At 63.1% G+C, this 230,686-nt stretch carries 186 protein-coding genes and 9 tRNA genes (1 of these 195 cut by a window edge); 77 read left to right on the forward strand and 118 right to left on the reverse strand.

Features of this window, described 5'->3' with window-relative positions; genetic code table 11:
- The first annotated feature begins 433 nt into the window (after positions 1-433).
- Positions 434-1,936, forward strand: a complete 1,503-nt coding sequence (glpD, locus tag AOG28_RS04230; RefSeq protein WP_054555457.1) for a glycerol-3-phosphate dehydrogenase — start codon at positions 434-436, stop codon at positions 1,934-1,936.
- Positions 1,937-2,040: 104 nt separating this feature from the next.
- Here glpD and AOG28_RS04235 read toward each other — a convergent pair whose 3' ends face one another.
- Positions 2,041-3,432, reverse strand: coding sequence for a class II fumarate hydratase (locus tag AOG28_RS04235; RefSeq protein ID WP_054555458.1), 1,392 nt, complete (start codon positions 3,430-3,432; stop codon positions 2,041-2,043).
- Between the two features lie 71 nt (positions 3,433-3,503).
- Between AOG28_RS04235 and AOG28_RS04240 the strand changes: the two genes are divergently transcribed.
- The 3 genes from AOG28_RS04240 to nadB all read left to right on the forward strand — a co-directional run bounded on the left by AOG28_RS04240 (position 3,504) and on the right by nadB (position 7,905).
- The gene (locus AOG28_RS04240; RefSeq protein WP_200906733.1) at positions 3,504-4,436 is read left to right on the forward strand and encodes a peroxiredoxin-like family protein; all 933 of its coding nucleotides are present in this window, start codon (positions 3,504-3,506) and stop codon (positions 4,434-4,436) included.
- 416 nt (positions 4,437-4,852) lie between these two features.
- Entirely contained in the window at positions 4,853-6,202 is a 1,350-nt protein-coding gene (locus tag AOG28_RS04245; protein WP_082388251.1) for an FUSC family protein, read from the forward strand.
- Entirely contained in the window at positions 6,199-7,905 is a 1,707-nt protein-coding gene (gene nadB, locus AOG28_RS04250; RefSeq protein WP_054555460.1) for an L-aspartate oxidase, read from the forward strand. Before AOG28_RS04245 ends, nadB begins: the two co-directional genes overlap by 4 nt.
- Positions 7,906-7,958: 53 nt before the next feature.
- On the opposite strand, the gene AOG28_RS04255 is transcribed toward nadB, so the two are convergent.
- Both AOG28_RS04255 and AOG28_RS04260 read right to left on the reverse strand, forming a co-directional pair.
- On the reverse strand, positions 7,959-8,837 hold the full coding sequence (locus tag AOG28_RS04255) for a hypothetical protein (protein WP_152965332.1): 879 nt from the start codon (positions 8,835-8,837) through the stop codon (positions 7,959-7,961).
- Entirely contained in the window at positions 8,797-9,072 is a 276-nt protein-coding gene (locus tag AOG28_RS04260) for an FAD assembly factor SdhE (protein ID WP_043335628.1), read from the reverse strand. The genes AOG28_RS04255 and AOG28_RS04260 overlap by 41 nt, the downstream gene beginning before the upstream one ends.
- Positions 9,073-9,341: 269 nt before the next feature.
- Here AOG28_RS04260 and AOG28_RS04265 point away from each other — a divergent pair, with 269 nt between their 5' ends.
- The 3 genes from AOG28_RS04265 to lapB all read left to right on the forward strand — a co-directional run bounded on the left by AOG28_RS04265 (position 9,342) and on the right by lapB (position 11,366).
- Positions 9,342-9,638 (forward strand): integration host factor subunit beta, encoded by a 297-nt coding sequence (locus AOG28_RS04265; RefSeq protein ID WP_043335630.1) that lies wholly within the window; start codon positions 9,342-9,344, stop codon positions 9,636-9,638.
- Positions 9,639-9,881: 243 nt separating this feature from the next.
- Positions 9,882-10,187, forward strand: coding sequence for a lipopolysaccharide assembly protein LapA domain-containing protein (locus tag AOG28_RS04270; RefSeq protein ID WP_054555462.1), 306 nt, complete (start codon positions 9,882-9,884; stop codon positions 10,185-10,187).
- Complete coding sequence (gene lapB / locus AOG28_RS04275) at positions 10,188-11,366, forward strand: lipopolysaccharide assembly protein LapB (protein WP_054555463.1); 1,179 nt, start codon at positions 10,188-10,190, stop codon at positions 11,364-11,366. It begins immediately after the preceding gene.
- A gap of 143 nt (positions 11,367-11,509) precedes the next feature.
- Here the strand turns inward: lapB and AOG28_RS04280 are convergent, their stop codons facing one another.
- Entirely contained in the window at positions 11,510-12,973 is a 1,464-nt protein-coding gene (locus AOG28_RS04280) for a sodium-dependent transporter (RefSeq protein ID WP_054555464.1), read from the reverse strand.
- A gap of 433 nt (positions 12,974-13,406) precedes the next feature.
- Between AOG28_RS04280 and AOG28_RS04285 the strand changes: the two genes are divergently transcribed.
- Together AOG28_RS04285 and AOG28_RS04290 are read left to right on the forward strand one after the other, a co-directional pair.
- Positions 13,407-14,060: a potassium channel family protein gene (locus AOG28_RS04285; RefSeq protein WP_043335637.1), complete on the forward strand. Its 654-nt coding sequence runs from the start codon at positions 13,407-13,409 to the stop codon at positions 14,058-14,060.
- Entirely contained in the window at positions 14,057-15,451 is a 1,395-nt protein-coding gene (locus AOG28_RS04290; RefSeq protein WP_054555465.1) for a TrkH family potassium uptake protein, read from the forward strand. Before AOG28_RS04285 ends, AOG28_RS04290 begins: the two co-directional genes overlap by 4 nt.
- Before the next feature lie 137 nt (positions 15,452-15,588).
- Here AOG28_RS04290 and ihfA read toward each other — a convergent pair whose 3' ends face one another.
- The 15 genes from ihfA to galE all read right to left on the reverse strand — a co-directional run bounded on the left by ihfA (position 15,589) and on the right by galE (position 32,832).
- Complete coding sequence (ihfA, locus tag AOG28_RS04295) at positions 15,589-15,945, reverse strand: integration host factor subunit alpha (protein ID WP_107336300.1); 357 nt, start codon at positions 15,943-15,945, stop codon at positions 15,589-15,591.
- A gap of 26 nt (positions 15,946-15,971) precedes the next feature.
- Positions 15,972-18,356 (reverse strand): phenylalanine--tRNA ligase subunit beta, encoded by a 2,385-nt coding sequence (gene pheT / locus AOG28_RS04300; RefSeq protein WP_054555466.1) that lies wholly within the window; start codon positions 18,354-18,356, stop codon positions 15,972-15,974.
- Between the two features lie 56 nt (positions 18,357-18,412).
- Entirely contained in the window at positions 18,413-19,432 is a 1,020-nt protein-coding gene (gene pheS / locus AOG28_RS04305) for a phenylalanine--tRNA ligase subunit alpha (protein ID WP_043335643.1), read from the reverse strand.
- A gap of 358 nt (positions 19,433-19,790) precedes the next feature.
- Complete coding sequence (gene rplT / locus AOG28_RS04310) at positions 19,791-20,144, reverse strand: 50S ribosomal protein L20 (RefSeq protein ID WP_043335644.1); 354 nt, start codon at positions 20,142-20,144, stop codon at positions 19,791-19,793.
- Between the two features lie 45 nt (positions 20,145-20,189).
- Positions 20,190-20,384, reverse strand: coding sequence for a 50S ribosomal protein L35 (rpmI, locus tag AOG28_RS04315; protein ID WP_043335648.1), 195 nt, complete (start codon positions 20,382-20,384; stop codon positions 20,190-20,192).
- Between the two features lie 100 nt (positions 20,385-20,484).
- Positions 20,485-21,024 carry a translation initiation factor IF-3 gene (gene infC / locus AOG28_RS04320; protein ID WP_082388253.1) on the reverse strand — a complete coding sequence of 180 codons (540 nt, stop codon included), beginning with the start codon at positions 21,022-21,024 and terminating at the stop codon, positions 20,485-20,487.
- Positions 21,025-21,058: 34 nt separating this feature from the next.
- Positions 21,059-22,957 carry a threonine--tRNA ligase gene (gene thrS, locus AOG28_RS04325; protein ID WP_054555467.1) on the reverse strand — a complete coding sequence of 633 codons (1,899 nt, stop codon included), beginning with the start codon at positions 22,955-22,957 and terminating at the stop codon, positions 21,059-21,061.
- Between the two features lie 338 nt (positions 22,958-23,295).
- Positions 23,296-24,171: an OmpA family protein gene (locus AOG28_RS04330; RefSeq protein WP_043335655.1), complete on the reverse strand. Its 876-nt coding sequence runs from the start codon at positions 24,169-24,171 to the stop codon at positions 23,296-23,298.
- A 277-nt stretch (positions 24,172-24,448) separates the two neighbouring features.
- Positions 24,449-25,603 carry an amidohydrolase gene (locus tag AOG28_RS04335; RefSeq protein WP_054555468.1) on the reverse strand — a complete coding sequence of 385 codons (1,155 nt, stop codon included), beginning with the start codon at positions 25,601-25,603 and terminating at the stop codon, positions 24,449-24,451.
- A gap of 20 nt (positions 25,604-25,623) precedes the next feature.
- Entirely contained in the window at positions 25,624-26,136 is a 513-nt protein-coding gene (locus tag AOG28_RS04340) for a DUF2489 domain-containing protein (protein ID WP_082388255.1), read from the reverse strand.
- Between the two features lie 231 nt (positions 26,137-26,367).
- Positions 26,368-27,501: a glycosyltransferase family 4 protein gene (locus tag AOG28_RS04345; protein WP_054555469.1), complete on the reverse strand. Its 1,134-nt coding sequence runs from the start codon at positions 27,499-27,501 to the stop codon at positions 26,368-26,370.
- A complete protein-coding gene (locus AOG28_RS04350) occupies positions 27,498-28,850 on the reverse strand; it encodes a UDP-glucose dehydrogenase family protein (RefSeq protein WP_054555470.1) in 1,353 nt (450 codons plus the stop codon). The genes AOG28_RS04345 and AOG28_RS04350 overlap by 4 nt, the downstream gene beginning before the upstream one ends.
- Position 28,851: 1 nt before the next feature.
- Entirely contained in the window at positions 28,852-30,702 is a 1,851-nt protein-coding gene (locus AOG28_RS04355; protein ID WP_054555471.1) for a phosphoethanolamine transferase, read from the reverse strand.
- 79 nt (positions 30,703-30,781) lie between these two features.
- On the reverse strand, positions 30,782-31,609 hold the full coding sequence (gene cysQ / locus AOG28_RS04360) for a 3'(2'),5'-bisphosphate nucleotidase CysQ (protein WP_054555472.1): 828 nt from the start codon (positions 31,607-31,609) through the stop codon (positions 30,782-30,784).
- Between the two features lie 200 nt (positions 31,610-31,809).
- Entirely contained in the window at positions 31,810-32,832 is a 1,023-nt protein-coding gene (gene galE, locus AOG28_RS04365; protein WP_054555473.1) for a UDP-glucose 4-epimerase GalE, read from the reverse strand.
- 523 nt (positions 32,833-33,355) lie between these two features.
- On the opposite strand from galE, the gene AOG28_RS04370 reads away from it, so the two are divergent.
- Complete coding sequence (locus AOG28_RS04370; RefSeq protein WP_054555474.1) at positions 33,356-34,852, forward strand: SLC13 family permease; 1,497 nt, start codon at positions 33,356-33,358, stop codon at positions 34,850-34,852.
- Between the two features lie 262 nt (positions 34,853-35,114).
- Here AOG28_RS04370 and gltS read toward each other — a convergent pair whose 3' ends face one another.
- On the reverse strand, positions 35,115-36,305 hold the full coding sequence (gene gltS, locus AOG28_RS04375; RefSeq protein WP_043331271.1) for a sodium/glutamate symporter: 1,191 nt from the start codon (positions 36,303-36,305) through the stop codon (positions 35,115-35,117).
- Positions 36,306-36,762: 457 nt separating this feature from the next.
- Positions 36,763-38,487 carry a 2-isopropylmalate synthase gene (locus AOG28_RS04380; protein ID WP_043331272.1) on the reverse strand — a complete coding sequence of 575 codons (1,725 nt, stop codon included), beginning with the start codon at positions 38,485-38,487 and terminating at the stop codon, positions 36,763-36,765.
- 557 nt (positions 38,488-39,044) lie between these two features.
- Here AOG28_RS04380 and AOG28_RS04385 point away from each other — a divergent pair.
- Entirely contained in the window at positions 39,045-39,533 is a 489-nt protein-coding gene (locus AOG28_RS04385) for an Lrp/AsnC family transcriptional regulator (protein WP_043331273.1), read from the forward strand.
- 150 nt (positions 39,534-39,683) lie between these two features.
- On the opposite strand, the gene hppD is transcribed toward AOG28_RS04385, so the two are convergent.
- A complete protein-coding gene (gene hppD, locus AOG28_RS04390) occupies positions 39,684-40,763 on the reverse strand; it encodes a 4-hydroxyphenylpyruvate dioxygenase (RefSeq protein WP_054555475.1) in 1,080 nt (359 codons plus the stop codon).
- Between the two features lie 357 nt (positions 40,764-41,120).
- Complete coding sequence (locus tag AOG28_RS04395) at positions 41,121-41,726, reverse strand: LysE/ArgO family amino acid transporter (protein WP_043331275.1); 606 nt, start codon at positions 41,724-41,726, stop codon at positions 41,121-41,123.
- Between the two features lie 135 nt (positions 41,727-41,861).
- Here AOG28_RS04395 and AOG28_RS04400 point away from each other — a divergent pair, with 135 nt between their 5' ends.
- Positions 41,862-42,800 (forward strand): LysR family transcriptional regulator ArgP, encoded by a 939-nt coding sequence (locus AOG28_RS04400; protein ID WP_054555476.1) that lies wholly within the window; start codon positions 41,862-41,864, stop codon positions 42,798-42,800.
- Between the two features lie 40 nt (positions 42,801-42,840).
- Here the strand turns inward: AOG28_RS04400 and argE are convergent, their stop codons facing one another.
- Complete coding sequence (gene argE / locus AOG28_RS04405) at positions 42,841-44,079, reverse strand: acetylornithine deacetylase (RefSeq protein WP_235506943.1); 1,239 nt, start codon at positions 44,077-44,079, stop codon at positions 42,841-42,843.
- 231 nt (positions 44,080-44,310) lie between these two features.
- On the reverse strand, positions 44,311-45,519 hold the full coding sequence (gene fdhA / locus AOG28_RS04410) for a formaldehyde dehydrogenase, glutathione-independent (RefSeq protein WP_054555477.1): 1,209 nt from the start codon (positions 45,517-45,519) through the stop codon (positions 44,311-44,313).
- 454 nt (positions 45,520-45,973) lie between these two features.
- Between fdhA and AOG28_RS04415 the strand changes: the two genes are divergently transcribed.
- Both AOG28_RS04415 and cfa read left to right on the forward strand, forming a co-directional pair.
- Positions 45,974-46,351, forward strand: coding sequence for a hypothetical protein (locus AOG28_RS04415; protein WP_054555478.1), 378 nt, complete (start codon positions 45,974-45,976; stop codon positions 46,349-46,351).
- A 495-nt stretch (positions 46,352-46,846) separates the two neighbouring features.
- Complete coding sequence (gene cfa, locus AOG28_RS04420) at positions 46,847-48,025, forward strand: cyclopropane fatty acyl phospholipid synthase (RefSeq protein WP_054555479.1); 1,179 nt, start codon at positions 46,847-46,849, stop codon at positions 48,023-48,025.
- Positions 48,026-48,189: 164 nt separating this feature from the next.
- On the opposite strand, the gene AOG28_RS04425 is transcribed toward cfa, so the two are convergent.
- Both AOG28_RS04425 and AOG28_RS04430 read right to left on the reverse strand, forming a co-directional pair.
- Positions 48,190-48,711, reverse strand: coding sequence for a MarR family winged helix-turn-helix transcriptional regulator (locus AOG28_RS04425; RefSeq protein WP_052384225.1), 522 nt, complete (start codon positions 48,709-48,711; stop codon positions 48,190-48,192).
- Positions 48,712-49,046: 335 nt separating this feature from the next.
- Entirely contained in the window at positions 49,047-50,600 is a 1,554-nt protein-coding gene (locus AOG28_RS04430) for a sigma-54-dependent transcriptional regulator (protein ID WP_043331281.1), read from the reverse strand.
- Positions 50,601-51,027: 427 nt separating this feature from the next.
- On the opposite strand from AOG28_RS04430, the gene phhA reads away from it, so the two are divergent.
- From phhA to AOG28_RS04445, 3 genes are all read left to right on the forward strand, one after another.
- Complete coding sequence (gene phhA, locus AOG28_RS04435) at positions 51,028-51,909, forward strand: phenylalanine 4-monooxygenase (protein ID WP_082388257.1); 882 nt, start codon at positions 51,028-51,030, stop codon at positions 51,907-51,909.
- Positions 51,910-51,983: 74 nt separating this feature from the next.
- Positions 51,984-52,322, forward strand: a complete 339-nt coding sequence (locus AOG28_RS04440) for a 4a-hydroxytetrahydrobiopterin dehydratase (RefSeq protein WP_054555480.1) — start codon at positions 51,984-51,986, stop codon at positions 52,320-52,322.
- A 1-nt stretch (position 52,323) separates the two neighbouring features.
- A complete protein-coding gene (locus AOG28_RS04445; protein ID WP_054555481.1) occupies positions 52,324-53,517 on the forward strand; it encodes an amino acid aminotransferase in 1,194 nt (397 codons plus the stop codon).
- A 141-nt stretch (positions 53,518-53,658) separates the two neighbouring features.
- Here the strand turns inward: AOG28_RS04445 and AOG28_RS04450 are convergent, their stop codons facing one another.
- From AOG28_RS04450 to AOG28_RS04465, 4 genes are all read right to left on the reverse strand, one after another.
- Positions 53,659-54,885 carry a LysR family transcriptional regulator gene (locus tag AOG28_RS04450; RefSeq protein WP_054555482.1) on the reverse strand — a complete coding sequence of 409 codons (1,227 nt, stop codon included), beginning with the start codon at positions 54,883-54,885 and terminating at the stop codon, positions 53,659-53,661.
- A gap of 264 nt (positions 54,886-55,149) precedes the next feature.
- Entirely contained in the window at positions 55,150-55,533 is a 384-nt protein-coding gene (locus tag AOG28_RS04455) for a RidA family protein (RefSeq protein ID WP_043331285.1), read from the reverse strand.
- 154 nt (positions 55,534-55,687) lie between these two features.
- Positions 55,688-56,947 (reverse strand): D-amino acid dehydrogenase, encoded by a 1,260-nt coding sequence (locus AOG28_RS04460; RefSeq protein WP_054555483.1) that lies wholly within the window; start codon positions 56,945-56,947, stop codon positions 55,688-55,690.
- A gap of 410 nt (positions 56,948-57,357) precedes the next feature.
- On the reverse strand, positions 57,358-58,767 hold the full coding sequence (locus tag AOG28_RS04465) for an MATE family efflux transporter (RefSeq protein ID WP_442854944.1): 1,410 nt from the start codon (positions 58,765-58,767) through the stop codon (positions 57,358-57,360).
- Between the two features lie 373 nt (positions 58,768-59,140).
- Here AOG28_RS04465 and AOG28_RS04470 point away from each other — a divergent pair, with 373 nt between their 5' ends.
- Positions 59,141-60,103 carry a LysR family transcriptional regulator gene (locus AOG28_RS04470; RefSeq protein ID WP_043331288.1) on the forward strand — a complete coding sequence of 321 codons (963 nt, stop codon included), beginning with the start codon at positions 59,141-59,143 and terminating at the stop codon, positions 60,101-60,103.
- Positions 60,104-60,309: 206 nt separating this feature from the next.
- Here AOG28_RS04470 and AOG28_RS04475 read toward each other — a convergent pair whose 3' ends face one another.
- Positions 60,310-62,037: a putative bifunctional diguanylate cyclase/phosphodiesterase gene (locus tag AOG28_RS04475; RefSeq protein WP_052384227.1), complete on the reverse strand. Its 1,728-nt coding sequence runs from the start codon at positions 62,035-62,037 to the stop codon at positions 60,310-60,312.
- A gap of 731 nt (positions 62,038-62,768) precedes the next feature.
- On the opposite strand from AOG28_RS04475, the gene queC reads away from it, so the two are divergent.
- Genes queC through AOG28_RS04495 form a run of 4 tightly spaced genes read left to right on the forward strand, consistent with a single transcriptional unit; the run spans position 62,769 to position 65,396 of the window.
- A complete protein-coding gene (gene queC, locus AOG28_RS04480) occupies positions 62,769-63,512 on the forward strand; it encodes a 7-cyano-7-deazaguanine synthase QueC (protein ID WP_054555485.1) in 744 nt (247 codons plus the stop codon).
- Positions 63,512-64,204: a 7-carboxy-7-deazaguanine synthase gene (gene queE / locus AOG28_RS04485; RefSeq protein ID WP_054555486.1), complete on the forward strand. Its 693-nt coding sequence runs from the start codon at positions 63,512-63,514 to the stop codon at positions 64,202-64,204. The genes queC and queE overlap by 1 nt, the downstream gene beginning before the upstream one ends.
- Positions 64,205-64,212: 8 nt before the next feature.
- Positions 64,213-65,112, forward strand: a complete 900-nt coding sequence (locus AOG28_RS04490; RefSeq protein ID WP_054555487.1) for a 6-carboxytetrahydropterin synthase — start codon at positions 64,213-64,215, stop codon at positions 65,110-65,112.
- On the forward strand, positions 65,109-65,396 hold the full coding sequence (locus AOG28_RS04495; RefSeq protein WP_054555488.1) for a YkgJ family cysteine cluster protein: 288 nt from the start codon (positions 65,109-65,111) through the stop codon (positions 65,394-65,396). Before AOG28_RS04490 ends, AOG28_RS04495 begins: the two co-directional genes overlap by 4 nt.
- Positions 65,397-65,425: 29 nt before the next feature.
- On the opposite strand, the gene AOG28_RS04500 is transcribed toward AOG28_RS04495, so the two are convergent.
- The 3 genes from AOG28_RS04500 to AOG28_RS04510 all read right to left on the reverse strand — a co-directional run bounded on the left by AOG28_RS04500 (position 65,426) and on the right by AOG28_RS04510 (position 69,455).
- Positions 65,426-66,652: a CobW family GTP-binding protein gene (locus AOG28_RS04500; RefSeq protein ID WP_082388262.1), complete on the reverse strand. Its 1,227-nt coding sequence runs from the start codon at positions 66,650-66,652 to the stop codon at positions 65,426-65,428.
- A 225-nt stretch (positions 66,653-66,877) separates the two neighbouring features.
- A complete protein-coding gene (locus tag AOG28_RS04505) occupies positions 66,878-68,029 on the reverse strand; it encodes an iron-containing alcohol dehydrogenase (RefSeq protein ID WP_054555490.1) in 1,152 nt (383 codons plus the stop codon).
- Positions 68,030-68,456: 427 nt separating this feature from the next.
- A complete protein-coding gene (locus tag AOG28_RS04510) occupies positions 68,457-69,455 on the reverse strand; it encodes an NADP-dependent oxidoreductase (protein ID WP_054555491.1) in 999 nt (332 codons plus the stop codon).
- Between the two features lie 264 nt (positions 69,456-69,719).
- Here AOG28_RS04510 and AOG28_RS04515 point away from each other — a divergent pair, with 264 nt between their 5' ends.
- On the forward strand, positions 69,720-70,676 hold the full coding sequence (locus tag AOG28_RS04515; RefSeq protein ID WP_052384231.1) for a LysR family transcriptional regulator: 957 nt from the start codon (positions 69,720-69,722) through the stop codon (positions 70,674-70,676).
- Positions 70,677-70,889: 213 nt separating this feature from the next.
- Here the strand turns inward: AOG28_RS04515 and AOG28_RS04520 are convergent, their stop codons facing one another.
- From AOG28_RS04520 to AOG28_RS04565, 10 genes are all read right to left on the reverse strand, one after another.
- The gene (locus tag AOG28_RS04520; protein ID WP_054555492.1) at positions 70,890-72,704 is read right to left on the reverse strand and encodes a SurA N-terminal domain-containing protein; all 1,815 of its coding nucleotides are present in this window, start codon (positions 72,702-72,704) and stop codon (positions 70,890-70,892) included.
- Between the two features lie 277 nt (positions 72,705-72,981).
- Positions 72,982-73,254, reverse strand: coding sequence for an HU family DNA-binding protein (locus tag AOG28_RS04525; protein ID WP_043331296.1), 273 nt, complete (start codon positions 73,252-73,254; stop codon positions 72,982-72,984).
- Positions 73,255-73,431: 177 nt separating this feature from the next.
- On the reverse strand, positions 73,432-75,840 hold the full coding sequence (gene lon / locus AOG28_RS04530) for an endopeptidase La (RefSeq protein ID WP_054555493.1): 2,409 nt from the start codon (positions 75,838-75,840) through the stop codon (positions 73,432-73,434).
- 232 nt (positions 75,841-76,072) lie between these two features.
- Positions 76,073-77,362: an ATP-dependent Clp protease ATP-binding subunit ClpX gene (gene clpX, locus AOG28_RS04535; protein ID WP_043331299.1), complete on the reverse strand. Its 1,290-nt coding sequence runs from the start codon at positions 77,360-77,362 to the stop codon at positions 76,073-76,075.
- Positions 77,363-77,446: 84 nt separating this feature from the next.
- On the reverse strand, positions 77,447-78,067 hold the full coding sequence (gene clpP, locus AOG28_RS04540; protein WP_043331300.1) for an ATP-dependent Clp endopeptidase proteolytic subunit ClpP: 621 nt from the start codon (positions 78,065-78,067) through the stop codon (positions 77,447-77,449).
- Between the two features lie 122 nt (positions 78,068-78,189).
- On the reverse strand, positions 78,190-79,542 hold the full coding sequence (gene tig, locus AOG28_RS04545) for a trigger factor (RefSeq protein WP_043331301.1): 1,353 nt from the start codon (positions 79,540-79,542) through the stop codon (positions 78,190-78,192).
- Positions 79,543-79,857: 315 nt separating this feature from the next.
- Positions 79,858-79,932, reverse strand: a tRNA-His gene (locus AOG28_RS04550).
- Positions 79,933-80,000: 68 nt separating this feature from the next.
- A tRNA-His gene (locus tag AOG28_RS04555) sits at positions 80,001-80,075 on the reverse strand.
- Positions 80,076-80,168: 93 nt separating this feature from the next.
- Positions 80,169-80,245 (reverse strand) — tRNA-Arg (locus AOG28_RS04560).
- 86 nt (positions 80,246-80,331) lie between these two features.
- Positions 80,332-80,408 (reverse strand) — tRNA-Pro (locus AOG28_RS04565).
- 604 nt (positions 80,409-81,012) lie between these two features.
- On the opposite strand from AOG28_RS04565, the gene folD reads away from it, so the two are divergent.
- On the forward strand, positions 81,013-81,882 hold the full coding sequence (gene folD / locus AOG28_RS04570) for a bifunctional methylenetetrahydrofolate dehydrogenase/methenyltetrahydrofolate cyclohydrolase FolD (protein WP_054555494.1): 870 nt from the start codon (positions 81,013-81,015) through the stop codon (positions 81,880-81,882).
- Positions 81,883-81,967: 85 nt separating this feature from the next.
- Complete coding sequence (mtnN, locus tag AOG28_RS04575; RefSeq protein ID WP_054555495.1) at positions 81,968-82,678, forward strand: 5'-methylthioadenosine/S-adenosylhomocysteine nucleosidase; 711 nt, start codon at positions 81,968-81,970, stop codon at positions 82,676-82,678.
- Positions 82,679-82,800: 122 nt separating this feature from the next.
- On the opposite strand, the gene cysS is transcribed toward mtnN, so the two are convergent.
- Together cysS and AOG28_RS04585 are read right to left on the reverse strand one after the other, a co-directional pair.
- Positions 82,801-84,183 (reverse strand): cysteine--tRNA ligase, encoded by a 1,383-nt coding sequence (gene cysS, locus AOG28_RS04580; protein WP_054555709.1) that lies wholly within the window; start codon positions 84,181-84,183, stop codon positions 82,801-82,803.
- A 202-nt stretch (positions 84,184-84,385) separates the two neighbouring features.
- Positions 84,386-86,065, reverse strand: coding sequence for a glutamine--tRNA ligase/YqeY domain fusion protein (locus tag AOG28_RS04585; protein WP_054555496.1), 1,680 nt, complete (start codon positions 86,063-86,065; stop codon positions 84,386-84,388).
- A gap of 238 nt (positions 86,066-86,303) precedes the next feature.
- Here AOG28_RS04585 and AOG28_RS04590 point away from each other — a divergent pair, with 238 nt between their 5' ends.
- Together AOG28_RS04590 and AOG28_RS04595 are read left to right on the forward strand one after the other, a co-directional pair.
- Positions 86,304-86,798, forward strand: coding sequence for a peptidylprolyl isomerase (locus AOG28_RS04590; protein ID WP_043331309.1), 495 nt, complete (start codon positions 86,304-86,306; stop codon positions 86,796-86,798).
- Between the two features lie 152 nt (positions 86,799-86,950).
- A complete protein-coding gene (locus AOG28_RS04595) occupies positions 86,951-87,724 on the forward strand; it encodes a UDP-2,3-diacylglucosamine diphosphatase (RefSeq protein WP_054555497.1) in 774 nt (257 codons plus the stop codon).
- 101 nt (positions 87,725-87,825) lie between these two features.
- Here the strand turns inward: AOG28_RS04595 and AOG28_RS04600 are convergent, their stop codons facing one another.
- The 3 genes from AOG28_RS04600 to AOG28_RS04610 all read right to left on the reverse strand — a co-directional run bounded on the left by AOG28_RS04600 (position 87,826) and on the right by AOG28_RS04610 (position 93,142).
- Entirely contained in the window at positions 87,826-91,740 is a 3,915-nt protein-coding gene (locus tag AOG28_RS04600) for an AAA family ATPase (RefSeq protein ID WP_043331312.1), read from the reverse strand.
- Positions 91,741-91,818: 78 nt separating this feature from the next.
- Positions 91,819-92,631 carry a tRNA-(ms[2]io[6]A)-hydroxylase gene (locus tag AOG28_RS04605; RefSeq protein WP_082388264.1) on the reverse strand — a complete coding sequence of 271 codons (813 nt, stop codon included), beginning with the start codon at positions 92,629-92,631 and terminating at the stop codon, positions 91,819-91,821.
- 16 nt (positions 92,632-92,647) lie between these two features.
- The gene (locus AOG28_RS04610; protein WP_082388266.1) at positions 92,648-93,142 is read right to left on the reverse strand and encodes a DUF1289 domain-containing protein; all 495 of its coding nucleotides are present in this window, start codon (positions 93,140-93,142) and stop codon (positions 92,648-92,650) included.
- A 420-nt stretch (positions 93,143-93,562) separates the two neighbouring features.
- On the opposite strand from AOG28_RS04610, the gene acnB reads away from it, so the two are divergent.
- A complete protein-coding gene (gene acnB / locus AOG28_RS04615) occupies positions 93,563-96,166 on the forward strand; it encodes a bifunctional aconitate hydratase 2/2-methylisocitrate dehydratase (protein WP_054555498.1) in 2,604 nt (867 codons plus the stop codon).
- Between the two features lie 143 nt (positions 96,167-96,309).
- On the opposite strand, the gene AOG28_RS04620 is transcribed toward acnB, so the two are convergent.
- Positions 96,310-96,930 carry a porin family protein gene (locus AOG28_RS04620; RefSeq protein WP_082388268.1) on the reverse strand — a complete coding sequence of 207 codons (621 nt, stop codon included), beginning with the start codon at positions 96,928-96,930 and terminating at the stop codon, positions 96,310-96,312.
- 424 nt (positions 96,931-97,354) lie between these two features.
- Here AOG28_RS04620 and rraA point away from each other — a divergent pair, with 424 nt between their 5' ends.
- On the forward strand, positions 97,355-97,855 hold the full coding sequence (rraA, locus tag AOG28_RS04625) for a ribonuclease E activity regulator RraA (protein ID WP_043331314.1): 501 nt from the start codon (positions 97,355-97,357) through the stop codon (positions 97,853-97,855).
- 91 nt (positions 97,856-97,946) lie between these two features.
- On the opposite strand, the gene AOG28_RS04630 is transcribed toward rraA, so the two are convergent.
- Complete coding sequence (locus AOG28_RS04630; RefSeq protein WP_200906734.1) at positions 97,947-99,239, reverse strand: dicarboxylate/amino acid:cation symporter; 1,293 nt, start codon at positions 99,237-99,239, stop codon at positions 97,947-97,949.
- Between the two features lie 383 nt (positions 99,240-99,622).
- Positions 99,623-102,010: a phosphoenolpyruvate synthase gene (gene ppsA / locus AOG28_RS04635; RefSeq protein ID WP_043331316.1), complete on the reverse strand. Its 2,388-nt coding sequence runs from the start codon at positions 102,008-102,010 to the stop codon at positions 99,623-99,625.
- A gap of 394 nt (positions 102,011-102,404) precedes the next feature.
- On the opposite strand from ppsA, the gene ppsR reads away from it, so the two are divergent.
- Together ppsR and ppnP are read left to right on the forward strand one after the other, a co-directional pair.
- On the forward strand, positions 102,405-103,238 hold the full coding sequence (ppsR, locus tag AOG28_RS04640) for a posphoenolpyruvate synthetase regulatory kinase/phosphorylase PpsR (RefSeq protein ID WP_043331317.1): 834 nt from the start codon (positions 102,405-102,407) through the stop codon (positions 103,236-103,238).
- Between the two features lie 121 nt (positions 103,239-103,359).
- A complete protein-coding gene (gene ppnP, locus AOG28_RS04645; protein ID WP_043331318.1) occupies positions 103,360-103,647 on the forward strand; it encodes a pyrimidine/purine nucleoside phosphorylase in 288 nt (95 codons plus the stop codon).
- A gap of 114 nt (positions 103,648-103,761) precedes the next feature.
- Here the strand turns inward: ppnP and AOG28_RS04650 are convergent, their stop codons facing one another.
- The 7 genes from AOG28_RS04650 to AOG28_RS04680 all read right to left on the reverse strand — a co-directional run bounded on the left by AOG28_RS04650 (position 103,762) and on the right by AOG28_RS04680 (position 111,639).
- Complete coding sequence (locus tag AOG28_RS04650; RefSeq protein WP_054555500.1) at positions 103,762-105,141, reverse strand: MATE family efflux transporter; 1,380 nt, start codon at positions 105,139-105,141, stop codon at positions 103,762-103,764.
- 120 nt (positions 105,142-105,261) lie between these two features.
- Positions 105,262-105,675, reverse strand: coding sequence for a rhodanese-like domain-containing protein (locus AOG28_RS04655; RefSeq protein ID WP_054555501.1), 414 nt, complete (start codon positions 105,673-105,675; stop codon positions 105,262-105,264).
- 62 nt (positions 105,676-105,737) lie between these two features.
- Entirely contained in the window at positions 105,738-106,652 is a 915-nt protein-coding gene (mmsB, locus tag AOG28_RS04660; RefSeq protein ID WP_054555502.1) for a 3-hydroxyisobutyrate dehydrogenase, read from the reverse strand.
- A gap of 83 nt (positions 106,653-106,735) precedes the next feature.
- Positions 106,736-107,920 (reverse strand): enoyl-CoA hydratase/isomerase family protein, encoded by a 1,185-nt coding sequence (locus tag AOG28_RS04665; RefSeq protein ID WP_054555503.1) that lies wholly within the window; start codon positions 107,918-107,920, stop codon positions 106,736-106,738.
- Positions 107,917-108,735: an enoyl-CoA hydratase gene (locus tag AOG28_RS04670; protein WP_054555504.1), complete on the reverse strand. Its 819-nt coding sequence runs from the start codon at positions 108,733-108,735 to the stop codon at positions 107,917-107,919. The genes AOG28_RS04665 and AOG28_RS04670 overlap by 4 nt, the downstream gene beginning before the upstream one ends.
- A gap of 53 nt (positions 108,736-108,788) precedes the next feature.
- Positions 108,789-109,955 (reverse strand): acyl-CoA dehydrogenase family protein, encoded by a 1,167-nt coding sequence (locus AOG28_RS04675; protein WP_054555505.1) that lies wholly within the window; start codon positions 109,953-109,955, stop codon positions 108,789-108,791.
- Between the two features lie 85 nt (positions 109,956-110,040).
- Positions 110,041-111,639, reverse strand: a complete 1,599-nt coding sequence (locus AOG28_RS04680) for a CoA-acylating methylmalonate-semialdehyde dehydrogenase (RefSeq protein WP_082388270.1) — start codon at positions 111,637-111,639, stop codon at positions 110,041-110,043.
- 314 nt (positions 111,640-111,953) lie between these two features.
- On the opposite strand from AOG28_RS04680, the gene AOG28_RS04685 reads away from it, so the two are divergent.
- The 3 genes from AOG28_RS04685 (at position 111,954) to AOG28_RS04695 (ending at position 115,529) form a co-directional block, all read left to right on the forward strand.
- The gene (locus AOG28_RS04685; protein ID WP_326998952.1) at positions 111,954-112,475 is read left to right on the forward strand and encodes a MerR family transcriptional regulator; all 522 of its coding nucleotides are present in this window, start codon (positions 111,954-111,956) and stop codon (positions 112,473-112,475) included.
- Positions 112,476-112,839: 364 nt separating this feature from the next.
- Entirely contained in the window at positions 112,840-114,537 is a 1,698-nt protein-coding gene (locus tag AOG28_RS04690; protein WP_054555713.1) for an AMP-binding protein, read from the forward strand.
- Entirely contained in the window at positions 114,534-115,529 is a 996-nt protein-coding gene (locus tag AOG28_RS04695; protein ID WP_054555506.1) for an SAM-dependent methyltransferase, read from the forward strand. The genes AOG28_RS04690 and AOG28_RS04695 overlap by 4 nt, the downstream gene beginning before the upstream one ends.
- 426 nt (positions 115,530-115,955) lie before the next feature.
- On the opposite strand, the gene AOG28_RS04700 is transcribed toward AOG28_RS04695, so the two are convergent.
- The 3 genes from AOG28_RS04700 to AOG28_RS04710 are packed head-to-tail and all read right to left on the reverse strand — an operon-like array spanning position 115,956 to position 118,428.
- Entirely contained in the window at positions 115,956-116,918 is a 963-nt protein-coding gene (locus tag AOG28_RS04700) for a biotin-dependent carboxyltransferase family protein (RefSeq protein ID WP_054555507.1), read from the reverse strand.
- Positions 116,915-117,661 carry a 5-oxoprolinase subunit B family protein gene (locus AOG28_RS04705; protein ID WP_054555508.1) on the reverse strand — a complete coding sequence of 249 codons (747 nt, stop codon included), beginning with the start codon at positions 117,659-117,661 and terminating at the stop codon, positions 116,915-116,917. The genes AOG28_RS04700 and AOG28_RS04705 overlap by 4 nt, the downstream gene beginning before the upstream one ends.
- A complete protein-coding gene (locus AOG28_RS04710) occupies positions 117,661-118,428 on the reverse strand; it encodes a 5-oxoprolinase subunit PxpA (RefSeq protein WP_054555509.1) in 768 nt (255 codons plus the stop codon). The genes AOG28_RS04705 and AOG28_RS04710 overlap by 1 nt, the downstream gene beginning before the upstream one ends.
- Positions 118,429-118,711: 283 nt before the next feature.
- On the opposite strand from AOG28_RS04710, the gene AOG28_RS04715 reads away from it, so the two are divergent.
- From AOG28_RS04715 to AOG28_RS04735, 5 genes are all read left to right on the forward strand, one after another.
- Positions 118,712-119,152 carry a VOC family protein gene (locus tag AOG28_RS04715; protein WP_054555510.1) on the forward strand — a complete coding sequence of 147 codons (441 nt, stop codon included), beginning with the start codon at positions 118,712-118,714 and terminating at the stop codon, positions 119,150-119,152.
- A gap of 132 nt (positions 119,153-119,284) precedes the next feature.
- On the forward strand, positions 119,285-120,196 hold the full coding sequence (locus tag AOG28_RS04720) for a LysR family transcriptional regulator (RefSeq protein ID WP_054555511.1): 912 nt from the start codon (positions 119,285-119,287) through the stop codon (positions 120,194-120,196).
- Between the two features lie 224 nt (positions 120,197-120,420).
- Positions 120,421-121,440, forward strand: a complete 1,020-nt coding sequence (locus AOG28_RS04725; RefSeq protein ID WP_054555512.1) for a TRAP transporter substrate-binding protein — start codon at positions 120,421-120,423, stop codon at positions 121,438-121,440.
- 260 nt (positions 121,441-121,700) lie between these two features.
- Complete coding sequence (locus AOG28_RS04730) at positions 121,701-122,258, forward strand: TRAP transporter small permease (RefSeq protein ID WP_043331335.1); 558 nt, start codon at positions 121,701-121,703, stop codon at positions 122,256-122,258.
- A gap of 1 nt (position 122,259) precedes the next feature.
- Positions 122,260-123,564: a TRAP transporter large permease gene (locus AOG28_RS04735; RefSeq protein WP_043331336.1), complete on the forward strand. Its 1,305-nt coding sequence runs from the start codon at positions 122,260-122,262 to the stop codon at positions 123,562-123,564.
- Between the two features lie 372 nt (positions 123,565-123,936).
- Here the strand turns inward: AOG28_RS04735 and AOG28_RS18505 are convergent, their stop codons facing one another.
- The 3 genes from AOG28_RS18505 to AOG28_RS04745 all read right to left on the reverse strand — a co-directional run bounded on the left by AOG28_RS18505 (position 123,937) and on the right by AOG28_RS04745 (position 126,676).
- On the reverse strand, positions 123,937-124,110 hold the full coding sequence (locus AOG28_RS18505) for a hypothetical protein (protein ID WP_200906735.1): 174 nt from the start codon (positions 124,108-124,110) through the stop codon (positions 123,937-123,939).
- A 251-nt stretch (positions 124,111-124,361) separates the two neighbouring features.
- Entirely contained in the window at positions 124,362-125,927 is a 1,566-nt protein-coding gene (locus tag AOG28_RS04740) for a glycine betaine ABC transporter substrate-binding protein (protein ID WP_200906736.1), read from the reverse strand.
- 8 nt (positions 125,928-125,935) lie between these two features.
- Entirely contained in the window at positions 125,936-126,676 is a 741-nt protein-coding gene (locus AOG28_RS04745; protein WP_054555513.1) for an ATP-binding cassette domain-containing protein, read from the reverse strand.
- 630 nt (positions 126,677-127,306) lie between these two features.
- On the opposite strand from AOG28_RS04745, the gene AOG28_RS04750 reads away from it, so the two are divergent.
- The 6 genes from AOG28_RS04750 to AOG28_RS04775 all read left to right on the forward strand — a co-directional run bounded on the left by AOG28_RS04750 (position 127,307) and on the right by AOG28_RS04775 (position 135,016).
- Positions 127,307-128,476: an isovaleryl-CoA dehydrogenase gene (locus tag AOG28_RS04750; protein ID WP_043331338.1), complete on the forward strand. Its 1,170-nt coding sequence runs from the start codon at positions 127,307-127,309 to the stop codon at positions 128,474-128,476.
- 56 nt (positions 128,477-128,532) lie between these two features.
- Positions 128,533-130,140, forward strand: coding sequence for a carboxyl transferase domain-containing protein (locus AOG28_RS04755; protein WP_054555514.1), 1,608 nt, complete (start codon positions 128,533-128,535; stop codon positions 130,138-130,140).
- Positions 130,141-130,223: 83 nt separating this feature from the next.
- The gene (locus AOG28_RS04760; protein ID WP_054555715.1) at positions 130,224-131,063 is read left to right on the forward strand and encodes an enoyl-CoA hydratase-related protein; all 840 of its coding nucleotides are present in this window, start codon (positions 130,224-130,226) and stop codon (positions 131,061-131,063) included.
- Positions 131,064-131,231: 168 nt separating this feature from the next.
- Entirely contained in the window at positions 131,232-133,514 is a 2,283-nt protein-coding gene (locus AOG28_RS04765; protein WP_054555515.1) for an acetyl/propionyl/methylcrotonyl-CoA carboxylase subunit alpha, read from the forward strand.
- Between the two features lie 5 nt (positions 133,515-133,519).
- The gene (locus tag AOG28_RS04770; RefSeq protein ID WP_054555516.1) at positions 133,520-134,446 is read left to right on the forward strand and encodes a hydroxymethylglutaryl-CoA lyase; all 927 of its coding nucleotides are present in this window, start codon (positions 133,520-133,522) and stop codon (positions 134,444-134,446) included.
- 234 nt (positions 134,447-134,680) lie between these two features.
- A complete protein-coding gene (locus AOG28_RS04775; protein ID WP_043331342.1) occupies positions 134,681-135,016 on the forward strand; it encodes a zinc ribbon domain-containing protein YjdM in 336 nt (111 codons plus the stop codon).
- A 218-nt stretch (positions 135,017-135,234) separates the two neighbouring features.
- On the opposite strand, the gene AOG28_RS04780 is transcribed toward AOG28_RS04775, so the two are convergent.
- The gene (locus tag AOG28_RS04780) at positions 135,235-135,603 is read right to left on the reverse strand and encodes a hypothetical protein (protein ID WP_043331343.1); all 369 of its coding nucleotides are present in this window, start codon (positions 135,601-135,603) and stop codon (positions 135,235-135,237) included.
- 466 nt (positions 135,604-136,069) lie between these two features.
- Between AOG28_RS04780 and AOG28_RS04785 the strand changes: the two genes are divergently transcribed.
- Positions 136,070-136,891 (forward strand): SDR family oxidoreductase, encoded by an 822-nt coding sequence (locus AOG28_RS04785; protein WP_054555716.1) that lies wholly within the window; start codon positions 136,070-136,072, stop codon positions 136,889-136,891.
- A 122-nt stretch (positions 136,892-137,013) separates the two neighbouring features.
- Here the strand turns inward: AOG28_RS04785 and trxC are convergent, their stop codons facing one another.
- The 3 genes from trxC to AOG28_RS04800 form a co-directional block, all read right to left on the reverse strand.
- A complete protein-coding gene (trxC, locus tag AOG28_RS04790) occupies positions 137,014-137,451 on the reverse strand; it encodes a thioredoxin TrxC (protein WP_043331344.1) in 438 nt (145 codons plus the stop codon).
- Between the two features lie 254 nt (positions 137,452-137,705).
- Positions 137,706-138,773, reverse strand: coding sequence for a YeiH family protein (locus tag AOG28_RS04795; RefSeq protein WP_235506944.1), 1,068 nt, complete (start codon positions 138,771-138,773; stop codon positions 137,706-137,708).
- A gap of 79 nt (positions 138,774-138,852) precedes the next feature.
- The gene (locus tag AOG28_RS04800; protein WP_054555517.1) at positions 138,853-140,496 is read right to left on the reverse strand and encodes a GMC family oxidoreductase; all 1,644 of its coding nucleotides are present in this window, start codon (positions 140,494-140,496) and stop codon (positions 138,853-138,855) included.
- 691 nt (positions 140,497-141,187) lie between these two features.
- On the opposite strand from AOG28_RS04800, the gene AOG28_RS04805 reads away from it, so the two are divergent.
- The 4 genes from AOG28_RS04805 (at position 141,188) to AOG28_RS04820 (ending at position 145,213) form a co-directional block, all read left to right on the forward strand.
- The gene (locus AOG28_RS04805) at positions 141,188-142,414 is read left to right on the forward strand and encodes a TRAP transporter substrate-binding protein (RefSeq protein ID WP_172978708.1); all 1,227 of its coding nucleotides are present in this window, start codon (positions 141,188-141,190) and stop codon (positions 142,412-142,414) included.
- Positions 142,414-142,995 (forward strand): TRAP transporter small permease, encoded by a 582-nt coding sequence (locus AOG28_RS04810; RefSeq protein WP_082388272.1) that lies wholly within the window; start codon positions 142,414-142,416, stop codon positions 142,993-142,995. Before AOG28_RS04805 ends, AOG28_RS04810 begins: the two co-directional genes overlap by 1 nt.
- A 10-nt stretch (positions 142,996-143,005) precedes the next feature.
- Complete coding sequence (locus AOG28_RS04815) at positions 143,006-144,283, forward strand: TRAP transporter large permease (protein ID WP_054555518.1); 1,278 nt, start codon at positions 143,006-143,008, stop codon at positions 144,281-144,283.
- Between the two features lie 171 nt (positions 144,284-144,454).
- A complete protein-coding gene (locus tag AOG28_RS04820) occupies positions 144,455-145,213 on the forward strand; it encodes an IclR family transcriptional regulator (protein WP_054555519.1) in 759 nt (252 codons plus the stop codon).
- A gap of 178 nt (positions 145,214-145,391) precedes the next feature.
- On the opposite strand, the gene AOG28_RS04825 is transcribed toward AOG28_RS04820, so the two are convergent.
- The 4 genes from AOG28_RS04825 to AOG28_RS04840 all read right to left on the reverse strand — a co-directional run bounded on the left by AOG28_RS04825 (position 145,392) and on the right by AOG28_RS04840 (position 149,100).
- Positions 145,392-145,868 carry a universal stress protein gene (locus AOG28_RS04825; protein WP_043331347.1) on the reverse strand — a complete coding sequence of 159 codons (477 nt, stop codon included), beginning with the start codon at positions 145,866-145,868 and terminating at the stop codon, positions 145,392-145,394.
- Positions 145,869-145,913: 45 nt separating this feature from the next.
- Positions 145,914-147,257 carry a TRAP transporter large permease gene (locus tag AOG28_RS04830; protein WP_197738683.1) on the reverse strand — a complete coding sequence of 448 codons (1,344 nt, stop codon included), beginning with the start codon at positions 147,255-147,257 and terminating at the stop codon, positions 145,914-145,916.
- A complete protein-coding gene (locus tag AOG28_RS04835) occupies positions 147,254-147,862 on the reverse strand; it encodes a TRAP transporter small permease (protein ID WP_063124264.1) in 609 nt (202 codons plus the stop codon). Before AOG28_RS04835 ends, AOG28_RS04830 begins: the two co-directional genes overlap by 4 nt.
- A gap of 161 nt (positions 147,863-148,023) precedes the next feature.
- Positions 148,024-149,100, reverse strand: a complete 1,077-nt coding sequence (locus AOG28_RS04840) for a TRAP transporter substrate-binding protein (RefSeq protein WP_235506945.1) — start codon at positions 149,098-149,100, stop codon at positions 148,024-148,026.
- Between the two features lie 487 nt (positions 149,101-149,587).
- Between AOG28_RS04840 and pdxR the strand changes: the two genes are divergently transcribed.
- Positions 149,588-151,207 carry a MocR-like pyridoxine biosynthesis transcription factor PdxR gene (gene pdxR, locus AOG28_RS04845; RefSeq protein ID WP_082388274.1) on the forward strand — a complete coding sequence of 540 codons (1,620 nt, stop codon included), beginning with the start codon at positions 149,588-149,590 and terminating at the stop codon, positions 151,205-151,207.
- A 196-nt stretch (positions 151,208-151,403) separates the two neighbouring features.
- On the opposite strand, the gene AOG28_RS04850 is transcribed toward pdxR, so the two are convergent.
- The 3 genes from AOG28_RS04850 to thiO all read right to left on the reverse strand — a co-directional run bounded on the left by AOG28_RS04850 (position 151,404) and on the right by thiO (position 154,738).
- The gene (locus AOG28_RS04850) at positions 151,404-152,867 is read right to left on the reverse strand and encodes an NAD(P)/FAD-dependent oxidoreductase (protein ID WP_200906737.1); all 1,464 of its coding nucleotides are present in this window, start codon (positions 152,865-152,867) and stop codon (positions 151,404-151,406) included.
- Between the two features lie 116 nt (positions 152,868-152,983).
- Positions 152,984-153,370 carry a nuclear transport factor 2 family protein gene (locus AOG28_RS04855; protein WP_054555520.1) on the reverse strand — a complete coding sequence of 129 codons (387 nt, stop codon included), beginning with the start codon at positions 153,368-153,370 and terminating at the stop codon, positions 152,984-152,986.
- Positions 153,371-153,598: 228 nt separating this feature from the next.
- A complete protein-coding gene (thiO, locus tag AOG28_RS04860; RefSeq protein WP_054555521.1) occupies positions 153,599-154,738 on the reverse strand; it encodes a glycine oxidase ThiO in 1,140 nt (379 codons plus the stop codon).
- Positions 154,739-154,909: 171 nt separating this feature from the next.
- On the opposite strand from thiO, the gene AOG28_RS04865 reads away from it, so the two are divergent.
- Positions 154,910-156,007 (forward strand): AAA family ATPase, encoded by a 1,098-nt coding sequence (locus tag AOG28_RS04865; protein WP_235506946.1) that lies wholly within the window; start codon positions 154,910-154,912, stop codon positions 156,005-156,007.
- Positions 156,004-157,752: a cobaltochelatase CobT-related protein gene (locus AOG28_RS04870; protein WP_054555522.1), complete on the forward strand. Its 1,749-nt coding sequence runs from the start codon at positions 156,004-156,006 to the stop codon at positions 157,750-157,752. The genes AOG28_RS04865 and AOG28_RS04870 overlap by 4 nt, the downstream gene beginning before the upstream one ends.
- A gap of 34 nt (positions 157,753-157,786) precedes the next feature.
- Here AOG28_RS04870 and AOG28_RS18105 read toward each other — a convergent pair whose 3' ends face one another.
- From AOG28_RS18105 to xsc, 5 genes are all read right to left on the reverse strand, one after another.
- Positions 157,787-158,371 (reverse strand): hypothetical protein, encoded by a 585-nt coding sequence (locus tag AOG28_RS18105; protein ID WP_152965333.1) that lies wholly within the window; start codon positions 158,369-158,371, stop codon positions 157,787-157,789.
- Positions 158,368-158,799 carry a hypothetical protein gene (locus AOG28_RS18110; protein ID WP_152965334.1) on the reverse strand — a complete coding sequence of 144 codons (432 nt, stop codon included), beginning with the start codon at positions 158,797-158,799 and terminating at the stop codon, positions 158,368-158,370. The genes AOG28_RS18105 and AOG28_RS18110 overlap by 4 nt, the downstream gene beginning before the upstream one ends.
- 53 nt (positions 158,800-158,852) lie before the next feature.
- A complete protein-coding gene (locus AOG28_RS17605) occupies positions 158,853-159,725 on the reverse strand; it encodes a DUF2971 domain-containing protein (RefSeq protein ID WP_082388276.1) in 873 nt (290 codons plus the stop codon).
- A 156-nt stretch (positions 159,726-159,881) separates the two neighbouring features.
- Positions 159,882-160,901 carry a phosphate acetyltransferase gene (gene pta, locus AOG28_RS04875; protein ID WP_054555523.1) on the reverse strand — a complete coding sequence of 340 codons (1,020 nt, stop codon included), beginning with the start codon at positions 160,899-160,901 and terminating at the stop codon, positions 159,882-159,884.
- Between the two features lie 164 nt (positions 160,902-161,065).
- Positions 161,066-162,886, reverse strand: coding sequence for a sulfoacetaldehyde acetyltransferase (gene xsc, locus AOG28_RS04880; protein ID WP_235506947.1), 1,821 nt, complete (start codon positions 162,884-162,886; stop codon positions 161,066-161,068).
- 253 nt (positions 162,887-163,139) lie between these two features.
- Here xsc and AOG28_RS04885 point away from each other — a divergent pair, with 253 nt between their 5' ends.
- Together AOG28_RS04885 and AOG28_RS04890 are read left to right on the forward strand one after the other, a co-directional pair.
- A complete protein-coding gene (locus AOG28_RS04885) occupies positions 163,140-163,991 on the forward strand; it encodes an IclR family transcriptional regulator (RefSeq protein WP_082388278.1) in 852 nt (283 codons plus the stop codon).
- Between the two features lie 121 nt (positions 163,992-164,112).
- The gene (locus AOG28_RS04890) at positions 164,113-164,997 is read left to right on the forward strand and encodes a DMT family transporter (protein ID WP_054555524.1); all 885 of its coding nucleotides are present in this window, start codon (positions 164,113-164,115) and stop codon (positions 164,995-164,997) included.
- Between the two features lie 153 nt (positions 164,998-165,150).
- Here the strand turns inward: AOG28_RS04890 and AOG28_RS04895 are convergent, their stop codons facing one another.
- The 5 genes from AOG28_RS04895 to AOG28_RS04915 form a co-directional block, all read right to left on the reverse strand.
- Positions 165,151-167,043 (reverse strand): dihydroxyacetone kinase subunit DhaK, encoded by a 1,893-nt coding sequence (locus AOG28_RS04895; RefSeq protein WP_054555525.1) that lies wholly within the window; start codon positions 167,041-167,043, stop codon positions 165,151-165,153.
- A 314-nt stretch (positions 167,044-167,357) separates the two neighbouring features.
- Positions 167,358-168,623: a sensor domain-containing diguanylate cyclase gene (locus tag AOG28_RS04900; RefSeq protein ID WP_082388279.1), complete on the reverse strand. Its 1,266-nt coding sequence runs from the start codon at positions 168,621-168,623 to the stop codon at positions 167,358-167,360.
- Positions 168,624-169,093: 470 nt separating this feature from the next.
- On the reverse strand, positions 169,094-169,798 hold the full coding sequence (locus AOG28_RS04905) for a glutathione S-transferase (protein WP_054555526.1): 705 nt from the start codon (positions 169,796-169,798) through the stop codon (positions 169,094-169,096).
- 52 nt (positions 169,799-169,850) lie between these two features.
- A complete protein-coding gene (locus AOG28_RS04910) occupies positions 169,851-170,138 on the reverse strand; it encodes an HlyU family transcriptional regulator (protein ID WP_306424366.1) in 288 nt (95 codons plus the stop codon).
- A gap of 350 nt (positions 170,139-170,488) precedes the next feature.
- Complete coding sequence (locus AOG28_RS04915; protein WP_225348161.1) at positions 170,489-171,754, reverse strand: argininosuccinate synthase; 1,266 nt, start codon at positions 171,752-171,754, stop codon at positions 170,489-170,491.
- Positions 171,755-172,021: 267 nt separating this feature from the next.
- On the opposite strand from AOG28_RS04915, the gene rnt reads away from it, so the two are divergent.
- Positions 172,022-172,717 carry a ribonuclease T gene (rnt, locus tag AOG28_RS04920; RefSeq protein ID WP_054555724.1) on the forward strand — a complete coding sequence of 232 codons (696 nt, stop codon included), beginning with the start codon at positions 172,022-172,024 and terminating at the stop codon, positions 172,715-172,717.
- Positions 172,718-172,858: 141 nt separating this feature from the next.
- Here rnt and grxD read toward each other — a convergent pair whose 3' ends face one another.
- Complete coding sequence (gene grxD / locus AOG28_RS04925) at positions 172,859-173,191, reverse strand: Grx4 family monothiol glutaredoxin (protein WP_043331357.1); 333 nt, start codon at positions 173,189-173,191, stop codon at positions 172,859-172,861.
- A gap of 316 nt (positions 173,192-173,507) precedes the next feature.
- On the opposite strand from grxD, the gene argF reads away from it, so the two are divergent.
- Entirely contained in the window at positions 173,508-174,425 is a 918-nt protein-coding gene (argF, locus tag AOG28_RS04930; RefSeq protein ID WP_043331358.1) for an ornithine carbamoyltransferase, read from the forward strand.
- Between the two features lie 212 nt (positions 174,426-174,637).
- The gene (locus tag AOG28_RS04935) at positions 174,638-175,717 is read left to right on the forward strand and encodes an ABC transporter ATP-binding protein (RefSeq protein WP_054555527.1); all 1,080 of its coding nucleotides are present in this window, start codon (positions 174,638-174,640) and stop codon (positions 175,715-175,717) included.
- 84 nt (positions 175,718-175,801) lie between these two features.
- Here the strand turns inward: AOG28_RS04935 and AOG28_RS04940 are convergent, their stop codons facing one another.
- The 3 genes from AOG28_RS04940 to AOG28_RS04950 form a co-directional block, all read right to left on the reverse strand.
- Positions 175,802-176,674 (reverse strand): AraC family transcriptional regulator, encoded by an 873-nt coding sequence (locus AOG28_RS04940; protein WP_054555528.1) that lies wholly within the window; start codon positions 176,672-176,674, stop codon positions 175,802-175,804.
- A 262-nt stretch (positions 176,675-176,936) separates the two neighbouring features.
- Positions 176,937-177,012, reverse strand: a tRNA-Ala gene (locus AOG28_RS04945).
- Between the two features lie 74 nt (positions 177,013-177,086).
- Positions 177,087-177,162: transfer RNA gene (locus tag AOG28_RS04950), tRNA-Ala, on the reverse strand.
- A 300-nt stretch (positions 177,163-177,462) separates the two neighbouring features.
- Between AOG28_RS04950 and uvrY the strand changes: the two genes are divergently transcribed.
- From uvrY to AOG28_RS04990, 8 genes are all read left to right on the forward strand, one after another.
- The gene (gene uvrY / locus AOG28_RS04955; RefSeq protein ID WP_043331360.1) at positions 177,463-178,125 is read left to right on the forward strand and encodes a UvrY/SirA/GacA family response regulator transcription factor; all 663 of its coding nucleotides are present in this window, start codon (positions 177,463-177,465) and stop codon (positions 178,123-178,125) included.
- A gap of 300 nt (positions 178,126-178,425) precedes the next feature.
- Positions 178,426-180,459 carry an excinuclease ABC subunit UvrC gene (uvrC, locus tag AOG28_RS04960; RefSeq protein WP_268750731.1) on the forward strand — a complete coding sequence of 678 codons (2,034 nt, stop codon included), beginning with the start codon at positions 178,426-178,428 and terminating at the stop codon, positions 180,457-180,459.
- 249 nt (positions 180,460-180,708) lie between these two features.
- Complete coding sequence (gene pgsA / locus AOG28_RS04965; RefSeq protein ID WP_043331361.1) at positions 180,709-181,257, forward strand: CDP-diacylglycerol--glycerol-3-phosphate 3-phosphatidyltransferase; 549 nt, start codon at positions 180,709-180,711, stop codon at positions 181,255-181,257.
- 156 nt (positions 181,258-181,413) lie between these two features.
- A tRNA-Gly gene (locus tag AOG28_RS04970) sits at positions 181,414-181,488 on the forward strand.
- A 112-nt stretch (positions 181,489-181,600) separates the two neighbouring features.
- Positions 181,601-181,674 (forward strand) — tRNA-Cys (locus AOG28_RS04975).
- A gap of 328 nt (positions 181,675-182,002) precedes the next feature.
- Positions 182,003-182,087, forward strand: a tRNA-Leu gene (locus tag AOG28_RS04980).
- Between the two features lie 481 nt (positions 182,088-182,568).
- On the forward strand, positions 182,569-183,396 hold the full coding sequence (locus AOG28_RS04985; RefSeq protein ID WP_054555529.1) for a formate/nitrite transporter family protein: 828 nt from the start codon (positions 182,569-182,571) through the stop codon (positions 183,394-183,396).
- An 83-nt stretch (positions 183,397-183,479) separates the two neighbouring features.
- Positions 183,480-183,932: an STAS/SEC14 domain-containing protein gene (locus AOG28_RS04990; protein WP_160317850.1), complete on the forward strand. Its 453-nt coding sequence runs from the start codon at positions 183,480-183,482 to the stop codon at positions 183,930-183,932.
- 44 nt (positions 183,933-183,976) lie between these two features.
- On the opposite strand, the gene AOG28_RS04995 is transcribed toward AOG28_RS04990, so the two are convergent.
- On the reverse strand, positions 183,977-185,410 hold the full coding sequence (locus AOG28_RS04995) for a hypothetical protein (RefSeq protein WP_054555531.1): 1,434 nt from the start codon (positions 185,408-185,410) through the stop codon (positions 183,977-183,979).
- A 265-nt stretch (positions 185,411-185,675) separates the two neighbouring features.
- On the opposite strand from AOG28_RS04995, the gene AOG28_RS05000 reads away from it, so the two are divergent.
- Entirely contained in the window at positions 185,676-187,406 is a 1,731-nt protein-coding gene (locus AOG28_RS05000) for a proline--tRNA ligase (protein ID WP_054555532.1), read from the forward strand.
- A 175-nt stretch (positions 187,407-187,581) separates the two neighbouring features.
- Positions 187,582-188,424 (forward strand): lytic transglycosylase domain-containing protein, encoded by an 843-nt coding sequence (locus AOG28_RS18855; RefSeq protein ID WP_082388284.1) that lies wholly within the window; start codon positions 187,582-187,584, stop codon positions 188,422-188,424.
- 122 nt (positions 188,425-188,546) lie between these two features.
- Here AOG28_RS18855 and AOG28_RS05010 read toward each other — a convergent pair whose 3' ends face one another.
- The 4 genes from AOG28_RS05010 to yrfG all read right to left on the reverse strand — a co-directional run bounded on the left by AOG28_RS05010 (position 188,547) and on the right by yrfG (position 192,584).
- Positions 188,547-190,106, reverse strand: coding sequence for a phosphoenolpyruvate carboxykinase (locus AOG28_RS05010; protein WP_043331365.1), 1,560 nt, complete (start codon positions 190,104-190,106; stop codon positions 188,547-188,549).
- A gap of 309 nt (positions 190,107-190,415) precedes the next feature.
- Entirely contained in the window at positions 190,416-191,330 is a 915-nt protein-coding gene (hslO, locus tag AOG28_RS05015; RefSeq protein ID WP_054555725.1) for an Hsp33 family molecular chaperone HslO, read from the reverse strand.
- A 154-nt stretch (positions 191,331-191,484) separates the two neighbouring features.
- Complete coding sequence (locus tag AOG28_RS05020; RefSeq protein ID WP_054555533.1) at positions 191,485-191,877, reverse strand: RNA-binding S4 domain-containing protein; 393 nt, start codon at positions 191,875-191,877, stop codon at positions 191,485-191,487.
- Positions 191,874-192,584 carry a GMP/IMP nucleotidase gene (gene yrfG, locus AOG28_RS05025; RefSeq protein ID WP_082388286.1) on the reverse strand — a complete coding sequence of 237 codons (711 nt, stop codon included), beginning with the start codon at positions 192,582-192,584 and terminating at the stop codon, positions 191,874-191,876. Before yrfG ends, AOG28_RS05020 begins: the two co-directional genes overlap by 4 nt.
- Before the next feature lie 201 nt (positions 192,585-192,785).
- On the opposite strand from yrfG, the gene nudE reads away from it, so the two are divergent.
- Positions 192,786-193,382, forward strand: a complete 597-nt coding sequence (gene nudE, locus AOG28_RS05030; RefSeq protein ID WP_054555726.1) for an ADP compounds hydrolase NudE — start codon at positions 192,786-192,788, stop codon at positions 193,380-193,382.
- Between the two features lie 223 nt (positions 193,383-193,605).
- Here the strand turns inward: nudE and AOG28_RS05035 are convergent, their stop codons facing one another.
- Positions 193,606-193,965, reverse strand: coding sequence for a hypothetical protein (locus AOG28_RS05035; RefSeq protein ID WP_054555534.1), 360 nt, complete (start codon positions 193,963-193,965; stop codon positions 193,606-193,608).
- A 647-nt stretch (positions 193,966-194,612) separates the two neighbouring features.
- Here AOG28_RS05035 and AOG28_RS05040 point away from each other — a divergent pair.
- Positions 194,613-196,190 carry a helicase HerA-like domain-containing protein gene (locus tag AOG28_RS05040; protein WP_054555535.1) on the forward strand — a complete coding sequence of 526 codons (1,578 nt, stop codon included), beginning with the start codon at positions 194,613-194,615 and terminating at the stop codon, positions 196,188-196,190.
- 830 nt (positions 196,191-197,020) lie between these two features.
- Positions 197,021-198,634, forward strand: coding sequence for a sensor domain-containing diguanylate cyclase (locus AOG28_RS05045; RefSeq protein WP_082388288.1), 1,614 nt, complete (start codon positions 197,021-197,023; stop codon positions 198,632-198,634).
- A 214-nt stretch (positions 198,635-198,848) separates the two neighbouring features.
- Here the strand turns inward: AOG28_RS05045 and ilvD are convergent, their stop codons facing one another.
- Positions 198,849-200,693, reverse strand: coding sequence for a dihydroxy-acid dehydratase (ilvD, locus tag AOG28_RS05050; RefSeq protein ID WP_054555537.1), 1,845 nt, complete (start codon positions 200,691-200,693; stop codon positions 198,849-198,851).
- A gap of 430 nt (positions 200,694-201,123) precedes the next feature.
- Here ilvD and AOG28_RS05055 point away from each other — a divergent pair, with 430 nt between their 5' ends.
- On the forward strand, positions 201,124-201,465 hold the full coding sequence (locus tag AOG28_RS05055; RefSeq protein WP_043331370.1) for a YegP family protein: 342 nt from the start codon (positions 201,124-201,126) through the stop codon (positions 201,463-201,465).
- Between the two features lie 266 nt (positions 201,466-201,731).
- Here AOG28_RS05055 and lon (AOG28_RS05060) read toward each other — a convergent pair whose 3' ends face one another.
- The 9 genes from lon (AOG28_RS05060) to nrdR all read right to left on the reverse strand — a co-directional run bounded on the left by lon (AOG28_RS05060) (position 201,732) and on the right by nrdR (position 211,714).
- Positions 201,732-204,182: an endopeptidase La gene (gene lon / locus AOG28_RS05060; protein WP_082388290.1), complete on the reverse strand. Its 2,451-nt coding sequence runs from the start codon at positions 204,180-204,182 to the stop codon at positions 201,732-201,734.
- A 238-nt stretch (positions 204,183-204,420) separates the two neighbouring features.
- Entirely contained in the window at positions 204,421-205,701 is a 1,281-nt protein-coding gene (locus AOG28_RS05065) for a DUF945 family protein (protein ID WP_054555538.1), read from the reverse strand.
- Positions 205,702-205,816: 115 nt separating this feature from the next.
- Complete coding sequence (locus AOG28_RS05070; protein WP_043331372.1) at positions 205,817-206,290, reverse strand: phosphatidylglycerophosphatase A family protein; 474 nt, start codon at positions 206,288-206,290, stop codon at positions 205,817-205,819.
- Entirely contained in the window at positions 206,287-207,405 is a 1,119-nt protein-coding gene (gene thiL, locus AOG28_RS05075; protein ID WP_082388292.1) for a thiamine-phosphate kinase, read from the reverse strand. Before thiL ends, AOG28_RS05070 begins: the two co-directional genes overlap by 4 nt.
- Before the next feature lies 1 nt (position 207,406).
- Positions 207,407-207,922 carry a transcription antitermination factor NusB gene (nusB, locus tag AOG28_RS05080; protein ID WP_054555539.1) on the reverse strand — a complete coding sequence of 172 codons (516 nt, stop codon included), beginning with the start codon at positions 207,920-207,922 and terminating at the stop codon, positions 207,407-207,409.
- Entirely contained in the window at positions 207,919-208,401 is a 483-nt protein-coding gene (ribH, locus tag AOG28_RS05085) for a 6,7-dimethyl-8-ribityllumazine synthase (protein ID WP_043331374.1), read from the reverse strand. The genes nusB and ribH overlap by 4 nt, the downstream gene beginning before the upstream one ends.
- 111 nt (positions 208,402-208,512) lie before the next feature.
- On the reverse strand, positions 208,513-209,667 hold the full coding sequence (ribBA, locus tag AOG28_RS05090) for a bifunctional 3,4-dihydroxy-2-butanone-4-phosphate synthase/GTP cyclohydrolase II (protein ID WP_054555540.1): 1,155 nt from the start codon (positions 209,665-209,667) through the stop codon (positions 208,513-208,515).
- Positions 209,668-209,823: 156 nt separating this feature from the next.
- Positions 209,824-210,978, reverse strand: coding sequence for a bifunctional diaminohydroxyphosphoribosylaminopyrimidine deaminase/5-amino-6-(5-phosphoribosylamino)uracil reductase RibD (gene ribD, locus AOG28_RS05095; protein ID WP_054555541.1), 1,155 nt, complete (start codon positions 210,976-210,978; stop codon positions 209,824-209,826).
- A 247-nt stretch (positions 210,979-211,225) separates the two neighbouring features.
- Positions 211,226-211,714, reverse strand: a complete 489-nt coding sequence (gene nrdR, locus AOG28_RS05100) for a transcriptional regulator NrdR (protein ID WP_043331377.1) — start codon at positions 211,712-211,714, stop codon at positions 211,226-211,228.
- A 398-nt stretch (positions 211,715-212,112) separates the two neighbouring features.
- Here nrdR and AOG28_RS05105 point away from each other — a divergent pair, with 398 nt between their 5' ends.
- Complete coding sequence (locus tag AOG28_RS05105) at positions 212,113-212,361, forward strand: GlsB/YeaQ/YmgE family stress response membrane protein (protein ID WP_043331379.1); 249 nt, start codon at positions 212,113-212,115, stop codon at positions 212,359-212,361.
- 362 nt (positions 212,362-212,723) lie between these two features.
- Positions 212,724-214,622: a sugar phosphorylase gene (locus AOG28_RS05110; RefSeq protein ID WP_082388296.1), complete on the forward strand. Its 1,899-nt coding sequence runs from the start codon at positions 212,724-212,726 to the stop codon at positions 214,620-214,622.
- A gap of 88 nt (positions 214,623-214,710) precedes the next feature.
- On the opposite strand, the gene AOG28_RS05115 is transcribed toward AOG28_RS05110, so the two are convergent.
- The 10 genes from AOG28_RS05115 to AOG28_RS05160 all read right to left on the reverse strand — a co-directional run bounded on the left by AOG28_RS05115 (position 214,711) and on the right by AOG28_RS05160 (position 227,132).
- Positions 214,711-215,922, reverse strand: coding sequence for a hypothetical protein (locus AOG28_RS05115; RefSeq protein ID WP_054555542.1), 1,212 nt, complete (start codon positions 215,920-215,922; stop codon positions 214,711-214,713).
- A 41-nt stretch (positions 215,923-215,963) separates the two neighbouring features.
- Positions 215,964-216,860, reverse strand: coding sequence for an HAD-IIB family hydrolase (locus tag AOG28_RS05120; protein WP_054555543.1), 897 nt, complete (start codon positions 216,858-216,860; stop codon positions 215,964-215,966).
- A gap of 304 nt (positions 216,861-217,164) precedes the next feature.
- Positions 217,165-218,466, reverse strand: a complete 1,302-nt coding sequence (locus AOG28_RS05125; RefSeq protein ID WP_043331381.1) for a TRAP transporter large permease — start codon at positions 218,464-218,466, stop codon at positions 217,165-217,167.
- Complete coding sequence (locus AOG28_RS05130; protein WP_054555544.1) at positions 218,466-219,110, reverse strand: TRAP transporter small permease subunit; 645 nt, start codon at positions 219,108-219,110, stop codon at positions 218,466-218,468. The genes AOG28_RS05125 and AOG28_RS05130 overlap by 1 nt, the downstream gene beginning before the upstream one ends.
- 166 nt (positions 219,111-219,276) lie before the next feature.
- Positions 219,277-220,359 (reverse strand): TRAP transporter substrate-binding protein, encoded by a 1,083-nt coding sequence (locus AOG28_RS05135; RefSeq protein WP_082388298.1) that lies wholly within the window; start codon positions 220,357-220,359, stop codon positions 219,277-219,279.
- 92 nt (positions 220,360-220,451) lie between these two features.
- Positions 220,452-221,336, reverse strand: a complete 885-nt coding sequence (locus tag AOG28_RS05140; protein WP_082388394.1) for a FadR/GntR family transcriptional regulator — start codon at positions 221,334-221,336, stop codon at positions 220,452-220,454.
- A 222-nt stretch (positions 221,337-221,558) separates the two neighbouring features.
- Entirely contained in the window at positions 221,559-221,840 is a 282-nt protein-coding gene (locus AOG28_RS05145) for a DUF6506 family protein (RefSeq protein ID WP_054555545.1), read from the reverse strand.
- A 277-nt stretch (positions 221,841-222,117) separates the two neighbouring features.
- A complete protein-coding gene (glyA, locus tag AOG28_RS05150) occupies positions 222,118-223,380 on the reverse strand; it encodes a serine hydroxymethyltransferase (RefSeq protein ID WP_054555546.1) in 1,263 nt (420 codons plus the stop codon).
- A 232-nt stretch (positions 223,381-223,612) separates the two neighbouring features.
- Complete coding sequence (locus AOG28_RS05155) at positions 223,613-226,336, reverse strand: ABC transporter permease (RefSeq protein WP_082388300.1); 2,724 nt, start codon at positions 226,334-226,336, stop codon at positions 223,613-223,615.
- The gene (locus AOG28_RS05160) at positions 226,329-227,132 is read right to left on the reverse strand and encodes an ABC transporter ATP-binding protein (protein ID WP_054555547.1); all 804 of its coding nucleotides are present in this window, start codon (positions 227,130-227,132) and stop codon (positions 226,329-226,331) included. The genes AOG28_RS05155 and AOG28_RS05160 overlap by 8 nt, the downstream gene beginning before the upstream one ends.
- 92 nt (positions 227,133-227,224) lie before the next feature.
- On the opposite strand from AOG28_RS05160, the gene AOG28_RS05165 reads away from it, so the two are divergent.
- Together AOG28_RS05165 and ppk2 are read left to right on the forward strand one after the other, a co-directional pair.
- The gene (locus AOG28_RS05165; RefSeq protein WP_082388302.1) at positions 227,225-227,965 is read left to right on the forward strand and encodes an arylesterase; all 741 of its coding nucleotides are present in this window, start codon (positions 227,225-227,227) and stop codon (positions 227,963-227,965) included.
- Positions 227,966-228,155: 190 nt separating this feature from the next.
- Complete coding sequence (gene ppk2 / locus AOG28_RS05170) at positions 228,156-229,076, forward strand: polyphosphate kinase 2 (RefSeq protein ID WP_054555548.1); 921 nt, start codon at positions 228,156-228,158, stop codon at positions 229,074-229,076.
- Positions 229,077-229,115: 39 nt separating this feature from the next.
- On the opposite strand, the gene AOG28_RS05175 is transcribed toward ppk2, so the two are convergent.
- Complete coding sequence (locus AOG28_RS05175) at positions 229,116-230,036, reverse strand: DMT family transporter (protein WP_054555549.1); 921 nt, start codon at positions 230,034-230,036, stop codon at positions 229,116-229,118.
- 144 nt (positions 230,037-230,180) lie between these two features.
- Here AOG28_RS05175 and AOG28_RS05180 point away from each other — a divergent pair, with 144 nt between their 5' ends.
- Positions 230,181-230,686, forward strand: the beginning of a protein-coding gene (locus AOG28_RS05180) for a zinc transporter ZntB (protein ID WP_054555550.1). Its footprint extends 520 nt past the window's final position; 506 of the gene's 1,026 nt are visible here — the first part of the coding sequence; its start codon is at positions 230,181-230,183; its stop codon lies beyond the right edge, outside the window.

The raw sequence follows: 230,686 nt of genomic DNA on the forward strand, positions 1-230,686 counted from the left end.
CTTTTCCCCCTTTGCCCCCTTTGCACCGATGAACCTCGCATATCACGAAAGCTACCCAGCTGCTGACTGCGCGCTGCCCAGCGGCACCGCTTCGTCTCCGTATATCGTGTCATGATACTTGATCCGTCACTGCGGGCATCGCCTGCGCCGCCCGCGCGGCAACATGACAGCCAGGCGCTTCATGAAAATGTCACGCCATGATCAGAGACTGAGAAAAAACACCGGCAAGACAACAGGTTGAATATCAGGCAATCCTCAGTTGCCAGACACTCGCCCAAATGATCACTTTCGAAAGCCATCAGCGCAGAAGAATCCCCTTGATGTTCGACTTTTGCTAAGCTATGTTCACTTTCGAAAACCTATTATCACGCACCTTGCCGGTGCAGACTCATTCGCCCCACCCGGTAGCGCCGGGCACGAGCAGGAGCAGCCCATGTCCCGCGACAACGATGCACTTCTTGACCTCTTCATCATCGGCGGCGGCATCAATGGCGCCGGTATCGCCAACGATGCCAGCGGCCGCGGCCTGAGCGTGGCCCTGTGCGAGCAGAACGATCTCGCCAGCGCGACCTCCTCCGCCAGCAGCAAGCTGATCCACGGTGGCCTGCGCTATCTGGAACACTACGAATTCCGTCTGGTGCGCGAAGCCCTGCAGGAGCGCGAGGTACTGCTCAAGAAGGCGCCGCATATCATCTGGCCGCTGCGCTTCATCCTGCCGCACCAGCCGCATCTGCGTCCGGCGTGGATGATTCGCGCGGGCCTGTTCCTGTATGACCACATCGGCAAGCGCGAGACCCTGCCAGCCTCCAAGGGCCTCAAGTTCGGCGAGCAGAGCCCGCTGGTCAGCGAGATCAATCAAGGCTTCGAATACTCGGATTGCTGGGTCGATGATGCCCGTCTGGTCATCACCAATGCGCTGCAGGCGCGCGAACAAGGCGCCGAGATCATGACGGGCACCCGCTGTGTCGGCGCCCGTGATGTCGAGGGTCACTGGGAGCTGACGCTTGAAGATGTCAGCAGCGGCGAGACCTTCATCCGCCGCGCACGCACCCTGGTGAATGCGGCAGGCCCGTGGGTGGAATCCTTCATCAAGGGCGCCACCGAACGCACGCCGCGCTACGGCATCCGCATGATCCAGGGCAGCCACCTGATCGTGCCGCGCATCAACACCGACGACCGCGCCTTCATCCTGCAGAACAAGGACAAGCGCATCGTCTTCGTGCTGCCCTATCAGGAAGACTTCAGCCTGATCGGCACCACTGACGTGCGCTACAAGGGCGATCCCTCCGAGGTTGCCTGCTCCAGCGATGAGACCGACTACATGCTCGAGGTGGTCAACCATCACTTCAAGCGCAAGCTGAGTCGCGATGACGTGGTCTCGACCTTCTCCGGCGTGCGCCCGCTGTGTGACGACGAGTCGGCAGACCCGTCCGCGATGACGCGTGATTACACCCTGCACCTGGATGACAGCGGCGCACCGATGCTGTCCATCTTCGGCGGCAAGATCACCACCTACCGCAAGCTGGCCGAATCGGCACTCGAAGACCTCAAGCCACTGCTGCCGAGCATGGGCGAGCCGTGGACCCACGAGAAGGCCCTGCCCGGTGGCGATATCGAGAGCCGCGCAGCCTTCACCCGCCAGCTGCAGCGCGACTACCCGTTCCTCGGCGAAGCACGCGCCAGACGCTTCGCCTCAAGCTACGGCAGCCTGTGCCTGCACTTCCTCGACGGCAAGAAGAGCGAGGCGGACCTGGGCGAGGACTTCGGCGCCGGCCTGAGCGCCGCCGAGATCGACTACCTGGTCGAGCACGAATGGGCGCGTGAGGTGCAGGATGTCGTCTGGCGCCGCACCAAGCTGACGCTGCGCCTGAGCGATGAGCAGAAGACGCGCATCGGCGACTACCTCAAGGAACGCCTGCTGGCAAGCGCCGCATGATGAAAACCGGCTGAGCCGGCAGCGAAAAAAGCCCGCCCCTCCAGCAAGGAGGGGCGGGCTTTTCGTTCAAGGACAGGCGGGATTTTTGGTCATGTATTGACGACTTACTGGATACCGCCCGCCGTCAGCTTGGCCGGGTCGAGCAGACGCTCCAGCTCCTCGCGTGACAGCTCAGTCTCTTCCTCGGCCACATCCAGAATCGGACGCCCGGCCTGATAGGCCACCTTGGCCACTCGCGCCGCCTCGTTGTAACCGATCACCGGATTGAGCGCCGTGACCAGAATCGGGTTCTTGGCCAGCGGTGCCTCGATGTTGTCCTGACGCACGTTGAAGGTGGCAATGGCCTTGTCCGCCAGCAGGCGGCTGACATTGGCACTCAACGTGATCGAGGACAGCAGGTTGTTGGCGATCAGCGGCAACATGACATTGAGCTGGAAATTGCCGCTCTGCCCGGCGATGCCGATGGTGGCGTCATTGCCCATCACCTGCGCCGCCACCTGGGCGGCCGCCTCGGGAATCACCGGATTGACCTTGCCCGGCATGATGGAGCTGCCCGGCTGCAGGGCCTCAAGCTCGATCTCGCCCAGCCCTGCCAGCGGTCCGGAATTCATCCAGCGCAGGTCGTTGCTGATCTTCATCATCGCCACGGCGTAGGTACGCAGATGGCCGGAGAGCTCGACTGCCGTGTCCTGGGAGGACAGCGCCGCGAAGAAGCTCTCGGCGGGACGGAAGGCATGGCCGGTCTGGTGCGAGAGGCGGTCGGCGATGCGCTCGGCGAATTCCGGATGCGCGTTGATGCCACTGCCGACGGCGGTGCCGCCCTGGGCGAGGCGCTCGAGGCGCGGCAGCACCTGCTCGATGCGCTCGATGGCCTGCCCGACCTGCGCCTGCCAGGCACCCAGCTCCTGACTCATGCGAATCGGCATCGCATCCATCAGGTGAGTGCGACCGGTCTTGACGACATCGTCCACCTCAGAGGCCTTGCGGGAGATCACCTCATGCAGATGGCGCAGCGCCGGCAACAGGGTGTCCGAGACAGCGATGACGGCGGATAGATGGATCGCCGTCGGAATGACATCATTGCTCGACTGTCCCATGTTGACGTGGTCGTTGGCGCCGACGGTCACGTCCTTGTCACCCAGATGCTGATTGGCAAGCTGCGTCAGCACCTCGTTGACGTTCATGTTGGTCGAGGTGCCGGAGCCGGTCTGGAAGACATCGACCGGGAATTGATCGGCATGATCGCCGTCAATGATCTGACGCGCCGCCTTGATGATCGCCTCGGCACGCACGTCATCCAGCAGCTCCAGGTCACGGTTGACCTCGGCTGCGGCAAGCTTGATACGCGCCACGGCGCGAATGAAGGCAGCAGGCAACGGTTGGCCACTGACGGGGAAGTTGTCGACCGCTCGCTGAGTCTGGGCGCCAAAGAGTGCGCTGGCCGGCACTTCGAGTTCACCCATGCTGTCGCGTTCACGGCGGGTCTGGCTGCTCATGCTTGTCTCCCTGTGCTGTTGCATATGACGTCGCACCTGGCTGGCGTCACTGATGGGCGGCTGGCAACAACTTGATCAATGACCTGATCGCCAGCTTCGATCCCCTGATGATCACTTGGGGACGCACAGGATACCAATCAAGCCGCTTGATAGTAGTGATTATCAATAACAATTACACATTCATTGCCGGGCTCCGTCATCACCCGCCCTGCAACGGCACGGACGCACGCTTGCGAGATGGCTTGTCACCAATCCTCTGTTACGCAAGACGGGGCCTCGGTTACACTACCGAGCTTGCGAGGGCCTATGGCTGGCCCTTTCCAGCGGCCCACTACCACCTTAGCGAGGACAGCATGAAAAGCCTGAAAGAGCAGACTGAAGCGAAGGTTGAAGCTGGGCGCCAGGCCAAGCCTGATTTCATGAAGAATGTCGATGAGATCATCGAAAACGCCAAGGCTTTGCAACAGGGTGCGAATGCTCTCTCCGTGGGCGAGAAGGCACCCGGGTTCGCGCTGCCCAACGCCGCAGGCCAGGCAGTGTCTCTCGAGGAATTGCTCGAATCAGGCCCGGTCGTGGTCACCTTCTATCGTGGTGACTGGTGCCCCTACTGCAGCTTGCAGCTGAGAGCCCTGAATGAGCGACTCGATGACATTCGCGCTCACGGCGCACAGTTGGTCGCCATCAGCCCACAGGTGCCGGATGACTCGCTCTCCGCCACCGAGATCGACGAGATGAAGTTCCACGTGTTGTCAGACCAGGACGCAGAGGTCGCCTCTCGCTATGGCGTCGCCTGGAAGGTGCCGGACTATCTGATGGAACACATGCGCGTGGACCGTGAACTCGATCTGGATGCCATCAACAACGGTGATGGCAGTGTATTGCCCATCCCGGCGACCTTCGTCATCGCACAAGACAGAACCGTGAGCTGGCGTCATGTTGATGTCGATTACCGGACACGCTCGGAACCCGAAGATATCGTCAACGCCTTGAAAGAGCTCGCCTGACACCCTCACAGGCACTTGAGGCTCCCCAGACGCCTGCCACCGCCGGCGTCTGGGGTAATATCTCCCGCGTGAGAGGCAGCAGTCTTGAACCGCGACAGTCTTGAACCACTACAGTCTTGAATCACTACAGTCTTGAATCACTACAGTCTTGAATCACTACAGTCTTGAATCACTACAGTCTTGAGCCACCATGGTCTTGCGCCACCGAAGCCTTGAAGCACCTCGAGCCTGAATCAGCAGCGCAGTGGAGATACCACGCCTCCACTGCATCTCCATCAATGTCGGCCATCACCTCATCTTCTCCAGCAACGGGACCCTGTCGCTCCAGATGTTCACCTCATTCTCGGTCACGATGACTGAACCCTTTCACCCTCGGGTAGCCTCTTCCTCATGACAAGCACAGTGAGATACGCCCGATGAAATGGTTCTCGCACAACCCTTACTTTACCTATCTGCACCGCCAGCGCCTGCATATCCTGCGCGTGACCGTCGCCCTGACGCTGTGCTTTTCCATCATCGAGCTGTTCAGCCTGCCGCACAGTTCCTGGGCGTTGGTCAGCACCGTGATGGTCATGGGCAACCTGCCCCACGTCGGCGGTGTCATCGACAAGGGCTGGCAACGTCTGGTCGGCACCCTGCTTGGCGGCCTGTGGGGCCTGATATTGATTCTGGTCGCCGAGCCGCTGCCCGGCGTGGTGCCCTTCTGGAGCATCGTCGGCATCGCCCTGGCACTGAATGCCACCTTCAGCAATCGCTATGGCTACAGCTCGCTGCTGTTCTGCGTCACGCTGCTGATGGTGATCGGTGATGGCAATCATGATCTCGGCATCGGGCTGTGGCGCGTCTTCAATGTGGTGCTGGGCACCCTGATCAGCATCGTGGTCAGCATGGTGCTGCTGCCCCAGAAGGCGACGGATGTCTTCCGTTTCCTGCTGGCCGACAACCTCGACAAGCTGGCACGCCTCTACCACGGTCATACCAAGGCCGAGCGTGAGGGCGTCAATGAGGGTCTCGCGCTGGTGCGTGCCACCTCGGCGCAGCTGGTCAAGCAGCGCGGGCTGGTCGATGCCGTCGCTCAGGAAGGCCGCATCAATCGTGCCGACATCGAGGAAATCCTGTCCTTCGAGCGCCGCATGATCTCGACCATCGAACTGCTGCAGGAAACCCACTGGAACACCCGCGAAGGGCATGAATTCATCGAGGGGCTGGATGGCCTGCGCGATGCCCAGCATCGTCTGGCCCGCGCGCTGGGGACCCTGGCCTTTCAGGTGCGCACCGGCCAGAGCATCGAACTGACGGTGACGCCCTTTGACCTGCAACGCTATGCCGATGTTCGCAATGTCGAAAGCCGCAACGGCCGCGCGCTGTTCAGCCCGGCAGGCTACCTGTGGCTCAATCGCGAGCTGGCACGCCTGACCGAAGCCCTGGGCGAGCGCCTGGCCTTGCTGGAGCGCCTGCCGAGCCAGCGCCTGCAACGCCGACTGCCGGGCCATGGCCTGATCAGTGATGCGCGCCGCCTGTTCCTGCCGGAAGACCCGACACCGGGCGATACGGCAGCCCCCACCAGGCGCGAGAACAGCGCTAGCGAGCATCACTCTTCGGTCAGTGAAGCGCCGGCCAGCAAAGCTCCGGCCAATAATGAGACGGCCAGCAAAGCGCGGGCTAATGATGACAGCATCAGTGACAACAGCAGCGATGAGCCAGACCGCCACGACAGGCGCCAGCCGGACTCGGCCGGCAATGAGATTGCCAGGAAAGACACATGAACTCAGTATCCGGAGTGACTCCCGCAAGCCAGCATGACGTGCTGATCGTCGGTGGCGGCGCGGCAGGTTTGACCCTGGCACTCAGCCTCGCCAATCGCCTGCCCCCCGGCCCGCGTACTCGCCGCGTCACGCTGTTGCGTCCGGCGCGTGAGGCACAGGGCGCCAGCCGCTGGGCGCAGGGCGGTATCGCGGCGGTGCTGGCGCCCGAGGACGATGTGGAATCCCATGTCGCTGACACCCTGATTGCCGGCGATGGCCTGTGCAACGAGCGCGCGGTGCGCTTCACCGTCGGCCACTCGCGGGAGGCCATCGAATGGCTGATCGCGCTTGGCGTGCCCTTCACCCCGGCCGACGCCGACGCCAGCTACCCCTTCCACCTCACCCGTGAAGGGGGGCATGGTCGCCGCCGCATCATCCACGCCGCCGACGCCACCGGGCGAGCGCTGCTCGATACGCTCAGCGCCCACGTCGAAGCTCACCCGAACATCGAGATTCTCGAAGACCTGCTGGCCGTCGACATCGCGGTCAATGCGGGTCGCGCCAGCGGTCTGTGGGTGATGGATGGCACGGGCCAGCGCCAATGGCTGGCGGCCAATGACCTGGTACTGGCCACCGGCGGCGCCAGCGGCCTGTTCGCCCACGCCACCAGCCCGAGCGCCAGCGTCGGTGATGGCATGGCGATGGCGACCCGCGCCGGCGCCAGCCTGATGAACCTGGAATTCCAGCAGTTTCATCCCACCTGCCTGTATGACCCCGATGGCACGCCCTTTTTGATCTCCGAGGCGGTACGGGGCGAAGGGGGACTGCTGCTGCGCCCGGATGGGCATCGCTTCATGGCCGATCATGATCCGCGCCTGGAGCTGGCGCCGCGTGATGTCGTGGCACGCGCCATCCTCGCCGAGATGCGCACGCACGGCCTCGAGCATGTCTGTCTGGATATCAGCGCGCTGGGAGCCGAGGCGATCGAGCACCACTTCCCGACCATCGCCGAGCACTGCCTGGCACGCGGAATCGATATTCGTCATGCACCGATTCCCGTCGTCCCTGCCGCCCACTACAGCTGCGGCGGCATCGCCACCGGACTGGATGGCGCCAGCGACCTGCCGGGCCTGTGGGCCATCGGCGAAGTCGCCTGCACGGGCCTGCACGGCGCCAACCGCATGGCCAGCAACTCGCTGCTCGAGTGCCTGGTGCAGGCGCGCGCCTGTGGTGAAGCGCTGGGGCAGCCGCGCCGCGCCGACGAGCCACGCCTGATGAGCACGCTCGACTCGCTGATGCCGCAGCACGCCGCCCTGCTCACACAGCTTGCCGACAATGGTCAGGTCTGGCGCTGCGTGATGCATCTGAGCGCCGACGAGGCGCGCACGCGCCTGCAAAGCTTGCGCCAGCTGATGAGTCTGCAAGCGGGGATCGAGCGCAGCCAGCACGGCCTGAGGGAGGCGCTGAAGCAGATAGCGCAGTGGGTCTCGCTGGAGGCGGGGCAAACGGCGGAGACCGAGCAGCACAGGCAAGCTTCAGCGCCGCGTGCAGGGCTCGATCACCTTGCGCTCTATCAGGCCCTGACGCTGGCACCGCTGCTGCTGCTGTGCGCCCATCAGCGCCATGAGTCACGTGGCCTGCACTTCATCCGCGACTTCCCGATGCCGGCGCCGCGTGCCCGCGATAGCGTCATTCGCCTCTCGGCCTTCGCTGCCGCGACCTGAGCGGCTCTTGAGAAGGCTTATGCGAAGCCCCATGAAAAGGCCCATGAGCAGGCTCAGCGTGGGCGGGAGCCCTGGGCAGCGACGCGCCGCAGGGTCTCCAATGGCGGCGGCTGACGCGGCAAGCCATGCGGCAAGGGCGGCCACAGCAACCACAGCCGCAGCTGGTGAAGGTCTTCGCTGGAGGCGCTATCCGGCCACAGCCACACCCGCTGGGTTTTCAGGTGCTGCTGGTCCGCGCCCTGCGCTCTCAAGCCCTGCAGCCCCATCCCCTGTGGCCCCACCCCCTGTGGTCCGAAGCCCTGCGGCGAGATCTCGAGCCCCAGCAGACGTGGTGAGCACCACAGACAGCGCACGTTGACGGGCTGCCAGCTGCGTGAGGCACCATCGGCCCACCACCAGCAGAGCTGCATCTCCGGGTGACGATGGCGCGCCTCTGACGCAGGCGGGGTATCGCTGGCTTCGGTCTCGACTTCGCTCTCTGCTTCGGTCTTGGCTTCAGCCTCGCTCTCCGGCACTGGCGCCTGGCCACCGCTGGCAAGCGCCGCATCGGCGCAGAGGCTGCCCCCCAGGGCCAGCCAGACTCGCGCCTCGGGGTCCTTGAGGCGCCGCCGAGCCTGGCGCCACCATGACACCAGCTCTACGGCCTGCAGCAGCCAGCCCAGCCCCAACACGCTCAGCAGCGCCATGACGCCATCCGGCAGCTGAGCGAGCCCCTCAAACGCACAATGCCCCGCCTCGAAAGGCAGGGCATTGCGTAGATATTGCCACTGACAGGTCCACCAGGCACTGACAACCAACTGGCCAGTCGCCAGCTCGGCAAGCCAGACCCACAAGGCGAGACTCGCCGCCAACAGCCCGACGCGCAGGCTGGCGTGGGTCGCGAACGCCTGTCTAGAGGCCCTTGAACTGATCGCGCTCGCCATTCTCGGCATTGGCGATCACCATGTTGATCAGGCGCTGGTACTCGGCATTGCCGCACGGGTCGCGCTTCATCAGCCACACGAAGAGGTCCTGGTCCTCTTCGGCCAGCAGCTGCACATAGAGCGCCTTGTCGTCTTCGCTCAAGGCGTCGAAACGCTGCTCCAGAAACGGCAGCAGCAGCAGATCGAGCTCCCACATGCCGCGACGCGAATGCCAATGAAGCCGCTTGCGAATCACATCTTCCATTGCCTGAACCTCAGTCGTCACATCAATGCGCGCAGTATACCCGAGGGGGGCGTCAGCGGCATCCGTTGACCCGTTGCTCGGGCAGGAATTGGCAATCCGTGCCGTGATCGGCAATGATGTCCCTAGTGCGTTGTTTTCTCAGGATTTGCCCATTATGCTGAGGAGATAACAATCACAAGGATGCGTGTGCCTGTCCGGTGACAAGAGGTCGCCCGGCTGCCGCATCACGAACGCCTTTCGCGAGAAAGGTGCAGGCATGGAGAGATCCGATGACCAAGTCCGAGCTGATCGAACAGATAGCCATGCGACAGCCTGAGTTGTCGCTCAAGGATGTAGAGGCCGCGGTTCGCATCATCCTCGATGATGTGACAGACGCCCTGGCCCACGGCGGTCGCGTCGAGATTCGCGGTTTCGGCAGCTTCTCGCTGCACTACCGTGAGCCACGACTGGGGCGCAACCCCAAGACCGGTGAGCCGGTGGACCTGGATGGCAAGTTCGTCCCCCACTTCAAGCCCGGCAAGGAGCTGCGCGAGCAAGTCGATGCCAGTCGCGCCCTGGGGTATTGACGACAGCGCGACTGATGACAGTGCCAAAGACGACGGCGCGACTGACCTGACAGCGCTGCCCGCAGAGGAAGACCCGGCGTGACGGGGCCGACTGGCTCGGCGCCGGCCGACATCTGCTCAAGCCGTCATGCCAGAGACGACAGCCACCCACCTCACGGCGTCGCCGCCAAGACTCGCGCGATGGGCAGTGATACACTCGCTCCCAGATGATTCACGACTGCATTTCATGACAAGGAAACCGTTATGCGTTGGCTAAAAGGTCTCGTTCTGGCCGTGATCCTGCTGATCGTCCTGCTGGTCGGTATTCTCTTTGCCGTTCACAACCAGCAAGCCGTGCCCCTCGACCTCATCTGGGTAGAGCTGCCTGCTGCGTCCCTTTCCATGTGGCTGCTGTTCTCGCTGGCCGTCGGCGTCGTGCTTGGCATGGTCGCGATGACGGGCATGTACCTGCGCCTGCGCACGCTGTTGACCCGTGCCCAGCGTCGCAACCAGCAGCAACGCAAGGAACTGGACCAACTGCGCATCCAGGAGATCAAGGAAGTGGCATAAATGCCTGATCTGATATTGCTGGGATTGCTGATGGCGGCCATCGCCATCGGATTCTGGCTGGGGCGGCGTGATCGTCGCCCCGATGAACAAGCACCGGCTCCTGCCACCCTGTCCCGCGACTACTTCGTCGGCCTCAATCATCTGCTCAACGAGCAGCCTGATCGTGCCATCGAAACCTTCGTTCAGGCCCTGGAAGTCAACAGCGACACCGTCGATACCCACATCGCGCTGGGCAATCTCTATCGCAGTCGCGGCGAAGTCGATCGTGCCGTCAAGATTCACCAGAACCTGCTGGCCCGCCCTGCCCTGGATAGCGAACAGGGCGAGCGTGTCCAGCTGGAACTGGCCCGCGACTTCATGCGCAGCGGTGTCTATGACCGCGCCGAGAAGCTGCTGGAAACCCTCCTCAAGCAAGCGCAGCACGACAGCCATCGGCGTGCCGGCCGCCGCCTGTTGATCGACCTCCTTGAGCGGGAACGCGAATGGGAGGCCGCACTCGAAGTCGCCCACGCCATTCTGCGCCAGGAAGGCGGCATCCGCCGCGCGGCGGCCCACTGGCACTGCGAACTGGCCGCGCTGGATATCGCCGATGGCAGCCAGGCGATGGCCCGCAAGCGCCTCAAGCAGGCGCTCTCCACCGACGAGAAATGCGTACGCGCCAACTGGATGCTGGCCGAGATCGAATTCGATCATGCCAACTACAAGCAGTGCATCCGCCTGCTGCAGCGCATTCCACGTCAGGACACCGGCTTCACCCCCATCATCCTCAAGCCATTGGGCAACGCCTTTCGCATGCTGGATGACGAGAGCGGCCTGGTACGCCTGCTGCATCAGGAAGTCGAGCGCGCGCCCTACACCACGACGGTCATCAGCCTTGCGCAATTGATCGAGCGCCGCGAGGGCGTCGAGGCCGCTGCCAGCTTCGCCAGCGAGCAACTGCATCGTCACCCCAGCCTGCGCGGCGTCGACTACCTGCTCGATCTCTACCTGCTGGATGCCGATGAGCGCGAGACCGAGCGTTTCAATCTGCTCAAGCGTCATACCCAGCAGCTGATCCAGGCGCGTCCTCGCCATCGCTGTCATCGCTGCGGCTTCGAAGCCTCGATGCTGCTCTGGCAATGTCCGAAGTGCCGCCACTGGGGCACGGTCAAGCCGATCACCGGTCTGGAAGGCGAGTAACGGCGCCAGCTGGCACACAGATACCAGCAGACAGACCACAGATACCATAACTAAAAGCCCCCTGCAGCTCGCTGCAGGGGGCTTTTTCATGCCGCATTGATGACTACCAGGCTGACGCTATCGAACTGATGCCAGCGATCATATCAGCCCTGCTCGGCGGCACGCTCGCGCAGGCGTGGCGAGAGCAGCTCACCCACGAGACAGGCCGCCAGGATGACGGCCACGAAATACGGCCAGTCGCCGAATGACAGCTCTGCGACGCCCAGGGCATCGACGAAGATCGCCAGGATGCAGACCGGGCTGACATAGCGAATCATGAACAGCCACAGACGATAGCCGGCATCGCTCAGGTTCAGCTCATCACGCAGCATGCTGCTCTTGAAGACGAACCCGGCCAGCAGCGCCATGGCGATGCCACCGATCGGCATCATCCAGCGCGAGGTCAGGTAATCGAGCCAGTCGAAGAAGTGCTTGCCGGCCAGCGTCCAGTCCGCACCGAGATTGAACGACAGCATCGCGAACATCGACACCAGCCACAGCACGCTGCCGGCCAGCCACGAGGCCTTGGTGCGGCTCATGTTGCGGTTCTCGCTCAGCCAGGCGACGGTCGCCTCGATCATCGAGATGGCGGAGGTCAGGGCGGCGATCGAGAGCATGGCGAAGAACAGCACCCCGAACAGCTGCCCGGAGGGCATCTGATTGAAGGCCACCGGCAGACTCATGAAGATCAGCCCCGGCCCGGAGGACGGGTCCATGCCATTGGCGAAGATGATCGGGAAGATCGCCAGACCCGCCATCAGTGCCACCAGGGTATCGGCGATCGCCACCGTGAAGGTGGTGCGGGCGATGGAGGTGCCCGACGGCAGGTAGGAGCCGTAGGTGAGGATGGCGCCGGAGGCCAGCGACAGGGTAAAGAAGGCATGCCCCAGCGCGGCCAGCACCCCTTCACTGCTCAAGCGCGTGACATCGAAATCGAACAGGAAGTGGAAGCCTGCGGAGAAGTTGCCCGAGGTCAGGGCATAGCCGATCATGATCAGCAGCATGATCACCATGCCCGGCATCATCCAGCGCACGCTCTTCTCGACGCCTTCCTGCACCCCGCGCCCGACGATCAGCATCGTCACCACCGTCACCAGCGTGGCCCAGCCACCCAGCGCCCAGGGGTTGGCGTTGCCGGCCTCGAAGATGGCGCCCAGCTCCGCGACGCTGTGTCCGGACAGCGCGCCACTGGCCATCTTCCACAGGTAACTGAACGACCACCCCGCCACCACGACATAGAACGACAGGATCATGAAGCCGGCCAGCATCGCGATCCAGCCGAAGACCTTCCACAACGGATTGGCCCCCGCTTCACGCGCCAGATTGGCAATCGCCTCGATGGGGCTGCCGCGCCCGCGCCGCCCGAAGGCGATCTCCGCCATCATCACGGGCACGCCCACGGCGAGAATGCAGGCCAGATACACCAGCACGAAGGCGCCCCCGCCATATTCACCGGTGATATAGGGAAACTTCCAGATATTGCCCAGCCCTACCGCGGAACCGGTAGCTGCAAGGATGAAGCCCCAGCGACTGATCCAGAGACTCTTGGGTTGCTGTCTTGCCGTCATGGAATACCTTACGAGTTATTGTTGTGAGCCAGTGGTGATCGACGCAACGCCTGGCCGCCTTGGGTGCTCACACAGACCATTTTACTGATGTGAAGCAGGTTCGTCCGCGATTCCCATCGAAAATCACCACGATTCCCTCAGAATTCCTCTGCAAAAACGCCATCACCACACGACGGTAATCACTCTACATTGGATGCTTCAAATTGGTAACATTTGAAACGACACCTGCCTCCCAGGCCTGACAAGCAACCTCGCCTGAGTCGCACCGCGCCGCAAAAGGACCCGACATCCCCGCATCACTGGAGTAGGCTCATTCAAGAGACGCAGACGAGAACGCTCTGGCTAGAGAGTGCTGGGCCTAAGAGTGCCTGGCCAGAGAGCGTCGGGACAAAGAGCGTATGGCCTCACCCAGCAGCGCAGACAAGGAGTCGTCATGCATCGTCAATTCGCGGTTATCGGACTGGGCTATTTCGGCAGCACCGTCGCGCGGGAACTAAGGCGCCATGACCATGAAGTGCTCGGCGTGGATGCCGATGAGAAGCGCCTCAATGCCGTGGCAGACCTGCTCAATCAGGCCGTGATCGCGGACCCCACCGACGAACATGCCCTGCAGGAGCTGGGGCTTGAGCAGTACGACGCCGTCTTGATCGATCTGGCCGACTCGATGGAACAGAGCCTGATCTGCGCGCTGCTGGCCAAGGAGCTCGGCGCCAGGGAGCTGTGGGTCAAGGCCACCTCGGATGCACACCACAAGCTGCTCAGCCGCCTGGGTGTCGACCACATCGTGCATCCGGAGTACGACCTGGGCGTGCGCGTGGCGGAAAGCCTCGCCTACCATGCCATGGTCGACTTCATCCATCTCGGCGATCACCAGTTCGTGGTCGAGCTGGAGGTCAGTGCACGACTGGGCGATGACTGCCAGCAGCTCGATCAGCTGCCCATCGATGACGACATCAGCGTGATCGCGCTGCGCAAGGGCAAGACCCTCGATCGCCAACCCTCCGGCAGCACGCGACTGGCCGCCGGCGACCACCTGGTTCTGATCGGCGAGCTGAGCGCGCTACGCAAGTTGGGAGCACATCTATGAGGCAGCGCTACCGGCGCTATCTTCGCCCCCTGACCCGCAGCCCACGCGGGCCCATCATCCATCTGTCGCCGCCGGAGATTCTGCTGAGCGGCTTTCTGGGCCTCGGCATGCTGGGCGCCTGCCTGCTGAAACTGCCCGGCATGCACCAGCAAGGGCTGAGCTGGCTGTCGGCGCTGTTCACCGCGACCTCTGCCGTCACGGTCACCGGCCTCTCCGTCACTCCGCTCAGCGACTTCACCCTCGCGGGCCAGACCGTCGTGCTGATACTGATCCAGCTCGGAGGACTCGGCTTCATGACCATCGCCGCCCTGTCGCTGGTGATGCTGGGCCAGCGCCTGCCGATGCATCAGACCAGCCTGCTGCGCGAGGCGCTCAATCGCAGCAGCTCACGCGAGATAGGCCGCCTGCTCAAGATCATCACCGCCTTTGCGCTGACGCTCGAGCTGGCAGGCGCCTCCTTGCTGGCGTTGGACTGGGTGCCCGAGTACGGCTGGCAGGAGGGGCTCTGGCTGAGCCTTTTCCACTCGGTCTCGGCCTTCAACAATGCCGGCTTCACCCTGTGGCCGGACAGCCTGATGCGCGAGGCGGCCAACCCCCTGACCAGCGGCGTGATCGGCATTCTGTTCATGACCGGCGGCATCGGCTTTGCCGTCATCGGCGAGCTGCGCGAGCGGCGTCGCCAACATGGCTGGCGCGTATTGCTGCAGCCGTCACGCTTCTCGGTGCAGACACGCCTGGTGATTGAGGCCACCGTGGCACTCAACCTGCTGAGTCTTGTGGTGATACTGGCGCTTGAATGGCGCAACCCCGGCACGCTGGGCGCCATGGCCAGTCATGGCGAACGCTTGCTCGCCGCTGCCTTCATGGCCATCACACCGCGCACCGCCGGGTTCAGCGTCATCGATTCCGCCGAGATGACACAAGCCTCGACCCTGTGGACCATGGCGCTGATGTTCATCGGCGGCGGCAGCGGCTCGACGGCCAGCGGCATCAAGTTGACCACCTTCGTGGTGCTGCTGCTGACCACGCGTGCCTTTCTGCGCAGCGAGCCCTCCCCCACCCTGCACGGCCGCCGCATCGGTGATGACACCGTCTTCAAGTCGATCGCCGTGGCACTGGCGGCGATGCTGCTGATCTTCAGCATGCTGTTCGGCCTGACCATCACCGACCCGGACCACGCCTTCCTGTCGTTGGCCTTCGAGACCGTCTCGGCCTTCGGCACCGTCGGCCTGAGCCACGGCCTGACGCCCGAGCTCTCGCCCGGCGGACAATTGCTGATCATCGCGACCATGCTGCTGGGCCGCACCGGGCCACTCGCCCTCGGCTATCTGCTGGCGACCCGTAGCCGCCCCGGCATCAGCTATGCGCGCACCGAGCTCTCGATCGGCTGATGGCGCACAGCGATAACACAAGAAACGACGCCTCAGAACGAGGCCTCAGAACGACGAAAGCCCCGACGCAGGGCGTCGGGGCTTTCGTGAGCATGGTCACCCGCTCAGGGAGCGGCGGGTGAGGTCAGGCAATGACCTCAGTGATCATCATCATGATCATCGTGGTCATCATGCTCTTCAAGACGCTGATGTGCGTGCGTCTCGCCATCGTACTCATCCACTCGGGCCTTGAGCTTCTGACCTGGGCGGAATGTCACCACGCGACGCGCGGAGATCGGAATCTCCTCGCCTGTCTTGGGATTGCGCCCCGGACGCTCGCGCTTGTCACGTAGATCGAAGTTGCCGAAACCGGACAGCTTCACCTGTTCATTTTCCCGCAGGCAACCGCGAATCTCGTCGAAGAATACCTCTACCATCGACTTGGCTTCGCGCTTGGACATGCCGAGTTCTGCGTGCAGATGCTCGGCAAGTTCCGCCTTGGTCAACGCTCCCATGTCCGCTCCCTCGTTCAAGTGGCGACTCATGCTCTCAGCGCCGCCCCGAAACGTGTGTGGCCATCGGTGACGATCGCATCGACTAACTGATTGATTTCCTCATCATTCAGCGTGCGCGAAGGATGCTGCCAGGTCAAGCCCAGGGCGAGCGACTTGTGACCATCGGCTACCCCCTGCCCCTGATAGACGTCAAACAGGCGCAGGTCCGTCAGCCATTCACCGGCTTGCGAGCGGATGGCGTCGAGCAGCGACTGCACGTGAACGCCCTCTTCGACCACGAAGGCCAGGTCACGACGCACTTCCGGATACTTGGAGAGCGGCGCGAAGCGCGGCAGACGGCCAGCGCAGGCAGCGGCCAGCGTGATCTCGAACACGAACACCTCGACCTTCAGGCCAAGCTCGGCGCGCGCCGCCGGGTGCAGGGCCCCCATCCAGCCCGCCGGCTCGCCATTGAAGAACAGCTGAGCGCACTGGCCCGGGTGCAGTGCCGGATGCTCGGCGGCTTCGAAGCGCCAGGCATCCAGATTGCCGCCCAGTGCCAGCAGTGCCTCGACATCGCCCTTGAGATCGAAGAAGTCGACCTTGTCACGACCGCCATTCCAGCCTTCCGGCAGACGGGCGCCGGTGATCAGGCCGCCGATCATCGGCGTCTGCTCGAGGGAGTCCAGCTCGCCGCGGAACACAAGCCCGGTCTCGAACAGGCGCACGCGCGACTGCTGACGATTCAGGTTGTGGCTCAGCGCCTTGACCAGCCCCGGCAGCAGCGAGCTGCGCATCACGGCCATGTCGCTGGAAATCGGGTTGGCCAGTGCCGGTGCCACCCCTTGCGGATCCAGCGTCTTCTGCAGCTCAGGGGCGACGAAGCTGTAGCTGATCGCTTCCTGATAGCCCCGCGCCACCAGCTGACGACGCAGGCTGGTCAGCGGCTGGGTGGTCTCATTGGCCACGGCCGGTGCCAGACGCGCGTTCGGACGGCTGACCGGCAGATTGTTGTAGCCGTGGATGCGTGCCAGCTCTTCGATCAGATCAGCCTCGATGCTGACATCGAAACGCCAGCTCGGCACCGTCACCTGCCATTGGCTATCGCCATTCACGGCGACCTGCATGCCCAGACGCTCGAGAATCTCGACGATCTCGTCATCCGGCAGCGCCATGCCCAGCGTGCGCTCGACACTGGCGCCGCTCAGGCTGACGACGGCGGCCTTGGGCAGCGCTGCGTCGCTGGCGACCTCGATGATCGGGCCCGGCTTGCCGCCGGTGATCTCGAGCAGCAGGGCTGTCGCGCGCTCGATGGCATCACGCTGCAGCTGCGCGTCCACACCACGCTCGAAACGATGCGAGCTGTCGGTGTGCAGGCCGTAGCTGCGCGCCTTGCCAGCGACGCTCAACGGCGCGAAGAAGGCCGACTCGAAGAAGATGTCGCGCGTCTCGGCGTTCACGCCACTGCCTTCGCCACCCATCACACCGGCGATGGCCAGCGGGCCCTTCTCGTCGGCGATGACCAGAGTGTCGTCACGCAGCGCGACTTCCTGACCGTCGAGCAGCGTCAGCGGCTCTTCAGCGGCTGCCATGCGCACCTCGATGCCGCCGTTCAAGCGTGCCAGATCGAAGGCGTGCATCGGCTGGCCGAGTTCGAGCAGCACGTAGTTGGTGACGTCGACGACGGGGTCGATGCTGCGGATACCACTGCGACGCAGACGCTCCTCGAGCCACAGCGGCGAGGTCGCGGCGACATTGACGTCACGCACGACACGTCCCAGATAGCGCGGGCACGCCTCTGGCGCGCTGACGGTGACCGGGAAGGTATCGTCGATCTGGGCGGCGACCGGCTCGATGCTCGGTGCCGTGACGGCGAGACGGTTGAGCACGCCGACTTCACGCGCCAGACCCTTGACGCTCAGGCAGTCGCCGCGGTTCGGGGTCAGATCGACCTCGATGGCGTTGTCGTCAAGATTCAGGAAGTCACGTGCATCACGGCCCACCGGCGCATCCGCGGCCAGCACCATGATGCCGTCAGAGGCTTCGGCTTCCAGGCCCAGCTCGGAGGCACCACAGATCATGCCGCGGGATTCGACACCGCGCAGCTTGGCCTTGCGAATCTTGAAGTCGCCCGGCAGCTTGGCGCCGACCTGAGCGAAGAGCACCTTCTGGCCAGCGGCGACATTCGGCGCGCCACAGACGACCTGCACCAGTGCACCACTGCCATCATCCACCTGGCAGACATTGAGGCGATCAGCCTCCGGGTGCGGTTGCTTGTCCTTGACCTCAGCCACGACCACACCGGTGAACTCACCGGCGACCGGTTCGATACCATCGACTTCCAGACCGGCCATGGTGACCTGATCGGCCAGCTGCTGGGTGTTCAGTTCCGGCGACACCCACTCACGCAGCCACTGTTCGGAAAATTTCATCTTGCTGTCCTGTTCCGTAAGTTCACGCCCTCAAGGCGCGATACGTGAATGAGTGCCTAGCTGAACTGGCGAAGGAAACGCAGGTCGTTCTCGAAGAACAACCGCAGGTCGTTGACGCCGTAACGCAGCATCGCCAGACGCTCCACGCCCATGCCGAAGGCGAAGCCGCGGAAGCGCTCGCTATCGATACCGGAGTGACGGAAGACTTCCGGGTGCACCATGCCGCACCCCATCACCTCGAGCCAGCCGGTGTGGGAGCAGACACGACAGCCGTCACCGGCACACATCACGCACTGGATATCGACTTCAGCGGACGGTTCGGTGAACGGGAAGTAGGACGGACGGAAGCGGACTTCCAGGTCATCACGCTCGAAGAAGGCATGCAGGAACTCTTCGACGGTGCCCTTGAGGTCGGCGAAGCTGACATTCTCGTCGACCAGCAGACCCTCGACCTGATGGAACATCGGGGTGTGGGTCAGATCGGAGTCGCAGCGATAGACGCGACCCGGGCAGACGATGCGCAGCGGCGGCTCACTGGCCTTCATGCTGCGTACCTGCACCGGTGAGGTGTGGGTGCGCAGAAGACGCGTGGCATCGAAATAGAAGGTGTCATGCATCGCGCGCGCCGGGTGATGCGACGGGATGTTCAGCGCTTCGAAGTTGTGATGGTCATCTTCGATTTCCGGCCCTTCAGCGACACCGTAACCGATGTGCGAGAAGAAGCTTTCGATACGCTCAAGCGTGCGGGTGACCGGGTGCAGGCCGCCTACCGGCTCACCACGGCCCGGCAGGGTCACATCGACGCGCTCGGCGGCAAGACGCGCATTGAGCGCCGCCGTTTCCAGCGTATTGCGACGTGCATCCAACTCGCCACTCAGCAGCTGCTTGGCTTCGTTGATGGTCTCACCGGCCTTGGGACGCTCTTCGGGGGACAGCTTGCCGAGGCCCTTGAGCAGTGCGGTGATCTCGCCCTTCTTGCCGAGAAAACGTACCCGTACCTCGTCGAGGGTCTGGACGTCTTCGGCCGCCTGGATCGCGGTGCGTGCTTCGTCCACCAGGGTGGAAAGATGTTCCATCCGTTCAGCTCCGATCGCTTGAGTCACTGGCGCGGCAATGTCCGCCACCAATGGAAGTCGCGCCGACCCGAAGGTCGGCAGGGAGAGCGCTCCGCCTGCGGTGAGTCACACAGACGATCGCGCCCTTGCCAGAGACCGGCCCACAACGCGGCCAATCCCGTTCATGTCGCTGCTGACCCACCGCCGATTCTCTGACGGCAGGCCAAACAAAAACAGGGGAAGAGCGGCTGCTCTTCCCCTGTGACGTAACACGTCATCTCGATACCGCCTGAGTTGTCCAATGCAAGCATTCGACAGTCACGGCCCGATTCGCCACCTGAGCGGCTCGCCGGGTCTGGGCGACATCTGATCCGGTCACTTACTGAGCAGCCTTGGCCTTCTCGACGATGGCAGCAAAGGCAGCTTTTTCGTGAACCGCGATATCGGCGAGGACCTTGCGGTCGATCTCGATATTGGCCTTCTTCAGGCCAGCGATGAAGCGGCTGTAGGACATGCCATTGATGCGGGCCGCAGCGTTGATACGCGCGATCCACAGGGCACGGAACTGACGCTTGCGGACACGACGGTCACGGTAAGCGTACTGGCCGGCCTTGATGACAGCCTGCTTGGCTACGCGGAAGACGCGTGAACGCGCTCCGTAGTAACCCTTGGCCTGCTTCATGATCTTCTTGTGACGGCGACGTGCGACGACGCCACGCTTGACGCGGGACATAGCGTACTCCTGATATTAAGAAAGTTGGACCGAGGTAAGGACGGCTTACAGGTTCGGCAGCATGCGCTGGATCAGCGCCTTGTCTGCAGCGTGAACCTGCTTCATGCCACGCAGCTGACGCTTACGCTTGGTCGACTTCTTGGTCAGGATGTGGCTACGGAAGGACTGCTTGTGCTTGAAGCCGTTGGCAGTCTTCTTGAAGCGCTTGGCAGCGCCGCGGTTAGTCTTGATCTTCGGCATGAGTATTAACTCCGCTCGGTTTCTTGAGAAAATCCAGGGCCGACAAAAAGAGCCACGCCCGCAGGCGTGACCCTGATGTGTCCGTTTTACTGCCTATGGATCACTTCTTTTTCGGCGCGAGAATCATGATCATCTGACGGCCTTCCATTTTCGGGAAGGACTCGACGGTCACGAGCTCCGAGAGATCGCCGGCGATCCGTTCCATCAGCTTGCGGCCGATGTCCTGGTGCGCCATTTCGCGACCACGGAAGCGCAAGGTTACTTTACCCTTGTCTCCGCCTTCGATGAAGCGAGTCAGGTTGCGTAGCTTGACCTGATAATCGCCTTCATCGGTACCAGGACGGAATTTGACTTCCTTGACCTGGATCTGTTTCTGCTTCTTCTTCTGCAGATTCTTCTGTTTCTTCTCGTCGAAAAGAAACTTGCCGTAATCCATGATCTTGCAGACGATGGGGTCGGCATTGGAAATCTGGACGAGGTCGAGCCCTGCCTCTTCGGCCTTGACAAGCGCATCTTTGGTTGACACTACGCCAACCTGCTCGCCATCTGCGTCGATGAGGCGGACTTCGTCCGCACGAATACGGTCATTGATGGGAGCCCGCTTTTCCTGGGGGCGTCCGCGCTGATTATTCCGCTTGATCGTTGCGTCTCCGTTTGGCTGAAATTCGTTACTGTCAGACCTGTTCTTCCTTCAGGCGTTCCATGAATTCTGAAACTTTCATGGTGCCGAGGTCTTCACCGGAACGGGTTCTGACAGCTACTGCATCAGCTTCCACTTCCTTGTCGCCAACGACGATGAGGTAAGGAACCTTCTGCAGAGTATGCTCACGGATTTTAAAGCCGATCTTCTCGTTCCTCAAGTCTGCTTTGACACGGATGTCATGTTTCTCGAGGCGGGAGACCAGATCCTTGGCATATTCTGCCTGGGAATCCGTGATATTCATTACGACAACCTGCTCCGGGGCGAGCCAGAATGGCATCGCGCCTGCGTGGTGCTCGATCAGGATGCCGAGGAAGCGCTCGAAGGAGCCGAGAATCGCGCGGTGCAACATGACCGGCATGCGACGCTCTCCACTTTCATCGACAAACTGGGCACTGAGACGCTCAGGCAGATTGAAGTCGAGCTGTAGAGTACCACACTGCCAGACACGATTCAGACAATCTCGCAGAGAGAATTCAATCTTTGGTCCATAGAAGGCACCCTCACCCGGCTGCAGCTCCCACGGCAGGCCAGTCGCATCCAGGGCTGCCTGCAGGCCGGCTTCAGCCTTGTCCCACGCTTCCGGCTCACCGATGAAGGACTCCGGACGGGTGGAGAGCTTCAGTTCGACGTCTTCGAAGCCGAACTGACGGTAGACTTCCAGTGTCAGACGGATGAAGTCCTCGGCCTCGGACTCGACCTGATTCTCGGTACAGAAGATGTGGGCGTCATCCTGGGTGAAGCCACGCACACGCATCAGACCATGCAGAGAGCCGGACGGCTCGTTGCGGTGGCAGGAGCCGAACTCGGCCAGACGCAGCGGCAGGTCACGGTAGCTCTTCAGACCCTGATTGAAGACCTGGACGTGACACGGGCAGTTCATCGGCTTGACCGCGTACTCACGCTTCTCGGACTCGGTGGTGAACATCAGCTCGTTGTAATGCCCCCAGTGCCCGGACTTCTTCCACAGCGAAAGATCGACCACCTGCGGCGTCTTGATCTCCTGGTAGCCATTGGCACGCTGGATACGACGCATGTACTGCTCGAGCACCTGATACATGGTCCAGCCATTCGGGTGCCAGAACACCATGCCCGGCGCTTCTTCCTGCATATGGAAGAGGTCCAGCTTCTTGGCCAGCTTGCGGTGATCGCGCTTCTCGGCTTCCTCGAGACGCTTGAGGTAGGCCTTGAGCTGCTTCTTGTCCGGCCAGGCGGTGCCATAGATGCGGGTCAGCATCGGCTTGGTGGAATCACCACGCCAGTAGGCACCGGCCAGCTTGAGCAGCTGGAAGTGCTTGAGGTGACGGGTATTCGGCACGTGCGGGCCGCGGCACATGTCGGTGTATTCTTCGTGGTGGTAAAGGCGGATGGTATCGCCTTCGCCGATGCCCTCGATGATCTCCTGCTTGTACGGCTCATCGCGCTTCTCGAAAGCGGCCATGGCCTGGTCACGCGAGACATACTCACGCACCACATCGTACTCGCTGTCGATCAGCTGCTTCATGCGCTTCTCGATGGTCTCGAGATCTTCCGGGGTGACCGAGCGGCCAAAGTCGATGTCGTAATAGAAGCCGTCATCGATGACCGGGCCGATGGCCATCTTGGCCTCCGGGTAGAGCTGCTTGACGGCATGACCGATCAGGTGTGCGCAGGAGTGACGAATTACGTCCAGGCCTTCCGCATCACGCGCCGTGAGAATGGCGACGTTGGCGTCTTCGGTGATCATGTCAGCGGCATCGACCTCGACGCCATTGATCTTGCCGGCCACACAGGCCTTGGCAAGACCGGGACCGATGGACTCGGCCAGCTGCATCACGGAAATCGGGGCATCGAAGGTACGCTGGCTGCCGTCTGGCAGAGTAACGATAGGCATGAAGAATTCCTTGCGTTCAGTGGTGGCCCTTACCAAGGGTCACGTGAAGCGAATTTGGCCGAACGCGGGGCGTCGGCTCGAAATGGGGGCAATGACGATCACGCCCCTCACGCTACTGACCCCGGCCTACAATGCCTGGGGCGCCGCCCACTGCCCCATGATGATCGAGCGACCAGGCAGGGTGTGGACACATAACGCGGGAACATGAACGAGGCAAGACCTTAGCAGCCCGTTCAAAAGTCGTAAAGATACGCTTGAGCCACTGAAGACCATGCACGACACGAACGCAGACGGGGCGCCCTGAGGCGCCCCGTCTGATTCAGCTTACCGAGTTCGGCTTACTTGACTTCAGCAAGCTCGACACGACGGTTTTCGGCACGGCCTGCAGCAGTATCGTTGCTGGCGACCGGCTGCTCTTCACCGTAACCCACAGTCTGGATACGGTTGGCGCCAACACCTTCGGAAGCCAGGTAGGCCTTCACGGAGTCAGCACGCTTCTGGGACAGCTGCTTGTTGTAGGAGTCAGAACCCACGGAGTCAGTGTGACCTTCGACGCGAACGCGGACGTTCTCGTTGGAGACCAGCTTGGCCGCCACACCGTTCAGCACTTTCTCGGCGTTGGCAGTCAGCTTGGCGGAGTCGAACTCGAAGTTCACGTCACGCAGGACGAGGTCCGCGACACAGCCCAGAGCATTGACCTTGGCGCCGGCCGGGGTGTTCGGGCACTGGTCCTGGTAGTCCGGCACGCCGTCACCGTCGGAATCGAGCGGGCAGCCTTTCGCGTCAACAGTGACGCCGGCCGGAGTACCCGGGCACTGGTCCTTGTAGTCAGCAACGCCGTCACCGTCGGTGTCCAGCGGGCAGCCTTTCGCATCAACAGCGACGCCTGCCGGAGTCCCCGGGCATTCGTCACGGTCGTTCGGCACGCCGTCGCCATCATCGTCCATGGACTTCGGAGCATCGTCAGCACACAGCAGTGCGCCAGCGGTCGCGCCGCCGACAGCACCCAGAGAAGCGCCGGTGTCTTCGTCGCTGTCGCCAGAGACGCCGTAACCAATCCCGCCACCGATCAGGCCACCGGCCAGACCGCAGACGAACGGCTGGCTGTACCAGGGCTTCTCAGCAGATGAAGACTGGGAAGCAGAGCTTGCGCAGCCAGACAGGCCAACAACCAATGCAGAACCCAGAACCAGGCCAGTCGTAGATCTTTTCATGTAAGACTCCTTCTTAACACAGCGCAATATGTAACGAGGGTGTTACGTATCGACTCAGTATAAGAGCCGAACTCGTTACGATGAAAGGAATTTTATTCAAATCTTCCTTTAAGAAGAAAGCACATGCAGGTGCGTCCTTCCAGCTCTGATCGGGTCTGTTTCCCTTGAAAACGGTACCGATCCTCAGGCATACGGTGAAGGAAAACAGTGTTTTTTGCAACGTCGAAAAACTTTGACACTAACTGTATCAGAATGGCGACGCTGTAAAACCCCTGTTTTACTCTCTTCCAAGGTGCTGGCGAACCAGCCCCTCGAAAATCTCGACGCCGGGCGCCAACAGCGTATCAGGAAAATCGTAATCGGGGTGGTGAAGCCCCGACATTTCCTCACCAGCGCCAAATGTGAACATGGCAGCATGGCAATCACGTGCCAGCACGCCAAAGTCCTCGGACCAGCGATGTGCCTGAGGAAGTTCCACGCAATCAAGCCCTTGCTGTCGTGCCACGCGACGAATCATGTCGTTCGCCTCAGGCGAATTCCAGGTCGCATCGAAGGTGTCACACCAGTCCACGTCGATGCCCAGACGGTCTTCTTCCGCCTCGCTGCGCGCCAGTGATACGGCCGCTTCGGCCAGCGCCTTCATCATGTCATCGCTCTCGGTGCGCAGGGTGACCATCACCTCGGCGTCGCCCGGTGAGGTGCCGAACGCGACCTCGCCCAGGCGCGCATGAATCAGGGTCACCATCGCAAGCCCGGTCTCATCGGCAAATTGCAACGGCAGACGCGACAGGCCTTGCATGATGCGACACATGGCCATCGCCGGGCTGCGACCATTTTCCGGGTGGGCCGCATGTGCGCAGAGACCGGAAAGCCGCACGATCATGCCGCGTGAGGCGCAGGTGAAGGCATGGTCGCGCACGCTGACTTCCCCGAGGGGGCGCCCCGGCAAGTTGTGGCACGAATAGAGATAGTCCGGCTTGAGCGCGGCAAAGGCCTTGCTGCGCACGACGGCGCGCGCGCCTTCGCCGGTTTCCTCGGCGGGCTGGAACAGCAACACCACCTCGCCCCTGGCGACCGGAGACGCCGCCAGGCGCTGCGCCACGCCCAGCATCCAGCTCATGTGGCCGTCATGGCCGCACAGGTGCCCGACATGCGGGTGACAGGAGGACCAGTCGCCGCGCGGCGCCTCATCGATGGGCAGCGCATCCAGCTCACAACGCAGCATGACGCGCGGGCCTGGCTCGGCGCCGCGGAAGATGGCGGCCAGACCATGCCCGCCCAGCCCGCTGACCACCTCGGCGCCGGCCTCCTGCATCCAGCCGGCGATGCAGGCCGCCGTGGCGGCTTCCTGTCCGGAGAGTTCCGGTGAGCGGTGCAGGGCGTGACGCAGCTCGGCCAGCGGCGTGCCCAGCAAGGAAAGTGTCGTGTTCATGCCTGCCTCGTGAAGACTCATCAGACGGCCTGCCCCAGATCTGCTGGCGAAGCGGGACGCTTGCGCCCCAGGTAATGCTGATGCCAGAACTCCATGTTGCTCAGCACGCGACTCGCCGCCAGTTGCAGCGGCTCCGCCAGCGCTTCCTCGACGGCGATGCGCTCCTTGTCTTCGGCCAGACGCTCACGCGGCGACAGCTCCTTGCGCGCCGAATGGGTGTGCAGGTGTGAGACCCGCCCATGCAGGACACCGAAGACCGAGAGCACGTCATCTTCGGCCAGACTGGTATCGAGAATCTCGATCAGTACCTTGCAGCGCAGACCGCCTTCCACCATGTCGACCTGCCCGGCCTGCATGGCGCGTGCGATGGCTTCGAGGCTTTCCAGACAGTTGGCGCGCGCCTGGATGAGCTCTTGCTCGCGACGCGCCTCACGCACCTTGACCTCGCGGCGCAGCTTGAGGGCATAGAACGCCAATCCCGCGATGATGATGATCGCGATGACGGCCAGAATGATGCTGATAGTCAGGGACATGCCTTTCTCCTGCGGTAAACAAGCCATGAGTATAGGGACTGCACACGCGACACCCAAGGTGGAGCACTGCGACCGATGACCACGTAGCCCGCCCTCACCCACGCCTTGCGTCAACAAAAGGCCCCGCATCGGGGATACGGGGCCAGTCGTGTCATTCACTCTTGCACGCTTTGCTCTGTCGTACTCATGCTTCGTCCGGCACGCAAGCGGTCAATCTGTCAGCGCGGACCTTCACCGCCCCGCCATCAAGGCCTCGAAGCTGGCCTTGAGCTTGAGATTCTGCGCCTGATGCGAGTAATTGCATGCCAGGCTGGCCAGCGCAGCGCTCAGCGCCTGCGTATCGCTCTCGAGCAGATGGGTGCTGCGCCCGGCCCACTGCTGTGGCGTGGACTCTGCCGCCATGACCAGCTCAGGGTAGTCATCGAGCAACTCAGCCGAGCCGACCCGCGCATTGAGCAGCACCGGCGCACCACAGGCCATCGCCTCCAGCGCGACACGCCCGAACTCCTCGATATGAGCCGGCATCACGAACAGGTCCAGCGCACCGTAGAGCGTCTCGACTTCCGGGATGGTCGAGCGCCAGATCATGCGCTCGGCGATGCCCGCCTCCCTGGCCTGCTGCTGGTAAGGCGCGGCATCATCCTTGCCTACCACCAGGAAGCGATAGCGGCCCGGTGAGGCCTGCTCCATCAGCGCCGCCATCGCCACGAACCCGGCCACGTTGCGCTTGGTGAAGTTGCCGGATGACACCAGACCGACCAGCAGCTCATCCTCGGCCACGCCCAATGCCTCACGCTGGGCGGTGCGCCCTGCGCGCGCACGCTCGACCGTGAATTGCTCCGGATCATAGCCCGGGTAGCTGATCTCGATCCGCTCAGGCGCGATACCGTAGCGCGCCATCAGGTCCTCGCCCATCATGCGCGAATTGACCGCAACCTGACGGAACTTGCCACCCTTGAGCACGTGATCATGAATCGCCGCCACTTCGTGGTCGCGAGGCAGCTCACGGCCATGGATGCACTGCGAGGCAAGGTGCACGCAATTGTGCAGATAGACGGTATCCGGGCTTTCGCAGTCACCATGACTGATCAGCAGGTCGGGCGCATGACGGCTGGCCCAGGCCTGAACACGGCGATTGAACCAGAAACGTCGATACGCCCCCTTGAAGGGCCACCGCCACAGGCGCACCAGCTCCGCGCTGTGGGAGCGAGCCAGTTCAGGCTTGCCGCGCTCGGCGAGAATCACCACGCGATAGCCCAGCGCGCGCAACGCATCCGCCTGCTCGAAGGCATTGCGGCTGGCACCGGTATTCTTCTCGACCTGACGAATGGCGATCGCGGCCAGCTTGCCTGCACCAGTGCTCACGACGCCTCCTGCACACGGCGCATGGAGTCACCGCGGCCGACCGCGTAGTACATCAGGCCAGCGGCCTTCATGGCGGCGGGCTCGAACAGGTTGCGGCCATCGACCACCACCGGGAAGCCGAGCTGCGCCTTGAGCCACTCGCCATCCAGGGTGCGGAATTCCTTCCACTCGGTGCACACCACCAGCGCATCGGCGCTCTTGACCGCCTGCTGACGGTCCGCGACCAGCACCAGGTCGTCGCGCTCGCCGTAGATGCGGCGGCATTCCTTCATCGCTTCCGGGTCATAGGCCTGCACGGTCGCACCAGCGGCCCACAGCGCTTCCATCAGCGTGCGGCTCGGCGCGTCGCGCATGTCATCGGTGTTGGGCTTGAAGGCCAGACCCCAGACGGCGATGGTCTTGCCCTTGAGATCACCATCGAAGGCCCGCGACAGCTTGTCGAACAGCGTGACCTTCTGGCGCTTGTTGACGGACTCGACCGCAGTCAGCAGCTCGGCGTCATAGCCGACCTGACTGGCAGTACGTGCCAGCGCCTGGACGTCCTTCGGGAAGCAGGAGCCACCATAGCCACAGCCCGGATAGATGAAGTGGTAGCCGATACGCGGGTCACTGCCGATGCCACGGCGCACTTCCTCGATGTCCGCACCGAGGCGCTCGGCCAGATTGGAGATCTCGTTCATGAAGCTGATCTTGGTCGCCAGCATGGCGTTGGCGGCGTACTTGGTCAGCTCGGCGGCGCGCACATCCATGAACATCAGCTTTTCATGGTTGCGGTTGTAGGGCGCGTAGCATTCGCGCATGCGCTCACGCACCTTCTCGGAATCGGTGCCGACCACGATGCGCGCGCCACGCGTGAAGTCCTCCAGCGCCGCGCCTTCCTTGAGGAATTCCGGGTTGGAACAGACATCGAAGTCGACACGTTCGCCGCGCTCGGCGAGCACTTCGGCGACTCGCGCCGTGACGCGGTCTGCCGTGCCCACCGGCACGGTGGACTTGTCGATGATGACCTTGTAGTCATTCATGTGCTCGCCGATGGTGCCGGCCACCGCAAGCACGTACTTGAGGTCGGCGCTGCCGTCTTCGTCCGGCGGTGTGCCCACGGCGATGAACTGCAGCACGCCGTGCTCGACGGCCTGACGGGCGTCAGTGGTGAAGTTGAGACGACCGGCCTCGACATTGCGCAGCACCATGCTCTCCAGCCCCGGCTCGAAGATGGGGATCTCGCCTTGCTTGAGGCCATCGATCTTGGCCGCATCAACGTCCATGCAGATCACGTCATGGCCGACATCGGCCAGACAGGTGCCAGTCACCAGGCCTACGTAGCCTGTTCCGAAGACAGTGATTTTCATGTCAGTCCTTGAGGGTTTCTGAAGGTAATGAAGCAGGTGACAAGGTGAACGCCGATGAATCCTCCGACGGCGTCACGCGGGAATCCGGTTGTGGGACTTGCCCGTCGCGTTTCGCGCCCTGCCCGGACATGAACTCCGGGCGCTCCAGCAGCTCGGTGGTCGCCTCGACCGCTTCCTCGAGCTCTTCGGCACCCGGCGCGAGAGGTCGGGAAAGAAAGTCCGACGGCAGGGCTTCATAGAAGTTCAATCGTCCCAGCTGGTCCAGCACCGGATGACGTTCACGTGGCTGATAGCAGACCGCCCAGGGCGACAGGCACGGCTTGTCACCGGAGAAGCGGATGCCCAGCCAGTCGCTGGCCAGATAGGGCAGGTCAAAACTGGCGAAAGGCTCATCGGCGTGCGAGCGCAGGCGCGTCAGCTCCCGCGCGGGATTGGGCGCCTGCCCCGTTTGCCACAGCCACAGCGGAATGCGGTACGGCGCCTGACTGGGGCGATCACCGCCATGCACATAGGCGTCACTGAGCGGGTCATGCTCGAGGCCGTGGTCCGATAGATAGAGCACGCCAGCGGGTCGCCCTTCCAGGCGCTGGAAGACGCCCTCGATCACCTGATCCGTGAAGCGGATGCTGTCATCGTAGGCATCGGTCAGCGGTGAGCGGCTGTCCGGGGTCAGGAAATAGCGCAGTGAATCCGGGTACTGCAGGCTGGCCGGCGGGTGACTGCCGTAGAGATGCAGCACGATCAGCCGCGGCCCCTCGACCTCGCGCGCCAGCGCCTCATCCAGTGCATCCAGCAAGCCATCGTCATAGTCGGTCATGATGGTGCGAGCGACATCGGCACGCTGGGCGATGGCGGTGATCCAGGTGCGCTCGGAAGTGATATCGAGCCCCTGGCGCGACAGCCACTCGGTATGATAGCCGGCCTGATTGGCCAGCGAGATCAGATTGGCGTCCAGGTAGCGCGGCGAGAAGGTCCGCGGGTCGGTCAGGCTGGCCAGCATCGGTACCGCCAGCACGGTCTGCGGCGCCGGCGCGATGGCCTGATCGAAGACCACCAGCTCGTCGCGACGCGCATCGAGATTCGGCGTCGTGGCGCGGGAATAGCCATACAGCGACAGCTGATCGCGGCGCTGGGATTCGCCGATGATCAGGACGAAGACGGCGTCATCCGACACCTCGGGGCTGCGCGAGACGCCACCGAAATCATAGTCGTCCGCCATCAGCGCCTTGTAGCGCTCCTTCTCCCACCAGGCATGCGAGGTGGTGGCCAGGTTCCAGCCCGGCGAGACCGACAGCGTCGTGATGGCCAACGGCACGCTGGCCCGCCCCCACTGCCAGCTGCCGGCCAGCAGCATCAGCATCCAGAGCACGAAGGCGATTCCGCTGCGCCCGCCCAGCCGGGCGCGAGCCAGCCCCGCCCCGAAGCGATTGCCCAGTGACAGCGCCAGCAGGAAGAACCCCAGCGGAACGATCAGGGCCAGCGGAAACTTGAACAGCATCGCCATCGATTCGCTGCGGCTGGTATCCAGCGAGCTGAGCGCGAAGGCCAGCCCATAGCGGGAATCGTAATAGACGGCGCTGACCACGCTTGCGGAGAGATTGACGCCCAGCGCCGCCATCAGCCCCAGCGCCGGCCAACGCCAGCGCGGACGATGCAGCGCCGCCAGCAGACACGGCCACAGCAACAGATTGCCGAGCAGGATCAGGCCGCCCTCGAGCAGGCCGTGATAGATCAACGGCACCAGACTCGCCAGCAGGGCCAGCATGATGGCGGAGATCACCCCGGCCCGCTTGCTCGCCTGATCGCTGCGCGCAAACAGGCGACGGACGAGGCGCTGCAGCAGGCCCTTCATGAACGTCCCCGCAACGGCATGAACGCTTCAGCCCTTACGCGAGCCAGCAGATGCACGAGCCGTCGAGCCCCGGCCACCCTCAGACGTCCAGCGCCTGGCGCCAGCGACCATCCGCTTGGCCACAGGCGATGAAGAAGGGATTCACCAGCGTATCGCGGGCGTTGTAGTCCAGACGACGCGGCTGTGCGGGCAATGACTCGGCATCGAAGACCTGGCCGCCGGCCGCTTCCAGCACGGCCTGGGCCGCCGCGGTGTCCCACTCGCTGGTCGGCGCGTAGCGCGGATAGAGATCCGCATTGCCTTCCGCGATGCGACAGAACTTGAGCGAGCTGCCACAGCTGACGTTCTCCACCGGTGTCAGTCGCTCGATCAGCGCCGCCGTGCGCGCATCGAGATGCGACTTGCTGGCCACGACTCTCAATACCTCAGGCTCCGGGCTGACCGTGATCGCGACACGCCCGGTGGCGTCTTCCCGGAAGGCCCCCACACCGGAGAGCCCGCTCCAGGTCGTCTCCAGCACCGGCGCATCCACCACACCCAGCACGCTGCGCGACCCCTGTATCAGTGCCACGTTGACGGTGTATTCACCGCTGCCGGTGACGAATTCACGCGTGCCATCCAGCGGGTCGACCAGCCAGAAGGTCTGCCAGTCAAGCCGCGCCGCGATATCGGCCTTGTCGCTCTCCTCCGAGAGCACCGGGATCTGCGGCGTGAGGCGGGCCAGCCCCTCGACCAGCACATGATGCGCCGCCATATCCGCCGCCGTGACGGGGCTGTCATCCGCCTTGGCACGCGTGCCGAGCTCTCCCCCACGGGCAACGGCGAGTATCGCCTGCCCCGCTTCACGGCAAAGCTGTTCAATGGCCGTCAGCAGTTCAAGATCGAGGGTGACATCAGACTGGGTCATGGGGGTCTCGCAGAGAATTCGAAGGAGTCGACACGGGCCCTTCGGCCCGCCGTCATCATACGCAAAAGCGGCCGCGGATGCTGCCCGCGACCGCTTCGAGAGGTCTTCACACAAGCGCCGTCAACTCAATCTCGGTCAACTCAAGCTCGGTCAATTCAAGCTCGGTAAACTCAGGCGCACTGACCATGCAGTGTCAGTTTTCAGGCACTGCGATAGCCGTTGGGGTTGCGTGACTGCCAACGCCAGCTGTCGGCCATCATGCGGTCGAGACCCAGCTCGGCCTTCCACTTCAGCTCGTTGAAGGCCTTGTCCGGCTCCGCCCAGCACTCGGCGATATCACCGGCACGACGCGGTGCGATGCGATACGGCACCGGACGACCGCTGGCTTTCTCGAACGCCTTGACCATGTCCAGCACGCTGTAGCCGGTACCGGTGCCCAGGTTGTAGGTGTGAACGCCATCCCGCGCATCACCGGCCAGGTAGTCCAGCGCCTTGAGGTGGCCATCGGCCAGGTCGACGACGTGGATGTAGTCGCGCACCCCGGTGCCATCCGGCGTCGGGTAGTCATCACCGAACACGGCCAGTTCCTCGAGGCGACCCACGGCGACCTGGCTGATATACGGCACCAGGTTGTTGGGAATGCCGTTGGGGTCTTCGCCGATGGTGCCGGACTCATGGGCACCCACCGGATTGAAGTAGCGCAGCAGCGCGATGCGCCAGCTGTCATCCGCGACGGCCAGGTCGCGCAGCACTTCCTCGACCATCAGCTTGGAGCGGCCATAGGGGTTGGTCGCGGAGGTCGGGAAGTCTTCACGGATCGGCGTGGAGGCCGGATCGCCATACACGGTGGCGGAGGAAGAGAACACGATACGCTTGACGCCGGCACGCGCCATGGCGTCACACAACACCAGGGTGCCGTTGACGTTATTGTCGTAGTAGGCCAGCGGCTTGGCGACGCTCTCGCCGACCGCCTTGAGCCCGGCGAAGTGGACCACGGCCTCGATATCGTGACGCTCGAACAGGCTGTCGAGCAGCGCGCCGTTGCGGATATCCCCTTCGACGAACGGCACTTCGCGTCCGGCAAGCGTCGCCACACGCGCAAGAGAGGCTTCGCTGGCATTGGACAGGTTGTCCAGCACCAGCACCTGATGGCCGGCCTCCATGAGCGCCAATACCGTATGAGAGCCGATGTAGCCTGCACCACCCGTGACCAGAATCATCAATCATCTTCCTTGTGAAAGTAACGCGACAGTGGGCCACGCAGTTGTCCTGCGCTGGCCCTGTTCATGGCTGCTAACCCTACCTTCCAGCCCTTGCGCTCACAAGTCCACAGCCAACGACAGCGTCTGTCGCCAGACAGCAACCTGCCCCGTGCAAGATGGCGTCACACAGGGCCTGGCTCGAGGTGTGAACGCCTCGGATCAAGCGTCGCGCTTGTGCGGCGTCAAGGTTTCACTTACCGGAGTTTCAAAACAGGCAATGAAGGCTATTGAGCCGCGCCGCAATGCTGAGACAATGGCCGCGCCTTGCCGCCTGAGCACCCGGCTGATCGACTCGCGAGCGACTTTCTGACAAGGCAGGCAACATGACACGCCGTGCACGTCACCCCGACCGGGGATACATGCGCGACATGTAATGAATAACACCAACACGACAATTCGCCATCACCTACCATGACCCATACCAACAACACGATGACCACCATGATGAGGAAGCCAGTCGCCGACCGGCTTCTCTGGAGTCGACATGCCTGAGCAATCTCCCGATCACGTCGCTGATCAATCCACTACGCCGCCACAAGCGCCACTCGCGGCGCGCATCGGCCTGATACTCGGACCCCTCCTGTTGCTGCTGACCTGGCTGACACCGGCGCCGGGTGACATGCCGGACAGCGCCTGGCTCTGCGTCGGCCTTGCCCTGCTGATGGCCACCTGGTGGGCCACCGAGGCCCTGCCGATTCCGGTGACCTCGCTGCTGCCCATCGTGCTGGTGCCGGCGCTTGGCATCGACGACATCAAGAGCACCACCGCCGCCTATGCCAACCCGACCATCTACCTGTTCCTCGGTGGCTTCCTGCTCGGGATCGCCATGCAGCGCTGGGACCTGCATCGCCGCGTGGCCCTGCATACGCTGAAGCTTGCCGGCCACTCGCCGCGCCGCCAGATCGCCGGCTTCATGATCGCCACCGGCTTCATCAGCATGTGGGTGTCCAACACCGCCACCAGCATCATGATGCTGCCCATCGGCATGTCAGTGGTCAGCCTGATGTCCAGTGGTCAGGACGAGCGCGACAGCAATGACCCGGAATTGAAGCGCTACGCCGCCGCCCTGCTGCTGGGCATCGCCTACTCCGCCAGCCTCGGTGGTATCGCGACCCTGATCGGCACACCGCCCAATGCCCTGCTGGCAGGCTACCTGTCCAGTGATCAAGGCATCGAGATCGGCTTCGCCCAGTGGATGGTCGTCGGCCTGCCGGTCGCCATCGCCATGTGCGCCATCACCTGGTGGTGGCTGACGCGCACGCCCTTCTCCTTCAAGTCCGAGACGGCAGACAGCGGCGAGATGATCAGCCGTGAGCTCAAGGCACTGGGCGCCATGAGCAGCGCCGAGAAACGTGTCGGCGTCGCCTTCCTGGTGGCTGCCCTGCTGTGGATGTTCCGTCCGCTGATCAACCAGATGGGGCTTGCCTGGCTGTCGGACACCGGCATCGCCATGGCCATCGGCGTGGGCCTGTTCGCCATTCCCTCCGGCACCTCACGCGGCCGCCGCCTGCTGGTGTGGGAAGACGCGCGTGACCTGCCCTGGGGCGTGTTGCTGCTGTTCGGGGGTGGCCTGGCACTGGCGGGCGTGATCAAGAGCTCGGGGCTCGCCGAGTGGATCGCCGGCCAGCTGTCGATGTTCAGCGTGCTGCCGCTCATCGGCCTGGTCGCCATCGTGGTCGTGGTGATCATCTTCCTGACCGAGGTCACCTCCAATACCGCGACGGCAGCTGCCTTCCTGCCGCTGCTGGGGGCACTGGCGCTGTCACTGGACATCGATCCGCTGCTGATCACCGTGCCGGCGGCCATCGCGGCCAGCTGTGCCTTCATGATGCCGGTGGCGACGCCGCCCAACGCCATCGTGTTCGCCACAGGCCACCTCAAGATCCAGACCATGATGCGCGCCGGCTTCTTCCTGAACCTGGCCGGTACCGTGGTCGTCACCCTGCTGGCCTATGGCCTGATCGTGGCACTGTGGGTGTAGAGGCAAGTGCTGACGCGGGGCCTGGAGGAGAGCGAAGGTGATAGCGAAGGTGAGAACGAGGGCGAGAGCACAAGCGCCTGACGAGCTTCTCACCGTCTTTGAAGCCTGAGCTCTTGAAGCCTGAGCCCTTGAAGCCTGAGACATCGCAACCTGCAAGCCTCAGCCCCCCCGAAACGACAACGCCGGACTCCAATGGAGTCCGGCGTTGTCGTTCATGCCAGGCAGATTCTGCGACTTCTCATCATGAGACCTGCTGTCATGTTCAGAAGAAGCCGAGGAAGCCCTTGATGATCAGCGAGTTGGCGATATCGATCAGGAAGCCACCCACCACCGGCACGATGATGAAGGCCAGACGCGACGGCCCGTGGTGCTGCGTGACCGCCTGCATGTTGGCGATCGCCGTCGGCGTGGCGCCCATGCCGAAACCACAGTTACCCGCGACCAGTACCGCAGCGTCATAGTTCTTGCCCATCAGGCGGAAGGTGACCTGGGTGGTGTAGAGGAACACCAGCGCGACCTGTGCCAGCAGGATGGCCAGAATCGGCAGTGCCAGATTGGCCAGATCCCAGAGCTTGAGCGTCATCAGCGCCAGCGCCAGGAAGATGGACAGGCTGATGTTGCCCAGCACATCCACGGCGTGGGTATTGAGGTGCTTGTCGCCGAAGGCGCGCACCACGTTGCCGATGACGATACAGCTGAACAGCACCCACACGAAGGTCGGCAGCGAGAAGGCGGTGCCAGACGTGAGTGACTGCAGCTGCTGGCCACAGACGACCCCGAGCAGCAGCATGAAGAGTGTCTTCAGGGCATTGGACGTATTCAGCGGATGCTGGACTTCCGTCTCGTCATATTCGGAATCGCTGACCTGGGCGTTGATGTCCTGCCCTTCACGCTTCATGCGATTGATCAGGAAACGCGCCGTCGGCCCACCGATCAGGGAACCGAACACCAGCCCGAAGGTGGCACAGGCCATCGCGACTTCCATCGCGCCATTGATGCCATATTCGTCGGCGAAGACGTTGGCCCATGCCGCGCCGGTACCGTGGCCACCGGACATGGTGATGGAACCGCCGAGCAGACCCAGTACCGGATCAAGACCGAACAGGCTGGCAACACCGACACCCAGCAGGTTCTGCAGGATGAGCAGACCGATGACCAACGCGAGGAACAGCACCAGCTTGCTGCCGCCGGCACGAATCATGCGAACGTCTGCCGAGAGACCGACGGAGCCGAAGAACAGCAACATGAAAGGAGTCTGGAGACCGCCGAAGAACTGGAACTCGTAACCCAGGCCACGCAGGCCGGTGACGATGATGGTAGCGATGAGGCCGCCGACCACAGGCTCGGGGATATTGAATTCGCGCAGCACGCGCACGCGCTCGACGATCAGATGGCCAACGACGAGGACAAGCGCCGCCAGCAACAGGGTGGTGATAGCATCAAGTTGAATCATGCGATACCGATGAGTAGTTGTGGGTTGTTCTAGCGGACCTCCTGAACGAGAGGTGCACTGGCGATGCCCGATCAGAGCAGGGATGGGGACGCATCCATTATCTCTTCAATCAGGAGGTTTGCCTTTGCACCGCTTGGAATTGTTGTGTTCTCGAATCCGGTCTGCCACCAGATCGTTATCATTATGCGGGTGCAGCGATGATACGCAGGGTGGGCACCGGTGCAAGCCCGGATGTTGACTGAGCCGTCAACATCAGACAAAAGTCTATGGCGGCCTGGCGAGCATGACACGTATTTTCCACGCAAGCCTGCCCGCGTCAGCCCAGCAACGGCGGGCGTGAGCGCCAGCCGGGCAACTTCTGCCCTGCCGCGAAACGCAAAGACCCCCGCTCTGATAAGCGAGGGTCTCGAGAGAGGCAAAAAAGCCCCTGATCAGTCACGCATGAGGCGTGTTGTCGTCAGACAGCGACCGGGCCGGCTTCCTCGGCACGTTCCGCTTCGCTGCGTGCACTGCTTTCCAGGCCGCGATTGACCGCCGACAGCACGGCCTTGAGCGACGCGCTCACGGTATCGCCATCCTCGGCCATGCCGCAGACACGCTTGCCATCCAGGTTGAGCATCACAAAGGCCACCGCGACGGCATCGCTGCCTTCGCCGAGGGCGTGCTCACCGTAGTCCACCACGCTGACGGTGGAACCGGTGTGACGCTGCCAGGCATCCATGAAGGCGGAGATGGCACCGTTGCCTTCACCGGCCAGCGCGATCTGCTCGCCCTTGTCATCGACCAGCGTCGCGGTGAGCTGCTCAGCCCCTTCGCGATCCAGACGATAGCCCTTGAGACTCAGCGGCGCTTCACGCTTGAAGCTGGCATCGAGAATCGCGCGAATCTGGTCGCTGGACAGCTCACCACTGACCTGCTCGCTGGCCTTCTGCACGTGCGGCGCAAGTTCGAGGCTCATCCAGCGCGGCAGGCTGATGCCGTGATCGCGCTCGAGCAGGAAGGCCATGCCACCCTTGCCGGACTGACTGTTGACGCGGATCACCGCCTGGAAGTCGCGGCCCAGATCCTGCGGGTCGATGGGCAGATAGGCGACCTGCCACGGCTCGTCAGGCTGCTGCTTCTTCAGGCACTTGCGGATGGCGTCCTGGTGGCTGCCGGAGAAGGCGGTGTAGACCAGCTCGCCGACCCACGGGTGACGCGGGTGAACCGGCAGATTGGTGCACTCGGTGTAGACCTGGATGATCTCGTCCGGGTTGGAGAGATCCAGCTCCGGATCGATGCCCTGGCTGTAGAGGTTCATCGCCAGGGTGATCAGGTCCATGTTGCCGGTGCGCTCACCGTTGCCCAGCAGGGTGCCTTCGATGCGGTCAGCGCCGGCCAGCAGGCCAAGTTCGGCGGCAGCAGCAGCGCCACCGCGGTCATTGTGGGTGTGCAGCGAGATGATCGCGCAGTCACGACGGCTCAGGTGCTTGATGAAGTACTCGACCTGATCGGCGAAGTGATTGGCCGGGCCCACTTCCACCGTGGCCGGCAGATTGAGGATGCAGCGTTTTTCCGGCGTCGGCTGCCAGACATCCATCACCGCCTCACACACCTCGACGGCGTAATCCATCTCGGTGGAGGTGAAGCTCTCCGGCGAGTACTGGAACACCCAGTTGGTGTCCGGATAGCGCTCGGCGTAGTCCTTGACCAGCTGTGCGCCCTCGACGGCGATGGCCTTGATGCCGTCACGGTCCATCTCGAACACCCGCTCACGCTGCACGGTGGAGGTGGAGTTGTAGACGTGAACGACGGCATCACGCGCGCCGACCAGTGACTCGAAGGTACGCGCGATCAGATGCTCACGCGCCTGCACCAGCACCTGGATGCTGACGCCTTCCGGGACCTGGTCTTCCTCGATCAACCAGCGCACGAAGTCGAAATCGAGCTGACTGGCGGAGGGGAAACCGACTTCGATCTCCTTGAGACCGATCTTGACCAGCAGCTTCCACATCAGCTTCTTCTGCTCGACCGTCATCGGCTCGAGCAGCGCCTGATTGCCATCACGCAGGTCGACACTCGCCCATAGCGGCGCCTGGGTCACGGTACGCGACGGCCACTGGCGGTCGGTCAGTGCGACAGGGGTCACGGGGCGATATTTGGTGTGGTCGAAGGCAGCACTTGGCGTGGATGCAGCAGTCATGGTCGTGTCCTTGGCGGTCTGGGTGCGAAAAACCGGCAATCGAGGCCCGATACGGGAGATCGATGGCACCTTTCGCACTCAACAGTGTCCCAATCGGGGCGCCTGAGTAAATGTGAGATGACGAAGGCGTGAAGGCCTTGCATCCGAAAGCTTGCCGTCAGCAGGGCAAGCAAGCAAGTCGGGGGCAGCGTAACGTCACTGCCCGCCGCAAGCTCCGGGACCGGATCACGGTCTCCAGCGCGGAGAGAAGGACGGTGGGATCACCACCAGAGCCCCTTCGGCAGCCTCGCTTCGATCAGAAGCCGACTGCGTTCCGCGTTCACCGGTTGCAAGAGGCGTGTCGCCAGCGCCGGTGGCTCATCCTGCTCAGGTCTGTCGTTCGTGTCGTGCGTCGTGTCATGCGACAGCCATGACCCGAGCGGGCATCTTCATCGCTGAGCAGTGATTACAGTATATGCCGCATATCAGGGCGGACGATTGCGAAAACCACATGACATCGCCATCTTAAAAGCAGATTATTTCACCATTCACATCTTCACCGCTAATGGATTGCGAAAATGAGCCAGAATATTCCTCTCCCGACACTGGACCGCTTCGACCGTCGCATTCTTGACGAGCTTCAGCACTCGGGTCGCATCAGCAATCAGGAACTCGCGGAGCGCATTGGCCTGTCCCCGTCGCCTTGCCTGCGCCGTGTCCGTGCGCTGGAAGAAAGCGGCATGATCACCGGCTACCGCGCCCAGATAGATGCCCGCAAGCTGGGACTCAGTCTGATGGCGCTGCTGCATATCTCGATGGACCGCCACACCCCGGAACGCTTCACCAACTTCGAGGACACCATCGCCTCGCTGCCCCAGGTGATGGAATGCCTGCTGATCACCGGCCAGGAAGCCGATTACCAGCTCAAGGTGGTGGTCAAGGACATGGATGACTATCACGACCTGCTGCTCAAGCAGATCACGCGGATCGAGGGGGTGACCGGCGTGCATTCAAGCTTCGTGCTGCGTCAGGTGATCGATCACCAGCGTGTCCCGACGACCTCCTGAGCCTGACTGCCTGAATCAAGACTTCAGCAACACGAAAGCCCCGTCGGCTATCACCGGCGGGGCTTTCGTGTTGCTGAAGATGCCATCGTGATCACGCGGTGATCAGGGCGTGCCGGCTAGCGAAATCACTCGGCGTGCCGATTGGGGAAATCACTCGGCGCCGATGATGCCGCGACGGATCTGGTCTTCCTCGATGGATTCGAACAGCGCCTTGAAGTTGCCCTCGCCGAAACCATCGTTGCCCTTGCGCTGGATGATCTCGAAGAAGATCGGTCCGATCACCGTCTCGGTGAAGATCTGCAAAAGAATGCCCTCCCCCGGCGCGCCATCGACCAGCAGGTTCAATGCCTTGAGGTCCTCGACATTCTCTTCGTGGTTGGGCACCCGCGCATCGACCTTCTCATAATAGGTGGCCGGCGTGGTCAGGAAGGTGACGCCATTGGCCTTGAGCGCCTTGACGGTGGCTTGGATATCATCCGTCGCCATCGCCAGATGCTGGATACCCTCGCCATGGTATTCGCGGATGAATTCCGCGATCTGGGAGTCATCATCCGCTGACTCGTTGATGGGAATGTGCATCTTGCCGCACGGTGCCGTCATCGCGCGCGAGAAGAGCCCGGTCATCTTGCCTTCGATATCGAAATAGCGGATCTCACGGAAATTGGCGATACGCGCATAGAAGTCGGCCCACACATCCATCTGGCCACGCCCGACATTGTGGGTCAGGTGATCCAGCGTATGCAGGCCGACACTGTTGGCATTCTCGATTGCGCCGTCGATGGCGACGAAGTCGGTATCGTAGATCGAGCGCTCGCGGTGATGGTCCACGAAGTACAGCACCGAACCGCCGATGCCTTGCACCGCAGGGATGCCCACCTCGCCCGGCCCGACCGGGTGCTCGACGCTGCGCGCACCGTGCGCCAGGGCGTAGCGATGCGCCTGCTCGGCATCCGCCACGCGCCAGGCCATCGCACAGGCACTCGGGCCGTGGATCGCCGCGAATTCCGCCGCCGGGCTGTTCGGCTCGGCGTTGAGCACCACATTGATGCCGTGCTGCTGGAACAGGAACACCTGCTTGGAGCGATGGCGACGGGTCTCGGTAAATCCGAGCTGGTTGAACAACTTGCGCAGGGCATCGATGCCGGCCGCATCCGGGGCCGTGAATTCGACGAACTCGAAGCCGTCCGTGCCGATGGGATTGTGCTGTTCGATACGCGCCGGTGCGTTCATGGGGGCTCCTGAGTCAGGCTGCCGACAGGGCAGGCAAGGTAGAGAAAAGGCGGGCAACATCCTTCACGACAGGCGAACGCGTGGCGCGCAACACCTGTCGTGTCCCGATTCCGTTATCGGAAATCTATGCCTTGCCTGCCGCCCTGCCCATGCGCCTTACGCCTGCATGGGTGCCGTGTCCGGCCTCTTCTCACGCCAGACATGTAACGAAACCCTGCCATGGCACTGACGGCCATCTCGACACTGCCCCCTCGGGGCGCTCCCACTGCCGCCAGCGCCTGACACTGCGTCATGCTTTCTTTACACCTATCGGCGCGTCACGCCTGCTGTTGCCTCTTGCCCGCCTTGCGTTGGCCGCTAGAGCCAGGCACCGCTGCCCAGCTGCCAGGCCACCCACAGCAGAATCGTGGCGATGAAGGCTTCGATGACCTGCCAGGCACGCGGACTGGTCAGGCGTGGCGCCAGCCAACCGGCACATGCCACCAGGCCGAAGAACCAGCCGAAGGAGGCCAGGCTCGCCCCGACGATGAAGCTTTGCGGGGACGGCTGCTGCGCGCCGATCGCGCCCAGCATCACCAGCGTATCCAGATAGACCTGGGGATTGAGCAGCGTGACGGCCAAGGTCGCCGCCAGCACCTTGCCGAGATTGGCCTTGAGGGCGTTGCTCGCCGTCAGCTGGCCGCCAGTGCGCATGCGCCCCAACGCCTTGAGTGCCTGCCAGAGCAGAAACGCCACCCCGCCCCAACGGGCAATGCTCATCAACAGCGGCGATTGCTGCATGAGTGCCCCCAGCCCGAGCACGCCGGCGATGATCAGCACGCCATCGCACAGTGCGCAGAGCCCCGCCACCCACCATTGATGCTCACGCTTGAGACCCTGTCCCAACACGAAGGCATTCTGCGCCCCGATGGCGATGATCAAGCCTGCGCCTACCCCTGCCCCATTGAAGAATGACCACCACATATCGCCTGTCCTTTCGTCGTGTCGTTGCCGTGACTGACGGTGCATACCACGGCTGTCAGTGCTGAGGCAGGCAGAGTACGCTAGGATGAATCCATCAAGGAAATTGATTCAGGGAATGGATCATAAGGAATACTGATGCTGGACTATAAATTGCTGGAGGCGCTGGCAGCCGTCATCGATCAGGCGGGCTTTGAACGCGGGGCGCGAGCACTGGGGCTGACGCAGTCAGCGGTCTCGCAGCGCATAAAACTGCTGGAGGCACGGCTGGGGCAGCCGGTACTGGTGCGTACACCGCGGCTGGGGCCGACGCCACTCGGGCGGCGCCTGCTCAATCATGTCCAGCAGGTGCGTCTGCTGGAGCATGACCTGCTCGACCAGATTCCCGCCCTCGGCGAGAGCGAGCAGCGGCTGCGCATCGCCATCAATGCCGATTCGCTGGCCACCTGGTGGCCGACCGTCACCGGCAGTTTCTGTCGCGAGCGTGACCTGTTGCTGGACATGCTGGTGGAGGATCAGGAAGTGGCGCTCAGGCGCATGCGCGATGGAGAAGTCGCGGGCTGCATCTGTGCCACGCCACGCCCGGTGCAGGGGGCGCGCTCCCACCCGCTGGGTAGCATGCGTTATCGGGCGATGGCCAGCCCGGACTTCGTGCAGCGCCATATCGCAGAGAAAGGCCATCCCATCCCGCCCCTTCTGCCGGCCGAGACCCTGCGCAACATGCCCGCCATCGTCTATGGCCGTGATGACCGCCTGCAGCACCGGCTGTTGTCGACCATGGGCTTCGATGAGCCCTTCCCCCACCATCTCTGCCCGTCGTCGGAAGGTTTCGTGCGCCTGGCCTTGAGCGGCATGGGCTACGGCATGATTCCCGAGCAGCAGGCGACGCATCTGCTGGCCAGTGGTGAGCTGGTGGATATCGCGCCGAATCATGCCCTGGATGTGCCGCTTTACTGGCATCACTGGCGCCACGGTGGCAGCACGCTGGACAAGCTCACCGACCACCTGCTGCGGGAATGTGCCACGGTATTGCGCCCGATGCCGGAGCAGGAGACGCCCCGCCCCGGCATGCTGTGAGAGCGCGTGTCAGTCGTGCATCAGGCTCAACACAGGAGCCTCAGCCGCCCTGTTGCTCACGCACCAGCTGGGCCAGGAAGCGATCACAGGCCGCCAGCTGGCTGAGTTCGATGTACTCGTTGGCCTGATGCGCGACCCCGATGGAGCCTGGCCCGCAGACCACCGTCGGCCAGCCTTCGCTCTGGAACTGACCCGCCTCCGTGGTATACGCCACGGCCTCACTGGCCCGCTCATCGCCCAGCAGACGCTGGCAGAGGCGAATGGCCGGGTCCCGATCGCCATGCCCGAGTGACGGCACCGTTTCCACCGTGCGTTCGCTACGAATCGCCACTTCGGGCGCCCGCTCACGATAGGGAGCGACCAGACGCTCGGCGTGGGCATCGATCTCCGCCAGCATCGCCTCGACATCCTCGCCCGGCAGATGACGCAGCTCCCAGTCGAAGATGCACTCCCCGGCGGTGATGTTGACCGCCGTGCCGCCCTCGATAAGCCCGACGTGCAGGCTGGCGTGGGGCACATCGAAGCGCTCGTCCAGATGGCCGCAGTCGATGCGCGCCTGCATGCGGTCCTCGATGAAGGTCACCATGCGCGCCGCCAGATGGATGGCACTCACCCCCTGATAGACCAGGCTGGAATGCGACGGCTTGCCGGTCACCGTGGTGCGCAGATCGGTAATGCCCTTGTGGGCATCGACGATCGCCATCATGGTCGGCTCGCCCACCAGCACCGCCGCCGGACGCGGCAGGCGGTCACGCAGGCGCGCGATCATGCGCGGCGCCCCCAGACAGCCGATCTCCTCGTCATAGGAGAAGGCAAGAATCACCGGCTTTTTCAGCGTGCCCGCACGCTGGGCATTCACCAGCGCCGGCACCGCCGCCATGCAGCAGGCGATGAAGCCCTTCATGTCGGCGGAACCGCGCCCGTAAAGGCGACCCTCGTCCTCACGCAGCGTGAAGGGATCACTGTCCCAGGCCTGGCCCTCCACCGGCACCACATCGGTGTGCCCGGAGAGCACCACACCACCCTCGACCTCCGGCCCGATCACCGCCAGCAGATTGGCCTTGTCGCCGCCATCGTTGTGGATGACCTCGGCACTGACGCCGACCACTTCCAGGGCGTCGCGCAGGCAATGGATCAACGCCAGATTCGACTCGCGCGACACGGTATTGAAGCTGACCAGATGCGCCAGCCAGTCGCGGCTGTTGGGCCAGTCGGAGAAATCGGCGTGCTGCGGCATCAGGCTGGCGGTATTGGCGATGGGGGACGCTGAAGCGGACATGGGCATTCCTGTGCAGATACATCAGAGCGGAGAGCACCATACGCAGCGCGCTGGCCTCATATGCCCACCGGTATAGCGCAGCGCCTCTTCGACAACAAGGGCCTGGCTGCAACATCCGACTGGCAGGCACGCTTCAAAAAAGACGACGCCGCCACACCCGATCAGAGGGCGTGGCGGCGTCGTCTGTGGCGACAGAACTCCGCTACGGGCGGGATTCAGGCCGTGATGGCATCAGGCAGCACGGCCGTTGCGCACCATGGCGTGGGGGTCGATGACGAATTTCTTGGCAGCACCGCCATCGAAGTCCGCATAACCCTGCGGCGCTTCTTCCAGACTGATGACCTGCACATTGACCGCATCGGCGATATTGACGCGCCCGAACAGGATCGCCTGCATCAGCGGGCGGTGATACTTCATCACCGGGCACTGACCCGTGTGCAGCGAGTGGGACTTGGCCCAGCCCAGCCCGAAACGCATCGACAGCGCCCCGACCTTGGCGGCCTCATCCTCGGCGCCCGGGTCTTCGGTGACATAAAGCCCGGGAATACCGATCTGGCCGCCGGCACGCGTCAGCGCCATCGCCGAGTTGAGCACCGTGGCCGGCTGCTCGCGGCCGTGATCACAACCACAGCCATGCGCCTCGAAGCCGACGCAATCGACGAAGCAATCCACTTCGCGCTCGCCGAGAATCACCTCGACCTTGTCTTCCATCGAGCCTTCCTGACGCAGATCGATGGTCTCGCAGCCGAAGCTCTCGGCCTGCTGCAAACGCTCGGGGATCATGTCGCCGACGATGACACAGGCCGCACCCAGCAGCTGGGCGGAGACGGCCGCCGCCAGCCCGACCGGCCCGGCACCCGCGATATACACAGTGGAGCCCGGCCCGACACCCGCGGTCACACAGCCGTGGAAGCCGGTGGGGAAGATATCGGACAGCAGCGTCAGGTCACGGATCTTCTCCATCGCCTGGTCGGCATCCGGGAACTTGAGCAGGTTGAAGTCGGCATAGGGCACCATGACGTAATCTGTCTGACCGCCAGTCCAGCCGCCCATGTCGACATAGCCGTAGGCCGCGCCGGGACGCGCCGGATTGACGTTCAGACAGATCCCCGTCTTGCCTTCCTTGCAGTTGCGGCAGCGGCCGCAGGCAATGTTGAAGGGTACCGAGACGATGTCACCGACCTTGATGAATTCCACATCGCGCCCGGCCTCGACGACCAGACCGGTGATCTCGTGACCCAGTACCAGGCCCTGCGGCGCAGTGGTGCGGCCACGCACCATGTGCTGATCACTGCCGCAGATATTGGTCGAGACGACCTTGAGAATGACCCCGTGTTCACACTTGCGATTTCCCAGCGCCAGGGTCGGATAGTCCAGTGATTCGACACTCACCTTCCCCGCTCCCTGGTATACGACTCCGCGATTGGCATTGGCTGACATGACGTGCTCCTGGCTGGCATGGGGTTTGGCAGGTGGCCGGCGACAGGCAGACAAGCTGGCTTGCGCCGCCCGTCACTTTTCCTGCACCGGCCACCAGCCCCCGGTCGGTGGCGTCCAACCGGTAGGGCTTATGCAGACTAGGTCAGTTGTCACAGGTTGGCTGTCCAGATGAGGCATCGACATGCCTAAATGAGACAGTTCACGACCAAAGTGTCACTTCGGTTGCCCGCAAGCCCACGCGCCAGTGCCCCCGTGCCTCTGCTGTTGGCGGCAGGCGACAGCCAGCGTCGATGCATCTCGACACTTGAAGCACGCGCCCATACCCCCCAGTACTGATGTCAGCGTCATCTTAACGACAGATATTGCGACCCGAGCCCGCTTACGGCGGCTCTGGAAGACAGCTCTGAACGAAAGCTCTGAAAGACAGCTTTGAAAGACACTTCAAGGAGAGATCATGACCCTGACATCCAATGCCCTGCGCAATTCCTGCATGACCCTGGCCCTCGTCGGCTCCGCCTTCATCGCCGGTTGCGGCAACACCAGCGTGATCGAGAAGCAGGACACGCGCTACGAAGTCAGCGCCGTCGATGAAGACCGCGATGATGCCATCGCACAGGTCAAGGAACGCGCGCTCGAGGTGTGTGAAGAGCAGGACCGCGACAAGTACGATGTGCTCGACTCGCGCGTCTTCGGGCCGCACGACGCCGCCGCCAAGGCCGCCGATGGCAATGACCAGCTGGAAGGTGGCACCGTCAATGAAGACACCGAAATGGCTGCCGCCACCCATGAAGGCGAAGGCTACAAGGTCGTCTGGACCGTGCGCTGCCGCTGAGGCGTTCCCCGTCAGGTAGCGTGACCTGACAGCGCGATCGAACGCGAAAGCGAAAGCGCAGCATCCGTCAGAAAGCCGCCCCCAGGGGCGGCTTTCTTGCGTTCCGACACCAAGCGATAACCAAGGGAAACCGACACTGCGGCACTTGAGTTCCAAGGCCGCAACCATCGGTTGCCCCAGAAATCAGTCTATTGCACCGCCCCATTAGACGACTCTTGACTATGCTGAGACGAAAGCTGTCCCAGCGCTGCCCCTGATCGCCATGTGAAACTGGTGAAGAGAGAGCCCCCGCCGCCCGGGCGGCGACTCGGACGCTGAACCTGCATGAGCCTGGTTGCATGAGGCACGCCACATGAACCTCGCTGAATGCAGCTCGCGCATTGCCATGCGAGACGTTCGACAACCCTATCGCCCGGGGACTGCCGATCACTGCCATACGCCATGACGAACCCATCAGGACTCTCTGCGCCCGCGCGCCGTCAAGGAGGCTTTTCCATGAGCATCGAACAACGCCTGGCCCCCGTTGCACTCCCCGACACCCGTCATCGACGCACCGTCGAACATCTGCTGGCAGGTTCCGGCGTCAGGCTCAACGGGCCTGATCCCTGGGACATTCGCGTTCGCCATCCGGACCTCTTCCGACGGGTGCTGCAGCAAGGCAGCCTGGGACTGGGCGAGGCGTACATGGAAGGCTGGTGGGACTGCGACCAGATCGACGAGATGATCTGTCGCCTGCTGCGGCATGGCCTGGGAAGTCGTGCCCACACCACCAGCGAGCGCATCGCCTATCGACTGCAGGCCGGAGTGATCAATCTGCAGAGTCGCCGCCGCGCCGGCGTGGTCGGCAAGGTGCATTATGACTTCGGCAATGACCTCTTCACGCGCATGCTGGATGACACCCTGTGCTACAGCTGCGGCTACTGGAAAGACCTGCCGGTGAGCGCGGAGAACCTGGGCAAGGCGCAACAGGCCAAGCTGGATCTGGTGTGTCGCAAGCTGGGGCTGGCGCCCGGCATGCGCCTGCTGGATATCGGCTGTGGCTGGGGGAGCCTTGCCGCCTACGCCGCGCGCCATTACGGCGTGGAGGTCGTCGGCATCACCATCTCCGCCGAACAGGCCGCGCTGGCGCGTGAGCATTGCGCAGGGCTACCGGTGGAAATCCTGCTCAAGGACTATCGCGACCCAGACTTCCGGCGCACGGTGGGCAGCTTTGATGCCATCGCCTCGATTGGCATGTTCGAACACGTCGGCCACAAGAACTACGCCACCTACTTTGCCCATGCCGCCCACCTGCTGCGCCCTGGCGGACGCTTCGTGCTGCATACCATCGGCTCCAACCAGAGTGATATCTCGGCCGACCCCTGGGTCAACCGCTATATCTTCCCCAATGGCGTGCTGCCCAGCGCCAGCCAGCTGGTACGCGCCAGCGAAGCGCATCTGGTGATGGAGGACTGGCACAACTTCGGCGCCGACTATGACCCGACATTGATGGCGTGGCGCGCCAATCTCGACCAGCACTGGCATGAACTGGCCGATACCTACTCACCGCGCGACAAGCGCATGTTCGAGTACTATCTCGGCGCCTGCGCAGGCGCCTTCCGCGCCCGCCAGCTGCAGCTGTGGCAGGTGGTGTTCACCCACGGCACCGCAGGGCGCTACGACGCGCCACGCTGATCCGCCGCTCGCGGGGCGGCGACAATCTCGACCGGCGACGACTGCCTCAAGCGGCGGGGCGAATCAGACGCGTCGCCGCGAAACGATTGAGCAGCGCATGCATCAGGTAGATCAGCAGCATCGCGCTGCAGACCGCGACCAGCGCCGAAAGCGCTGATCGGATGTCACCCCTGACGACTCCGCTGATATTCGGCCTGGGAGCGCGCGATGCTGGCGCTGGCATTGTCTTCAAACTGGAGCAGAGTGCGGGCGAAGGCATTGAGCGCTTCGTCATCGAAGCCGACGTACAGCTCGGCACGCACTCGCTCGATGCGCTCCGTCAACTGGGTCAGGCACTGGCGGCCTTGCTCGGTGAACCACAGGCATCGCGCCCGCTTGTCGGTCTCGTGCGGCACGCGCGCAATCAGCTGCTGAGCCTCGAGCTGGTTGAGGGTGCGCGTCAGCGACGGCATCTCGATGCCCAGCTCGCTGGCCAGCATCTGTTGGGTACAGCCCTCGCCGAGCTTTTCCAGATGGACCATGACCGTCCAGCGCGATTCCGTCATGTCCAGGCTACGCACCGCGCTGGTGATGGCGGTGCGCCAGAGACGATGGACCCGGCCGACCTGGCCCCCCAGCGAGGGCTTGATCTGCTCGTGAAACGGGATTTCCTGTGTCGAATCCGTCCCCGGAGAATGTGCGTTCATGTATCATCTCTCGACATGAAGGCTCCCATGACACTCCCCCTCATCGATACTGAGCGGAAGACCCACGAGAGCCTTGATTGGTGCGGCGTCAGGACGGCTGTTGCCGCCGATATCGGACGCCATCTATATTAGCTTGCTAACAATGTGAGAATCATACCCTTTATTAGCGAGCAAAACAATTCACCAATTCCGATATTCAAACACGCATTTAAGCGCCTCTGCGCTTCTGTCTTCTGACTTGTCTTCTTCCTCTTCTCCTCTTTCCCCTTTTACTGCTCGTCTGCTTTCCTCTCGCCCTGCTACCTCTTCTGTCCCGCCATCACCTACACCGCGGGTCATTCCTGCGCGATGCCGTGACGCTTGAGCTTGTTGGCGATGGTGGTATGCGAGACCCCCAGGCGCTTGGCCAGCAATCGGCTGGACGGATACTCGGGGTAGAGATGCGCCAGGATGCGCCGTTCGACCTCGTCATGGATATCGCCCAGACTGCCGGTCAGGTCGATGTTGTCGAGCCCCTCATCACGCGCCTCACCGGTCAGGCGCAGATGCTGCGCCTCGATCACCTCGCCATCGCACAGCGAGACGGCCTGGAACAGCACGTTCTCCAGCTGACGCACGTTGCCCGGCCAGTGATAGCCCTGCAGGCGCGCCATGGCCTCGGGTGAGATATCCCGCACGCGAGCGCCGATCTGACGCACCGCCCGCTCGAGGAAATGTCGCGCCAGCTCCTCGAGTCCATCCAGACATTCCCTGAGCGGCGGGATCTGCACACACAGTACATTGAGGCGATGGAAGAGATCGTGGCGGAAGCGCCCTTCGCTGCACAGTGCCGGCAGGTCCTGTTGAGTGGCGCAGATCACGCGCACATCGAGGAAGGTCTCCTCATCGCTGCCGACACGCCGGAAACCGCCGTCCTGCAAAAAGCGCAGCAGCTTGACCTGCATGCGCGGACTCATCTCGCCGACCTCATCCAGGAAGATGGTGCCGCCGCTGGTCAGCTCCAGCAGGCCCAGCTTGCCCTCCGGCCGTGCGCCCTCGAAGGCGCCCGGGGCGTAACCGAACAGCTCCGTCTCGGCCATCGATTCCGGCAGCCCCGCGCAATTGAGCGCCATGAAGGGGGCCTGGCCGCGAGGGCTTGCCAGGTGGCAGGCACGCGCCAGCAGCTCCTTGCCGGTGCCGGTCTCGCCCTCGATCAAGAGCGGCGCATCCAGCGGTGCCATGCGGCGAGCCTCCTTGACCACTGCCGACAGCTGACGGCTCGCCTGGAATATCGCTTCGAAGCCACGCACCTCGGTGCGCTGGATCTGATAGATACGCGAGCCCAGGCGGTCTGCACGATGCAGGGTGACCACGGCGCCCGCCAGCGAGGCGACATCCTCGTTCTCGGTATGCAGTGGCGCGATATCGGCGAGGAAGGTCTCCTCCCCCACCCGCAGGCGCAGGCCATTGACGCGGGCATTGTTGCGCCGGATCAGTTCCGGCAGGTCGACATCCTGGACATGACGCGTCAGCGCCAGCCCCGGCACCTCATCGATGCGCACCCCGAGCAACTTGCCCGCCGCGCGATTGGCCGCCACCACGCGGCCATCCATGTCGATGGACATCACCGGGTCTGACAGCGATGACAGCAGTGCATTGAGCTCCAGATGGCGTCGCTCGGTGGGCATCAGACTGACGCGACTGACCTTGAAGACCCCGGGAATCTCCTCGAGGGTCGGCTTCAGGGTCGAGAGCTGCATGCGCAGCATGTTGGGCACATGCAGATAGATGGAGTTGTTGGCCTCTCCGCCGACCTCACCGCGCAGCACGTTGAGGCCATAATCGGCAAAGGGGGCCAGGATGTCGCGCAGAATCCCGATTCGATTCTGGCAGGTCAATTTGAGGCGCATGGCGTTATCGGCATTGTCGTTGGAATTCTTGTTGGCATTGTCATCGAAATCGTGTCGCCGGCCTGGCGGCGCCGCTCGAGTGACGGGCGGCTTGGCGACGGACAGCTTAGCGACGGACGGCTGAGTGACGTTAACGTAAGCGTTATCAAAAACGTCGTAAAGCATTCCTTACAAAAGACGGCGACACAGCAGTGCACGAGCGCCCGAATGGCACAGGATGCGCCCGATTACCGCTCCAGTGTCACAAATATGTGACAAGACACGCGCCAACGCAGCGTTATCTGCGGCGCAGAGCCACGCCTGACCACTGGTCAACGCCACCCGACAAGGCCTAGCGTTGTCATCGACATGCAAGGACTGGCATGTACGCCATAATGACAACACGGCAGCCTGCTCGGCAGCGCCGCCATCTGGTTGGGGAGGTTGCATGAATGCACCGCAGGGTCGTCATTGGCCACAGACATCCCAAAAAGCTCAGCCCGGCTCGCAAACCAAGGCCAAGGGCACCCGCTACGTGGCCCATGAGCCGGATGCCCGGGGCCGGATCCATTACAGCGATCAGGAAAACGCCACCTGGCAGACACTGATGGCGCGCCAGATGGCGCTGGTCGAGGGGCGTGTCTGTCGCGAGTATCGGCAAGGGCTCGAGCGCCTTGCCCTGCCGGAGGACCGCATCCCCCAACTTGGTGAGGTCGATCGTGTCCTCGAGGCCACCACCGGCTGGCGAACCGCACGTGTGCCGGCCTTGATTCCCTTCACGCGCTTCTTCGAGCTGCTCGCCGAGCGGCGCTTCCCGGTCGCCACCTTCATCCGCTCCCCGCAAGAACTCGACTATCTGCAAGAGCCGGACATCTTCCACGAGATCTTCGGCCACTGCCCGATGCTCACCCACCCCGCCTTCGCCGAGTTCACCGCCACCTACGGACGCCTCGGTCTCGCCGCCAGCAAGGAAGAGCGCGTCTATCTGGCCCGCCTCTACTGGATGACGGTGGAATTCGGCATGCTGCGCGAGACTCAACCCGACGGCAGCCGTGCGCTGCGCCTCTACGGCGGCGGCATCATCTCCTCGCCGCGCGAGACCCGCTACGCCCTGGGTGAGCTTGCGGAGAGTCTCGAGCGCCCCGCGCATCTGCCCTTCGATGCCGTCGAGGCACTGCGCACCCCGTATCGCATCGACATCCTGCAGCCGCTCTACTATGTCCTTGAGTCACTGGACGACCTGCATGAACTCGCCAGCCGCGACATCATGGCGCTGGTGCACGAGGCCATGGCCCTCGGCCTCAAGACGCCGCGCTTCGCACCACGTTGATCGCACCAGCACCCTTGCCCCAAGGGGTACGCCTTTTCACCAGCCCCCTCTTTCCTCAAGCCGGAGATAGTGACATGACCGAACTCGCCAGACAGTCCTGTGAAGCCTGCAGCTTCGATGCGCCCAAGGTCAGCGATAGCGACATCGAGACGCTCAAGACCGCCATTCCCGAGTGGCAGTTGCTCAATCGCGATGGCATCATGCAACTGGAACGGTGCTTCACGTTCCGCAATTTCAAGCAGGCACTGGCATTCACCAATCGCGTAGGCGAGATTGCCGAGGAAGTCGGGCACCACCCGGCACTTCTCACCGAGTGGGGCAAGGTCACCGTGACCTGGTGGTCCCACGAGATGAAGGGTCTGCACAAGAACGATTTCATCATGGCCGCCAGAACCGACGAGGTAGCGAAATAAGATGTTCGAGCAGATTGCGCGTGTACCCGGGGATGCCATCCTCGGCCTGATCGAAGCCTTCAACAACGACACCAACCCGCAGAAGGTCGACCTCGGCGTGGGCGTCTATCGCGATGCGAACGGCAATACGCCGGTCATGCGTGCGGTCAAGCAGGCCGAGAACCGCCTGGTCGAGAATGAAGTCACCAAGACCTACATCGGCTCCCACGGCGACCCGCGCTTCGGCAAGGCCGTACTGCCGATGGTGCTGGGCGCCGAGTCGCCGGTGCTGGCCGCCAATCGCGCCAGCGCCACCCAGGCGCCCGGCGGTACCGGTGCCCTGCGTCTGGCCGCGGACTTCATCGCCAGCAACCTCAAGGGACGTGATATCTGGCTGTCCACCCCGACCTGGCCGAACCACCTGGGCATCTTCGACGCCGCTGGCGTCACGCGCCACAACTACCCCTACGTCGACGAGAACAACCGCCTCGACTTCGATGGCATGCTGGCGACGCTCAAGACCATCCCGGAAGGTGACGTGGTGGTGCTGCACGCCTGCTGCCACAACCCGACCGGTTTCGATCTGAGCCGCGAGCAGTGGGACCAGGTGCTGGAAGTCGTCCAGGCGCGCAAGCTGATGCCGCTGATCGACTTCGCCTACCAGGGCTTCGGTGACGGCCTGGAAGAAGACGCCTACGGCGTGCGCCTGCTGGCCGAGAATGTCGATGAAGCCATCATCACCAGCTCCTGCTCCAAGAACTTCGGCATCTACTGCGAGCGCACCGGCTGCCTGATCCTGATCGCCAAGGACGAGGAGAGCATGCTCGACGTGCGCTCCCAGGCCGCGATCACCGCGCGCGAGAACTACTCCAATCCGCCGGCACATGGCGGTGCGGTGGTCATCGATATCCTCGAGGACGACACCCTGCGTGGCGAGTGGCAAAGCGAGCTGACCGAGATGCGTGAGCGCATCAACGGCCTGCGTCGTGACTTCGTCGAGGCACTCAAGCCGTATGGTCTGGATGAGCAGTTCGCCTTCATCGCCGAACAGCGTGGCATGTTCTCCTACACCGGCCTTTCGCCGGAACAGGTCGATCGCCTGCGTGACGAGTTCGGCATCTACATGGTGCGCTCCGGGCGTGCCAACGTGGCCGGCTTCTCCACCGAGAACCTGCCCTACGTGGCCAAGGCCATCGCGACCGTCGTCAAGGGCTGAGCCCGAGCGAGCGCTGTCGTGAAGACAAGAAAACCCCGCCAATCGGCGGGGTTTTTTAATGGTCGGTTGTCTGACTTGCTGTCTGGTCTGCTCTCTACTCTGAGGCAAGGCTTCCGCCAGACGCCTGCGCCGTCATGCCGATCAGCCTTCTTCGTCCGCCAGCGGCAAGCGGGCAAGACTCGCCGCCACCTCCTCTTCGAGCAGACTGATCAGCAGGGCCTGCACCGCGTGCAGCGATTCCCCTTCCTCGGCCGTCGGCAACTGCCACTTGAGCTCCAGATAGCGCTCGCTGCGCATCGAGAGCGGCAGACCGATCAGGTCGCCTCTGGCGTCCTCGAGCACCTGCAGCGCCGACAGCGCATCAATGATGGTGGCGGCACTGCCCGTGCGCGCCAGACGCCCGGCGCTGGCCGACGTGGCGACTTCCAGCAGACTCGCCGGCGTCACACGCTCACGCTTGAGCAGCCCACGAATCAAGCGCCCCTGACTGCTGGTTTCCGGCAGATCCACGAAGGGGCGTTCATTGAGACGTGCAAGGGTCAGCGGCTTGTCCAGCAGCGGCCAGCGTGAGGGCCACAGCAGCATCAAGGGCAGCTTCAGCGCGGGCGGTGCCTCGGCTTGCGCCTCGTCACTGGCCTCTTCACTTTTCCCACTGCGGGAAGCGGTCCCTTCGGCATTGTGCGCATCATCCTCGACGTCAAACGGCAGCTCCGGCGTATCCCCCAACTCGGGCATGGCAGCCTTGGCGGCGGGCTTTGCCTCATCGTCATCGCCTTCGATGAGAGTCGTCTCCTCGCGCGCGCGCTGACGCAGGCTGGCCTTGAGCTCGCGGGCGCGTGCCGCCGCCGTCTTGGCACGCTTGCCGCCCTGTGGCTCCGGCGGTGCTTCCAGGCTCACCGCCATCGCGACCCGCCCCTCGCGGATGGCGAGATCATGCTGTGACACCTCGAGCACTTCCAGACTGGGCAGCCACTCACTCAAGGCTTCACTGGCCGCGATGCGTGTCAGCCAACCGGCACTGAAGGCCTCCAGACCGGGCGTGACCGCCAGCACGAGACGCGGACGCTTGCCGCTGCCCGGCCCGAAGGCCAGTCGTCTGAGCTCGGATTGAGCGCTGAACATCCGGGCGAGTGATGGCGTCAGGCGCTCGGCTTCCGGGGTCGGCACCAGCTTGCCGCCCTCGCGCAGAAACAACGAATAGCCCAGCGTCTGCTCGAGCTGTGCCAAGCCCCGCGAGACCACCGGCACGCTGATCCCCAGTTGCGCGGCACCGCCTTTCATCGAGCCACACTCGATCACCGCCCACAGCATTTCCAGCTGACGCAGCCGTATGCCGGGTTCACGGGTGCCTGTGTCTGACTGCGCCATGGTGTTGCTCCTTGAAGGGTTCGTCCGCGATGCTCCGAGAGTCAGCGCTGGGCGCTGGCTTATTTAGCCTTACGCTAATCATGCTGGCACCAAATGTCACGCTCAAGCTGCCTAGAGGACGTCACGACCCCTGAAACGACACTCCCCCCGCTGATGAATCAGCGAGGGGAGTGAGAGACAAGGCATCGATTCACGCCAGTCGGTCGTTCAGAGCGGCCACTGGTTCAGAGCGGCCGCTCGTGCAGACCGACAATCGACGAGCGATCAGGAGAGTGCCAGTACACCTTCTGCTTCAAACAGCACGCCCTTGGGCAGCTCCTTGACGCCGACGGCCGCACGCGCTGGATACGGCTGGCTGAAGTACTGCTCCATCAGCGTGTTGACCACGGCGAAGTTGCTGAGGTCGGTCAGGAACAGATTGACCTTGACCAGCTGATCCAGGCTGCCACCGGAGGCTTCACACACCGCCTTGAGATTGCGGAACACCTGGTCTGCCTGGGCTTCAAAACCGCCTTCCACCACTTCCATGGTCGCCGGGTCCAGCGGGATCTGGCCGGACAGGAACACCAGATTACCCGTGCGCACCGCCTGGGAATACGGGCCGATGGCAGCCGGTGCGGACTCGGTAGAGATAATCTGCTTGGTCATGCGCAATTCCTTGTTCAATCAGTTGACGGAGAGACACTCGAAAAAAGACGACTACACGGCAGTACGCACTGCCTGGCAGACCCTGGCGCAGCCACTGACACTCTCACTGTTACAGACACAGACACAGACACAGACACAGACACTGCTCTGAGCATCAGGCAGCGTAGCGACCAAGACTGAGACCATTGGGATCGATGGAGGGCTTGCGACCATCCACCAGGTCCGCCAACAGACTCGCACTGCCGCAGCTCATGGTCCAGCCCAGGGTGCCGTGTCCGGTGTTCAACCACAGATTGTCATACTTGGTGCCACCGATGATCGGCGTGGAATCCGGCGTCATCGGACGCAGGCCGGCCCAGAATTCCGCCCGCGCATAGTCACCGGCTTCCGGGAACACATCACGCACCACCATGTTGATGGTCGCACGGCGCTTCTCGATCAAGGAAAGATCGAACGAGGCCAGCTCGGCGGTGCCACCGACGCGGATACGGTCATCGAAGCGCGTCAGCGCGACCTTGAAGGTCTCGTCCATCACGGTGGACTGCGGCGCGGCATCGGCATTGATGATCGGCACGGTCAGGCTGTAGCCCTTGACCGGATAGATCGGCAGGTCCAGATCCAGATCCCGCGCCAGGAACGGCGAGTAGCTGCCCAGACACATCACGTAGCTGTCTGCGGTCATCTCGCCACGGTCGGTGATGACCTTCTCAATGCGGCTGCCGCTGCGCTGGATGCGCTGAATGGTGGTATTGAAGACGAAATTGACGCCCAGGGTGTCGCGGCAGTAATCCGCCAGCCGATTGGTGAACAGATGGCAATCACCGGTCTGGTCATCCGGCAGGTGCAGGCCGGCGATGAACTTGCCCGGTACGCGGGTCAGTGCCGGCTCCACCGTGGCACAGGCGTCGGCGTCCAGCAGCTGGTGGCGCACGCCACAGCCCGCCAGTACCTTCATGTCGCTCTGCACGGCATCGACCTGCGCCTGGGTACGAAACAGCTGCAACAGCCCCTTCTGACGGTCTTCGTAACGCAGCCCGGTCTCTTCGCGCAGGGCATTGATGCAGGCGCGACTGTACTCGGAGACCCGTACCATGCGCTCCTTGTTGACGGCATAGCGGTCGGCGTTGCAGTTGGCGAACATCTTGACCATGAACTTGGCCATCTGCGGGTCCATGCGCGGCTGGATCTTGAGCGGCGCATGCTCCTGGAACATCCACTTGACGGCTTTCTGCGGAATGCCCGGCGCCGCCCACGGCGAGGAGAAGCCGAAGGAGACCTGACCGGCGTTGCCGTAGCTGGTTTCCATCGCCGGGCTGGCCTGACGGTCGACGACCGTGACCTCATGCCCCTGACGCGCCAGATAATAGGCACTGGTGACACCGACGACGCCGCTACCGAGTACAAGAATCTTCATGTTGGCCTACCCCATGACTGCAAGCCGCGCCCCACGGCAAATGACAGGCGTATTCGCGCACTCGGCAGCGAATAAAGACGATGAAGGCCAACACCGGTCGACAAGGCGACTCGCAGTGGCTTGACCTGAATGCATCCAGTATAGAGGCGCAAACCACGGTTAATATTCTGTTATGAGACCCTATATCAGAAAATAAGCAGGTAAATTTCGCATCATGGCAGTGATAAAAAACAAAAAAGCGGCCATTTTTGGAATGGCCGCTTTCGGTGCTTCTCATCGGGACTGCTGACGGGGCTTCTGACAAGGTCTACTGGCAGGGTCTCCTGTAGGACCTTCCGGGCAGAATCTTCTGAATGGCGCCTGACATCTCAAGGGAGCGCACGTGCTGGACGCCATGAGGGCCCGGTCGATCAGGTCGTCGCGACATAGGCATGGCGACGCACTAACTTGCCGCGGTCGCCCAGGGCCTGACGATAGACGCGCCATGCCACCACACCCGCCAGCAGGTTGCCGATCGCCGAGCCGATGGCGACACCGCGCAGCCCATCCAGATGTGCCCCCAGCCATACCGCCGGCATGAAGCAGATGAAGAGACGCACGAAGGACAACGCCGTGGCACGCAGCGGCCACCCCAGCGCGTTGGCAGCCGACACGACCAGCATGCAGATACCGAGGAAGGAGTAGCTGGGCAACATCCACGGCAGCAGAACCGCCAGTGCCGCCGAGACCTCGTCACTGCCCACCAGCACATAGGCCAGCGGTGTCGCCAGCACTGCGGCGATGATGCCCAGCACCAGCTGCCAGATCACCACCACGCGGGCGGCCAGGTTCATCAGGCGGCGAATTTCCTGCCAACGGCCGGCACCATAGCAGCGCCCCAGCCACGGCGGCAGCGACATGGTCAAGGCCAGCACCACGATCAGCGAGAAGGTTTCCAGGCGTGAGGCGATCCCCCAGGCGGCCACCTCCGTCTGGCCCAGTCCCGCGACGATGGCGGTGACCAGCATCGCGGAGAGCGCCGGCATCATCTGGCACAGAATCGCGGGTATCGCGATTCCCGCCAGCTGGCGGCGCGAGGCCTGCCATTCGGCCCACAGGCCGCGATATTCCATCCAGTCGCGGCGTGAGAGCTTGACTGCCGTGATGGCAAGCCCGACCCCGAAGGAGAGTACGGTCGCCCAGGCAGCCCCCGCCAGGCCGAAGCCGGGCAGCGGCCCCGCGCCGAAGATCAGCAGCGGGTCCAGCACCAGGTTGAAGACACTGGTCAGCAGCATCATCTCGCCCGGCAGACGCGTGTCGCCGTGGGCGCGGAACAGGCTGTAGAGCACATAGGCCATGGCCCCCAGCCAGCTGGCGATCAGCGATGGGCCCCAATAGACCTCGATCAGCGTCATTTCAGTGGCATTGGCACCCAGCAACTCGAAGGCTGGCACCCTGATGACCCACAACAGCAGCATCAGCAGTGCCATCAACACACCGGATCCCAGCAGCACCACACCGCCCAGACGCCGGGCACGCGCCTCATCCTCGGCGCCCAGGGTGCGCGAGACGATCGCGGCGATCGCGATGCCCATGCCAACCTGCACCCCGATGATCAGAAAGGTCAGCGGGAAGGTGAAGGATTGCGCGGCCAGCGGCGCGGTGCCCAGATGCGAGACGAAGGCGGCATCGACCAGGTTGAAGCCCAGCAATCCCATGATGCCGAGTGTCATCGGCAAGGTGCTGCGCCACAGGCGTGACATCAGCTCACGCGTCGTCGGCGTTTCCGACGTTGGCGGGGTCGATGTTGCAGAGGCGTCGGTGGACATAGAAGAAGACATGAACTCACTCCCAGCATGTCGAGCATGGCTGGTTGGATGAAGGTAAAGGCGTCGGAACACTTCCGTGACGCTGGAGGGATGATTCTAGGGATTTCGCCGGACCCCAGATAGGCTCAGTGGGACATGTCTTTGATGCATTGTCGGCAACAGGAAGAGCGAGAAACGCGTTGATGCGTGGTATTAGAGGAAACAGTGACCGTGATAAACTCACCTTGTCAGGGATTTCCGTCACCTGGATTCGTGATGATGACCCATGCAATGTCACCGATTATCGACTGCTACCGAAGTTGGACCGTCGCTTTATATGCACTGACTGCCTCACGGATGGCTGGCAGAGTGTTCCCCTCCCCATGGCATCACGAGAGGTCAGACCGTGGATAAAGCATCCCGTTTGTTGCTGTTTCTCGATGTGGTAGAAGCACAGAGTTTTTCCAAGGCGGCTGACCATCGTCAGGTCAACCGCTCGGTGGTCTCCAAGCAGATCAGCCGTCTGGAAGAAGAACTGCAGATTCGCCTGTTCAATCGCTCGACTCGCTCGCTGGCCCTGACGGATGCCGGGCGCGAGATCCATCAGCACGCACTGCGTCTGCGTGAAGTGCTGGAAGATACCGACGATGTGGCCGGCGCCTATCAGGATGGCCCGCGCGGCATCCTGAAGATCACCAGCCCGAGCCACTTCGGGCGCACCTATGTCGCCCAGGCCGTGCGCCTGTACATGGAGCGCTACCCGGACACCCAGGTGGAAGTGCGCCTGGAAGACCACCTGACCGACCTGATCGGCGGCGGTTATGACCTGGCCATTCGCATGTCGGAGCTGGAAGACTCCAACCTGATCGCGCGTCCGCTGGCTGCACACCGTCACCTGATCTGTGCCTCGCCGGCCTTCATCGAGCGTCACGGCATGCCCCAGACCCCTGCCGATCTGTCTGGCCTGCCGGCAGCGGTGTATTCGCGCGATGGCTTCATTCTCGATCGCCTGCGCGTCTGCACCGAGAGCGGTGTCGAAGAAAAGGTGGCGCTGGATTCACGCCTCAAGGTCAATGATGCCGACGTGCTGATCGGCGCCATCAAGTCGGGCGCCTGCTATGGCATGGTGTCCGCGATCAACATCAAGGACGAGATCCTGAACGGCGAGCTGGTGCCGCTGTTGACCAACGTGCCGATGAAGCCACTGCCTTCGATCCACCTGGTCTACCCGCACCGCCAGTACCTGCCGCAGAAGACGCGTCGCTTCAGCGATTGCCTGCAGGAGGTCGTCGGCACGCCGCCCGTCTGGGAGCAGCGCATTCCGGGCTTCGAGAACATGTACGGTTACGGTAGCGGTTGCAGCGAATGAGACGTCGCCACGGCTCTCGAGTCTGAACGCACGCCGTCACCTCCCGCGGCCACTGCCAGGCCCGAATGCTCACAATGAAAACGCCCGCCATGCAGAGTCACTGCGTGGCGGGCGTTTTCATTTCAGGCACCTTTCATTTCAGGCCCCTTCATTTCAAGCGCCTTTCACTTCAGCGCCCTTCAACTAGCTCCCACCAAGAGAAACACTCAGGGGCAGGGATGGATCGACGGCTTGCGCTTGAGCCACTCGACCAGCTCCGGCAGGCGCTTGGGCCGTGCATAGCGGAAGCCCTGCACCAGATGGCACCCCATCTCGACCAGCAGGCGCTCCTGCTCTGCGGTCTCGACACCCTCCGCCAGCACCTCCATGCCCAGGCTGTCGGCCAGCGAGATCGCGTGGGAGACGATGGCGCGGTCGCGGGCATCATGGTCAAGGCTACCGACGAAGCGCTGATCGACCTTGAGGCGGCAAGCACGCAGGTCGCGCACGTAGAGCAGTGACGCGAAGCCGGTGCCGAAATCATCGATCGCCAGGCGCACGCCGCGTTCGATCAGGCCGGTGAGTCGCTCCACGACGCGATCGAGATCCGGCACGCGTGAGGATTCGGTGATCTCGAGCTCCAGGCGTTCCGGCGCGAAGTCATGGCGCGCCAGAGCCTCCGAGACGCGCTCGGGGAAGCCGGGGTCACGAAACTCCTGAGCCGAGACATTGATCGCCACCGACAAAGGCTTGCCGTTGGGCGTCACCAGATCACGCGTCGCCGAGAGGGCCGTGTCCATCACCCGCGCGCCGACGGTGCCGATCAAGCCGTACTGCTCCGCCAGCGGGATAAAGCGCCCCGGCCCGATGGTGCCAAGCTCGGGGTGGTCCCAGCGCACCAGCACCTCGACGCCGACGGCCTCGCCACTGGCGAGGTCGAACTGGGGCTGGAAGGCGAGATCCAGCTCTTCGAGATGCTCGCGCAGGTCACTGGTCAGGCGATAGTCGTTGAGGTGCTGCATGTGCGCGCCGGGCGAGAACACATGCAGGGGGCCGCAGACATCGATGTCATCGTATTCCCCGTGCAACATGGCGAGTTCGGCCAGATGCATCAGGCGATGGGCACGCCGCGCGTGCTGCGGCGCCAGGCTGATGCCGACCCGCGCCGTGACCGGCAGGGCCTTGCCATCCAGTCGCATCAGCATCACCAGCCGTTCGCACAGCTCGTTGGCACGCGCGATCAGGCTGGCCTCATCCCCGACGAAGAACAGCGCGAAGGCATTGCCCAGCGGGCGGCAGACCAGGGCGTCGCGATACTGCAGGGACATGGCTTCTGCCACCCGCTCCAGCAGCGGATCGATACGCTCGGCACCGTGCGCCGAGTTGATGATTTCCAGGTGGGTCAGCGACAGATAGATGATGCCGCCATCGATGCTGCCGTCGACGCTTTCTTCCAGCAGCAGTTCATCGATCTGGGCATTGAAGCGATCGCGCGACAGCAGGTTGATGGGCTGCAGGCGGCGCAGGGCGATCAAGACCTTGTCATCCACCCCGGCCGCCCGGGCCTCCGCCAGCCCCGAGAACGGCGCCTTGAGGCGGACTCGCCGCTCGCTGACCGGCTCGAGACGCGGCCGCTCGGTGCCGAACAGCTCCTGCCAGCCACAGGTGTTGGCCACCAGACACTCGGCATCGAAGATCGCCATGCGCCACGGCAGATTGGCCTTCTGCACCAGCAGCCATTCTCCCAGCTCGCCGGTGATGCCCATCAACCAGAAGCCGGGCTGGCCGCTGATGCCACAAGGCTCCGGCTGCTTGGGCAGCGGGGATGGCAGCTCCGGCACCCTGTCTTCCTGTCGAGCGCGCGGCGACGTCCAGGCGAGTTGGCCGAAGCGGTCATGAATCCACAACGGCTCTTCGATGGACGACAGCAATTTGATCAAGATATCGAGAGGCACGCTCACTCCACCTGCAGTCATAAGGAAAATGGCTTGATGCCCCGCAAGGGCCGCCTGTCGCCAGTGATGCTGGCCGTTGGCTGGCGCAACGCGGGTAACACCGCCGGGACATGACACGTCATTCACGCTTCCGGCTGTTCTCGCGCTTATCTGCTTACACCTGCTTTCATTGTCGCCGCTGGCTGCCGCAAGGCCCGGGCCGCATGGCTAATGCGGCAATATCCGGGCGCCCATGCTACTCCTCCTATGGACATCACCAGGCGCCAGACTGCTGCACTTTGTCTCTTCTGATCGCCCTTTTGAGCCCACACTTGAACGCCAGCGCCTCCCCGACTCGCCTGTCACTTGACGCTGCACCAGGCGCCATTGCGAGAGCCACTCCAAGCGCCATTCGGCAAGCCACTCAACCGGCTCCTCAACCCGTCATCCCGAAGTGCGTGCCATAAGGGAAAGCACTAGGTGGGCAAGCGTGCAGCACGCAGACGACTCTCTCTACGCTTCGCTAATACTCCGAGTCTATGCCAGCCTGTGGTGCGGGTACCAAGGCTATTTTCTCGCCGACTCAACGCTTGGCTGCCATGGCCGCTTCCGAACCTGGCGACAGGCGGCGTATCCGCGCCCCGCACCAGTGCACGAGTGGCATCAAGGCGTGTGGAAGAGTAGGATAGGCGCCCGTTTCGCCCGGACCGGATCCCGGGCGCCGAATCCATCGGTCAAAGAAATTCTCCGTCATGACTCTCAACGTCCAGAATTCCGCTGTACCCGCTTCTGCCTCCTCTGCAGAGCGTCCCCGCGCCGTCGTCATCTACTCCGGTGGCATGGACTCCTACACTGTCCTGCACCAGGCGCTGAAGGAAGGCTTCGAGGTACATGCCCTCTCCTTCCATTATGGCCAACGTCACTCGCGTGAGCTCGACGTCGCACGCCAGGTCTGCGAGTCGCTGGGCGTCGCCCACGAAGTCGTCGACATTCGCGCCATCCATGGCCTGATCGACAACTCCGCGCTGACCAACAGTGACCAGGCGATGCCCAAGGCCGACTACGACGAGGCCTCCATGACCTCGACCGTGGTGCCCAACCGCAACATGATCCTGCTGTCACTGGCCATCGCCAAGGCCGTCAACATCGAGGCCGAGGTCTGCTTCTATGGTGCCCACGGTGGCGATCACGTGCTCTACCCGGATTGCCGTCCGGAGTTCGTCGACAAGATGAACGCCGTCGCCGCGATCGCCAACTTCTCCCCAGTCGAGATTCGCGCGCCCTTCCTGCACGCCAGCAAGGACGAGATTCTGGCCGCCGGCATCGCCATGCAGCTCGATTACGCCCAGACCTGGACCTGCTACGAAGGCCGCGAGCTGGCCTGCGGGGAATGCGGCAGCTGCCGTGAGCGTCTCGAGGCCTTCGCCGCCCATGGGCTGAGCGATCCGCTCGGTTACGAAACGACCGACTCGGCCAAGGGCACAGGCACTCTCTGATGTATACGGTAAAGGAAGCGTTCTACACCCTGCAGGGCGAAGGTGCTCGCGCAGGGCGCGCCAGCGTGTTCTGCCGCTTTGCCGGCTGCAATCTGTGGAGTGGCCGCGAGCAGGACCGCGACACCTCGGTCTGCCGCTTCTGCGACACCGATTTCGTCGGCACCAACGGCCAGAATGGCGGCAAGTTCCGCACCGCAAACGCGCTGGCAGACTTTTTGGCCAGCCTGTGGCCGGAGCACACCGGCATCGCCACGCCCTATATGGTCTTCACCGGCGGTGAGCCGCTGTTGCAGCTCGACAGCGAGCTGGTGGACGCGATGCACGCCCGCGGCTTCGAGATCGCGGTGGAGACCAACGGCACCGTCGAGCCGCCTGTCGGCATCGACTGGCTGTGCGTCAGCCCCAAGGGCGCAAGCGAGCTGGTCCTCACCGGCGGCGATGAGCTCAAGCTCGTCTACCCGCAGCCGGAGGCCCTGCCGGAGCGCTTCGTCAGCCTGGACTTCGCGCACTTCTATCTGCAGCCACTGGATACCGCCGCCCTCGATGCCCTGCCCGCGCCTGCCGCAGCCCGCGAGCATTACCGCGAGGTGCTGGCGTCCGACTCGCCGATGAACCAGTGTGTCAGCTACTGCATGCGCAATCCCCAGTGGCAGCTCTCGCTGCAGACTCACAAGATCAGTGGTATCGATTGATGACCGCAATGACTCCCAAGACCCTGTTCGTCAGGGCCCTCACCGCGGTGGATGCCTCGGTGTGGAGCAATACCCGCGGCCTGTACGGCATCAGCCAGCATCTGGACCTGGAGCTGGACGGCGCCGTCGGCCATGACGGCATGCTGTTCGACTTCGGCGACGTCAAGCCGTGGGCCAAGCGCATGATCGATCAGGACGCCGATCACACCCTGATCGTGCCCAGTCAGGCCGATGGCGTGAGCGTCACGGACTGCCCGGAAGGACTGTGCCTGCGCTTCACACAGCCCTACGCCATGGAAGTGCGCGGCCCGCGTCAGGCCTTCTCCCTGCTGCCGGTGACCGAGGTCACCACCGAGGTGCTGGCCAACCACTTCGAGAAGCTGCTGACTCGCCGCCTGCCGCCGCGCGTCGAGGCGCTGCGCGTGCGTCTGCGAGACGAGACCATCGACGGCGCCGCCTACACCTACAGCCATGGCCTGCGTCATCACAGTGGCAACTGCCAGCGTATCGCGCATGGGCATCGCTCTCCGCTGATCATCGAGCGCAATGGTGTGCGGGACAAGGCGCTGGAAGCCGAGTGGGCAGAGAAGCTCAACGACCGCTACCTGGCCGAGGAAGGCGATCTGATCGACCGCCCGGGACGTGAGCTGGTATTCAGCTATGAAGCGCCGCAGGGCAGGTTCCGCATCCGCCTGCCGCGCAAGCAGGTCTGGCTGCTGCCGACACCGACCACCATCGAGTGGATCGCCGACTGGCTGGCGCGCCAGATCGCCCTCGACAGCGGTGACAGCATCCGCGTCGAAGCCTACGAGGGCATCAACAAGGGCGCCATCGCGCGGCATACCCCGCAGACGGCGCGCGAGCCTCTCGTCCTTCCCGAGCACGAAGACACGTCCGCCACCTCATGACGCAGACCGCCGCCCCTTCTGCAGAAGCTGCCGCTCCCGGCTGTCGTGCCGGTTGCGGCGGCTGCTGCATCGCCCCCTCGATCTCGAGCCCGATTCCCGGCATGCCGAATGGCAAGCCGGCGGGGGTGCGTTGCGTGCAGCTGGATGACGACAATCTGTGCAAGCTGTTCGGCACGCCGCAGCGCCCAGCGGTGTGCGGCGACTTCGATTTCGATCACGAGCTGTGTGGCGATTCCCGCGAAGAGGCCCTGCGCCTGATCGGCGAGTGGGAACGCCTGACGTGAAAGGCGCGCCCTGAAGGACGCGTCTCAGCTCACTCGCCGAAGAAGTTGAAGGGCCTGGCGGCGCCGTCGCTGCGACAGGCCAGCAAGGCCGCATTCAGCTGACGGGAATCCTCAAGCGGCAACACAGCCACCATCCCTTCCTGCCCCTGCTCCTGCCCGTCCAGCGGTGCAATCAGCTCAAGCCGCGAATCCTCGCGCCAACTGGACGGCGCAAGCTCGGCACGCCCATTGGCGCGGTTATAGCTGCGCCAACCATCCTGGGTATGAAAGATGCCCTTGATGCGCCACTCACGCGGCAGGCCATCCAGCCACTGGGTCAGCTGATCGAGATCGAAGACCTCGCTTGCGGCGATTCGCCAGCCCAGACTGGCATGCTCAAGCCCCTCGGCCTGCTCGATCACCGGTGCGCCGGGCAATGGCATCATGTCTGAGGCGGACGGCTCAGCACTGGCCTGCGCCAGACGCGCCCTATCCCGTGCAGCGCGATGGGCGGCCGGCATGCTGATCTCGGGCTGGTCTTCACGCGCTGCGCTTACGTGCCCGCCACCCTGGCGCTGAGGCGCGCGCTCTGCTGACAGCAGCCAATCGATCAGCGCGACCTTCTGATCGGCCATGCGAGCCTGCGGCGGCTGGCTTTCGCCGTCGGCTCTGCCCAGTTCACCGACCCAGCGCTTGCGCGGCCACATCCCCGCCAGAAACTCATGCGCGGCCGCCAGCTGCTGCTCAGTCGCCAGATCACGCTTGCTAAGCACCACGCCGCCCGCCAGCGTCAACTGGTCCTGGAAGGTGCCGTGTTCGCGAGTGCGGGTATCGTCCAGTGCACGCGGGTCCAGCAGGGTAATGACTTCCTCAAGCGCAAGCGCCAAGGCCAGCCCTTCACTGCGCAGTACATCGATCAGCCCCGCCGGATGCCCCAGCCCCGAGGGCTCGATGATCAGACGATCAGGACGCGTCTGGTGGATCAGACTGACCAGCCCCGCCTGCAGCACGAAGGCCAGCTGGCAGCACAGACACCCGCCGGGCAGCCCCTTGACGCTGACATCCTCGCGCCCGGCAAACAGCGCCTGATCGATCCCCACCTGCCCGAACTCATTGACCAGGATCGCCCAGTGTTCATCCGCAGGCTTGGCCGCGACCAATGCCTGGATGAAACTGCTCTTGCCCGTGCCCAAAAAGCCGGTGATCAGATGCACCGGAACCGGAACCGGTTCCGTCGGAGCGTCGCCACTTCTGGCGCCGTGTGAAGCCACAGACATGCTGAAATCTCCGCAAGATGAAGGGCGTGCAAAAGGTTATAGAGTAACAAAAACTGGGCGACGACGGAGTCTCGTCAAGCGAATCCAGCTCTTGGGCGTGACGCGATCTGGCGATCGGCAAGCTGCAACAAGGGGGGAGACAAGGAGGGAGATACGCAAAACCCCTCGCCACCAGGGGTGACGAGGGGTTTGAGGCTGACACTCGAGCCTGACTGACGCGTGCGATCAGGCAGCGCGGGTCAGGATACGACGCGCCACGTCCGGCGTGATATCGCCGTGCTCACCGATGGCGGTGAAGCCGTGACGGGTCAGATTGTCGACCAGCTGATCGATGCTGTCGGCACTGATACCGGCTTCGCTCAACGACACCGGCGCGCCCAGACGAGTGAAGAACTCACGGGTCTTGTCGATGGCGGCGCGCGCGACGCTCTCCTCATCGCCCTCCAGCGCCCAGACGCGGCGACCGTATTGCGCCAGCTTGGCACGCTTGGCCTCGAACAGCTCTTCCCACAGCGCCGGCATCACGATGGTCAGGGTGCGACCATGATCGACACCGTGCAGTGCGGTGATCTCGTGACCGATCATGTGGGTGGCCCAGTCCTGCGGCACGCCACGCCCGATCAGGCCGTTGAGCCCCAGGTTGGCGGCCCACATGATGTTGGCGCGCACGGCCAGATCATCCGGCTGGCTCAGCACCTTGGGGCCTTCCTCGATCAGCGTCATCAGCAGCCCCTCGGAGAAGCGGTCCTGCACCGGCGCATTGACCGGATAGGTCAGGTACTGCTCGCTGACGTGGATGAAGGCATCGACGACGCCATTCACGCTCTGACGCTCCGGCAGGGTCAAGGTGGTGGCCGGGTCCAGCACCGCGAAACGCGGGTAGGCCAGCTCACTGAACATCGGCAGCTTGTCGTGGGTCTCGTAGTTGGTGACCACGGCGTTGCCATTGGACTCGGAGCCCGTGGCCGGCAGTGTCAGCACCACACCCAGCGGCAGCGCCGTCTCGGGGTGCTTGCCCTCGGCGAGAATTTCCCACGGATCACCGGCATGACAGGCGGCGAGCGCGAGGAACTTGCTGCCATCGGCGACGCTGCCACCTCCGACGGCCAGCAGATAATCGATCTTCTCGCGCTTGATGACTTCCAGGGCTTCGAGAAGGGTGTGATAGCTCGGGTTCGGCTCGATGCCGCCGAAGCTCCACCACTGACGGCCTTCCAGTGCGGCTTCGATCTGATCCATCACGCCGTTGCACTTGATCGACCCACCACCGTAGGTGACCAGCACGCGGGCATCCGCCGGAATCTCGTCACGCACCTTGGCGATCTGGCCGGCACCGAAGTGCACGCGGGTCGGGTTCTGATAGGTAAAGTCCTGCATGATGCTCTCCTCGCGGAGTCAGGGGCGACACGGCTACATGAGATGACAGGGCCGTGGTCAGGCGCCACCTGACACAGAGTGATATGTGGGAAAATGACAGATAAACGCGACGATGACGCCACCTGCCCACGAACGATGGCCTGCATTCTAGAGCAGTGACCAAGACCAAAGTAGAGCGCAGGCCGCACGTCTTTGGTTCGTGAGAGTCACCAATCCTGACGACCAGTGATATTTGACGACCAGTAATGCGTGATGACCAGTAATGTGTGATGACCAGTAATGCGTGATGACAAACGCCTGGCCACCCACGCAAAAGGCCCGCCGCAGCGAGCCTTTCGTGACTGCCTGAGCAGCGCGCATTCGCGCGGCGCTCAGGTGTTCGGGTCTTCAGTAATGCTGTGTCAGTTCTCAGCACTCAGTTCTAAGATCAGAGACGCACCAGCATCTTGCCCTTGTTGCCACCCGAGAACAGCTTGAGGAAGGCGTCCGGCGTCTGCTCGAGCCCTTGTTCCACCGTCTCTTCGTAGTCGATATCGCCCTTGGCGACCTGCGGCCCTACCTCTTCGAGGAAGCGGCTGTAGTTCTGCCAGTGATCGAAGACGATGAAGCCTTGCATGCGCGCGCGGCGGATCAGGATCATCGAGATGTTCGAGGGGCCTGGCGCCGCCTCGGTATCGTTGTAGCTGGAGATCATGCCGCAGACGGCGATGCGTGCGCCGACATTCAGGTTGTTCAGCGCCGCCACCAGGCAATCACCGCCGACATTCTCGTAGTAGACATCGAAGCCGTCTGGGCAGGCTTCCTTGAGCGCCTTCGTCAGCTGCTCGGCATCCTTGCCCTTGTAGCTGACCGCCTTGACGCCCCGCACTTCCAGCCAATCGAGCTTTTCCTGGCTGCCGGCGATGCCGACGACGGTGCCGCCCTTGGCCTTGGCCAGCTGCACGGCGAGCGAGCCGACCGCACCGGAGGCCGCACTGACCAGCACATTATCGCCCTCTTTCATCTCGGCGATGATGTTGAGGCCGGTCCAGGCGGTCATGCCCGGCATGCCCAGCACGCCCAGGTAGGCCTGCTCCGGCACCTCGATGCTTGGCAACGGTTCGACCTGGTCACCAGAGAGCTGCGCGATGTCACGCCAGCCCCCCATGTGACGTACCTTGTCGCCGCTCTTGAAGCGAGAGTCACGTGACTCGATCACTTCACCGACGGCTGCGCCCTGCAGCGGCTCATTGAGCTCGAAGGGGTCGATATAGGTCTTCACGCCGCTCATGCGGCCACGCATGTAGGGATCGACGGACAGCCAGCTGTTGCGAATGCGCACCTCGCCTTCGCCGAGCTCGCTCAGCTCTTCCTCACGCAACTGGAACAGGTCGCGTTCCGGGGTGCCTTTCGGATAGTCGGTGATCGTGTAATAGCGTGTCTGCATGCAATGCTCCTTGCGAATGATCTGGTCAAACGACATGTGATCTGAATCGTCATCAGGCCGCTGGGCCGTGGCCTCAACCCTGTGACGACTGGCCGCCGCAAGCGTTGCTCGGCGACGAAGTGCTCCCAGATTACGCGCGCTCCCGATATCACACCAATGATAGAAACTGAATCCCGGTATGCATGAGACTGATATCATGTGCGGTTGAAACTGCACGCTTTCATCCCAGTGACTGGGTCGCTTCACTACCGGGAACCGCTTGCCATGCACCTGGCTGAACTTGCCCGCCATGATCTCAATACGCTGGTCGCGCTGCATGCGCTGCTGGAAACCCGCAGCGTGTCGCGGGCCGCTGAGCGCCTCAACCTGAGCCAGCCTGCGGTGTCCCGCACCCTGGGCCGGCTGCGCGAGGCCTTTGATGACCCCCTGTTCGTGCGCGCGCAACGCGGTCTGCGCCCCACCGCACGCGCAGAGGCCCTCAGGCAGCCCCTCGCCCGCCTGCTGCAGGAGCTGGGCGCCCTACTGGCACCGCCCGAGTTCTCGCCTGAAGATAGCCAGCGTCGCTTTCAGCTGGCCACCACCGATTACGGCATGCACGCCTTCGTGGCGCCCCAGATCGCCCCGCTGCACGAGCAGGCGCCCGGCATCCGTCTGGATATCCAGGCCTATGGCGGCAATGTCGAACAGCAGCTGGAAGAAGGCGGGCCGGAGCTTGCGATGTGCGTGCCCACCGCCAGGGTGCCGGCCGGCGTGCATGGTCGCGAGATCGGGGATGATCAGTTCGTCTGCGTGATGCGCAAGGACCATCCGCTGGCAGCGAAGGAGACCTTGAGCCTGGAGGACTTCCTCGCCGCCAGCCACCAATTGATCAGCATGGGTGGCGATGAGCGAGGCGCGGTGGACCTCAAGCTGGCGGAACTGGGACTGAGTCGTCAGGTCGTCATGCGCCAGCCCCATTTTCTGGCCGCCTTCAGTGTCAGCTGCCACAGCGACCTGCTGCTGTGCGTGCCGGGCTGTCTGGCCATCAGCATGCTCGATCAGCTGCCGCTGGCCCTGCGTCCGCTGCCCATCACCCTCAATCGCTTCTCCTACTGGCTGGTGTGGCACGAACGCCTGCACCATGACGCCGGCCACCGCTGGCTGCGCCAGACGCTCTCCACGGGCATTCAGGCCCGTCACCGCGAACTCTCCCAGCGCCTGCGTCAGCGGCTGGGCTCGTGACTTGATACATGACTCGTGACCTGACGCCACACCCGCACGCAGCCTGGCGGCCTGAGCTTCGATACCTGAGCCTGCGAGGCTTGACCCAAAGGCCTGAACCCAAAGGCCTGAACCCAATGGCTTGAACCAAAAAAAGACCGCCACCCCAAGGGGTGACGGTCTCATTGGCAGGGAAAGCTGCCCACGCCAGTAGCCTGGCTCATTTGCGCTCGATCAGTTGCGCTCGATCTCGGCACGCTCACGCAGAGATTCCTGCAGACCCGTGACAGCAGCCTGAGCACGCAGACGCGTGGCCAGACGCGAGAGGAACTGGTCCATCTCGCCTGGCTCGGCCTCGCCGATCTCGGCAAGAGCGATCAGCGCGATGCCACCACTGAGCGACGCCTTGCCGTAGACCGGCTGGCCATCCTGCGGGTGCGCCAGCGTGAAGGCCTGCTTGACCAGACTCTGCGGCAGCTGGGTGCTGGCCTGACGGCTGACGTCATCAGCCTGCTGCCAGTCGAGCCCCTCGAGTGATCCACCCTGGCGCAGCGTCTCCAGACGCTTCTCGGCCAGTGCTTCGAGTGCCTTGGCAGTCTTGTCGGCCTTGGCTTCGCGCTGAACCTGCTGCTTGACCTCATTCAGCGCCAGCGTGGTGGCCGGACGCTGCTCGAGAACGCGCAGTACCAGACGACGGCTGTCATCCAGTTCGATGACGTCACTGTTGTAGCCCTCTTTCAGCACTTCGTCACCGAAGGCTGCCGCCATCACACCCGGCTCGGACAGCAGTTCGTCATCATTTTCCTGCGCGACCCAGTCGGTCTTCTTCAGGGGCAGGTCCAGATCCTCGGCGACGCTGGCCAGATCATCCGCCGCGAAGCTCTCATCTTTCAGCTGCTGCGCCTTCTCGTTGAAGGTATCGCGGGAAGCGGTCTGACGGGCTTGCGTCAGCAGCTCGTCGCGCATGTCCTCGAAGGGCGCGATGTCCAGACCGGTCACCTTGATCAGGTGCAGGCTGTCGCCGGTATCGACGATATCCGAGACCTGACCTTCATCCAGCGCGAAGGCCGCGTCATCGAAGTCTTCACCGAAGATACCGCGGGTGATCACGCCAAGCTCACCGCCGTCCTCAGCCGTGGAGCTGTCTTCGGAGACCTCGGCCGCCACCTTGGCGAAGTCTTCGCCGTTGGCGAGTGCGTCACGTGCGCCCTCGAGCTTGGCTCGTGCCGCCGCATCATCGTCACCCTTCTCGACCATGATGTGCGCGATTTCCCGCGGCGCATCGGCACGCTTGGCCGCATATTCGGCCTTCAGCGTGTCTTCGCTGATATCGCCACCGCTGGCCAGCTCGTTCTGGTCCAGCAGCACGTAGGCCAGCTTGACCTGTGCCGGGCGGCGGTAGTTGTCCTGGTGGCTGTCATACCAGGCCTTGAGTTCGTCTTCGCTGACCGTCACCGGCGCATCGAGGTCCGCACTGCTCAGCGTGGCATAGCGGAAGGTGCGCGTCTGACGCTGCAGCTGGCTGAGCTTCTCTTCTTCGCCCGGCAGCACGAAGGCACTGGCGGCGAAGCCGTCGGTCAACTGCTGGCGCAGGGTGTCGCTGCTCAGCTGCTGGCGGAAGGAGGTGGGAGAATAGCCGGCGCTGGCCAGACGATTGCGGAACAGGTCGGCATCGAAGCGTCCCTTGTCGTCCTGGAAGTCCGGAATGCTCACGATCAGTTGATCGAGCTGCGCATCGGACATGTGCAGGCCGCCTTCCTCGGCGTATTGATCCAGCAGGCGGGAATCGATCATCTGGTTGATGATCTGATTGCGTGCTTCGCGCTCCTGTTCCGGCGCTACCTGGCCAGAACGAATGGCACGCTGGACTTCGGTTTCCACCGCCTGACGGCTGATGGTATCGCCATTGACCGTGGCCACGTCGTCACTGCTGGCAGTGAAGGCGCCAATGATCGACTCAACACCAAAGAAGGCAAAGGTGACGACAATGAAACCAACGATCGTCTTGGCCACCCAGCCATGCGACCGGTCTCGAATTCGTTGCAGCATGCAGGCCTCGAACTACAGGGATTGGAATGGCCACAAGGGCCGCGACTCAGTGACTGATGATTATACGCATGCCGCAGACAGATGCAGGTGACTTTGCACGACTGACTGACTCGCCAGGGTCATCGAACGCTTGCGCCCTGCCGACATGGCCAGGTTCAGCCACAAAAAAAGCGCATCGCCAGGCGATGCGCTTCGATGTTCTGGTGCCGGTTCGGCAGTCATCAGACCACTCCCGAACCGGTACCGCGCCACCGGGTGCCTGCGAAGCAGGCAGACCTCAGTTGACGGCGTCTTTCAGTGCCTTGCCAGCCTTGAAGCTCGGCACCTTGGCAGCACTGATCTCGATCGGAGCGCCAGTCTGCGGGTTACGGCCAGTACGTGCAGCACGTTCCTTGACAATAAAGGTGCCGAACCCGACCAGTGCCACGGTCTCACCCTTCTTCAGGCTATCAGTGACGGTGTCGACCATCGCATCGAGTGCACGGCTAGCTGCTGCTTTCGGAATATCGGCAGATGCAGCAATGGCTTCGATCAGCTCGGATTTATTCACTCTTCACCCCTTGAATTTGCAAAAATTACCAGAAATCAGCGCGAAAATTACGGGTGCTAAACGCGATCGCGACGAAGCGGAGTTTATAGCAACGCCCTCAAACGACTGTCAAGCAACCTCACGCGCAAAACCGCACCACGCCGCCGTTTCGACAGCGGCATGGCCAAAAAAATCCCGTCAATGTGTACTAATCATTGTCTGACGACCACTGGCATCGTCTGAACGAGAATCGTCCTTCTCAGCAGTAGACTTTTCTGCTAGAGCCACCTCAAGCACTTCGTCGATCCAGCGCACCGGCCGAATATCGAGTGCATCCTTGATGGTGTCCGGAACCTCCTTGAGGTCACGGCGATTTTCCTCGGGAATCAGCACAAGCTTTATACCACCGCGTCGCGCCGCCAGCAATTTCTCCTTGAGGCCACCGATCGGCATGACTTCGCCGCGCAGGTTGACCTCACCGGTCATTGCCACGTCACAGCGCACGGGGCGTCCACAGTAAGCGGATACCATCGCGGTGACCATGGCAGCGCCCGCACTGGGGCCGTCCTTGGGCGTGGCGCCTTCCGGCACGTGAATGTGCAGGTCTTCCTTCTCGAAGCGCTCAGCCTCGATACCGAAGGCCTCGGCACGCGCACGTACCACGGTGTGGGCCGCACTCACCGATTCCTTCATGACGTCGCCCAGTGACCCGGTCTTGCTGACACGGCCCTTGCCCGGCGTGACGACAGACTCGATGGTCAGCAGCTCACCGCCGACGGAGGTCCAGGCCAGGCCAGTGACACGGCCGATCTGGTCCTCGGCATCGGCAAGGCCGAAGCTGTACTTGCGGACACCCGCGTAGCGTTCAACCTGCTCGGCCTCAAGGTGCATGGAAGACATTGCACCCTCCTTTGCCTCGGCGACCACACGCTCACGCACGATCTTGCGGCAGACCTTGGCGAGCTGGCGCTCAAGTTCACGTACACCGGCTTCACGCGAGTAGTAACGGATCAGCTCGAGCACGGAGGCTTCGCTGAAGGTCAGCTCGCCCGGCTTCAGACCATTGGCCTTGAGCTGCTTGGGCGCCAGGTAGCGCATCGCGATGGCCAGCTTCTCGTCTTCGGTGTAACCCGGCAGACGGATGATTTCCATGCGGTCGCGCAGCGGGCCCGGAATGTTCATCGAGTTGGACGTACAGATGAACAGGGTCTCGGACAGATCGTAATCAAGCTCGAGGTAGTGATCGGCGAACTTGTCGTTCTGCTCCGGGTCAAGCACCTCAAGCAGCGCCGAGGCCGGATCACCGCGGTGGTCCATGCCCAGCTTGTCGATCTCGTCGAGCAGCACCAGCGGATTCTTCACGCCCGTCTTGGCCATGCGCTGGATGATCTTGCCCGGCAGTGCCCCGATATAGGTGCGGCGGTGACCGCGGATCTCGGACTCATCGCGCACGCCGCCCAGCGCCATACGGGTGTACTGACGGTTGGTGGCACGTGCGATGGACTTGCCCAGCGAGGTCTTGCCGACACCCGGCGGACCGACCAGACACAGCACCGGCCCCTTGAGCTTCTTGACGCGCTTCTGCACGGCGAGATACTCGAGGATGCGTTCCTTGACCTCATCCAGACCGTAGTGGTCCTCGTCCAGCACCTTGGCGGCGTGGTCGATGTCGTGACGCACACGCGTGCGCTTCTTCCACGGCACGTCGCACAGCCAGTCCAGATAGGTGCGCACCACGGTCGCCTCGGCGGAAGTCGGCCCCATCATCTTGAGCTTGTTGAGCTCCTGAGTGGCCTTCTCCTCTGCCTCCTTCGGCATGCCGGCGTCCTTGATGCGACGCTCGTACTGCTCGACCTCGTTGGGCACGTCATCCAGCTCACCCATTTCCTTCTGGATGGCCTTCATCTGCTCATTGAGGTAGTACTCGCGCTGCGACTTCTCCATCTGCTCCTTGACGCGGGTACGAATGCGCTTCTCGACCTGCAACAGGTCGATCTCCGCTTCGATCAGCGTCATCAGGTGCTCGATGCGGTCACGCACCTTGTCCATCTCGAGCAGCGCCTGCTTGTCATTGATGCCCAGCGACAGATGCGCGCTGATGGTGTCCACCAGACGGCTTGGGTCTTCAATGCCCTGCAGGCTGCCCAGCACTTCGTTGGGCACCTTCTTGGAGAGCTTCACATACTGCTCGAACTGGTTGAGCAGCACGCGCACCAGGGTTTCCTGCTCCCGCTCGGATAGCGGCTGGCTGTCACGCAGGGCGACGTCGGCGATGCTGTGGCCGTCGTCGTGCAGGCGAATCGCCTGGATATCGGCGCGCGAACTGCCCTCGATCAGCACCTTGACGGTGCCATCAGGGAGTTTGAGCAGCTGCATGATGTCGGCAACGGTGCCGATGGCGAACAGGTCTTCCGCCGTCGGGTCGTCCTGGCTGGCTTCACGCTGCGCCGCAAGCAGGATCTTCTTGTCGCCTTCCATGGCCACTTCGAGGGCCTGGATCGACTTTTCCCGGCCGACGAACAGCGGAATCACCATCTGGGGATAGACCACCACATCCCGCAGCGGCAGCAGCGGAAGTGTCAGGGTCTGATCTTCGTTCTGCTCCATGGCAGACGTTCCTCGGTATTCTGTGGGTGGGCCGCCTCACACGGCACTTTGATACTGAGACCATGGGGGCAAGGTCATGATTTTGCAATGATCCCGACACGCCTGGCGGTAACTCAACACTGAATGAAGCCGTGCGTGACCCGCGAATGCATCACAGTAAGGATGGCTTGCGAGCGCAAACGCAACGGGGGGCCTTGCGGCCCCCCGTTGGTGCGACTCAGGCCCGGACGTTTCAGCCGTCCTTGCCGGCCACCTTGCCCTGACTCTCTTCGTTCTTGGAGTAGATCAGCAGCGGCTTGCTGTCGCCGGCAATCACCGACTCATCCACCACCACCTTGCTGACACTTTCCTCGGACGGGATGTCATACATGGTGTCGAGCAGCACGGACTCGAGGATCGAGCGCAGACCACGTGCGCCGGTACGACGCTCGATGGCCTTGCGAGCCACGGCACGCAGCGCATCTTCGCGCAGGTCCAGCTCGACATCTTCCATCTCGAACAGGCGCGAGTACTGCTTGACCAGCGAGTTCTTCGGCTCGGTCAGAATCTGCACCAGGGCATCTTCGTCCAGCTCGGTCAGCGTCGCGATGACCGGCAGGCGGCCAACGAACTCGGGGATGAGACCGAACTTGACCAGATCACCCGGCTCGACGTCTGCCAGCACGCGACCCACGGTCTTCTCGTCCTGCTTGCTCTTGACCTCGGCATTGAAGCCGATGCCGCCCTTCTCGGCGCGTTCACGGATCACCTTGTCCAGGCCAGCGAAAGCACCGCCGACGATGAACAGGATATTGCCGGTATTCACCTGCAGGAATTCCTGCTGAGGGTGCTTGCGACCGCCCTGCGGCGGCACCGAGGCAGTGGTGCCCTCGATCAGCTTGAGCAGTGCCTGCTGCACGCCTTCACCCGAGACATCACGCGTGATGGAGGGGTTGTCGGACTTGCGCGAGATCTTGTCGATCTCATCGATGTAGACAATGCCACGTTCGGCCTTCTCGACATCGTAATCGCATTTCTGCAGCAGCTTCTGGATGATGTTCTCGACGTCCTCACCGACATAGCCCGCTTCGGTCAGGGTGGTCGCATCCGCGATGGTGAACGGGACGTTCAACAGGCGCGCCAGCGTCTCGGCCAGCAGCGTCTTGCCGCTACCGGTCGGGCCGATGAGCAGGATGTTGGACTTGCCCAGTTCCACTTCATCCGCGGCCTTCTGACCGGCACGCAGACGCTTGTAGTGGTTGTACACCGCCACGGACAGCACACGCTTGGCGCGGTCCTGGCCGATCACGTAATCGTCGAGAGTGGAACGAATCTCACGCGGCGCCGGCAGGCGATCATCATCACCTTCGGCGTCGGCTTCGAGGACCTCTTCGCGAATGATGTCATTGCACAGATCGACACATTCGTCGCAGATGTAGACGGAAGGTCCCGCGATCAGCTTGCGCACTTCATTCTGGTTCTTGCCACAGAAGGAGCAGTACAGCAGTTTGCCGTTCTCGTCCTTGCCTTTGCCGTCAGCCATTCGCGTACCTCTCAATGGCGGCGACTCCCCGGGGAGCCGCCGGAAATGCATGTTTGCCGACGTCAGGTCAGCCGTTTACGCGGATCACTCCACGTCGGGACGGCGTTCCAGCACGGCATCGATCAGGCCGTACTCCACTGCCTGATTGGCCGCCATGAAGTTGTCACGGTCGGTATCATTGGCAATGGTGTCGAAGTCCTGGCCAGTGTGGTGCGCGAGAATGCGATTGAGCTTCTCACGGATGGTCAGGATTTCCTTGGTGTGAATCTCGATATCCGTGGCCTGACCCTGATAGCCGCCCAGCGGCTGGTGGATCATGACGCGGGAATTCGGCAGCGCGTAGCGCTTGCCGGCGGCACCGCCTGCCAGCAGCAAGGCACCCATGCTGGCTGCCTGGCCGATGCACACGGTGGACACGTCGGGCTTGATGAACTGCATGGTGTCGTAGATCGCCATCCCTGCAGTCACGGAGCCGCCCGGCGAGTTGATGTACAGATGGATGTCCTTGTCCGGGTTTTCAGACTCGAGGAACAACAGCTGAGCCACGACCAGATTGGCCATGTAATCCTCAACCGGACCCACAAGGAAGATCACCCGTTCCTTCAGCAGGCGGGAATAGATGTCATAGGCCCGTTCGCCGCGAGCATTCTGCTCGACAACCATCGGAACCAGACCGCCAGCATTCTTGATGTCGAAGTCGTTCATGGGGGCTTCCTTCATCCGATGACATTGATATCCATTGAGCATGCCACTTTACCCCGCCCACTGACCAGAGACCCGGCCGTAGCCGGGTCCTGGTCTAGCAAGCACTAGGGGTCAACCAAGCTTCAGGCTTGCTCGCCTTCGGCTTCAGCAGCCTCTTCTTCTGCTTCTTCCTGCTGCTGTGCAGCCTGCAGGGCTTCCTGGTAGGACATGGCAACGTCCTTAACCTGAGCCTGTGCCAGCAGCTTGTCAACGGCCTTCTCTTCAAGCAGCACGGACTTGAGCTGGTTGCGAGCCTGTTCGTTGGAACCATAGTACTCGGTGACCTGAGCCGGGTCCTGGTACTGCTGAGCCATTTCTTCAACGCGAGCATTCAGCTCTTCGTCGCTGACGTCCATCTCGTTGCTGCTGACGACTTCGCTGAGCAGCAGGCCAGTCTTGACGCGCTGGACCGCCTGGTCCTGGAACAGCTCGCCCGGCAGCTGGGAGACGTCGAAGTCTTCGCCCAGACCGAACTGCTGTGCAGCCTGACGCTTCAGACCGTCGATTTCCTGGTCGGCCAGAGCCTGCGGCACGAGGATGTCGTTGGCCTTGGTCAGTTCGGCCAGCACCTGCTGCTTGACGCGATTCTCGATCGCGTTCTTCAGCTCACGCTGCATGTTCTTCTTCACTTCCACCTTGAAGCTTTCGACATCGGCAGCTTCCAGGCCGAACTGGGCGATGAACTCTTCGTTCACTTCCGGCAGTTCCTGAGCCTTGACGGCGTGGACCTTGACCTTGAAGGTCGCTTCCTGACCGGCGAGGTGCTCGGCCTGGTAGTCAGCCGGGAAGGAAACCTTGATTTCCTTGTCGTCGCCGGCAGCAGCGCCGACCAGCTGCTCTTCGAAGCCCGGGATGAAGCTGTTGGAGCCCAGCACCAGCTCGTGACCTTCTGCCTTGCCGCCTTCGAAGGCCTCTTCACCGAGGAAGCCTTCAAAGTCGATCTTGACCTGGTCGCCGTCAGCGGCAGCGCGCTCAACGTCAGTCCAGGAGGCGTTCTGCTTGCGCAGGGTCTCGATCATCTCTTCGACGTCGGCGTCGGTCACTTCAGCCTGCGGACGCTCGATTTCAGCGCCTTCGATCGGCTTCAGTTCGATTTCCGGGTAGATTTCCAGAGTCGCGACGAACTCCAGATCCTTGCCGGCTTCATCGACGGTCGCGTCGATCTTCGGCCAGCCAGCCGGGTTCAGTTCGTTTTCGGTGACGGCGGTCACGTAATGCTGGCGCATGATCTCGCCAACGATTTCGTTGCGCACGTCCTTGCCGTAACGCTGTTGCACCACTGCCATCGGCACGTGGCCCTTGCGGAAGCCGTTCAGACGAACGGTCTTGGCGGTTTCCAGAAGACGGGCGTTGACGGCCTGGTCGACTTCAGAAGCCGGCACCGTGATGGTGACCGTGCGCTCGATCGGAGAAGTCGTTGCGACAGAAGCTTGCATGAAAGTTCCTCTACCCACTGGTGGCGTTCGAATCATAAAGGCGAAGATTGTAGAAACCCCGCCACGCGCTGGCAAGCGCGGATATGACCCTTTCATATGGTGCCTTGGTCCAAGTTATTCAAGGACCCCGGCCATTTTCTGCTCCACCTACCCGCCAGACAGGCACCTGGAGCGCCCGGCAACCCGGAATCGTCATGCATGGAGCAGTGCGAAAAAACCAAAAAAAAGGAGGAGAAAGCCATTGGCCTTCTCCCCCTTTTGCGGCATGCCGCCCGCCCAAGTGGGCCAGGCAGCATCCTGATATTCATCGAGACGTGGGGTGGATGATGGGGTTCGAACCCACGACCACCGGAGTCACAATCCGGGGCTCTACCACTGAGCTACACCCACCACTTCTGGAGGTTGGACAGAAAGCCTGCCGTCTCCATCTCGTTGATACTGCTCAAGCTGACATGCAATGGGGTGGATGATGGGGTTCGAACCCACGACCACCGGAGTCACAATCCGGGGCTCTACCACTGAGCTACACCCACCACTGCATGAACATCTTCACATCGTCTGGTCGCAGTCATCAGGCTCAATGAAGAGCATTCCGACATCCACTTCGATGACAAACGTCATCTCGATGGCACGCCCAGCAGGACTCGAACCTGCAACCTACGGCTTAGAAGGCCGTTGCTCTATCCGGTTGAGCTATAGGCGCAGAAACTAATGCTGCGAGTCAACCTCCGGACAAAGCCCTGAATACTGTTTCAGAAGACCGAAGCCTTGCGATACGTTGTATTCAAGTGGTCGGGATAGAGGGATTCGAACCCCCGACATCCTGCTCCCAAAGCAGGCGCGCTACCAGACTGCGCTATATCCCGAAACCGTCTTCAACCGACCGTCGAACCCCGTCGATGCGAGGCGTATTCTACCGAACTTTCGTCTGCGGTCAAGCCCTTACGTGAATTCTTTCCAAAAGAATCGTTTGCCCCTCGCACTGTCATGCCAATGTCATGTCGCGGACTTTCATCCCTGCAGCCTCCAACATCTCTCCTTGCTGATACAAGGCGCCACGCCTTTCATCGCTTCTGCCACTGACGCAGTGATGACTTGCGACGACTGAGCGCCGCCGGTGGACTGACTATCGTCTTCACGCTTTCTGCCTCTATGCCATCCGCCCTCTCCCATCTACCCCACCCTTCTCCTTACCCCGCTCTCTGCTTCACCCTTTGTCTCTCCCTTTGCTTCTACCTCTGCTGCGCCTCTACAGAGGGAGCGTCAAGGCGACAACCGCATGGCATGACCCCACTCTCGCCTGCCTCCTGGCGCCGTCTTCTGCACTGTCGGGCGCCTGCGAAAGACCTGACAGCCATGACAGCTTTCGACCAAGGTCGTCATTCGGCGTTGACTGGAGGGCAAGGCATGCGAAAATTGGCCATCGTTGTCCCTCCTGCATTTATCGCCCACGAGAAGGAATGATCGCTGATGTCAGCACAACTGATAGATGGCAAGGCCATCGCCGAACGCGTACGCCAACAGGTAGGCCGTCAGGTCGATGCGCGTCGTGATGCCGGTGAACGTATTCCGGGGCTTGCCGTCGTGCTGGTCGGTGAAGACGCGGCGTCCGAGGTCTATGTCCGCAACAAGCACCTCGCCTGCGAGAAGGCTGGCATTCTCTCCACCCAGCACCGCTTGTCCGCTGACACCACTCAGCAGGAACTGGAAGCCCTGGTCGACCAGCTGAATGACGACACCAGCATCGACGGCATCCTGGTGCAGCTGCCGCTGCCGGCGCATCTCGATTCACGCCCGATTCTCGAGCGCATCCGTACCGACAAGGACGTGGACGGCTTCCACCCCTACAACCTCGGTCGTCTGGCGCAGCGCCTGCCGGTAATGCGCCCCTGCACCCCCAAGGGCATCATGACGCTGCTGTCCGAGAGCGGCCTGCAGGTGCGCGGCATGGACGCCACCATCGTGGGCGCCTCCAACATCGTCGGTCGCCCGATGTCACTGGAGCTGATGCTGGCCGGCTGCACCACCACCGTCTGCCACCGCTTCACCAAGGACCTGGAGAGCAAGGTCCGCCAGGCAGACCTCGTCGTGGTCGGCGTCGGCAAGCCGGGCCTGGTCAAGGGTGAGTGGATCAAGGAAGGCGCCATCGTCATCGATGTGGGCATCAACCGCCTCGACAACGGCTCGCTGGTCGGTGACGTGGAGTTCGCCCCGGCAGCGGAGCGCGCAGGCTGGATCACGCCGGTACCGGGCGGCGTCGGCCCGATGACCGTTGCCTCGCTGCTGGAGAACACCCTGTTCGCCGCCGAGCTGCACGATGCCCAGCTGGCCGGCAAGTAAGCACGCACCCTCTCGCTGACACCTCCCCTGGCCGCGGGGCATCGCATGACAGGATGCCCCGCAGGCCCTGCTTCAGGATTTCACCATGCCCCTCAAGACACTTGGCATCATCGGCGCCATGGCCGAGGAAGTCGCCATCCTCGCCGAGCTGCTGGAAGACAGCACCACGACTCAACATGCCGGCTCCACCTTCCACGTCGGCCAGCTGCACGGCCTCAAGATCGTGCTGCTGCAGTCCGGCATCGGCAAGGTCAATGCCGCCGTGGGCGCCTGCCAGCTGATCGAACGCTACCAGCCGGACGCCATCATCAACACCGGTTCCGCTGGGGGCTTCGCGTCTGATCTGGAGATCGGCGACGTGGTCATCTCCAGCGAAGTGCGTCACCACGACGTCGATGCCGTGGTGTTCGGCTACGAATACGGTCAGGTGCCGCAGATGCCGGCCGCCTACCCGTCAGACCCGGCACTGGTGAAGATCGCGCGTGAGTGCGTCGAAGCCCAGGGCGAGATCAAGGCGCGTGAAGGCCTGATCTGCACCGGCGACATCTTCATGGCAGACCCGGAACTGGTCGCGCTGACTCGCTCGCGCTTCCCGGACATGCTGGCCGCCGAGATGGAAGCCGCCGCCATCGCCCAGACCTGCTTCGTCTATGAGATGCCGTTCGTGGTCATCCGTGCGCTGTCTGACATCGCCGGCAAGGACAACAACAGCCAATCCTTCGAGGAATTCCTGCACGTCGCCGCACGTCAGTCCTCGCGCATGGTCGAGGCCATGGTCAAGCGCCTCGCCAGCTGATCAGCCGCTGCCTGAGAGCGACCCCGCCCGCCCGACTGACCAAAAAAACCGCCGCCCCTCTCGGGACGGCGGTTTTTTTCGCGGTGACATTTTCGCGGCGACAATGCGTCATGCCAACGGCATCAGCCTTCCAGCACCCAGGTCGTCCCCTCGCGGGAATCCTTGAGGATGATGCCCTGAGCGGCCAGCTCGTCACGGATACGGTCAGCACCCGCGAAATCCTTGGCCTTCTTGGCGGCAGCACGCGCCTCGATCTGCGCCTGGATCTCGTCTTCCGACAACGCCAATGCGGCAGTATCGCCCTTGAGGAAGACCGCCGGGTCCTGGCCGAACAGCCCCAGCAGACCGCCCAGCGCGGTCAGTTCGAAGGCCAGCGCCGGCACCTGCTGCGGCGCCTCCTTCTTGGCACGGTTCAGCTCGCGAGCCAGCTCGAACAGCACCGACAGCGCACCGGCCGTATTGAAGTCGTCATCCATGGCAGCCACGAAGCGTGCCCGCCAGTCGCCTGACACCTCGCCCTGTTCGGGCGTGACGTTCTCCAGCGCATTGTAGAAGCGCTCCAGCGAACGACGCGCTTCATCCAGCGAGTTGGCCTCGTAACTGATCGCGCTGCGGTAGTGGCTGGCCACCAGCAGGTAACGCACCACTTCCGGGTTGTGCTGCTCCAGCACATCACGAATCGTGAAGAAGTTGCCCAGCGACTTGGACATCTTGTCCTGCCCGACACGAACCGCGCCGGCGTGCATCCACACGTTGGCATACTGCTGGCCAGTGGCGGCTTCGGACTGGGCGATCTCGTTCTCGTGGTGCGGGAAGGTCAGGTCCGGCCCGCCGCCGTGGATATCGAAGGTGTTGCCCAGGCAGCAGGTCGACATCGCGGAGCACTCGATATGCCAGCCCGGACGGCCCGCGCCCCAGGGAGACGGCCAGCTGGCCTCGCCCGGCTTGGCGGCCTTCCACAGCACGAAATCGAGCGGGTCTTCCTTGGCCTCTTCCACTTCCACGCGCGCGCCGGACTGCATGTCATCGAGCTGACGGTTGTTGAGCTTGCCGTAGCCCTCGAAACGACGCACACGGTAGTAGACATCACCGTTGCTGGCCGCGTAGGCAAAGCCCTTGTCGATCAGCGTCTCGGTCATCGCGATGATATCGCCGATGTGCGCGGTCGCCCGTGGCTCGCGATCAGGACGCAGGATCCCCAGGCGCCCCTCGTCTTCATGCATCGCCTGGATCATGCGCTCGGTCAGCGCCTCGAAGGCCTCGCCATTCTCGTCGGCACGCTTGAGGATCTTGTCGTCGATATCAGTGATGTTGCGCACATAGGTGACGTCATAGCCACGCGCACGCAGGTAACGCGTGATGATGTCGAAGGCCACCATCACACGCGCATGACCGATGTGACAGAGGTCATAGACCGTCACGCCACAGACGTACATGCGCACCTTGTTGCCTTCCAATGGCACGAAGGGTGCCTTGGTCCGGCTCAGGGTACTGTAGATGGACAGTGTGCTCGCGGCATCTTCGAGTGAAATCATTCAGTCATCGCCCTTGGCTACTTTGCTGACAGTGCGCTGTCAGCCTTGCGAAATGGAGCGGCCCGCAGACCGGTCATGCAGCTTCGTCATCGAAGGTACAGGATCAGCCTGCGGGCCGTGAAGCGGGTCAAAAGTCATGCCAGCAGACCTCCCGCAGGAGGCCTGGCTGCCATCAACCCTTCTTCTGGGCCTTGGCCCAACCGTCCTTCAGGCTGACGGTACGGTTGAAGACCAGCGCGCCATCGACGCAGTCATGACGGTCGGCGACGAAGTAGCCGATACGCTCGAACTGGTAACGCGTTTCCGGCGCGGCATTGCGCAGGCTCGGCTCACCGAAGCCCTTGACGATGCTCAGCGAGTTCGGATTGAGATGCTCAAGGAAGTCGACATCCTTGTCACGGTCCGGCTCGGCTTCCAGGAACAGGTTCTCGTACTGACGCACCTCGACCGGCACCGCGTGCTCGGCGCTGACCCAGTGGATGACACCCTTGACCTTGCGGCCTTCCGGGTTCTTGCCGAGGGTATCGAGGTCGACACTGCAACGCAGCTCGAGGATCTCGCCGGCCTCATCCTTGATCACTTCATCACAGCGGATGACGTAACCGTTACGCAGACGCACTTCCTTCTCGGGCGCGAGACGGAAGAACTTCTTCGGCGCATCTTCCATGAAGTCATCGGCGTCGATCCACAGCTCACGGGTCAGCGGAATCTGGCGCGTGCCCATGTCGTCACGTGCCGGATGACCGGGCACCTCGAAGACTTCCTCGTGACCTTCCGGCAGGTTGGTCAGCACCACCTTGAGCGGATTGAGCACGCACATGGCCCGCAGCGCGTTGTCTTCCAGGTCGGAACGGATGGCGTGGTGCAGCATGCCGATCTCGACCATGCCGCCATCCGCGCGGCTCACGCCGATCATGTCGCAGAACTTGCGAATGGAAGCGGCCGTGTAGCCACGACGACGCATGCCCGAGATGGTCGGCATGCGCGGGTCATCCCAGCCATCGACGACGCCTTCGTCCACCAGCAGCTTCAGCTTGCGCTTGGAAGTGACGGTGTAATCCAGGTTCAGACGCGCGAACTCGATCTGACGCGGCGTGACCGGTACCGGCAGGTTGGCGAGGAACCACTCATACAGCGGGCGATGGTCCTCGAATTCCAGCGTACAGATGGAATGCGTCACGCCTTCCAGCGCATCGGACTGACCATGCGTGAAATCGTAGGACGGGTAGATCTTCCACTTGTCGCCGGTCTGGTGATGGCTGGCATGACGGATACGATAGAGGATCGGATCACGCAGATTGATGTTGGGCGCCGCCATGTCGATGCGGGCACGCAGCACCTTCTCGCTCTCGCCGAATTCGCCCTTCTTCATGCGCTCGAGCAGATCGAGGTTTTCCTCGGGGCTACGCTCACGGTAAGGGCTCGGGCGACCCGGCTCCTTCAGCGTGCCACGATATTCACGAATCTCGTCCGGCGACAGGTCATCGACATAGGCCTTGCCTTCACGCACCAGGTGCTGGGCCCAGGCATAGAGCTGGTCGAAATAATCGGAAGCGAAGCGCACCTTGCCGGCCCACTCGAAGCCCAACCATTCGACGTCTTCCTTGATGGCGTCGATATAGGCCTGCTCTTCCTTGGCCGGGTTGGTGTCATCGAAGCGCAGGTGACAATCGCCACCGAGCTGCTGTGCCAGACCGAAGTTCAGACAGATCGACTTGGCGTGCCCGATATGCAGGAAGCCATTGGGCTCCGGCGGGAAACGCGTGACAACCTTATCGGCACGGCCGGCCTCGAGTTCTTCGCGGATCTGGTTAAGCACGAAGTTCGGGGCGCTCTGGGTCTCGGTACTCATGAAGTTTCGCTGCACCTCTGTGTGGTTCCTGGGCGTCGTATTGCGGGTCGTCATGTGGTTGAACGAACGTGCGCAAGGACAACAAGACGGATGATCGGGGCTGCATCCACGCGCCTGCCGCCCGCTCAGGCTTTCGTGTCTGGATGCAAAGCCGCTATTATAGCGCGACGCCCGCAGGCGATGCCATGAAGCCGCGCCTGCCTGACACTTGAGCAAGACAGATGACCGGGAAGCCCGAATGATCGTTCTTCACACCAACTACGGCGATATCACCCTCGAACTCAACCACGAGAAGGCCCCGAAGACCGCGGCCAACTTCGAGCAGTACGTGCGTGAAGGCCACTACAGCAATGTCCTTTTCCACCGCGTCATTCCGGGTTTCATGGTTCAGGGCGGTGGCTTTGACACCGACTTCAACCAGAAGCCGACCAATGGCGTGATCGAGAACGAAGCCGACAACGGCCTCAAGAACGACCGCGGCACCGTGGCCATGGCTCGCACCATGGACCCGCACTCCGCCAGCGCCCAGTTCTTCATCAACGTCAATGACAACGACTTCCTGAACTTCACCAGCAAGACCAGCCAGGGCTGGGGTTACTGCGTGTTCGGCAAGGTCGTCGAAGGCATGGACGTGGTCGAGAAGATCGAAGCGGTCAAGACCACCCGTCGCGACGGCCACGCCGACGTGCCGGCAGAAGACGTGATCATCACCAGCGCTGAAATCACCGAATAAGCGATTTCGCCTGATCACGCCGCAAGGCGTGCCTGCCGCCCGGCCTTGCCTCGTGATCGCGAGTGCCAGGCTGGGCGGTTTGCGTTATGAACTCCCACGGCAGTGCGCCCTTGCGATGCCCTGCTGACCGCCCACCTTCGCGGACCCCGACCATGAACACGACTGCCACCACCCTCTTCATCTCCGACCTGCACCTGCAACCCGACACGCCCGAGATCGCCCAGGGCTTCCTCGACTATCTGGCACGCCTGGCTACCTGCCAGCCTGCCGTCGAGCGTCTGTTCCTGCTGGGTGACATCTTCGAGGTCTGGGTCGGCGACGACTATCGCAACGACTTCACCGACAGCATGAGCGCTGCGCTCAAGCGCATCGCCGAGCGCGGCACCGCGATCTTCTTCATGCACGGCAATCGCGACTTCCTGGTCGGCGAGACCTTCGCGGCCGAGGCCGGCGTGACGCTGCTGCCCGATCCGAGCGTGATCGAGCTGGACGGCGAGCGCGTTCTGCTGATGCACGGCGACAGCATGTGTACCCGCGACGAGGCCTACATGAAGTTCCGCGCCATGACCCGCGACCCTCAGTGGCAGGCACAGATTCTGGCCATGCCGCTTGAGCAGCGTCTGGCGCTGGCCCAGTCACTGCGCATGCAGTCCGGCGAGACCAACAGCGAGAAGGACGAGGCGATCATGGACGTCACGCCCGAGGAAGTGGTGCGCGAGATGCGTGAGCATGACGTGCGCACGCTGATCCATGGCCATACGCATCGCCCGGCGGTGCATGAACTCGAGATCGATGGCGAGCCGGCGCGCCGTATCGTGCTCGGCGACTGGCGCCCGACTCAGGCCTTCGACATCATCGCCCGTGGCCAGGGGCCGGAGCTGCGTGAATTTGCGCTGCCGCTGGTCGATGCGATCACTCACGGCTGATCGCTTGCACACACCAAAAAGCCCCGCTGCCGATCACGGCAGCGGGGCTTTTTTCTTACGCTCTCACAGTATCAGGCGCTTCGCTGCGCCAGACGCTTCGCTCAGGCCGGTGACGATGCCTTGCGGCGCGCACGCCCCTCGGCAATCTCCACCAGCTGATGCCAGCCCAGCACCGCGGGGGCATCGGCGCTCGGCAGCTCTTCCAGCAACACCTTCAGACGCTGACACCGCTCGGCATCATGGGCATCGACCAGACGCAGCCAGGTGGCAAGTCCCATGGCTTCATGGTGGGTGTTTTCCTGCTCGATGGAGTAGGACAGCCCCTGCTCGATCAGGGAGCGCACCTTCTCCAGCGGCAGCCCCTGAGCACTGCGCAGGCTCGCGACCAGATAGCTGACTTCTGACAGGTAGAAGGAATTGCGCTCCTGGGCGACCAGCAGCACCTTCTCCATGTATTCCTCGGCGGCAGCGTGCTCGCCCAGTGCCATCACGGCGTCCATGTACCACAGGTTGGGACGCTGATGACGCTCGCGTCCGGTCAGCTCCGCGAACTCGTTCATGCTCGACTGCAGCATGGACAGGCCATCGCGGTCGCCGTTCATCGCTCGCGCCCAGCCCAGCACACCATGCGCGGCCATGTGCCACAGGTGAAGGTCCGCTGAACGCGTCACTTCCAGGGCCCGCTCGGCGCGCTGGGTCGCCAGATGGGTGTGGCCCAGCTGACGATACAGGGAGGTGGAGAACATCAGCGCCATCGCCAGCGAACCGGGCTGACCGATCTGCTCGGCCATGCGAATCGCCGCCTCGGCCTGCTGCTCGGCCTTCACGTAGTCGCAGCGCAGGCACGATGTCCAGCTCTGCAGACAGGAGGCCGCCACCTGCGGGTGATCGCTGAACGGCAGCCATTCGAGCACCATCGGATGGTTGACCGGATCGATCTCATCCAGGTGCTCGCCCGCCACACGTACGCGGCCGGCCCAGAACTCGCAGTGGGCACGCGCATAATCGGCCAGGCGACGATAGCGATCATCGGAAAGCTCTTCCGCCAGCTCGCTGAGGCCCGAGGCCAGCGCGAAGGCATCGGCGTGGGCATGACGCTCGCTGCAACCGACCCACAGGCCCCATTTGACGATGAAGGCCTGCTCGAGGTCCGGCTCGTCGTCCTCGACCAGCGCCGGGCTGCTGAGCAGGTTGCGTGCCTGCACGAAGCTCTCGTGGGCGATGCGTGAGCCATGCCCTTCCAGCGCGAAGCCGGACTGGCCACGTACCGTCAGCAGGCTGACTTCGCGCTCTTCCTGGCCATCGACATGCTTGAGGCAGGCCAGGCCGTTGTCCGCCATCTTGAGCGCGGTGCGGTTGGCGCTGATCTTGAGCGCCTCGCGCGCCGACAGCTCGAAGTAACGCGCGGCACGGCTGAAGTTCTGCGACTTGCGCAGGTGAACGGCGAAGTAGCCGGGGTGACGACTGATCCAGGCGGGATACTTGTCCTCGATCAGCGCGACCACCTGATGGTGAATCCGGCGCCGCACATCCCGCGGACACGACAGGTAGGCCGCTTCCTGGATCAGCTGATGGGTAAACTGGTAGTCGAATTCACTGTCGCTGCTGCAGGCCTCGATGATCTCCAGGCGCTGCATGTTCTCGATGGCGCGCTTGAGGCGGCCCTCCTCGAACTCACAGCTCTGGCGCACGAAGCTCAGCTTGAAGACACGCCCCAACACCGCGGCGGCGTGGGCGACATCGCGCCCTTCTTCCAGCTGATCGATACGACTGGAGAGCAGACCGATCAGGCCCTTGGGCAATTCGTCGAGCTGCACCGGACGCCCTTCGCGGCGGTCCATGTCGAGACGCCGGCAGATTTCCTGCAGGTAGAGCGGCACGCCATCGCAGCGCTCGATGAGCTGACTGCGCATGCGCGGACTCAGATGCAGGCGATAACGACGCGAGAGATGCGACAGCAGGCGCGAGACCTGCATCGGGTCGAGGCGACCCAGCGCGATGTGCTGGTCCCAGTTGAGCTTGACCGCCAGGCTGTCGCGACCGTTGTGGCTCGCGGCCAGCATGAAGCCGATGTTGATCGGCAGACGCGCCTGCAGGCCAGCCAGCACCTTGAGCGACGGCTCGTCGAGCCACTGCAGGTCATCGATCATCATCACCAGCGGACGCAGGCTGGCTGACTTCTCGATCACCAGATGCAGTACGCGCACGACGCGTTCGACCGTCTCGCTGGACTGGATCAGCACTTCATCTTCGGCAGTATCTTCCGCCGTGCCGAGAACCGCGTGGAAGGAGCGACGCACTTCCTCGCTGATGCCCTGCAACGCCTCGGAAGACTCGAACAGCTGCTCGACGCTTTCGCGATCGATATTGCCGTCCAGACGCCAGCGAATCAGCGCCGTGACGACACTGTAGGGCTCCAGCTGCGAGAGACGCGTGGTCGGCATCCAGCACAGCCCGACATCCTGGCTCTGCTCCAGCTGACGGAAATTGACCATCAGGGCCGACTTGCCCATGCCGGAGTTGCCACTGACCAGCACGCTCTGGCGCAGGCCGATGCTGGCGCGGGCCAGCGCATCGCGCAGACGACGCAGCTCGCCCTCGCGACCGATCAAGGTCGGCAGCGAGGATTCGCGGGTGGCGACACTGCTGCCCAGCACCAGCGCACGCAGACGCACGCGACCGTCAGCGGCCAACAGGCGCGAGGTCAAGCGGGGCTGCAGGTCCAGTGCCGGCGGCATGTGCTGACTGGCTTCCTGGGAGATCACCAGCTCGCTGCCTTCGGCGGCGGTCATCAACTCGAGGGAATATTGCGTGACCTGACCCAGCGGGTCGGCCAGCTGACGCTCCGGCAGGTAGATGACCTGACCGGAGTGCAGACCCGCCGACAGCGAGAAGGCCGGCGGCTTGCCTTCACCGTCCCACAGCTTGGCGATCTCATCGGGGATCGCCTTGCTGCAGTGCTCATAAAGTGCGACCAGCTCGGCGAGCTGATGCGCCGGGCCGTGGGTGCCGAAGCATGCCAGGCCCACGCCACCCGTAGCGCCCGGTAGCCAGAAGCCGCCCAGGTGATGACACTGCTGCTCCAGCCAGCGCAACAGTTCGATCTGCAGCGTCAGACAGGCACGCGCCCAGACGCGGTCACGATGACTGTCCTTGACGCTCAGGCGAATGGCCATGACCGACAGCTGACGGTGATCGATTTCCTCTTCGCGCAGCGGCGCGCTGTCCAGCGACAGGGTCCGTGAGATGGCGCCCTGCGGCGTCATGGCACTCATGGTCTCGCTCTTGCCATCGGACCAGTAGCGCGCCAGCTGCAGGAAGCCGGGGTCCGGCTGCTGACCGGAGAGCGCCAGCTGCTGCAGGAAGGCATTGAACTGCTCATGGGCCGCGGCCGACTGGCCGCCTTCGGCCAGCTGACGCACGAGACGCTCATGGAAGGGGCCGTAACCGGAGAAGCGGCTGACCAGCGTGCGCAGCACGTCATCGGGCAGCGGCTCGTCAGTGGCCAGCACCCGCTCGGCGAACTGGATGACGCGCTGACGCCACTCGCCACGCACCTTGATCATCCAGCGTTGGAAGTCAGGGCACTGGGTCAAGGAAAGCTCCTCGACCAGGTCGCCACGATACAGGGTGAGGATCTCCCCCAGGGTGGCGACGGAGGGCGGTGCCAGCAGCAGGCCGTTGAGCTCGTCGAGGTCAAGCTCCCAGTGCTCCGGCAGCGAGAGCGCGATGGTCTGGCGCGACACCGTCAACAGGTTGTCGGCCTCTTCGCCGAGACTCTGACGCAGACAGTGCAAGGCGTGGCGAAGGTTGGTCCGTCCGGAGGACAGCCCCTGATCCGGCCAGAGCAACTCCGCCAACCCGGCACGGGAGACGGCCTGATCATGCAGCAGCAGATGCAGAAGTAGCGCCTTGACCTTGTCGTAGCTGAACTGAGTCAGCGTGTCATCACCCAACGTCAGCTGGAAATGTCCCAGCAGTGCCAGTTGAGCTTGACCAGATGTTTCCTGCGTCATGTGTCATCCATTTCAAAGTCGCGAACGAAACGCCAGCCCTGCCACGGCGCCGGTGATCCCCTGTCCTTGATCCTTGCCTTAGTCTCTCGTGCCTTGATCCATCGCGTCCCGACCCACCCTGGCCGAGGCGCGCGCTGCCCGTCGTGCACTCGGCTGACCACTGTGGAAGCGGAAGACAGCGTCGGGGGTTTCGATCAGCTCTCGTTCCACTTCACGTAGCACCGCGAGACGGGGTTCCAGTGGTTCATTGGTGTATTGCTCCGCCAACATGAGGTAATCCTCATAGTGACGTCCTTCTGACTTAACCAAAGTGCGATAGAACTTTGCAAGCTCTGGTTCCAGATACGGGATGAGGCGCGCGAAGCGCTCACACGACCTTGCCTCTATCAGGGCGCCGATCAGCAGGATGTCCACCAGGCGTTGCGGGTCTTCGTCCCTGACCTGCTGGCGCAGGGCTTCGGCATAGCGCGAGGCCTTGATATGCCGATAGACGATGCCCCGCTTCTCCATCAACCCAACCACCTGCTCGAAGTGCAGCAGCTCTTCGCGCGCCAGCTGTGACATCTTGGTCAACAGCAGTGGCCGGTTCACGTAGCGGTACATCAGGCTCATGGCGGTGGAGGCGGCTTTCTTCTCGCACTGCGCATGGTCGATCAGCAAAAGCTCCGGATTCTCAAGCGCCGCCTCGACCCAGCTCAGGGGCGTCCTGCAGGGCAGGAAGGCCAGCAGCGACGCCGGCAGCAAGACATCGGTATCTTCATCGCTTGGCCCCTGGGACGCTGCGATCACGCGCGCCCCAGCCTCACTCTCGCCATACTGGCCAGCATGAACATCATCATGCTGCTTGCTCTGCTCAGGCGCAATCACATTGCGCTCGGTCACGTCGGTCATTGAATTCATTGTCACGTCAGTCTTTTGTCTCGCTCGCTTGCGTCTGCTGCTGACTGACAGGAGACACCTCAACGACGGAGTTCATATCATTATCGGCACGCTTTGCCGCTTCCACCATGATTTCATCGTTTATATGGGCAAAAAGCTGTTCGGGCTCAAGTTCTCGCGCATGGGCCAGCGGTGCGATGCCATATGCCGACAGGTCCTTGATGCGGGTGCGCCCGACGCGCAGCAGCTCAACGGCGCGAGACAGCGCCGACTGATCGGCACGGAAACGGATGCGATGGCGGGTCAGCTGCTCGGCCAGCATGGCGTCATCGGCGACGCGCAGCCAGCGGGCGGCGACCTGACTGCGCAGCTCGTCCAGTGCCAGCATGCGCTCGGCGCGCTGGTCACTGTCATAGCCGAACCAGGCCAGGATCTCATGATCATGACGCTGGCAGCCGCGACAGACGCTATCGCCGACCGTAGTGGAGCAGACACCTACGCAAGGAGAAAGAATACGGCTCATGTTGCCCTCGGGGGAGGCGGAAAATGTGATTCGGGGTAACCCCCATCATACCGTGCGTACCTGAGGGCCGACAGCATCGCGCCGTCGGTGCCCAAAGAACCTCTTGTCAGCACCGCGCTGGGCGTCATCAGCGCGTCATCAGCGTTGCCGCATAGTGTTTGCTCAGCGTGATTTCCTGACAATCAGATGAAATATCAGAATGTTATGCCGTAATAGGCGACCAAAGTCTCAGCCCCCGCCACTGGGCGCTCCTTAACATTGTCGACAAAGTTGAGTAGACTCGCATTCGCCCCGTAGCGCCTGATTCGCTCGCAATAAGACGCTTGAATTACCCGCAAGAAGCCTCGAGGTGCCCCGCCCTGCGTCTTCAAGACGACTGGCCCGCGCATTTCGACACGATTACAGATGAGGGTCTCCCACGTGCTTGAAGCCTACCGTCAACAGGTTGAAGAACGCGCCCAGCAGGGCATCCCGGCAAAGCCGCTGACTGCCGAGCAGACCGCAGAGCTGGTCGAACTGCTCAAGAATCCGCAGGCCGGTGAAGAAGAGTTCATCCTCGATCTGTTCACCAATCGCATTCCCCCGGGTGTTGATGAAGCCGCTTACGTCAAGGCTGGCTTCCTGACCGCCATCGTACGTGGCGAAGCCGCTTCTCCGCTGATCGACAAGACACATGCCGTCAAGCTGCTCGGCACCATGCAGGGCGGCTACAACATCGCCACGCTGGTCGAGCTGCTGGACGACGAAAGCCTGGCCAAGGAAGCCGGCGAACAGCTCAAGCACACCCTGCTGATGTTCGACGCCTTCCACGATGTCGCTGACCGCGCCAAGGCCGGCAACGCCGTCGCCCAGGCCGTGCTGCAATCCTGGGCCGACGCCGAATGGTTCCTGTCCAAGCCGGCACTGGCCGAGAAGATCTCACTGGCCGTCTTCAAGGTGCCGGGCGAGACCAATACCGATGACCTGTCTCCGGCGCCTGACGCCTGGTCACGTCCGGACATCCCGCTGCACGCCAACGCGATGCTCAAGAACCCGCGTGAAGGCATCAACCCGCAGGAAGATGGCGTCGTCGGCCCGCTGGCCCAGATCGAGGAAGTGAAGGCCAAGGGCTTCTCGGTCGCCTACGTCGGTGACGTGGTCGGTACCGGTTCCTCACGCAAGTCCGCCACCAACTCCGTGCTGTGGTTCTTCGGCGACGACATCCCGTTCGTGCCCAACAAGCGCGCCGGCGGTTTCTGCATCGGCAACAAGATCGCGCCGATCTTCTTCAACACCATGGAAGATGCCGGCGCCCTGCCCATCGAGATGGACGTCGAGAAGATGGCCATGGGCGATGTCATCGACATCTACCCGTACGAAGGCAAGGTCTGCCGTCACGACACCGACGAAGTCATCTCCACCTTCTCCCTCAAGACTCAGGTCCTGCTGGACGAAGTGCGTGCTGGCGGCCGTATCCCGCTGATCATCGGTCGCGGTCTGACCGACAAGGCGCGTACCGAGCTGGGTCTGGAGGCGTCTGACGTCTTCCGCCTGCCGGAGCAGCCGAAGGACACCGGCAAGGGCTTCACCCTCGCACAGAAGATGGTCGGCAAGGCCTGCAACCTGGAAGGCGTGCGTCCGGGCATGTACTGCGAGCCGAAGATGACCACCGTCGGCTCCCAGGACACCACTGGCCCGATGACCCGCGACGAGCTGAAGGATCTGGCATGTCTGGGCTTCCAGGCCGACCTGGTGATGCAGTCCTTCTGCCACACCGCTGCCTACCCGAAGCCGGTCGACGTCGAGACTCACCACACCCTGCCCGACTTCATCATGAACCGCGGCGGCGTCTCCCTGCGTCCGGGCGACGGCATCATCCACTCGTGGCTGAACCGCATGCTGCTGCCGGACACCGTCGGCACCGGTGGTGATTCCCACACCCGCTTCCCGATGGGCATCTCCTTCCCGGCGGGTTCTGGCCTGGTGGCCTTCGCCGCCGCCACTGGCGTGATGCCGCTGGACATGCCGGAATCCATCCTGGTGCGCTTCAAGGGCGAACGTCGTCCGGGCATCACCCTGCGTGACCTGGTCCACGCCATCCCGCTGTACGCCATCAAGCAGGGCCTGCTGACCGTCGACAAGGCCAACAAGAAGAACGCCTTCTCTGGCCGCATTCTGGAAATCGAAGGTCTGGAAGATCTGACGGCCGAACAGGCATTCGAGCTGTCCGACGCCTCTGCCGAGCGTTCCGCCGCCGGTTGTACCATCACGCTGTCCGACGAGAGCGTGACCGAGTACCTGACCTCCAACATCACCCTGCTCAAGTGGATGATCGCCAACGGTTACGGCGATGCCCGTACCATCGAGCGTCGTATCGCGGGCATGGAAGAGTGGCTGGCCAACCCGAGTCAGATGCGTGCCGACAAGGACGCCGAATACGCCGAGATCATCGAGATCGACCTCGCCGAGATCGATCAGCCGGTGCTGTGTGCGCCGAACGACCCCGACGATGCCCGTCTGCTGTCCGACGTCGCCGGTCAGAAGATCGACGAAGTCTTCATCGGCTCGTGCATGACCAACATCGGTCACTTCCGCGCCGCAGGCAAGCTGCTCGAGAAGCAGCCGGCCGGTAGCCTGAAGACCAAGCTGTGGCTGGCACCGCCGACCAAGATGGACCAGCACCAGCTGACCGAGGAAGGCTACTACGGCATCTACGGCCGTGCCGGCGCGCGCATGGAAATGCCGGGCTGCTCACTGTGCATGGGTAACCAGGCACGTGTGGCTGCCAAGTCCACCGTGGTGTCCACCTCCACGCGCAACTTCCCGAACCGTCTGGGCGATGGCGCCAACGTCTTCCTGGCCTCTGCCGAGCTTGCAGCCATCGCGGCCGTGGTCGGTCGTCTGCCGACCGTCGAGGAATATCAGGGCTACATGGGCGAATTCGATGCCATGGCAGGCGAGATCTATCGCTACCTGAACTTCCATGAGATCGAAGAGTTCCAGAACGCCGCTTCCAACGTGATTCCGGTCACCCAGGAAGCCTGATCAGGCGGGGAGTCATGCGCCACTGCATGACTCCCCTCTGACAGCAGCACTGGCGTCATGACAGACAACGAAACGGGCCGCCCCTCAAGGGACGGCCCGTTTTTTCATGCCTGCGACAAGCTCAGTGGTGCAAGCGCCCTGCCTCAGAACTTGTAGCCGACCGAGGCGGTGAAGGCATCCACCTGATAATCGCTGTCGAAGTCATAGCGCTCGTACTCGGCACGGATCAGGAACGGGTCCAGATTGACCTGCGCACCGGCGCCATAGACCGGATCAAAGCCGTCGTTGTCCTTCAGATCGACGCTGGAATTGCCCAGATTGCCATCGACATCGGTTTCCCACTTGGCCATCCCCGCCTTGGCGAACAGCGAGAAGTACTGACCGATGGGCAGGATACCCACCACGTTGACACCGTAGGCCTTGGACTCGAGATCGGTATTGCTGAAGTCATTGCCCTTGAGCTGGACAGTCCCCAGGTCGGTGTAGAAGGCCTCAGTGGCGAAGTACGGGTTGTACTGATAGCCCACGAAGGCCTTGTAGACGTTGTCGTCATCATCCACATCGAAGTCATCGCTGCCGGATTCGATGAAGTCACCGGCTTCATCGGAATCATCGTTCTCAAGGCTGGAGAAGCCGGTACCGGCACCGATGTAGAGCCCGTCGCTGGCATTGCCTGCCGCCTGAGCATGACCACTGAGCGCCAGAGCGAGAGCGGCGAAGGAAACGGTAGCCAACGGGGCGGCCAGAAGACGTGACTTGCTCATGTATTGCTCCTTGATCCAATGGGCGGCACAGGCAGCTGCCGGCCAGGTACTGACGGCAAGACCGCGCCTGTCATGGGTTGCAGGAGCATCGTGGTAGATATAGAACAGTGTTTCAAGAGTGGCGTTTTGACTACTTGTGACGTCGCAAGCCGGCAACATCGCCTGCCGATGCCCTTTTGCACCCCTCTCGGCCAATCACCAGCTGGGCTGACTACCAGCCCAGCTGATCACCTAAACGTCTAGCCACCAGTCCGCTTGCCCACCAGCCAGCCTGTCGAGCCACTGGCGTCGCATTGCCGCCAGGCCTTGGTAGAGATGCAAAGCCCTGGCGTATCGGGCATTCTCGGGGTTGTGGCATTGCAGCAATCAAAGCGCTCCGTCCCTCAAGCGGCCTGCCTCGGCCGCCCAGCACAAGGAATCCGACATGACGCATCCCATCTCCACCCCCGACCTCTGCGATGAGTTCCCCGACGTGCAGGTGCTCGAGCCACTGTTCATCAACTACGGCGGCGTCGAGTCCTTCGGCGGCGAAGTCGTGACCATCAAGTGCTTCGAGGACAACTCGCTGGTCAAGGAAGCCGTCGCGGAGCCCGGCGCAGGCCGCGTCCTGGTCGTCGATGCCGGCGGCTCGATGCGCTGCGCCATGCTGGGCGACATGCTCGCCGAGCAGGCCGCCAAGAGCGGCTGGGCCGGCGTGATCATGTATGGCTGCATCCGCGATGTGGATGAGATCCACGCCACCAATCTCGGCGTGCAGGCACTGGGCTGCTACCCGCGTCCCAGCATCAAGCGCGGCGAAGGCCAGCGCGATATCCCGGTCACCTTCGCCGGCGTCACCATCGTGCCGGGCGACTATCTCTACGCCGACAACAATGGCGTCATCACCGCCAAGGAAGCACTGATCCGTACCCAGCCGACTCCCTGAGTCGCCGTCTCGCGCCGCGGTGCACGCCGCAATGAAAACGCCCCCGCAACCAGGCAGGTTGCGGGGGCGTTTCGCGTTCAAAGTCGCGGACTCAGCGAGTGCTGGCGGGCTCAGCGTTGGATGAGTCGGTCTGTGAACCGGCCTGAGCACTGGCCTGAGAGGCCGCAGCCGCATCGTCGGCACGTGCGAAGCGGTCCACCACGGCGGCGCAGGCAGCGTCACCGGTGATGTTGAGCGCGGTGCGCGTCATGTCGAAGATACGATCCAGCGCGAACAGCAACGGCAGGCCTTCGATGGGGATACCGGCAGCCAGCAGCACGGCGACCACCAGGAACGACGGCCCCGGCACGCCGGCCTGACCGATGGCACCCAGAGTCGCGGTGAACACGATGGCGGCGTAGGCGGAGAAGCCGAGGTCGACATTGAAGACCTGGGCGAAGAACATCGCCACCAGCCCGTAATAGATGGCATTGCCGCTCATGTTGATGGTCGCGCCCAGCGGCAGCACGAAGGCAGAGGTGGCGTTCTTGAGGCCCAGCTCCTTCTCGCAGACTTCCATGTTGACCGGCAGGGTCGCCATGGAGGACGCCGTGGACAGCGCGACGGCCTGCGGCTTCTTCATCACGGACATGAAGCGGCCCAGCGGCACGTCAGAGCCGAACTTGACCACCAGCGGGTAGAACACGAAGCCGTAGATGAGGATGGCGCCCATGTAGACGAGGAACAGCTTCATCACCAGCGTCAGTACATCGAAGCCGAAGGTGCCGACGGCGTCCGCCATCAGGCCGAAGACGCCGATCGGCGCGATCAGCATCACCACGTTGATCATCCACACGAAGGCTTCAATGACGGTGTTCAGGCCTTCGATCAGCGGCTTGCCACGCTCGCCGGTCTTGGACAGGCCAATGCCGAGGAACAGGCAGAACACCAGAATCTGCAGGATATTGGCATCGGTGAGTGCCCCGAAGATATTGGTCGGCACCATGCCCAGAATGGTGTCCATCACGCCCGGTACGCTGCCCTTGTCAGCGTAGGCATTGGAGAACATGCCCTTGGCGCTTTCCAGGTCCACCCCGCTGCCCGGCTGGAAGACATGCCCCATCACCAGCGCCAGCATCACGGCCACGGCAGAGGTCAGCATGAAGAAGGCGAAGGTGGAGATACCGATCTTGCCGGCAGAAGGGCTGTCGCCCAGATTGGCGGCTCCCGACACGATGGAGACCGCGATCAGCGGCACGACCAGCATCTTGATCAGGTGAATGAACAGCTCACCCAGTGGCGCGAACATCGAGGCGTCTTCGCCCATGTACGCCCCGACACCTGCACCCAGGATCATGGCGATGACTACCTGGACGCCGATGTTTTTCCATAAAGACTGTTTCACGTTACGACTACCTTGGATTGTGTCTGAAAGGTCGGTTGTTGCGTGCCACCGCAGTGCTGGCTACCGGTGAGGCCTGCCGTCATTGCCACCATGGATATTGTGGTCAGCGGGGTGGCTGGGATTATAAATGACTGCCTTTTTTACATAAGGTAGAAAGATAATCATTTAGTCGCGCAATCGAGATCATTTTGTTGCCATTTGTTACTAACTGACGTCTTTGTGCTGCTTTCTCCCCCATTGGTCTAATGCCAGAGCTGACCAATCATTCAGGTTTCAGGCACGAAACGAAAAGCGCCCACCGCACGTTGAGTGCGATGGGCGCCCTGGGTGACAACGACCGTCTGCGCCTCAGCGCGTCAGGTCACCATCCTGGGAAGCCTGGGTTACACCAGCTCCTTGTCCGCCAGCATGAACCAGGTTTCCAGCACGGAATCCGGGTTGAGGGAGACGCTGTCGATGCCCTCTTCCATCAGCCACTTGGCCAGCTCCGGATGGTCCGACGGGCCCTGACCACAGATGCCGACGTACTTGCCCTGCGCCTTGCAGGCACGGATCGCCATCGACATCAGCTGCTTGACCGCCGGATTACGCTCATCGAAGAGGTGAGCGACGATGCCGGAGTCGCGATCCAGCCCCAGGGTCAGCTGGGTCAGGTCGTTGGAGCCGATGGAGAAGCCATCGAAGTGCTCGAGGAACTGATCCGCCAGCAGCGCGTTGGTCGGCAGCTCGCACATCATGATGACGCGCAGGCCGTTCTCGCCACGTACCAGACCATTCTCGCCCAGCAGCTTGATGACCTGCTCCGCCTCGCCGGTGGTGCGCACGAAGGGCACCATGATCTCGACGTTGGTCAGCCCCATCTCGTCACGCACGCGCTTGAGGGCACGGCATTCCAGATCGAAGCAGTCGCGGAAGGTATCTGACACGTAGCGCGAGGCACCACGGAAGCCCAGCATCGGGTTCTCTTCGCCCGGCTCGTACATCTTGCCGCCGATCAGGTTCTCGTACTCGTTGGACTTGAAGTCCGACATGCGCACGATGACCTTCTGCGGGTGGAAGGCGGCCGCCAGGGTGGAGATGCCCTCGACCAGCTTGTCGACGTAGAAGTCGACCGGGCTTGCGTAGCCGGCGGTGCGCGCATCGATGGTCTGCTGCAGATCGATGGGCAGGGTGGCGTAGTCGAGCAGCGCCTTGGGGTGCACGCCGATCATGCGGTTGATGATGAACTCGAGGCGCGCCAGGCCCACACCGGCATTCGGCAGACGCGAGAAGCTGAAGGCGCGGTCCGGGTTGCCGACGTTCATCATGATCTTGAACGGAATCTCCGGCATCTCGTTGACGCTGGTGACGGTGCGATCGAAGTTGAGGATACCGTCATAGACATGACCGGTATCGCCTTCGGCGCAGGAGACTGTCACTTCGCGGCCTTCGGCCAGCACCGAGGTCGCGTCGCCACAGCCGACCACGGCCGGAATGCCCAGCTCACGCGCGATGATCGCCGCGTGGCAGGTACGACCGCCACGGTTGGTGACGATGGCGGAGGCGCGCTTCATGACCGGCTCCCAGTCCGGATCGGTCATGTCGGTGACCAGCACGTCGCCGACCTGCACCTTGTCCATCTGCTCCGGGTTGTCGATCACGCGCACCGCACCCTGGCCGATTCGCTGGCCGATGGCACGCCCGGTGACCAGAGTGCGACCCTTCTCGCGCAGCTGGAAGCGCTCGAGGTTGCCGCCCTCTTCCTGGCTGACGACCGTTTCCGGACGCGCCTGGACGATGTAGAGCTTGCCGTCGTCACCATCACGCGCCCACTCGATGTCCATCGGACGCTGGTAATGCTTCTCGATGATCATGGCCTGGCGCGCCAGTGCCTCGACATCGGCATCGCTGATGCAGAAACGGTGGCGGTCCGGCACCGGCACGTCGACGGTCTCGACGGAGCGACCCGCACTGGTGTCGTCGGTGTAGACCATCTTGATCAGCTTGGAGCCCAGGTTGCGGCGCAGTACCGCCGGGCGGCCAGCGGCCAGCGTGGTCTTGTGGACGTAGAACTCGTCAGGATTGACCGCGCCCTGCACCACGGTCTCGCCCAGGCCCCAGGAGCCGGTGACGAAGACGGCGTCGCGGTAGCCGGATTCGGTGTCCAGGGTGAACATCACGCCGGAAGCGGCCGTCTCGGAACGCACCATCTTCTGTACGCCGGCAGACAGCGCGACCAGTGAGTGATCGAAGCCCTTGTGCACGCGGTAGGAGATGGCGCGGTCATTGAACAGTGACGCGAACACCTCGTGAACCGCACGCTTGATGTTGTCGAAGCCTTCGATGTTGAGGAAGGTTTCCTGCTGACCGGCGAAGGAGGCATCCGGCAGATCTTCCGCGGTGGCGGAGGAGCGCACGGCGACCTTCAGGTTCGGGTGCCTGGCCTGAAGCTCGGCATAGGCACGTTCCATCTCGGCCTCGAAGGCCGGCGGCAGCGGCGTGTCGATGATCCACTGACGAATCTCGGCACCGACGCGCGCCAGTTCGACCACGTCGTCCACATCGAGGGCATCGAGGGCGGCATTGATACGCTTGTCGAGGCCTTCGTGGGCCAGGAATTCGCGATAGGCATAGGAGGTAGTCGCAAAGCCGCCGGGCACGGTGACACCGGCATCGGCCAGATTGGAGATCATCTCACCGAGCGAGGCGTTCTTGCCGCCAACGCGATCAACATCGTTCATGCCGAGCTGATCGAAATCGACGACGTATTCGGATGTGGCTTGCTGTGACAAGGGAACCCCCTGGTACCAATGGATGGAAACGAATGACCGATGGAGGACGATGAACCGCCTTCCGTTCAGCAATGACGCCACCCTAACAAGCTCTCTCTAGTATTAGCCATTGGTCTAACCGGCTAGTCAGTGGAGGAGGACTACAACCCTGAGCCTGTTTCAGACGTTCTGTCGCCATCGTCGGCGAACATGTCGACAAGCCAGAAACGGCCGCTACAGGAATGTAGTCATGCGGCGCTTTTGTAGAGAACGGGAACACGGGATTTCTCATATCGCGCCACTGGCCCTGTGCCGGATATTGCAAGCTCGACAGTGAACACCGACACTTGGGGTCTTCACGGGCAACAGCCTGAGCGGGCTGGTGTCTTCGATTCGTTCTTCACGAGTGCCCGTCATGACCCGAACCGCCTTCTTCATTTCCGATGGCACCGGCATCACCGCCGAGACACTGGGACGCAGTCTGCTCGCCCAGTTCGAGAATACCGACATCCGCATGGTGACCAAGCCCTACATCGATTCGGCCGAAAAGGCGACGGCACTGGTCAAGGCCATCGAGAGCGCGCATGCCAATGACGGCGAGCGCCCGATCATCATCGACACCATCGTCGACCAGAACATCCGCGACATCATCTCCGAATCCTCCGGCTTCAAGGTCGACATCTTCTCGACCTTCCTCAAGCCGCTGGAAGAGGAACTGGACACCCACTCGTCCTACAGCGTCGGCAAGACCCACTCCATCGGGCAGGACGACGTCTACATGAATCGCATCGATTCGGTGCATTTCGCCCTCGACAACGATGATGGAGCGCGCACGCATCAATACGACAAGGCCGACGTCATCCTCATCGGCGTCTCACGTTGCGGCAAGACGCCGACCTCGCTGTATCTGGCGCTGCAATTCGGTATCCGCGCCGCCAACTACCCGCTGACCGAGGATGATCTGGACGAGTCCGGCACCCTCAAGATGCCCGCTTCACTGGCGCAATATCGTCACAAGCTGTTCGGGCTGACCATCGACCCGCGCCGTCTGGCCGCCATCCGGACCGAGCGTCGCCCCAACAGCCGCTACTGCTCGATCGACCAGTGTCTGCAGGAAGTCGAGCAGACCGAGGCACTCTTCCGCCGCTCCAAGGTGCCCTACATCGATACCACACGTTTCTCGATCGAAGAGATCTCGACACGCATGATCGCCGAGACCGGCCTGGCACGCCGCTTCTCACCGCGCTGACCCCGACGCCAGATCATCACAAGTCGAACACAACAACACACGTCGACCACGACGACAGACATCGACCACGACGACAGACATCGACCACAACAACACCGCTACTCACCCAGGAAATCCTCCCATGTTCAACACCAACCACTACTTCGACGGCCAGGTGGCCTCCATCGCCTTCCAGAGCGCCGACCTTCCTGCCACGGTCGGCGTGATGGCCATCGGCGAATTCGTGTTCGCCACCAGCCAACGCGAATACATGACCCTGATCAGCGGCGACATGCAGGTACTGCTGCCGGGCGCGGAAGAGTGGTATCAGCTCGCCGCCGGCGAAAGCTTCATCGTCGAAGCCAACCAGAGCTTCGAGGTGCGCACTACGGTCGAATCCGCCTACCTGTGCAAGTACGAAGACGCTTAAGGCACTGGAAAACAGCCGCCCAAGGCACTGAAAGCCAGACATGAAAAAGCCGCCGTCCCCTCTCGGGTCACGGCGGCTTTTTTTCGTCACGACGACTGTCTCTCGCTACCAGGCTCAGGCGCGCTGCCTGAGGACCGAGCGCAGCGCCAGATAACTGATGCCGCCCATCAACAGGTAACTTGTCGCTACCCCGGCAAAGATGCCGATCACGCCATACAGGGCGCCGCCCAGCCAGGCCAGCGGCACCAGCAAGGCGAACAGACGCACCAGCGAGAGCACCATCGCGCGGCGCGGCTTGTGCAGCGCATTGAGGCTGGAATTGGCGAGAATGATCACGCCCTGGGCCCCGAGGGCGGCGGGAATCAGCCATAGATAGGTGCTGACCAGCCCCGCGACCTCCTGGCTCTCGGCGAAACGCGCCGCGATCCACTCACCGCCCAGCCCGAGCCCCAACCAGACCACCAGCTGCCAGGCGAGAATGAAGGCCAGCACGCCGTGGATGGCGCGCCACACACGCTTCTGCTGCCCGGCACCGTCGTTCTGGCTGATGAAGGGCGACAGCGTCATGGACAGCGCCAGCACCAGAATCAGCGCCAGCGACTCGATGCGCGAGCCGATACCGTAAGCCGCCACCGCCGCGTGACCATGCTGACTGACGATACGCGTGACCAGCGCGGTGGCAATCGGCGTCATCACGCTGGTCAGCGCGGCAGGCAGGCCGATCGCCCCTACTTCACGCCATGACGTCACCAGCCGCGTCACGCTCAGGTGACGGAAATCGAGCCGCGCGCGCAGCAGTGGCAATGCCAGCAAGCCCAGCGTCATCGCCAGCCATGACAGCACCGTGGCCAGCGCCGCGCCCGCCACGCCCATGCCCTGCCAGTCACCGATGCCGAAGATCAGCAGCGGGTCGAGCAGCGCATTGAGCACCCCCGCCGCCGCCATCACCAGCGAGGGCACCAGCGTATTGCCCTCGGCGCGCAGCACGCTGCCCAGCACACGCGGCAGCAACACGAAGGGCGCGCCGAAATACCACACCTGCATGTAGTCGCGGATATGCGGCATCAGGGTGTCATCGGCCCCCAGCAGCCCGAACAGCGGCTCGATGCTGGCAAGCCCCAGCACCAGCATCACCAGCCCCAGCAGCAGCCCCAGCAGACTGGAATCCGTGGTGCGCGCCTTGACGGTCTCGAGCTCGCCTCGCCCCAGCCGACGCCCCACCACTGCGGTGGTGCCGATGGACAGACCGATGGCGATGCTGATCACGCCGAAGGTGACCGGGAAGGTCATGGTCACCGCCGCCAGCTCCGGCGTGCCTAGCTGGGCGATGAACCAGGCATCCACCAGGTTGAACAGCATCATGGTGACGATGCCGCCGATCACCGGCCCCGTCATGCGCGCCAGCGTCGAGGCGATCGGGTCACGCACCAGATCGCGCGTGCCACGCCGAGACGAGGCACGTCTGGGGGTGGCAGGGGTATCAGGGTCAGACATACAGGCTCCGGACAGAAAACGACCCCGACCGGCGAGGCGCCAGCGGGGTCGAACAGTGTAAAGCATCAGCGTGTCAGGTGAGGGGCAACGCTGGAACGCGCCGAGCCTCCCCGCGCTGCGTCAGTTGCCCTGCATGAAGGGCGAGACGACCTCTCCCCCCGCCTCACGCCAGGCCGCGAAGCCGCCACCCAGATGGGCCACCGGCCCGAAACCCATGTCCTTGAGCGACTTGGTGGCCAGTGCCGAGCGCAGCCCGCCGGCACAGAACAGCACATAGCGCCCTTCGCGCGCGAAGTCGGCGCGGTGATAGGGCGAGGCAGGGTCGACCCAGAACTCCAGCATGCCGCGCGGCGCGTGGATGGCGCCGGGGATACGCCCTTCGCGCTCCAACTCACGCACATCGCGGATGTCCACCAGCGTCAGCGGCGTGCCGCCGGTGCGGGCCTCTTCCAGCGCCTCGCGCAGCTCGCGGGGCGACAGGGTCTCGATCTCCGTCTCGGCGGCGGCCACCAGCTCACTGACCGGTCGAATCATGGGGTGCTCCTTGCAGATGATGTTGTCCTCGGGTGCATGTCAGCGGCTGACTGCGTGATAGCTCACGCATCCGCCTCGCCACAGCGATAGAAGCGCTGGATGCTCGAGAAATCGAGACGGCCTGCGCCCTGGGCGGCATGCTGGACGAACAGATTACGCGCCTGGGAGCCCATTGGCACCGCCGATTTCGAGCCCAGCGCCATCTCCCAGGCAAGGCCAAGATCCTTGGTCATCAGATCGACCAGGAAGCCGCCCTGATAATCATTGGAGGCCGGCGCGGCTTCCATCACGCCAGGCCAGGGGTTGTAGACGTTGAGCGCCCAGTTGCCGCCGGATGACTGCTTCATCACCTCCGAGAGCACGGCCGGGTCCAGTCCGTTCTTGACCCCCAGCGCCAGCGCCTCGGCGGTGCCGCTCATCAGGATGCCCAGCAGCATGTTGTTGCAGATCTTGGCGACCTGACCGCTGCCGGCCGGGCCTGCGTGGAACAGATTCTTGCCCATCACTTCCAGCAGCGGCTCGGCACGCGCATAGCCGTCGGCCTCGCCGCCGACGATGAAGCTCAGCGTGCCGGCACGTGCACCACCGACCCCGCCGGACACCGGGGCGTCCATGAAGGTGATACCACGCTCGGCGGCGTGGCGCGCGACCAGACGGGCATCATCCGGCGCGATGGTCGAGGCGTCGATCACCAGTACCGAGGCGTCGAGCGCAGCCAGGAGGCCACCCGCACCGTCTTCCTTGTCACCCAGATAGAGCTTTCGCACGTGCTGACCGGCCGGCAGCATGCTGATCAACACCTCGACACCCTCGACGACCTCTCCGGGAGATGCCGCACGGGTGGCGCCCGCCTCGACCAGCTCGTTCATGGCCGACTCGACCAGATCGAAGACCCTTACCGCATGGCCAGCCTTGACCAGATTGAGGGCCATGGGGCCGCCCATGTTGCCGAGCCCGATGAAACCGATGGATGTCATGGCAATGCTTCCTCGTGAACAGGTTCTTGTTGTCATTGGCGTCCGGCGACATGTCCGACCTGCCGCCGTGCTGAACAGCGCGCTTACAGATCCATCAGCGGATGCTCGTCCTCTTCCCACAACGGTGCGAAGAAGCCGTCGATGTATTCCTCGGAGACCTGGGCGATCGAGGCATAGGCCCACTGCGGTTGCTTGTCCTTGTCGATCAGCAGGGCGCGCACCCCTTCGGCAAGCTCGGTGCCCATGCAGCAGCGCACCGACAGGGTCAGCTCGTCGCGGAAGGCCTCCGCCAGCGAGGAGTGGCGATGGCGTGCCAGCATGCGAAATACCAGATGCGGTGAACTGGGGCAGCCGGCCAGCAGGCGCTCGCGGTTGGCGCTCAGCCACGCATTGCAGTCACTGCGCGCCTGGGGGTCATCGATGATTCGCTGGCAGGCCTTCAGCACTTCGCGCCCGGCGACCAGCTGCTGAAGGTGATCGAAGAGCGGCAGCACCTGCCCCGGCGGTGCCAGCTCACGGCACTCGAACTCGCTCAGCACCTGGCTCAGGTGACGCGACGGATGACGGCCGAACTCCCCCTCACACAGCGCCTGCTTGAGCGCCTCGCGCTGCTCATCGGGAATCAGGCGTGTCGCAAGCCCCAGATCCAGCGCATCGCGGGCATTCAGCTGCGCACCGGTCGCGCCGAGATACTCGCCGATGCCACGCGGCAGGCGATTGAGCAGCCAGCTGGCGCCGACATCCGGGTACAGGCCGATGCTGACCTCCGGCATCGCCAGCCGTGAGCTTTCGGTGACCACGCGCTCGCAACCGCCGGCGAACAGCCCCATGCCGCCGCCCATCACGATGCCGCCGCCCCACACCAGCAGCGGCTTGGGGAAGGTATGCAGCCGGTGATCGAGCCGGTATTCCGCGGTGAAGTAGCGCGTGGCGAAGAAATCCTCCAGCGCTTCAAGAGGGTCTGCGCCTTCGCTGGCAGGCGCCGTGGTCATCGCCTGATAGAGCGCCACGATATCGCCACCGGCACACAACGCACGCTCGCCGGCGCCTTCCAGCCACACCATGGCGATGCTGCTGTCCAGCTCCCAGGCATCCAGCTGGGCCTCGATGCGCTCGATCATGGCCAGCGACAGCGCATTCAGCGAGCGCGGCGCATTCAGGCGCATGATACCCAGCTGCTTGCCGTCGCGGGCGCGCCGCGTCTCGAACACCACGGGCGCCTCGACATCGGTCGCGGCCTTGGCGGTGACACCTTCTATCTGGCTCATGAACGCCCTCCTCCCTTCACCTCTTCCTGACGCGAGACCCATTGCGGGGCGCGCTTCTCGAGGAAGGCACTCACGCCCTCCTTCTGGTTGGGGTCATCGAACAGCTCGACGAACAGCTCGCGCTCCATGCGCAGGCCATCGCTCATGCCGCGATGGCGCGACGACATGATCAACGCCTTGCAGCGTGCCACCGCGCTCGGGCTCTGGTTGGCGACGCTCTCGGCGATCGCCAGCGCGCGCTCGAAGCTCTGGCCGGTCTCGACCACCTCTTCCGCCAGCCCGATGCGACCGGCGGTCTCGGCGTCCACCTGTTCACCACACAGGATCATGCGCTTGGCCCAGCCTTCGCCGACCAGCCACGGCAGGTGCTGGGTACCGCCCGCACACGGCAACAGCCCCACCTTGGCCTCCGGCAGCGCCAGCCTGGCCTGACGTTCGACGATGCGCATGTCGCAGGCCAGCGCGCACTCGAGCCCGCCGCCCATCGCGTAGCCGTTGACGGCGGCGATCGTCACGCCCGGGAAGTTGGCCAGCCGCTCGAAGGCCAGCCCGAAGCGACGCGCCATGGTGGCGGCGACGCCCTTGTCACCATCGGCGAAGGTCTTGAGATCGGCGCCGGCGGAGAAGAACTTGTCGCCCTCACCGGTGATCACCACCGCACTCACGCTGCCATCGCCCTCCAGCTCGTCGAGCAGCTGCTCCAGCTCGATCAAGGACGCTTCCGTCCAGGTGTTGGCCGGCGGGTTGTTGATGGTGACCCGGGCGATATGACGATCCTTCTCGAGAACGAGGCATGGCCCTTGACTGGATGACATCATGTAACTCCCTGAAAGATGGTAACCAATGACGAATTGAAGTGGAGGCGGCGTTACGCCAGCGACTCGATCATGCCCGGCGTCAGAAGACGCCGCGCGATGATCAGACGCATGATCTCGTTGGTGCCTTCCAGAATCTGGTGCACACGGGTGTCACGCACCAGTCGCTCCAACGGGTACTCGCGGATATAACCGTAGCCGCCATGCAGCTGGAGTGCCTGATTGCAGACCTCGAAGCCCATGTCGGTGGCGAAGCGCTTGGCCATCGCACAGTGGGCGCTGGCCTCGGCGTCGCCCTCATCGAGCTTGAAGGCCGCCAGCCGCACCAGGGTGCGCGCCGCGGTCAGCTCAGTGGCCATGTCGGCCAGCTTGAACTGCAGGGCCTGGAAATGGGCCAGCTCGCGCCCGAACTGCTTGCGCTCGCCGAGATAATCCCGCGACAGCTCCAGCGCCTTCTGGGCCGCACCCAGTGAGCAGGTGGCGATATTGATGCGGCCGCCATCCAGTGCCTTCATCGCGAAGCGGAAGCCCTCGCCCTCCTCGCCCAGACGATTGGCCGCCGCAACCCGCACGCGATCGAAGCTCACCAGCCGGGTCGGCTGGCTGTTCCAGCCCATCTTGTCTTCCTTCTTGCCGTAGCTGATGCCCTCGGCGTCAGCTGGCACCACGAAGGCAGAGATACCCGCCGCGCCGCTGTCCGGCTCACCTGTGCGCGCCATCACCACCAGCACGTCCGTGGCGCCGGCACCGGAGATGAACATCTTGGAGCCACTCAGGTAGTAGTCATCGCCCTCGCGCTCGGCGCGGGTGCGCAGGCTGGCGGCATCACTGCCGCTGCCCGGCTCGGTCAGGCAGTAGGAGCCGAGCTTGTCGCCCGCCACCATCGCCGGCACCCACTGCTCGCGGCAGCTGTCCGTGGCGAAACTGGCGATCATCCAGCCCACCATGTTGTGGATGGTGATGTAGGCGGTGGTCGAGATGCAGCCGGTCGCCAGCTGCTCGAGAATGATGGAGCTGTCGAGGCGTGGCAGGCCAAGGCCGCCGTGCTCCTCGGGGACGTAAAGCCCCATGAAGCCGGCCTCGCCCGCCTTGCGAAGTGTCTCAATGGGGAAGTGGGCCGTGGCGTCCCACTCGGCGGCATGCGGGGCAAGCTCGGCATCCGCGAAGGCACGCGCCCCCTCCTGGAGGGCACGCTGGTCATCGGTCAGCGAAAAGTTCATGCAGCTGCCTCCTGTTGTCCTTGTTCTGTCGGCCCGGGTCTATCGCCCGGGCCTGTCAAAGCGGCTCAGCGCATCTGAGGAGCCATCAGCGCATTTGAATAGAGAAGTTGGGCTGATTACCCTCGGCCGGCGCATCATCGAACCAGCGCGCTGTCACCGTCTTGGTCTCGGTATAGAAGCGCACCGCCTGCTTGCCATAGGCATGCAGATCGCCGAAGAAGCTGCCGCGCCAGCCGGTGAATGAGAAGAACGGCAGCGGTACCGGAATCGGCACGTTGATGCCGACTTGACCGACCGCGATCTCGTTCTGGAAGCGCCGCGCCGCGCCGCCGGAGCGCGTGAAGATGGAGGTGCCGTTGCCGTAGGGGTTGTTGTTGATCAGCGCGATGGCCTCGGACAGATCCGCCGCCTCCATGCAGCACAGCACCGGCCCGAAGATTTCCTCGCGATAGAGCACCATCTCCGGCGTCACCCTGGAGAACAGGCACGGCCCCAGCCAGTTGCCATCGGGATAGCCCGCCACCGAGACACCACGACCATCCAGCAGCAGCTCGGCGCCTTCCTGCTCGCACTGCTGGATCCAGCCGGTCACGCGCTCCAGCGCCTGCGGCGAGATCAGCGGCCCGTAGCTGGCGCCCTTGTCATCCCAGGCGCCCGGACGCACCTCGGCCAGCGCATCGCGCACCCGCTCGATCAAGGCCTTCGAATCACCGACGAAGACCGCCACCGAGATCGCCATGCAACGCTGACCCGCCGCGCCGACACTGGCACCGACCAGCGCGTTGACCACCTGGTCCGCCGGGGCATCCGGCATGATCACCATGTGATTCTTGGCCCCGGCGAAGCACTGGGCGCGCTTGAGGTTGTCGGTGGCGGTGCGATAGATGTGCTGACCCACCGGTACCGAGCCGACGAAGCTGACGGTGCGCGGCATCTCGTGGGCGAGCAGATGATTGACCTGATCGCGCCCGCCCTGCACCACGGTCAGGATGCCCTCGGGGGCACCCGCTTCCATGAACAGCTCCGCCAGGCGCAGCGTGGTCAGCGGCACCTGCTCGGACGGCTTGAGCACGAAGGCATTGCCACAGGCGATGGACAGCGGGAACATCCACAGCGGTATCATGGCGGGGAAGTTGAACGGCGTGATGCCCAGGCAGACACCCAGCGACTGGGTCACGGAATAGCTGTCGATGCCGGTGGCGACGTTCTCCACCGTCTCGCCCATCAGCAGACTCGGAATATTGGCGGCGTGCTCGACCACCTCGATGCCGCGCCACACATCGCCCTTGGCGTCCTCGAAGGTTTTGCCCAGCTCGTGGGAGATGATCTCGGCCAGCTCGTCATGATGCTGCTTGAGCAGATGCTGATAGCTGAGCATCAGACGGGCACGGGTCGGCACCGGGGTGTTGCGCCAGCGCTGGAAGGCCTGCTCGGCGTGGTCCAGCGCTTCATCCAGCTCATTCAGCGGTGACAGGGGCACGCGGGCGATCTCGCCGTTGGTGGCCGGGTTGGTGACGCTCAGGTGCTGATCGGCGCGACTTTCGACAAACTGACCATTGATCAGCTGAGGCAGCACCAGCGGCGCGCTGTCACCGGCGACCACGGCGCGCAGGCGTGACAGCAGATCCAGTGAACTGGTAGTAGAGGACGCGTCAGTAGAGGGCGTGAGAGACGTCGAAGACATGGCGTGGCATTCCTGTGGCTGTTGTTATTGGGAGGAAGACAGTGTGTCAACAGAGCCGAAGTCGTCAGGCGAGCCGCCTTGCAGAGCCGAAGACGTTCTGCAGAACCAGGCCGTCCTGCAGAAAACGGCAAGCCGAGACTGTGATCTGATTCAACCTAGCATCTGCTTGGTTGGCTGCAAATACTATTACCCTTTACGTTAACGTAAACAATGCTAGTCTGTAGAAAATTCACGGCCAGACGCCGCTGGCACCCACTGCGCCAAGGAGCATTCCCCTCTCCTTGGCGCGCACAGCATCCGGAGCGGCAGCGCCCATGACAGATACGATGATGACCCCAAGTCCTGACCCCAAATCCCGGGCAACGCCTGATGGCACGACGCACGATACCGGTGTGGAGTCCCTGCTGAGCACCACCAGCACCAGCGACGCCATCCGTCCGACCCAGCGCACCTGGAGCATCGGCGAGCTGGCACGGCATTTCGACGTGACCACGCGCACCATCCGCTTCTACGAGCAGGAAGGTCTGCTGCACCCGGAGCGACGCGGTCAGACGCGCGTCTATCGCGACAAGGACCGCGTGCGTCTCAAGCTGACCCTGCGCGGCAAGCGACTGGGCTTCTCGCTGGCCGAGATTCGTGAAGTGGTCGACCTCTACGACGCCGCCGACGGCGGTGGCGAGAAGCAGCTCACCCGCCTGCTTGGCATCCTGAGCGAAAAGCGTGAGGGCCTTGAGCGACAGCTGCGCGATCTCACCGCCATGCAGCGCGAGCTGGATGACGTCGAGACACGTGCCCGCGAAGCCCTCGCCCGCCTGGCCGGCGACAGCGAGTGCTGATTGGAGTCAACAACACTAGAACCCACCCGCGCCAGCAGCAGCTATATAACTGCCGGCTACACAAGTGACAGCGACTAGACTGTCTATAGAGAATCGTCAGTAGAAAACTGACCAGCGCCTCGCGAGTGCGGGCGACAGCAGACTGCCGGAGAGCAGCGCGTCGCCCGCTGATCACGCGACTCATGACAAGACGACAGCACGACCAGACGACAAAAACGAAAAGAACGAAAAGAACGACAACACTGCGTCACCGCCTCCCTGAGGCGGCTCCCCCTGACAAGCCTTGCCTCACCAATAACAACCAAGGACACAGGAAAGCACCATGTCACAGGACGCCATCGCCACACGCCAGCCTGCCAGCGAAATGGCACACGCAAGCCAGTCAGCCAGCTATCTCAGTGCTACCTCCGACACGCCACTGATGGGAGAAACCATCGGGGATTGCCTCGATCGCATCTGCGCGCGCTGGCCCGAGCGCGATGCCCTGATCAGTCGCCATCAGGGACTGCGCTACACCTGGGCCGAACTGCACACAGAGGTCGAGCGCGTGGCGCGCGGCCTGCTGGCGATGGGCATCGAGCGCGGCGACCGCGTCGGCATCTGGGCGCCCAATCGCGCCGAATGGACGCTGATCCAGTACGCCACCGCCAAGATCGGCGTGGTGCTGGTCAATCTCAACCCGAGTTACCGCGGCCATGAACTGGCCTACGCCCTCAAGCAATCCGGCGCGGCGACGCTGATCTTCCAGTCTCGCTTCAAGGCGTCCGACTATGTGGCGATCCTCGAGGAGCTGTTCCCTGAGGCCAGGGAGGCCCGCAGCCGTGATGGCATTCACAATGGCGCGCTGCCGGACCTCAAGCGCCTGATCTGCTTCGAGGCCGAGGACGCCCTGCCCGGCATGCTCAACTGGCAGGATGTGCTCAGCGGTGCCGATAGCGTCTCCGTCGAGACACTCAGCGAGCTGCAGGCCAGTCTGACCTTCGATGACCCGATCAACATCCAGTACACCTCCGGCACCACCGGTGCCCCCAAGGGCGCGACCCTCTCGCATCACAACATCCTCAACAACGGCTTCTTCGTCGCCGAGCGCATGAATCTCAGCGAGCACGACAAACTGGTGATGCCGGTGCCGCTCTATCACTGCTTCGGCATGGTGATGGGCAATCTGGGCTGTCTGACCCACGGCGCCGCCATCGTCTATCCGGAAGCGGGCTTCGATCCGCTGGCCACCCTGCAGGCGGTCAGCGAGGAAGGCGCCACCGCGATGTTCGGCGTGCCGACGATGTTCATCGCCGAACTCGAACACCCGCGCTTTGCCGAATTCGACCTCACCAGCCTGCGCACCGGCACCATGGCCGGTTCCATCTGCCCCATCGAGGTGATGCGCCAGGTCATCGAGCGCATGCACATGCGCGAGGTCACCATCGCCTACGGCATGACCGAGACCAGCCCGGTCAGCCTGCAGACCACGCGTGAGGCGCCGCTGGACAAGCGTGTCTCCACCGTCGGCACCCTGCACCCGCATCTGGAGATCAAGATCATCGACCCTGACAGCGGGCGCGTGGTGCCAGTCGGCGAGAAGGGCGAGCTGTGCACGCGGGGCTACAGCGTGATGCTGGGCTACTGGAACAACCCGGAGGCCACCGCCAAGGCCATCGATGCCGGCCGCTGGATGCATACCGGCGACCTCGCTACGCTGGATGAAGACGGCTACGTGACGATCGTGGGACGTATCAAGGACATGATCATCCGCGGTGGCGAGAACATCTATCCGCGCGAGATCGAGGACTTCCTCTACACCCACCCTGCGGTGTCGGACGTACAGGTGATCGGCGTGCCCGATGAGCGGTATGGCGAGGAAGTGATGGCGTGGGTCAAGCTCAAGGAAGGCGAGCAGCTCGATGAACCGGCGCTCAAGGCGTTCTGTCAGGGACGTATCGCTCACTTCAAGGTGCCGCGCTACATCAAGTTCGTGGAGGAATTCCCGATGACCGTGACCGGCAAGATCCAGAAGTTCAAGATGCGCGAGGCCGCGACGCAAGAACTGGGACTGGCCAGGTGAGCACCTCACGTGAGGAGGAGGATGACGCCCCCGCCACACGCCACCTGAGCAGCGCTCGTCAGCAGGTCGCCCACTATGCGGCGAGCCACCATCATGCGGCCCTCGACGAGGCACTCGAGACGCTGATCGATGCCCACCCGAGCGGCGAACTGCCGATCATGGCACTGGCCGGGCTGGACCAACTGCATCTGGGTGGCGTGACGGGCACTCGCGAGCTGCTGGCCCTCGCCCGGCTGGAACCCCAGTCGCGGGGGCTGGCGATGCTCGAACTCGGCGCCGGCCTTGGCGGGCTGGCACGGCATATTGCCAGCCAGTCGCGTGACACCGGCGCGGGCCACCACATCACCACGCTGGATCTCTCGAGCAGCCTCTGCGAGCTGGCGATCGCCCTCAACCGGGCCACCGGACTGCGCGAGTCGATTCGCGTGCTGGAGGGCGATGCCTGCTACCCCGAGCTGCATCCGGCACTGTCGGGCCGCCGCTTTGATCGCCTCTTCAGCCAGCACCTGCTGGTGCATCTGAGCGACAAGGTCAGCACGCTCAACCAGTGGCATGACTGTCTCGAGCAGGATGGCTATCTCCTGCTGCACGAGCCGGTGCTCAGCGTGCAGGCGCAGGCGTTTGGCGAGCGCCCTGCCCTGCCACTGCCGTGGGCACTGTCACCGCGCGGTGATCAACTGGCCAGTTGCGAGGAGTTGCATGAAGCGATGGCCAGCAGTGGCTTCGAGGTCGATGCCCATGTCGAGCTGACCGATCAGGTGCTGAGCTGGCAGGCGCGGCGCATGCGCGAGAGCACCAGCGAGCAGCCCGGTGCCTACCGCGAGGACGCACCTGCGCCCTCGCCGGCCATGCTGGCCGCCCGCGGCCTGACGCCGGAACTGGTGTTCGGCCCGGCCTTTTCCCAGATGCAACGCAACCTGATGCTGGCCCTGGAAGCCGGCTGGCTGGAGGTTCACCTGTGGCGCCTGCGCAAGCGTCCTGCCCGGCAGTGAAGGGCACGATGAATCAGTAGAACTCACCGCAGGGATGCGGCGAGGAAAAAATTAGGAAACAGCGCTCGCAAATGACTGGCATCCGCCTGCCTCAACCGTTATTCTTGCCAGTACAGTCCCGTTCGGGGGATAAGCCGTTCGTTACCCGTCAGCATGTGAGGGTAATGTGCCCGACATGATGACCGCATTGCTTCGTGTTTCATCGATACCCACGAGTCAGTGCAACGTTTCCCGATGCTCGCGCAACGTTTCTCCGGGAATCTGTTCATCAAGGGCGTGATCTGATCAATCACTCCCAATAGCATCAAAGATTCCCTCACGGGAAAACCGAAAGGGCCTCCACTTGGAGGCCCTTTTTTTGTCTGCGCGCTTTGGTCTAGTCACTCTGGCCTGCAGGCGTCGAGCTGAAAGCTCCGCTGCGGCGCATCACGACTGCCAACCTGCCAGCACCTCGAGGTGATCACGACGCGCCTGACCCGGTGTCACGGCCGCCAGTCGCACCCGGGTGCCCGGCACACATTGCCCGAGCTGTGCACAGGCCAGTGGCGTCAGCGCGCCAAGGCGCGGGTAGCCGCCGATGGTCTGGCGATCATTGAGCAATATGATGGGCTGGCCATCGGCCGGCACCTGCACGGCGCCCAGCGGAATGCCCTCGGACACCATGCCCGCCCCGTCACGCTCCAGACGTGGGCCGGTCAGGCGCACGCCCATGCGATCGGCGCGACCATCCACCGCCCATTCGCTGTTGAAAGCACGATAGAGGCTGTCGCCACTGAACTCGGCGATCTGCGCCCCCACGACCAGCGGCAATTCGAGCGCCTCGCCTTCCCTGGCGGCCAGCGACTGCTGCCATGCCTGTGCCGAGGCCGGCAGCTCGCGCAGCGACAGCTCATTGCTGGCAGCCGTCAGCGCATCACCGCTGGCCAGCGCCCGCCCTTCGCCATCCAGCCCGCCAAGGCCGTCGCGCACCGTACTGGCGGCACTGCCCAGCACCGGGGCGACATCCAGGCCACCGGGGAAGGCCAGATAGGCGCGCAGGCCAGCAACGGGACGCTCGAACTTGAGCTGCTGTCCGCTGGCCACCTCGAAGGCCTGACCCGGCGCGAGCACCTCGCCGTCGAGGGTCGCGGCCAGATCTGCCCCGCACAGCGCCAGGGTGCCGGCCTGTTCGACCTTGAGCAGCAAGCCGCCGCCCATGGTGATCTCGAGCCCCGGCGCATCATGAGCGTTGCCCAGCAGCCAGTTGGCCCAGCCCAGTGACACCCAGTCCGCCGCGCCACCCTGGGTCACGCCCAGATGACGCACGCCCAGACGGCCAGCGTCCTGCACCAGCGCCAGGGCACCACTGCGCTCGACGCGCAGCGTCGTCTTCGTCTTCACGTCGCTCATGCGCGTTCCTCCAGCGGGGTGACATCGCCGCCCAGGCGAACGAATTCCTCTCGGCTCACGGAGACAAAGCGCACGCGATCACCGGGCATGAAACGACTGGACGGTTCACCGGCCTCGTTGCGCCCGAACAGGGTGATGGGCGTACGGCCCAGAATGTTCCAGCCACCGGGTGAGCGGGACGGGTAGATGGCGGCCTGACGGTCGGCGATGCCGACGCTGCCGGGGGCGATCTTCTGGCGCGGCGTCTTGAGGCGCGGTGTGGTCAGCGCCTCTTCCAGCACGCCCATGAAGGCGAAACCGGGCGCGAAGCCGAGGGCGAACACGCAATAGTCATGCGCCCCGTGACGCTCGATCAGTGCCTCGACGCTGATGCCCAGCCGCGCGGCGATCGGCGCCAGCTCCGGCCCGACACTGTCGTCGTACCAGACGGGCACTTCATGCAGCTGGCCCTGCTGGCCACTGCCCGGCGCGAGATCCGCCAGTGCGGCCTGGATGCGGGCACGCGCCTCGCCTTCTTCCAGCGCGGCCACATCGTAGTGCAGCAGCAGCGTGGTGTAGGACGGCACCAGATCGACCAGCGCCGCGCCGAAGGCCTCACGCAGCGCACTGTCAGCGGCCAGCACCCAGGCCATGTTGGATTCCTCGATGCGATCGAACAGCCGGATGATCAGCGAGTCCATGCCGACGGTCTCGAGGCGCAGTTGCGGTGACGTGCCACGGCCGTGGCTGTCAGCCCCCGCCATCAGGCACCCGCCAGCGTATCGAAGGCTTCACGGATGGCGCGCACCGCGGCCACGGACTCGGCGTTGTCACCGTGCACGCACAGCGTATCGGCGGACAGCACCAGGTCACCGCCGCTGCTGTCGGTCAGCGCTTCACCACGCGCCAGCGTCACGGACTGGGCGATGATCACCTCGCTGTCGTGATGCACGGCGCCCGGCTCACGGCGCGACACCAGGTGGCCGCGTGAGTCGTAGGCACGGTCGGCGAAGGCCTCGAACCACAGCGTGATGCCCATTTCGTCGGCCAGCGCCTGCATCGGCGCGGGGTTGGCGGTCGCCATCACCATCAGCGGCAGGCTGGCGTCATAGCGCACCACAGCCTGCATGACGGCACGCAGCAGCGTCGGGTCGGCGGCCATGTCGTTGTAGAGCGCACCATGCGGCTTCACGTACTGGACACGAGTGCCTTCGGCGCGACAGATGCCATCGAGCGCGCCGATCTGATAGAGCAGCATGTCCTCGACTTCGGCAGGCGAACACGCCATCGAGCGACGGCCGAAGCCTTGCAGGTCCGGGTAGGCCGGGTGCGCACCGATGCGCACGTCATGCTTGACCGCCAGACGCACGGTGCGACGCATGATGGTGGGGTCGGAGGCGTGGAAACCACAGGCGATATTGGCGCAGTCGACGAAGGGCATGACCTCTTCATCCAGACCGATCTTCCAGTTGCCGAAGCTTTCGCCCATATCGCAGTTGAGCAGGGGGAGGGAGGGAGCAGAACGGGACATAGCGGAACCTCACAGGTCAGATCTTGTGTGTTGTTATGCCTCCACTTTATGTAAGGGGCCGCCTTGGTATCCAATCGTATTTTATGATTCGTCATATCGGTGAAATCTTTCATCATCTTGCGCCATGAAAGCACCGGCCGTGTATCGCTTGCCCGACAGAGCGCGTCATGCTTCTGTCTTGTGCGAGCCGAGCGGTGACTTCAGGGCCTGTCAGCCCGCCCACCGCTGGTCTGAAGTCATTCTTTGCTCAGCCGAATCCCCCAACAACAACAGGAGTTTCACCATGGCCGTCAGCGACCCGTTCCACCTCGCCATCCAAGTTCGCGATATCGCCGAGGCACGCCGCTTCTATGGCGAGTTTCTGGGCTGCCCCGAGGGCCGCTCGTCCGACAGCTGGGTCGATTTCGACCTCTATGGCCACCAGTTCGTCTGCCACCTGAACCCGGCGCTGGCCGACCCGGCAAGCGCCGTCGCTCAGCACCGCAATCCGGTCGATGGCCATGGCGTGCCGGTGCCGCACTTCGGCGTGGTGCTGGAGATGGACGCCTGGCAGGCACTGGCGGACCGCCTCATCGCCGAGGGCGTCACCTTCGAGATCGAACCCCATATCCGCTTCAAGGGCGAACCCGGCGAACAGGCAACGATGTTCTTCCTCGACCCCACCGGCAATGCACTGGAATTCAAGGCCTTCAAGGACCGCGAGAGCCAGCTGTTTCGCAAATGACGTGAGCGACCCGCGCAAGCGAATGAGCCCGCGCCCGGCCTGACGCGGGCCATGCCCCGAGATGAAAGCTGACGCCCCGCGCCGCATGCGGCAAGATGGGCGGTCTTCACGATTCATCACGGGGCATCTGCCATGTTCGACTTCAAGGAACTCGAGGCCTTCGTCTGGGTGGTCCGGCTTGGCTCGTTCCGCAAGGGCGCGACCAAGCTTCACCTGACCCAGCCCTCCATCTCGGACCGCATCAACCGCCTGGAAGCCACCGTTGGCGAATCCCTGCTGGAACGCGCCACCCGCCCCATCCAGCCCACCCTGCGCGGGCGAGAGTTCTTCGCCCACGCCGAGCGCCTGCTCAGTGGCCGCGACGAAGCCATGCGCCTGTTTCAGGAAGAAGGCGCCTTCTCAGGCACCCTGCGTCTGGGCGTGATCGAGACCATCGCCAACAGCTGGTTCCCTGCCTTCATGCGCCAGCTGGCCGAACGCTATCCCAAGCTGACGCTGGAAATGACCGTCGACATCTCGCCCTCCCTGCATCAGCGTCTGGCCGACAATGATCTCGACATGCTGTTCGCGATGGACAGCGCCGCCATGGGGCCCTACGCCACCCAGACTCCGCTGTGCACCTTCGAGATGGGCATGTTCGCCTCGCCGACCCTCGCCGAGCAGCTGGCCGAGGATGGCGAGCGCTTCGCCTCCACGCCATTCATCTCCTTCAGCAAGCAGGCGCGCCCCTATACCGAGCTGGTCAGCTATCTGTCGGAACAGGGCATCACCCAGCCCAAGGTGCACTGCACCAGCACCCTGATGACCATCCTGCGCATGAGCAGCGAAGGACTCGGCATCGGCGTACTGCCGGTCGCCACGGTGGAGGATGTCATCAGCCACGGCGAACTGGTGCGCCTGCCACTGAAGACCCCATTGCCGCCAATGGTCTATGAAGCCATCTGGCGCAATGCCAACTATCCCGATTTCTGCGCCAGCGTGGCACGCCTCGGCCGCCAGTGTGCCGAGACCTACTCGCAGCAACACGCGCATTCCGATTCCTGATCAGGCCGCCTGCCATGCGCTGAGTCAGGGTTGATCGCGCCCTGCCTCGCATCAGATCAGCGTCAGACCAAGGTCTAACAATATCGTCAAAGGCTTTCATGCGACGACACTGTGAAAGATTTCATCGATACTACGCATCAGAATTAACGATTGGACGGGATGGCCCGTCGCTTGAAGAATGAAATTGTCTGCCGACAACATTCAATAATAATGAGGAACAAGACATGCGTAAGCCCAACGATTCCCTCACTCGCAAGACCCCGACAGTCAAGTCCCTCGCCTGGCTGGCGACAGTGGGTGCCCTGGCCTTCAGTGGCTCGGCACTCGCGGCACAGTGGAACCTCGCCACTCCGTATGGCGATGCCAGCTTCCACACCAAGAACACCAAGCAGTTCGCCGAGGACGTCACCGAGGCCACCGATGGCGAGCTGACCGTGACTGTGCACAGCGGCGGTTCCCTGATCTCCCACGGCGAGATCAAGCCTTCCGTGCGTCGCGGCACCGTCCAGGCCGGTGAGATCTTCCTGTCGATTCTCTCCAACGAATCGCCGGTCTACGAGCTGGACACCCTGCCGGGCGTCGCCTCCAGCTACGAAGAAGCCTTCGCCCTCTGGCAGGCCTCCAAGCCGGACATCACCGAGCTGTTCGCCAAGGAAGGTCTGATGCCGCTGTACGCGGTCGCCTGGCCGGCCCAGGGCATCTACACCGACTTCGACCTGACCGACGTCTCCCAGCTCAAGGGCCTGCGTATCCGCGCACCCAACATCAATACCCAGCGCTTCGTCGAGAACGTCGGCGGCAAGCCCACCGAAACCGAAGAAGCCGACATCCCCACCGCCTTCAGCACCGGCCGTGTCGACGCGATGATCACCTCCAGCTCCACCGGCAAGTCCATGTCGGCCTGGGATTACGTCAAGCACTACAACGACGCCAAGCTGTGGTTGCCGAAGAACATCGTCTTCGTCAACAAGCGCGCCTTCGATCGTCTCGACGAGATCACCCAGCAAGCCGTGCTCGATGCCGCCAAGGCCGCCGAGACCCGCGGCTGGGAAGCCAGCAAGGCCGATGCCGACGAGAGCGCCAAGGTGCTGACCGAGAATGGTTTCACCATCAGCGAGCCTGACGCCAAGCTGGCCGAAGACCTGAAGGCCGCCGGTGACAAGCTGTTCCAGGACTGGAAGTCGCGTGCCGGTGAAGAAGGCCAGCAGCTGCTCGAGCGCTACCGCGCAGACCTGGACGCCTGAGATCCGCTCGCAAGCCCGACTGCCCGGCGCTGAACGCTGGTCACGTCGCTGAGCGCATCGACCGTGCACTGCCTGAGCAACGTCTGAGCATTGCCTGAGCGCTGCAGATGTCCTGACTGACCCCAGCTGCAGCGTTGCTATCCCGCCACGCGATACGCCACTCGAGACTCCGACACCTGCCGCCCGCCGGCAGGTGACCCACGGACAAGCCTGTGCGCAGCATCGCGTGGCCACCCTCACCTTCCCTGTGAGCGCCCGTCATGACCTATTTCTTCGACAGACTCTATCGCCTCGGTGCGTGGGGTGCGGCGGCCTGCATGCTGCTTATCTGCACCCTCGTCAGCCTGCAAGTCTTCCTGCGCCTGATCGACGCCATCATGGTGATGTTCGGTGCAGAGCGTCTCGGCTTCGAGATCTCCGGCGTGTCGGAAATGGCTGCCTTCCTGCTGGTCGGCGCCACCTTCCTGAGCCTCGCCTACACCTTCACGCATCACGCCCATATCCGCGTGACGCTGGTCATCAACCGCCTGCCGGCCGCCGTGCGCGTGTGGATCGAAAGCCTCGCGCTGCTGATCGCACTCGGCCTGAGCGTGTTGATCACCCATGAACTGGTACTGCTGGTCGGCGAGAGCCTCGAGTACCACGACATCTCCTCCGGCCTGCTGGCGCTGCCGCTGTGGATTCCGCAGAGCGTGCTGGTCGCCGGTACCGGCCTGCTGTGCCTGGCGATTCTCGAGACCCTGATCGCCACGCTGCGCACCGCCTTCACCGCGCCCTCAAGCTACGTGGCGCCCGAGCCCGAAGACGGAGCCGAATGACATGCTGACACTCATCCTCGTCACTCTGCTGGCCCTCGCCTTGCTGCTCGGCAGCGGCGTGTGGGTCGCCTTCTCGCTGATCGGCACCGGCTGGATCGTGCTGACCTTCTTCTCCACCTTCGAGACCGGCCCGATCCTGGCCTCCGATTTCTGGGGTGCCAGCTACGGCTGGGACCTGACCGCCCTGCCGATGTTCGTGTGGATGGGCGAGATCCTGTTCCGCTCCGGGCTGGCCGACAACATGTTCCGCGCGCTGGCACCATGGCTCAATCGCCTGCCGGGACGCCTGCTGCACTCCAACATCATCGGCAGCGGTCTGTTCGCCGCCGTGTGCGGCTCCTCCGCCGCCACCTGTGCCACCGTCGGCAAGATGACGCTGCCGGAACTTGAGCGCCGCGGCTACGACAGCAACCTGGCCATCGGTACCCTCGCCAGTGCCTCGACCCTCGGCCTGCTGATTCCGCCGTCGATCATGATGATCGTCTATGGCGTGGTCACCGAGCAGTCCATCTCGCGCCTGTTCATCGCCGGTGTCCTGCCGGGCATGCTGCTGCTGGCCCTGTTCATGGGCTACCTGGCGATCTGGTCGAAGGTCGTCGGTGAGCCGCAGGGCCGCGCCGGTCATGACGAGCCGCACATGGGCTTCATGGCCAAGCTGCGCAACAGCGCCCAGCTGATTCCGCTGCTGGCACTGATCGGCGGCATCCTCGGCAGCATCTACGGTGGCCTGGCGTCACCCACCGAAGCGGCCGCGGTCGGCGTGGTACTGTCGCTGATCATCGCGCGCCTCAACGGCCACATGACCGCCGCCACCTTCAAGGAATCGCTGTTCGCGGCGCTGCGCACCTCGTGCATGATCGCCTTCATCATCGCCGGGGCCTCCTTCCTGTCCTCCGCGATGAGCTTCACCCAGATTCCGATGCAGCTGGCCGAAGGCATCGCCACCCTGGGTCTGTCGCCGACCATGCTGCTGGTGGTGCTGACGCTGTTCCTGCTGATCCTGGGCTGCTTCCTCGACGGCATCTCGCTGATCCTGCTGGTGACCTCCATCATCATGCCGGTCATCGAAGCCGCCGGTTTCGACCTGATCTGGTTCGGTATCTACCTGATCATCGTGGTCGAGATGTCGCAGATCACCCCGCCGGTCGGCTTCAACCTGTTCGTGATCCAGAGCCTGACCGGCAAGGACATCATCACCATCACCAAGGCGACGCTGCCGTTCTTCCTGCTGATGATCTTCTCCATCGTGCTGATGCACGTCTTCCCGGAGATCGTGCTCTATCTTCCGCAGGCCATGAACAACTGATCATCTGACCCCGATGCCATGGATGGCAGCTGGTAGCGCTTCCAGACTCAGGAACCGCAGCTGTCGGCACCTCTATCGGTCGACCCTTGCCTCAAGGGCACCGAGCGTCACGGCAGACATACGGTGACGTGCTTGCAGACCTCCCCTCGGGGAGGTCTTTTTTTATGCCACCTGTCCAGCGCTCGCCGCTCACAGAGCACCACGACTCAAAGCATCGCGACGGAAAGCACCGTCCTTGCACACACAGCCTTGCCCCACACAGCTCAGCTCAGATCGGCACACGGACACGCATACGAACACAAAAAAGCCGCCCCTTCCTTGCCGTGAGGCAGAAAGGGGCGACTTTTTCGTCAACCGACAGGCGAGTCTAGATCAGGACAGGTGATCCACCGGTGCGCTGGCCGGGGTGTCGATCATCGCGTGACCTTTGCCACCACCGCCACCGCCGTGACCACCATGGCCGTGGCCATGACCGAACAGACCACAGCCACTCAGGGCCAGAGTCGCCGCGACCAGTGCAATCGGAAACAGATTTTTGATACGCATGAATCTCTCCTTCAAAGGGGGGGAGAGGCTGCTGCAGAACCGAGCCGTACAAGATTGTCCGGCGCTGTCTGCAAGCGCTGTCTGCAAGCGCTGTCTGCAAGCCCTGTCAGCAAGCCCTTACTTTCCCCTTCACATTACTCTGATCGACGACCAACGTTAAACCTTCGCAGCAGCCTTCCTTTTTTACTGCACGCCTTGTACAAGAGTTGCGACATGATTGTCGTGTAATGTACTACGCCATTTTTTCCGGCTCAGCGCGACTTCAAGCCCCGCATATGCGCCGGTATCACCAGGCGCTCGAACAGCTCGAACAGCAGCTCGGCGCAGATGGCCAGCAATGCCGCGGGAATCGCCCCGTAAAGCACCAGATCATAGTCATTGAGCGAAAGCCCGGTGACGATCGGCTCGCCCAGCCCTCCGGCGCCGATGAAGGCTGCCAGCGTCGCGGTGCCGATATTGATGATGGCGGCGGTCTTGATGCCGGTGAGCAGATTGGGCGTCGCCAGCGGCAGGATGACGTGACGCAACTGCTCGCGACGCGTCAGGCCCATGCCACGTGCCACCTTGACCAGCAGCGGGTCCACCGTCAGCAACGCAGTGATCGCCGCGCGGATGATCGGCAGCAAGGAATAGACGAACAGCGCGATCACCGCCGGTACCACCCCGATGCCGAACAGCGGAATCATCAGCGCCAGCAGCGCGATGGAGGGAATGGTCTGCAGCAGGCCGGTGACATAGAGCACCACCCGCGAGACCTTCGGGTTGCGATAGACAAGCAAGGACAGCGGCAGGCCGACCAGACACGCCAGCAGCAGCGCCGAGAGCGTCAACTGCAGGTGCTCGATCAGATTGGTACCCAGCTTGTCCCACTTGGCGCCGCTGACTTCACGCTGCTCGGTGGTGATGCCCTGCTCCTGAATGAAGCGACTGGCGACCTGGGCGAAGCTCTGCTCATCGGTGGAAACGCGGGCGTTGAGCGCCTGCATGCTGTCTTCATCGAGGCTGCCCGCCAGCTGGTTGAGTGCCGCGACGGCATCTTCCGGCAAGGCAGCGTTCACGAAGGGCACCGCCAGATACTCAGGGAAGTAGCCCTTGTCATCGTCGAGCAGCACGAAGTCGAAGCGCTTGATGTCGCCCTCGGTGGAATAGGCATCGGTGGCGTCGATCTTGCTCTCGCGCAGCGCCTGATAGGCGATGCCGTGCTCGATGCCACGCGGCACCTGGGAAAGCCCGTATTCCGCGGCCAACCCCGGCCAGCCATCCGTACGCTTGATGAACTCATGCGACATCGCGACGGACAGATCCGGGTGATCAGCCATATCGCCGATGGTGCTGATGCCCAGCGACTCGGCCTGATCACGGCGCATGCTGACGGCGTAGGTATTGTTGAAGCCCAGCGGCTCGAGCACGCGCAGGCCCTGCTCGCGGCTCAGCTCATCGAGCGTCTCGAGCGCAGGCACGTCGTCCAGCTTGAGAATGGCGTGGGCCAGGGTGCCGGTGTATTCGGGATAGACATCCAGCTCGCCTTCCGCCAGCCCCTGATAGGTGATGATGGTCTGCCCCAGCCCCAGACGGCGCTCGACCGTGAAGCCGGCGTCCTCCAGCACCTGCGCGAAGATCTCGCCCAGCAGATGCCCTTCGCGATCCGCCTTGGAGCCGACCACGATCGGCTTGTCCTCGGGCCATGCCGCGGCTTGCTCTTCCGCGCTGGCAAGCGGGCTGGTCACCAGCGCCCCAAGACTGGCAAGCGCCAGACCGGCGACCATCAGCGCGCCAGACAGCCCGCGGCGCGAGCGTTGCAGGACGGGAGTCGTCATCAGCGTCTTCATGCGCGAGCCTCCAGCAGTCGGGCCACGCGCTCATCCGCTGGCGCCGTGGTGATGGTGTCGGGGCTGGCGGCCTGCAGCACCACGCCGGGCGCCATCACCACCATGTGATCGGACAGGCTCAGCGCCTCGTTCATGTCGTGGGTGACCATCACCACGCTGCGCGGCTCCTCCTGCTGCATGCGCTGGAACTGGGCATGCACCTCGATGCGCGTGATCGGGTCGACGGCCGAGAAGGCCTCATCGAGCAGCAGCAACGGTGGCTCCAGCATCATGGCGCGACACAGCCCGACGCGCTGGGCCTGACCGCCGGAAATCTCGTGGGGATAGCGGGTCAGCAGCGCCATGTCGAGATCCATCATCTGGAACAGACGCGCGATGCGTGCCTTGACGCGCTCGGCGCTCCAGCCTTCGCGGTCAGCAAGAATGGCGACGTTGTCGCGCACGCTGAGATGGGGAAAGAGGCCGATCTGCTGGACGGCATAGCCGATGCGCCGGCGCATGGCTGGCAGGTTGGCGTAATCGACGGCGGCGCCGAATACCTTCACCTCACCTTCATCCGGGCGGATCAGGCCGTTGATCAGCTGCAGCAGGGTCGATTTGCCACAGCCACTGGCACCGACCAGGGCGGTGATACGGTCACGCGGCAGTTCAAGATCAATGCCTTCAAACAGGCGCTGACCGGCAAAGCCCTTGTGCAGGCCGCTGAAGCGGACTGCCGGGGCGGCGTCATCACTCATCGAGTAGGTCCTTCTAGGCAGGTGAGCATGAGTCTGGAATGGTGGAAAGCGCTGCCGAGTCAGCGCACTTGCACACTGGAGTGTGCCGGTGACACCAGGCAGGGGACGGGAATGCTCCTCACTGACGCCCTCACGACTTCCTCAATCAACAGTGACTACAGCGTCTCAGCTTATCAAGTCACCTCGGCGATGCCGGAGCAATTTCGTTTCCTGAGCTGACTTTCTCCCAATGACGCTCTCTCAACGACCTTTTCTCAATGACTTTCTCTACCTGACCTTCTCGACCTGAGTCTCTCTGACTGAGCCCCTCTGACTGACTTTCTCTCCCTGACGTTATTTAACTGAGCTTCTCGACCTGGCACTCCCCTCTCGAGTCTCCCTGCTGATCGTCTGCCGCAAGCCCTGCGACCTTGGTCAAAGCGCCGCACAATGACCTTTACGTTAACGTCAACTTTGACCTAGAGTAATTTCCATCACACGCCAAGGCGGCCCATGACGGGCGGACTTGATAAGCCCTTCGTGATAGACCGTTCGCGACAGTCCTTTTGCGACAGACGTTCGCCATCAGGTCATCACAGCCCTTGGCGGGCCTTGCTCATCGCGCTTCACCGATCTACAGGATGCCAGATCATGCACAGCCTCTATTCACCGCTGGATTTCGGACTCGACGAGACACACACCCTGCTGCGTGAGCAGGTCAACGCCTTTGCCCGCGACGAGATCGCCCCGCGCGCCGCCGAGATCGATGCCAGCAATGCCTTCCCCGATGACCTGTGGCAGAAGTTCGGCGACATGGGCCTGCTCGGCATCACCGTGCCCGACGAGGACGGCGGCAGCGGCATGGGCTATCTGGCGCACTGCATCGCGATGGAAGAGATCTCGCGCGCCAGCGCCTCGGTGGCGCTCTCCTACGGCGCGCATTCCAACCTGTGCGTGAACCAGATCAAGCTCAACGGCACCGCCGAGCAGAAGGCACGCTACCTGCCGAAACTGATGAGCGGCGAGCATGTCGGCGCGCTGGCGATGTCCGAACCCGGCGCCGGCTCTGACGTGGTCTCGATGCAGCTCAAGGCCGAGCTGCGCGGCGATCACTACGTGCTCAATGGCAACAAGATGTGGATCACCAACGGCCCGGATGCCCACACCCTGGTGGTCTACGCGAAGACCGACCCGGACGCCGGCTCAAAGGGCATCACCGCCTTCATCATCGAGCGTGACTTCCCCGGTTTCTCCACCGCCCAGAAGCTCGACAAGCTCGGCATGCGCGGCTCCAACACCTGCGAACTGGTCTTCCAGGATTGCCAGGTACCGGTCGAGAACGTGCTGGGTGAGGTCAATCGTGGCGTCAAGGTGCTGATGCGTGGGCTCGATTTCGAGCGCACCGTGTTGGCCGCCGGCCCCATCGGCATCATGCAGGCCTGCATGGATATCGTGGTGCCCTACCTGCATGAGCGTCGTCAGTTCGGCCAGGCCATCGGTGAATTCCAGCTGGTGCAGGGCAAGGTCGCCGACATGTACACCACGCTCAATGCCTGTCGCGCCTATCTGTATGCGGTCGCCAATGCCTGTGATCGCGGCCAGACCTCACGCAAGGACGCCGCGGGCGTGATTCTCTACTGCGCCGAGAAGGCCACCCAGATGGCGCTGGATGCCATCCAGCTGCTCGGCGGCAATGGCTACATCAACGAGTACGCCACCGGACGCCTGCTGCGAGACGCCAAGCTTTACGAGATCGGCGCCGGCACCAGCGAGATTCGCCGCATGCTGATCGGGCGTGAACTGTTCAACGAGAGCGCCTGAGACCTCTCGTCATCCCCTACTCTTTTTCGTATCCCTTCGCCGCTGGAGCTTGCTCGATGGCCATACTGACCTCCCTGATCAATCCGCGCAGTGACCAGTTCCGCGCCAATGAAGCGGCGATGCAGGCCGAGGTCGATCGCCTGCACCAGCTGCTGGAGACCGTCGCGGCCGGTGGCGGTGACAAGGCGCGTGAACGTCACGAGTCGCGCGGCAAGCTGTTCGTGCGCGAACGCATCGACCACCTGATCGATGAAGGCTCGCCCTTCCTCGAACTCTCTGCGCTGGCGGCCCACGACGTCTACGACAGCCCCGTCCCCGGCGCGGGCCTGGTCACCGGCATCGGCCGTGTCAGCGGCGTGGAGTGCGTCATCGTCGCCAACGACGCCACCGTCAAGGGCGGCACCTACTTCCCGATGACGGCCAAGAAGCATCTGCGCGCCCAGGAAATCGCCCGCAAGCATCGCCTGCCATGCCTCTATCTGGTCGATTCCGGTGGCGCGCATCTGCCCCATCAGGACGAGGTCTTCCCGGACCGCGACCACTTCGGCCGCATCTTCTACAACCAGGCCACGCTGTCTGCCGAGGGTATCCCGCAGATCGCCGTGGTGATGGGCTCATGTACCGCAGGCGGCGCCTACGTGCCGGCGATGGCGGACGAATCCATCATCGTGCGCGAGCAAGGCACCATCTTCCTGGCGGGGCCGCCGCTGGTGAAGGCCGCCACCGGTGAGGACATCAGCGCCGAGGCGCTGGGCGGCGCCGAGGTGCACTGCAAGATCAGCGGCGTGGCCGACCATCTGGCCGACAACGACGCCCATGCCCTGCAGCTGGCTCGCCGCGCCGTGTCGCGCCTCAACTGGCAGCGCAAGGGCCAGCTCGCGCTGCGTGAATCGCGTCCGCCACGCTTGGACCCGCAGGAGCTCTACGGCATCGTCGGTACCGATCTCAAGAAACCCTACGACGTGCGCGAAGTGATCGGACGACTGGTGGATGACTCGGACTTCGACGAGTTCAAGCGCGAGTACGGCGAGACACTGGTCACCGGCTTCGCGCATCTGCATGGCCATCCGGTCGGCATTCTCGCCAACAATGGCGTGCTGTTCTCGGAAAGCGCCCTCAAGGGCGCGCACTTCATCGAGCTGTGCACCCAGCGCCGGATTCCGCTGATCTTTCTGCAGAACATCACCGGCTTCATGGTCGGCTCGCGCTACGAGCACGAAGGCATCGCCAAGCACGGCGCCAAGCTGGTGGCGGCGGTGGCCTGCGCCAGGGTACCCAAGTTCACGGTGCTGATCGGTGGCAGTTTCGGCGCGGGCAACTACGGCATGTGCGGGCGCGCCTATGACCCCAACCTGCTGTTCATGTGGCCCAACTCACGCATCTCGGTGATGGGCGGCGAGCAGGCCGCCAACGTGCTGGCACAGGTCAAGCGCGACCAGCATGCCCGTGAGGGGCGCGAGTGGCCCGCCGAGGAAGAAGAGGCCTTCAAGGCGCCGGTACGCGAGCAGTACGAGCGTCAGGGCCACCCGACCTACGCCAGTGCGCGCCTGTGGGATGACGGTGTGATCGACCCGCTGCAGACCCGCGACATCCTCGGTCTGTCACTGGCCGCGGCCATGAATGCCGAGATCGAGGACAGTCGCTTCGGTGTGCTTCGCATGTAAACCGTCAAGCGCCACAACGATGCATGTGGCTTGCACTGAATAGCGATAGTCATCTTGAAGCTAACAGAATGGAAGAAAGCACGATGACAGAACCGCGCCAATCGAGTCGCCTCGAGATAGATCAACACGGCGTCGCCCGCCTCACTCTGCTGCGCCCCGAGGTGCACAACGCCTTCGATGATCTGCTGATTGCGGAGCTGAATCAGCATCTGGAAAGCCTGCACATCAGGGCGAGCCGCGACGAGGTGCGTGTGGTAGTGCTGGCCTCCGAGGGCAAGAGCTTCTCGGCCGGTGCCGATCTCAAGTGGATGCAGCGCATGGTCGAGTATTCGCTGGAAGATAACCTCGCCGACTCACGCGAGCTTGCGCGACTGATGCAGCTGCTCGATGAGCTGCCCTGCCCCAGCGTGTGTCGTGTCCAGGGCGCCACCTTCGGCGGTGCCGTCGGCCTGGCGGCCTGCTGCGACATCGTGATTGCCGCCGAGCGGGCGCGCTTCTGTCTCTCCGAAGTACGCATCGGGCTGGCACCGGCTGCCATCAGCCCCTACGTGCAGCGCGCCATCGGCTCACGCCAGATGCGCCGTTATGCCCTCAGCGCCGAGGTGATCGATAGTGCCACCGCGCAGCGCATCGGCCTGGTCCATGAGACCTGCCCCGATGAGCTGCTGGAGGCGCGCATCACGGAGATGGTGCAGACCCTGCTGGCCACCTCGCCTGCCGCCAGTCGCGCCACCAAGGCCCTGCTCAGCGAAGTGGCTCAGGCACCTGCCAGCGCCGCGACCCGTGAACGCTGCTGCGAGGTGATCAGCCAGCTGCGCGTCAGCGAACAGGGCCAGGCCGGTCTGGCCGCCTTCTTCGCCGGCACGCCGGCGCCCTGGGTGCCGACCGAGAACCAAACAACCGAGACGTCGAAATCCTCGTGAACACCAGAGGCCTGAAGCCACTGGCAGCATGTCGACGCTCTCTGCGCTGGTCATCAATCTGGGCCATCCACTTCGGACATGCCTGCCAGATTTTTTCTTACGAGCTTTTCTCTTCCGAACTTTCCTACTCCTGATTTCCCTAGCCACCTTCGCCACAGGACGCTTGCCATGAACGCCAACCGCGAGACAGACCAGACCCTCCCCGCCGGTTGCGGCGAGATCCGCAAGCTGCTGGTCGCCAACCGGGGTGAGATCGCCGTACGCGTGATGCGCACTGCTCGCGCGATGGGCATCCAGACAGTGGCGGTCTACTCCGATGCCGACGCCGATGCCCTGCATGTGCGCGAGGCCGACGAGGCCGTGCGTCTCGGCCCCGCCAGCGCCCGCGAAAGCTATCTGGATATCAAAAAGGTGATCGCTGCCGCACGCAAAAGCGGTGCCGATGCCGTGCATCCCGGCTATGGCTTCCTGTCCGAGAACGCCGCCTTCGTCAGCGCGCTGGCCGAGGCCGGCATCATCTTCGTCGGCCCACCCCAGAGCGCGATCGCCGACATGGGCGACAAGTCGGCCGCCAAGATGCGCATGCAGGCGGCCAATGTGCCGCTGGTGCCCGGCTACCACGGCGAGGACCAGCAGGATGAGCTGCTGCAGGCCGAAGCGGACCGCATGGGCTATCCGGTGCTGATCAAGGCCTGCGCCGGCGGTGGCGGCAAGGGCATGCGCGTGGTCGAGAGCGCGCGGGAATTTTCAGCGGCGCTGGCCAGCTGTCGTCGTGAATCCCGCGCCGCCTTCGGCGATGAGCGCATGCTGATCGAGAAATACCTGACCCAGCCGCGCCACGTCGAAGTCCAGGTGTTCTGCGACAGCTACGGCAGCGGTGTCTATCTGTTCGAGCGCGATTGCAGTGTCCAGCGTCGCCACCAGAAGGTGCTGGAAGAGGCACCCGCGCCGGGGCTGACGCCGTCGCTGCGCCGTGAGATGGGCGAGGCCGCCGTGCGGGCAGCGCGCGAGATCGGCTATGTCGGTGCCGGCACCATCGAGTTTCTGCTCGACGCACCGCAACCGGGCAGCGAAAGCCATGGCGCCTTCTACTTCATGGAGATGAACACCCGCTTGCAGGTCGAGCACCCGGTGACCGAGATGATCACCGGCGAAGACCTCGTCGAATGGCAACTGCGCATCGCGCGGGGCGAACGCCTGCCGCGCCAGCAGGATGAGCTGACGTTGACCGGCCACAGCTTCGAAGCACGTCTCTATGCCGAAGACCCGGACAACGACTTCCTGCCCGCCACCGGTGTGCTGGAACGCTTCCGGCTGGACCTGGCAGGGGGCGGGCTGAGCGCCCGGCAGGTACGCCTGGACAGCGGCGTCGCCGAGGGCGATGAAGTCTCGATGCATTACGACCCGATGCTGGCCAAGCTGATCAGCTACGGGCCGACACGCGAACAGGCGCTCGAGACGCTGCTGCGCGCACTGGCAGCGCTGGAAGTGCGCGGCGTCACCACCAATCGCGCCTTTCTGTCCCGCCTGGCGGGCCATGCTGACTTCCGCGCCGCCGAGCTGGATACCCGTTTCATCGAGCGCCATCACGACAGCCTGTTCCCCAGCGCGACGCTGGACCACGACAGCCTCGCGGCCAGTGCCTTGCTGGCGCTCTCGCGCCTGAATGAGCAAGCCAGCCACGCATCACATTCGAGCCGCACATCATATCCGCGCCAGCCCTGCGCCAGCCCGTGGGAGCGCCGCGATGGCTGGCGCAATGGCCTGCCACACCAGGTACGCCTGGCGCTGTGTCTGCCCGCTGACGCCGATGCCGATGAGCGCAGCGACAAGGTGGCGCATATCATCGCGCGCCGCCCCGTAACGCATGCCTCCCTGGCGAATACGCACACCTCAGATACGTCACCGATGAGCGACTCGCGCGGCGACTGGCAGATTGAAGTGACCACTCACTGCGGAGCTGAAAGACAGACCACAAACCATCTAGGCCGACTCACTCGCCTTGAAGGCAACGCCATCGCCGTGACGCTGGATGGCTATCGTCGCCGCTTCCAGGCCAGTCACGCGCCGGCCCGCGGCGGTGAAGTGCTGGTGCTGTCGTCAGCGCAGCACAGCCAGTCCGGCAGCACTCCACAGGGGGAGTCACGCCTGCTGTGGCGGCGCGCCGATGCCGTGGACCACGCGCGCCACGAGACCCAGGCGACCCTGAATGCGCCGATGAATGGCACCGTAGTCGCGCAGCTGGTCGCGCCGGGCAGCCTTGTCCCGCAGGGCACGCCCCTGATGGTGATGGAGGCGATGAAGATGGAGCACACCCTCAATGCCCCCGCCGATGGCGAGGTCGCCCAGTTCCACTTCTCGGCCGGTGACAGCGTGGTCCAGGGCGATGTGCTGCTCGAGTTCACGGCCGCGCAGGCCGAGGCGGGCAAGGTCGAGACGGACAAGGAGTAGTCAGCATGCACTTTCCCCGCAAAGTACGCATCGTCGAGGTCGGCGCGCGCGACGGACTGCAGAACGAGTCGGTGCCCGTCGCGACTGCCACCAAGCTTGAGTTGATCCGGCGCCTGAGCGACAGCGGACTTGCGCATGTCGAGGCCGCCAGCTTCGTCTCGCCCAGGTGGGTGCCGCAGATGGCCGATCACCGCGAGATCATGCTGGCGCTGCGCGACGGCCACGCCAATTCAACAACTGCCAAGTCAGCGACCACTTACTCCGCCCTCACACCCAACATGAAGGGACTTGAGGCGGCACTGGAGTGTGGTGTGCGCGAGGTGGCCGTGTTCGGCTCGGCCAGCGAGTCCTTCTCGCAGCGCAACATCAACTGCTCGATCGCCGAATCGCTTGCGCGCTTTGCGCCAGTGGTGGAACACTCCCTCAAGGCCGGCGTGCGTGTGCGCGGCTATGTGTCCTGCGTGCTCGGCTGCCCCTATGAAGGCCAGATAGCCCCCGCCGAGGTGGCCGCCGTCGCTCGCGAGCTCAAGGCCATGGGCTGCTACGAAGTCTCGCTTGGCGACACCATCGGCGTCGGCACGCCGCTCAAGGCCAAGCACATGCTGGAGCAGGTCAGTCGCGAGGTGCCGATCACACAGCTCGCCGCCCACTTCCACGATACCTACGGCCAGGCGCTCGCCAACCTCTACGCCGTGCTGGAAGAGGGAATCGCGGTGATCGACAGTTCGGTGGCGGGTCTGGGCGGCTGCCCCTACGCCAAGGGCGCCTCGGGCAATGTCGCCAGTGAAGACGTGCTCTATCTGCTTGAGGGCATGGGCATCGAGACGGGGGTGGATCTGGCAGCACTGGCCCGCACCGGTGACTGGATCAGCCGTGAACTAGGCCGGCCGAATGGCTCACGCGTCGGTCAGGCGCTGATGGCGAGTTGTTGAGGGTAAGTGGCTCAAGGCCAGTAGTTTGAGACGCTGCCATGCGAGGCCGCAGTGGCGCGCGCTGATTGCGACCAAGGGCCGCACTGGATGGTCGCTGTCATGGAATCGGTGTAGGCTTGCCGCCGTTCGCGCACCGCTTGAGCCCGATGCGCGCCTTCCAACACCATGTCTCGGCCTGAATCTTCGCCCGCCTTCTAAGCGGGTGAAGCGCGAGACAGCTTTCAGGACACCGTGATGAGCGCCCTCCCGAACTGCCCGGCCTGCAATTCCGAATTCACCTACGACGACGGCATGCAGTACGTCTGCCCTGAATGTGCCCATGAGTGGTCCAAGGAAGCTGCCGTCGAGGAAGCCGGCCCGGTATTCCGCGATGCCAACGGCAACGAGCTGGTCGATGGCGATACCGTCACCGTCATCAAGGACCTGAAGATCAAGGGCACCTCCTCCGTCGTCAAGGTCGGCACCAAGGTCAAGAACATCCGCCTGGTGGATGGCGATCACGACATCGACTGCAAGATCGATGGCGTCGGCCCGATGAAGCTGAAGTCGATCTTCGTCAAGAAAGCCTGATCGATCCGCTCGCCTGACACGACGATGCCCCGCCTGCGCTCTGTGCGCGACGGGGCATCGTCGTTTGCGGACTGTCGTTTGAGGACTATCGTTTCCAGCCCGCCATTTCCGGCTTGCCGAGGCGCCTTGCTCGGCCCGGGCTGGCCAGCTCTGACCCGCTCCAATTCGCTTCAGTCCTCTCAAGCCCGCTCCAGCCCACCACCCCAGCAAGTGCTCACTCACTCCTCAGGCGATGTCTTGTCGAGCGGCGTGACCTTTGACAGGCGTATGCGGCGCTGACCGCCGACCTCGAATTCAAAGCGGCCACTCACCTGGACCTCGCGCCCGATATAGGCACCGATGCGCTCCGGTGGCAGCAGTTCCAGGCGCTGCTGTCCTTCGCCTTCCAGCCAGTAGCGGTTGGGCACGTCTTCGCTGCGCACCCTACCCTGCACGGCCACCTGCTCGCCCTGCCAGGCCTCGGAGTGTTCCAGCAGCGTCGCCACGCTGGTAGGGCGCGGGCCATTGACGCCATCGCATCCCGTTGTGGCCATCAGCATCACCGCCACGGCCACCATCGCCAGCCAGTGTTGCATCCCCTTGTTCATCTTCATTCCTCGCGCGACTGATACTTCATCGGGGGCTACCCGCTCGCTCATTCACTCGCTTGCGGCTTGAGGGGACTCGGGCAACGGCCCGGCAGTCGAGTTCCTCGCCCCTCGCGTCGAATGGCGATATCTCGTGGTCACCCAGACGCACCTGACGCCTGACGTGGACTCATGCACAGTCTGACAGCTGCCACGCGAGGCGATAACTCCCTGACCAATAGAATCAGCCATCAGGATCAGTCCTCAACGCAGGCCGTGAGGCGCCGCGCCACCCGCCAGCCCCATCACGACTCTGAGGCCTGTCATGCTGAGGCATGGTCGCCGCGCGGTGACTGCGGGCACCGCCCTTGTCTCGCGCGCCCGCCGCACCTATATCATTGCCCGCAGGAGCACACCGCGCCATCGACGAAGCATGTGTGAAGCGCTTCGTCATATCGCCCTGCCGGCACCACATCAGGAGAATGACATGAAGACAGCCAAGGTGGCCTATATCACCGGCGGTGCTCAAGGCATCGGCCGCGGCATCAGCGACTACCTGCTCGCCCACGGCTGGCGCGTGGCCGTGGCGGATATCGATGCCGAGGCAGGCCAGCAATATCGAGAGATGAAGAAGCGACAGGCGAGCGGGCTCGCAGAAGAACCTGCAGCGCCGTCGGGTGAGCAGCCCGCAGAAGACATCGGTGAGCGCCTGCGCGTCTTCACGCTGGATGTGCGTGACGAGAAATCCGTGGCCGCCAGCATCGCGGCTACCTGCGAGGCCTTCGGGCGGCTGGACGCGGTGATCAACAATGCCGCGATCGCCGATCCCTTCCAGGGCAAGCTCGAAGAGTTGTCACTCGAGCGCTGGCATCAGGTACTGGATACCAGCCTGACCAGCAGCTTCCTGACCGCCAAGCATGCGGCGCGTCATCTGCGCGAGACTGGCGGCAGCATCGTCAATCTGGCCTCCAGCCGCGCGCTGCAGTCCGAGCCGCACAGCGAAGCCTACGCCGCCAGCAAGGGCGGTATCGTCGCCCTCACCCACGCCATGGCGATGAGCCTCGGGCCGGAGATTCGCGTCAATGCGGTCAGCCCGGGCTGGATCGACGTCAGCGCCCTGCAGAAAAGCGGCGAGGCCGAGTCGCTGAGTGACGAAGACCATGCCCAGCATCCCGTCGGGCGCGTCGGCCATGTCGATGACATCGCCGCGCTGGTGGCCTTCCTGATCTCGGACAAGGCCGGCTTCATCACCGGCCAGAATCATGTCGTCGATGGCGGCATGACGCGCAAGATGGTTTACGTCGACTGATACGACAACGCCGACTGAGACGACAACGCCTGACGCGATTGTACGTCAGGCGTTGTCAGTTCTTGAGCTGCGTCCGGGTTTCCTGAACGCTCAACTGCGGACTTCTCTCGCGCGGGCCATGGTCACACCGCGTGCGGTGCCAGCCACTGCTTGAGCTGACCGGCCTGCATCACGCCTGATTCGCGCGCCAGCTCCTTGCCCTGCTTCATCACCAGCAGCGTCGGAATGCTGCGGATGCCGAAACGACCGGCCAGCGCCTGCTGGGCTTCGGTGTCGATCTTGGCGAAACGCACACGGGTGCCCATCTGCGCGGCGACTTCATTGAAGATCGGCCCCATCATCTTGCACGGGCCACACCAGCTGGCCCAGAAGTCGATGACCACTGGCATTTCACTACGCACCACCAGAGCCTCGAAGTTGTCGCTGGTCAGTTCCAGCGGCTCCTTGGGCAGCACGGCGGCGCTGCACTTTCCGCAGCTGGGGTTGTCATCCAGACGCGCGGTGGCCACACGATTGAGAGCGAGACATTGCGGACAGGCCAGCACGAGGGATTCAGACATGATCGGACTCCAGAGAAATGGGGATGCGGCGCGCCACGTGACGGTCAACCGTCAGACGCGTACCGATAAGCGCAGATCATACGACTCGTGGGCCAGGAAGCAATTGAGCCACCTTATCGCCCTGATTGGCTGGCTGTATGAGCCCGCCTGATCTGAACGAACTGAACGAACTGAACATCCCCCCCTGCACTCAACCTGAAGGGCCCCGCCAGTCACGGCGGGGCCCTTCGCACTTGAGCACACCCAAGAGTCGCTCAGATGCTGGCCAGCCCGAACTTGATGCACAGCGTCACCAGCACCAGCAGGAAGAGGGTTTCCACCACCATCAGGATCACCGGCTTCCAGCCCACCACCGCCAGCTTCTGGAACGACGTCTTGACGCCCAGCGCGGCAATCGCCGCCACCAGACACCAGCGCGACAGATCAGTGAAGCCTTCCACGGCGACGCTTGGCACCCAGCCGAGGCTGTTGATCAACACCAGTGCCACGAAGGCGATCAGGAAGGTGGGGAACATCGGCACCTTGCCGCCCTCATCGCCATTGGCCTGGCGCGCACTGCGGAACAGCAGCATGAAGACCATCACCGCCGGCACCAGCATCGCCACCCGCAGCAGCTTGACGAAGGTCGAGACGTCCCCGGTGTGCTCGGAAATTATATAGCCCGCGCCCACCACCTGAGCCACGTCGTGGATGGTGCCGCCGAGGAAGATGCCGGCCTCGGCATCATCCAGCCCCAGCAGCCTGACGATCAGCGGATAGGTGATCATCGCCACGGTCGAGAGGGTCGTCACCCCGACCACGGTCATGATGGTGTGGCGCTCGCTGGTGGCGTTGCGCGGCATCACCGCCGACAGCGCCAGTGCCGCCGAGGCACCGCAGATGGCCACCGAGCCGCCGGTCAGCAGTCCCATGTCGCGGTCCAGCCCCATCACGCGGGCCAGCAGCGCGCCGAACAGGATGGTCGCCACCACCCCGAGTACCACCGTGATCACCGGACCGAGGCCGAGACTCGCGACCTGCTCCAGCGTGATGCGCACGCCCAGCAGGGCTACGCCGAGGCGCAATACCGTCTTGGAGGCGAACTCGATGCCCGCCTTGCACGGCCCCTCCTCGGAGAGAAAGTGCAGCGACATGCCGAACAGCAGCGCATAGAGTAGCGTCGGGCCGCCGTAGTGATCGGCGATGAAGGTGGTCGCCAGCGCGATGATGATGCAGATCAACAGGCCCGGCATGATGGTGCGCACGCGCCCTTCCAGGGTCCGCCACAGGCTGGTGGGCGGGATGGGTGTGTCGTGCAGTGATGAACTGTTGTCAGTGGCCACGCGGATTCCTCATCAAGACCAGCAAGCGGTGACGGGCAAGCTGCCCCGCCGCGATGTGTCGTTCAGGCACGAAGGCCTGCTAGCTGGCCTGGGCCATGTTCACCTGGGCGGCCTTGATCATGTCGGCGGCCTTCTCGGCGATCATGATGGTCGGCGCATTGGTATTGCCGGACACGATCACCGGCATGATCGAGGCATCCACCACGCGCAAGCCGTGCAGGCCATGGACACGCAGCTCGTCATCCACCACCGCCAGCGCATCGTGGCCCATCTTGCAGGTGCCCGCCGGGTGATAGATGGTCTGGCTGAACTGACGCGCTGCTTCCAGCAACTCCTCATCGCTCTGGTAGTGCGCGCCCGGCACGTACTCCTCGCTGATCACCGAGGCCAGCGGCGCTGCCTGGGCGATACGCCGCGCCACCTTGATGGCATCGACCACCACGCGGCGGTCTTCCTCGGCGCTGAGATAGTTGGGCTGGATGGAAGGATAGATGCTGGCGTCGGCGCTGGTGATGCGCACCTGGCCGCGACTGTGCGGGCGCAGCTGACACACCGAGGACGTGAACGCCGAGAACGGATGCACGCCATCGGCGGGCTTGTCGGCACTCAACGGCTGCATGTGGAACTGGATATCAGGGCGCGTCAGCCCCTCACGCGACTGGGTAAAGGCGCACACCTGACTGGCCGCCAGCGTCAGCGGGCCGGTACGCGTGAAGAGGTACTGAGTGCCGACCGCCAGCTTCTTGAGCGGATGACGCACCTCGTCATTGAGAGTGCGGCACTGGGTCTTGAACACCAGCCGAACCTGCAGGTGGTCCTGCAGGTTTTCCCCGACCCCCGGCAGCGCGTGCAGGCATTCGACGCCGACACTGGCCAGATGCTCGGGCTCACCGATTCCGGAGCACTGCAGAATCTGCGGGCTGCCGATGGCGCCGCTGGACAGCAGCACCTCGCGCTCGGCGCGTGCCGTGTGGATCGTGCCCTTCACCTCGTACTCGACTCCCACCGCACGCTTGCCTTCCAGCAACACGCGGCGACAGTGCGCATGCTTGACCAGCGTCAGATTGCTGCGCGTGAGGGCCGGGCGCAGGAAAGCCCTGGCCGTGCTGCAGCGCAGGCCCTTGTAAGTGGTCTGCTGGAAATAGCCGACCCCTTCCTGGCGCTCGCCATTGACGTCCTGGTTGAGCGGAATCCCCGCCTCCACCGCCGCCTCGATGAAGCGCTCGGCGATCTCGCGCTTGAGGCGCAGGTCAGAGACATGCAGCGGCCCATCGGTGCCGTGCCATTGGTTGGCGCCGCGTGCCTGACACTCCGACTTACGGAAGTACGGCAGCACTGACGCGTAGTCCCAGCCCTGATTGCCCGCGGCCGCCCAGTCGTCGTAGTCCTCGTGCTGGCCACGGATATACAGCAGCCCATTGAGCGAGCTGGAACCGCCCAGCACCTTGCCCCGCGGCCACTGCAGCCGACGACCATTGATGCCCTTGTCAGGGTCGGTGAGATAGCACCAGTCGGTGGCCGGGTTATGCATCGTCTTGAAATAACCGACCGGCACATGAATCCACGGATTCCAGTCCGAGCCGCCGGCTTCCAGCAGCAAGACCTTGATGGAGGGGTCTTCGGTTAGACGATTGGCTAGCACGCAACCGGCTGACCCCGCTCCGATCACGATGTAGTCATAGGTGGCTGATGCGTCGGCATTGGCGTAACGTGTTGTTTTCATTATTTTATATACCATATCGAGACATATTGTCTCATAATCATGGTATCAAAATTGCGATTCGTCAAATACGAAACGTATTGTCTCAATATCTTTGCCAAAGCTGAAAAAGTGCCCTACATTGAGATTTGAAACGCCGGTAACGGTACTTTTCGTCTCGTTATACGACCAACTATGTAAGACGAACTAGCGAGAACGTCACAGACCGCCATCAATGGCAGCCACCAGAGAGGCCAGAGGCAGGGCTCATGGGCTCTGGAGACATGCTTGAAGAGAGTTTGAGGAGACTCTGAAGAGGGCTTGAGGAGACTCTGAAGAGAATTTGAAGAGACTTTGGAGTGGCTTTGAAGAAATAGCGGATATGTCTGACAAGCGCTCCAGCACTCTCTGAAGAGACATGCTCTAAAAAGACACTCTCTGAAGAGACACGCTCTGAACAAACACGCTCTGAACAGGCACTGCGAAAACGCCTGACAAATAAAAACGGCATATAAGGACAGAAAATAAGGACGGATAAACAAGCACTTGGCTAAAGAAGTGATCAACGAACGGCTTGCCAGACAAACAGCGGAAGCAAGCCCCGCACCGCAAGACCCATAACAACGCCAACACAGGGCGAGTGATACGACATCACTTCCCGGCCGTCAGGCCTGCATCCCACCACAAAAGCAAACACAATACCGGGAGCACTACCATGCCATCGCCACTCAGCAAGCTGTCACGCCGTGACTTCCTCGACATCTCGGGTCGCTTCGGTCTGACCTCTACCCTGCTGGCCGCCACCGGCCTCGGCGCAGGTCTCACCGCGTCCACGCTGGCGCGCGCCGCCGACCAGGAGCAGCAGAAACGCTACAAGACAGCGCCCAAGTTCCAGCTGCGCTTCGGTGCCTCGGGCTTCAATGAGCGCAATCTCGATATCCAGAAATCCGGCCAGCTGTTCTTCGCGCGCGACCTGGAAGAGCGCACCAACGGCGCCATCCGCGTCGAGTTCATGGGCAGCAACGAGGTCTGCAACCAGCTGGACTGCGTCGGCAAGACCCAGCAGGGCATCGTCGATATCTACTCGGCCTCCACCCAGAATTCCTCGGGCAGCGCGCCGTATCTGAACGTGCTCGATTTCGCCTACCTGTTCCCCACCGTCGCCTCGATGTTCCACTTCTTCTATCACAAGAAGAGTGAGCAGCTACTGCGCGAACCGCTGCGCCAGCGCCACAACCTGCAGTTCCTGTTCACCCACTGTGACCTGCGCGGCATCATGCTCGGCCTCAAGTGGCAGGACAAACCGCTGGTCACCAGCATCGATGATCTCAAGGGCACCAAGAACCGAGTCACCGGCACCCAGATGGGTCGCATCGCGATGGAACAGCTGGGCCTGAACCCGGTGCCGGTCGCCTGGGAAGAGACCCTCGATGGCCTGCGTCAGGGCCTGCTGGATGGCGCCGAGACCTGGATGAGCGCCGTGGCCTACGCCGGCATGGCACCAGTGGTGTCCCAGGCGGTCGACCTGCGCTTCTTCGCCGGCACCGAGCACACCGGCATGAGCCTGCCCAAGTTCGACAGCCTCGGTTCCGAGCTGCAGGACCAGGTGATGGAGTCCGCCTACTGCGCGCAAATCTTCACCCAGGGCATGAACGAGGCCGGGCGCTTCGAGATCGTCGGTGCCACCGAGCACCCCGCCGCCGGCACCGTCTTCGCCGAGAACAACGTGCGCGTGGCGCCGCTGTCGGACGCCGAACGCTCACGCGCCGAGCAGATGTGCTCGCCGGAATTCAATCCCGAGCCGTGGGAGCAGTGGCGTGAACGCCTCAACAAGTGGTCCGGCGGTCTCGACATCTATCAGGAAATCCATGATGTCGCGCGCGAGATTCCGCGTGATGTCGCCGCCGTCAACGTCAAGCCGCAGCGCTGGTGGAGGGGGTAATGGGCGATACCACCATCTTCAGCCAACCGACCAAGAAACCTGCCCTCAAGAAGGCCGCGCCCTGGGCGCGTCCCTTCCTGTGGCTGGACGCCCATCTGGAACAGGTCGTCATTCTGATCGCCTATTCCGGCATGGCCGGCATCATCTTCGTCGAAGTCATCCGGCGCTTCTTCTTCGGCCTGCAGGCCCCCTGGAGCACCAGCATTCCCGTGCTGCTGTTCCTGTGGCTGACCTGGTTCGGCGCCTCGCTCAACGTCAAGAAGCGCACCCACCTGAGCCTCAACGAGATACGCATGAAGCTGCCGCGCGGTGGCCAGTTCGCCTGCCTGATCCTCGATGCCGTGCTATGGATCGGCTTCGGGCTGATGGTGATCTACTTCACCACCACCCAGGTGACGCTGGCCTATGACAACTACGCCATCGTGCCGGGCACCGACAACGTCATGCAGTGGTGGTTCTATCTCGCCACACCGCTGGCGTGGGTGATGATCATCTATCGCGTACTGCAGAACCTCTACGCCGACTGGGCGCGCTATCGCCGCGGCGATTCCTTCAACCTGCAACCGTCCATCATGGACTGAGGAGGTCAGCATGACAGACGGTATCTGGATCTCCCTGATCACGGCGGGCGTGACCGCCTTCTTCCTGCTCGGCGTGCCCATCTTCCTCGTCATCGGCCTGTGGGTGGTCGGCACCAGTCTGGTGATCGACTTCACGCTGGCCAATGTCGGCGTCACCCTCTTCCAGGGCCTGAGCTTCTTCGGCCTGCTGGCGTTGCCGCTGTTCATCCTCACGGGGGACCTGATCAACGCGGCGGGCATCGCTAAGCGACTCTCCGACTTCGCCTACTCGACGCTGAGCTGGATGCGCGGCGGGATGGGCATGTCGACCCTCGGCGCCTGCGGGCTGTTCGCGGCGATTTCCGGCTCCAACGCCGGTACCACCGCCACCATCGGCTCGATCATGCAGCCCGAGATGGTCAAGAACGGCTATGACGAACGCTTCGCCGCCGCCACGGCGGCCTCCGGCGGCACCGTGGGCATCATCATTCCGCCCAGCATCATCTTCATCGTCTACGGCTTCATGATGAACCTGTCGATCAGTGACCTGTTCATCGCCGGCATGGTGCCGGGCGCCCTGATGGTGGTCGCGATGATGGGGGCCTGCTATCTGGTGGCGCGCAAGAATGGCTGGGGCCAGCTGCAGCCCTTCAAGGCCGGTGTCAGCGCCAGGCTGGCGCGCAAGGCCTATCTGGGCTTCGCGACCATCGGCGTGGTGGTCTACGGCATCTACTCGGGCAAGTTCTCGCCGACCGAAGCCGCCGCCATCACCGTGGGCTTCACCATGATCGCGGGGCTGTTGATCACTCGCGAGATCAGCCTCAGGAAGCTGCCGACCATCATGCTGCGCTCGGGTCAGATCGCCGGCATGTTGGCACCGCTGATCGCCATCTCGGTAGTCATGCAGCAGCTGCTGTCGGTGCTGGGTGCCGGTCAGGCGCTGAGCGAGATGCTCAGCGGCATCGACAACTACTACCTGACGCTGGGCACCTGCATGCTGATCATCCTGCTGGCGGGCATGATTCTGGAAAGCCTGCCGGTGACGATCATCCTGGCGCCGATTCTCGCGCCCATCGCCCAGCAGGCCGGGGTCGATCCGATCCACTTCTCGGTCATCTTCCTGGTCGGTGCCGCCATCGGCTTCGTCACGCCACCCTTCGGGCTCAACCTGTACGTGGCCAGCAGCATCACCGGCATTTCCTACGTCAGACTGGTCAAGTACGTGATTCCCTACTTCATCGCGCTGATCGCCTGCTGGCTGGCCATCTGCCTGGTGCCTTCCCTTTCCCTGTTCCTGGTAAACCTGTAACACTAGCCTCATCGACAGCCCCGCGAGGGGCTGTCTTCGTCTCATCAGGGCAGCCTTCGCCAAGGGGCCCACTGCCGTGATGAATCGATGCACTGACGCCTTGCCACCCTGCCCATGTCGGCCCCGGTCGCCCCGAGTGACATGCGCCCGACAGCAGGATGAGGACACTAGATGAGCAAAGACACGCCCACCAATTCGACGCTCTTTCGCGCACTCGGCCTGCTGGAAGAAATCGTCACCACCCAGCACGCCGTCAGCGCCGCCGACCTCGAGAAGCGCTTCGACATCCCCAAGCCGACCGTCCATCGCCTGCTCAAGCAGCTGGAAGAACAGCAGCTGATCAGCCGTGATCTGGATGGCCGCCACCTGCTGCCCGGCCCGCGCTTTCGGCGCATGTCGCTGGGCGCACTGGCCAATGAAGGCCTCAAGGTGCCGCGCCGTGTCCTGCTGGAACGGCTGGCGAAGGAAGTCGGCGAGACCTGCAACTTGACGCTGCTCGATGGCCACGAGGTGATGTATTACGACCGCGTGGAAACCAACTGGCCGGTGCGCATCCAGCTGGCGCCCGGCTCACGCCTGCCGCTGCACTGCACCGCGAGCGGCAAGCTGTTTCTGGCGCTGATGCCGCTGCATCGCCGCCGCGCCCTGCTCGCACATCTGGCGCTGGAAGCGCACACGCTCTGCACCCTGACCTCGCGGGCCACGCTGGAAGAGGCGCTCGACACCGTGGCGCGCAACCAGCTGAGTACCGATGATGAGGAGTTCATCCAGGGCATGGTCGCCATCGCAGTGCCGGTCTTCGATGAGGTCGGCCAGATCCAGGCGACATTGGCGATCCACGCGCCGCGCCTGCGCCACTCCATCGACTCCCTCTTGGAGTGGGCACCGTTGATGCGCCAGATCGCCACTGAGCTGGAAGGCACGCTCTGAGGCGCACATGACTCCTGAGGAAATCCCGTCCAGCCCCGAGTGACACCTGAGCCACGCTGACGATGGGCCATGATCCAAAAAGCTCGCCCCCGCAGACAGTGATTGTCTGCGGGGGCGAGCTTTTTTCATCTGCCAACTTGCTGAGTACCGCTTTTCCTCAAGCGTCTCTCTCCTGCGGTCAGGGCGTCGGTACCACCACCACCGGAATGCTGGCGCGCTTGATCACCCCCTTGGTGACCTTGCCCGCATAGGAGGCCACGAAGCCGCGCTTGTTGGTGGCCATGATGATCATGTCGCAGTCATGGCGCGTGGCGTAGCGGATGATCTCCGAGGCCGGATAGCCCTCCACCACATTCAGTCCCGCAATCACCGGGCGCGGGTCGCCGTTGTCATGGGTGCTCCAGAAGTCCTCCAGCATCTTTTCCAGGCTCTCTTTCGCCTGATCGAGCCGCTGCTGCATCAGGCCCTCCAGCGTCGGCTTGTGGCGGATGTTGACCTTGAGGGTGTTCATCACGTCATCCGACAATGACTTGACGGTGTGCAGCACATGCAACTCGGCACCCGTCGCGCCCGCCAACCACACCGAGCGCGCCAGTACCCGCTCACAGTCTCCGCGCAGGCCTACACAACACAGAATTCGTTTGACTGCCGGCATCGTCCTTCTCCTCGTTCATTGCAGGGCTAGCGTTCAGATGGCGCTTCAGTACCCCATCACCCTGGGTAGCCACAGCGAGATTTCAGGCACATAGGCGATCAGGAAGATGGCCGCCACCGAGCCCGCCGCGAACGGCAATGCCTTCAGGGAAATCTCCTCGATGGAGGCCCCGCCTATCCCCGAGGCCACGAAGAGGTTCTCCCCCAATGGCGGCGTCTGGAAGCCGATGGCCAACGCACAGACCACCACGATGCCGACGTGCACCGGGTCCATCCCCAGCATGTACATGATCGGCAGCAGCACCGGGGTGAGAATCATGATCGCGGCCAGCGTCTCCATGAACATGCCGACGAACAGCAGGAAGAAGATGATCATCGCCCAGATCAGGTAGAGGTTGTCGGTCATCGCCAGCATGCCTTCGGCGATATGCGCCGGCACGCGCTGCTCGACCAGCAGCCGCCCAAAGACAGTCGCCGTGAACAGGATCAGCAGCACGCGACCGGTGATCCAGGTGGTGGTCTCCAGGGTGCGCAGCGTCGGCTTCCACTTGAGTTCCTTGTGCAGGAAGATGCCGACGATCAGGGTATAGACGATGGCGACGATGGCGGATTCGGTCGGCGTGAAGAGGCCGCTGTAGATACCGCCCAGGATGATGAAGGGCGCCAGCATCGACCAGACGCCCTTCTTCAAGGTGGCGCGAATATGTGGCCACGACCAGCTGTTGGTCAGCCCGCGATAGCCGCGTTTCTTCGAGATCACGTAGTTGATCATCAACAGGAAGCCGGCGATCACCACGCCGGGCATGACGCCGGCGATGAACAGTTTCGGGATCGACAGTGTCTGGAAGTCACCGTGCATGGCCACCGCTTCGGGCGGCGGCTGCAGGCCCATGCCGGAAATCCCGAAGATCACCATCGGGATCGATGGTGGAATCACCACCCCCAGCCCCCCGGAAGAGGCCGTGATCGCCGAGGCATAGCCACGGTCGTAACCGCGCTTGGCCATCGCCGGAATCATCAACATGCCGACCGCCGCCGTGGTGGCAGGTCCCGAGCCGGAAATCGCACCGAAGAACATGCAGGCAAATACCGTGGCGGCGGCGAGCCCGCCCGTCACCGGCCCGGCGAAGGCCTCGGCGATATCGACCAGCCGTCGCGAGATGCCGGCGGCCTCCATCAGCGCCCCGGCCAGAATGAAGGCCGGCAGGGCCATCAGCGGGAAGGAGCCCACCGAGGTAAAGGCGATCTGCACGAACGCCATCGGGTTTTCATCGATGCTCAGATAGGTCGCCAGCGCCGCGACACCCAGCGAGACGGTGATCGGTGCGCCCAGTACCAGCAGCAGGAAGAAGACGCCAAACAGGATGTAGATGATGGTGGAATCGATCATGACTTGCCGCCCTCCTGTCTTTCACTGGGCTTTCCATCACTGGCCTGTGCGTCGCTGGCCTGTGGTTCAATGGCCTGGCCGTCACCGCCCTGCTTCAATTCCTCCATTGCCTGGGAATCCGGGTCCACGATGTCTTCCTTGCGCACGAACTTGAGATAATTGGTCTGGATTATGCGCACCGTCATGGCGGTAAAGGCCAGCGGCAGAATCAGATAGAAGTACTTCATCGGCACACCCAGCGTCTGTGACTTCCAGAACAGATTCATCTTGTTGAACACGAAGTCGTAGCTGTAATAGATGAACACCGCATTGAAGGCGATCCAGATGATATCGGTCAGAACACCGCAGAGGGTTTCCACCCAACGCGGCAGGAATCGAAACTGGAAGGTCACGCGGTTATGCGCCGACATGCGTGTGGCGTAGACGGCGCCTAGATAGGCAAACCACACGAAGGCATAGGTCGCCAACTCGTCTCCCCAGGGAATCGAGTAGCTGAAAAGGTTACGCAGCATGATCTGCGTGAAGAGAATGATGACGAACACCACCAGCAGAAACTGGCAGAGATAGTTCTCGATATTATCCAGAAACTTCAACAATACCCGCATGGATACACATCCCCCGACATCGCCAGCGATGACCACTTGACGCCACGTTTCCCCTGCCAGCGATCACATGTCGACGACATGCTCTTGGCATGCTCATGACAGGTGCCGGCTGGCAGGGGAATCCGGGCGGGCCTTGAAAGCCTCAGCCGTTCAGGAGGTCTTCAGGGCGCGGTTGACGGATCACGTCCGAGGGTCTCGAGCACTTCGACCAGCTTGTCGCGGCCGCCGATGCTGTCATAGAAGTCCGGCCAGATGCTGGAGGCCTTGGCGATCCATTCCTGCTCGTCATTGGCGGGCTGGGTGATGGTCATGCCGTGCTCTTCCACCAGTGATTTCTTGATGGAATCCTCGGTGGCCAGCAGGTAGTCATAGCTGTGCGACGTCGCCTCTTCACCGGCCGCCAGCACCAGTTGCTGGTTCTCTTCGCTGAGGCTCTGGAAGGTGCCTTCGCCCATGATCAGCGGTTCCATCGAGAACACGTAACAGCTGTCGGTGACGTGGTTCTGCACCTCATAGAACTTCATGGCATCGATGGTGATGTAGGGATTGTCCTGACCATCGACGACGCCCTGTTGCAGGGCGGTGAAGGTCTCGGACCACGCCAGCGGGTTGGGGTTGACGCCCCAGGACTGGTAGGAGGAGATCATGATCTCGTTCTTGGGCACGCGAATGACCATGCCTTCCAGGTCTGCCGGTGAGGCGACCGCCTGCTTGGAATTGGTCAGACGGCGGCAGCCGGAATAGGCCCAGCCCAGAATGCGGATACCGGAATCGCGCAGGGTGTTCTCGCGCAGCTCATCGCCGATCTTGCCTTGCGTCAGCGCCTTGGCATCGTCCGGGCCGTGGATGACATACGGCAGGGTCAGCACGCCGACGGTCGGCGAGAATGGCGTCAGGTTGTTGATCGCCACCACGGACAAGTCAACGAGGCCCATGCTGGCGTTGTTGACGGTATCCTGCTCGCTGCCCAGCTGGCCGTTGGGGAACAGGTCCACCTTGATGTCGCCGCCGGATTTCTCTTCCACCAGGCTTGCGAAGGTCTTGCCCAGTTCATACTGGGTGCCGCCGGCGGCATCGCCGAGGGCCATCTTCCAGGTCGCGGCATTGGCGCCAGCGGCCATGCTCAGGCTCGCGGCAGTCACCGCGATGGCCAGCGTGGACTTGAAGGCGCTGGTGCGAGATACGCCAGTGCGAGTCAGCAAGCGGAGGTCTGAAAGGGTCTGTGTCGAGTCGATCATCTTGTCTGTCCCGTCGTTATTGTTGTTGCGGGCTCCTGACGGCTGCGCGTGATAGCGAGCGGGGTACTGCACCTCATATCGTCAATGACTTCGCGTCTGCACCACTATCTCGCAGCGTCTCATGTCATTCACGATTGCCATCACCTGCTCATCTACAGCCCCAGGAAAGGGAGTGTGAAGTCGCGTCGTGCTTGAACTGTGCTTTCGTTGTACCTGCCAGATCACTTTCTCCCCGTGCGCCATTCCTCGATAGAACCAGTCCGTCGGCATCGATGGGGCCAGTCCCGGCTGGCTATTGCTCTCCCGACGGGGGTCTGCCTCAATGAAGCCGTACCGGTGGCTGCCACCTCAGGGCAGATAGTGTCCCGCGCGCCACTCACTGATGGCGCACCGCGGGGCAATCAGGTACAGAAAATGCATATAAAACGGGCACTTCCGCTGGAAAGTCCTCGTGACGACACGCTCGCGAAAACAATAGAGAACACGCATGAGCCACCCGCTGTTTCACCTCGATTCCTCGCGCAAGGAAAGCCTGCAATTCCAGATTCGCGAGCAGATTTCCCAGGCGATTCTCGAAGGCCATCTGCCACGTGATGTCGCGCTGCCCTCCAGTCGCAAGCTGGCCCGCGAGCTGAATGTCGCGCGCAATACCGTGATGCTGGCCTATGAGCAGCTGCTGGAAGACGGCTTTCTGATCGCCCGCGAGCGCAGTGGTTACTTCATCAATCCCGAGATTCTCAAGGGTCGCGCCGACACGCCGGTGCGCCTCAATGACATCGAGGCCGACAGCCTCGACTGGGATGAGCGGCTGGCCTTCAAGCCCTCTGAGCAGCGCGCCATCGAGAAGCCCGGCGACTGGCACCAGTACGACTACCCCTTCCTCTATGGCCAGCTGGACCCGGAATTCTTCCCCACCCAGCACTGGCGCGAATGCAGCCGCGACTCGATGAGCGTGCCGTCGATTCGCAGCTGGTCGGTGGACCACCTCAACAATGACGACCCGCTGCTGATCGAGCAGATCCACCAGCGGTTGCTGCCCCGTCGCGGCGTCTGGGCAAGCCCGGAGGAAATCCTGATCACGGTGGGCACGCAGCAGGCGCTGTGGATCAGCTGCATGCTGCTGCTCAAGCAGGGCCAGCGCTTCGCGATGGAGAACCCCGGCTACGTCGACATGTACAACATCGCCAGCACCTTCACCGATGACATCCAGCTGCTGCCCATCGACGACAAGGGCATGCAGCCGCTGGAATCGCTCAAGGACTGCCGCCTGGTGTATGTCACGCCCAGCCACCAGTCGCCGACGACCATCACCCTGCCGCTGGAGCGTCGCCGCCAGCTGCTGGACATGGCCGAGACCGGCAACTTCCTGATCATCGAGGACGACTACGAGAGCGAGAGCAACTACGCCGACAACCCGACACCCGCGCTCAAGAGCCTCGACCGCCACAAGCGCGTCATCTATGTCGGCAGCCTCTCCAAGACCCTCGCCCCCGGTCTGCGCCTGGGCTACATGGTCGCGCACCCGACCCTGATTCGAGAGGCCCGCGCCCTGCGCCGCCTGATGCTGCGCCATCCGCCGACCAACAATCAGCGTGCGGTGGGGCTGTTCATCGCGCGGGGCTATCACGACAGCCTGATCAATCAGATGCACCAGGTGATGCAGCGGCGCTTCCTGCTGATGCGTGACGCCATCCAGCGCCATCTGCCGATGATGAGCACGCCGGCCACCTACGGCGGCTCCTGCTTCTGGATGCACGGCCCGAAGAGCCTGAATGCCCACCGCCTGGCCGCCCTCGCCCGCGAGCAGAGCATCCTGATCGAGGTCGGTGACCTGCACTTCTTCTGCGATCGCAGCAGCCACCGCCACTACTTCCGCCTCGGATTTTCGGCGATTCCGGAATCACGCATCGAAGCCGGCATCCTCAAACTGGCCGCGCTGGTGCCGCTGGCGATGGAGGAGGCGCCGTCAGTTGCGGTTGCAGAGACTGAAGCACCGGAGACAGAAGCACCGGAGACGGACGCACCGGAAGCACAAGCACAGCCGTTACCCCCTCAGCCCGCCCTGCCTACGCCCCACGGCCCATCACGTCGGCAGCGCGCCAGCTAGCCTGATCCTTGCGAGGAGATGAGAGGCGAGGCGAGCCGCCGTATCGGCCATGGCTGAGGCAAACCCTGCCCTCTCCCAAGCAACGATAACTCGCAACGATTATCTTCTAGATAACAAATATGCTCCCGCACCGATCATGAAGCGCGATCAATGCGGGAGCATCCGGGTCATCGTGGCATCAGTGGCGAGTCACATTCTATTGCGCTTCATCCTTCATCGCGTACCAGCGATACAGGCAACGCTGGCCGGTGCGGCGGAACGGTGCGAACAGCGGGGATTCGACCTTGTTGAGCACATTGGGATACGGCAGGCGTGACTGGAAGATCGGCAGCACGAGATCCGCCGCGTCCCTGGCGATCCACTGGGCGAGGCGCTTGCCCGCCTGGGCGGAATACATCACGCCGTTGCCGCCATAGCCCATGGCGTAATAGATGCTCTGCTTGGGGTCCGGCTGATGGATGCGCGGCATCATGTCGTGGCTGACATCCACCCAGCCCCACCAGGAGTAATCGACCTCGATGCCGCTCAGCGCAGGGAACTTGCGATGCATGTCGGCGATCAGCAGCTGCTCGTATTGCGCCTTGGGCGCATCACGCCCCGAGACGGCACTGCGACTGCCGATCTGCAGGCGATTGTCCGGCAGCAGGCGATAGTAGTGGCGCAGCACGCGGGTGTCGGTGAGTACCTGATGGGTATGGAAGCGGGTCGCCTCGATTTCCTGCGCCGTCAGCGGGCGCGTCACCAGCGAGTTGGAGAGCACCGGCATCAGGCGCTTGTCGAGCTCCGGGTGCAGCTTGCCGGAGGTGTAGCCGCCGGTGGCCATGCCCACCGAGCGCGCCTTGACCACGCCACCCGGCGTCGTCAGATAGTGCACGCCATCGCGGGTCTCCCAGCTCTCCACCGGACTTGCCGGGTGCACCTTGACGCCCAGGCGGCGCGCCTTGCGCAGATAGCCGAAGGCCAACTTGCCCGGGTGCACGCCGATGCCTTCCGGTTCGTGCATCGCACCGCAGGCCTCTTCATCACCGACCCACTCGTTGCGCACCGTGGCGCCATCGATGATTCGGGCATCGTAATTGAAGGTCTCGCGCAACAGGCGCGCTTCCTTCTCCAGCCCCGGCATCATGCGTTCGCGGTGGGCGATATACAGATGGCCGCCCGGCTGCGGATCGCAGTCGATGCCCTTGATCAGTTCCTTGAAATTCTCCATGCCCTCGACGCACTCGCGGTGCAGGCCGTGGGCGGCCTCGAGGCCGTAACGCTCGATCCACTGCGAGCGCTTGAGGCGACCGGTGGCGCACTGCGCCTGACCGCCATTGCGGGTCGAACAGCCCCAGCTGACCCGATTGGCCTCCAGCACGGTGGCCTTGATGCCGTACTTCTCGGCCAGCACGATGGCGGCGGTCAGCCCCGTGAAGCCGGAGCCGACGATCACCACATCGGCGTCGATATCGCCCATCACCGGGCCATCGTCTGCCGGCGGCTCGCCGGCGGTGGCGACCCAGTAGGTCGGCGCGTAGTCACGCCCTTCGCCGGGGGTGGCACTCACCAGCGGGTCGTAGGCCGGGTCATACGGCCGCGAGGCCTGAGTGGCCGGGCGCTGCTCTGATTCGTTGCCCATGTCCGACGGCCGGGCGCCGTGCTGCACGATAGTTTCCATCTCGAACACCTCCTCTCACCCACGGGGTGCACGCCATGACCTGACGCCATGACGTGCTTCCCCCGGGGCAAAGACAGCTTCAGAAACCTCTTCCCTGATCGGTGCGCCGCTGGCGCTCAGACGTTGACGGGCGGACGGTTCTTGCGGAAGGCATTCTTGATCGCGATCTTGCCGTCACGCAGCGTGAAGGCGTCGATCATGCGCGCTTCGCTGCGCGCGCCATCGGCGGTGGTGCCGGTGTAGGTGCTGATGACGAAGCCACGCTCGCCATCGGCGAAGATTTCCGCGTCGATCCACTGGGCATCCGGCGCGTTCTGCCAGGCAGCGGAGAGGCCTGCACGTACGGCGTCCTGACCGGCGAAGGTCTTGCCTTCGAGTTCCGGCCCGGCGATGGCGAGGAATTCGCAGTCATCGGTCATCATCGACAGGCAGTCGTCGATGTCGTGACGGTTGAGGGCATCACAGAAGGCGGTCAGCAGTTCGATGGTGGCTTGGTGAGTCATGGGTCGGGCTCCGCAGTCTTGTTGTTGGGCTTGTTGTTAAGCAGATGAGCGGCAGCAAGCGCTGCGCCATGACCCGAGACTACGCCGACACTCGCACCGCCCTTTAGCACCAGTTGGCGGCCACCGATTGGGCCAGTTGGCACCAAGGGGGCTGCCCTGGTGCCAACTGGTCCCATCGCGCCGCGCTGATGCGGTACCAAGGCCGTCCAATCGCCGCCCTCGGGCGACTCAGCCTGCGAGGGCCGTGGGCGCAGCCACGCCCGGTGGCGTGAAGGCCTCCGCTGACATGAAGCTCTCGCGCCCGAGCAGGATGTCACTGAGCAGGCGCGTGGCGGCGGGCGCCAGCACCAGGCCATTGCGGTAGTGACCGGCATTCACGTAGAGGCCATCAAGCCCCGGCACCGCGCCGATGAAGGGCGTGCCATCCGGCGTGCCCGGACGCAGGCCGGCCCAGTGATGCTCCGGCGCCAGCTCACCCAGCGCCGGCAGAATGCTCGCGGCGCTGGCATGCAAAGACTCGCGCGCCTGCGCGGTGGTGGACTTGTCGAAGTCCTGATGCTCCAGGGTCGAGCCGATCAGAATCCGCCCATCGGCGCGCGGAATCACGTAGCGGCCATCGCACAGCACCACCCGCGACAGCAGCGGCGCATCCTCACTGCAAAGCCCCGCCGTCACCGGATTGAATACCATCATCTGACCCTTCACCGGGCGCACCGGCAGCAGTACGCCGGCGGCGGCGAGCAGCCTGCCACTCCAGGCGCCGCCACACACCACGACGTTGTCTGCGCTGACGGTCTCATCAACAAGCCGGACGCCCGTGACACGCGATGGCGTGGCAAGCACCAGCTGCGTGACCTCGCACTCTTCACGCACCCGGATACGCGGATGCGCCAGCAGACGCGCACGCAGGGCCTGACCGAGACGCGGATTGCGGATGCTGCCGAGCGTCGGCATCCACAGCGCCTGCTGATGGCCACTGACCAGATGCGGCTCGCGCGCGTAGAGCACCTCACGCTCGATCACCTCCAGCGGCTTGTACTGGGTACGCGCCCAGTCCAGCGCCAGCGCCTCATCCTCGACCCGCAGGTAGATCAGACCCTTCTGGCGGTATTCGGGATCGATGCCGGTGGCGTCCTTGAGCGCCTCGGCAAGCCTGGGGTACTCGCCTTCTGACCAGCGTGACAGTGACGAGATGGCGCTCGAATAGCGCCACGGATACAGCGGCGAGACGATGCCGCCACCGGCCCACGATGCCTCGCGCCCGCACTGGCCGCGCTCCAGCAGCGTGACCGTCTGGCCGGCCTCGGCCAGCTGCCACGCCATCATCATGCCCATAACGCCGCCACCAATGATCAGGGTATCGCTCATCTGCCTTGCTCCTGCGGGGAATGAATAATCACAAATCTCATATTTCGATACGATTTGCATTATTTTTAGAAACAAAGCTATATTCACAGCATTGCCGCCGCCCGGTTTGCCTGTCTCCCCGCGACAGGTACACCGGGCAGCCACCAACAAGAATGACGAGGGAGACACCCCGTGAGCGACGCCACCTTGACGCCTTCCAGCAGCGATACAAGCCCTGCCAGCGATGCAGGCCCCGCCGCCTCTGCCGAGCAGCCGCTGCCCGCCGGTCAGTTGCAGCCCACTGAGCTGCGCGGCGTGCGCGAGCTGTTCGGCATCGACAGCGACCTCAAGGTGCCGGTATTCGTGGAGCGCGACGCCCACGTGCCGGAAATCGACCACGCCTATCGCTTCAATCCCGATGTCACCCTCGCCATCCTCGCCGGCTTCACCAACAACCGCCGCGTGATGGTTCAGGGCCTGCACGGCACCGGCAAATCGACCCATATCGAGCAGATCGCCGCGCGCCTCAACTGGCCGTGCCTGCGCGTCAATCTCGATGGCCATGTCAGCCGGCTGGACTTGGTCGGTAAGGACGCCATCGTGATTCGCGACGGCGTGCAGGTCACCGAATTCCAGGAAGGCATCGTCCCCTGGTCGCTGACCCGCCCCATCGCGCTGATCTTCGATGAGTACGATGCCGGCCGCCCGGACGTGATGTTCGTCATCCAGCGCATTCTGGAGCGCGACGGCCACTTCACGCTGCTCGACCAGAACCGCGTGATTCGCCCGCATCCGCAGTTCCGGCTGTTCGCCACCGCCAATACCGTCGGGCTTGGCAATCAGGATGGGCTCTATCACGGCACCCAGCTGCTCAACCATGCGCAGATCGACCGCTGGAACATCGTCGCCAAGCTGGATTACCTGCCGCGTGAAGAAGAGGTGAAGATCGTGCTGGCGCGTGTGCCCGCCAAGGACAACGAGCGGGGCCGCGCCCTGATTCGCGCAATGGTCGCGGTGGCCGACCTCACCCGTAAGGGCTTCGCCAATGGCGACCTGTCGAGCCTGATGTCGCCGCGTACCGTGATCACCTGGGCGGAGAACTGCGAGATATTCCGCAATCCGGCGCTGGCCTTCCGGCTCTCCTACCTCAACAAGTGCGATGAGCATGAGCGCCCGCTGGTCGCCGAGTTCTATCAGCGCTGTTTCGCAAAGGAACTTGAGGAATCCGCGGCGCTGATGGAGAGCGACCTGATGGATGAGCAGGACAGCGACAAGGGAGCCCGGGCATGAGTGCGGCCCAGCAGGTACGCCGTCGTCAGCAGTATCTCGAGGAGCTCTCGGCTGCGAGTCTCGGGGCACTCAGCGGTCAGGCCGGCTGGGCCTATCGGGGGCGGCGTCTGAGTCGGCATGCTCAGGCGCTGCCATTGCGCACGCCGCATCTGCGCCTTGAGGAAGATGACTGCACGCTCGACAACTATCGCGCGGTCAGCGATGCCATCGCGCTGCGCCTGATCCACACCGACGAGGCGCTGCATCTGGCGGCGCGTCCGGCGCTGCCGGAAACCCGCCTGATCTATGACCTGCTGGAGCAGCTGCGCGTCGAGGCGCTGGTCGACCCTGACATGCCCGGCGTGAAGGAGAATCTGGCGCGGCGCTTCACCGACTGGTGCCTGGCCTTCTATCACGCGGGCCTGACCGAGACGAGCAGCGGCATCCTCATCTACAGCGTCATCCAGTCGTGCTGGTCGCGCCTGATGGCCTGTGCGGTGATCCACGAGACGGAGGATTACATCGAGACGACGCGCGCCTCCTTCTATCAGGCGCTGGGCGCAGACATGGCGGGGCTGAGACGCACGCGTTTCGATCAGGCGGCCTATCAGCAGCATGCGCTGAACATCAGCCTGTGGCTGGAGCAGGAACTGGCCGAATCACTGGAGGAGCAGGACGGCGAGGAGGATGACGAGTCAGAGGCCAGTCATCGCTTCGCGCTGTTTCTGGAAAACGAGGATGAGGAAGCGAGTCTGCTCGAGGAGCAGGCGGCATCGCAGCTGCCGAGTCATCGGCGTGGCGCGCCGGAGGAATTGCTGCCCTATCAGGTGTTCACCACGGCCTATGACCGCGAGCTGGAACCGGCCAGGCGCATGCGCGCGGCCCTGCTCGATGAGTATCGTCAGGCGCTGGATACGCGTCTGGCGGAGCAGAAGATCAACGTGCGGCGCCTGGCACGTCAGCTGGCGCGCCATTTCAGCTCGCCTCAGCGTGAGGGATGGCACTTCGGGGAGGAGGAAGGAATCATCGATGGGCGGCGGCTGAGTCAGGTGATTTCCTCGCCGGCCGAGCGGCGGGTCTTCCAGCGCGAGCGCTGGGTGCCCGAGGCCAGTGCGCAGGTCAGTTTCCTGATCGACTGCTCCGGTTCGATGAAGGTGCATGGCGAGGCGGTGGCGATGCTGATCGAGATACTCACCCGCGCGCTCGACATGGCCGGTGTGCCCACCGAGGTGCTCGGCTTCACCACTGGCGCCTGGAATGGCGGTCGCGCCCTGAAGGACTGGCGACGCGCCGGCAAGCCCGCACGTCCGGGTCGCCTGAATGAAGTGCAGTATCTGGTCTTCAAGCCCGCCTCACTAGCGTGGCGCCGTGCGCGCCGCAACTTCGGCGCCCTGCTCAAGGCCGATCTCTACCGCGAAGGCGTGGATGGCGAAGCCGTGCAATGGGCCTGCTCACGTCTCGCGGACAACACTCCTGCCGACGAAGGCGCGCGCCGTCTACTGGTCGTCATCTCCGATGGCAGCCCCTGTGACAGCGCCACCAACATGGCCAATGATGAACAGTACCTCGACAGCCACCTCAAGCAGGTCGTCGCGCAACAGACCCGCTCCGGCCGCCAGGCCATCCTCGGCCTCGGCGTCGGGCTGGATCTCAGCGCCTACTACCCCAACCAGCTGATCATCGACCTCGAACGCACCCTCGACAACGCCCTCGCCGATGAAATCGTCTATCACATGGCGCTGGCGTGTCGGCATCATCGATTATAAAAATCGCTAATGCAAAAACCACACACCTTCAAACTCACTCTCTAATTAATGTATAATATCCTTTTGTTGACTTGTCCGTATAATAATTTCCTTCAAGCCTATCAAAATTCTTACTTTTTATCCTCAAAATTGAAGTACCATTGTATGCAGAATCAGACTTGCCATCCTTATGCTTAGGTATAACTCGGTATACGTAATACAGCTGCACACCACTTGACTCTAATTCTTTCTTAGGCACCACAAGTAAAGTATCTGAATCGGAACCATTTGAAGACACGGACATACTCATATTGAAAAGGGTTTGCTTTATAACCGCCCTAGCGTTCACAGTGCCACTATTTCCTTCATAGCTCCAATGTATTTGCATGCTCCAGTTACCATTAAGATCTGGAAACAAGATCTTATTAAGTATCGGAAACCCTTTCCATAACTTCCTCCAAACAAAGTGAGCTAAAATAAGTATAAATAAATTCAGAAGAAAGGCTGCTTTTAATGACCATAATATATGTTCAAAAACATCATTACCACTACCTAGAAAACTTACAATGACAGCTACTACAATACTATAAAAAACTGCCACTAAAACAACAACTCTTTGTATAGAGACTAGTCCGATCATTTTACCTCCTTGTAATAAATCTCCACCCCATCTACAAACAATACAACTCGCTTGCTTTCAGTCACAATGCCAGTTAAATAAACATCACTTAAGCATGAGCCAAAAATTGCTGCCATATACCTCCCCCCAATACCTACCCTTTTAATCTCTAACCCATTAACTATAGGGGGTGAAAAATAATATGAGATATGTGTTAAAGTTAAATTGCTAGAAAGAAAATGAAAGCCATCATGGAATATGTCGGTCTTTTTAGAAATACTCAGCAAAAAGCTCTCTACATCAGAAGAACTTGTAATTAAGCTATTTTTATGCAGAGGAAAAATAGGAACATTTAATATATCATTATAAACTACTATCCCTAAGCCAGTAAAATCATCCGCAGAACGATTAGCTATATTTAGCAATAATTTCTTAATATCATCAAGCACTTTAATCTTCCATAAAAATAGAAATAATACTCATAGAATTCGAAAATTTAACACTACCAATAATTATAGGGTATATTTGACCCCCGGACGAGGGTATTGCTATATCCATTTTCTTTTAGCAATATTTCTACGGAAGATCGTGCTCGAAGCTGGCTAGGATTTGGCCCTACAATTACTTCTCTAAGCGCCGCTTTATTACTTTTCAGTATATCAAGCACTATATATGGAATCACATATGAAGCGCCATCTCTAAAACACAAATTCTGATCAGTTTTATTAGCTACAATTCGCCACTCAGCTTCTTCATGAAAACTTTCATGCTTAAACCTACATGCTAACTCTAGTAGGCTATGACTTAAATTTCGAACAACTTCATGCGCCACATCAGATTTATTGCTTAGCACTTCATCTCGATAAACAAGCATATGGTCTAACTGCTCTTTAAAATCTAAAGCGTTAAACTCTTCAATACTTATATTTTGCTTAGGAAAACTCTCAAGGGCTATATCAAACAGCTCAGCTATAGCTGCCTCTCTAGCTCTATTGCTATACACACACTTCTCAAATCTAAAATTATTATTTATGCAATAACTTTCGATAAGTTTACGATCAAATCCCAAACAGTAGCCACTCCCTTTAGGGCAGTATCCTCTCCATTGGCTTAACAAGTCTGGACATTCACTAAAAGACGACACATAGAAATCTTCTATTAGCAATGAGCCCAATTCTTCTCTTACAAACCATGCAAAAGTTTCATAATAATCTTCATTTGCATAAAGTTCCCCAGAAACATATCTTGCTTTATCTATTAAATTCGAAAATTCTGTAGAATCATTTAAATAATTTGAATTAGTACACCACACAGCGCCAGAACTTAGCATACCAATCAATCCAGCTTGACTTGTATAGTGATACACCTTATCCATATAGAGACTCCGGTCAACTTGCAGACAAACTTAAAGAGGCATATTAGTTCAAAAAACAATCAATAACAATTACAATATAAGTCAGAAGCTTTTAATAGGCAGACTTTCGCCTGCCTAATCTGCCGTGGGCGGCTAGCAGAAGGAAAAAGGAGAAATTCAGTCTTGCGGGGAGCGCTGCTGTGCCTGGACAACAGTGACCGCAATGACATTGAGGATGTCGGCGGTGGAGCAGCCGCGCGAGAGGTCGTTGGCGGGTTTGGCGAGGCCCTGGAGCAGCGGGCCGATGGCTTCTGCGCCGCCGATGCGCTCGGCGAGCTTGTAGCCGATGTTGCCGGCTTCCAGATTGGGGAACACCAGCACGTTGGAGGCGCCTTTGACGCGGGAAGTGGGCAGCTTGCGCTCGGCGATTTCCGCCACGATGGCGGCGTCGAGCTGCACGTCTTCATCGATGGCGATATCCGGGCGTTGCTCGCGTACCCGATGCGCGGCCTGTACCACCTTGTCCACCGAGGCGTGATGCGCGCTGCCATTGGTGGAGAACGACAGCATCGCCACCCGTGGGTCTTCCCCCAGCAGAGCCTGGGCGCTGTCGGCGGCGGCCAGCGCGATCTGCGACAGCTCCTCGGCATCGGGGTCGATCACCAGCCCGCAGTCCGAGAAGATCATGCCGCCCTTCAGGTTGTGGAACGGCTTGCACAGCATCATCAGAAAGAAGCTGGAGACCAGCTTGCTGCCCGGCGCCAGCCCCAGCAGTTGAATGGCGGTGCGCACCACATCGGCAGTGGTGAGCACGGCGCCGGCCACCGAGCCATCCGCCAGCCCTTCGCGCACCAGCATGTTGGCGAACGTCAGCGGATCACGAATCTTCTCGGCGGCCTGCTCCGCCGTCATGCCCTTGGCCGCGCGATGCGCGTGCAGCGCCTCGGCAAGCCTGGCGGTGTGCTCGGAGGTGACGGGGTCGATCAGCTCGAGCCGTGCCAACGCCTGATCCTCAAGCCCGGCTTCTCTGGCGGTGGCGGCGATGACGATGGGGTCACCGACCACCATCACCTGCGCCAGGCCCTGCTCCGCCGCGCTCACCGCCGCCTGCACCACCCGCATGTCCTGCCCTTCGCAGAGCACGATACGACGCGGGTCTGCCTTGGCCCGCGCCAGAATGTTGTTGAGTGCCTTCATGTCTGTCTCCTCGCTGCCCTTGCAGGCAGCCGACACATCCAAAAAGCCCCGGACATCTGAAATGGCCGGGGCAAGGGAGAGTTCCAGTCCTGCTTGCGCGTCGCGCTACACCCGCTTCATCGCGCTGCCATCCATGACCTGCACAGCGCGATCAGCGATGGGCGTTACACGTAATCCTGATACTTCTCGAGCAGACGCACCGGCTTCTTGAGGGCGTCGCGGCGGAACGGGTCGCCCAGTTCGCGAGTACACATCACCTCGATGACGCAGGTCTTGCCTTCGTTCATCTGCATGTCGATGGCTTTCTTGAGGGCCGGGCCCACGTCTTCCAGACGGTCGACGGTGATGCCTTCGGCCCCCATGGAGCGCGCGATCTCGGCGAAGCTTTCGTTGTCCAGCTCACCGGCGACGAAGCGACGGTTGTAGAACTCGACCTGGTTCTTCTTCTCGGCGCCCCACTGACGGTTGTGGAAGACGACGGCGGTGACCGGAATGTCGTGACGCACGGCGGTCATGATTTCCATCAGGCTCATGCCCCAGGCGCCGTCACCGGCATAGGCGATGGCCGGACGTTCCGGCGCGGCAGTCTTGGCACCCATGATGGTCGGCAGCGCGTAGCCGCAGTTGCCGAAGCTCATCGGGGCGAAGAAGCTGCGCGGACGATCGAAGCGCAGGTAGCTGTGGGCCACGGAATTGATGTTGCCGATGTCGGTGGAGACCATGACATCTTCCGGCATGGCCTTTTCCAGCTCGCGCAGTACCTGACGCGGGTGCAGGTATTCGCCGCCGGAGAACGGCTTCTCGTCCTTGGCTTCTTCGATGGCGTCGAGGCTGAAGGCGTCCTTCTCGTGGGTCCAGGCATCCAGCTCGGCTTCCCAGGCGGCCTTCTCTTCACGAATCTGGGTCAGACGCGAATCCTTGGAGGCATCGCATTCCAGATTGCGACCGGACAGGCGCTCGGTCAGGGCGATGGCCGCTTCACGCGCATCGCCGCAGATGCCGACGGAGATCTTCTTCACCAGGCCCAGCATCTTGTGGTCGGCGTCGATCTGGATGATCTTCGCGTCCTTCGGCCAGTAGTCCATGCCGTGCTGCGGCAGGGTACCGAACGGCCCGAGGCGCGTGCCCAGCGCGATGACGACATCGGCCTGGGAGATCAGCTTCATGCCCGCCTTGGAGCCCTGATAACCGAGCGGACCACACCACAGCGGGTGGCTGGCCGGGAAGGAATCGTTGTGCTGGTAGCTGTTGACCACCGGCGCGCCGAGACGCTCTGCCAGTGCCTTGCACTCCTCGACGCCATCGGCCATCACCACACCGCCACCGGAAACGATGACCGGGAACTTGGCGCTGGCCAGCAGCTCGGCTGCCTCATCCAGACTCTTGCTGCCACCCGGGCCGCGGTCGACACGTGCCGGCAGCGGAATCTCGCATTCGATCTCGCCGTAGAAGTAGTCACGCGGAATGTTGAGCTGGGTCGGGCCCATCTCGGACATGGCGCGGTCGAAGCAGCGACCGGTGTATTCCGCCATGCGCGACGGGTGGGTCACGTGGCCCTGGTACTTGGTGAATTCCTGGAACATCGGCAGCTGCTTGCATTCCTGGAAGCCGCCCAGGCCGATGCCGGTGGTGCCGGCTTCCGGCGTGACGATGACCACCGGGCTGTGCGCCCAGTAAGCGGCCGCGATGCCGGTGACGCAGTTGGAGATGCCCGGGCCGTTCTGGCCGATGACCATGCCGTGACGGCCGGAAACGCGAGCATAGCCGTCGGCCATGTGGGCAGCGCCCTGCTCATGCACCACCGGAATGAGGCGAATGCCGGCCGGGGCGAAGATGTCCATCGCATCCATGAAGGCGGAGCCCATGATGCCGAACATGTCGGTGACGCCATTGGCGACCATGGTTTCCACGAAGGCCTCGGAAGGGGTCATCTTCTGCTTGCCCTGCACGACCTTGCGATTGTCTGCGCTGTCTTGAGTGCTCATGGCGTCTCCAACTCTAAATTTTATGTTTATTGATACATTTAGTTCCGATTACCGAAACATGTGACCAAAATTAGCCCTCGCCGCGCGGTCCGTCAAGCCCGATTTCGGAAAATGATCAAAAACACTCCTTTTTTAGAAACTTCTTTCGATGAATGGAGTACTGTTAAAGTAGGCACAGCAACGCAAGGCACTGACGGGCCGAGCGTTTCGGCGCCACACTGCCCAGCGCACGGATTGAAGGAGGGAATAGCCCATGAACAGTGCCACCCAGCCCCAGGCGAGCCTGCCGCGTGATCGCAAGGACGCTGACAGGGACACCAGCAAGGAAGGCAGCAAGATAGAAGGCGATACGCCCGCCCAGCGTCTGCTGGCGCTGCTGGAAGTGATCGCCGCCAAGGACCAGTTCTTCACCCTGCAGGGACTGGTGGAAGAGACCGGCCTGCCCAAACCGACGCTGCACCGTATGCTGCAGCAGCTGGAAGGCAGCGGCATGCTGCAGCGCGAGGCGGACAACCGCCATTACAGCAAGGGCAGCCGCCTGCGCCGTCTGGCGGAGAACCTGCTGCTCAACGACACCGTGCAGGGTGCCCGCCACGGCGTGCTCAACCGGCTGATGGAAGAGGTCGGCGAGAGCTGCAACATCACGGCACTGTCCGGCAGCGAGGTGCTGTATCTGGACCGCGTCGAGACCCAGGCCCCGCTGCGCTTCTATCTGCATCCCGGTTCCCGGGTGCCGGTGCATTGCTCCGCCAGCGGCAAGCTGTTTCTGGCCCAGATGCCGCCCGCCCAGCGCCGCCGCCTGCTGACCGGCACGCCACTGAACGCGATGACGCGCAATACCCTGACCGACATCGAGTCCGTCGAGGCCGAGATCGAGCAGGTCCGCCAGCAGGGCTTCGCGCTGGATGATGAGGAATTCCTGCCCGGTCTGGTGTGCATCGCGGTGCTGGCGCCCAATCCCGATGGGCCCTCCAACATCGGCGTGGCGATCCAGGCACCGGTGATGCGCCAGTCGCGCGAGGACATGCTCAAGCATCTGCCGGCACTCGAGCGCGCCGCCCGCGATATCGCCGCCATCCAGCGCGGTGCGATACCCTCCGCCTGAGGCCAGCGGGCTGGATCTGGATCTGGGAAAGAAGAGCGACAGGTACAAGGTCGTGCTTCCCGTGACGCGCATGAGGGGCTAGCCTAGCGGACTGCCTTTCACACGCCACGTCGAGAACACCATGTCCGCCAGCGATGCCTTGCGTCTTGTCCTGCTGTCCACCCTGTGGGGCATGTCTTTCATCTTCATGCGCGTGGCCGCGCCGGAATTCGGCCCGACCACTCTGATACTGCTGCGCATGGGCATTGGTGCGCTGGTACTGGCCCCGCTGCTGCTGGGCGCGGGACGCCTCAGGATGCTGTGGGAGCACAAGGGCCCACTTGCGGTGCTGGGACTGACCAGTCAGGCGCTGCCCTTCTGCCTGCTGGCGCTGGCCACCACCCAGCTGGAGGCCGGCTTCACCTCGCTGATCAATGCCACCACGCCGCTGTTCACCGCGCTGCTGGGCATGGCGCTGTTCGCCACGCCGATCCAGAAGCAGCAGTATCTCGGCCTGGCCGTGGCCTTCAGCGGTGTCTATGTGCTGTCGAGCGATCGCCTCGACTTCCAGCTCGGCGGCGACGGCTGGTTCATCCTCGCCGCCCTCGGCGCGACCTTCTACTACGGCTTCGCCTCCAACTTCTCGCGCCAGCGCCTGATTCACCTGCCGGCGCCGGTACTGGCCGCGGGCAGCTCGCTGATGTCGTCCCTGCTGTTGCTGATTCCGGGCCTGTGGATGTGGCCGACAGCCAGCGTCAGCCTGGAAGCCTGGGGCAGCGCGATCGCACTGGCGGTACTCAGCACCAGCCTCGCCTTCCTGATCTTCTTCCGTCTGCTGGCCAGTGCCGGCGCCACCGCGACCACCTCGGTGACCTTCCTGGTACCGGTCAGCGCGCTGCTATGGGGCAACATGCTGCTCGATGAGGTGATCGATGCGCGCATCCTCACCGGCATGGGCATCACTCTGCTGGGCACCGCCATCGCCACCCGCCTGATTCGCCTGCCGACACGTCAGAAAGTCGCCTGACCGCTTGCCACATGATGCAAAAAGGCCCGCCCCTGAACACGAGGTTCATGGGGCGGGCCTTTTGGTTTATGGGGCTTTGGTTTTAGAGCTTTTGGGGGCTGGAGAGCTCAGACACGAGTCATTCGGATCAACCAGCTCAGCCGGTCAATCACATCAGCCCGCCGCTTCCTCGGCGGCATCGGCCAGCGCTTCGAAGACACGCGCCACGGCTTCCGCACCCGGGTCACTGTTGCCGACCAGATGGGCGGAAGGCACGTAGGCGGAGCGCCCGGCCCGTGCCTTGGCCATCTCGGCGGTGGCATCCGCGCCCTGACGGGCGGCGCGTGCCATCGCGGCCCAGTCGACACGCCTCTCCTGCTGGCTCTCGGCCGGCGAGGCTGACTGATCACCCTGCTGATCAGACTGCACCGATGCCTGCAGCGCCTCCAACGCCGGCAGCAGCGCATCCAGCAGGCTGCGGTCACCGCGTGACGCGCCGCCGTAATGCTGCATGCGGGCGACGCCGTGGCTCAGGGCATCGTGCCAGCGCTGGCCCAGCGGTGCCTGGCCATTCGCGTCCGACTGCTCCTTCCAGCGGGTGGCGGCGGCGGTGAACAGCGTCGAGAGCAGCACACCACTGGAGCCGCCCATGCCGTGGGCCAGCTGCTTGCCGATGGTGGTCATCAGCTCACCGGAATCGCCACACGCCAGCTCACAGTCTTCCAGCGCCTCGATCACCGCACGCGCACCGCTGGCGAAGGTGCTGCCGGTATCGCCATCACCGCTGATGGCATCGAGGCGGTCAAGGTCCGCCTCGCTGGCAAGCAGGATTTCCAGTGCCGCGCGCAGGCGTTGCTCGACCTGCGGATCGCCCGGCAGGCCGGCACGTGATTTCACGCCACGGGCGGCACGCTCCTGGCAGTCGGCCTTGGCCTGGGCACGTCTGGCATCCGAGGCTTCATCACTGGCCGTTCTGACGGCGTCCTGGCTCGGCGAGAAGTGCGCCAGTGGCGTGACCGGCTGCACACCCGGCCAGGCCACCGGTGCGCAGCTGGCGCTGAGCGCATCTTCCAGCAGGCTATCCAGCGGTAGCAGCGTCAGCGAGAAGCCGTGCATGTCCAGCGAGGTCATCAGCGGTTGCGGGCCGACCACGGCATGGATGCCCAGCGCCTGCAGCGACGGATGTGTCAGCGCCTCTTCCAGCAGCAGGCTGCGTTCCAGCGCCGAGCAACCGCCCAGATCATTGATCAGCAGCAGATGGCCGCTGGCCGGCAGGTCGCCGCCGACATCCTTGCGCGAATGACCCTGCACCAGCGCCGTGACCACGGTATCCATGATCGCATGCACGCCGTGGGTGTCCGAGTCGCTGCCAAGCTCGAGCGCCATGGCGCCCGGCTCGCCGTGAATGCCCAGCCCCAATTCCGGTGCGCGTTGCTCACGCGGCTTGCCGGGATGGCGGCCGACATTGAAGGCCACGCCCAGGGTCGAGCAACTGTCGGCGACGCGCCGTGCGACGGCGGTGATTTCCTTGAGGCCCGCCCCACGGGCCGCCAGCGCACCGGTGACCTTGTGCACCAGCAGCGTGCCGGCCAGCCCGCGTGGCTGCGGGTTGTCGGGCAGCGCCACGTCGTCGGCGACGATGACCATCTCGACCTTGAAGCCTTCCTGACGCGCCCGCTCGGCCGCCAGCCCGAAGTTGAGGCGATCGCCGGTGTAGTTCTTGACGATCAGCAAGGCCCCGGCCTCACCGGTCACTTCGCGGATCGCCGCCAGCACGGCGTCCACCGTCGGCGAGGCGAACAGCTCACCACACACGGCAGCCGTCAGCATGCCCGCGCCGACGAAGCCTGCATGCGCGGGTTCATGCCCCGAGCCGCCACCGGAAATCAGCGCGACCTGATCACGCGCCCAGTCATCGCGTACCACCAGGCGCATGCCACTGGCGGGGTCTGACAGCCGCACGCCACTGCCATCCGGGTGGCGCAGTCGTGCGCAGCCTTCCAGCGCCTCGCCGACAACCTGGCGTGGCTGATTGATGAACTGTCGGCCAGACTCGCTGCTACTCATCCTTCTCTCCTTGAGGACACTCGCCCTGCTGATAAAGGCGGCACTTGAGGCCGCCGTTCATGCCTGTCTTGTGCCACGACGCTTCCATGACGCTCGGGGGCCTCGACTCATCCTGCCTTGCCGTTCCTCCCCAGCGTCGTTCGCGACTTTGCCGGATGCAATAGTCATATCAGAAAATGATGGCATTCGCGCTGCAGCGTTGTGCCACGCCCGTCAGTCGAGCGCCTGAAAGACAAAAGCCCCCCGACGCCTGCGCGTGCGGGGGGCTTGGAATGTCGGGAGCCAGCGGGAAGCGGGCTTGCTTGTCATGCGAGTCACCTTTCCTCCTTGGCCCTGGCATCGGCAGACTCGGAATCAGCAGACACGCTATCGCCACGCTCGGTATCGGCAGGCTCGGTGTCGGCTGGCTCAGTACCGGCAGACTCAGCACTGGCAGGCTCGGTACCGGCAGAAGCTGCCTGCTGCCTCGGCGGCGACTGGGAGGCTGGCGCGGGCCTTGATGTCGGCGCGGGCTGTGGGTGCAGCCAGGAAGGCAGGCGACTGGCGGGGGCTTCCAGATTCGAGGCCTGGAAATCGCCGGCCTGGTATTCGCAGGAAGAGTGCTCCACCGGCGCGTGCACCCTGAAGCCGTGCTTGCCGTGGTGCTTGACCCGGTACATCGCCTGATCGGCCCGTTCCAGCGCCAGCCCGAAGCGATTGTCGGCATCGCGCCCGAAGCAGATGCCGATGCTCAGGCCGATGCGGCCGAGGCCACCGCTGATCTCGAGGGGATGCGCGAAGCGCTCCAGCCAGCGACGGGCAATATGTTCGACACGCGGCAGTGACATGCGGGGCAGCTGAAAGAGGAATTCATCGCCGCCGAAACGCGCCGAGAGATGATGGTGGATGCCCAGTCGATGCAGCTCATCGTTCAGGCCATGCGCGACCAGCACCAGCACTTCGTCGCCGGCACGATGGCCGAACTGGTCATTGACCTGCTTGAAGCCGTCGAGGTCGATGAAGATCAAGGCACTGTCATCGGCCAGCGGTCGCTGATGCCAGCTGTTGATGGCCTGACGATTGGCAAGCCCCGTCAGGGCATCGGTGCTGGCCAGCGCATTGAGGCGCGATTCGTAGTCCTTCTCATGACTGATGTCGGTATGCGTGCCCAGCAGGCGCAGGGCATTGCCGTGCTCATCGCGTTCGACCACCCGCCCGCGGTCGGCGACCCAGGTGATGCTGCCATCGCGGGCCAGCATGCGATGCACGACCTGATAGACCTCGGTGCGCCCCTCAAGGTGATCATTGAGGTTGGCGAGCACTTCGTCGCGGTCTTCCGGGTGCAGGTGCTCACGCCAGACATCGAAATGGGCGTTCAGCTCGCCGGGCTGATAGCCCAGCATGCGCCCCCAGCGATAGTTGAAGATGGTGAGCTTGCCGCTGGGCACTTCGAGCTGCCAGAGGCGCAGGCCGGTACCGTCGAGCGTCGTCGACAGTTTCTCTTCCAGCCCCGCTAGTCGGCGTTCAAGGCGAGCCTTGTCGCGTTCCATCTGCTGGAGTGCTTGTTCCAGTGATTGTTCACGCAGACTCTTGCGTGCCATGCCAGGCCCCCGGTCGACTCCTTGTCCTGCATCCTGTTTATCCATCGGCACCACGGCGGACTCCCTGCTCGCTTGCCGATGCATCGCTCACGGTCTTCTGTTCTGTCTTGTTGTTATGCCATGCCGCTCTGTCATGACGTTCAGTCTTGACGTTCTGTCTTGATGTTCTGTCTTGCGGCGCTTTTCCGCCTGTCGTGCCTGGCGTCCTTGGCGCTTCGCTGCCCAGCCTGGTGACTGGGCGGCTGTCACCCGCCTAAGGTCAATAAGCACTAACTGTAGCTTAGATACCTAAAACAGAACCTATCGATATAACGTCCAGATGTGACAGCCCGAATGCCGAAAGAATCCCGACGAAAGTCTAGATCACATCAATAGCGCAAAAATGCGCAAGCCATATGATATTTGCGCAGCTCGCCCAGGCATCAGCGCATCAGAACATCAGCACCTCAGAGCGCAAAAGCATCAGCGCGTCAGAGCGCCAGCTCGCCACCCTTGGCCACGGCACGCTGAAAGGCCTCGCGCTGACGGATGCGGGCCAGCCATTCCTGGATGTTCGGGTGATTCTTGAGCCCCTGGCGCGCATCGAGCGCCTGGATCGGGAAGCTCATCTGGATATCGGCACCGGTCAGCGAGTCGCCGGCAAGCCACTGGCGATGCTCAAGACAGGTATCCATGTAGGCGAGATGCGCCTTGATCTCCGGGCTGATGAAGCTGTCATTCACCCCCTTGGCCAGCTTGCGCGCGATCGGGCGCACCAGCCACGGCACCGGCGGCTTGTCGAGGCGCGAGAACACCAGCCTGAGCATCAGCGGCAGCATCGCCGAGCCTTCGGCGAAGTGCAGCCAGAAGCGGTAGTCACGCTCGGCCTGGCTGCCGGCGGGCGGGCGCAGGTGGGCAGTGCTGCCGCTGCCCTGGCCGGCGTACAGATCGATCAGGTATTCGATGATCGCACCGGACTCGGCGACCACCACCGGCTCGGCATTCTCCCCCGACAGCGTGGTGTCGGTGATGATCGGCGCCTTGCCCAGCGGGTGAATCTCCTTCAGCGCCTTGGGCGCACGCATGCTGTTGCTGTCGCGGGCATAGGTCTGCAGGCGGTATTCAAGATTCAACTCTTCCAGCAGCCACAGGATGCGCTGCGAGCGCGAGTTTTCCAGATGGTGAACCGTGATCATGGGCGTGCTCCTGAGGGTGGGGGCGAGTGCGCAGCGGTCATCTCCGGGGCGATCAGCGCTCGAAGATGCTGTCACCCAGGTCATCGATGGTGCGCTTCGCCTTGAGCAGGGTCAGCTCCACGGCGCCCTCTTCGCCCGGCACGGTGTCGGAGCGCTCGAAACGGTGCTCCAGCATCTCGCCGCCTTCCACCGGCTTGCGGATCACGCCCGACACCCGGTATTGACCATCGTGCTTCTGCGGCATCGCCACGATCAGATAGCCCTTGTATTCGGTGGCTTCCGGTTCCTTGACCGGCGCAGGCTCGCCTGCGGCAAACAGTTTCTTCAGCATACCCAGCATGAGACATCTTCCTTGGCCGGCCGCCATGACAGACGCCGGCGATATACGTGCAGAAATGACAATGAAAAGGGGCTTCTGTCAGCATCGCATGCACCCACGGGGGAGAAAAGCGCTCAGAAAAGCCCCTGAGCGCCATGCGTGCCCTGGATGAGCAGCACCTCATCAGACGAAAGCGCGCCCGGCTCTGGTAGCCGACAGCGCGACTGACTCTGGCCGCCTAAAGCGCGGTACGACAGCCGGATAACGTGGCACCGACAGCCGGATAGCACGACGCCGACCCCTATGGCAGCGAATGGCTGCAGCAGGGGCCGGCGTCATGGTGTTCCGAGATCAGGCTATCGGATCAGAGATTACTCGATGCCACGTCCCTTGCTGGCCGCGATACGCAGGCGCAGGGAGTTCAGCTTGATGAAGCCGGCAGCATCTTTCTGGTCGTAGGCACCCGCATCGTCTTCGAAGGTCGCGATGGAGGCATCGAACAGCGAGTCTTCGGACTGACGGCCGACGACGATCACGTTGCCCTTGTAGAGCTTGAGACGCACGACGCCGTTGACGACCTTCTGGGACTCATCGATGGCCGCCTGCAGCATGCGACGCTCCGGGCTCCACCAGTAGCCGTTGTACACCAGCTCGGCGTACTTGGGCATCATCTCATCCTTCAGGTGGGCCGCTTCGCGGTCCAGAGTGATGGATTCGATGGCACGGTGAGCACGCATCATGATGGTGCCGCCCGGTGTTTCGTAGCAGCCACGCGACTTCATGCCGACGTAACGGTTCTCGACGATGTCGAGACGGCCGATGCCGTTGGCGCCGCCGACCTTGTTCAGGTACTCGAGCACTTCGTGAGCGGCCATTTCCTTGCCGTCGATGGCAGTGATGTCGCCCTTGGTGTAGGTCAGATCGATGTAGGTCGCGTCATTCGGCGCCTGCTCCGGGCTGACGCTCCAGCGCCACATCTCTTCTTCGCACTCGGTCCACGGGTCTTCCAGCACGCCACCTTCATAGGAGATGTGCAGAAGGTTCGCGTCCATGGAGTACGGAGACTTCTTCTTGTTCTTGGCGTAGTCGACTTCGATACCGTGCTGCTCGCAGTATTCCATCAACTTCTCGCGGGAGTTCAGGTCCCACTCACGCCACGGCGCGATGACCTGGATGCCCGGCTTCAGCGCGTAGGCGCCCAGCTCGAAACGCACCTGGTCGTTGCCCTTGCCGGTCGCACCGTGAGAGATGGCGTCGGCGCCGGTCTCGTTGGCGATCTCGACCAGACGACGCGCGATCAGCGGACGTGCGATGGAGGTGCCCAGCAGGTACTCGCCTTCATAGATGGCGTTGGCACGGAACATCGGGAAGACGTAATCGCGGACGAAGGTCTCGCGCAGGTCTTCGATGTAGATCTCCTTCACGCCGAGGGCTTCTGCCTTGGCACGCGCCGGCTCGACTTCCTCGCCCTGACCGAGGTCAGCTGTGAAAGTCACGACTTCACAGTTGTAGGTTTCCTGCAGCCACTTGACGATGACTGAAGTGTCCAGGCCGCCGGAGTAGGCGAGAACGACCTTTTGCACGTCGGACATGCTTGACTCCTGAGTTGATGCTTGTAGTTCCCGCGTACCACTGATGAACGCCGTGGCCGCAGGTGGGGTTGGATCGCCCGGTCCAGACGAGCGAAGGCCGCGCAAGCGCAGCCGCTCATCTACCCGAATCACGATGTGACGCCGATTATAGCGAGGCTGGCACCTCACCGATACTGCCAGGAGGGCCAGAGACACCCCGGCACGCGGCCAGCGCCGCGACGCGCCCTTTTCGCCCTGCTACAATTGGCCACCTTGAGCGTCGGCAATACGCACGACGCAGCACGAGATGCTATGACGGGATTGGAGATCTTGATGACCCAGGCGAGCGAGCGCACGCAGATGGCACAGCGCTTCCGTGGCTTTCTGCCAGTGGTGGTCGACCTCGAGACGGGTGGTTTCAATGCCGCCGGTGATGCACTGCTCGAGATCGCTGCCGTCACGCTGACCATGGACGACGATGGCAACATGGTGCCGGATGCGACCTATGCCTTCCACGTGGCCCCCTTCGAGGGCGCCAACATCGAACAGTCGGCACTGGATTTCACCGGTATCGATCTCGACAACCCGGTGCGCAAGCAGGTCGCAGTGGCCGAGAATCAGGCGCTGGGCGAGATCTTCAGCCCGGTGCGCAAGGCCATCAAGGCGCACGGCTGCACGCGTGCGGTGCTGGTCGGCCACAATGCGGCCTTCGATCAGGGCTTCCTGAACGCGGCGGTCGAGCGTTGCGGTATCAAGCGCAATCCGTTCCACCCGTTCTCGTGCTTCGATACCGCCTCACTGGCGGGTCTGGTCTATGGCCAGACGGTACTGGCGCGCGCCTGCCGCGCCGCCGGCATCGAGTTCGACAATGCCTCCGCCCACTCGGCGCGTTATGACACCGAACGCACCGCGGAGCTGTTCTGCGCGATGGTCAACCGCTTCAAGGACCTGGGCGGCTGGGACCTGGCGATGAAGGAACAGGGCATGAATGATGAGGTGCCGGCCTCGCTCGACGCGCCCGCGCCCTGACTGGCAGAGCTTCTGACAGCTTCTCCGGCTGACAGACTCTCCGAGAGCCAGAAACGAAAACGCCCCCGCAGCCAGGCTGCGGGGGCGTTTTTGCTGCTCGGCACTGCTCGGGTCAAATCGACTCCTATCAGAAGACGCCGATCACTCGGCAGACGCTTCCTGAGCGGCCTGCTTGATCAGCGGCTCCAGTTCGCCGCTCTGGTACATCTCGACCACGATGTCGCAACCGCCGACCAGCTCGCCGTTGACCCACAGCTGCGGGAAGGTCGGCCAGTTGGCGTATTTCGGCAGCTCGGCGCGGATGTCCGGGTTGTCGAGAATGTTGACGAAGGCGAAACGCTCGCCGCAGGACATGACGGCCTGCACGGTCTGCGCAGAGAAACCACACTGCGGCAGCTGCGGGGTGCCCTTCATGTACAGGAGGATCGGGTTCTCGCCAATCTGCTTTTCGATCGATTCGATGGTAGTGCTCATGTGCAATCCTCGGACGGTGGGCGCAAGGCCCGTGAGTGTCATTCCCTCATTCTACTGGGGGTAAGCCATGAATTCAGCCCCCGATAGTGCCCGAGTTGTGGATTGCTGTCTGCAGCAGCGCGCATCGGCCCTGCAGCGCGCGCCATGGCCGCCCTGATAACGGCGTGAGCGTTGCACGCTCGAGCCGAGCTGGCTAGGATGGCTCTTTTGACAGGCAGCGCCATCCGGGCGCCGTGATCGTCGGCGACTTCCTTCCCTCCGACGCATGGCGCCCTTTTCGATGGTGCTGCCCGAGACCCTGACAGGAGCCCGCTCGATGGCCACCCGGCACTTTCTGACCCTGCTTGACCTTTCTCCGGAAGAACTCGACTACCTCATCCAGCGCGCCATCACCATCAAGGATGGGCTGAAGAAGGAAGGTCCGGTCTATACGCCGTTCGCCAACCGCACCCTGGCGATGATCTTCGAGAAGTCCTCCACGCGTACCCGCGTGTCCTTCGAGACGGCCATGGCGCAATTCGGTGGCCATGCGCTGTTCCTGTCGCCGCGCGACACCCAGCTGGGCCGTGGTGAGCCGATCGGCGACACCGCCCGCGTGCTGTCCGAGATGGTCGATGGCGTGATGATCCGCACCTTCGCCCACTCCGACATCGAAGCCTTCGCCGACGCCTCCAGCGTGCCGGTCATCAATGCGCTGACCGACGACTATCATCCGTGCCAGCTGCTGGCCGACGTGATGACCTGGACCGAATGCCGTGGCTCCGTGAAGGGCAAGACAGCGGTCTGGATCGGCGATGGCAACAACATGTGCCATTCCTGGATCAACGCCGCGCGTCAGTTCGATTTCAACCTGCGCATCTGCTGCCCGGAAGGCTACGAGCCGGACAGCGAGATCGTCGCGGCGGCTGGCCAACGCGTCAGCATCCATCGTGACCCGCAGCAAGCCGTGCAGGGCGCGGACCTGGTGACCACTGATGTCTGGGCCTCCATGGGCCAGGAAGAAGAGCAGCTCAAGCGTGAAGCCGACTTCGCCGGCTTCCAGGTCGATGAAGCCATGCTCGACAAGGCCGCCGACGATGTCATCTTCCTGCACTGCCTGCCGGCACACCGCGGCGAAGAGATCAGCATGGGTCTGCTGGATGACCCGCGCGCCGTCGTCTGGCAGGAAGCGGGCAATCGCCTGCACGCCCAGAAGGCACTGCTCGAGTTCCTGATGCTGGGTCGCCAGGACTGAGTCATCAGCACGGAAGCCCAGGGCTGTCTTTCAGGACTGTCTTTCAGGACTGTCTTTCAGGACTGAGCCTCAAGGCTGAGCCGCCGCCCAGCAAGCCGAAGGGGTGCCCTGCCGCCGCCTGCATCCACGCAGGCGGCGCTCACGTATGCTCAAGCGAGACGGGCACTCCCCTGCTCCGCTGCCTTCATCGCCATCCGGACTGACCTGCCATCATGCAACCGCTCCTTCAGATCGATTCGCTGGAATGTCGCTACGACACCACCGTCGTGACTCGCGACATCAATTTCTCCCTCAACAAGGGTGACATTGCCTGCCTGCTCGGCCCCTCCGGCTGCGGCAAGACCACGCTGCTGCGCGCGATTGCCGGCTTCGAACCGGTAGCGATGGGCGAGATTCGTCTCGAAGGCGAGGTGCTGTCCAGCGCGACTCATCTGACCGCGCCGGAGCAGCGCCATGTCGGCATGGTCTTTCAGGATTACGCGCTGTTCCCCCACCTGAGCGTGGCGGACAACGTGGCCTTCGGCGTGCGCCGCATGACGCGTGAAGCGCGCAATGACAAGGTGACGGAGCTGCTGACGCTGGTCGGCCTCGCCCATCTCGGTGAGCGTTTCCCGCATGAGCTGTCCGGTGGCCAGCAGCAGCGCGTGGCCCTGGCCCGTGCGCTGGCGCCGGAGCCGCGCATTCTGCTGCTCGATGAGCCGTTCTCGAATCTGGACGTGGAGCTGCGTCGTCAGCTGAGTCAGGAGGTGCGGCGGATTCTCAAGCACCTCGGCATCAGCGCGGTGCTGGTCACACATGATCAGAATGAGGCCTTCGCGATGGCCGACCAGATCGGCGTGATCCACGGCGGTCATCTGCAGCAGTGGGACACGCCGTTCAATCTGTATCACGAACCCGCCACGCGCTTCGTCGCCAACTTCATCGGCCAGGGCTATTTCATCCCCGGCACGCTGAAGGACAACGAATGCGTGAGCACGGAGCTGGGCGTGATTCGCGGCAACCGTGCCTATCCGTATGCACCCGGCACGCCGGTGGACGTGCTGCTGCGCCCGGATGACCTGGTGCTGGCCGAAGGGGATTCGGAAGCGACCGACCTCAAGGCGCGCGTGCTCAGCGCGACCTTCGCCGGCACCAGCACCCTCTATCGGCTGGCGCTGCCTTCCGGGCGGGAAGTCGAGGCGGCCTTCAACAGCCATCACGACTATCAGCCCGGCGAGCAGGTCATGCTGCGCATCCAGGCCGACCACCTGATCCTCTTCGAGCGTGTCGAGGAGAGTGAAGCGGTGCTCTAGCGCCTACGCGCAGGATGATCGAGCCATGAAAAAACGGCCTCCTTTCGGATGGCCGTTTTTTCATGGCTCGATCATGGCGTGTCGCTATTTGAACTGACTCCACTGCTTGGGCGACTGCCCGTACAGACGCTTGAATTCGCGGCTGAATTGCGAGGAGCTGACATAGCCCACGGCCATGGCCGCCTCGCTGACGGTCTTGCCATTGGCGATCTGCATGGCGGCGGTATTGAGGCGCATGGACTTCACGAACTGGATCGGCGACATCGTGGTCGCCTGCTTGAACTTGCGGTGGAAGACGGCGCGGCTCATGCCGACCCGCCCGGCCATGTCTTCAATGCTGACCGGCTCATCCAGTCGGCTGGAGAGGTAATCGATTGTCCGCGCGATCTCGTTGCCCACACCGAAGGCACGTCGCGCCGACTCCCCCGCCTCACCCTTCAGGACGGCGTAGTAAAGCTCCCGCAGCCGCCCTTCTCCCAATATCGCCGCATCGGCGGGGCTCTGCGCCACCTGCAGCAGTCGCAACAGGGCATCGCTGAAGGCGGCGTCCCAATGCGCCAGGGCAAGCCCCGGCGGCAGCGGGCCACTGCCCGGCTTGCGCACGAGACCCGCAGCGCTTTCCATCTCGATGGCAAGCTCCGTCATTACCCGCGTATCCAGCGAGAGGTAGACGCCCAGCAGCGGTGTCTCTGGCGAGGCCGTGGGGGCGCCCGCCTCGACCGGCATCGAGATGGGACAGCACAGATACTGGCAGCTGTCGTAGACATGCCGCTCGCCGTCCAGTATCGCCTCCTTGGCACCGCTGACGATCACCACCACGGCGGGTTCATAGATGGCCGGCGCGCAACGCACGGGCTCCGTCATGCGAAAGAGCTGCACGCCCTTCACTGCGGTCTCTCGGATGCCTTCCTCGTGGGCGAGGCTCGCCACGAGTCGTGTGATCTCTTGTCTGCTCATGTCGCCAATCTAGCGCCATGCCTGCCTCTCATCAACAACTTGAGACGATAAGGCAACAATTGTCGGCAATTTCAGCCGACCTCGAGCTTGAGTGAGATTTATCGTCCATTCCTCTCAGTATTGGCAGACCCGGGCACCGCCGGCTATATAGGTGAAGCAGACAGGGTCGAGCTGCAGACAGGAGCATGCTGACAGGGCCGAGCTGAAAGCCGAGCACAAAAAAAGCGGCCACCCCGAAGGATGACCGCTTTTTCAAGAATTCTGGTGGAGCCTAGCGGGATCGAACCGCTGACCTCAACACTGCCAGTGTTGCGCTCTCCCAGCTGAGCTAAGGCCCCGAATCAGACTGTCATTTCGCATGTCACTTGCAGGCAAGAGGCACATGAAATCTGGACAGGCTTGTCGTGAATCATGGTGGAGCCTAGCGGGATCGAACCGCTGACCTCAACACTGCCAGTGTTGCGCTCTCCCAGCTGAGCTAAGGCCCCGTCTTCACGATGGAGCGCATGTTACAGAGCGACGAATACGTCGTCAACCTCTTATTTTTGCTGCGCTTTGTGGAGTACGTGAAGTCTGCGGGTCGCATCGCGAGGCACGGTTTCCCGCAGGGGCTCGCTCACTGCCTCACGGCCGACGACAAGGAGCAGGAATCACGCTAGCACTATATCAGTAGTGGTTATCCTGAACGCGACGCACTGGATAACAGGGCATCGACAAGCCCTTGTCCAATGGGTACATTGGATCCCGCATTCACTTCACTGCTTATTGACATCTTTACTGGAGCCGCCTTGATCAAGGTTCTTGTCGCTGACGACCACCACCTGGTGCGTACCAGCATCGTCCGTACCATTGAGCTAGAGGATGGGCTCAAGGTGATTGCAGAAGCCTCGGATGGCGAAACCGCGATCAAACTCTGCCGTGAGCACAGCCCGGATATCGTGCTCATGGACATTCGCATGCCCGGCGTCGATGGCCTGGAAGCCACGCAGAAGATCGTGCGCAGCCTGCCCGACGTCAGAGTCATCGTGCTGACCGCCTATCTGGAAGAGTCCTTCGCCAAACGTTTGCTGGAAGCGGGAGCCTTCGGCTTCATTTCCAAGGGCACGCCCTTTGACGAGATGATTCGCGCCATCCATCAGGTGGCCGCTGGCGAACGCTATCTGTCCCCGGAAATCGCCCAGCGCCTGGTGTTCTCGGGCATGGACACCCAGCGCAGCAATCCCTTCGACCAGCTGTCAAGCCGAGAACTGCAGGTGGCGACGATGATCGTCAATTGCCATCGCGTCAGCGAGATCTCGGACCGCCTGCACCTGAGCCCGAAGACGGTCAACACCTACCGCTATCGCATCTTCGACAAGCTTGGCGTGACCAGCGACGTGGAGATGACGCATCTGGCCATGCGTCACCAGTTGCTGGATGACTACGTGCTGGATCGTCCTGACGAGGCCTGAACAAGCACACCTTGCCAGCCCGTCACACACTGCAGGCCCGCGCTGCTCGTGACACTCCCGAGCAGCGCCGATAACGCCTCATACAACAACGCCACCTTCCCCGGGTGGCGTTGTTGTATGAGGCGTTTCTGTCTGAGACGTTCGTGAATGAGGCGTTTCTGTCAGTGGCGTTCTTGAATGGCACGTCCTGACCGGCGCCGGTCATGACAGCAGGCATTGCAGCATGGTCCTGTTGCCCCCATGCCTGCGAGCAATCGCCCTTGTTTGATAGACTCGAGGCATCTCTGGACGAGGAACCTCATGGCCAAGCAGCACACTGATCCCACGATGACGGACACCACTTCTCAGTCGCCCGAGAATGAGGAGCCGGCAGGCACCACCAGCCAGCCTGATGCCCAACCTGCGTCCTCAGCGAGTGCGCAGGCTGACAGCCGCGCACGCAGTGACGCCGCGCGTGTCTCGAGCCGCCTGATCACCAGCGACGCGAGCAGTGATCTGCTGCAGGGCAGCGAGGCGACCGGCTTCGATGCCCGCCATTTCCTCAAGCATGTCAGCGACGCGCCCGGCATCTATCGCATGCTGGATAGCGCCGGTGACGTGCTGTACGTGGGCAAGGCCAAGCGCCTCAAGGCGCGCCTCTCCAGCTATTTTCGCAACACCGGCCTGAATGCCAAGACCCAGGCGCTGGTCGGGCGCATCGCCGATGTGCAGGTCACCATCACGCGCAGCGAGACCGAGGCCCTGCTGCTGGAGCAGACCCTGATCAAGGAGCTGCGCCCGCCCTACAACATCCTGCTGCGCGACGACAAATCCTACCCTTACGTCTTCATCAGCCAGCATCACGACTATCCGGCGCTGGAGTTCAAGCGCGTGCGCCACAAGCGCAATGATGGACGCTACTTCGGCCCCTACCCGAGCAGCGTCGCGGTGCGCGAATCACTGACGCTGATGCAGAAGATCTTCCGCCTGCGCAATTGCGAGGATTCGGTGTTCGCCCACCGCGAGCGCCCGTGCCTGCAATATCAGATCAACCGCTGCACCGCGCCGTGTGTCGACTACATCAGCAAGCAGGATTATCGTCGCGACATGGAACATGCGGTGATGTGCCTGAACGGCCAGAGCGACAAGGTCACCGACGAGCTCAGCCAGGCGATGGAAGACGCGGCCATGCGGCTGGAATTCGAGGAAGCGGCCCGCCTGCGTGATCAGGTCGCCCAGCTGCGCCGCATGCAGGAGAAGCAATACGTCGACACCGGTACCGGCAACGCCGATATTCTGGCGCTGGCCGAGCGCCCCGGCGGGCTCTGTATCAGCGTGGTCTCGGTCCGCCAGGGTCGCATGCTCGGTGCGCGCCACTTCTCGCCGGGCAATGGCCTGGACCTGACCAGCAGCGAGCTGCTGACCAGCTTCGTCAGCCAGTATTATCTCGGCCAGGACAGGGAGATGCCCGATGAGGTGCTGACCTCGCTGGCCCTCGATGACGCCAACCTGCTGGAAGGCGCCCTGAGCGAGAAGGCCGAACGTCGGGTACGGGTCGCGCATCAGGTGCGTGGCCATCGCGCCCAGTGGCTGACACTGGCACAGACCAACGCCGAGCAACATCTGGCCACCCAGCTGGCCAGCCGCCAGCAGCTGTCCAACCGCTTCCTGTCGCTGCGCGATGCGCTGGGCCTCGATGAGGTACCCAAGCGCCTGGAATGCTTCGATATTTCCCACAGTCATGGCGAGGCGACCGTGGCCAGCTGCGTGGTCTTCGATCATGACGGGCCAATCAAGTCGGATTACCGCCGCTTCAATATCGAAGGCGTGACGGCCGGCGATGACTACGCCGCCATGCAACAGGCACTGACGCGGCGCTTCAAGCGTCTGCAGGAAGGCGAAGGCAAGCGCCCGGACATCCTGCTGGTCGATGGCGGCAAGGGGCAGCTCAACATGGCGCGTGGGGTGTTCGAGTCACTCGGCGTGACCGACATCATCCTGCTCGGGGTAGCCAAGGGCACCACGCGCAAGGCAGGGCTCGAGACGCTGTTCATCGAGACGGTGCATGACACCCTGGACCTCGACAGCCACTCGCCGGCGCTGCACTTGATTCAGCATGTGCGCGATGAATCGCACCGCTTCGCCATCGCCGGTCACCGCGCCAAGCGTGACAAGGCGCGGCGCACCTCAAGCCTGGAGGGCATCGCGGGAGTCGGCCCCAAGCGGCGCCGCGAGCTGCTCAAGTTCTTCGGCGGCCTGCAGGGGGTGAAGCAGGCCTCCAAGCCGGAACTGGCGCGCGTGCCCGGCATCAGCGAATCACTCGCCGAGCTGATCCACCAGGCGCTGCATGGCTGATCCACCAGACGCTGCATGGCTGCCCCCGTGCACGACATGGCTACCTCTGGCACCATCGACTCAACGCTCAAGGAAGAGTGACAGAGCGTTGGCTTGAATAACCTGCCGTTTGGCATGGCTGAATGCGCCGCCGGCAGGCTAGAATAGACGACTTGTGCGGCGCCAATCGATCGGCTTTCTTCAGGGTCTCGACTCGCCCTCGATTGCGCCCAGCCACCTACGCTTCATGCAAGGACTCGTGCCGTCACGATGAGCATCCCCAATATCCTGACTCTGATCCGCATCCTGTTCATTCCGCTGCTGGTGGTATGTTTCTATCTGCCTTATGCATGGAGCCTGCCGCTGACGGCGCTGCTCTTCGCACTGGCCGCCATCACCGACTGGTTCGATGGCTATCTGGCCCGCCTATGGAATCAGACCACGCCCTTCGGCGCCTTCCTTGACCCCGTCGCCGACAAGCTGATGGTCGCGGTGGCACTGGGCCTGCTGATCGAACGCTACGACAGCCTGTGGATGACCATCCCGAGCCTGGTCATCATCGGTCGCGAGATCGTCATCTCGGCGCTGCGTGAGTGGATGGCCGAGATCGGCAAGCGCGGCAGCGTCGCGGTGTCCTGGGTCGGCAAGCTGAAGACGGCCGCCCAGATGCTGGCCCTGTTCATGCTGCTGTTCTTCGCTCCGGGCAGTGTCGGGGGGGATGCCGGCCTGGCCCTGCTGTATATCTCGGCAGCGCTGACGCTGTGGTCGATGATCAGCTACCTGCGTGCCGCCTGGCCGGAACTGGTGCGCTCGGTCTGACACCCCGTTCAGCCACGAGATGCTGCGAATGCCTCAACGCCCACCGCCCCTATGGCCGGTGGGCGTTTTCGTTTCCAGTGACCTGACTCGCGAGACAATTTTTCATTAACTGTTTGACAGCATGGGAATTATCCGTATAATTCGACCTCGAGTTCAGCGGGAATAGCTCAGTGGTAGAGCACAACCTTGCCAAGGTTGGGGTCGCGAGTTCGAATCTCGTTTCCCGCTCCAGTAACACAGGTAGCGCAACATTCACCTGATTTACTGACTCATGTATCTGCAGCAGCATCAGTGGATACTCCTCGGATCAGACATCAGTTTCGACTGACATCTTGATCATTGAGGCTGGATGGCAGAGTGGTCATGCAGCGGACTGCAACTCCGTGTACGCCGGTTCGATTCCGACTCCAGCCTCCATTTCAGATACCGAAACATCCCCTGTTTCCCTCTGGAATGGATATGACACCTATCCCCTTCGGTCGTCAGATTTTTCCCTTATTGCTCTATCCTCAATGTTCCATTGCGTTTCTCCCCCTATCTTGTCGTCTGCAAGCTTATCGTTTTAAAGTGCTGCTTTACGTCTCATCTCTGCACGGCCACTGCCTTTCTCCCCTGGCGACTCAATCATCTCGATATCGCCATAAAGCTATTGCATAACAATCAGTTGAATCATGCACTCGACATCATTTCACGTGCATTAAAGTTGACCTTGATCTGAAATATGGTAGATTGTCGGCCAGTCTGCGCGGCCATGGTGGAATCGGTAGACACCGGAGACTTAAAATCTCCTGCCTTCGGGCGTGCCGGTTCGAGTCCGGCTGGCCGTACCAGATGATGCAAGATCGTATTGAATTCCAAAGCGTCGCTTCTCTCACGAGGGGCGGCGCTTTTTCATGCTCTGCATTTCTTTCATACGGACTTTTCTGTGCGCGGACTTCCCTCCCGGAAATCCTTCCTCCCAGATATTCCCATGCTCACCCACCACCTTTCTTTCTCGCCACCCTTCTTTCTCGCAACCCTCCTCATCTATCGCCTTGTCCGGCTGGGACCATTTCTAGATCCTCAGACTACATTTCTAGATCCTCAGCCTAGATTGCCTGATCACTCCCACCAACTTCTCCGTATTGATTGCCGTGCCTCGGCAGGGGGAAAAACCCATTGCCAGTCGCACTCCGGGTTTTCCTGTAGCCAACAAACCAGATTGATTGAAACCAGTGCCATCCCCCCAATGTCCATATCTTGTTGAAGGCCGAATTCGCGGTCCTTGACATGTGCCCAGCCCCTTGCACAGACCATCAACAGGAAATGTCCATGTCCAATGACTCTCCCCACCCTGCCGCCCAATTCATCGCATCGCGTGATGTGGCGCAGGAGATCTGTCGCGAGACATGCGAGCATATTCACACCCTCTCGGCGCCGCGAATACTGGTATTGGCGACCTTGGGTGGTGCCTTCATCACCATGGGGGCGCTGTTCTCGATCCTGCTTTCCACTGGTGTCGAGACACATGGATTGCAATTGCTGCTGCAAGGTATCGGCTTCTCGGTAGGCTTCTTTCTCGTCATCCTGACCGGTGCGGCACTGTTCACCGAGGCCAATGTCATCCTGCCGGTGAGTGCGCTCAATTGCTCGCGGGGCGACATGCTGCGCCGCGGCCTCAAGTTCTGGGTACTGGCCTGGGTCGGCAATCTGATCGGCACACTGCTGACAGGCTGGGTCATCTCGCTGGCACAAGTCTATTCGGCGGAACACTACCAACTACTGGAAAGCGTGGTGGCCAAGAAGATGCACTATCAGCAGGTGGGTGGCGCCGAAGGCTGGTTCTCATTGGTGCTGTCAGGAATGCTGGGCAACTGGATGGTCGGCATGGCAGCGTTTCTGGCCGTAATGGGCAGAACCATCATCGACAAGTTCGTGCCCATCGTACTGGCGGTCAGTCTGTTCGTGGCAGGCAACTTCCAGCATAGCCCGGCCAACATGGCCTATTTCTCGATGATCATGCCGACAGGGGCTGGCCCCGGCTGGTGGGATGCCATGCGCTGGAACATCATTCCCGCCGGCATCGGCAACCTGCTTGGCGGCAGTCTGCTGGTCGCCCTTCCGCTATGGTACGGCCTGCGGCCTCAGCGCAATGCCTGACTGGCTGATATCGCGATAGGCAGCCACACTGATACGGAGTGATGGAATATCGCTCTCCCTACATCAACCGCCAGGAGCCCATCATGCTGACATTGCTCAAGAGCCCCGCGGATCATGTCGTGGCATTGCACCTGGACGGCGGTATCGACCAGGCAGCTCTGACTCCCATCATCAAGGAATGCGACGAGCGCCTGGCGCGCCATGAGCGAATCTCGTTGCTGGTGGAAATCGAACGCTTTGGCCTGATCACACCCGCCGCCCTGCTCAATGACATCGGCTATGCCCTGCGCCACCTGGGAGACTTCGAGCGCGAAGCCATCATCAGCAAGGCCGACTGGCTGCGCCATGTCACCGAGTTCAGCAAGCATCTGGTGCGCTCCATCGAGGTGCGCCACTTCTCGCCCGACGAGCGCGAGGCTGCCTATGCCTGGGTCGCCGAGCCACCGCGTGGTGGCTCTGGCATCGGTGCTGGTGCCAATAAAGCCCCCGCCGGCCGTGATGCCCAGACCCCAGCGGCGAAACGCCAACAGGCCTGAAGCCCCCGCCATCGAATGAGCCTCCAAAACGCCCTGCCACCGCCTCATGGCAGGGTGCGCGTCAGCACCAATCCCGCCAGCAACAGCACCCCCATCGCCATCGCCCAGAGCGTCATCGCGCGCTCCACTTGCGGGCGCTCTGCACAGCGCAGCAGCTGGAAGACCGTGATCAAGGGCAGCATGTAGCGCGTCTCGATCAGCTCCCGCGTGCAGATCATCAAGGCGAGCATCACCAGCAGCAGACCACCATGCCCCAGCCGCAGCGGTGCCCTCAGCCACCAGAGCGCCATGCTGGTGGTCAGCAGCATGGTGACCCACAGCCCCACCGGGTGCTCATTGAGCCATAACAGCCAGCTATTGCGGATCGTCCAGCGCTGGAAATTGTAGTCATGCGTCACCTCAAAGCTCATCACCAGCATGACCCACACGCCCGCCAGCGCCCCCAGCAGCAGAATGCCCCGCCATGGCCAGGCACCCCGGGTGCACAGACGCCACAGCAGATGCCACTGACGCGGCAGATCCGCCAGCCACAACGGCAGAAACACCACGCCGATCACGCCCAGGTAATAGCCGAGATTGCCGGTGTGCCAACCGGCCTGATGACGCGTGGTATCGCCCATGGCAATGCCGTCGTTCCAGAGAACAAACCCGATGAAGGCGGCCACCGGAATCACGGCCACCCACCACCAGCGCACGATCAGCCCCCACCAGACAGAAAGCTGGCACAGCGGCGAGCGCAGCGGTGGCGCCATGCCGACAGCCTGCGATCGAGCCCCTGGCTGCGCATGCGTCATGAACAGCAACAGACCGCCCCACAACCCGAGCAGCACGATGCTGTCCTGTCGCAAGCCGAGGCCGGCCAGGATCAACACCAGCAACAGCAGACGCCGCTCACGCACCAGCGCAACGAGCTGCAGCGCGACCAGCACGATGATCCACGGGTCGGTATACACCAGCGCCAGATAGGGAAAGATGATCGGCAGCCATAGCCACTGCCAGCTCTGGCGATTCGCCTGTTGCTGGGCGCCTCTCTCATCGAGCATGGGGTCCAGGCGCCGATAGACGCTCGGCAGCGCCCGCCAGACCATGCACGCCATGACACTGAAACCGAGCAGCGACAGGCCCCGCACCCAGTTCACCGAGGGCATTTCAGGCCAGCGCCCGGCCAGGGTGTCAGCCGCCAGAGGAAGATTGAGCCACTCCCCCAACGTCTGGAGTGCCATCAGCGTCACCGCCATGCTGGCGTGATATAGCGTCAGGGTGGTCAGCTTGGGGTGCTGGCTCCAGTCGCCGGCGAGAAACTGGCGAATCTGCGCGAAATGCACTCCCTCATCGACGAAAGGGATCGGCAGGCGAAGGCTCACCAGCCACAGGGAAACGCTCAGGCACGCCCCCAGTGCGAGCAACGCCAATCCCACCTTCAAGGGCCAACGATGCCTGGCGCGCGCGTATCCCATGCGCTGATCGAGTGACGACATATCCTTGTCTCCTTGTCAGACCTCCCCGAGAAAGCCGTTCACGGCCCTCTCCAAAGGGAAATCCCGTGTCACCAGTATCGGCAGGCCGGCGCGGATTTTTCCAGTCTGGCCATGCACTTTGCCCCTCCAAGGCTCGCGGCAGTACAATGCGCTCAGTCTGCTTCGTTGATACGCCTGTAAAAGGCGTGCCGAAGACCTGCCTGTTCATGCTTCGCGACTGCGAAGCGTACCGATCAAAGCGACAAGTCGAGGGATCGCTGAGCCCATGCGTGCCAGTCAACTGCTGATTTCCACTCTCAAGGAAACCCCGTCCGACGCCGAAGTCGTCAGCCACCAGCTAATGCTGCGGGCCGGTTTCATCCGTCGCCTGACCTCCGGCCTCTACACCTGGATGCCACTGGGCCTGCGCACACTGCGCAAGGTCGAGCGCATCGTGCGTGAAGAGATGGACCGCTCCGGCGCCCAGGAACTGCTGATGCCAGCCGTGCAGCCAGCCGAGCTGTGGCAGGAATCCGGTCGCTGGGAGCAGTACGGCCCCGAGCTGCTGCGCGTCGTTGACCGTCACCAGCGCGACTACTGTGTCGGCCCGACCCACGAGGAAGTCATCACCGACCTCGCGCGTCGTGAGCTGAACAGCTACAAGCAGCTGCCGGCCAACTTCTATCAGGTCCAGACCAAATTCCGCGACGAGATTCGTCCGCGCTTCGGTGTGATGCGCTCACGCGAGTTCGTGATGAAGGATGGTTACTCCTTCCATCTGGGCGAAGACTCCCTGAAAGAGACCTATCAGGTGATGTACGACACCTACGTGCGCATCTTCACGCGTCTGGGTCTCGACTTCCGTCCCGTCATCGCCGACAACGGCTCCATCGGTGGCACCGGCTCCCACGAATTCCACGTGCTGGCCGCCTCCGGTGAAGACGCCATCGCCTTCTCCACCGGCTCCGACTTCGCCGCCAACATCGAGAAGTGTGAAGCGCTGCCGGCACCGCTGGGCGAGACGCCTGAGCGCGCGGCACCGACCCAGGAGATGCAGCTGGTCGACACGCCGAACGCCAAGACCATCGCCGCGCTGGTCGAGCAGCACGGTCTGGACATCAAGAAGACCGTCAAGACGCTGATCGTCAAGGCGGCCGAAGGCGTCGAAGGTGGTCTGATCGCGCTGATGGTGCGTGGCGACCACGAGGTGAACGAGATCAAGGCCGAGCACCTGCCGCAGGTCGCCGAGCCGCTGACCATGGCCAGCGACGAGGAAGTGCGCGCCGCCGTCGGTGCCGGTTTCGGCTCCCTCGGTCCGGTCGGCCTCGAGATGCCGATCATCATCGATCGCAGTGTCGCACTGATGAGCGATTTCGGTGCCGGTGCCAATATCGAAGGCAAGCACCACTTCGGCCTCAACTGGGAGCGCGATCTGCCGCTGCCGGAAATCGCCGATATCCGCAACGTCGTCGCCGGTGATCCGTCACCGGACGGCCAGGGCGTGATCGATATCGCACGCGGTATCGAGGTGGGTCACATCTTCCAGCTCGGCACCAAGTACTCCGAAGCCATGAACGCCACCGTGCTCGACGAGAACGGCAAGGCACAGCCGCTGTCCATGGGCTGCTACGGCATCGGCGTGACCCGCGTGGTCGCCGCTGCCATCGAGCAGGGCAACGACAAGGGCGGCATCGTGCTGCCGGAAGCCATCGCACCCTTCCAGGTCGCCATCGTGCCGATGAACGCCCACAAGTCCGTGCGTGTCAGCGAGACCGCCGAGCGCGTCTATCAGGAGCTGACCGCCGCCGGTTACGACGTGCTGCTGGATGATCGTGATCTGCGCCCGGGCAACAAGTTCGCCGACGGCGAGCTGCTGGGCATTCCGCATCGCCTGGTGATCGGTGATCGCGGTCTCGACAACGGCGAGTACGAGTACAAGGGTCGCACCGATGGCGAAGCGACCATGATCGCCGTCGACAGCCTGCTGGACTTCCTGGCCGAGCGCAGCGCGAGCTGAACTCGAGCAGCCTGAGCCACTCGCTCACGGCTGACGCTATCGCAACACCCAAGACAGCCCGCTCCTCTTCTCGAGGGGCGGGCTGTCTCGTTATCTGCCTTCCTTGAACATCCCATTACCGTCAACGCCGCGGTAACGGCATAATGGCGCCATGACTGATACGCAGGGACTGCGCATGACCATCTCATCGATTTGCCCTTCAGCGCCGCCCGTAAAAGGCGCTGAAGGCGACACCCCACATCGCCGCCTGCGCCCGTGGCTGGCCGCTGTCCTGCTGACGTTGAGCTCCGCGTCTACCGGACTGACAAGCCCCCCGGTGCAGGCCGCCGCCGCGATCCCCGAGCAGGGGCTGTCGCCGGGGCTGCGTGACAGCCTGCGCGAGGCCTTGGCCGAGCCCGAGGCCTTCGAAGACCCCATCGATGCCCTGCATTGGGTATTGAGCATGCAGCAGCGTCTGGAGCGTTACATGCCCGACCACGCCGCGCGCATCGACCTGCTGCGCAAGGTGCGCCGCGAAGCGACGCGCACAGGCCTGGCACCGGAGCTGATCCTGTCTGTCATCCAGGTAGAGAGCGCCTTCAAACCCACTGCTGTCTCCCACGCCGGTGCTCGCGGCCTGATGCAGGTCATGCCGTTCTGGAAGCGTGAGATCGGCGAGCCCGACGACAACCTGCTCGATCAGGACACCAGCCTGCGCTACGGCGCCACCATCCTTGCCCACTACCTCAAGCGCGAGAAAGGCGACATCACCGATGCGCTGGCGCGCTACAATGGCAGCCTCGGCAAGACCTGGTACCCGGAGCGGGTGATGCGCGCCTGGACCACCCGCTGGTGGTATCAGGCACCGGCGCCCTTCGTCGCCGAACGCACGCCCGAAGGCCTTGCCGACACCGCTGACGAAGATGCGTCACGACGCGCCGAGACCAGCACCACTGAGTCAGGCCAGGAACCGCTCGCCGCCGAGGATACTTTCGACGGCCCTGCCAACCGCTCGCTGGCCGCCGGTGGCAGTCCCTGACAGGCCCGACAGCAGGTGATGACAGCAGCTGTTGACGAGAAAAGCAGCAGACACGAAAAAGCCTCGCCCGGAACACCGGGCGAGGCTTTCTGCTTACCGCTTGCGATCAATCCCGCTGATCGTCAGACCAGGGTCGGGCCTGCCGCGATGATCGCCTCATCCACGCCGGCGAACTTCTTGAAGTTCTCGACGAACTTGGCTGACAGGTCACGCGCCTTGCTGTCGTAGGCGGCGCGGTCTTCCCAGGTCTCACGCGGGTCGAGCAGACTGGAGTCGACGCCCGGCACGCGCACCGGCACATCCAGGTTGAGCACGTCGATGTGACGCGTCTCGATGTCCGCCAGCGCACCGTTCTGGATCGCGCTGATGATGCCGCGCGTGGTCGGGATGGAGAAGCGTGAGCCGCCCTCACCGTAGGAGCCACCGGTCCAGCCGGTGTTGACCAGGTAGACGCGTGAGCCGAAGGCATCGATGCGCTTGATCAGCAGGTCGGCGTATTCACGTGCCGGACGCGGGAAGAACGGCGCGCCGAAGCAGGTGGAGAAGGTGGCTTCGAGACCGGCGGTGGAGCCCATCTCGGTGGAGCCGACCTTGGCGGTGTAGCCGGACAGGAAGTGATAGGCAGCGGCCTGCTTGCTGAGCACGGACACCGGCGGCAGCACGCCGGACATGTCGCAGGTCAGGAAGACGATGGCATTCGGCTCGCCGGCACGGTTTTCCGGCACGCGCTTCTCGATGTGCTCCAGCGGGTAGGCGGCACGCGAGTTCTGGCTCAGACGGTCATCGCCGTAATCCGCGCCACGACGGTCATCCAGCACCACGTTTTCCAGCACGGCACCGAACTTGATCGCGTTCCAGATCACCGGCTCGTTCTTCTGGGACAGGTCGATGCACTTGGCGTAGCAGCCGCCTTCGATGTTGAAGACGGTGCCTTCGCCCCAGCCATGCTCGTCATCACCGATCAGGTAACGCGCCGGGTCAGCGGACAGGGTGGTCTTGCCGGTGCCGGACAGGCCGAAGAACAGAGTGGTCTCGCCGTCGTCACCGACGTTGGCGGAGCAGTGCATCGGCAGCACGTCCTTTTCCGGCAGCAGGAAGTTCTGCACCGAGAACATGGCCTTCTTCATCTCACCGGCGTAACGCATGCCCGCCAGCAGGACGCGACGACGCGCGAAGTTGATCAGCACGACGCCGTCGGAGTTGGTGCCATCACGCTGTGGCTCGCAGGTGAAGTGCGGCGCGTTGAGGATGGTCCACTCGCTCTTGTCCTTGGCATTGAAGCTGTCCGGACGCACGAACATGGTACGCGCGAACAGGTTGTGCCAGGCCGTCTCGGTGGTCACGCGGATCGGCAGGTAGTGCTCGAGGTCAGCCCCGACATGCAGTTCGGAGACGAAGCTGTCGCGCTCGCCGAGGTAGTCCTCGACGCGCTCCCACAGGGCGTCGAAACGCTCCGGGCTGAACGGGCGATTGACGCTGCCCCAGTCGATGGCGTCCGAGGTGGACGGCTCGTCGACGATGAAGCGGTCGTTCGGGGAGCGTCCGCTACGGGCTCCCGTCTCCACGACCAGCGCGCCGTTGTCGGCCAGACGTCCTTCGCCGCGAGCCACTGCCAGCTCGATCAGCTCTGCGCTGCTGAGATTGGTGTGAGTGGTCACCGCACTGTCTTGATGCTTGCTCATTCGCGTCTCCGCGGCTCAGGGCCGCCCTCTCTCTTGATGGCTGAAGCCAGATGCCCGAGGTACATGCCACAGGCTTATTTTGTGATCGATCGTTGCTGCCCGATCGCGCATGACGGCATGCCATGACACCGTCGATACCACCAGCACAGGGCATCCGGCCCTGTGCTGGCAAGGCATTATGGCAAAAAGGGTGTCGGGCGGAAACGCCCATTGTTGCAACACTTTGGCGCAGTCGCCGTCGCCTGACGGACGACGATATGTCAGACAATCATCATCCCCGTGGCCAGCCGCCGGCGCGTCGGGAAATGCTCAATGCACGATGGGGCTTTCGGCGTCAGGATCTTCGATGATCGCTTCCACTTCCGCGGCACTGAAGGAATAGCGGGTATGGCAGAAGTGACACTGGGTGGCCAGCTCGCCCTGCTCGGCGACGATCTGACGCAGCTCGTCGGCGGCGATGCTGTGCAGTGCAGCGCCCAGACGCTCGCGCGAACAGGTGCAGCCGAAGCGCAGCGCCTTGGGCTCATAGATGCGCACGGTTTCTTCGTGATAGAGACGATGCAGCACTTCCTGCTGGTCCAGCGTCAGCAGCTCCTCGGCCTTGAGGGTCTCGGCCAGATGCACGACGCGCTCCCAGGCATCCGGGTCCTTGTTGGCGTCATCGTTGGGCAGCTGCTGCAGCATCACGCCGCCGGTGCGCTTGCCATCGGCCATCAGCCACAGGCGGGTCGGCAGCTGCTCTGACTGGCTGAAGTAGCTCTCCAGGCAGCCGGCGAGGCTGTCCTGATCGATGGCCACGATGCCCTGATAGCGCTTGCCTTCACGCGGGTCGAGGGTGATCACGATTTGCCCCTGGCCGACCAGCTCCTGCAGGCTGGACTCTTCCGTCGGCAACACCGCTTCATCGCTGAGACGTGCGATGGCGCGCAGCTCCCCGCCGGGGTTCGACTCGGCCATCAGCTGGCGCACGATACCGGTGCCGCGCACTTCCAGCGTCATGGTGCCATCGAGCTTGATGGTCTCGGTCAGCAGCGCCACGGCCGCCAGCATCTCGCCCAGCTGGCGCGAGATGGCCTGCGGGTAGGAGTGACGATCGAGCACCTCGGCGTAGGCCTTGTCGAGTGTGACGATCTCGCCACGCACGTTGGTGGCATCGAACAGGAAGCGCTGGATCTGATCGAAGCTCGGCGCGGCCGCATCGTCAGTGGAATGGGAATCTTGCATGTCGTGTTCGCTCATTGAGGGACCTCAAGGCAGGCGTGAAGGGAGAGCGCACAAGCGCCCCCATGTCAGGCCGCCAACAACGATGTGCTGACACACATCGGTATGGAAATTGTGCCGGTCGGTGCAACGGCGCCCGGCGGTGACTCGCGCTGGCTCAGCTATCGGCATCCTGGCGCTGGAAGCGATGGATGTTGCGACGCTGTTTCTTGTCAGGACGGCCGGGAGGCGGCGTCATACCCTGATTGCCGAGGCGACGCGTCTCGGCCTCATGCTCACGGCGCTCGCGGGACTCCTGCGTCTCCTGATAGAGCTTCTGGGCCTCGGGGGCGCCACGGCGCTGGTCGCTGAGGGCCAGCACCTCGACAACGAGGCGATCCCAGCCCTGCGGCACCTCGATCATGGCGCCGACCTCGACGGTCTTGGAGGTTTTCACCTTGCCGCCGTTGTACTGGATCTTGCCGCCTTCGATGGCCTTCTTGGCCATGCCACGCGTCTTGAAGAAACGCGCCGCCCACAACCACTTGTCGATACGTACCTGATCGCTCATGACGCCTCCTTGCCCTCCCCGTCGCTCGAGACTCCGGCATTGGCCACCTCAGGGCCCGCGCCCTCGGTCAGCACTGCAAAGCCGTCCAGGCCGTGCACACGCTCGAAATCACGCGCAGGGCGCTTCGAATCCGGCTGACGCACACCCAGCAGATGGGCAATGCCATAGGTGTGGGCACTTTCCAGTACCTGGGGATTGTCATCGATGAACAGGGTACGCGCCGGATCGAAGGGCTCGATCTCGTTGAGCTTGTGCCAGAAGGCCTGCTCTTCCTTGGCGTGGCCCAGATCCGCGGACGACACCACGGCGTCGAAGTAGTCGCCCATGCCGGTCAGCGCGAACTTGAGATCGATGCCATGACGGTCGGCGTTGGTCGCCAGCACCACGCGTTGCGGCTGATCGCGCAGCCAGGCGAGGAAGTCCTCGGCCTCATGGCGATAGCCGATCAGATGCTGCACTTCACGCTTCAAGGCGACGACGTCGAGCTCGAGCTCACGGCTCCAGTAATCGAGGCTGTACCAGTTGAGCGTGCCGGACTCGCTGATGATGCGCGCCTTGAGATCGGCCTGCAGCGCCTCATCGAGGCGGTGCAGCTCGCAGTAACGCCTGGGCAGGTGTTCGAGCCAGAAGTGGCTGTCGAAGTGAAGGTCAAGCAGAGTGCCGTCCATGTCCAACAGCACGGTATCGATAGTGTTCCAGTCAAGCATCGGATTCTGTCAGCCAGAGGGAAATTTGGCCTCATAGTGTAAAGCATGGCCCACGGGCGCGCATGTGCAACGAGGGGGGATGGCGGCTTGTGATTGCCCCGCTCGCGGCGGCCTGCCACGATGAGCGACAGTGTTCTCTCTTCTCATACTGCCTCGCGAGGACTTGCGATGGATGATGCGCCAGATACCGTTCACCCGACCATGAGTCATTCAGACGCCAGCCACACGCTGACGCCGCCGCGGATCGACTCACGCCGCGAGGTCGCACGCTCGCGCCTGTTCGCCGTCGAAGCGCTGGAGTTGACCTTCTCCAATGGCGCCACCCGCAGCTTCGAGCGCCTCAAGAGCGGCGGTCACGGCGCGGTGATGATCGTCGCCATGCCCGACCCCGACCACGTGCTGCTGATCCGCGAATATGCCGCTGGCCCTGAGCAATATGTGCTGACCTTGCCCAAGGGACTGATCGACCCGGGCGAGGACCCGGTGACCGCCGCCAATCGCGAATTGATGGAAGAATGCGGTTATGGCGCGCACAACATCGAGCCACTGGCCGAACTGAGCCTGGCGCCCAACTATATGGATCACCGCATGAACGTGATGCTGGCGCGCGACCTGTTCGAAAAGCGCCTGCCGGGCGATGAACCGGAACCGCTGGTCGTCGAGCGCCACCGCCTCGATGAACTGCCGGCGCTGCTGGCGCGTGAGGACTTCCACGAGGCGCGCGCGATCGCGGCGCTGTTCATGGCCCGCGAACGCCTGCTGGCCGGGGAAGATACCTACAGCCCTCGCTGGTGGTAGGGCTTGGTGGCAAGCAACGATGACGAGCACCTGAGGAACCTGCCCCTTCTTTCCTGCCCCTCACACCCAGCTTTACGTATTCCCATACGACGACAAGCCCCCGCCAATGGCGGGGGCTTGTCGTTTCACTCGCGATGCGCTCAAACGGGTCGTGCTGGCGACTCGTTCAGGCACCGCAAGATCCATTGCGGGTCTGGCCTGAGACCAGACCGTCAAGACACGCTTATTCGGTCTTCATGCTGCCATCAGCGGTGTTGGACGAACCGGATTCCGGGCTGACGCCCATGTGGTCTTCGCCTTTATCCATGACCTTGCCGTGCTTGGCGGACTCGGACTGGGCCGTGCCACCTTCCACCATCATGGAATCCTTCTTGGTGTTGGCAGAACCACTCTCGGTGTTGCGTTCGGCATCGTCATGCACCTTGCCATCTTCATGACCCGCAGCAGTACCGCCCTCTACCTTGGTGGAGTGGGCGCCAGTGTTGGCGGAACCGGTGTTGCTGGATTCGTGGTGCTCGGCAAAGGCAGCGGTGGTCGGCAGTGCCAGGGCAGTCGCGAAAAGTGCAGCAGTCAGCTTCTTCATGATCCATCCTCCAGTAGCGGTCTGTTGCAAGAGACGAGCAGATGATTCGCTCGGCCGTTGCCGGTAAGCCTTCAAGAACCCCGAGACTGGATGTCTCGAGTTCCAGGCTCCACAAGACGCTCCTAACTATCTCAACGACGTCTTGTGGTACTGCGTCAAATCTTTGCGGCGCATGTCCCAAACACTCTCTAGCGCGTCGGCTGCTTGTCGGAGCATTCTTCAAAAAACGTCACCAGAGTTGTACCCGAACCTGCTGGTGTCATTCTTGACGAAAGCGCCAATCTGCCGAGGCGTGTTGCGTCACATGCGCCCTGATGCCTAAAGATATGGAACTACAGGGCCAGACTTTCAAGCAGAGAAGGGAAAGAAAAATATCTTTCTTCCAGATTTCCTATACAAGAGTAAGATATCGGCTCGCGTTTAATTAGCGCCCATATGGGCTGCTGGCCGCTCATCAGGCGGCTTGCCGCGCGTCGGTTGCCTGACGCCATGCGTCAAGTGGCGCAAGATGGCTTGCAGTATTTTACTCAACGAAACATTTTGTAACCCTATGACTCCACGACATCGCCCATCTCTGCGGTCATCGGCAGTGGTCGCCACACCTCCCTCTGCAAGCACCGCCATCACCTGAATGACAGGAGACTCACATGCCAGACGTGCTGATCGGGGGACTCGCAGGACAGGGACCCAAGGGCCACATCACTCTAGCCGGGGCACTGGCCAATCGACACGGCCTGGTCGCCGGTGCGACAGGTACCGGCAAGACCGTCACGTTGCAGGTGCTGGCTGAAGAGTTTTCGCGCATGGGAGTGCCGGTGTTCACCGCCGACGTCAAGGGTGACCTCTCCGGTATCGCCGCGGCGGGTGCCCCGCATCCGCGCGTCGATGAACGTCTCGCCAGCCTCGGCATCAATGACTGGCAGCCTCAGGCCGCGCCCGTCAGGCTGTGGGATCTGTTCGGCAAGAGCGGGCATGCAGTGCGCGCCAGCGTGGCTTCCATGGGGCCTGAGCTGATGTCGACCCTGCTGGAATTGAACGACACCCAGAGTGGCCTGATGCACCTGGCCTTCGATCATGCCGAACGTGAAGGGCTGGAGCTGATCGACCTCAAGGACCTGATCAGCCTGCTCAAGCATATTGAGCGTGAACGCGAGGGCTTCGAGGAGCGCTATGGCAGTGTCAGCCCCCAGAGTCTCGGCGCCATGCTGCGCCGGGTGCATGTGCTGGCCACCCAGGGCGGTGAGCGTTTCTTCGCCGAACCGGCGCTCGACATCAATGACATGCTGGCGACCACTGACGAAGGGGACCAGACACGCGGCTTCATCAATCTGCTCGATGGGCGTGAGTTGATGCAGAGTCCACGCCTCTATACCACCTTCCTGCTGTGGTTCCTGTCGACGCTCTTTCGCACCCTCCCCGAACGCGGCGATGCCGACCGCCCGGTGCTGGTGTTCTTCTTCGACGAGGCCCACCTGCTGTTCGACGCCGCTCCCAAGGCATTGCTTGAGCGCCTCGAGCAGACGGTGCGCCTGATTCGCTCCAAGGGGGTCGGCGTCTACTTCGTGACCCAATCCCCCGCCGACATCCCCGATGACGTGCTCGGCCAGCTGGGCAACCGGATCCAGCATGCCCTGCGCGCCTTCACTCCACGCGACCAGAAGGCCGTCAAGACCGCTGCCGAGACCTTCCGCCCCAATCCGGCCCTCGATACGGCTCAGGTGATCACGGAGCTGGGCGTGGGCGAGGCATTGGTCTCGGTGCTCGACAGCAAGGGCACGCCCACCCAGGTGGAGCGCACCTTGATCGCACCGCCACGTGGGCGGATCGGCCCGTTGAGTGACAGCGAGCGCACAGCGCTGCTGGCAAGCTCATCACTGGCCGGTCGCTACGATGAGGTGATAGACCGTGAATCGGCTCACGAGCGTCTCGAGGCGCAACTGACGAGCTCGGCGACGGCCCAGGTTCGGCCACAGGAGACGCCAGCGGCAACGCCTGACACCACGCCGTCTACCACAGAACATGATGGAAGCGCTCAAGCCGCTGCCAGCGCTGCCCGCCGCGACACCGAGCAAACAAGCCCGGTGGCCGAAAGCGCCCCACGCTCCGGTGGCAGGCAGCGTCAGGGCGTCATGGAGACCCTGCTCAAGTCCGTGATGCGCGCCTTGGGGTCACAGCTGGGACGGACGCTGATTCGCAGCCTGCTGCGCTCCTTCACTCGCCGCTGAGGCTCGCTCCTTTCAGTCTGATACCACGCCAACAGCCTGCCGCCTCGCCAACAGCCTGAAGCGCTCCTTGGCAAATAGAAGCTTCCCCCGGCAAGCAAGCTCTCGAGACTGAGAGACTCATCCTTCACGAAAAGCAGGACATCACCCATGGTCATTTGACCATGGGTGATGTCCTGCTTTCGCTATCCAAGGCTGCTGACATCATATCGTCGCGCAAACTTCATTCGCTCTCGGCAAGGAGACGCCATACTGTTGATTGCTGCTTACCGGCAGCACACCATGACACACACGCGCTTGCCACTACTCTCGGGGAGACTTGACGATGTGCATGAGCAATGAAGCATTGGAATTGTGGCTGAACGACAACTGGTTCTCGATCGAACTGGCGTTGGAAGCCATCGATATGGAAGCGACAGCGGAACCTCAGCTGGCAGAAGCCGCCTGAGCCAACAACGATACGCATGACAACAGCGGGATCCTGCCTGCCCCACCGGTGACACCAGGTGTGAAACGGCACGGGACACGGATGACAGGACGAGCAGCACACAGACTCTGCCACGCATGACGACGCATCATGGTGGGCAGAGAAAGAACTTGTCGGGGAGGCCGTCGATCAGCCATCGACCGGCCTCCCCGTTTCTTTTGTACCACCACCAGAGTCACGGCCTGGCGCGTCTCCAATCCAGTCGCACCTCGAAAGGCCCCGCCAGTCTTACGTGTATGAACAGTTGATTTCCTGCCCCGGCAAAACGCCCGTTCATCGCTCCCAACCGCCATACTCTTTTTTTGGTCATTCCCTCTCCCCGCAACATGCAAGATAAGGATGTCACATGCTGCCTACTCCGCCCGCGCGACCACCCTCTTCGGGGCACTCGAGTCCAGTTGATACCTCAGAGCTCTCACCACAAGCCGCCGCCGCGACTGTCTTCCTCAATGAGAATCTCGGACCCGCCCAGCTGCAAGCGCTGTTTGCCCTGACACTCGCGCCTGCGGGAACCTTCAGCGAACAGCTCAGAGAGTACCTGGTGACCGCTTGCCGCCTGCTGGGGATGACCACCGGCATCCTCGGCCACGCTGAGGCCAATCGCTATGAAATCATGGCAGCGGTCAATTCGCCGCCCGGCAAGGTCGAGGGCGCGATCGCACCGCTGAACGAGACCTACTGCAATGAAGTCGTTGAGCAGGCTGGCTGCATCGCCTACGCCAATATCGCGACCACGCCAGCACTCGAGGCTCATCCGGCCCTCAAGTCGATGCCCTTCCAGAGCTATATCGCCGCCCCGGTGTGGACCGAAGGCCGTCTGACCGGCACCGTCTGCTTCGGCGACAACTCACCGCGCGCGGCAGATTTCAGCGCCAGCGATCGTGCACTGGTCGAGACACTGGCCAGCCTGCTGGGAGGCTTGATCGATCGCGAGAATGCGCGCAAGCGGCTGACCAGTGAACTGAGCAACCTGCGCCTCGCCTACCAGGAGATGGAGCTGCTGTTCTCGCGCTGCCAGCTCCCGATGGCGATCATGGACTTCCATGGCCATTGGACACGCCTCAATCCGGCGCTGGCCCAACTGCTGGGGACGGAGAGGAGTGAACTGCAGCGCGGCGCGCTGGAGGATGTCTCCCACCCTGCTGACATGCAGGCCTGTCAGGAGGCGCTTCTGGCCATGCAGGCCGGCGAGATCACCCACTTCGAGCAGCCGCATCGCTATCTGGGCAGACAGGGGCAGATCATCGAAGTCATGCTGCATCTGGATGTGATCGACAGCCACTCCGGCGTCATTCTCAGCCAGCACCAGGACCTCAGCGAGCAGCGCTCCCACGAGGAGAGCCTGGCCCGCATGCGGCACAAGCTGGCCAGCATGGCGCCCCCGGGTCCGGCCGTGCCGTCGGTGCTGGACAAGCTGTTGCCCACCGAGATCTTCGAGCAACAGCTGGATGGCGAGATCGCGCGCAGTGCACGCCACGGGCAGCCACTGTCGATCCTGCTGCTCAACGTGGATGCCTTTACCGACTTCAATCGCCAGTACGGCCGCGCCGCAGGAGACCGCGCACTGCAGCAGGTCTCCACCATTTTGCGCAACGCGACACGCAAGAGCGACCTGCTCAGTCAGCGCGACGATGGCTCGCTGATTGCGGTGCTGGGCCAGACAGATTCCAGCGGCGCCATCATCCTCGCCGAGCGCGTCCGCCATGCCACGGCAGAACTGCATGGACTCGATGGGCCGGTCACCTGCAGCATCGGGCTGACCTGCTATCACCCGGCGCCCGATACGCTCACGCTGGCCAACCGTCTCGAGCTTTGCGAGCGCGCCCAGCACGCACTCAAGAAGGCCAAACGCCAGGGACGCAATCGCGTGCGCTTCCTGGAGCTGGAGCCGGTCATCCCGACCGACACCTTCGCAAGCCCCCAGGCCCCGAGCGGCTTCCCCTCACCCGATCTGCCCTGAGTGCGGCCCTTCGTGTGTGCGACCTGCCGCGGATGCCCTTCAGGCACATCCCCATCAACGACAACGGCCACCCCGAAGGGTGGCCGTTGTCGTTTAACTCACTCAGTACTCACTCAGTACTCACAAAGGAGACATACAGGAGTCACACAGGCTTGCGCGGTGTTTCTGCGCAGAGGCCTGCTCAGAGACCGGGTCAGATATCTGAAGCCGATTCTCAGTCCAGCTTGCTCAGGTCGCGCACGGCGCCCTTGTCGGCAGAGGTCGCCAGCAAGGCATAGGCCTTGAGCGCGGCGGAGACACGACGGTTGCGCTGGATGCTCGGCTTCCAGGCATCCTTGCCACGGGCATCCATCGCTTCACGGCGCTCATGCAGCTCGCTGTCGCTCAGCTTGACGTTGATGGTGCGGTTCGGGATGTCGATCAGGATGGTGTCGCCATGCTCGACCAGGCCGATGGCACCGCCCGCCGCCGCTTCCGGAGACGCGTGACCGATGGACAAGCCCGAGGTACCGCCGGAGAAACGACCGTCAGTGAGCAGCGCACACGCCTTGCCCAGCCCCTTTGACTTGAGATAGGACGTCGGGTAGAGCATTTCCTGCATGCCCGGACCGCCCTTCGGCCCTTCGTAGCGGATGATCACGACGTCGCCTTCCTTGACCTTGTCGGCCAGGATGTCTTCCACCGCCTGATCCTGGGACTCACAGACGTAGGCACGGCCTTCGAAAACGAGGATGGAGTCATCGACGCCAGCGGTCTTCACCACGCAACCATCCAGTGCGATGTTGCCGTACAGCACGGCCAGGCCGCCCTGGGTGGAGAAGCAATGGTCGTAGTCGCGGATACAGCCCTGGGCGCGATCACCATCTAGGCTCGGCCAGCGCGCGCTCTGCGAGAAGGCGGTCTGGGTCGGGATACCGCCCGGGCCGGCGCGATAGAACTCGATGACTTCATCAGTGGGCGAACGCATGATGTCCCACTCTTCCAGAGCCGCAGACAGCGAGTCGCCATAGACGGTCGGCACTGAGGTATCCAGCACACCGGCACGATCCAGCTCGCCCAGAATCCCCATGATGCCGCCGGCACGATGGACATCCTCGATGTGATACTTCTGGGTGTTCGGCGCCACCTTGCACATCTGCGGCACGCTATGGGACAGCTTGTCGATGTCGGACATGGTGAAGTCGACACCGGCTTCCTGAGCGGCGGCCAGCAGGTGCAGGATGGTATTGGTCGAGCCACCCATGGCGATATCCAGCGTCATTGCGTTGGCGAAGGCGGCGCGGGAGCCGATGGCACGCGGCAACAGATGCTCTTCGTTGCCTTCGTAGTAACGGCGCGCCAGCTCGACGATGCGATGCCCGGCGTTCTCGAACAGACGACGACGATCGGAGTGCGTGGCCAGTACGGTGCCGTTGCCCGGCAATGCCAGACCCAGCGCTTCCATCAGGCAGTTCATGGAGTTGGCAGTGAACATGCCCGAGCAGCTGCCACAGGTCGGGCAGGCGCTGCGCTCGATCTCGGCGACCGTCTCGTCGTCGACGCTGTCATCGGCGGCGATGACCATGGCATCGACCAGATCGAGGCCGTGATCCAGCAGCTTGGTCTTGCCGGCTTCCATCGGGCCGCCGGAGACGAAGATGACCGGGATGTTGAGGCGCATGGCGGCCATCAGCATCCCCGGGGTGATCTTGTCACAGTTGGAGATGCACACCAGCGCATCCGCACAGTGGGCATTCACCATGTATTCGACGCTGTCGGCGATCAGGTCACGCGACGGCAGCGAATACAGCATGCCGTCGTGGCCCATGGCGATGCCATCATCGACCGCAATGGTGTTGAATTCCTTGGCGACGCCGCCGGCCTTCTCGATCTCGCGCGCGACCAGCTGACCCATGTCCTTGAGGTGGACGTGGCCCGGCACGAACTGGGTAAAGGAGTTGGCAACGGCGATGATCGGCTTCTGGAAGTCGCCATCTTTCATGCCGGTGGCGCGCCACAGGGCGCGAGCGCCGGCCATGTTACGACCTGCGGTGGTCGTACGGGAGCGATACTCTGGCATGGTAAACCTCATTCAATGCTTGGCCGCTCTCCTGTGCGAAGAGGGACTGATTCATGGAATTGCGCCTGGCGGGGTCAGAAAATTGACGCCGCCCTTCTGCGCAATCCGCTGCAGAATCACTCCGCACGGGAGCGGCTTCTGTTTTGGTCAGGCGGCGCCCCGCTCGGGGTACGCACACCTGGTGTCCAGAGGAGACGCGTGCCTCTTGGGTCAACGCTGTCTGCCTAGGGTCAATTCTGTCATGTACCGGCCCCGCTTGCCTACCAGATAGCGCCGCCCACGCCACCAGCAGCCCCGAAAGATGCCGACAAGCGCCGAAAGCGTTGAATGAAGCGGCCTCTAGCGTGGGTCTGCGGCGGGAGGTGCTGATTACACTGAATGACGACACATCAGGCAATGCCAGACACCCCACAAGGAACAGGAGTCACCCATGGCCGGAAAATTCGTCATCACTCGGGGCAAGGACAGCAAGTTCTACTTTGCACTGAAGGCAGGCAACGGCGAGAAGATCCTGCAGAGTCAGGGCTATGCCGACAAGCGCGGCTGCCTGAACGGCGTGGAATCCGTGCGCAAGAATGCCGTCGAGGAAAAACGCTTCACCCGGGAAGTCGCCAAGGACGGACGTTTCTATTTCACCTTGCTGGCCGCCAACAGCCAGCAGATCGGTCGCAGTCAGATGTACAAGTCGGAATCCGGCCGCGACAACGGCATTGCCAGCGTCGGGCGCAATGCCGCCGAAGCGGCCGTCCTCGAGCAACTCGACACCGCCTGAGCACGAACCAGGCTGAACAGCCCCTTTCACGATCACCCTCCCGATCGCTCTTCCAATCGCCCTTCCAATCGCTCTCCCAGACTCTCCCGGAATCGACAGACCCAAGCCAAGGAAGAAGAAAGCACAGCAACGACAGAGGCCCCGCCAATTGGCGGGGCCTCTGTCGTCTTGCGGCTGACTTCGGCGCTGGTGGAGCTCAGCATCTGGCGCTCAGAGCCTGGCAATCAGCGCTTGTCACTCACGCCTCGCCGCTGATCACACACCACTCAATGACGCTGGGCGCTGTCACTGTCGAAGACCACACGCGAGACATCCGCGTAGCGCGCCGCGAAGTGCACGATCATGCCTTCCTTCAGGTATTCCGGCAGCTCATCGTAATCGCGCTGGTTGGCCTGCGGCAGAATCAGCTCGTAGATATCACTGCGCCGCGCCGCAATCACCTTCTCACGGATACCGCCCACCGGCAGCACCTGGCCGGTCAAGGTCAGCTCACCGGTCATCGCCAGCCCCTTGCGTGGCGCCTGATGCTTGGCCAACGACATCAGCGCCGTGGTCATGGTCACGCCGGCGCTGGGGCCGTCCTTGGGCGTCGCACCTTCAGGTACGTGCAGGTGAATGAAGGACTCGTTGAAGAAGTCCGCTTCGGCATCGTAGGCCTCGAGATTGGCCAGGGTGTAGGAGTAGGCGATGTTGGCCGACTCCTGCATCACGTCGCCCAGCTTGCCGGTCAGCTTCAAACCACGCGTCAGGCCATGCACTCGGGTGGCTTCGATGGGCAGGGTCGCACCGCCCATGCTGGTCCAGGCAAGCCCGGTCACCACGCCTTCGCCGGCCAGGACCTTCTCGCGTCGGAAGATCGGCGCACCGAGGAATTCCTCGAGATTCTTGACCGAGACCTTCACGGTCGGCAGCTCCTCTTCCAGCAACTTCACCGCCGCCTTGCGCACGATGCGGTGCAGCTGTTTCTCCAGCTGACGCACGCCGGCCTCACGCGCATAGCCCTCGATGACCTGACGCAGCGCGGCATCACTCAGATTGATGCGCTTCTTGGGGATGTTGTCGCGGGTCAGCAGCTTCGGCCACAGGTGGTGCTTGGCGATCGCCATCTTTTCCTCGGCGATGTAGCCGGAGAGGCGAATCTGCTCCATGCGGTCCAGCAGCGGGCCTGGGATGCTGTCCAGCGTATTGGCGGTACACACGAACAGCACCTTGGAGAGATCGAGGCGCACATCGAGGTAATGATCGAGGAAGTCGACGTTCTGCTCCGGGTCCAGCACCTCGAGCAGCGCCGAGGCCGGGTCGCCCTGGAAGGACTGCCCCAGCTTGTCGATCTCATCGAGCATGATCACCGGATTCTCGACCTTGACCTCCTTGAGCGCCTGCACCAGCTTGCCGGGCATGGCGCCCACGTAGGTGCGGCGATGGCCCTTGATCTCGGACTCATCGCGCATGCCGCCGATCGAGAAGCGATAGAACTCACGTCCCAGCGCCTGGGCGATGGAGCGCCCGATGGAGGTCTTGCCCACGCCGGGCGGGCCGACCAGCAGCAGGATCGAGCCGCCGACATCGCCCTTGAAGGTGCCCTCGGCCAGAAACTCGACGATGCGTGACTTCACATCATCCAGCCCATCGTGATCGCGATTGAGCACGGTACGCGCATGCGCCAGATTGAGCTGATCGGTGGAGGTGATGCCCCACGGCAGCGAGGTCAGCCAGTCAAGATAGTTGCGTGTGGTGCCGTATTCCGGCGAGCCGGTCTCCAGCACCGACAGCTTGTCGAGCTCATCATCGATGCGCGACTGGACGCGCTCCGGCACCTTGAGCTCGTCGAGACGCGCGCGGAAGGTATCGACGTCGTTCTCGCGATCATCCTTGGAGATGCCCAGTTCACGCTGGATGACCTTGAGCTGCTCGCGCAGGAAGAATTCACGCTGATGCTTCTCCATCTGCGCGTTGACCTGCTGGGAGATCTCGGTCTGCAGCTGTGCGACCTCGATTTCCTTGCGCAGCAGGGGCAGCACCTTCTGCATGCGCTCCATCACCGGCAGCGACTCCAGCACTTCCTGAAGCTCAGCGCCCTTGGCCGAGGTGATGGCGGCGGCGAAATCGGTCAGCGGGCCGGGCTCATGCGGGCTGAAGCGATTGAGGTACTGCTTGAGCTCCTCGCCGTACAGCGGGTTGATCGGCAGCAATTCCTTGATGCCGTTGATCATCGCCATCGCGTAGGCGCGCGCCTCATCGCTCTCGGCATCGACCGGCTCACGCGGATAGGTGACCTCGACCAGATAGGGAGGCTTGCGCGACAACCAGCGCGTGATGCGGAAGCGGCGCAGCCCCTGGGCGATGAACTGTACCTGATCATCGCCGTCTTCAGGCTTGTGGACGCGCACGGCGGAGCCGATCTCGGGGAAGTGCTCGACCCCCAGCTCATCGACCTCGACATCGCCGACGAAGGCCAGACCGACAGCATGATGCGGCGTATTGCCGACCAACTGCATGGTCTCGGCCCAACGCTGCTTGTTGATCACCAGCGGCTGAACCTGGGCCGGGAAGAACGGGCGATTGTGAATCGGCAGCAGGTAGATGCGCTCCGGCAGCTGGTCACCACTCGGCACCAACCCACCCGAGGCGGAAGAAGAAGGCTCTTGTGACTGGCTGTCATCCTCGAAGCCGGCAAGAATATCGTCGTTATCGGAAATCTCTTCGTGACGTGGCATGCAACCCTCATGAAACCAGGCCTCGGTTGAGGCGATCATCTCCCCCAATGCGGCCAGTGAGCCACTTTATCAAGGCAGGCTTGCCGCACCGGGGGCGCAACACTGCGTGTTCAGGGTGGCACCTGATGCGCCCCCTGGAAACGACAATGCCCGCCATGAGGCGGGCATTGTCGTTTCCAGCATACTACACGGTGCTGGCGTCACTGAGCTCTCGTGACACCAGCGCCGCGCATCTCCCTCAGTAGATCGGGGTGCCGTTGATCTTCACGCTATCACCATCGATCTCGACCACGAGGTTGCGGTCAGCGGCCTGCGGAGAGACACCCGCCATCATGGCCATCATCGGCGGCACGTTGCGGAACTCGAAGCGCCCGCTCAGACGATTCAGGAAGGCCTGCTGACCCGGCACGGTCTGTAGTTCCTGAATGGTCAGATCGGTGATATCGGCACCATCGAGAATCATCTGGCCATCACCCTGCATGTCGACACCGAAGGCATCGCTCTTGGCATTCAGCGATTCCAGCGTCATGCGCGGAGAGGTGCTCAGCATGGTGAACAGCGGCGCTTCGACCTTCTCGAGGATTGCGACCTGCTGCTCTTCACTCAGCTCCTCGAACGGCTTGCCCGCTTCTTCCAGCAAGCCCTGCAGCTGGGTGATGAAGTCATAGACGGCCGCGCCCTGCAGACGATCGATCGAGATGGACACGTCGCCGCTGGCCATCTGCTGATCACCCGCGCTGACATCCTGCACCGACAGCTTCATCAGATAGCGCAGCTCGGTCGGGTCCAGACGCGTTTCACCGCTGTAACGGATATCGCTGGCGACCACCGGCGGCTGACCGGTGCCGTTGTCGATGGTCAGGGTGTCCAGCACGATCTTGTCGTCCTGACGGAAGTCATTGTCCGCCCCGCGATAGATGCCATTGAGGCTCAGGGTACCGACGCTGACCTTCTCGGCGCCATTGGTGATATCGAACGGCGTGATCTCGCCATCCACGGTGATTTCCGGCGTGTCACCGCCATCGTGGGAGGCCAGCAGCTCGCCGCCCTGGAAGTCGATGCGCGTGCCGCTCTCCGGGTCCTGCCAGTCGAAGGCCGGCAAGGTCAGGGTGGTGTCGCTGGCGCCGCTGAAGTTGTCGACGCTGCCATCGAAGGCGATCGCCTTGCCATCGCCAAGCACTTCGGCGAAGACGTCGCGTGACGGCGTACCGTACAGCACCTTGACATTGCCCTGCATGGTGGTCGACAGCAGGCCGTGGCCGGCTTCATAGGGCAATACGATGCGCATGGGGCCTTCACCGTCCCCGGTGGCGAGTTCCATCTCTAACCGGCCCGTGGAGCCGAACCAGCCGCTGTCGACATCCTCACGGGTCGCCTTGATGTCGGAGCTCCTGTCGAGCTCTGCCACCATGCGGGCCATCTCATCTTCAAAGCGCTGGCTTGAGTAAGCCACACCGCCGACATAGCCGGCTGCCCCGATGACGACCACTGCCGTCGCGGTTACCAGTCCCTTGCCCATCGCATTAACCCTTGTCCGTTATTGGAGCATCACACCGTCTGCGCGGTGCCTCTTGTCGCATCTGCTTCCATCAGTGAAACATGTGCGTGAGCCTCGCCGCCAAGGCAGCGAAGCGTCAGTGCAACCACAGCCACAGATGCATCGTCGACCAGGCATAGATACCGGCGAAGACGTCATCGAGCATGATGCCGAAGCCACCGGCAACCCGGCGGTCGGCCCAGCGAATCGGCCATGGCTTGAGAATATCGAAGACCCGGAAGACCACGAAGCCCCATAGCGCTGCCTGCCAAGAGAATGGCACGGCGGCCATCGTGATCCAATAGCCGACGAATTCGTCCCAGACGATCCCGGAGTGATCATGCACACCGAGATCGCGCGAGGTGCGATCACAGATCCAGATCCCGACCAGCGACGCGACCAGCACGATGGCCAGATACGGCCACAGCGTGAGGTTGGTCATCAGCCAGTAGAACGGGATTGCCGCGAGAGTACCGAAGGTGCCCGGTGCAAAGGGCGCGGTACCACTGCCCAGCCCGAAGGCCAGGAAGTGCACGGGGCGCCGCCAGACACTGGCGGGAGCGCGATTCATGGTGCCACCCCGTTCGCGTTACGTGGCGACGCATCACCGCAGGAGCCGTCTGACCCAGAAGCCTGCGTGGCAGAGCCCTGTGTGTCAAAGCCCTGTGTGACAGAAGCCTGCGAGGCAGAGAAATGCTGCCAGCTCTGGCCCGTCGCTGCCTGCTCAACGCCCTTGTCCATCAGCATCACGCGCGGCACATCGCTGCCCGCCGCCTGCATGCGACCGATGACATTCAAGGACAGATTGAGCGAGCGCAAGGCGAGCCTGGCCGTCTCGAGGTTCTCTGCGGGCAGCGTGAGCAACAGCTCGTAATCGTCGCCGCCATTGAGGACCGCCTCGCGGGCGCCCTGCTCGCCCAGCGCCGTGATCAGCTCCGGCGCCAGCGGCAGTTCGCCAAGCTCCAGCGCCGCCGACAGCTGACTGGCACGACAGATGTGTGCCAGATCGCCCATCACGCCATCGGAGACATCCAGGCCCGCACTGGCAAGCTCACGCAGCGCCAGCCCCGCATCGACCCGCGGTTCTGGTCGCAGGTAGGCCGCCAGGCAAGGATTCAGCACATCGCGTACGCCTTCCTGCCAGGCCCTGAGGCCAGCATGCGCCAACCCCGGCAGGCCGGTGACCGCGATGAGATCCCCCTCACGGGCGCCGTCACGCCGAAGAATCGGGCGGGTCACGCTATCGGCCTGCAGGGCAGGCTCGAGCACGCACGGCAGCTCGCCATGCACGGTGATCGTGATGGAGAGCGGGCCGCGCGTGACGTCGCCGCCTACCAGCGCGATGCCGTAGCGATCCGCCAGCGCATGGAAACCGGCCGCAAAACCATGCAGCCAGTCTTCATCCACGTCCGGCAACGTCAGAGCCAGCAACGCCCAGCGCGGGGTCGCGCCCATCGCCGCCAGATCAGACAGATTGACGGCCAGGGCGCGATGGCCAATGGACGCCGCAGGCGCATCCGGCGGGAAGTGCACCCCCGCCACCGAGGTATCGACACTGACCGCCATCTGCATGCCATCACTGGCGGCAAGAAGTGCACAGTCGTCACCCGGCCCCAGCAACACGCCCGGTGCCCCGGACAGATCGCGCTGGAAGTAGCGGGCAATCAGCTCGAATTCACCTGGCATGTCAGCGCAGGCGGGCCTGGGTCACCTCGGCACTGCGCAGCTTGACTGCCAGCTTGTCGAGGATCCCGTTGACGTACTTGTGCCCGTCGGTGGCACCGAAGGTCTTGGCCAGCTCGACCCCTTCGTTGATCGCCACGCGATACGGCACTTCCATGCGCTTGGACAGCTCGTAGGCGCCCAGACGCAGGATGGCCAGCTCGATCTCGTCGAGATCCTGCAGGCGACGGTCGAGCAGCGGGCTGATGCTGGCATCCAGTTCTTTCTGGAAGCGCGGCACGTTGTGCAGCAGCTCGTGGAACAGGGCCTGGTCGGCGATGCGCATCACCTCGACCCAGTTTTCGTGCAGCTCGACGTCATCGTCGACCTTTTGACCACGGAACTCGGCTTCGATGGTGGTCATGTTCTTGCCGGTCATCTGCCACTGGTAGATGCCCTGCACGGCCAGCTCGCGAGCGGCGCGACGCGCCTGCTGCTGCTTGGACGGCTCGCGCTCGGTACGTTCCTTGCGTTCGCTCACGCGTCACCTCCCATGGCCTTGAGCAGGGAGACCATTTCCATCGCCGCCATGGCCGCTTCGGTACCCTTGTTGCCAGCCTTGGTGCCGGCACGCTCGATGGCCTGCTCGATGGAGTTCACCGTCAGCACGCCATTGGCGACCGGGGTGTCGAATTCGAGCTGCAGACGCGACAGCGCGGAGTTGCACTCACCGGCGACATATTCGAAGTGCGGCGTACCACCGCGGATCACCGCGCCCAGCGTGATGACGGCGTGCGGCTTGACCTTGGCCAGCACGGCCTTGACTGCCAGCGGAATTTCCCAGGCACCCGGCACGTGGATCAGGTCGATGTTTTCCTCATCGACGCCGTGGCGTACGAGAGAATCGACCGCGCCTTCCACCAGGCTGTCGACGACATGGTGGTTGAAACGCCCGACGACGATGACGTAACGGCCATCGACATTGGTGAAAGTGCCTTCGAGTTGAGCAATCGGTTGCATGGTCAGTCCACAATGCTAGCGCCCCGGAGAACCGGGGCGGGGATATCAATCATACCGGGGAAGGCCGCCAGAATTGCGCGACCTCCCCCGCCATTTGGGGTGCCGAAGCGCTTACGCGCCCGCGGCGTCTGCGCCTGTCTCGCCTGCCGTGTCATCACTGCCGACCAGTTCGACCACTTCGAGGCCAAACCCGGACAGGGCAGAGAATTTCCACGGCGAGCTGAGCAGACGCATCCGGCCGACACCGAGATCCCGAAGGATCTGGGCACCGGTACCGGTGGTCAGATAATTGCCCGCACCATCGGATTCGTTGGTGCGCGGCGTACGACGTCGTCCGAGGAAGACATCGAGACGATCCTTGTAATCCATCGCGTCGCTGCCGGTGTCCAGCAGTACCAGCACGCCGGCATCGGCGGCGGCGACTTCGGCGAGCGCATCATTGAGGGCCCAGCTGCTGCTGCCCGGCTGACGCAGGGTCAGCAGGTCGCGCATCGGGTCCTGCACGTGCACGCGCACGGTGGTCAGAGACTCGGCGTCCGGCGTGCCCTTGACCAGCGCCAGGTGGTGACGGCCCTGGATGCGATCGCTGAAGCAGTGCAGCGTCAGCTCGCCGAAGGCAGTCTCGACCTGCTCGCTGTCCAGCACTTCCACGGTCTGCTCATTGTGGATGCGATATTCGATCAGGTCCGCAATGGTGCCGACCTTGAGGTCATGCTCGGCGGCGAAGCGCTCGAGCTCTTCACGACGCGCCATGCTGCCGTCGTCGTTCATGACCTCACAGATCACGCCGGTCGCGCCAAAGCCTGCCATGGACGCCAGGTCACAGGCCGCCTCGGTATGGCCCGCACGACGCAGCACGCCACCCGGTTCCGCCATCAGCGGGAAGATGTGCCCCGGCTGGACGATGTCCTGCGGGCGCGCATTGCGCGCGGCGGCAGCCTGCACGGTACGGGCGCGGTCAGCCGCCGAGATACCGGTGGTGACGCCTTCGGTGGCCTCGATGGAGAGCGTGAACTTGGTGCCGAAGCCGGAACCGTTGGCCTGAACCATCAGTGGCAACTGGAGCTGTTCGCAATGCTCACGCGACATCGGCATGCAGATCAAGCCACGCGCGTGGCGTGCCATGAAGTTGATGTGCTCGGCTGTCACGGCTTCCGCGGCGATGATGATGTCGCCTTCATTCTCACGATCCTCGTCATCCATGAGGATGACCATCTTGCCTTGCCGGATATCCTCGACGAGTGCTGCGATGCCTGATAGCGCCATGCTTGCTCCACTTTACGGGCTGCGCCGGCCCATGCCGGACCCACGCGTATTATCAAAAAGTCGGGCGTCAGGGTACCCCGCCACCCCGTTTTGCGCCAGCACCCAGCGACGCCGCTGTCGCCAGACGGCGGCAAGTGCTTGCGTGACAAGAAGAAATCAGTCGCCGCTCTCCTGCGGGTCTGGCGATGCTACCGGCACTGCGGTGATGCGCCAATCACGCCCCACCGCCCGGATATCGCGAATCTCGACCCGGCGCTGCTGCGCCATGTAATCCAGCCCCGGCAGCGCCAGCAGCGGGCGCGCCTCGCCGCCCAGCAGCGTCGGGGCCATGAAGAGCTGCATCTCATCGACCAGCCCCGCCTGGATCATGGCCCCGGCCAGTACCGCACCGGTTTCCAGCAGCACCTCGTTGGCCTGCTCGTGCTCGGCCAGATAGTGCAGCAGGGCCTCGAGGTCCACGCGGCCATCTTCGCCGGCCGGCAGCGCCAACACTTCGGCACCGGCCGCCTCCAACAAGGTACGTCGCTCAGCCTGCGCCGCTGTCTCATCCGCGACACATACCAGCAGCGTACGACCGGATTGCGCCAGAATGCGCGCCGCCAGCGGCAGACGCAGATGGCTGTCCACCACCACGCGCAACGGCTGACGCGCCACCAGCGCCTCGAGCCCCAGCGGATGGTCTTCGAGCCCGAGCTGGTCGGCGCGCACATTGAGGCGCGAATCATCGAAGATGACCGACTCGATGCCGCTCATCACCACGCTGGAGCGCGCACGCAGACGCTGCACGGCACTGCGCGCTTCGGGGCCGGTGATCCATTGGGATTCGCCGGAAGCCATCGCCGTGCGCCCGTCCAGACTCATGGCCTGCTTGAGGCGCACGAAGGGCCGACCGCGCTCCATGCGGGACAGGAAGCCGGGATTGAGCGCTCGCGCCTCCTGCTCCATCACCCCGACCGTCACCGCGATGCCCGCGCCCTGCAGCAGCGCGATGCCGCGCCCGGCGACCTGCGGATTCGGATCACGCATCGCGATCACCACCCGCGAGACGCCCGCCGCGATCAGCGCCAGTGAGCAAGGGCCGGTACGCCCGGTGTGGGAGCAGGGCTCCAACGTCACATAGGCCACGCAGCCCAGCGCGCGCTCGCCTGCCTCTGCCAGCGCATTGACCTCGGCATGCCCTTCCCCGGCACGCACGTGAAAGCCGCTCGCGATCACCTCGTCGGTCTCGGCCTCTACCAGCACACAGCCGACACGCGGATTGGGCTGCGTCGTGTAGCTGCCCAGGCGCGCCAGGCGCAGGGCGTGGGCCATGTGGCGCGCATCACGCGCCGAGGGAGCACTGCGGTCGCGAGAGTGGCTGTCGCGAGAATGGCTGTCACGGGGAGCATGAGAAGCATGAGGAGAAAGAGACATGCGATACCTTGGCGTGAAACGAGAGAAGGTCAGGCGTAGCCCAGGCGGCGGCCAATACCCCGAGGCCTGAGCCACGCAGTGTGACGCGACAGGACCAGCAGACACAGGCCTCGAGATCATCAGTAAAGATGCCTGTGGCGAGACATCAGGGCCGCGCGTCTTCCTCGCCCGGCAGGAAGCTGGGCTCCTGGGCGAGACGGTCGATCTCGGCGCGGAACTCATCAAGATCCTGGAAGCGACGATAGACCGAAGCGAAGCGGATATAGGCGACCTGATCCAGCCGCTTGAGCTGCTGCATGACCTCATCACCGATGCGCCGCGCCTCGATCTCACGCTCGCCGGTGGCACGCAGACGCTGACGAATGCGCTCCACCGCGGCCTCGATCAGCTCGGAGGATACCGGGCGCTTTTCCAGCGCGCGCAGCATGCCAGCACGCAGCTTGTGCTCATCGAAGCTCTCACGCGAACCGTCGCCCTTGACCACGCGCGGCATGACCAGCTCCGCCGTTTCGTAGGTCGTGAAACGCTCACCGCAGGCCGCGCACTGGCGACGCCGCCGCACCTGGTCACCCTCGACCACCAGTCGGGAATCCGTGACCTTGGTTTCATGAGTTCCACAGAAGGGACAGTGCATGTTGGAGAGCCTGCTTGGGTGCGAGGTGGCTGCGGCCCCGCGCGAAGCACAGCGAGGAAGTGGCGCAGCGCAGCCGAATGACAGCGAATGGCGGGTATTGTAACCGTTAAGGCCCCGCCACGGGAGCCTATGTCAGCACCGACCTATCTGAACTAGCCTTGGGGAGCGACCAAGGGGCGACAGGAGTTTCCTGGATTGTCGCCTCGGGTGGCGGACACCGCGGCGAAAGCGTCAATCAACCTGCCCGGCAGGCTTGAAATCCCCGCGCGATAACCGAAAGATGACATCAGGGTACAGCGCCTCACAAGGACGCTTCCCCGAGCCGTGAAATCCTTTCACGACTGGCGGCGGATGATCTCTGCCGCGAGATTGATCACGATGACGCAAGGAGCTGCGACATGGGAATCATTGCATGGATCATATTCGGTCTTATTGCCGGCATCATCGCCAAGGTGATCGTGCCCGGCAAGGACCCGGGTGGCATCATCGTCACCAGCATCATCGGCATCCTGGGTGCCGTGGTCGGTGGCTGGGTCGGCACCCTGATGGGCTTCGGTGAAGTGACGGGATTCAATCTGGCCAGCTTTGTCATCGCCGTGCTCGGCGCCGTCATTCTGCTGATTCTGTATCGCGTGCTGCGCAAGTAAAGCGTGTCATGAAGCGCAGTGGCGTCAGCTGGCCGCAGGCCACATGACGCCAGACAGGACGGCCAGCCGCACATGCAGGCTGGCCGTCCTGCCTTGCAGGCTTGACGAATCTGGCCCGAGGCGTGCATGACTCATGAGTAAAGGCACCAGGCCGTCACCCACGGGCGCCGCTGAGCGATGCGCTATTCAGGCATTTCACCAAACGACGGCCAGCCGACTTCATCTGATATGTGATTTCCAGTCTTGCCACCGGCCCCGCAGGATTGCGCCGGCGGGCTTCCCGAAGATCACCCGCGACACGCTCTGCCCATTGCGGCTCACGAGGCAGAGTCTGACCGCTTTTGCTGCCACGAGGATTGCCCATGTCCGATACGTCATCTCCCGATCACTCGACATCCACTGCCTCCGATCCTGCGCCGAGCGAGGGCAACGCCAGGCCACGGGCCAGAGTCTCTCTCGCCAAACGTCTTTCGCAAGCTGATTTCCAGGCGCACGCCACACGCCTGCTCGCCGAGATCTATCCACTGCGTCATGAAGAAGTCCTCAGACGCCTGGAAACGGTGCTGGATTTCCATCGCACGCGCCTGAACCCACGCGTACCGGAAGGCGAGCCGCTATGGAGCGAGCGCGACCAGTGGCTGATCACCTACGGCGACAGCCTGCAGCAGGAAGGCGAGGCGCCACTGGCGACCCTGCACGACTTCCTCACCAGCCGACTGGACGACAGCCTGTCCGGAGTCCACGTGCTGCCCTTCTTTCCGTGGAGCAGCGATGACGGCTTCAGCGTCATCCACTATCGCGAGGTCAATCCGGTCCTCGGCGACTGGCAGGACATCCGGCGCCTGAGCGAGCACCGCGACCTGATGGCAGACCTGGTCATCAATCACTGCTCACGCGAGTCACTGTGGTTCGCCGATTATCTGGCCGGCGTGCAGCCCGGCCGCGACTACTTCATCGAGATGGACCCCGACACCGATGTCTCCGAGGTCGTGCGCCCGCGCCCGTCTGCCCTGCTTACGCCGGTGCATACCCGTCGTGGCCTGCGCCATCTTTGGGCAACCTTCTCGGATGACCAGATCGACCTGAACTTCGCCAATCCCGATGTGCTGCTCGAATTCATCGGCATCCTGCTTTACTACCTCGAGCAGGGCGCGGGCATCATCCGCCTCGATGCGGTGGCCTTCCTGTGGAAACGCCAGGGCACCTCCTGCATCCACCTGCCGGAGACACACGCCGTGGTGCGCCTGCTGCGCGCCATCGTCGACCATCTGGCGCCGGGCAGCCTGTTGATCACCGAGACCAACGTGCCCCACGCCGAGAACATGTCCTACTTCGGGCTCGACCGCCTGTCACAGCACGACCTCACCGCCATCGAGGGCAGCGCCCAGGCCGATGAAGCGCATCTGATCTATCAGTTCACGTTGCCGCCGCTGACGCTGCACACCCTGACCTCCGGCGATGCCAGCGCCCTGACCCAGTGGGCCACCAGCCTGCCGTCCCTGCCTTCCGGCTGCAGCTACTTCAACTTCACCGCCAGTCACGACGGTATCGGCGTTCGTGCCCTTGAGGGCCTGTTGCCCGACCACGAGCGCGACACCCTGGTGCGGCTGGTGCATGACTTCGGTGGCTACGTCAGCATGCGCGCCAACCCCGGACGCGCCGATACCCCCTATGAACTCAACATCAGCTATTTCGATGCGCTCAAGGGCACGCGTCGCGGCCAGGACCCGTGGCAGATCGAGCGTTTCATCGCCAGTCAGACCCTGATGCTGAGCCTGCAGGGCATCCCGGGGCTGTATATCCACTCGCTGACCGCGACCCCCAACCACCAGGAAGGCGTCGAGCGCGATGGCCATCTGCGCGCCATCAACCGCCGCAAATGGCAGCGTGATGAACTGGAAGCGCTGCTGGCAAGCCCCAACACCGCGACCCATGAGGTCTTCCACGCCCTCAAGCGCCGCATGGCACTGCGCCGCAACGAACCCTGCTTCCACCCGGATGCCGACCAGAATGTCTTCGATGTCGGCCCGGACTTCTTCGTCTTCGAGCGCGTCACCCATGAAGGGCGTCGCCTGCTGTTCGCCCTCAATGTCACCGATCAGCCGCGCGTGCTGCCGCTGCCGGCAAGCTGGCAAGGCGTCGCGCTGACCGACCACCTGTGCCACGACAAGGCCTACGATCCCACCATGGCCCGCCGTCCCTATCAGGCGGCCTGGCTGATGGAGCAAACCGTGCGCCCGCCGGCCATCGAGGTTGTCTGACGCCCTCTTTTTCTCCTCCTGCCTATGACAACGGGGCTGCCACTGGCAGCCCCGTTGTCATAGGTCTTGCTGTTTCCCGCCGCGAGCCTTACTGGTTGTCCAGCTCCACCGCTTCGTGCATGCGCTCGAGCAGGTCCGGCACGGCTGACTGCACCCGGTTCCAGCTCGGGATGAAGGGCTTGTCGCGCGGATTGTCGAGGAAGGCGCTGCCGGCATCCATGATGTTGGCGGCGAACAGCTCCACCGCCGCTTCCTCGCTGTGGCGGTCCACCGTCAGGCCATTCATGACGGCATCGTTGTAGTAGGTCTCGATCAGGTCCAGCGCGATACGGTAATAGGTCGCCTTGATGGTGCGGAAGGTCTCGCCGTGCATCTCGACGCCCAGCGTGGCCAGCTTGCGATACATGGCCTTGGCGATATCCAGACTCATGCGATTCAAGCCGCCCAGCGCATCTTCCTCGGACAGCGGCTGGTGCTTGTGATCGTAGGCATCGGCGATGTCCACCTGACACAGGCGCTTGGTGGAATAGTTACGGTGGACCTCGGACAACACGCCGATCTCCAGCCCCCAGTCACTGGGAATGCGGATGTCCGCCAGCACGTCGGTGCGCATCGAGAATTCGCCGGACAGCGGGTAGCGATAGCTGTCGAGATAATCCAGGTACGGCAGCGGGCCATAGACCTTCTTGAGCGCACGGATCAGCGGCGTGACCATCAGGCGCGCCACGCGGCCGTTCAGCTTGCCCTGGGCGATGCGCGAGTAGTAGCCCTTGCAGAACTCGTAGTTGAACTGCGGATGGGCCACCGGGTAGATCAGCCGCGCCAGCAGGCCGCGGTCATAGGTGACGATATCGCAGTCATGCAGTGCCACCGCCTCGGCGATGCCCGAGGCCTGCACATAGCCTGAGCAGTACCAGACATTGCGGCCCTTGCCGGCCTCCATCGGCGCCAGGCCATGCTCGGTCAGCTCCTCATCCAGCGCCCGCAGACGCGGGCCGTCGTTCCACAGGATGCGGTGATGCTGCGGCAGATGTGAGAAGAACTCCTTGGCATGCTCAAACTGGTCACGGTCGGCGCGGTCCAGCCCGATCACGATCTCGCTGAGGTAGGGCACCTGGGCCAGCTCCTCGACGATATGCTTGAGGGCGGGGCCTTCCAGCTCGGAATACAGCGACGGCAGAATCAGGCTCATCGGTCGCTTGCGGGAGAAGCGCATCAGGTCCGCTTCGAGATCTTCCACCGGACGATCGGTCAGGTTATGGAAGTTGGTGATGATGCCATTCTGGTAAAAATCGCTCATGTCAGCTCCTTGTCATGCCGAAGACACGCATCAGGCAGGCGTCAGGCGCCCAGACCTCTGGATGTCCATTCTTCCGGCTGGCCATTGGCCAGCCAGTGACGCAATCCCTCGACCCATCCCTGCGGTCCGGGGAGATTGGCGCGAAAACAGCGGCGTTCATCCGCCAGTTGCGGATAATCGGCAAGCTCCCGATCACGCTGTGAGGTATCACCGACGCCGGGGATCAGCACAGCGTTGTCGACGGCGGCCAGCAGCGGCAGGTCATTGGCGCCATCGCCGAAGCCCAGCGTCCAGGGGCGCACCCGCTCGCAGAGCCGGTAGCGGGCGATCAGATAGCGCGCTGCCACGCCCTTGTCGCTGTCCCCGGTCACATGGTGGAAGCGCCCACCACGTGTGAGCTTGAGGCCATGGCTGGCCAGGCGCATGCGAAAGTCCTCGAGACGCTCCGGCGCGTCGCGCCACACCAGCGGTTCACTGGCATCACGCTGTCCCGCCAGGGCCGCGTCGCCCTCCGCCAGCCCCGTCAGCTCACTGATTCTCGCCACCGACATCGAGGCGAAGCCCTCGAAGGCGAACTCCCCGCTCAGCTCTTCCAGCACCGCGAGAATCCTGTCGCGGGGCATCGCCACCGCGATACGACACAGGCCGTGTGCATCCGGGGCGCTGGCCTCTTCCAGCGGATAGGCGCTCAGCCAATCGGCCGGCAGGGCCACAACGCCGCCGTTCTCGGCGATCCACGGCTGGCCCGCCAAGCCCAGCGAGTCCATCAGCGGCGCCAGTTCGGCCGCCGTCTTGGAGGTGTTGGGGACGATCCAGGCACCGCGCGCGCGCAGGCGGGTCAGCCAGCTGCGCGCCGGGCCCGGCGAGTAATCGTGGTGATCCAGCAGCGAGCCATCCAGATCGGTCAGCAACAACAGCGGTGCTTGAGTCTCTGACATGTGAACTCTCCTCGTGAAGTGCTGCAGCGTGTCGGGGGTCACCTCGACAGGATCTCGTGGCACCGGACAGGCATTGCAAGAGCATTGCAGGGAATGTGCCAAGATGGTGCATCTGCCATGACAGCCTGACCCCTCTCACCGTGACCGTGTTTGTGCGTCCGCCTATTTGCACCATAAAAGAGCACAAAGCCTGCCTTGCATGATGCCTCGCCACACGACGGCGCAAATCTTTCGTCACCAACGACGACGCCCTCGCAGATGCGAGGGCGTCGAGTCTTGGGCAAGCGGGCAACGTCTGTTGAGACTAGACCAGCCACAGCGATAGTTGCGGCCACAGCAGCAACATCGCCAGCACGCACAGCTGGATGGCGATGAACGGCAGCAGCGAGACGAAGATATCCTTGAGGCTGATGCCTTCCGGTGCCACGCCTTTCAGATAGAAGGCGGCAGGCCCGAAGGGTGGCGACAGGAAGGACACCTGCATGTTGACCGCGAACAGCACGCCGAACCATACCGGGTCGTAGCCGAGCTGCACGATGATCGGCACGAAGATCGGCAGGGTCAGCATCGCGATGCCGATCCAGTCGAGGAACAGCCCCAGCAGCAGCAGGATCGCCATCATCACCATGATGATCGCCAGCGGCGGGATATCCAGGCCGAGAATCATGCTCGACACGAAGCGGTTGCCGCCCATCAGGTTGTAGACCCCGACCAGTGCCGCCGCGCCGATACCGATCCAGATGATCATGCCGCAGGTGTTCATGGTCTGGGACAGCGCACGCTGCATCAGGGTGATGGAGAACTCGCCGCGCAGCATCACCGCCACCAGCACGCCGAAGCTGCCCATCGCCGCGGCTTCGGTCACCGAGGCCACGCCACCGTAGATGGAGCCCAGCACCAGCCCCGCGATGACCGCCGGCACGCCGATGGCCTTGAGCAGCTCACGCTTGCTCTGGAAGCTGGCGCGGCGCTCCTCCTCGGGCATCACCGGCCCCAGTGAAGGGTTGCGCAGACAGCGGATCAGCACGTAGATGATGTAGCTTGCCATCAGCACGATGGCCGGGGTGATCGCCGCGGTGAACAGGTCCGCGATCGACTGGTTGGCGATCAGGCCATAGATGATCAGCACGATGGAGGGCGGCATCATGGTGCCCAGCGAGCCACCGGCACACACCACGCCGATGGCGATGTGCTTGTCATAGCCGAGTCTGAGCATCTGCGGCAGCGCCAGAATCCCCAGCAGCACGATCTCGCCGCCGATGATGCCGGACATCGCGGCGAGGAAGAACGCCACCACGATGGTCTGGATCGCCACGCCGCCTGGCAGTCGCCCTGCCATCACGCGCATGGCATTGAACAGGTCCTTGGCGATCCCCGAGCGATCGAGCAGCGAGGCCATCAACACGAACATCGGCACCGCCACCAGCGAATACTCGGTGACGAAGCCATAGACACGACTGGTGACCAGCGGCAGCGCCATCGGTCCGAACCAGCCGAAGGTGTAGGCCAGCGCGACCAGGCCGGTGACGAAGGCCAGCGGCAGGCCGGTGACCAGCAGCGCGAAGATGCCGCCGACCAGCAGCATCGTAGCCGTTGCGATATCCATCAGCGCGGCTCCTTGTGGTCAGCTGTGGCGTCGGGAGTGGCGTCGGATGCGCCACTTCCCTCACTGCCGCCCTCGGGCGGGCGGGGCGAGAAGAAGGTCTGGTAGAGATGCCACAGCGCCTGCAGGGTCATCACCGCCAGCGCGAACAGGATCACGCCCTTGGTCAACGCCGGAAACGGCGGATTCCATGAGGTGCCGGATCGCTCCAGCTGCCACTCGCCCAGCGGACTGTGCGAGGCACGCCAGAACATCACCCAGCCCGCATAGCTCATCGCCAGACAGAAGACGAACGTCATCACGTCATTGAAACAGTCCAGCACGTAGCGAAAGCGCGTGCCGACCAGGTCGTAGAGCACACGCACGCGAATATGGCGATTGTTGGCCAGGGCCGCCGGGCCGCCCAGCGCGAAGCTGGTCGCGACCAGGAAGATCACCGTCTCGTGCACCCAGGAGGTCGGCGAATCGAGGCCATAGCGCATCACCACCTCGAACACGCTGATCGCCATCGCCAGCAACACCAGCCACGCCGCGGCGCGCGTACCCTTGCCCACCAGGCGGTCCAGCGGCGTCCGCGTGCCCAGGTTCGGGTCGTGGTCATCCGACGCCTCGGGTAGCCCCGGCGACGCCACATCATGTTCTGCCATATCGAATTCCTTGCTGACTCGCTGCCTCAAGGAGAATCGGCGCGCCCAGTGAGCACGCCGACCTTGATCTCCCGCGTCTTTATCGTTCTGCGATCGTGTCGCCAAAAGCGTGGCTAGCTGACCAGTGCCACGCGGCGGCTGGCGCCCATCCCGCGCGCCAGCGGGCTCACATCAGGTTGCGGTCGGTCAGGAAGCTGACCACGGACTCGTAGACCTTGCCGGTCAGCTCATTCTTCTCGGCCCACACCTTCCACTCCTGCTGCGCGATGCGACGGAACTTGGCGCGCTCCTCCGGCGCCATGTCGATCACCTCGATATCCGGATTGGCACGCGCCGCGCTCACCGCCTTGATGTCACGCGCCTTGAGGGTGAAGACCATGTCGTAGGCCATCGCATCGGTGGCGCTCTCCATGATCGCCTTGAGATCCGCCGGCAGGCCGTCCCAGATGCCCTTGTTCATCGACACCGCCACCATCGGCAGAGAGTGGAAGCCCGGGTAGGACGGGTACTTGGCGAAGCTGTGCAGGCCCTGGTCATCATTGGTGGCGAAGACGGTGTAATCCGCCGCGTCGATCACGCCCTTCTCCAGGCCGGTGTAGACCTCGGAGCCCGGCAGGTTGACGGGCGCCGCGCCAGCTTTCTGGAAGATGTTGTAGACCATGCCTTCCGGCGCACGCACCTTGAGGCCCTTGAGGTCATCGACGGTGCGCACCGGCTTCTTGGAGACGAAGGACTCAAGCCCGGTGGCGCCCGCGCCGATCAGGTGCACGCCGTAGGGCTCGACCAGCTCGTTGTAGAGCTCCTCACCGCCGCCGTGCTGCATGTACTCGAGATATTCCAGCGGGTCACCCCAGGCACCCACCAGGTTGCCCAGCATGCCGAAGGCCGGATTCTGGCCCGAGAAGTAGGACGGATCGGTCAGGTGGCCCTGCAGGATGCCGGCGCTGACGGCATCCAGCGTCTGATTGGCCTGCACCACGGCATTGACCGGCAGGATCTCGATGGCGATGCGGCCATCCGACATGGTCTTGATGCTGTCGGCCCAGGCCTTCTTGACCTCGAACTGCGGCTCCCCGGCCGTCTCGGAGGTCTGGAAGGTCCATTCGTACTCGGCGGCCCAGCTCGGTGTGGCGATCAGCGTGGCAGCCACGGCGGTGGACAGGGCCAGCGCCTTGAGCGTGACACGGGCGGGAGCGGCAGTGGTGCGCGGCGAGGTAGTGGTGAGCGGCGAGGTAGTGGAACGCGGCATGGTGAAACTCCTGGATTGTTGTTATGACGTTCTAGGGTCAGTGGAAGACGTGCAGGCACTTCCCGGCGTGGCGAAACGCCGCGAGGTGCCGTTCACTCGCTTGATAGCGGTGCAGACAGGCTGGGCAGCTGGCCGAAGCGGCGCAGCAGCTCCAGCGGTTCCTGGGCGCGCCCGGCAGGATGACTGCCTTCAGAGACTGCAGGCATGGCAAGCCCGAGGTCCTGACCGGTGCGGTCCAGCACATGCAGGGTCGCGGCGTGGGCGGCATCGGGCTGGCGCAGACGAATCGCCTCCATCACCGCACGATGGCGGCCGAGGCTGTCGCCCAGCTCCGAGGCATTGTGATTGGAGGTCGCCACCAGCAGGCTGATCGACGGCTTGAGCACATGGCCAAGCTGCGCCCAGATGACGTTGTGGGTCGCGGCGAAGATGGCGTCGTGGAAGGCGATATCGGCGCGGTCGAACTCCTCCATGGCGCTGCCGCCATGCACCGCCGCGGCCATGCCGTCATAGGCCTGCTCGATGGCGGACAGGTCCTGGGCGGTGGCCTCGGTGGCTGCCAGGGCGGCGACGAAGGGTTCGATGGAGATACGGAAGGCGTAGATGTCCCGTGCCAGCTGCGGATGCGGCATCGCGTAGCGCGTCATCCAGCCGGTCACGCGCGGATCGAGCAGATGCCACTCGCTGAGCGGATTGACGCGGGTGCCCTGGCCGGTGGTGCGGGTGAGAATCCCGGCATTGACCAGGCTCTGGATCGCGGTGCGCACGGTGGCGCGGCTCTGGGCGTGCTGATCGCACAGGTCCAGCTCACGAGGAATCAGGCTGCCCGGCGGGTAGCGATTCTCGAAGATGGCCTGCGCCAGCCATTCGGCGACATCGACACGCGCGGTCGAGGTCTCGCCGGCTGAGGCAGACGTTCCAGAAGAGGCATTGGCGCGCGGGCTGCCGCCAGCGGCACTCGTGGGAGGCGTGGTCATGATCGAACGTTCCTTGATGGCGTGGCGCGTCATTTGTAGCTCGCGCACATCCTTCACGGGATGCATCGCGGCGCGCTCTTGTCCGTCAAGGAATAGCCCATGTCAGACATGCCAACAAGACACCCTAGACCAAGGGTGAGACCCGACTTTGGTCACACCTTTACGCAACTCCCTGTTGCAAAAGGGCTATTCAGGTACTGGCAATTTCCCCGTGTGCTGGCGTCAGGCCGTGAATCGCACGCGGCCGATCGACACCGTACGCTCGGCACCGCTGTCCGCGACCACCGTTCTCAGCGCTTCCTCGCCTGCCGCGCCGAAGCTGGCCGACAGCTCGATCTGGCTGACGCCCTGGGCGACCAGCTCACTGACCAGCCGCTCAGCCGCCCTCAGCGTCCCCATCGTGGCGACGGAAATGCGGACCTCGCCGCTGCCCTGGCTGCTCAGTGAGGTATTGCCGCTGTTCTCGACCAGGATCAGAAAGGCATGGTGCTGCATGACGGCCATGGAAGCCTCCTTGCACGAAGATGAGCAGAGTGTGTCCGGCATCGAGAATAGCGTAGCGCGTCCGCTCCCGGGCACAGACTGATCTTTCTGAGCGCTGGTTGACCACTCTCCCACCCCGCAGTGCACCACGCCACTCGGCCTCGGCTGGCCGTGGTGCAGGCACAAAAAAACGCCTGCCGCTTGCGCGACAGGCGTTTCTTGTCTGATGCATGACAGCGTTACGCCACTGTCAGCACTGCTGCAGTGAGGGCCAGCCGGGCTGGCACCTCGTCACGCCTCAGGCGTAGACCGGCAGACGTGCACAGACGGCGGAGACCTTGGCCTGCACCTCGGCTTCGGCAGCGGCGGAATCGCCAGCGACCATCGCATCGAGGATATCGCAGATCCAGCCGGCCAGTTCCAGACACTCCTGCTCCTGGAAGCCACGCGTGGTGACGGCCGGGGTACCGATACGCAGACCGGAGGTGACGAACGGCGACTGCGGGTCACCCGGTACGGCGTTCTTGTTGACGGTGATGTGGGCACGGCCCAGCGCAGCGTCAGCGTCCTTGCCGGTCAGGCCCTGCTTGACCAGAGACAGCAGGAACAGGTGGTCTTCGGTGCCGCCGGAGACGACTTCGAAGCCGCGCTCCAGGAACACGGACGCCATCGCCTTGGCGTTCTTGACCACTTGCTTCTGGTAAGTGGTGAAGGCCGGGTCCATCGCTTCCTTGAAGCAGACCGCCTTGGCCGCGATGACGTGCATCAGCGGGCCGCCCTGGCCGCCCGGGAAGACAGCGGAGTTCAGCTTCTTCTCGATGTCGGCATTGCCTTCGGCGGACAGGATCAGGCCGCCACGCGGACCGCGCAGGGTCTTGTGCGTGGTGGTGGTGACGACGTGGGCGTGGGGCAGCGGGCTCGGGTAGACGCCAGCGGCGACCAGACCGGCCACGTGGGCCATGTCGACCAGCAGGTAGGCACCCACTTCGTCGGCGATCTTGCGGAACTCGGCCCAGTCGATGATCTGGGAGTAGGCGGAGAAGCCGGCGATGATCATCTTCGGCTTGTGCTCACGCGCCAGACGCGCGACTTCGGCGTAGTCGATCAGGCCGTTCTCGCCCAGACCGTACTGCACGGCGTTGTAGTGCTTGCCGGAGAAGTTCGGACGTGCACCGTGAGTCAGGTGGCCACCCGCGTCCAGGCTCATGCCCAGAATGGTGTCACCCGGCGAGACCAGCGCCTGGAAGACGGCACTGTTGGCCTGTGAACCGGCGTGCGGCTGAACGTTGGCGTAGGTAGCACCGAACAGTTCGCAGGCACGATCGATGGCCAGCTGCTCGACCTTGTCGACGAACTCGCAACCGCCGTAGTAACGCTTGCCCGGGTAGCCTTCCGCGTACTTGTTGGTCAGCTGGGAGCCTTGCGCCTGGATGACGCGGGGGCTGGCGTAGTTCTCGGAGGCGATCAGCTCGATGTGAGCTTCCTGGCGAACGACTTCGTCGTCCATGGCGCTCAGGAGCGCATCATCAAAACCGGCAATCTGCATGTCACGGGTGAACATCGGGTGTCCTCGCCTGAAGGGTGATGACGACAGCGAATTCCGGCGCGGCCGGCTCGCCATCTGGGGGTAAGATCAGGACCAGCATGATACCTCAGCCAGCGGCCCGATTCACATGAATCAGCATCATTGTTAACGCAAGACGGCCCCATGACCGAGACAACGATCATGAGGCCGCAGGTTGAGGTCGTCAGGCCTCGTCATCCGGCGCTGCGATGACGAGGCCTGATGGCGCTCACTGCAGGGCGCGCAGCCCCGCCATCGGCGGCTGGCGCCTCACTTCTCTCGACAGCCAGAAGCCCAGCCCGCCGATCAGCACGCCACCCGCCAGCGGCAGCAGCACCCACAGCCACGGATGCAGCACCACCGGCAGACCCAGCCAGCCGGAATAGAGACCGACCGCGGCGCCTTCGGCGAGCATCGCCGCCAGCAACCCACTGAGCAGGCCGAGCAGCACGAACTCAGCGGCCTGCAGGCGTGCCAGCAGGCCCTGACCGGCGCCGAACACCTTGTACAGCGCGCCTTCGTGCTCACGTGCCGGACGACTGGCTACCAGCGCCGCGTAGAGCACGCTGGCCCCCGCCAGCAGCACCAGCCCCAGAATCAGCTCCACCGCACGCGACACCTGGGCGATCAGCTCCTGCACGCGGGTCAGGATGGCGTCGATATTGATCAACGACACGCTGGGGTAGTCGCGCACCAGCGGCGCCAGCTTGCGCTCGTCCTCGAGATGAAACGCCGTCATGTAACTGTGGGCGAAGCTCTCGAGCGCACCGGGCGGGAAGATGACGTAGAAGTTGGGCAGGAAGCTGTCCCAGTCGACATGGCGCAGATTGACCACCTGGGCCTTGACGGTCTCGCTGCCGATGGTGAATGACAGGCTGTCACCGATGACCAGCCCCATGCGCTCGGCTAGCTCCTCCTCCATCGACACCGGCACACCCTGAGTGGCGGCGAGGCGGCTGCGTGCCTCGCTGTCTGCATCGGCGAAGTCATTGATCGGCGTCCACTCGCCCGCCGACAGGCGGTTGTGGTCCGGCAGATCACGATGCCAGGTCAGGTTCAGCTCACGCTGCGGGACGCCCTGCTGCTCGCCATCCCCCTCATCGCTGCGCCCTTCCTGCATGCCGCCTGCCGCCGGCTGATCCGACTGGGCTGCCTGCAGGCGCTGCTGGGTGCGTCCCAGCAGGGACTCGCCCTTGAGCGCCGTGATGCGTCCACGCACCATCGGGTAGAGCTCGCTCTGGCTGTCGCCGGCCTGCTCATCCACCATCGCGGTCAGCTGCTCGCCGAAGGCCTGCTGCTCTCCGGGCTGGATATTGATCGCGAAGTGATTGGGCGCATTGGTCGGAATCTGCGCCTGCCAGCGGGTGATCAGGTCACCGCGTACCAGCGCGATCAACGCCATCGCCGCGAAGGTCACGGCAAAGGCGACCAGCTGGCCGAGGCTGGCACCGCGCCGCCTGGCCAGCATGCCGCCGGCGAGGCGAATCGGCCGGCTCCAGCCGCCCTGACCGCGCATGCGTGCCACCACCTTGAGCATCAGCGACAGCAGCAGCTGCCCCACCACCATCAGCAGACCCAGCGCGATGATGCCACCGACCAGCAGGCCGGCCGCCAGCATGAGATCGCCCGAGTAGAGCCACATCAGGGCGCCGAACACCAGACTGGCGATCGCCACCACCACCCACGCCGAGGCAGGCAGCGGGGCCAGCTCACGCCGCAGCACCTTGAGCGCACTGACCTGACGCAGACGCAGCAGCATCGGGCCGGCAAAGCCGACCAGCACCGCCAGCGCCGTCAGAATCCCCAATGCCAGCGGCAGCGGCCCCGGTGCAGGCAGCTCCAGCGGCAGGAAGCGCTCCAGCAGCGCCACCAGTCCCATCTGTCCCAACAGGCCCAACACAGCACCCCCGGTACTCGCCAGCAGGGCCAACCAGCCAAGCTGGGCCGCGAACAGCCGTGACAACTGACGCTGAGAGGCACCGAAGCAGCGCCACAGCGCGGCGCTATCCAGATGACGCTCCACATAGCGGCGCGTCGACATCGCCACCGCGACCCCGGCCAGCAGCACCGCCACCAGCCCGGCCAGACTCAGGTACTTGTCGGCACGCTCCAGTGAACGCCCCAGACGCGGGCGGTCTTCGCGCACGTCCTTGAGCCGCACCTCGGCGTTGTCGGCACTCGCCAGCAGCGGCGCGATGGCGTCGCGTGCCTGCTGCACCGCCGCCGGATCACCCGCCGCCAGCAGGCGATATTCCATCCGCGAGCCGGGCTGGATCAGACCGGTGGCGTCGAGATCTTCCATGTTGAACATCAGGCGCGGACTGAACTCGGAAAAGCCGCCCTGCTGATCAGGCTCACGCGTGATCAGGCCACTGATGGTCAGCTGCTTGCGCCCGACCGTCAGGGTATCGCCGACCTCGGCCGACAGCGCCATGGCGAGGCGCGGCACGATCCACGCCTCGCCCGGCGGCGGAATCTCCGCGCGTGAACTGGTGCCTGGCGCCTGAGCCTCCTCGCCCGAGGCATCCGACTCCAGCTCCACCCGGCCGGCGAGCGGATAGCCCGGCGACACCGCCTTGAGGCTCGACAGCACGAAGCTGTCGCCGTGCGAGGCCATCGAGACCATGCCCAGCTGCGGCGACATCTCAAGTCCCGCTGCGCGGAAGGCCTCGGCGAAGCGCGGGTCGAGCGGGTTGCTGGACTCCAGCACCAGGTCCCCGCCGAGCAGCTGGCTCGCCTGGCGATTGAGTCCACGGTCCAGACGGTCAAGGAAGAAGCCGATCATGGTGGTCGCGGCGACCGCCAGCATCAGCGCCAGAAAGAGCGCGCGCACATCACTGGCGCGCAGGTCACGCAGCAGGCCACGCAGCGCCAGCGGCAGGCGCGCCCCACGCGGGCGCTGCGCGTTGGCGGAAGATGTCGCCGCGCGGTCAGACACCCGGGACTCAGACATCGTCGCCTCCTTGTGGCGTCGCCACGGCCGGCGCACTCGCTTCATCCTTCCACTCCACCAGCTTGCCGGCCTCGAGATTCAGGCAGCGATCACAGCGCCTGGCCAGCGTCAGGTCGTGGGTGACCAGAATCAGCGTGGTGCCCCGCTCGCGGTTGAGGGTGAACAGCAGCTCCGCGATGCGCTCGCCGGTGGCGGTATCCAGGTTGCCGGTCGGCTCATCGGCGAACACCAGCCCCGGCCCCGCGACGAAGGCGCGCGCGATGGCCACGCGCTGCTGCTCGCCGCCGGACAGATGACGCGGCAGGTGATCGAGTCGCTCTCCCAGCCCGACCCGCGTCAGCCAGTCACGCGCCTGCGCCTCGATATCGCCCTGCGGGGCCAGCTCCAGCGGCATCAGCACGTTCTCCAGCGCCGTCAGCGTCGGCAGCAGCTGGAAGTTCTGGAACACGAAGCCGACCTGCCCCGCGCGCAGCGCCGCACGACCATCCTCATCAAGCCCTGCAAGCGAGCTTCCGAACAGGCGAATATCGCCCTCGCTCGGGCTGTCCAGCCCCGCCAGCAGGCCCAGCAGCGTCGACTTGCCGGAACCGCTGGCCCCGATGATGGCGACGCTTTCCCCGGCCTGCACGGCAAGCTCCAGGTCCTCGAGGATGGTCAGGCGCCCTTCGCCACTGGTCACCCGCTGCGCCAGCCCGCTCACTTCCAGCACCGGCGCAGGCGTTGCGCTGGCCTGCGCGTCTGACGAGGTTTGATCCGACGCAGGGGTCGCGTCGTTAATGGAGGCGTTATGTGACATCGTGTCTGCTCGCTTATGGTAGAGAACGGGGTGGGCACGAACTCCAGACCCCGAAACGGGTATGAATAGTGTGCAGATGATGGAGATGATGAATGCAGAAATGGCTAGTGAATCGCCGTGACACCCAGTGCCTGGCGAGCGATGGCAAAGTCCCCGGCACGCCGGGACTCAAGCGGCTGCGCAATGCCCTCGCCAGTACGGCACTGAGCCTCGTGGCCGTGCTGACGCCCCAGGTGGCGCTGGCCGATGCGCCGGCCCCCTGGCTGGTGGTCGGTGATTCCATCTCGGCCGGTTACGGCATCGACAGCAGTCAGGGCTGGGTCGCGCTGCTCGACGAGCGCCTCGAGGACAGCCTGGGCAGCGATGCGCCAGAGGTCATCAATGCCAGCATCAGCGGCGACACGACCGAAGGCGGCCTCAATCGTCTGCCGGCACTGCTCGCGCGACACGACCCTTCACTGGTGATGATCGAACTGGGCGGCAACGACGGCCTGCGTGGCCTGCCACCCGCCCGCATGCAGGCCAATCTGGCCAGCATGATCGAGGCCGTGGAGGACGCCGATGCCCAGCCCGTGCTGCTCGGCATCGAGATTCCGCCCAATTACGGCCCGGCCTACACCGATGCCTTCCGTCAGGTCTATCGGGATCTGGCCGACGAATATTCCGTGCCGCTGGTGCCCTTCATCCTCGAAGGCATCGCCACGGCCCCGGCCAGCGAGAAGCTGATGCAGCAGGACCGCATTCACCCCACCGCCAAGGCGCAACCGCAGCTGCTCGACACCATCTGGCCGACACTCGCGCCATTGGCGCAACACGCGACGTCAGCGGAGTGATCCATATCAGGCGCGGCGCATGTCACGACAGCTTGCATGCGCCTACCTTGCCGCGAGATGACAATCCGCGCCTGCCTGATCAGTGCCTGTCAGGCAGGCCGCCTGGGCCATGAGGCCTTGCAGCGCTGACGTCATCAGCCCGAGTCGTCGGTCGTCGGGGCCAGGCCCCATCCTCACAGGGAGTACTGCCATGAGTAAATCCAACAACAGGAAGGCGGATGCCGGCAAGGCGCATTCGAAGGCCAGGGATGCCAAGCGCAAGGACGCCAAGGGCAAGGCCAGCAAGAAGCACGCCACTGGCGATGCCCCGCGCATGACGCTGGGGCCGGTCTCCAGTGACGCCTACCCCTACGACGAGCGCCTCAAGCGCAAGGTCTATGAGGCCGAGAAGCGCGCGCTGCAGATCGAGCTGCTCAAGGTGCAGCATTGGCTGCGCGACAGTGGCGGACGCCTGGCCATCGTGTTCGAGGGGCGTGACGCCGCCGGCAAGGGCGGCACCATCAAGCGCTTCATGGAGTATCTCAATCCGCGTTTCGCGCGCATCGTCGCCCTCGACAAGCCCAACGAGACGGAAAAGGGCCAGTGGTATTTCCAGCGCTATGTCTCGCGCTTCCCCACCAGTGGCGAAATCGTGCTGTTCGATCGCAGCTGGTACAACCGCGCGGGGGTCGAGGCGGTGATGGGCTTCGCCACCCCGGAGGAAGTCGAACGCTTTCTGGTGCAGGTGCCCCAGCAGGAGCGCCTGTGGGTCGAGGATGGCCTGCACCTGGTCAAGCTGTACTTCTCGGTGTCCCGCGAGGAGCAATCGATCCGCTTCGCCAAGCGCGCCGCCGACCCGCTGACCCACTGGAAGCTGTCACCGATGGACGCCGTGGCGCAGAAGAAATGGGATGAGTACACCGATGCCGCCGAGGCGATGTTCGCACGTACGCACAGCGATCATGCGCCCTGGACGCTGATCCGCTCCGACGACAAGCGCCGGGCCCGTATCGGCGCGCTGCGCCATGTGCTCAGTCAGCTCGACTACCCCGGCAAGGACAAGAAGATGATCGGCACCCCGGACCCGCTGATCGTGGTGGATGCCGATCGCCTCATCCTGCCCGACGACTGACGATCGAGTGGCGGGCGGTGTGCTGACGGCGCGGCTCGCTCAGGTCGATTGTGACAGCTCAGCCGGCGCCTTCTGCAGCTGCTGCAGGCCGAGTCCGGCCAGAATCAGCACCAGCCCCGCCAGCGTCGAGGTGAGGATCGGCTCGCCGACGATGAAGTGCAGAAGCGTCAATGAGATGGGCGGCGACAGGAAGATCAGGTTGGAGACCTTGGCGGTGCGCGACACCTTGTGCACCGCCAGCTGCCAGAGCACGAAGGCAATGCCCATCTCGCACAGGCCGACATAGATGCCCGCCGTCAGCGCCTGGGGATTGGCGCTCTCACCGATGAAGTTGCCAAAGCCCGGCCCGAAGGCCACCAGCAGCGTCAGCACCGGCAAGGCGATGCTGAAATTCTGCCACTGGGCGACCAGTGGCGCGCGCGGGTCACGCGCATTGAGCAACCAGTAGAGCGCCCACAGCAGGGTCGAGCCCAGCGCCAGCCCGACGCCCAGCGGGTCGGCGAAGGCGACATTGAACACCTCGCCACGCGTGGCGATGGTCCACACACCGGCGTAGGCGATCAGCCCCGCCGCGACGTCGATGCGCGTCAGGCGCTGCGCGAGAATCGGCACGGCGAGAAAGGCCATCGCCAGCGCCCAGGTGTAATTGAGCGCCATCGCCTCCTGGCCCGGCAGCCGCGCGTAGGCGCCGAACAGCACCAGATAGTAGCCGACCGGATTCATCAGTCCGGCCCAGAGTGCCGTACGCCAGCCGCCCCGCCAGCCAGTGGTGAGCGCTTCGCGCAGCTTGCCCTGACGCCACATCAGCACGCCGATCAACAGCCACGACACCAGTGCCGCCAGCCATACCAGCTCCAGCGGCGACATCTGCTCAAGCGCCAGCTTGAAGGCGGTCGCCACCGTCGACCACAAGGCCACGGCACCCAGACCGTAGAGCATGGCTTCCCTATCCTGACTCATGGCATCCTTCCTCGCATTTCGGGTATCGCAATCCTGGCGATGAGTGTCATGGCGATGGCAGCGACAATGCCCACGGCCTGACATTCGAGCATCGCGTGCCCTGCCCGCTGCTGCAAGCCGCGCCACCAAAAAGGAATTTCGTGAATGACTGATGCCACTGATCCGCAAGCCGCGCCGACACCTGCGCCCCCTGCGGGAGATGCCCCGACCACGGCACTGGTCAGCGCCTATCGCCTGGATGGCAAGGGCGGCGCCAGCCTGCTCGATGACGACAGCCTGCGCGAGCAATGGCAGGACCCCGAAGCGCTGATCTGGATGCATCTCGATTACACCCGCGGCGACGTCAATGACTACCTGGACGATCTTGCCCAGCTGGATGAGCCGAGCATCGAGGCCCTGACCGAGCTGGATACCCGCCCGCGCGTGGCGCGCTTCGGCGGCGGCATGGTCACCACGCTGCGCGGCATCAACCTCAATCCCGGCGCCGCGCCGGAAGACCTGCTGTCACTGCGCCTGTGGATGAGCCCGACCCGCCTGATCACCCTGCGCCGCCGGCCGTTCCAGTCGATCACTCAGGTGCGTGAGCAACTGGAAGCCGGCCAGGGCGCGGAAAGCATCTCCTGGCTGCTGGCGATGCTCAGCGATGCGCT

The sequence above is a fragment of the Cobetia sp. UCD-24C genome (genome assembly GCF_001306765.1).
Classification (GTDB): Bacteria; Pseudomonadota; Gammaproteobacteria; order Pseudomonadales; family Halomonadaceae; genus Cobetia; species Cobetia amphilecti.

Bases quoted from the DNA above. Each gene is read 5' to 3' on its own strand.
- glpD (WP_054555457.1), top strand. From the start codon at position 434: ATGTCCCGCGACAACGATGCACTTCTTGACCTCTTCATCATCGGCGGC.
- AOG28_RS04235 (WP_054555458.1), bottom strand. From the start codon at position 3,432: ATGAGCAGCCAGACCCGCCGTGAACGCGACAGCATGGGTGAACTCGAA.
- AOG28_RS04245 (WP_082388251.1), top strand. From the start codon at position 4,853: ATGAAATGGTTCTCGCACAACCCTTACTTTACCTATCTGCACCGCCAG.
- nadB (WP_054555460.1), top strand. From the start codon at position 6,199: ATGAACTCAGTATCCGGAGTGACTCCCGCAAGCCAGCATGACGTGCTG.
- AOG28_RS04255 (WP_152965332.1), bottom strand. From the start codon at position 8,837: ATGCCGAGAATGGCGAGCGCGATCAGTTCAAGGGCCTCTAGACAGGCG.
- AOG28_RS04260 (WP_043335628.1), bottom strand. From the start codon at position 9,072: ATGGAAGATGTGATTCGCAAGCGGCTTCATTGGCATTCGCGTCGCGGC.
- AOG28_RS04265 (WP_043335630.1), top strand. From the start codon at position 9,342: ATGACCAAGTCCGAGCTGATCGAACAGATAGCCATGCGACAGCCTGAG.
- AOG28_RS04270 (WP_054555462.1), top strand. From the start codon at position 9,882: ATGCGTTGGCTAAAAGGTCTCGTTCTGGCCGTGATCCTGCTGATCGTC.
- lapB (WP_054555463.1), top strand. From the start codon at position 10,188: ATGCCTGATCTGATATTGCTGGGATTGCTGATGGCGGCCATCGCCATC.
- AOG28_RS04280 (WP_054555464.1), bottom strand. From the start codon at position 12,973: ATGACGGCAAGACAGCAACCCAAGAGTCTCTGGATCAGTCGCTGGGGC.
- AOG28_RS04285 (WP_043335637.1), top strand. From the start codon at position 13,407: ATGCATCGTCAATTCGCGGTTATCGGACTGGGCTATTTCGGCAGCACC.
- AOG28_RS04290 (WP_054555465.1), top strand. From the start codon at position 14,057: ATGAGGCAGCGCTACCGGCGCTATCTTCGCCCCCTGACCCGCAGCCCA.
- ihfA (WP_107336300.1), bottom strand. From the start codon at position 15,945: ATGGGAGCGTTGACCAAGGCGGAACTTGCCGAGCATCTGCACGCAGAA.
- pheT (WP_054555466.1), bottom strand. From the start codon at position 18,356: ATGAAATTTTCCGAACAGTGGCTGCGTGAGTGGGTGTCGCCGGAACTG.
- pheS (WP_043335643.1), bottom strand. From the start codon at position 19,432: ATGGAACATCTTTCCACCCTGGTGGACGAAGCACGCACCGCGATCCAG.
- rplT (WP_043335644.1), bottom strand. From the start codon at position 20,144: ATGTCCCGCGTCAAGCGTGGCGTCGTCGCACGTCGCCGTCACAAGAAG.
- rpmI (WP_043335648.1), bottom strand. From the start codon at position 20,384: ATGCCGAAGATCAAGACTAACCGCGGCGCTGCCAAGCGCTTCAAGAAG.
- thrS (WP_054555467.1), bottom strand. From the start codon at position 22,957: ATGCCTATCGTTACTCTGCCAGACGGCAGCCAGCGTACCTTCGATGCC.
- AOG28_RS04330 (WP_043335655.1), bottom strand. From the start codon at position 24,171: ATGAAAAGATCTACGACTGGCCTGGTTCTGGGTTCTGCATTGGTTGTT.
- AOG28_RS04335 (WP_054555468.1), bottom strand. From the start codon at position 25,603: ATGAACACGACACTTTCCTTGCTGGGCACGCCGCTGGCCGAGCTGCGT.
- AOG28_RS04340 (WP_082388255.1), bottom strand. From the start codon at position 26,136: ATGTCCCTGACTATCAGCATCATTCTGGCCGTCATCGCGATCATCATC.
- AOG28_RS04350 (WP_054555470.1), bottom strand. From the start codon at position 28,850: ATGAAAATCACTGTCTTCGGAACAGGCTACGTAGGCCTGGTGACTGGC.
- AOG28_RS04355 (WP_054555471.1), bottom strand. From the start codon at position 30,702: ATGAAGGGCCTGCTGCAGCGCCTCGTCCGTCGCCTGTTTGCGCGCAGC.
- cysQ (WP_054555472.1), bottom strand. From the start codon at position 31,609: ATGACCCAGTCTGATGTCACCCTCGATCTTGAACTGCTGACGGCCATT.
- AOG28_RS04370 (WP_054555474.1), top strand. From the start codon at position 33,356: ATGCCTGAGCAATCTCCCGATCACGTCGCTGATCAATCCACTACGCCG.
- gltS (WP_043331271.1), bottom strand. From the start codon at position 36,305: ATGATTCAACTTGATGCTATCACCACCCTGTTGCTGGCGGCGCTTGTC.
- AOG28_RS04380 (WP_043331272.1), bottom strand. From the start codon at position 38,487: ATGACTGCTGCATCCACGCCAAGTGCTGCCTTCGACCACACCAAATAT.
- AOG28_RS04385 (WP_043331273.1), top strand. From the start codon at position 39,045: ATGAGCCAGAATATTCCTCTCCCGACACTGGACCGCTTCGACCGTCGC.
- hppD (WP_054555475.1), bottom strand. From the start codon at position 40,763: ATGAACGCACCGGCGCGTATCGAACAGCACAATCCCATCGGCACGGAC.
- AOG28_RS04395 (WP_043331275.1), bottom strand. From the start codon at position 41,726: ATGTGGTGGTCATTCTTCAATGGGGCAGGGGTAGGCGCAGGCTTGATC.
- AOG28_RS04400 (WP_054555476.1), top strand. From the start codon at position 41,862: ATGCTGGACTATAAATTGCTGGAGGCGCTGGCAGCCGTCATCGATCAG.
- argE (WP_235506943.1), bottom strand. From the start codon at position 44,079: ATGTCCGCTTCAGCGTCCCCCATCGCCAATACCGCCAGCCTGATGCCG.
- fdhA (WP_054555477.1), bottom strand. From the start codon at position 45,519: ATGTCAGCCAATGCCAATCGCGGAGTCGTATACCAGGGAGCGGGGAAG.
- AOG28_RS04415 (WP_054555478.1), top strand. From the start codon at position 45,974: ATGACCCTGACATCCAATGCCCTGCGCAATTCCTGCATGACCCTGGCC.
- cfa (WP_054555479.1), top strand. From the start codon at position 46,847: ATGAGCATCGAACAACGCCTGGCCCCCGTTGCACTCCCCGACACCCGT.
- AOG28_RS04425 (WP_052384225.1), bottom strand. From the start codon at position 48,711: ATGAACGCACATTCTCCGGGGACGGATTCGACACAGGAAATCCCGTTT.
- AOG28_RS04430 (WP_043331281.1), bottom strand. From the start codon at position 50,600: ATGCGCCTCAAATTGACCTGCCAGAATCGAATCGGGATTCTGCGCGAC.
- phhA (WP_082388257.1), top strand. From the start codon at position 51,028: ATGAATGCACCGCAGGGTCGTCATTGGCCACAGACATCCCAAAAAGCT.
- AOG28_RS04440 (WP_054555480.1), top strand. From the start codon at position 51,984: ATGACCGAACTCGCCAGACAGTCCTGTGAAGCCTGCAGCTTCGATGCG.
- AOG28_RS04445 (WP_054555481.1), top strand. From the start codon at position 52,324: ATGTTCGAGCAGATTGCGCGTGTACCCGGGGATGCCATCCTCGGCCTG.
- AOG28_RS04450 (WP_054555482.1), bottom strand. From the start codon at position 54,885: ATGGCGCAGTCAGACACAGGCACCCGTGAACCCGGCATACGGCTGCGT.
- AOG28_RS04455 (WP_043331285.1), bottom strand. From the start codon at position 55,533: ATGACCAAGCAGATTATCTCTACCGAGTCCGCACCGGCTGCCATCGGC.
- AOG28_RS04460 (WP_054555483.1), bottom strand. From the start codon at position 56,947: ATGAAGATTCTTGTACTCGGTAGCGGCGTCGTCGGTGTCACCAGTGCC.
- AOG28_RS04465 (WP_442854944.1), bottom strand. From the start codon at position 58,767: ATGTCTTCTTCTATGTCCACCGACGCCTCTGCAACATCGACCCCGCCA.
- queC (WP_054555485.1), top strand. From the start codon at position 62,769: ATGACTCTCAACGTCCAGAATTCCGCTGTACCCGCTTCTGCCTCCTCT.
- queE (WP_054555486.1), top strand. From the start codon at position 63,512: ATGTATACGGTAAAGGAAGCGTTCTACACCCTGCAGGGCGAAGGTGCT.
- AOG28_RS04490 (WP_054555487.1), top strand. From the start codon at position 64,213: ATGACTCCCAAGACCCTGTTCGTCAGGGCCCTCACCGCGGTGGATGCC.
- AOG28_RS04495 (WP_054555488.1), top strand. From the start codon at position 65,109: ATGACGCAGACCGCCGCCCCTTCTGCAGAAGCTGCCGCTCCCGGCTGT.
- AOG28_RS04500 (WP_082388262.1), bottom strand. From the start codon at position 66,652: ATGTCTGTGGCTTCACACGGCGCCAGAAGTGGCGACGCTCCGACGGAA.
- AOG28_RS04505 (WP_054555490.1), bottom strand. From the start codon at position 68,029: ATGCAGGACTTTACCTATCAGAACCCGACCCGCGTGCACTTCGGTGCC.
- AOG28_RS04510 (WP_054555491.1), bottom strand. From the start codon at position 69,455: ATGCAGACACGCTATTACACGATCACCGACTATCCGAAAGGCACCCCG.
- AOG28_RS04515 (WP_052384231.1), top strand. From the start codon at position 69,720: ATGCACCTGGCTGAACTTGCCCGCCATGATCTCAATACGCTGGTCGCG.
- AOG28_RS04520 (WP_054555492.1), bottom strand. From the start codon at position 72,704: ATGCTGCAACGAATTCGAGACCGGTCGCATGGCTGGGTGGCCAAGACG.
- lon (WP_054555493.1), bottom strand. From the start codon at position 75,840: ATGGAGCAGAACGAAGATCAGACCCTGACACTTCCGCTGCTGCCGCTG.
- clpX (WP_043331299.1), bottom strand. From the start codon at position 77,362: ATGGCTGACGGCAAAGGCAAGGACGAGAACGGCAAACTGCTGTACTGC.
- clpP (WP_043331300.1), bottom strand. From the start codon at position 78,067: ATGAACGACTTCGACATCAAGAATGCTGGCGGTCTGGTTCCGATGGTT.
- tig (WP_043331301.1), bottom strand. From the start codon at position 79,542: ATGCAAGCTTCTGTCGCAACGACTTCTCCGATCGAGCGCACGGTCACC.
- folD (WP_054555494.1), top strand. From the start codon at position 81,013: ATGTCAGCACAACTGATAGATGGCAAGGCCATCGCCGAACGCGTACGC.
- mtnN (WP_054555495.1), top strand. From the start codon at position 81,968: ATGCCCCTCAAGACACTTGGCATCATCGGCGCCATGGCCGAGGAAGTC.
- AOG28_RS04585 (WP_054555496.1), bottom strand. From the start codon at position 86,065: ATGAGTACCGAGACCCAGAGCGCCCCGAACTTCGTGCTTAACCAGATC.
- AOG28_RS04590 (WP_043331309.1), top strand. From the start codon at position 86,304: ATGATCGTTCTTCACACCAACTACGGCGATATCACCCTCGAACTCAAC.
- AOG28_RS04595 (WP_054555497.1), top strand. From the start codon at position 86,951: ATGAACACGACTGCCACCACCCTCTTCATCTCCGACCTGCACCTGCAA.
- AOG28_RS04600 (WP_043331312.1), bottom strand. From the start codon at position 91,740: ATGACGCAGGAAACATCTGGTCAAGCTCAACTGGCACTGCTGGGACAT.
- AOG28_RS04605 (WP_082388264.1), bottom strand. From the start codon at position 92,631: ATGACCGACGTGACCGAGCGCAATGTGATTGCGCCTGAGCAGAGCAAG.
- AOG28_RS04610 (WP_082388266.1), bottom strand. From the start codon at position 93,142: ATGAGCCGTATTCTTTCTCCTTGCGTAGGTGTCTGCTCCACTACGGTC.
- AOG28_RS04620 (WP_082388268.1), bottom strand. From the start codon at position 96,930: ATGAGCAAGTCACGTCTTCTGGCCGCCCCGTTGGCTACCGTTTCCTTC.
- rraA (WP_043331314.1), top strand. From the start codon at position 97,355: ATGACGCATCCCATCTCCACCCCCGACCTCTGCGATGAGTTCCCCGAC.
- ppsR (WP_043331317.1), top strand. From the start codon at position 102,405: ATGACCCGAACCGCCTTCTTCATTTCCGATGGCACCGGCATCACCGCC.
- ppnP (WP_043331318.1), top strand. From the start codon at position 103,360: ATGTTCAACACCAACCACTACTTCGACGGCCAGGTGGCCTCCATCGCC.
- AOG28_RS04650 (WP_054555500.1), bottom strand. From the start codon at position 105,141: ATGTCTGACCCTGATACCCCTGCCACCCCCAGACGTGCCTCGTCTCGG.
- AOG28_RS04655 (WP_054555501.1), bottom strand. From the start codon at position 105,675: ATGATTCGACCGGTCAGTGAGCTGGTGGCCGCCGCCGAGACGGAGATC.
- mmsB (WP_054555502.1), bottom strand. From the start codon at position 106,652: ATGACATCCATCGGTTTCATCGGGCTCGGCAACATGGGCGGCCCCATG.
- AOG28_RS04665 (WP_054555503.1), bottom strand. From the start codon at position 107,920: ATGAGCCAGATAGAAGGTGTCACCGCCAAGGCCGCGACCGATGTCGAG.
- AOG28_RS04670 (WP_054555504.1), bottom strand. From the start codon at position 108,735: ATGTCATCCAGTCAAGGGCCATGCCTCGTTCTCGAGAAGGATCGTCAT.
- AOG28_RS04675 (WP_054555505.1), bottom strand. From the start codon at position 109,955: ATGAACTTTTCGCTGACCGATGACCAGCGTGCCCTCCAGGAGGGGGCG.
- AOG28_RS04680 (WP_082388270.1), bottom strand. From the start codon at position 111,639: ATGTCTTCGACGTCTCTCACGCCCTCTACTGACGCGTCCTCTACTACC.
- AOG28_RS04685 (WP_326998952.1), top strand. From the start codon at position 111,954: ATGACAGATACGATGATGACCCCAAGTCCTGACCCCAAATCCCGGGCA.
- AOG28_RS04690 (WP_054555713.1), top strand. From the start codon at position 112,840: ATGGCACACGCAAGCCAGTCAGCCAGCTATCTCAGTGCTACCTCCGAC.
- AOG28_RS04700 (WP_054555507.1), bottom strand. From the start codon at position 116,918: ATGAGCGACGTGAAGACGAAGACGACGCTGCGCGTCGAGCGCAGTGGT.
- AOG28_RS04705 (WP_054555508.1), bottom strand. From the start codon at position 117,661: ATGGCGGGGGCTGACAGCCACGGCCGTGGCACGTCACCGCAACTGCGC.
- AOG28_RS04710 (WP_054555509.1), bottom strand. From the start codon at position 118,428: ATGTCCCGTTCTGCTCCCTCCCTCCCCCTGCTCAACTGCGATATGGGC.
- AOG28_RS04715 (WP_054555510.1), top strand. From the start codon at position 118,712: ATGGCCGTCAGCGACCCGTTCCACCTCGCCATCCAAGTTCGCGATATC.
- AOG28_RS04720 (WP_054555511.1), top strand. From the start codon at position 119,285: ATGTTCGACTTCAAGGAACTCGAGGCCTTCGTCTGGGTGGTCCGGCTT.
- AOG28_RS04725 (WP_054555512.1), top strand. From the start codon at position 120,421: ATGCGTAAGCCCAACGATTCCCTCACTCGCAAGACCCCGACAGTCAAG.
- AOG28_RS04730 (WP_043331335.1), top strand. From the start codon at position 121,701: ATGACCTATTTCTTCGACAGACTCTATCGCCTCGGTGCGTGGGGTGCG.
- AOG28_RS04735 (WP_043331336.1), top strand. From the start codon at position 122,260: ATGCTGACACTCATCCTCGTCACTCTGCTGGCCCTCGCCTTGCTGCTC.
- AOG28_RS18505 (WP_200906735.1), bottom strand. From the start codon at position 124,110: ATGCGTATCAAAAATCTGTTTCCGATTGCACTGGTCGCGGCGACTCTG.
- AOG28_RS04740 (WP_200906736.1), bottom strand. From the start codon at position 125,927: ATGACGACTCCCGTCCTGCAACGCTCGCGCCGCGGGCTGTCTGGCGCG.
- AOG28_RS04745 (WP_054555513.1), bottom strand. From the start codon at position 126,676: ATGAGTGATGACGCCGCCCCGGCAGTCCGCTTCAGCGGCCTGCACAAG.
- AOG28_RS04750 (WP_043331338.1), top strand. From the start codon at position 127,307: ATGCACAGCCTCTATTCACCGCTGGATTTCGGACTCGACGAGACACAC.
- AOG28_RS04755 (WP_054555514.1), top strand. From the start codon at position 128,533: ATGGCCATACTGACCTCCCTGATCAATCCGCGCAGTGACCAGTTCCGC.
- AOG28_RS04760 (WP_054555715.1), top strand. From the start codon at position 130,224: ATGACAGAACCGCGCCAATCGAGTCGCCTCGAGATAGATCAACACGGC.
- AOG28_RS04765 (WP_054555515.1), top strand. From the start codon at position 131,232: ATGAACGCCAACCGCGAGACAGACCAGACCCTCCCCGCCGGTTGCGGC.
- AOG28_RS04770 (WP_054555516.1), top strand. From the start codon at position 133,520: ATGCACTTTCCCCGCAAAGTACGCATCGTCGAGGTCGGCGCGCGCGAC.
- AOG28_RS04775 (WP_043331342.1), top strand. From the start codon at position 134,681: ATGAGCGCCCTCCCGAACTGCCCGGCCTGCAATTCCGAATTCACCTAC.
- AOG28_RS04780 (WP_043331343.1), bottom strand. From the start codon at position 135,603: ATGAACAAGGGGATGCAACACTGGCTGGCGATGGTGGCCGTGGCGGTG.
- AOG28_RS04785 (WP_054555716.1), top strand. From the start codon at position 136,070: ATGAAGACAGCCAAGGTGGCCTATATCACCGGCGGTGCTCAAGGCATC.
- trxC (WP_043331344.1), bottom strand. From the start codon at position 137,451: ATGTCTGAATCCCTCGTGCTGGCCTGTCCGCAATGTCTCGCTCTCAAT.
- AOG28_RS04800 (WP_054555517.1), bottom strand. From the start codon at position 140,496: ATGAAAACAACACGTTACGCCAATGCCGACGCATCAGCCACCTATGAC.
- AOG28_RS04805 (WP_172978708.1), top strand. From the start codon at position 141,188: ATGCCATCGCCACTCAGCAAGCTGTCACGCCGTGACTTCCTCGACATC.
- AOG28_RS04810 (WP_082388272.1), top strand. From the start codon at position 142,414: ATGGGCGATACCACCATCTTCAGCCAACCGACCAAGAAACCTGCCCTC.
- AOG28_RS04815 (WP_054555518.1), top strand. From the start codon at position 143,006: ATGACAGACGGTATCTGGATCTCCCTGATCACGGCGGGCGTGACCGCC.
- AOG28_RS04820 (WP_054555519.1), top strand. From the start codon at position 144,455: ATGAGCAAAGACACGCCCACCAATTCGACGCTCTTTCGCGCACTCGGC.
- AOG28_RS04825 (WP_043331347.1), bottom strand. From the start codon at position 145,868: ATGCCGGCAGTCAAACGAATTCTGTGTTGTGTAGGCCTGCGCGGAGAC.
- AOG28_RS04830 (WP_197738683.1), bottom strand. From the start codon at position 147,257: ATGATCGATTCCACCATCATCTACATCCTGTTTGGCGTCTTCTTCCTG.
- AOG28_RS04835 (WP_063124264.1), bottom strand. From the start codon at position 147,862: ATGCGGGTATTGTTGAAGTTTCTGGATAATATCGAGAACTATCTCTGC.
- AOG28_RS04840 (WP_235506945.1), bottom strand. From the start codon at position 149,100: ATGATCGACTCGACACAGACCCTTTCAGACCTCCGCTTGCTGACTCGC.
- pdxR (WP_082388274.1), top strand. From the start codon at position 149,588: ATGAGCCACCCGCTGTTTCACCTCGATTCCTCGCGCAAGGAAAGCCTG.
- AOG28_RS04850 (WP_200906737.1), bottom strand. From the start codon at position 152,867: ATGGAAACTATCGTGCAGCACGGCGCCCGGCCGTCGGACATGGGCAAC.
- AOG28_RS04855 (WP_054555520.1), bottom strand. From the start codon at position 153,370: ATGACTCACCAAGCCACCATCGAACTGCTGACCGCCTTCTGTGATGCC.
- thiO (WP_054555521.1), bottom strand. From the start codon at position 154,738: ATGAGCGATACCCTGATCATTGGTGGCGGCGTTATGGGCATGATGATG.
- AOG28_RS04870 (WP_054555522.1), top strand. From the start codon at position 156,004: ATGAGTGCGGCCCAGCAGGTACGCCGTCGTCAGCAGTATCTCGAGGAG.
- AOG28_RS18105 (WP_152965333.1), bottom strand. From the start codon at position 158,371: ATGATCGGACTAGTCTCTATACAAAGAGTTGTTGTTTTAGTGGCAGTT.
- AOG28_RS17605 (WP_082388276.1), bottom strand. From the start codon at position 159,725: ATGGATAAGGTGTATCACTATACAAGTCAAGCTGGATTGATTGGTATG.
- pta (WP_054555523.1), bottom strand. From the start codon at position 160,901: ATGAAGGCACTCAACAACATTCTGGCGCGGGCCAAGGCAGACCCGCGT.
- xsc (WP_235506947.1), bottom strand. From the start codon at position 162,886: ATGAGCACTCAAGACAGCGCAGACAATCGCAAGGTCGTGCAGGGCAAG.
- AOG28_RS04885 (WP_082388278.1), top strand. From the start codon at position 163,140: ATGAACAGTGCCACCCAGCCCCAGGCGAGCCTGCCGCGTGATCGCAAG.
- AOG28_RS04890 (WP_054555524.1), top strand. From the start codon at position 164,113: ATGTCCGCCAGCGATGCCTTGCGTCTTGTCCTGCTGTCCACCCTGTGG.
- AOG28_RS04895 (WP_054555525.1), bottom strand. From the start codon at position 167,043: ATGAGTAGCAGCGAGTCTGGCCGACAGTTCATCAATCAGCCACGCCAG.
- AOG28_RS04900 (WP_082388279.1), bottom strand. From the start codon at position 168,623: ATGGCACGCAAGAGTCTGCGTGAACAATCACTGGAACAAGCACTCCAG.
- AOG28_RS04905 (WP_054555526.1), bottom strand. From the start codon at position 169,798: ATGATCACGGTTCACCATCTGGAAAACTCGCGCTCGCAGCGCATCCTG.
- AOG28_RS04910 (WP_306424366.1), bottom strand. From the start codon at position 170,138: ATGCTGGGTATGCTGAAGAAACTGTTTGCCGCAGGCGAGCCTGCGCCG.
- rnt (WP_054555724.1), top strand. From the start codon at position 172,022: ATGACCCAGGCGAGCGAGCGCACGCAGATGGCACAGCGCTTCCGTGGC.
- grxD (WP_043331357.1), bottom strand. From the start codon at position 173,191: ATGAGCACTACCATCGAATCGATCGAAAAGCAGATTGGCGAGAACCCG.
- argF (WP_043331358.1), top strand. From the start codon at position 173,508: ATGGCCACCCGGCACTTTCTGACCCTGCTTGACCTTTCTCCGGAAGAA.
- AOG28_RS04935 (WP_054555527.1), top strand. From the start codon at position 174,638: ATGCAACCGCTCCTTCAGATCGATTCGCTGGAATGTCGCTACGACACC.
- AOG28_RS04940 (WP_054555528.1), bottom strand. From the start codon at position 176,674: ATGAGCAGACAAGAGATCACACGACTCGTGGCGAGCCTCGCCCACGAG.
- uvrC (WP_268750731.1), top strand. From the start codon at position 178,426: ATGGCCAAGCAGCACACTGATCCCACGATGACGGACACCACTTCTCAG.
- pgsA (WP_043331361.1), top strand. From the start codon at position 180,709: ATGAGCATCCCCAATATCCTGACTCTGATCCGCATCCTGTTCATTCCG.
- AOG28_RS04985 (WP_054555529.1), top strand. From the start codon at position 182,569: ATGTCCAATGACTCTCCCCACCCTGCCGCCCAATTCATCGCATCGCGT.
- AOG28_RS04990 (WP_160317850.1), top strand. From the start codon at position 183,480: ATGCTGACATTGCTCAAGAGCCCCGCGGATCATGTCGTGGCATTGCAC.
- AOG28_RS04995 (WP_054555531.1), bottom strand. From the start codon at position 185,410: ATGTCGTCACTCGATCAGCGCATGGGATACGCGCGCGCCAGGCATCGT.
- AOG28_RS05000 (WP_054555532.1), top strand. From the start codon at position 185,676: ATGCGTGCCAGTCAACTGCTGATTTCCACTCTCAAGGAAACCCCGTCC.
- AOG28_RS18855 (WP_082388284.1), top strand. From the start codon at position 187,582: ATGACCATCTCATCGATTTGCCCTTCAGCGCCGCCCGTAAAAGGCGCT.
- AOG28_RS05010 (WP_043331365.1), bottom strand. From the start codon at position 190,106: ATGAGCAAGCATCAAGACAGTGCGGTGACCACTCACACCAATCTCAGC.
- hslO (WP_054555725.1), bottom strand. From the start codon at position 191,330: ATGCAAGATTCCCATTCCACTGACGATGCGGCCGCGCCGAGCTTCGAT.
- AOG28_RS05020 (WP_054555533.1), bottom strand. From the start codon at position 191,877: ATGAGCGATCAGGTACGTATCGACAAGTGGTTGTGGGCGGCGCGTTTC.
- yrfG (WP_082388286.1), bottom strand. From the start codon at position 192,584: ATGCTTGACTGGAACACTATCGATACCGTGCTGTTGGACATGGACGGC.
- nudE (WP_054555726.1), top strand. From the start codon at position 192,786: ATGAGTCATTCAGACGCCAGCCACACGCTGACGCCGCCGCGGATCGAC.
- AOG28_RS05035 (WP_054555534.1), bottom strand. From the start codon at position 193,965: ATGAAGAAGCTGACTGCTGCACTTTTCGCGACTGCCCTGGCACTGCCG.
- AOG28_RS05040 (WP_054555535.1), top strand. From the start codon at position 194,613: ATGCCAGACGTGCTGATCGGGGGACTCGCAGGACAGGGACCCAAGGGC.
- AOG28_RS05045 (WP_082388288.1), top strand. From the start codon at position 197,021: ATGCTGCCTACTCCGCCCGCGCGACCACCCTCTTCGGGGCACTCGAGT.
- ilvD (WP_054555537.1), bottom strand. From the start codon at position 200,693: ATGCCAGAGTATCGCTCCCGTACGACCACCGCAGGTCGTAACATGGCC.
- AOG28_RS05055 (WP_043331370.1), top strand. From the start codon at position 201,124: ATGGCCGGAAAATTCGTCATCACTCGGGGCAAGGACAGCAAGTTCTAC.
- lon (WP_082388290.1), bottom strand. From the start codon at position 204,182: ATGCCACGTCACGAAGAGATTTCCGATAACGACGATATTCTTGCCGGC.
- AOG28_RS05065 (WP_054555538.1), bottom strand. From the start codon at position 205,701: ATGGGCAAGGGACTGGTAACCGCGACGGCAGTGGTCGTCATCGGGGCA.
- AOG28_RS05070 (WP_043331372.1), bottom strand. From the start codon at position 206,290: ATGAATCGCGCTCCCGCCAGTGTCTGGCGGCGCCCCGTGCACTTCCTG.
- thiL (WP_082388292.1), bottom strand. From the start codon at position 207,405: ATGCCAGGTGAATTCGAGCTGATTGCCCGCTACTTCCAGCGCGATCTG.
- ribH (WP_043331374.1), bottom strand. From the start codon at position 208,401: ATGCAACCGATTGCTCAACTCGAAGGCACTTTCACCAATGTCGATGGC.
- ribBA (WP_054555540.1), bottom strand. From the start codon at position 209,667: ATGGCGCTATCAGGCATCGCAGCACTCGTCGAGGATATCCGGCAAGGC.
- ribD (WP_054555541.1), bottom strand. From the start codon at position 210,978: ATGGCCCACGCCCTGCGCCTGGCGCGCCTGGGCAGCTACACGACGCAG.
- nrdR (WP_043331377.1), bottom strand. From the start codon at position 211,714: ATGCACTGTCCCTTCTGTGGAACTCATGAAACCAAGGTCACGGATTCC.
- AOG28_RS05105 (WP_043331379.1), top strand. From the start codon at position 212,113: ATGGGAATCATTGCATGGATCATATTCGGTCTTATTGCCGGCATCATC.
- AOG28_RS05110 (WP_082388296.1), top strand. From the start codon at position 212,724: ATGTCCGATACGTCATCTCCCGATCACTCGACATCCACTGCCTCCGAT.
- AOG28_RS05115 (WP_054555542.1), bottom strand. From the start codon at position 215,922: ATGAGCGATTTTTACCAGAATGGCATCATCACCAACTTCCATAACCTG.
- AOG28_RS05120 (WP_054555543.1), bottom strand. From the start codon at position 216,860: ATGTCAGAGACTCAAGCACCGCTGTTGTTGCTGACCGATCTGGATGGC.
- AOG28_RS05125 (WP_043331381.1), bottom strand. From the start codon at position 218,466: ATGGATATCGCAACGGCTACGATGCTGCTGGTCGGCGGCATCTTCGCG.
- AOG28_RS05130 (WP_054555544.1), bottom strand. From the start codon at position 219,110: ATGGCAGAACATGATGTGGCGTCGCCGGGGCTACCCGAGGCGTCGGAT.
- AOG28_RS05135 (WP_082388298.1), bottom strand. From the start codon at position 220,359: ATGCCGCGTTCCACTACCTCGCCGCTCACCACTACCTCGCCGCGCACC.
- AOG28_RS05140 (WP_082388394.1), bottom strand. From the start codon at position 221,336: ATGACCACGCCTCCCACGAGTGCCGCTGGCGGCAGCCCGCGCGCCAAT.
- AOG28_RS05145 (WP_054555545.1), bottom strand. From the start codon at position 221,840: ATGGCCGTCATGCAGCACCATGCCTTTCTGATCCTGGTCGAGAACAGC.
- glyA (WP_054555546.1), bottom strand. From the start codon at position 223,380: ATGTTCACCCGTGACATGCAGATTGCCGGTTTTGATGATGCGCTCCTG.
- AOG28_RS05155 (WP_082388300.1), bottom strand. From the start codon at position 226,336: ATGTCTGAGTCCCGGGTGTCTGACCGCGCGGCGACATCTTCCGCCAAC.
- AOG28_RS05160 (WP_054555547.1), bottom strand. From the start codon at position 227,132: ATGTCACATAACGCCTCCATTAACGACGCGACCCCTGCGTCGGATCAA.
- AOG28_RS05165 (WP_082388302.1), top strand. From the start codon at position 227,225: ATGCAGAAATGGCTAGTGAATCGCCGTGACACCCAGTGCCTGGCGAGC.
- ppk2 (WP_054555548.1), top strand. From the start codon at position 228,156: ATGAGTAAATCCAACAACAGGAAGGCGGATGCCGGCAAGGCGCATTCG.
- AOG28_RS05175 (WP_054555549.1), bottom strand. From the start codon at position 230,036: ATGAGTCAGGATAGGGAAGCCATGCTCTACGGTCTGGGTGCCGTGGCC.